We start from the raw sequence: 230,686 nt of genomic DNA on the forward strand, positions 1-230,686 counted from the left end.
TTAACATTCACGGCTCTTTTATCCTGTTCACTGGGTACCGTAACCACATACCCCTTTTTTTCGATGGCTGTAATTAAATGCTTCACACTTTGTTTTGTAGTACCAAGCTTTTTTGCAATATTATTCAGTGTTGTTTCACCTTCTTTTAAATGCGCTGCCGCAAGCATAGCCATATACTGCCGGGAAGTTAAATCCTGCATAAACTGGTCTCCTTTTACCTGTAGTTTATTGGTAACAGAAAAAAGTGTGGCATATGCCTGGTTCATTAGAAATAAATCATTTGCGTATTTCATTATATTCTCCTTTCATACGACAACATGCTGTCTAAATGTATGTTAACATTAAGACAGCATGTTGTCAATGTATTTATAAAATATTTAAAAGGTTTCTTTTATTAAACGGGCTTTCCTATTCATTGAAAGCTTCAAATTCTTTAATTTATAAATTATACTAAGATATTATATACCACGAAAGATTATATCTGGTCGTTTATGTATCTAAAGGTAAGTTTATTGACATGAACCATACGGTAGTTGATTTCATTTCTCTCTTTCATTTCTTCTATTTCTTATCTGCCACTTAATTCCAAGGTTTTCTAATTTTTCGCATTTCCATTTACTTATTTTATTCAGGCGATAGCATTTCCTTTGATAAAGGAGCCATTCTCCAAGAGGCATTTGCTTATATATCAAATTCTTGGGTATGTCAATGTTCCCAAATTCTAAATAATACGCTTCGCAATATTTATACCCTGTCTCCCATGTTCTTCTCACCCCAAGTGTCCACATCATCCCGATCTGGTTTAACAGATAAATTTTCCTGGCATCAATTTTATAAACGCCCTTTTGGTGGTATGCAGACCTCTGTCTTTCGATCCACCGACCAAGAAGAAATCCTTCTCGTGTTTTATAATTCACAGGTATTTTTAAATGATGCTCTAAAGAATAAAATTCTTTTGCTAACGCATACCACTCATCCCACGATAAACGTGTATATGTTTGTTTTTTGGTAGATTCAAAAGTACTCATGATTACCTCCCTTCTGCAAAAGTTTTTTCCTCCAACTCCCGTATATATTCCAAGATTTCTTTTTGTCTCATCTTTTATTCCTCTCTTTTAGAGCGTGTTGGAAAGTTTAATCAAGATATGCGGTCGGGTTTGTGAGAAAAATTTATTTCTTCCAATGGAATAGAATACTCATTAAGTGGTATTATTACGTCTATAGTATTCATAATGCCAACTGCACTGCTTACATATGGCACCCACTCTTTTAATTTTGTATATAAAGTTCTGATCTCGCTAATTGTGATATTCCTGCCGCTTAACATCCCTCTTAAAATTAACAATATCTCTTGTTTATCGGCAGAACATATATCTCTTCTTTTCTTTATCAGATCACAATAATGCTTTAATTTTCTATGATTCTGAATTTTAACCTGAAGATTATCATGATCTGTGATACTCACATATATAACATCTCCATTATATAAATTAAATTCCTGCATCAATTGATACCTGTACTGAATTTTAACTGCAGGAAACTGCACCATTCTTAAAGTCTCTATGATTCTGTATTTGATCCTGTCATCCGACATCACAATACTATTTACTTTATATGTATTTTCAATTGCTCTCATTTTTTTTCTCTGCCATATATACACTTTGACCGTAAAGTATTCCTTACCATTTATAATCCGTATTCTTCCTCTTAAATCTTTTTTTTCATATGTCTTTTTGTTGTCTTGTATCCTAAGAACTCCATATATAATTACGATAAAAATTAGTGTTACTAAAATCCAGTAAAGTCCGATCATCCCGTCTATTTTACCTCCGGATCTTCAATATTAGTGATTCCCAATAAAGCATTCATTTTCTTTAACATTTCCTTTGAATTTTTGAAGTAAGTTTTTTGTTTACAGCCACTGTAACTCATTATCCCATGCCAGGTATTATCTTCTAAAGATAAGATATTAAGGGCAAAGAAATATATTTTAGGTTTGATAGAATAACAGTTTTTTTCCGGATTTATAACAGGTTTTAAATAAGCTCTTTCTTCTTTTGTTAATTTTCGAACCAGGGTATCCGCCATAATATACATTTGTGCAAAATTCTCAAAATATATTAGTTTCCGGTAAAAGGGACTGTAAAAATATCCACAAACTTTATTTTCCACAATTTTTGTAACTGAAATAAATATGGTTCCGATTCCTCCACTTAGAAATCCTATATCCTTCTTTGATTCATTCATATGTCTCACAGCACTCCTCCCTGTTATTTCTCTACTCTAATTAAACTTGATACTATCTGCCTTATACTTGCTCTCTTATTCTGGATCCCCGTGGTATTAAAATATAGATATTTTCTGCTACTTGAAATAACCGGATTTCCAGAACAAAAATAGCTCCGCTTATAAAGTCCATCATTTTCTGCTTTTCGTTTTGTTCCAAATTTTCCATGTTCATCAGAACTACCTGGTATTCTGCACTTTCTACAATGTCGTACATGTTTTGCTTTTCTTTTGGCGTGAAAATCCGTACACTTTTACCTGACAAATCATATCTTTCATCTTCATCGCCATACTTTTCTCTGTTTAACAAGCCCATATGATAACCCTCATGTTCTTTTTATTTTTCTTCCATTTTAGTTGTCATAACTTCCCCCAATATTACCATTTACTTATCTTCCACCCGCTCACAATAAACCACATACCTTTGATAATTATATCCATACGGATGACACGTAATTAACGTGACTAAATCACGGTTGGGCTGTATCAGTATCTGATCTATATCCGTTGGGATGATTACTTTAATTTCAACCACCGCATAGGTTAGTGTTTCCCGAAAATTTTTAATTGTAACCGGATCTCCTATCTGTAAATCCTCTATATCCCTGAACATAGCTGCATTACTATATCCCCGATGAGCCGCTATAACTGCATTCGTATTATTGCCGCCGACCGGAAGCGACGTTTGCGATAAATGCGCCGCCCCTTTTATCATATTCTCATCAGTTGCGCCTAAATATATGGGTAATTCAATTCCCATTCTGGGTATCTTCAGGCTGCCAATCATATCCTCATCAAATCCCCATTCTTTTAAGCTGAAATCTACCTGTTGATAAGAAAAAGGATCCACTAAATCTTCCTGACCGGTTCGAAATAGCTTTCGGTTATATTGCACTATTTTCTGATATAAATCTTCATGTCCCAGATTAATCTCTTTTTTCCCGGATGCCGGTTCCGATTTCACCGCAACACCGTTCTTTTCATCCGCCTCCAAATAATCGCATTCCATCTTCTTATCAAATTCTTCTATAATTTTCTTAGCCTGATCCGCATACATATATTGGCGTATATGAGGATATAAAATTATGCTAATTCCAAGTAACAGGAAAATACCCGCTGCTGCAAGTGCCATATTTCTTTTCATTCTATTCCCTCCTGTTTCTGCTTTTCCTTTTTAACATTTTATAGAATATTAAAATCAGCAATAGAATAAAGAATATACATGCACCTGTGACCAAATATTCCATATGAGATGTCCCCTCAGTAACTGCTGCTTCTGTTTCCTTTATCCCGCTCGTATTTTCTGCTTGTTCCACATCCGCAACTCTGGTACCTCTGACTAACAGTCGATGACTGTTCACTCCATAGGGCGTACACGTTATCAGCGTAACCAAATCTCTATCCGGTATAGTCCGCAAATCCTGCACTTCATCCGGGCTGATTACTTTTATCTGATCCACTTCATAGGTCAGTATCTTGTCTAAAATATATAAATAAAATTGATCACCTTTTTCTAATTTATCCAAATCTGTAAATAACTCTGCTGCTGGTAATCCTCGATGTCCCGATAAGACACAATGATTACCCTTTCCTCCAATAGGCAACGCTGTATCTTCTAAATGTCCCACTCCTTTTTGTAAAGACTCTTCCTTACAGCCATGATAAATGGGTAAATCTACTTTAATTTTTGGAATCTTAATATATCCCATTATTCCGTCTACATCTAAAATTTCTTCGTAATTATCCTGGATTACTCTTCCACTGCCGGGCACAAAAGGATCTCCGATCACTGCTCCCGATAGTGAAGCATTATATTTCTCCGCAGCTTCCCACTCTGCTTTTATATCTTTCTCGTTTGATTTACTAACTTTATTTTGGTAATTTGATATTATTTGAATTTGATTTTTGATTGCAATATAATTACTCACAGTCGGATAGCTAAGTATTCCAACACCTAATATAAAAATGAAAACAATAAAACATGTTGCTAATTTTTTACTCATTTATCCACCTATCCAGAAAGGAAGTAGGGTCTTCCTACTTCCTTTATTATTTTATGGCAATTTATTATTGTGCTTTTTTTCTTGCTTTGAATCCCAGGAATACAGCAAGAAGGATTAATGCTAAACCGGAAGCTGTGAACATTACGGTTCCCATACCGCCAGTTACCGGTAAAATTATTTTATTTTTATTTATGATAGTTTTAGCTATTGCACTATCTAAATGGGATGTAGCGCTCACTTTTACCTCTACTGGATCTTTTAATAAACTAAAATTCGTTGGCGCCTTAGTCTCTACAATCCAATATGATGTTTCTTTTGTTGTATCGAAATCTTCTCCCTTAATGCCGCCATAAGCAAGTCCATAGAATTTTACCAACCCGGTATCATCTGATATTACAGTATCCGTAAATCCGGTGCCTGCATTGTTAATTACAGAAATAGGATCTGTTCCGGCCCTGGCATCTTTCTCGGAAGCATAAATTTTAAATTCAGCCCCTTTCAGTGCATCTCCTTTATCATCTGTCTTTTTGATTTTCACTCCACCAGTATGTACTTCCGGTCTTTCATCCTTATTAGGATCATATGGTTTACTTGGATCAGTTGGATCCATACCATCCGGTACGATAACTGGGGCAGTTGACTGATCTTGTGCATTTGTATATTCCAGAGTAGCTCCATTAGGAATGGCAACGCCAAGTTTTGCTGTTTCATTTAATTGTGTAGTAAAATGAACATGGACTTTTTTAGCCCCAAGTGCTGCAACCTTTTTAATTCCCGCCTCTGTCAGTGCAACTTCTAATTTTCCGCCATATTTACCTACAGGTTTTGTCAACTTATAATCATCATCTAATACCAAAGTGCCGTTAGCAAGTTCAGTATTGTCTTTTGCTGCAGCACATACTTTTACATTTCCAACATAAGTTAATTGTGTATCCAAATTATCGGAAATATTATATTTCTTAGATGCTGTAATGCTCTTATCCGCATTTTCCACTACCATATTCGTAGGTACAGTTGATGAAATAATCCACTCATGGTCTTTTCCTACCGTTGCTGCATGATCCTTATTAGGGATATTTACAACATGTTTGTCGATAGCAAGTTTTTCATTCTTAGGATACACATGAACATCATAGATCCATCCATCTCCAGTCGGATTCGTCATTGGAACACTTACAAGAAATGGTGCAGCCGGAGATACTCCTGTTACGCTGTTAGTCTCCTGAATTTTATAAGTTCCAAATGGCAGATCACTAAATGATAATGTTCCATCATCTTTTGTTGTTCCTTTGTCTGTACCATTAGTAGCAAAATTTGTATCATAGTCAGTGCTGGTTACCGGGTCCGTATCTTTCGCCAGTTTACTGATGTTAAATGTAACACCTTTTAATGGTTTTGCTCCCGCAGGAATTTTATCCCCTGCAACCTCATTTCCGTCGGATGGCTTGCCTGCATCTGCTATGTCATCCATAAGAAACTTGTGAATCGTTATTGAGCTGTTTCCGTTCCTTGCCGGATCTGGTAATGCCTCTTGCGGCACAGTCGTTGCAAAAGCAGTTGTGGATAGCATTCCGATTGCCATTACAGAAGCCAACACCATTGTTGTAACCTTTTTAAAAAATTTTTTCTTAACCATAGTTTACTCTCCTTTTCTTTTTGGTTTTCTTTTTACTATGATGAATAATATAATTGCACCTCCAATGAGGATAATGCCTGTTACTGTAAAAATAATAGTTCCTATGCCACCCGTAAGAGGTAAATCTGTCTTCTTGAAATTGGGTAATACATATGACACTTCATTTCCTGCGTCTTTTTTTATAAACGCTGGCGGCTGGGGATTCCCGACTGCTTTTATTTGAATTGGTTCCTGCGCATTTGTTATGTCTACGCGGATTCTCCATTGTCCCAAGGGCAGCGCATAGTCCGGATTAGTTTGGATTTCTACCAGCTGATAGTCCCCACTGGGTAAATCCTTAAAACTAACCAATCCATTTTGATCACTTGCAACCGTTTCTCTTTCTTTCCAGCAATTTTCAGGATCATTGGTCACGAGTACATCATGCTGAGAATCATCTGCATGGTTTTTGCTGCATATATACAACGTAAACTTTACATCCTTTAATGGTTTGGTATGATCATCCCCGTCTACTTTAAGGAATCGAAATGGAACCGTAAGCAGCGTATTTGTAAATTTAGCAGCTTCTGTATTCTTATCTCCGCCTTTTGAAGAATAAGTGATGCTCTTTACTTCCAGCTTGTCAGTACCCGGTATTTTGGCAATCACTACTTCCGCCTTATATTCATTTGTGTCGTAGATATAATCAGGATCCTTATCATCTAATTCTGTAATGATAAAATGATAAGTCCCTTCTGCACCAATGGATAAGGCTGAAAATTCAGCAATACCATCTAAATCATTTGCTTTTACCTCATCAACCGCCGGAGTGACAGCAGATGTCTTATCATTTACCAAATGGAACTTAAATTTTCCTTCTGGAACAACAGCTTCACTTCCATTTGGCGTAACCAACTTTTTATCAGCCTTTAAATTAAATTCAACTGGTGTCAGTGTATCTAATTGCTGAACGGATAACGTTTGTGTAAAGGACGCAGATACTTTTACATTCTGGTATAACTGACGGGCATCATTGATTTTTGACTCTGCTTTTGCAACTATTGCATCTGCATTTTCGGTATCTGTGACCGTAAATGTCTGATTGTCGGCAGTTCCGCCCTGGTTACCCTCGGTCCATTCAATTGTGATGGATGCAAGCTTTCCGTTAGCGGGCGCTTGAACCTCCAGTTTTACAGGGTCTTTTGTATCCCCGCTTAACATAAATACTCCATCTGTCTCTTTACTACCATCCGCAGTTTCAAGCTTGTTGCCGGATCCTCCTTTAATAATGATCTTCCCATCTTCTACCACGAAAGGTACCTTAGCCGGGTTAATTTCATATCCTTCCGGAGCCTTTATTTCCTGGAAATAATACTCCGCTGCGGTAAGCCCCTGCGTTAATCGCAACAAACCGTCGGCATCTGTAGTCAAGTTTTCCATTACCAGATCGTCGGTTCCTGTGCCGTTCTTTTTATAAAGATTGTAGACTGCACCGGCTTTTCCTTTGTTGTCATCGGCTCCCAGTTTTTTTAGGGATACAGAATGAGATGTGGTTAGTTGGGCTGGTTCGGTTTTGGTGTATATTTTTGTATATACAGGAATATACCAACTTAATGTATCTTGTTTAGCCCTTGGCTGATCAAATTGATTAACGATAACTGTTCCCCACTGACATGTATCATCTGTACCTATTGTTGCTATAAACATTCCTGTTTTTGTTATGCCCGACACCGGTATTTCTGGAATCTTTCCAACTGTAATTGCTCCTGCTTGTAATTTAGCCCCGCTGTCTTGTGCACTTGGATCTATTACAGATCCAGGCAAAACATCAACTGAATTTGTAGATGCACTTACTCTTTCATTGTCACAATACAACTCTAATGGGATAATATAGTTCTGGGAATAATCTTTTTCTCCATCACAAACATATATTAGATTTTTGTCTAATAATGGAATTGATTGGTTTTGCATATCGTCATTATTATAATAAAGTCTTACTCGTCCACCTACCCAATATGAGTACTTATATATTGGATTACCTGCCAGTTCAATTTTGAAAGGTACTTTTGGAGATCCATAATATGTTTTTAATTCTTCTGGCATTGAATTGAAGTCATCTCCCACTGTAACAACAGCTAAAGGAGTAAAATCATTTACTAAATTATCTGAAATATCTAAAAAACTAGCTGATTTAAGTAATGGTATTCCTTTAATATTTTTAATTTTACGAATATCTTCTTTTCCAGTGCCACTTGCATGAATTTCACCAGTGTAATTTTTGAGCAGCTCTTTTACATTTCCAAAGCTATTTACCTCCAACGTATTCCCATTCAAAAACTTCGTCGGATCTGCCACTATAGAATCATATATAGCCTGCGCAAAATTTCGGTCCTCAATTCCAGCTGCTACAATTGCATCTACAGTAAACTCACTTGCACCTAGTTTCGGCGTAATCTTATTATTCAGACTTTCACTTGCTTTTTCTGAACCTTTTTCTTCATCCTCCTTTCCTTTCTCACTCTCTGTCTTCTGTGTATTTGTCTGTTTTTCTGATTCTTCTTTCTTTCCTGTTTCTGAGTGTTTCTCTGTGTCTGATTGCTTTTCCGTTTCAGGCTTTGTATCACTCTGTTTTTCTTCTGTATCTGTTTGATTTTGTGATTCTGATACCTGCTCCGTTTCTTTTTTATGCGTTTCCTTAAGTTCTGTTTCCGGCAGTTTCGATACCTCTGACTGTTCCGAAATGCCTTCCACTAATGATGCTGCCTCAGACTGCTGTAACCATATGGGACTGGCTGTCATACATACAACAACGCATAAAACAAATGCAACAATCCTTGTTATACTTTTTTTTAATTTCAAAGCATTTACCTCCTATCCATAAAAATTTCCTACATCTTGTGATTTCCTACCTCCCCATTTGATATTAATACTCCCTTACCCAAACTTTCGGGCGGTTGGAGCCCATATATATATAATATTTGACTATTTCTCTAAAATTTTTATAGTCAAACAACATGGCCTTTATCCATTTACACTATTCAACGTTTGAATATCAGTAGCACTCCAATTCAAACAATACGCAATCATCAATCCAATGCACAAAAAACTAAATCCGCAAATCATAATTTTAACTGCCAGTGCTTGCCCCTGATTTTTACTCTTTTCAAGCCAAATGCCTGTCCCAATTGCAGGAAACAGGATTGTCACCACTATATAACGAAAGTTCATCGTACAAATAAACGGATACTGAAAGCAAAATTTTATATATGAGATAAGCAGCACTGCGTATCCTGCGACAATCATGCCTTTTAATGCGCCATCCATACTTCTTTTTTGAATAAGCACACGGATCAGCATCACGTTCATCAAAACAGCAGCCAGAATACTGGTAATTAGCAATATGACTGCAAACCATTCATACAGAGTTCCCGTCATTTGAAAGGCTTTTTCATCAAACAAAGCCGAACGGAATAATTCTGCCCATATATTATGTTCCGCTCCCGGATTCCATTTGTTCCATGCATGACTCATAGACTCTGCCCCTGGAATACCAAGCCTTTCCCATACACCATAATTTCCTACGTATTGATACTGATCTATTTCACCCAACATAGGCACATAAGTTAATGGAATCTGATACAACATTCTTAATCTGACTACCCACGCCATTCCAATAGGAATACAAAGCACTCCAAAGGCCAGAAACTGACGACAGATTTTTATCCATTGATCTCGTTTTCTAACCATTACCGTCAAAAATACAATTCCAACACCGGGGGCTAAAAGACCCACTGATGTTTTTGTGAGCATCCCCAGGCTAATCGATAATGCGATCAGCAAAATTCTGCTGATACTTTGCTTTTTATACCATCGAACGGTATATAGGAGGGTACTCAATGAAAATAAAACCGCAAGGCAGTCATTATTCAAAGATGCGCTTAATACTGTAAAAACCGGATGAAAAATCAATACACCTGTTAAAATTAATAAATTACTTTCTTTTATTTTGAATTCCTGTAAAATGCGGTAAACAAAATAGGTACTTACTGATCCATAAAATAATGTAAGAATCTGTAAATTCTCCATACACAGCTCGTAATTAAATCCCAGCATCCGGTTGATCCCTATCCAAACAGCGGAAATGATATGATGCAGCGGCGGATTATAAAATGCCCATATTCTTGTTGGATCAAAGTTTGGTAATTTTTTGAATTTATATAAATATTCAATATATCCAAAATGCCCGGATCCAATTTCATTTGTATCCCATCCGCCTACGAAATGAACATCATGCTGTCCCAGTTCATAAGGGGAAACCAGGATAAAAAGTGCTCTTACCAAAAAGCTTCCTAAAAAAATACCCGTAATTATTCTTCTCTTATTAAGAGTTCCCTTAAAATAACAATAGCCATAATACGCAAGGTATCCGGCAATTATCAAAACAGCCAGGAATCGTTTGTTTCCCAGGATTACACGCTGAACAAACTCTATGGAACCAACAGCCCATATACAGATACAGGAAAATACTATTGCCATAATAGGATACCTGTACATCATATTCAGCCCTTTTCTTTCCTGACTGTTTGAAATGTTTTTATTCATGCCATAATCCCCTTATGCCCGTTTACTTTCTAAGAGCATTTTCCTGCTTATAAAGTTATAAACCATCACAATAGCTGTAGCTGCAATCTTGGAAATCATATAGTGAATACCAGCTGCCTCTACCATAACAACCATTACGAATTGGTGAATTCCCAACCCCACTGCACTCAGAATAATAAATGCAAGAAATTCTTTTTTCTTATCTGTTTTCCCTCCTGGCCGGAATACGAACTTCATGCTTAACAGATAATTAACGGCAACAGAAACTGTAAATGAAACACTGCAGGATACGAGGTAATGTAAATGAAATAATTCTGTTAAAAAGGTCATCAGTCCATAATCTATGACAAAACATAAAAATCCGACCATTCCAAATTTCAGTATTTGCTCCATCAGGTTCTTCATGCCGGTTTCCCTTTCATTTCACAGGATTTACTTTTCTCATGGTATTCTTTTTCCGTATTCACGTTCCAGATCGCTGTTTTATCCTTATTCCCACTCCGGATATTTTTCACTGCTTCCAAAGACGTTGCCATAGAATGGTCCATATTATTGTAACGGTGTTGTCCGTTCCGTCCCACACAGTATAGATTTTCAATATGATCCACCCACTGGATCAGTTTATCAATCTGTTTATATGTATCAAAGTATGCCGGATACGCCTTTTTTACTTTCTTGCAATGATAGTCCTTCACATCTTCCCTGCTCTCTATTACCCCCATTTTAATCAGTTCTTTTACTGCTATTTCCACACGCTCATTACTTTCTAAATTCCAGAAGTCATCATTTTCATTACAAAAATACTCCAGGCCCAGCCAGACATTTGATTCAGCATTGGAAACAAGATATGGTGACCAATTATTAAAAATCTGTATTCTTCCCAATTTAACGTCTTCATTTTGTACATAGATCCAGCAGTCCGGTACGATATTGTTTATGGTTCTAATGCTTGTTTCATTTTTTATTTTAAGCTTGTCTGCCAGAAGACCAATGGTAACAAAATCCCGGTATGATAATCCGTTTGCTATTGTCCTTATCTGTCCGGGCACATATTTCCCCATTCCAAGCACCAGATCTTTTAACGGCATGGAGGAAATAAAAATATCCCCCTCTATTTTCTTTTCCATACCGCTTTGCTTATCCCAGTATATTAAGCCTGTCACCTTATTTTGGGCAGCTTCAATCATTCTGACAGATGCTCCATGCTGAATCCTGCCACCCTTTTTCTGAATTTCTTCGGCGACCAGTTCCCAAAGCTGCCCCGGTCCCAGCTTGGGATATATAAATTCTTCAATTAAAGAAGTTTCTTTTTTGTCACGGATAAATAGGTTTTTCAGCAGTGCAAAAACAGATACCCCCTTAACCCTCTGCTCTCCCCAGTCCGCAGAAATTTCACGCGGATGCCTTCCCCATAATTTTTCTGTATACCCTTCAAAAAACATGGAATATAAAACTTTTCCAAAACGGTTGATATAAAAGTTCTCCAATGAATTTTCAGGAAGTTTATGTAAACAGGAGCCCAGATAACTGCATCCCGCTTTTATAGTCTGCAATACTCCCATGTTAATAAAAGTCTGAGGTTTCATAGAGATAGGATAGTCAAAAAATTTTTCATGGTAATATATACGGGAAACTCTTTGTCTTAAAAGCATAACCCTGTCATCTTTTTCCGGATCGGGGCCTCCCTTTGACATCTGTTTTTCCCGTCCCAAAACCAAATCATCATAAGATGGTTTCCCCTGAATGGGCATTATATTTTCCCACCATTGCATAATTCTTTTGTCTTTGGAAAAAAAACGGTGACCTCCTATATCCATACGTTTCCCGTTATATTTCTCAGTCATGGAGATACCGCCAATATCCGGCGTTTCCTCTAAAATAACAACCTCATATTTTAATGGATCCTCTAATAATTCATACGCTGCCGTCAAGCCTGCCGGACCGGCTCCAATAATCACTACCTTCTGCATACTTTCTCCCCTTTGTACGTTTTTGCTTTAACCGTTTTGCTCAGAACTCTTCGCTTAGACTTCTTCGCCTGAATCTCTTCTTCATTAGAACTACGGTGTCTTTGTGTCAAACAAACCTTTCCAGATTACGGCTGCAGCCACCCCGCCCAACAGCGGTGCAACTATAAATACCCATACTTCCATCAATGCATTTCCCCCAGAAGCAACGCCGGTCCAAGAGAACGGGCAGGATTTACAGAGGTACCCGTAAAATAAATACCAAACAAATGAACCAGTGTCAGCGTTCCCCCGATTACCAGACCGGAAACACTGCTGTTTTCCTTTTTACTGGTAACTGCAAGAATTGTAAGAATAAATACCGCAGATAATACTATCTCAATAATAATTGATTTCCATACACTTCCCTGGTAAAGTCCATTTGCACCCAAGCCCATATCCGTACCAATTAACAACCGCAGCAGTGCCGCTCCAGCTATGGCGCCCAATACCTGAGCTGCAGCATAACCGGCAAAATCCTTTAATTCCATCCTTTTTGTCAGCAGCATTCCCAGGGATACCGCCGGATTAATATGACATCCCGATATACTTCCAATAGAATATGCCATGGCTATAATGACACCGCCGAATGCCAGCGCAGTGAGGAGATAAGACGCATTGGCTTCACCGTTGCATCCCGTTACTGCTGCGACACCACAGGCAAATAATACTAATACAAAAGTCCCAATAAATTCTGCAATATACTTTCTCATATCATTCCCTCTCTTTCACGGTTTTCAGCACTATTTCCATTTGATGCTGTAGGCTCCGGAAGTTGATTTTAAGTTGCTGGATCTTGTTACTTTAATATAGTAGGTACCTTTAGGAAATTTATCTCTTGTAACATACTTATTCGTACCTGACTTCACGATAGCGCTGCTCCCTGTAATAAATACATTTTTATCTGCTGCCGCAATCCTGAAGTTAATATAATCGTTTGCTTTTGCGCCATACCATAATGTTATCTTTTGTTTATTTTTCAGATTGATCTTATACCAGTCTGTCTTTGAACCGTTTTCTCCGGCTGGTAAAACTCCGTTTACGGTTTTATTCCGCTTGATTGCAACTGCTTTTCTCTGGCTTAAACCGCTTTTCTCTTTTACGGAAGAAAAAGAATAAGAGAGATTATAAAGTTTCTCCCCTTCCACCTTGAGATAATAGGTCCCCTTCCTGACTCCATAATAGCCTGTGAATCCTGGCTTGGAATAACTGGAGAGGTAGGTCTTATAGTCCTCCATTGGTTTCTTTTTTGAATTACACAGCAGAACCCCCATACTATACCGGTTCACACTGTATGCAGAACGTCCCCATCCGGTCACTTTTATATAACCATTTCTGGGAATCGTGATTTTGTGATAAACTGAAGTATTATAATCTGCTTCATTTCCAATGTAAGTCTTCCCTGATGACAGGCTTACCTGTCTGGTTCCTGCCGCCATCGCAGTCATTCCCAGCATAAACACGCCCAAAATAACCATTGTGCTAAAGGCGATAACATGTCTTTTTAAATTTTTTATGGTCTGCAATCTCTTCATATCATTCCCTCTTCTCTCTTTTCAAATTTTCTATCGTTTCTCACTCTTTGCCATTCTCTTATCCGTCATCCCTCTTCTTTTACAATAAAAACCGGTCTCCCCTTACACTCTAAATAAGTTTTAGACAGATACATTCCTATAATTCCAGTAGCACAAAGCTGCAGTCCTCCCAGAAATATTACGATACATGCCAGGGATGGCCAACCTGCTACCGGATCACCAAACAGTAAAAACCGTACGATCAGCAGCAAGATTAATAAAAATGAAATACCGCATAATGCAATCCCTCCAACAGAAGCCAATGCCAGAGGCGTGGTGGAAAATGCAATAATTCCTTCTATGGAATATCCAAACAGTTTTAAAAATGACCATTTTGTATTTCCTGCTGAACGCTCTCTGTTTTCGTATGCGATATACTTCGTCTTAAAACCCACCCATTCAAAAATACCCTTACTAAAACGGTTGTATTCATTCATCTGCAGTATTGCATCCACTACCTGGCGCTTCATAAATCTGAAATCTCTTGCACCGTCTACAATACCCGTTTTAGAAATGCTGTTCATCAGTTTATAAAACCGTCTTGCGAAGAATGACCTCAGCTTTGGTTCGCCTTCACGGCTGCAGCGTCTGGTCGCCACACAATCATAGCCACCTGTTACAACAGCCTCATACATCTGTGGAATTAGATCAGGCGGATCCTGCAGATCTACATCCATCACCGTAACAAATGCTCCTTTTGCTTTCATAAGTCCTGAATAAATGCCTGCCTCTTTCCCGAAGTTCCTGGAAAATGAGATATAGCGAACTCTATCGTCTTTCTGATGCAGTTCACGTATAACAGACAGAGTTCGGTCACTGCTTCCGTCATCCACAAAAATAAATTCAAAGCAAAGGTTCTCCGGCATATTTTTTAGCATTTTTTCCATCTCATCATAGTAAATGGGAATGGCTTCTTCTTCGTTATAGCAAGGAATAACAAAGGAACACAGCTCTTTCATCTTTTCCATAATTACGCCTCCACCTCTATATTCCGCTACTTTGCAAGGTATACATCTCCATATTGAAGCCCAAACTGAAGTGCTTCTTCGTGTGAATTCAAATAAATATCCACATGGCCGTAAGGTGTTCCCCGGTCTTCCACCACATAAATTTTCCCGCCTATGATCAACCGTGTTCCAAAAGGCAGACCCGCCATCGCCACCGTCCTGCCCTGGGTTGCTGCAGTGCCGCTGGCTGTAGCTCCGTCGGCCCACTGTCCGCAGCAGATTGCGCAGTTACAGTAAGCAGTCAATTTGAAGTTGCCTAACAGTTCACCAAAATCCACCCTGGCTGCTGCAGTATAAGCAGAATCATAAGAAATACCTGCTTTTTGGTTTACTTTCTCAATCTGTTCATTATCAGTATCCGATATAATTCTAGTAGCCCAGACAGATTCCCCCCTGCTTACTTCTGCTGTAATAATTCCAATTTCGGAATTGGCTGCCTGTACCGTCTGTCCATTTCCGATATACATAACGACATGATAGATATAGCCATCTTTCGCATAGAAGATAAGATCTCCGGGCAAAGCATCTTCCACTGGTATCTTCGTGCCATATTGTGCCTGGTCTTCTGCAACTCTTGGAATGGAGTACCCATATGTACTGTAAATGGTCTGTACAAATCCGGAGCAGTCCGCTCCATTTGTCAGGCTCGTTCCTCCCCATACATAAGGATTCCCAACAAACTGCAGTGCGAAATCAACCATAGACGTTCGTATAGGGCCGGAAACAGATCCTTCTTTGACTGACGTAAACGTATAGTAAAGGCTTTTATTTTCCTCAGGCTTTTTCGTCATCTCAGCTGACAGAAGATGATCCTCTCCCTCTTTTTCCACAATCTCTTTCGCTTCATCTCCCAGAATCATTTCATCACTTCTTACAAATCCTCTTACATCACCGGATTCTACAAACAGCCAGTCAGCATTATCATTAGCCAGTAAGTAACACAAGGTATCCTTCTTTAATTTTCCTACCGTTTCTGCACCGGCATCTGTGGATTCCATTACAGCAGTATTTTTCTGTGCTATCACATAAACCTTGTCTGCCAATGTCCTGCGGGTAGTAGTTCTTGTAAATGCAAGCGCCTTATTCTCCAGCGGATCAATGAGGGCTTTTGCATAAGTCAATGCCCCGCTTACTTCCTTCGATATTTGGTGCAAGTCACCTTGATAACTATCCTCACCCTGCGCTTCTGTTTCTGTATATTCTGACTTGGTTTGTCTGTCTTCCCCGGACTTTTGCATCTCTTCATCCGGCTCAGCTATGGATTCACTCTGCACCGTTTCCCTTTGCTTATCCTCTGATAACTCTTCCAGCAAGAGCGTATACGATACCTGACCACTTATTTCAGATCCATTATCCGGTTTTTTCGGATTCGTTATTATTTTGGGTTTATCCTTTTTCTTATCTGTCTGCTTTTCGGTCTGTAAGTCCACCGAGTAGGATGTATTACTGTCCATTAATCGATCCAGGCTCAGTTCGTATTTCACAAAACTGCTTTCTCTTTGCTTGATTAGTGCCTCGACATCCTCACCGGTCTGAATCATCCCGCTCTTTACAAACCCTCTTACAACTCCGGATTCAATGTATGTCCATTCCCCTTCCTCTTTCAGGATATAGCAGATATCATCCATATTCATTCTCCCGGCTTTTCGTGAATCTTCCTTCATTTCTTCATAGACCGGTACCACTTCTTCGCTTGCCATAGCGGCTTTCTTCTTCACTGTTACGAAACGAAAGTCGTCTTCTATCCGGGGCAAACGGACGATCTGCTGGTTTGCCAGCAACTGTTGGTTTGATTGAAACTGCCTCTGGGTTTCAGCGGTTTCCGCTTGATCTTTCTTAATGTCTCCCTCTGCTTCGGAGCCGGGTTTCTTTGTTATATTGGTGTCTGTATCTGTTTCCGACGGAATTTCAGTATCTGTTCCTGGTAGGCTTTCCGGCTCTGTTCCGGGATGGCTTCCTGGCTCTGTTCCGGGTTCGCTGCCTGTATCTGTTCCTGGACGGCTTTCCGCTTCTGTTCCTGGCTCACTCCCTGGCTCCTTTTCTGGCTCGCTTCCCGGCTCTGTCTCCGGCTTGCTTCCCGGCTCCGTCTCCGGCTTACTTCCCGGCTCTGTCTCCGGCTTGCTTCCCGGCTCCGTTCCTGGCTCGCTTCCAGTATCCGTTCCTGGCTCACTCCCAGCATCTGTCCCGGATTCGCTTCCGGGCTCCGTCTCTGGCCTGCTTCCAGACTCTGTTCCAGAATCACCCCCGCCATCCATTCCAGGCTGGCTTCCTGCTCTCATCCTTGGCTGCTGTTCAGGCTGGGTTTCCTTACCCCCCGCTGACAGTATCTCTGCTCCTGCCCCGGAATCTCCCGTCAGGTTCCCGGCATAAACTTCAGGAAGTGAAGCAGCATTTACCCCATGTACCGGAATTGGCATTAATATAACAACCGTCAATAATACTGCAGCAGCCTTTTTATAATGCATTTACCATTCTCCTCTCCGGATCACCGTCTTATTGCGCTTCTTTTTCGTCGTCCAGATCTAACTGTGACAGATCACTCAATTCCTGAATATTTACCGTATTCCCTATGTAGTTAAACAGATCCTGGTAACTCTTGATTGCATTTTGCTGCATCATGCGATATCTGTTATAATCCTCACTTACTGCCTGAATTACTATACTGGCTCTTTCATTTGCCCTCTGCATAATTCTTTCTTCTTTTCTGATTGTCAGATCCAGTTTTACCTTTGCTTCCCGCTTCATGCTCTCTGCTTCAAATCGGGCATCCTCTAAAATTTCTGCTTCATCTGACCGAATTTTTGCAACATAATCAATTCCTTCCTGCTTGGCGTCTTCTTTGATCTTTTCTGCTTCTGAACGTATTGTTTCAGCATCTTTACGGGCTTTCTCAATCAAATCAGCAATTTTTCTGTCTGCCTCTTTTTCCTTCTCATCTATCTGTTTTTTTACAGCGGTGAGATATGCATCTGCTTCCTTCTTCGCATTATCAAATATACTGGAAAACCGTTCCATATCCAGAATCTCTTCATTACTGCTTTTCACTTCCGATTCTTCTTTTTTCCTTACCGCATCTTCCCATACCGATTTTTCCCAGGCTTCTTTTTCTTTTACCAGTTTTTCCACAGCATCCTTCAATTGAACGTTTTCCTCCATCAAAGTATTCATTTCCTCTGAGACATCCGACTTTCTGCTGCTCACCGCTATATCCTCCACGGCTTTATTCCAGTTTTCACTTTCTTTCGTCAATTCCGTTATTCTTTCTGTCAGCATTTCCTTTTCACGTTGTAAACTCTGGTATTGTTTTTTAAGATCTTCCAATTCTTTTCGTGTTTCATTGTCTGCTTTTAACTGTTTTTTCAGTAATTCTTTTTCTCTTCGCTGGTCTTCTAAGAGATTATTGAAATTCCCTACTTCCAATTGGCTATCCACCACTTGCTTATTTAAAGCCTTTATCTTAGTGTTTGCCTCCTCTAATCTATTATAAATACCTTCACATTCTTCTTCTTTTTCCTTTAACTCTTCATCAATGTCCGCAACTCCCTTTTGCAGTATTGCAATATACTTCTCTACTTCCTCTTTGTTATAACCTCTGCGTTCTTCTGAAAACGTCACTTTATTCATCTTCCTTATCCTCTCTTTACTGTTTTATTTCTGCCCAATCTATCGGACAGCCTGAACAACATAGCGGTCCTGGTTTGTTCCATCCCCCGTACAGGTTGAAAGCGTGAGCACTCTGTTGTCAATATTAAAGTCCTTTTTCTCTGTCTGAATACCCGAATTTAGACTCATCCGTTCTAAAAATGACAGATAATTATCATCGGGCTGTGCAAACAGGGTATAACATTCGTTTGCCACAGTTACTACCTGTGCTGAAAATATTTCATATCGGTAATTATTATCTTCCGTCAATATCCATACATAAGGACTTTTGTCATATGCTCCTTCTAACGTCATTTTTTTTAATTTCCCGAACATACTGCCATCTGCCATGTTATGTCCGTATATAACCGTATTGCAATCTTTAAAATCGTTTGAATTCTCCCAATCCATAAATATGGAACCAGCAAAATTGTAATTTCCTTCTATCGTTCTGTGCAGGTAATAGTCATTATCTTTTCCTTGTACCACCGGATAGCTGATATCCAATGCTTCAATATAAATCCATGCCAGTATCTGGGAGTTCTTTTGCTTCAGGGTTTTAAAATCCACGCTTATAGGCGCTGTTAATTTATTTTCTTTCGCCGGCGTTTCACCTGCATTTTTTCGTATGCCGTCTTTTTTTTCTTTCTCAATGGTTTTCATCTGTTCCGGGATCTGTTCTACAACTTCTTCCTCAAGCTTTTGATACTCCTCTTTCCCATCTGAATAATCAGCATTCGTCTGATATAATTGAAAAAAAGAATATATCATTATAAAAATTAAAACGAGGATGAGCAGATTGAAAATTTTATTGGAGATGCCTTTTTTCTCCTCAATTTCCGGCCTGTTTTTTAATTCAAAGCTTTTTAATTCAAAGCTTTTTAATTCTTCTTCCAGTTCCTGCTTTCTGCGTGCCATCTTTTCTGCCCCTCTTCTGTTTTAACCTCTGGGCTGTTTTCTTTCTCCAAAAATAAAAACTATCCGCTATTTCTGTGTAACAGATACCCGTAAACAACATTAATAAAAGTAACACAAGTGCCAGTCTGCTGGATGCATGCCAGATCTGCCAGAACAGATGCTGGTATCCGGTCAGCGTAATTGTTCCATAATTGTATTTGTAAATACCAAGCTTTTCACTTAGATTATCTACCAGCAGAAATGTAATATCCGACTGTTCTATCTTTGTCACAATTTTGCTTCTGCTAAAAGCCAGACCCATGGAATAAGTGTTATCCATTACTGTCTGGTTCCCGGTAATTCGATAAGATACCGGATTTTCGGGAATATTATGTATCAGTACATAGTCTGACAGATCATTTCCCTTCTCTTCCTCCATTACATACCGTACCTTCTGCAGCTGGTTTCCTTCATTGTCCAGATAATAAATATCATTCCCTTTTTGTCCAAAATACCAATTCTCCTGACCCCCGTCGGAAAGTATGGTATAACTCTTGCTGTTCCTGCTGTCTGCTGCATAAATTGTCTTTCCATAACCCACGTTGTCATATTCAATCGGTATAATCTCCTGACCCTGGTAATTCGCAGCTCCAACCAGACCTTTTTTGTCTGTTATGCGCAATGCATCTACATGTCCATTAAAAAATTCAATATCGTCATATACAAAATCCAGTATTTTATCTCCACCTGCCGTAAAAGCTCCGTATTTTCCATTTCTTTCGCAGATAAATACCCTTTCTGTCTCTTTTTCTTTTGTGTTATTCTCATCATTGTATAAAATACTGTCCAGATACTCGGCAACCACAACACCACTGTTGGTTACCAGCGTTCTGCCCTTGTCACCCTGATATACAAAATAACTGTTTTGAAAAATAAACCTGGACTTTTCATTTGTTGAATTAAAAAACCGATCCTGTTCTCCTTTTCCAATTCGGAACAACTCACGATTCTGATAATTCTTTACAACATAATCCTTACCGTCATCATAAGTAATCAGTTCCGATGTAATCATACAATCCGTTTCCGCCCCAACATCACATAATAGCGTGCCATCACCAGCATTATATACACGGTAAAAAGTATCTTTTGTATCGATCAGCAGCTTATTATCTTGGGCAAAAACCGGCATATCTACATTCTCTGTTCTGGGACCCTCGAAGGTTAAAATAATATTTTCATTTCTGTCCTCCAGTGTACAGGTTCCCTTAAAAATTCTCAGCCTTCTGTCCCCTCCGTCAACATACCGGTTAACACCGTCATAATTTCCTGCTACTCCTTCATAGTTTTGAATATCCATATTGCCTGCCTCAGCAGCATCTGTATCTGTAGTGTCCCTATTCTCGGATTCACCATTATCTTCAGCTTCTCCGCCGGCAGAATTTCCTGTCGTATCTTCCGCTTCATTTCCGGATTCCGTTACTCCATTTCCAGCTCCGCCAGTTCCTTCTGCGTTATTATTTCCGGCACTATCTGTAGTTTCCGAACTGCCCTCTGTCCCACTCTGTTCTTCCGTCTGTCTGCCCTCTGTTCCGCTCTGTTCTTCCGTCTGTCTGTCCTCTGTTCCGCTCTGTTTTTCCGTCTGTCTGCCCTCTGTTCCGCTCTGTTTTTCCGTCTGTCTGCCCTCTGTTCCGCTCTGTTCTTCCGTCTGTCTGCCCTCTGTTCCGCTCTGTTCTTCCGTCTCACCTTCCTCTGTGCTGTTTTCCTGAAGTTCGCTTTCCTGAAGTATCTCTTCTGTCTCAGGTTCCGTTTCCCGTTCCTGTATCTTTTCTTTATCTAAGTTCCCGCTATCAAAGAAATATCTGGTAACGGTTCTGGTATCTTCATGGATTACTCCGATATATCCGCCGTCATCACTCATTGTTAAGCTGTCATATTCTAACGGGATCAGCGTTTCACCTTTTTCCGTTATTACTCCATATTTTTTATAAGCATAATATCCTCCGCCTGCCCCCGCATTGGAAAGTTCACCGGTTCCTGCAATAAACTGGTTCTCCTGTGTTTTTTGTAAAAACCCGTATTCTTGTGGAATTACAGTCTCATTTTTATCATTTACAATTCCCACCTTACGGTCGGAGATCACCCAGAATAAGTTTCCTTCGTGATACATCCCATCTTTGATTAATTCTCCGGTCCACGGATCAAATATCGTAGATTCGAATGGGAGTACCACCTCTCCTTCGTAGTTGAGCGCTCCTGATTTACCATTCTCTGAACTCGTAGCAATAATCAATCTGCTGTTCTCGTCGGTTACCACATTAGAGACTTTTTCATTAAACCAGGTAATCTTACTACGGTTAAACCAAATTCCACATTGACTCGCCAGCATACATACAAGGCACACTGCTATAACTTGCTTAATAAGCCGATGGTAAGACTTCTTTTGAAACAAATATTTTAAATTTAGATTTTTAAGTCTTTTTTTAATCTTCATTTCCCTTTTCCATTTCCGTTATCTGTCCGCCGCGATTTTCCTTTGCATCTCTTCTTCTGCTGCAGATGCACAACAGAACCATAACTGCCAGACTGAGTAAACTGATCCCAAGGCCCGCATATAAACCTGGCGAAGTATACTTAAAAATAACTTCATGTTCTCCTGTTTCCAGATCCAATGCGATCAAAGACTGATTAATCGGCGTTATTTCAGCCTCTTCCCCGTCTATAAAAGCTCTCCATCCTTTTTCATAAGGAATAGTGGTAAATAGAACTCCATCTTTTTCTGCATGTACCTTTCCTCTGACGTACCCATCCCTGCCTTCTTCAATCAGAAGCGATTCACTGTTCAAATCTTCAAATGCCCGGTCCATCTCCTTCTGATGATATGCATACATAGAAAGGCTGATCTTGCCAAATGTCACACTCTCTTCCTGGATCCCTATCTTCAGAGTTATCTTATCTCCCTTTTTTACCTCTCCCACATGATAGAAATGATTGCTCAGCTGCTTATCTGCAATTAACTCATCATTTATAAAGATCTGGACTCCGGATGTATAAGCTGCTGCCAGACGCAGATACAGATCTTCATCCTCTTTTACTACTGCTTCAAAGACGATATGATCCTTTCTGCTGCCTTCTGCAGATAAATATCCAAACTGCTGGTTATCAATAATCTGAACCTCCACATCATTCTGCTCTTTTAACTGAAACTCCTGCTCCATGAACACCTGATATTGTTTGCCCGTCATCAGATGCAGCAGCTGCGACTGATTATAAAAATAATCGGCATTCAGAGATTTCCAGTCCCTTACCTCGGGTTCACACATATATGCTATTGGCAGTATCTGCTTATTTTCATATACATCAACATTTCCGGTCTGTGTACTAAGTTCATAACGGTTATCCAGACGACTGGCATCACCATTTAATACCAGTATATTTTTCAGACCAAAAAGCGTATTAATAACCGGCGTTCCACTGGCATATCCAAAATGATTACTGCTGAAAGAAAAACCAATATTCCCAAGAAATGTTGCCATTGTGCTGTTTACCATAGATCCAAATAAACCAGTGCCGTACAAGTTATACGCCATCCCCTCATTTTCTACTGTAGGATTTGACAATTCCTGCCGGTAAAGATCCTTACCAAGTAATTTTCTCGCTTCATAGACATCATTCTGGCTCCTGTAAAAGTCAGTGACGGTAATTCCGCCCTGCAGTTTACTTCCCGTTACAGCACTTGCCAAAAGCTCCAGGCATATAACAGATATCATGATTCCCATTACGAATTTCCGGTCTTCTGCTTTTATTACGTACCAGATCTGCATAATCATATATCCTGCTGCTAATGCCACGCTAAACCAGAACATTTTAATTGAAATATTTTCACGCTGCAGAACATACAGGGCAGATAGACCTGCGATGACGCAGATGTCAGCCAGCAGGATCTGCCACAGGGGATACTTCTTTAAATTGCAAAAAGCTTCATATGCCAGTAACAGAACTACAAAAATTAATAAAAATACAAAACGGTTCGGAATTCCGACCTGATTATGAAAACCATGCCAGATAAAGTTAAGGCATTTTTCATTCGTGCTTAAAAATAACAGCAGTATGAGCCCAGCCATTTTTAATTTGCTGCTTATCTTTATTCCCCTTTTAAAAAAATAAAGTAAAGCAAGTCCTAACATAGCAATTCCAGTGTATAAATTTGCATTATAGGAAGCATTATTCACAACAGAAACCGGATCAGAGAAGGCAAATATCCCCCCTTCTTTTCCAGCTAAAATATTAGAAAATGTCGTCATTAATTCTATTTGTGGCAGTTGTTCATTTACGGAGGTCTGAGACACTCCAATATATGCCGGTATAAGAACCAGGCAGGCCATTCCTGCCGCTAAAACAGAAGAACCGGCAAACAAAAATCCACGCTTAAAAAAGCATTTAATATTTTCAAACTCATAAAAGAAAAACCATATTACTAAAAAAATGCAGATCATATAAGTAATGTAAAAACTGCTCCATAAAGAAAGCGACAAACTAACGGCATATAACTTCCATTTACCATTTTTCAGCAGTTTCTCCAGACCTGTAAGTATCAGAGGAAACAGTGCAAGACTGTCCAGCCACATAATATTAAAAGAATACCCAATCATAAAACTGGACATGCCGTAAGCGCATGCAAATGGTAAAATTCGTAAATCATGTTTATTTCCCCGGCTGCCAATATAAAATGCGAAACTGAGGCTGCACAGGACCAGTCTTAAACCGATCAAAAAATTCATTGCAAAATCCAGGCCATCTGCTGGAAATAAAAGTATGATCAAATTCAATGGAGATGAGAGATAGTAAGACCATAAGCTCAAGAAATTAAATCCCATACCTCCGCCAAATGAATATTGTAAAGACTGTCCTTCTAAGAGACGTTCTCTATACTGGCCCATAAATGGATAATACTGATGAATTGCATCATTTGTCAGAAATGAATTATTACCAAAAGGAGCATATCCCATAAATATAGAAATCAAGACCCAGAACAAAGCCGAGACTGCAAGTACGATTACATACACACGATTTTCTTTTATCCATTCTTTCCAGTTAAATGATTGTTTTGCATTCATTTTTTCTTTTTTTTGCTTGTGTGTAAAAAGTTCCATTCCTGTACTCCTTTTATTTCATCAGACTTATTTTATGAAAAGGAAAAACCCGTGCAACAATGTGTCCGTCAATTTTCTCCTTGGGAATCGTCCCTATTTCACTGTATCTGCTGTCCATAGAGACCGTTCGGTTATCTCCCAATAAAAAATACTGCCCCTTAGGAACTTTGGCTGGATAGTGAATATCACCCGTAACAATCGTGGTATCCATAATATAATCCTCTTTTAATTCTTCTCCATTGACATATAAATTACCAGTCAGTGGATTTATATCAATCACATCACCGGGCACCCCTATTACACGCTTTACCAGTTCCTCTTCCATTCCTTTTCCGGAATGACAAATCACAATATCTCCCCTTTTAGGTTCATATCCCAACTTTATGTATATCAATAAATTTTTATTTTGCAGCGTAGGCTCCATACTCTCACCATGAACTAACGCAAATCCGCCTACTGTTAAATTTATCAGAAAAATAATAAGCCCCACTGCTGCCATTTGAAGAAAGAAATAGAGCCACTCTGCAGCTAATTTTTTCTTTTTCTCAATCTGATTTTTCACTATAATTACCCTAATTCTGGATTACTATGGTCATTGCTGCTTTCATCGTTCCGGTCACTTCTTTTCCGTCCACATCGTAGACATAATAGGTGAGTGTAGCCGGATATGCACCTTTTGGCAGGTTTTTGGTAAGTTTAATTGTGGGGATATACTGCTCAGGATAAATGAGGTCATCACTGCGGTACAGCTCTGATCCATCCTCATCTAAAGTTAAAGCTACCGTACACGGAAAACTATTGCCCGGGCTGTTTACAATATCTACCTTGCCCTTTGAAGTTCCATTCTGAAAAATCGGCTGGCTATTTACATTAACTGTAAACATAGATTCATCTATTTTCTGCTGCAGTGCATCTCCCAATTCCCCTTCCTTCATTCCTTCCGGCAAGCCATTCATAATAGCTCCTTCTGCAGCTATACCTGCAGTTTCGGCTTCATCTGCTGTATTGTTTTTAAACTTTGATGAAAGCGCAAACGCTGTGGTTGAAAGTATCAGAACAACTGCAATCAGCAGAACCCATTTTCCTTTTGACTTTGGCTCAGGCTCATGCATTTCCGTTGTTTCTTTTTTTTGTTCCTCCAGTTCTTCTTCATAAGCCTTGTTTAATTCATCTAGTTTCATCTGTTTTATAATCTCCTTTAAATTTCTATGACTGTGTCATCTATCTGCCTGCTCATGGGTTTCAATAGTAGCTGTCACCTGGTGTTCCCCTACCACTGTCTCCCCCTTTTCGTCATAAAATGTATAATAAATCGTTGCATTATAGATTCCTTTTTCAGCTGGCAATCCGGTGAGTTCTGCATCTTCCACGCTGTCGCCAGGTTTTATCAACTCTGACTGATAGAGATAAGCCTCTTTTTTCTCATCTATAGACAACTTAATTTTAAGGGGATATGCACAATAAGGTGGATTTGCTAAACGCAGCGCAACCGTTTTTCCATCCGCTTTTACATCTAAACTGGTATTCACATACACATAAATCTGACCTTTATCTACACTTTTATTTTTCCAGTCTGCTTTTTCTTCTTTAGTGATGAAAGATGGATATTTATTTCGGATATCACTGCTGTTCATTTTGTTCACTCCCAGAAATATTCCTCCTATTATTACAAGAATCAACGCAGGAATTACGGCAGCCAAAATATACAATTGCTTTTTTCTTCCCACTATATTTCTTTTTTTCTTACCCGCTCCCCTATTTTTCGCTCTTTCCGGGGGCTTACCGAATTCTTCCTTTACACTCTTGGAAGATTCAAATTCTTTTTCCAGCTGCTCCAATGCGGAGAGTCTTCTGTTTTCATCCATGATCTACCTCTTTAAATTATTATCGTCAGCCTGATAGGCTGACGAAAAATATTCTCCAATATGCATTTGGGAACTCCCCGCCTATTGTTTGTTTCTTGCAGTTCTCTGTTTTAACACCACTGCTAAAATGATTACTGATACAATCAGTAAAACCAGAAATATCAGATTTCTGTTTAAATCTCCGGTTTTTGCATTCTGAGTCAGCTTATCATTTAGTCCATTTCCAACCTGAGTGGTTGATGGTTTTGAAGATTTAGATGACGAAGTCTTACCTGATGAAGCTGTACTTCCATTCTTTGCCTTTACCGTACCATCAACATCCACCTTTCCATTTCCCTGCACAGGTTCTTTATTCCCGGGAGATTGCTGCTGAATTGTTTTGCTCTCTGCTTCAGCCGCATAAGCTCTGTACGGTAACGTTAAAAGCAGAGAAATCGACAACAAAATTCCCAGCAGCAAAAAGATATTAGTTTTACACGCTTTTCTTCCTATCCTTTCTTCCATAAAGTCCTCCTTGTATTGTAATTTTCAACGTGGCCCCTTGAGAAACAGCTGCATCTTTTCAGCTGTTTCTCAAGGGGTCAAGTATTTCTCAACCCCAGTTTAAAAAATAAGTAGCCAACGTATTTTTTGTTTTTTAGACTGTCCATTTTAATGAATGGACAGCCATCATATGTATTCAGTTATTATTTGTTGTAGCTATAAACCATATTCAATTTGAAATTACTTTTCAGTTCTTTGCCATCTTCGTAGCTTGAAGCAAATTTAGTTGTAACACCTGCTGCAGTTCCATTCTGGTCAGCAAAAAATAAATCTGTTGAAGATGGATTTACAGCATCTCCTGCTGCTCTTGTTCCTGCCGCTAAAGTTCCTAATGCTGCCTTGTTTAAATTAGCACCTAAATCCTGTGCAGTTCCACCCTTCAGGTTCAGATAAACACCGGCAACCTGATTTGAATCTTCTGCTGCATTGATGCCGCTTACAACTTTAAAGTCTCCTGTTGCATTTGCTTTCGTTACTGCTACACTAACTGTCTTAGGAACCGGCACTTTACTAGACTGGATATAACAGGACTGATTTAAAATCGTACCTTTTACTGATTTATCACTGGAAGTAAGCTGAATATTAGCATCGGCACCATTACCTGCTACCAGGAAAGAAAGGTATGTAGGTGCAGTTATAATAAGCTGAGCAGAATCTTCTGTTCCATCGCCGCCCCAGTCTGTTGAAGAACTGTTGCTGTCCAAAGGTTTTCCTGATCCTGTATAGCTTGGAAGTGAAGGGTTAACAGAGCTACCACTAGAATCAATAACTGCATCTTTAGTCAGCCAACCGTCTACATCCACACTTGCTTCTGCATTTGCCGGAGCGTTATCTCCCGCTGTTCTTTGATTTAAAACCCGATCCGGTGTGGCTGCAAATGCTCCAATTGACATGGATGCCGCCATTGCTACTGTTAAACCTAACGCGATAAATCTCTTCTTGTTTTTCATATGTTTCTTCCTCCTAAATTAAGTTTGGCTACTCTATATAATTAACGCCATTGGCTGTTAATCCGTTATTATTGTCCGCTTCCAAATGAAAATGAAAGCTTCATAGTATGAAATCCATTTAATACAATAGTATTGTCTGTAATATCACTGGGCTCCTGATAATAGCGCTTTGTCTGCGGATCTGTATATGCACTTGGAACTGCCAGCTGAATCTTAGATTCACCATATGGTGCTCCGAACCAGACTTTATCTACAGTTCCCGCACTATCATCTAATGAGATTCTTTGCTGTCCATCCACATTCGCCAATGCTTCCAGCGCTACCAGGGGATGAGTAGAAGGCTTCGCCATCTGTTCCGCAGTTACCGTTGCAAAATCAACTAATGAGTAACTGGACGTGGCACGTGTCTGAATTCCTTTATAACCCACATTTGCCACATGCTGCTTCTTGCCATAATCCTTTTGCTGTCCATCGATTAAAATGGAATCTTCAAATGAAGCACTTTCATTATTTAAAACAGCAGGAGGCGCAATAAATCCTTTTTCTGTTCCATTCAGACCGCTGGTATAAATATTAAAGATAATTCTTGTAGGAACGGTTATTTTTAATTGATTAACCGCTTCCGGAACGCGGACTGCCTGATAGCGGCCATAAACTCCGCTTGTATCCGCTATATTAGTTCCTGTCAGCCCGAATGTTTTACCATAAAGGTTATTTGCACTATAGGATGGGTCCAGGTACTTAGTATCCTGATCCCCTTCTGCAAGTCCTCTGACAAAGGCTTTTCCGGTTACCGGGTCGGTAACAGCTACATCATCTTTTAGCCATGTACCATCTATATTATCTAATACAGAGATCATCTGATAATTACCTGGTATGGTAAATGCGGCCCCCTTAATACTTAAGTCTAAGTTTTCAGAAACTTTGCTATATAAGGTAAGATCCAGTTTTTTAGCTTTTCCTGTAATACCCTGGATTGGTTCTTTTCCCTTATCAGCTGCAGCACTCACCGTACATCCTTCATTGATCTTTATACTTGTAACATTTTCGCTGATAACAAGTCCTTCACCGTTGATATTTGTAAAAAGATTATCCATATCGCCAGCATTGCTTCCAAACGTCACCATACCATAGTTATCCAGATTCAACTGCTTAGCGCTTACACCTTTTACTGTAATATTAAATTTTTTATCTTCTGACCCTTCAATAATTACACTTTTATCAGCTTTTCCTATTATCTCTAACTCATGGATGTGATCCGTATTACAGCTTACAAAGGCATTGTTTGTCATAACAATTGTCTTACTTGTAACCGTGAAACCACTTGTAATATTCTCATTCTTTGCATTTTTTAATGTTCCTGCGGCAATGTCTAAAACAAGCGGGCATACGTCTGAAATTGTATTTGACCATTTTGCTGTCAAAGTCACATCCTGAGCAGGCATCCGAAAGGTATCATTAGGGTTTAACTGCTGTTTCTCCTCACTGCCTACTAAAACTGGTACACTACTTTCCCATCCCGCAAATATCCATCCTGCTCCTGGAGATGTCAGCCCTTCTTTACCCAGAACAACGACATAAGCATCTGTCTGGTAAGGGCTATTGCTATCCGTTATACTGCCGCTTCCGTTTCCTGCACTGTAGAGTACTTTATATGTCATCTCCCAATGTGCATATAAAGTAACATCTCCCGTGGGAGTATAAGGTGCTTTTACTTGGGTGCCGCCTTCTGCTTCCGTAAACCATCCCTTGAAAATATAATGCTCCGGATGTTCTGCTGTTGGGAAAGAAGCAACCGCATCTCCTTTTAAAACGGTATCACTAGCTTTTTCCGGAGTACCGCCATTTCCGTCATAAGTCACCGTATACCCGTCTTTAGCTGTCCATACCGGATAAAGTATCAGGTTAGTCAGATCTTTAATCGCATCTCCCGGCTGGTACTCTGCCGTCTCTGCTCCGGAAACCGTACTCCACCCACCAAATTCCTTACCTTCCGGTGCTGTAAAATTAGGCATCGTAAGAGGCTGGCTTGTATTCTGTGTGGGATCATTATTCAGAATTTTAGCATTTTCTGCATCTTCATCTGAATAATAGATCTGTTGATATTGTGCTGCTCCATCTGAATCATCGAATTTATACAGCATTTTTTTACCTGGTATTGTAATACTTCCCAACGTAACATGACACCGCTCTGAAACAACCTCCTCGCCTGTCTCAGCGGATATTCCGTAGACTTTAGATTCATTATCCTCCTCACTAAAGTAATCACGAAGACGTACATTTTCAATCACTTCTCCTGGTTCAGCTGCAAAATTATAAAAATATAATTGAAATTCGTGATATCCAGTACCATCTTCCCCAGGTGTAAGCACACCACCATTCACATTCCACCATTTAAAAAGCTGTCTCAGGCTGTACAATCCCATTGATGCATCTTCTGGCAATTCATAATAGGGTCCCCCCGTCAGTGGTCCTAACTCCGGAGCGTTTTTAAGCTCCGGTAACGGAAGCCTCGAAGGCCATGACCATTCCAGGACTCCACTTTTTATTTCTTTTAATTTAGCCGGATCGGTAATTACTCTTACATTCATAGTTGCATTATATCTTCCGTCTGCCAAGTTTGGATCTCTATCTGCCCTTGTATCGAATACTTTATAATCTACCCAATTTCCTTCCAGATGTTCTTCGCCTTTCCAAACCGGATAAAGAGTAAGATTCGATACCTTGTAAGATCCATCTGAATTTTTTTCTTCCAAAGAAGTACCTGGCTGGTATTCCGGATTTTTTGAATTAGGAGTTGTACTCCAACCCAAAAATTCTTTATCCTGCACGACAGGAAAACCTGTAGCTTCAATATCCAGTATTGTTTTACCAATTAATTCTTCATCTGTTTTATAACTCTGGGTATAAACCTGACTTCCCTCTGCGTTCGTCTTGTAAATAATCGATCTTCCAGGAATTCTTATATTGCCGATTGTAACCGTTTCTCTGACCGAGTCTACACCTTCATTCGTTGCCGGATTCATTAATTCAAGTGTACTTACTCCCGAATCCGGACTAAAATAATCACGTACTCTGACTCCTTTGAATACTTCTCCCGGCACTGCTTCAATATTTGAGAAAGCTAGTTGAAACTCTTTGTACCCGGTTCCATTTTCACCCGGAGTCAAAGCACCGTTAACATCATCATTAACAAATTTAAAAACTTGTCTCAGGCTTCGCAACCCCATTGCTTCATCTTCTGGCAGCTCATAATAGGGACCTCCATGCTGTGCTCCAAGAGGTGGTGTATTAAGAAGTTCTGGAATCGGCAGCCGTTTCTGCCAAGACCATTCCACACCTCCCCCTATAATATGTTTTACTTTTTCACGATTTACTGTCAGTCTTGCAGTCAATGTTGCATCATATTTACCCTGTGCATTTTCAGTGGCAACCGTATCGAAAACAGTACATATAACACCAAAATCATCTTTTGGAACTGCCTCCCTATTATTAGCTGCAAATGCATTCCCCGCCATGGAACTAATAAATGTAAAGCACAGAAGTACTGCCAGATACTTTTTTAATTTTTTATTCTTAAACATAAACTTTCCAACACTCCTCTCTAATTTACAATTATAGCTTCCAGAAGCTCCACATCCTGTGGAGTAATACGAATAGTTCCGGTTGTAGCTTCACTGTTCATATCGCCCATTATTTTCTGATAGGCATACTGGTCAAGTTTCACACCTGGGTCACCACTTATATATGCTTCCAACATTACTATATCAGAAGCCCTGATATTACCATTCAGATCCACATCTCCTGAAGAAATAATAATACAGGAGGCCTGGCTGTTTTCATCTCCATTATAACTAATCGTCAGTTTCACAATCCCAGACATTGTCTTCTTTGTATTAGCGGAAATTGTCAAATTATCGGCTCCAGGTTTTGTGATACTTATTGGCAGTTTTTCAATATCAGCATCATTAATACCTTCCTGTAACACTTTGCCTGACCAGTCATAGGTATAATTTCCTGAACTTCCGGTTCTGGTATAGCGCTCATAAGTATAAGTCATCTTTTCCAGATCCTCCAGCGCTGCATCTGCTCCATTGATTTTTATCTTCGGCAATGCTTTGCTGTTCACTTTTCCTGCTTCATTTTTGATTTTTAACAATGCATCATTGCCATCCTCAAAACCGTCAAATGTAATATCTGACTTTGCATCTTTCCAAATTGCTTTCAAAGTTATATCCTGGGCCGGCATTATAAAGGTATCTTTGGGATTCAGTTTTGTGGTACTTGTTCCGTTTACAGTAACCGCTGCGCTGCTTTCCCAGTAGTCAAAAACCTTGTCTGCAGGAGGTATCATATCTGCACTTTCTCCAACGGTCGCAGTTGCTCCTTCTTCATAAGTCTCAGTGAGCGGAATCCCTCCGGTCCCTCCATTGAAATTATAAGAAACCTGATAACCAACTCTTTCTCCTAAAACTATGTTACCTATGCTGTCTTTGCCGATCTTATGAGGATAAACCAGTGCATTATCATATTGAGTCTCATCAGCCTTTGATTGTGTTCTGAAATTCAGTAACTTATCACCCAGAACATTTTGAACCTTCTTTTCATTCCATTCACCCAGTTTTAATTTCTTAGTAGATTTCATGCTTCCATTCGCTGCAATACTAAGAGGATACGAATTGTTATGGTCTGTTCCTTCCGATTTATAAATATATAATCTGCTTTCATCACTGGTGTTCACAATACTGCCAGCCAATCTGTCTGCCACTTCTCCTGATGCACCCGTATGACCTAACCTCAGATCTCCACCTTCCATTTGCAAAATACCGGCTCCGTTTGTATAATTGCTTCCTGAAATTATAAATTTGCCATTAATAACATTAAACAAATCTCTCCCCGATGCCTTATCATCTGCAGTACCTTTAATATTTACATTCAAATTAGCTGCTTCTATACCACTTTCAATATTCCCACCTGATCCAATTATGTTTCCGGTAGTTAAATTCAAAACAGCTGTTTTTCCTGCTGCATTCTGAACTGTTTTATTGTAAGTACTATTTTTATCATCGTTACCATGTGCAACAATATAATTAACTGTTACATCTTCCAAATTTATTTCTTTATCGCTTTTAAGATACGTGGTACCTCCAGCCGAAAACATGATTCGATTCAGATTCACATCCTCACTTATATTATTAAGATTTAAAGTCAGCTTTGGAATTGCAGTCGCAGTTGTATCACCTGTAATTTTACTGCATCCAATAATATCCATTGGCTGTTCACTTCTATTTTTTATATTTGAAATATTTACTGTAATGCTATTTCCCCCTTCAGCGTTATATACAGAACTGCCAATCCCTCCGATTGCAATCCCTTTCGCTGTGGAATTTCCTGTAAAAGTCACTCCGGAAATATCAATAATATTCTGTCCATTTCCTTTTCCATATGGAGAAGTATAGGAATTTGCTGCTGATATCGTTGAGCTCTCATAAACGCCAATACTTAACTTTGTTTCGGGAATATCGTATGGTTCAACACTATTAAAAGTTCCATCTTCTACATTATAGGTAGTAGTCATACCATCCTTTGCATTTTTTCCATAGATATGATTTGGCTTATACGTATTCATACCTGTACCTACGATATTAGATGTAACAATGCTATTTTTAATACTTAGCTGGTTATTTTCACCTGATATTCTATTTGTATTCCCTGATGCGTTTTCATCAATTCCAGTCATTCCAAACAGAAATGCTCCACCCACCGTTGAATCAGAAATATTAACAAATAAATTTTCCTGTATAGTTCCTGCCATATCATCTAATGCCACTCCAAAAACAGAACCATTTACAATACTGTTACTGACATCCATAGTTAAATTATTGATATATCTTGGATCATTATCATACATCTCCGTTACACCATATAAATTTCCGCCAATGGCCGCATTTTCCATGAGAAATTCTAAATCAACGTAAGTAGTTCCCCATTCATAATGCCAGGCTCCTTGGAAATTGTCTCCACTAAATGCATAAAGTGATCCATTAATCTTTACCCCATTTTCACCAGGCGCAGCTCCTTGGATAACAGTTTTCATATATGGCATAGATACTACATCTGACCAACCGCCATTAAATACATTACCACCAATTATAACTCTGTCTTTTATAGTTAACGTGCTGGTACTTCCATCATTTCCCATCATCCAAGCATTTGGAGATCCCATATCCACGCCTTGTACAACCTGTACATCATCCTGAATTGTTAATGATGCATGAAATTTATAATATGGTGCTACTACGTTATACCACGCATTATCGCTTGCCATATCGCCTGCAACAACACCCATATCTTTTATCCAGCCATTTTCATAAGTATATTTAACCGTATCTCCAATAACTTTAACATGATCCTTAACTAGGATATTCATATTAGGCATGTGTACTTCAGGATTCGTTCCTCTAAAATGATTTGCACAGGTTCCAGCAATGACACCTGTTTTGGTATATCCTTGTACAAGAATATTAAAACCAGACACAGTACTGTTTTCCACAGCTTCACTATAAATAATATAGTCACCATTAGCTAATCCCGTTGCTACAATGGCACCTTCAACTGTAACATAATCTGAATCTGTGTCACTTGGGCTGCCCACAATAACATTCGTCTCCGTGTAGGCATGTCCTCTTCCCGCACCACCGGCAATAAAAAACCACGTCCCGCTATAAATTTCTACATTAGTGCTAGCCAATCCATCCTGATTAACAAATTTTTTCGCAGTTCTTCCATCATAGCTTCCATCTACGGCACCATATACTGTTGCATTTCCTGTAACTTCAACATCTTTTTCAACAATAAAGCTCCAGCCATTTGCCTGTATATTATTATCATAAACACTTCCATATGTATCACTTGCCCTTGTGGGAGTTTTTAATTTACAGCCAAATGCATCATTTTCATCTCCATGAATAGTTACATGTGCCCCAAACCTTGTGTTTTTTCCCAATTCTAAGGTAAATGCTGTAGAACCACTGCCATCGCTTCCCGTTGAACAGAAGGTTAATCCCCATTGAACAGCCGGTATTGCATTTGCTCCATTCAGTTGTCCGCTCCAATCTCCTGCTATACTTAAATCACCATTGTGCAAATCAATAATATATTTACCGCTATCATGATTATTGGTTGCTGTATATCCAGGATTACCTCCGTTTATATTACTAATATTATTACCATAACTACCATTTCTATCATAATTTAAAATCTGTACAATCCCATACTTACCTGCAGTTGTATTGCTCCAACTATCAGACCCATCAACATATATCTTTTCACCATTCCCCAAATCTCTATATACATTGTACTTAAAACGATTAACTACAAATTCTGATCCTTTAGATAATGTAGAGCTTTCATTTTTTACCAATGGGAAACTTTTTTCTTCCTGATCTGCTGCCTCTGTCTCAGCTATTTCACTTTCCACAGCTTCCGTTTCAGTTTTATATGTACTCTGTTCCGTTCCCTCTGAAACCTCAACGGTTTCATTCACTGTTTCCCTTGTCTCAGTGCCCGTTTCAATAACCTCTTCTGTTTGATCATCTACTTCGCTTTTTATTAACTCAACTTTAAGATCGGTCCTAATCCAAAAATATTCAGTCAATTCCTTTTTTATATCTTTCAGATCCTCTGTATCCGCTTCTGTGTTGTCTATCTTCACTCCTTTACATAATTTCCAGATATAATATCTTCCGCCTTTTCCATCATACTTCTCTAGTCCAAAAGCCTCCATATTATTTAAATCATTATTATTCGGTTTTAAATATCTCACATCATTTGTTTTATCTTCTTTACTTACATATATCATCACATCTTTTTCATTAGCAGCTTCCAAATTCTCATACCCCTCTGAAGCAAGCTGCTCTGCTGCATTTTCAACACCCAATGACCATGCCTCATTAAATTCTTCGGAAGGTTCAAATACATCCACCTCTGTACCTGAATCATTGTATGTAAGCAATGTTTTATTTTCTGCACTCTGTTCATCACCAAGAGCATAAGCAATTGGTATTCCTCCAATGCAGATACACACTGTTAATAGATATGCCAATATCCTTCGTATATCAATTCTGCTGTTCTTTTTCTTCTTCATTTTCCTACCTCTGTATGTGCATTCTTATCGTTGATATAATATTCCTGTTTCTTATACCATTTGAAAAAAAGTCGCAGTACCTAATTTACTATAATTGCTTCCAGAAGCTCCACATCCTGTGGAGTAATGCGGATTGTTCCGGTTGTAGCTTCACTGTTCATGTCGCCCATTATTTTCTGATAGGCATACTGGTCAAGTTTCACACCTGGGTCACCACTTATATATGCTTCTAACATTACTATATCAGAAGCCCTGATATTACCATTCAGATCCACATCTCCTGAAGAAATAATAATACAGGAGGCCTGGCTGTTTTCATCTCCATTATAACTAATCGTCAGTTTCACAATCCCAGACATTGTCTTCTTTGTATTAGCGGAAATTGTCAAATTATCGGCTCCAGGTTTTGTGATACTTACAGGCAGTTTTTCAATATCAGCATCATTGATACCTTCCTGTAACACCTTGCCTGACCATCCATAGGTATAATTTCCTGAACTTCCGGTTCTGGTATAGCGCTCATACGTATAAGTCATCTTTTCCAGATCCTCCAGCGCTGCATCTGCTCCATTGATTTTTATCTTCGGCAATGCTTTGCTGTTCACTTTTCCTGCTTCATTTTTGATTTTTAACAATGCATCATTGCCATCCTCAAAACCATCAAATGTAATATCTGTCTTTGCATCTTTCCAAATTGCTTTCAAAGTTATATCCTGGGCCGGCATCACAAACGTATCATTAGGATTGAGCTTTGTGGTACTTGTTCCGTTTACTGTAACCGCTGCGCTGCTTTCCCAGTAGTCAAATGCTTTATCTGCAGGTGGTATCATAGCAGCAGCGTCTACAACTGTTACTTCTTTTCCCTCTTCGTAAGAATTTGCCAGCGGTATGCTGCCTGTTGCTCCATTAGCGCTATAGCTTACCTGATAGTCCATCTTATCACCCAAAACATAGTATCCATCTGTTCCAGATTTTGTAACTGCTATCCCATAATTATTCTTCCGCAGATTTGGTCCCAGTTTCATGCCTTTTTCTTGAAATCGTTTCACATCAGCATAACTGCTTGTCAAGAATCTAGTGATCTTTTGTCCCTTTTTCAAACCGGAAACAGCTTCGTCAACAACATCCAGCGTCAATCCTCCAAGATAATCACCTTTTACATAAATCCCGGTGTATGCTAAAGGATTCACACGTAATGTACCTGTATTATCGGATGAACCGATATTTCGAACTCCAGTTTCGTACTGATACCCCACAACATTGAAAGAGCCTCCTTCGATAATATCAACATCTCCACTGAGATCTTTCGTAAAATATACTCCATTTACATTGTTAAAATCACTAAATTTATTTGGATTAATGTAATTCCAGCCAATTTTATTTACAGTAGCTCCATTACCAATTATTAATTTGGTATAATAAACAATAGAACTTATTTCTACATCACAATTTATCCTTATAACAATACCATAGTCACTATCATCTGCTTTATATGGATAAAAGTCAGTTGTACTCTCCCTGCCTACAATATCAGTTGCACTAGTTTCACCACCAGTACCAACTCCTGCAATTCTTCCAATCGCCTTAACATTATTAATAATAAGTTCACATGGCATAGTATAAGTTCCTTTCACCACATAAGCATTTCCTGCACTCACATTTCCAAACGTAAAATCTGGTGCATCAATAACGGTTTTATATCCTTTTGGTACTAGCCCTGTTGCTGATGTATAGCTGTAATAATTATCAATTTTTCCTATTACACCCGGATCAGCATAAATTGCAACGTTTACTTTGTCTGCAGTCGAGTTTCCACCACGTAATGGTTCTAATAATCCACATTTAAATTCTCCATACCCTTTCCTAATTTCAATTTTCAAATCAAGTTCACTACTTTGATTGCCATTTTCTGAAGGACCATGAATAATATCAAAAGTTCCTCCGTAGATACGCAATCGTTGTTCTCCCGTTGTTTTCTGATTGTATGCCGTAGTACCCGCAACATACCATTCACCACCATAAACGGTCAACGATGCTCTGTCATAGACCTGTTTTTCATTATATGTTCCTCCATACAGATACCAATGGTTTTTTTCTGTACGTTCTAACCCAGGGCCAATCTGCAATCGATTTCCATTACCATACATGTAATTTTGCAATTTAAGCTTAGCATTTCGAATAGTAAACGCTGTATCCATCTTAGTAACCGTTCCTGTAAAAGTCACTGTTGCCGCATTCTCCGGAGCCAATCCTTTAAACTGATTAACACTCGGATCTGCATTGTCATCTGTCAGGTTCGTATTATGTCCATAACCATCGGAAGAAAGACTAAACTTCCCACCTTCTTCTGACATCGCCAGTGTTTCCGTTTCATTTTTATCGCCGGTAAATATTAACCCCGCGCAGTTGTTCTTAGAAATGCTATTCAATCCATATGCAGTATTGCCTACATCAACCGTAGTATCTGACAAAAACGTCACGCGAAACACAGTGTCTGGAGCTTTCACTCCATGTAATGCCGTTCCGGCTTGCTGCCAAGTATTATAATAAGTAGCACTCTCCGTAATTGAATCTCCCGCAATACCGGGTTCTATTTTAATTGTAACGCTCTCCACAGACAACGCATCTGATAGATTACTTTGAGATTTTTCTTCCGAATTCACTTCCACATCCGTTTTGCTATCTGTGACTGTGGCTGTCTCTGTCTCAATCCCCTCCGTAACCGGCTCTTCTACATTTTCTGTAGTGACTTCCTCAATCTCCGTTTCAGCTGCTTTTGTATTTTCTTCTGTCTCTACATTGCTCATCTCCAATGCAGTCACCTGTTTATCCCAGATTTGCAGTTCCACAGGGATATCCGTCCTCAGCCAAAAATATTCCATAACTTCTTTTTGTATCTGTTCCTGTTCGCTATTGTCCGGCTGGCCTTTATCACCTGGCGTATTCTCTGATTTTGTTCCTATATATAATCGCCATACATAATAACTGCCTCCACTGCCATCATATTTTTCCAATCCCTTCTCTTCCATATTATTTGTCTCGGCAATACCCATTTTCAAATATCTGCCATAATGATCTACTGTTTCCTCTTTACTTACATAAATCATTACATCTTTTTCATAAGCAGCTTCCAGTTTTTCATATCCTTCTTTCCCAAGCTGCTCCGCTGATTTTTCATATCCCCGCTGCCACTCATCTTCAAATTCCTTTGTAGGTTCAAATACATCAACCTCCGTACGGGTATTATTATAGGTAAGCAGTGTTTTGTTATCTGTATTCTTCTCATCTCCCAACGCATAAGCAATTGGTATTCCTCCAATGCAGATACACACTGTTAATAGATATGCCAATATCCTTCGTATATCAATTCTGCTGTTCTTTTTCTTCTTCATTTTCCTACCTCTGTATATGCATTCTTATCGTGATATAATATTCCTGTTTCTTATACCATTTGAAAAAAAGTCGCAGTACCTAATTTACTATAATTGCTTCCAGAAGCTCCACATCCTGTGGAGTAATGCGGATTGTTCCGGTTGTAGCTTCACTGTTCATGTCGCCCATTATTTTCTGATAGGCATACTGGTCAAGTTTCACACCTGGGTCTCCACTTATATATGCCTCCAACATGACTATATCAGAAGCCCTGATATTACCATTCAGATCCACATCTCCTGAAGAAATAATAATGCAGGATGCCTGGCTGTTTTCATCTCCATTATAACTAATCGTCAGTTTCACAATCCCAGACATTGACTTCTTTGTATTAGCAGAAATTGTCAAATTATCGGCTGCAGGTTTTGTGATACTTACAGGCAGTTTTTCAATATCAGCATCATTGATACCTTCCTGTAACACCTTGCCTGACCATCCATAGGTATAATTTCCTGAACTTCCGGTTCTGGTATAGCGCTCATACGTATAAGTCATCTTTTCCAGATCCTCCAGCGCTGCATCTGCTCCATTGATTTTTATCTTCGGCAATGCTTTGCTGTTCACTTTTCCTGCTTCATTTTCGATTTTCAACAATGCATCATTGCCATCCTCAAAACCGTCAAATGTAATATCTGACTTTGCATCTTTCCAAATTGCTTTCAAAGTTATATCCTGGGCCGGCATCACAAACGTATCTTTAGGATTCAGCTTTGTGGTACTTGTTCCGTTTACAGTAACCGCTGCGCTGCTTTCCCAGTAGTCAAATGCCTTATCTGCAGGTGGTATCATAGCAGCAGCGTCTACAACCGTTACTTCTTTTCCCTCTTCGTAAGAATTTGCCAGTGGTATGCTGCCTGTTGCTCCATTAGCGCTATAGCTTACCTGATAGTCCATCTTATCACCTAAAACATAGTATCCATCTGTTCCAGATTTTGTAACTGCTATCCCATAATTATTCTTCCGCAGATTTGGTCCCAGTTTCATGCCTTTTTCTTTAAATCGTTTCACATCAGCATAACTGCTTGTCAAGAATCTAGTGATCTTTTGTCCCTTTTTCAAACCGGAAACAGCTTCGTCAACAACATCCAGCGTCAATCCTCCAAGATAATCACCTTTTACATAAATCCCGGTGTATGCTAAAGGATTCACACGTAATGTACCTGTATTATCGGATGAACCGATATTTCGAACTCCAGTTTTGTACTGATACCCCACAACATTGAAAGAGCCTCCTTCGATAATATCAACATCTCCACTGAGATCTTTCGTAAAATATACTCCATTTACATTGTTAAAATCACTAAATTTATTTGGATTAATGTAATTCCAGCCAATTTTATTTACAGTAGCTCCATTACCAATTATTAATTTGGTATAATAAACAATAGAACTTATTTCTACATCACAATTTATCCTTATAACAATACCATAGTCACTATCATCTGCTTTATATGGATAAAAGTCAGTTGTACTCTCCCTGCCTACAATATCAGTTGCACTAGTTTCACCACCAGTACCAACTCCTGCAATTCTTCCAATCGCCTTAACATTATTAATAATAAGTTCACATGGCATAGTATAAGTTCCTTTCACCACATAAGCATTACCTGCACTCACATTTCCAAACGTAAAATCTGGTGCATCAATAACGGTTTTATATCCTTCTGGTACTAACCCTGTTGCTGCAGTATAACTGTAATATTCATTTACCTTTCCAATTACGCCCGGATCTGCATGGATAGAAACATTTACTTTATCTGCCGTTGCATTTGATTCACGTAATGGTTCAATTAAACCACAATTGAAATCTCCATATCCATTCCGAATATCAATTTTTATATCTAGTTCACTACAACTATTTCCCGTACGTGCAGGACCATGAATAGTACCATAACTTCCTCCATAGATTCTCATTCTTTGTTCATTACTCGTTTTCTGATACCATGCAGTAGTCCCCACATAGTTCCAATTCCCACTATAAATTGTCATTGAAGTTCTATCATAGTCTGTTTTATCGCTGTAAGTTCCTCCATATATCGACCAAGCTGTATTTTCTGTACGTTGCAATCCAGGACCAATTTGCATTCTATTCCCGTTACCATATATTTCTTTTTGCATATTTAATTTTATATTTCGTATAGTAAACGGTGTATTCATCTTATAGATAGATCCTGTAATAGTAACTGTAGGTGCATTCTCTGGTGATTTTCCTTTATATTGATTTGCACTGGGATCTGCATTATCATCCGTCAGGTTCGTATTATGTCCATAACCATCGGAAGAAAGACTAAACTTCCCACCATCTTCTGATGTTTCCTGCGTTTCAGTTTCATCAATGTCACCCGTAAATATTAACCCTGCGCAGTTGTTCTTAGAAATGCTATTCAATCCATAAGCAGCATTGCCTACATCAACCGTAGTATCTGACAAAAAAGTCACGCGAAACACAGTGTCTGGAGCTTTCACTCCATGTAATGCCGTTCCGGCTTGCTGCCAAGTATTATAATAAGTAGCACTCTCCGTAATTGAATCTCCCGCAATACCGGGTTCTATTTTAATTGTACCGCTCTCCACAGACAACGCATCTGATAGATTGCTTTGAGATTTTTCTTCCGAATTCACTTCCACATCCGTTTTGCTATCTGTGACTGTGGCTGTCTCTGTCTCTGTCTCAATCCCCTCCGTAACCGGCTCTTCTACATTTTCTGTAGTGACTTCCTCAATCTCCGTTTCAGCTGCTTTTGTATTTTCTTCTGTCTCTACATTGCTCATCTCCAATGCAGTCACCTGTTTATCCCAGATTTGCAGTTCCACAGGGATATCCGTCCTCAGCCAAAAATATTCCATAACTTCTTTTTGTATCTGTTCCTGTTCGCTATTGTCCGGCTGGCCTTTATCACCTGGCGTATTCTCTGATTTTGTTCCTATATATAATCGCCATACATAATAACTGCCTCCACTGCCATCATATTTTTCCAATCCCTTCTCTTCCATATGATTCATTTCATGGATACTTGCTTTTACATAATTAGTATCTTCAGACACTTTATCTTTACTTACATAAATCATTACATCTTTTTCATAAGCGGCTTCCAGTTTTTCATATCCTTCTTTCGCAAGCTGCTCCGCTGCTTTTTCATATCCCCGCCGCCACGCATCTTCAAATTCCTTTGTGGGTTCAAATACATCAACCTCCGTCCGGGGGGCATTATAAGTAAGCAGTGTTTTGTTATCTGTATCCTGCTCATTCCCCAGCGCATAAGCAATCGGTATTCCGCCAATGCAGATGCACATTGCGAGTAAACAAGCTAAAAATCGCCGTACATTCATTTTCTTATCTTTTTTCTTATCTTTTTTCTTTTCCATTTTCCCACCTAGATTATTTTCCTCTTTTTATCTGCTAATTTCATTCTACATTCATCTCATTCAAATAGCTCTGCACTGAAAACATGAAATGATTCTATTACTATAATAGGTAATTTCATTCATTTTTTGCCCCCCCTGCTAATAGTGCATAGACTGCCGCTATTATATTATAGTTAATTCCCACTCTTTCAATAATATTTAAAATGTGTTATAATGACCCATTAATATACGATATAATGGGATATACTAATCCCGCGGCACTTTTTAATTTTCATGAAATTACTGATTTCGCGAAATAGCTCTGGTTTTCTTATAAATTATAGGTTTCATCCATTTTAAGGCTGACGGCTCATGACGGCTTATATTTTTGATTTTAAGCTGCCAATCGCTTCATCTTCTTCATAGACTGCTGAATATGTTCATTTGTAGAATGTCCATACCAATCCATAGTAAGCTTTGCTGAAGTATGACCCAGCAACTCCTTCAATGCTAAAATATCCCCCCCTCTTTCCATGAATCTAGTGGCAAATGTATGTCGTAACGTATGAAAATGTACACCTTTTATTTTCAGGGAATTTGTTATTTTTTCAATATGATACTGCAGTACTCTTGGATCTACAGGCCTTTCTTTAACTCCAAACATAAAATTAGCTTCAGTCCCTTCATGTTTCTTTTTTAAATTAGATAGTAAACGAATCATAAATTCAGGCAATGGAATAAACCTTACAGAAGCCTGGGTTTTGGGTTTAGAATACAAAAGAGTTGTCTTATTATTCGTATTTCCATAATCATGAATTCTTTGTACTGTGTGTGTAATTCGCATTCCCTTTTCTAATTGGTCAAAATCTTCCCACTTCAATGCGCTGCATTCACCTACACGTAATCCAGTATAAAGTGATAGAAGAATTGCCAGATCTTTCTTTTTTGTCTCATCCAGTTTCTTTTCCAATGTCTTTTGTTCATGTATCGTCATAAACTTAGCTTTTTTCTTAGTTTCATTCTTCTTTTTAAATGGAATAGCCGGTACTTCATGAATTAAATTAGACTCGTAAGCACTTTGTAATGCTGCTATAAAACGTTTGCAAATACTATGAGAAGTTGCATATGAAATGTTCTTATCTAAGATATTCTGATACAGTTTTTTCATACTTTGTCTGTTCACTCCGCCTAGCGGCTCATTTCCAATTGCAGGCAGTATATGCCGTTCTATCTGTCCTCGGTATACAACATACGTTGATTCCTTTACATGAGGCCGTATCTCTTCTTCCAGCCAGTATTCCAGCCAGGTCCGCAGCTTCCCATCTCCAAATACCTGCTTCGTATCTTTTAATCCTGCCAGATTCTGATTTCCTTTATAAATTTCTAACCTTTTCTTAACCTCCGTATATGTTTTTCCATATACATAACTAAATGCTGTTTTTCCATTATCTTTTTTCCCGGTAACATATCTTCCTTCCCATCTTCCATCCTTTCGTTTATATATATTCTCTCCACGTCTTGCCACGTTATCTGTCCCCTTTCTATTTGACGGCTTATTGACGGCTTAAAAATTTTCATCTGATATTTGCTTTTGATCCATAAAGTCCATATATTTTTCTACTTGTCCATTAATCAATACATTTTTATTTAGATATTGACATTATTTGACAAATATGGTAGATTATTACCATAAACAGTGATATTACAAATGGTATAGATCATATTTAATATCACGAAATCAGTAATTTTGCGAACGGGTCATTGGTTTTTAATTCCGATGAATAGTTCGTTTTTTTATGCCTTTTCCTGGGTCATTATAATGAAATAAATACTTATATGTTAAATCATGGTATAAGCGGTATTTCTTTTGCCCTAATTGGTTAATTGGTGATGGGAAGGATTTGTGAAATAATGATTACAGTGATTTTTTGCGATGATGAATTGACTGTTATACAAAGATATATTAAGTTGTTTGACAACATTAAAAAAAAGATAAATGAACAGATTTGTATAGAAATATATACCAGTGGTGAACAGGTATTATTTCATATTTCAGAAAGGCCGGAAGCGGTAGCTGTGCTGTTTCTAGATATTCAAATGACTGGTTTAGACGGCATTGCTACCGCTAAAACCCTTCGTAAAATGGGATGTTTTGCAGAAATTATTTTTCTTAGTGCTTATAAACAATATGTGTTCGAATCTTTTGAAGTACATCCATTTCATTATTTATTAAAAGATATAATAAAACCAAAGTACTTTGAAACTGTCTTCTTTAAGGCTTTGGAAAAATACAAACAACGGCGGGATCATTTTTATTCCTTTCGTACTTCTGATTCTTTTGTTCATCTCGATATTGCACATATTTTATTTATTGAGGTTTATCAGAAAATGATAACCATCCATTGCCAGGATCAGGTTTATCGTTTTAGAGGTACGATTTCGAAGCTTTGCAATGAATTTATTCCCCATGGTTTTCTAAAACTCAGTCAGAGTTGTTTAATTAATTATGATTATCTGGATTATATAAAAGAAGGTACCGCTTATCTTTCTACAGGAGAAGCTCTGCCTATATCGAGGCGGTACCGTAAGGATGTAAACACAGAACTCAACAGTCGGGTTTTATCAAATTATTCGTCTCTATATAATATATAGAAGGAATTATACATTTTTTTCTCCACACTCTAAATGTACTTCTGCCAGACATCTGCCTTCATGGATACAAATATCAAAACTGCCTTGATAATTTTTCAAAGCTTTTCTGATGCTTAGTAAACCATAACCATGCTGCATGGAATTCCTTTTAGAGGTAACCTTAAAATTAACATACGGAGATTCCACCGTATTTTCAATCTGGATAAATAAAATTCTATGGCGATATACCATTATCATTGATATTTCTTTCGGAGATAATTTTAATTTTTCAGTTGCTTCAATGGCATTATCTATCAGGTTTCCCATAATAGAAATCCAATCATCATCTTTGATATTTAACTGGCGGGGTATTTCTAATTTAGTTTTAAAAGCTATATTTTTATTTTTTGATTCCATTTGTTTTTCTGTTAAAATCGCATCCAGTACAGGATTTCCTGTTTCAAAATATTTTTTCGGACGTTTCATTTCATTTATTAACTTTCCCATATAATTTAAGCATTCCTTATTCATCCCCTGTTCCACCATAGTATAAATAGATAACATTCTATTTTTCATATCGTGCCGAAAAACAGTCAGGTCTTTATAGGATTGTATCATTCCAGCATAATGCCGTACTTGTGTTTTTAAATGTATTTTTAATGCCTGATTCTGAACCTGCTCCCGGACTGCTCCCGAAAAAAAAGTGCAATAACGATTTAAAATAAAACATAATAATATAAAAATAGTGATATAACTTGATCCAACTCCTATTCCAAAACTACGGTATACCTTTGGATAGAAAAAAAATCCATCTATAATAAAAGTAAAAAAATAAAGGACCGATATCAGCTGCCTTCCTCTATCTTTCGATCTTATATGTGCTAATACTGCCATTCCAAGACCGATTGCGGCGGCTGGATACCAGACCATCTGCATGTCCAGATAACCAAATTTATGCGTAAATTCTCCCAGGGTTCCTATGTAAAATAAATACCTATAAAAAGTTGTTGTTGTTTTCAGAATTTTCCTCCACTTTTTGTTTTCCACATATCCTAAATATTGTATTAAATAAATAATGCCAAAATAGAAACAGAAATAATTGATATAATAGATTAATACATAATTATTGAGAAATTGCAAAATTAACCTGCATTCTGTTAGGAGCCATCCACCGATACACATATATGCTTTTCCCACATAATTTCCCTCCTTAACCGGTATACAATAAAAAATATTTAGAATCGCAGATGTTATAATTGATATACTTCCCATAAGAAAAATCAAAATGCCAATTATAGATTGCGGCAGTTCCTTTTTTAACTGAGCTGTCACTATATCCGTCCTGTTACCAATTAATACGGTTGGTTCTCTCATATACGAGATCGGGTAACTAGAACGCATTTCCATTACCAGTTCCATACCATTATACTCTTTTGGAAGGTCTACAAACAAATAGAGCATCCTTGTGACCGGGAGTTCATGTGTGCCGCAACTAAAATGATATATTTCTTTCCCATCCAACATTACTTGTAATTTCGAATACGTTGAACCTATCAACAGACACGGGTTGTTGTACTCTTTCGCATTCAATACTTTACTAACTGTAATCCTGTGTTCTTTTCGATAACTTAATGTTTGTGATAAACCCTCTTTTTGAAAAGAGTCCCATACGACAAGCTCACTCTTGACTAGGGATTTCTTCATAACATCCGGCATTTTGCCTCTAAACGATAATCCTTGAACTAATAAAAAAATAAATATTACAAAAATAAAACCGGGAAATACTTTTCTTACCTTCACCATACTAGCCATAATCTATGCCTCCTAATTAATCTAATTTTTTGCACTGCTTATAGGAAAACCTTTTTCAAAGTATTCTTAGGTTTGCAGTACAAACAAATTATATAATAAAAAACACATCTTAATTGAAGTATGCCAAAGTGAATTTTCAAAAAACGCAGGTCAGATGCAAGTAAAGGAGCTTTTCTCCCTTTCCGCTTCTGCCTGCGTTCTTTTTACTTAATATTTGAACTAACCTGCCCTGTCTCTCAATCCACTAGTATAGCTGAACTAATCCTATAACCTACAAACCGGAACTGCCTGCTTCGCCCCCATGACCGTATTCGCTCCATAATTGAACTTCGGTGCCAGCGTGGAATCCAATTGATATCCATAAGCTTTCGCATTATACTTTTCAATGGCATATTGGACACTGTCAATAGCTACACAGAAATCCTCTTCCTTTTCATATGGTTCCGATTGAAAATAAAGCATTTCACAAGGTTCCAGTTCAACCACATCGCATCCATTTGGAATAGCTCCTGCATAATCGTAAGGCACTTCCACTCCTGCCGCTACGGCAGAGGTTCCTTCTTTCACCAGATGTGCCGGAAGTTCCAAAATGGCCGCCAGATCATATTTCTCAGGAATGCTGTTAAATAAACCTTCCCAATCACACCCTGCTTCCTGGCAGAAAGAAAAGTAATCCACAGCTGTTGCCGAACGCATCAGTATTATCTTTCTTTTTGGTCTTGATACTGCAGTAATCATACATAATTTCATTTCTTTACACATATTTCTGTCCTCCTTGTGATTAATTAACGTAAAATAATTTCGGATCGGGTACTGAACAAACAATGGAATAGGATCCGGTGAATTCCGGTACGAACTGGGCGTAACATGGAAAGCCTCCCAAAATGCCTTTACATATCCCTCATGGGATTGATAACTGCAGTTCAGTGCAATATCCAGAATTCGCTGGCTGCTATTCAATAATTCCAGGGAACTATCCGACAGACGGATTGCCCTGACGTACTCTTTCGGCGTCTTTCCGATAAACTCCTTAAATATTCTGTCTCCGTGCCTTTTCGAATATCCTCCGCAGGAATACATTTCTTCAAAAGAAAATTCTTCACTTTCCACATGATCCCGTATATAATCCTGCATCCTTTGTACAGCATTTACTTTTTCCATGTCCCACTGCTTCATTCCGATACCTCTTTCTCATTTTATATCTTTTCAAATTTATTTTCTTGAACTGATTGGACAAGATTTTTTCTCCTGCCGCTTCCTCTTTTATTATAATGCTTTTTCTCCTAACAGTGTTAAAAATTAAATATCATAAAGGCAAAGCAAAACCGGGCGCGTCCTGCGCCCGGTTTTATCCCTACCAGTAAATCTCCCAATCCTTTGACAATCTCGTAAGCAGCTCCATATAGAAGTAATCTCCCCAGATAACACATTCATCCACACCCCTTGCTGCACTTTCCGGGATGGGGTTATAAGGCGTGGATTTCGCATACACACCATGAAGCAGTAACCCGTTGGATTCCCTCACATCACGGACACTATAGTCTTCTGCCAGTGACTGCGCAATCTTCTCTGCAAATTCACTATATCTTTGAGCTTCCTCTTTTGGCAGATACTTTGCCATTTCCAGCATACCGCAAGCTGCTATAGCGGCCGCTGAGGAATCCCTTGGCTCCTCGCCATCCATAAATTCCAAATCCCAATAGGGAATCAAATCATCAGGAAGACGTTTGATAAAAAATTCTGTTACCCTGTGGAACAGGTCAATACATGTTTGATCTTTCGTATAGCGATATCCCAGTGCCATACCATATATTCCCCAGGCTTGTCCTCTTGCCCACGCGGATCCGTCCCGGTAACCCTGATAGGTACATCCCCGTACAGGAGCACCCGTTTTGGGGTCAAAAAAGAAGGTATGGTAAGTAGAAGAATCCGGGCGTATCAGATTTGCCATACTGGTTCTAGTATGTGCCAGGGCAATCGCCCGGTACTTTTCATCTCCCGTAACATCCGATGCCCAATATAAAAGGGGTACATTTAAAAGACAGTCAATAATCAGACGGTAATTTTCTTCCACTCCCATAGTGCCCCATGCCTGTATAAACTGTCCTTTTTCCTGAAAGCGTGTCAGGAGCTGGTCCGCTGCCAGAACCGCTGCCTTCTTAGCGGCTTCACTACCCGTTAATTTGTATCCGGCAACGCAGGAAAGGGAATAAAGAAATCCCAGGTCATGGTGATCCACATCAATTTTTCTTTCCATACGGTCTAAAAAGCTGTCCACCTCTTTTAAAGCTTCTCTTTTGAAATCCTCATTGCCTGTCCGCTCATATGCCAGCCAATACTCACCGGTACAGAATCCGGTAGTCCAATCCACATTCTTTACAGACGGATAAAAGTTATTCTCACTGCAGGAATGCCGGAAGCAATCTCTAAAGTTGTCCAGATTTTCATGCAATAGCGCACATGCCCGATCCAATGATTTATTTAAATACTCAGTCATCTATTTCCTCCATCTACTGTCTACGCTAATGGAATACATGCATTCCATGCACAATTCATGGTAATAAAATCAACATCCGTTCCGTCATTTGTGGCTACAAACAAATGTGTTGCTTCTCCATTTTCATCTATGAGCAGAAATGGCCGGTCCATATTGCCCATCTTACGCACTTTTCCATCATCCCAAAGTATGTCACGGGTGAATGACGGTCCTGACCGGACATTCCATTTGACACCGTCTTCACTGGTTGCATATACACCGTCTCCGATATTTCCTGTATAGATGCCGTTAAAGTCTTTGGCAATCATGGCATACCCCGTGTCCGTTCTCCAGATAAAAGGATCTTCCACTTCACCGCCATCCTCAAATAAAGGTTTTTCTGTAAGTCTTTCATAAGGTCCCGACCAATGGGGTGCCCATGCTGCCCCTAATTTCATTCCGCTATACATCTCATTGCCTGATTTATATTCTCCATAAGGAGGTTTCTTCCAGCTTCTGGTCTTATATACTAACAGGCAGCTGCCATCCGGATTGATACAAGGTGCCGGATTAGAAGTGAAGAAATCATCAAAGTGTCCCGGGCGGACATCCAGTAAAGGGTGGTCAGAACGTTTCCATGGACCGAAAATGCTCTTTGACGTTGCCATTCCAATCCGCTTATTGCTGCGTGAGCAAATCCACTGATAGCTTTCAAAATTCAGGCTTCCATCCTGGGGTATATCCGGATATGGATATGTAGACCCCATGTAGAACAGTACGTAGGTATCACCATGCTTTTGAATTACCGGGTTGTGTGTAATACGTCCATCCCAGTATCCGGCTGACCTGGAGGGTAACACTACTTCCTCGAATATGTATGGACCCTCCGGCGTCCTGGATACAGCCCTGACAATTTCACTGTCGATTCCCCATCCCGGATGAAACTGATAAGTCTTTTTCCACCTGGAAGCAAACATATGGTAATTTCCATCTTCGCCTTTTATTACGCTTCCACACCAAACCCAGTAATCCTCCATAGAGAATCCACCCTTCAATGGTGTGGGTTTAAAAAATTTATGTAATTGACATTCTTCTCGTCTCATATTTATTCCCATTGCATATTGCAGGCAGGCAAGCCTGCAATACTGCCACAATTAAACTGGTTAAAAGAAACACATCGTGGCGTCCTTTCTGCATTGTAATTTTCTTTCAACCTTACCCTGCTTTTCAATCTTTATTTTATTTTGTCTGATTACCCTTTTAATCCACTTGTAGCAATACCTTCTACGAAATAACGCTGGCAGAACACATACAATATTACAATGGGAATCAGACTGACCACGCTTGCCGCCATAATAAGCTGGTATTCCGTAGAATATTGTCCTACAAACATCCGGATTCCAAGTGGTATGGTTTTATTAGCTTCACTGCTGAAATAAATCATGGGACCCATAAAATCATTCCACACAGTAACAAAAGTAAATATCGTCAGTGTAGCCATTGCCGGTTTAGCCAGTGGAACTACAATTCGCCCAAAGGTTCCATACTCCGACAGACCATCAATACGTGCTGCCTCTAAGAGCTCATCTGGAATCCCCTGGAAAAACTGTTTTAACAGGAATACACCAAATGCCGCAAAGCTTTGAAGCAGAATATATCCCAAATGGGTATCTACCAGTCCCATTTTTTGCAGCATTACATACTGGGGAAGCATAAAAATCTGCCATGGAATCGCAATGGTTGCCACATAACACAGAAATAATGTATCCCGTCCTTTGAATTTACACTTCGTAAATCCATATGCTGCAAAGGCACAGGTTGCCAGCTGAATAATCGTAACAATTACTGTCAGTTTTGTACTATTAAAGATAAACAGAGCAAAATCTATTTTCTGCCATATTTTGATATAGTTTCCCCATTGAAATACCTCCGGAATCCATTGTATCGGACTGGTAAATACTTCATTAGAAGTTTTGAGGGATGCAGACAACATCCATATTAACGGCAGCAGCGTCACCACTACAATGATACTAAGGCCTGCATATATCAAGGTGCGCACTACCGGATTTCTCTTTTCTACCATTTTCTCTTACTCCTTTACATATAATCAGAAAACTTTTTCTCCATTCGGAACATCACTACCGTAATCGTTCCCACTATGAGAAATAGAATCATAGATGCAGCACTTGCCATTCCAAAACGCATATAAGAGAAAGACTGGTCGTAAATATATGTACTAAGCAAGGTAGTCGCAGTACCCGGTCCCCCCTCCGTAAGTACAAAAATAAGGTCAAATGTCTTGAAGCTGTTAATCGTAAGCATCATAAATACAAAGAAATGATTTGGTGTCAGCATTGGAAATGTAATTCCTTTAAATATCTGCCACTTAGATGCTCCGTCAATCTTAGCCGCTTCATATACGGAGGAAGGAATGCCCTGAAGAGCAGCCAGATAAATAATCATAAAATAACCCATATTACGCCAGATACTGACGATAATAACTCCAGTCAGAGCCCAGTCCGTAGAAGAAAACCAACCCGGAAGATATTGTTCTGCAAATCCCACTGCTTCCAGAGCTACGTTAACAGGACCGCCGTCTTTCATAAACATAGCTTTCCATACTGCTCCGATCGCTACAACAGAAGCTACATAAGGAAAAAATATGGCACTCCTGAAAAATGTAGTCCCCTTTAATTTCTGATTTACTAAAATAGCAAGTCCTAACGCAGCCGCCATACTGAGTATGACGGTAAAAAAGCTGTATTGCAGAGTCTGTGTTAAGGATGCTTTGAACACCCGGTCACCGAAAATAGCAAAAAAGTTATCCAATCCTGCAAACTTCATTTCTGTAAACCCATCCCACTCCATAAAGCTGAGAACAAATGAAAATACTACCGGGATTAATACAAAAACTGCAAAGCCAATAAAGTTCGGTAGAATAAATGACATACCAACCAGGGTATTCCGTGTTCCCAGAGACATTTTTCTACGGCTCTTATCCTTTTCTCTTTTAATACTCAAACCTCAATTCCTCCTTAAAACAACGGTGGGCACTTACATACCTTTCCGTAATATTATCATTTATCCACCTTAAACGTTTACTTCTGGATTTCTTCACTCCGTTCAGCCATTTCAGCCAAACCTTCTTCAATACTTACCTCTCCTAACATAATAAGACCATGAACCTCTGTCAGCACAGAATCCACTTCCGTAACGTTTTCCCCAATCGGTCTGTCTGCTGCAATGCTCTTCACCTTGAATGCTTCTGCAAGCCCTTCCGGCATACCTTCCAATGAAGCAATTTCCGTTAAAACGCTGTCATTAAGCCGAGCCGGAACAGCGCCGACTTTCGCATATTCGCCAGCACATTCATCACTGCTTAAGAAATTAATAAATTTCCATGCAGCATCCTGCTTCTTGGATGTAGGGTTTATAACCAGTGGTGTACTTGCTCCAACGGTATATCCTGCTTCTACGTTTTCCGGGTGAGGCATTGTCGCTACTCCCCAATTGGTTACTTCTGTATCTCCGGCTTTAATAGCAGCTGTTAAGGTAGTCACATACCAGGTTCCCATAGGCATCATTGCAACATTACCTGCCTGAAAAGCACTGGAGTAATGAATATTAGCACTTTGCAGCGAACCAAAGTCCTGTATAATTCCATCATCCTGCATACCTACAGCCATTTCATAATAAGGTTTAAAGAAATCATATCCGGTGCTGAAGTCAAGTGTATCATGCTTTCCGTCCTGAATACCTAAATTTTGTACCTGTGTCTGCCATGTATGGATATAAGCGCCGTATACATCCTCACTAGCCACTTCTCTGGCTGTCTTTTCAAATTCTGCCCAGGTCATATCATTTGTCGGATACGCAACCCCTGCTGCATCAAATAAGTCCTTATTGTAATACAATACATAATAGTCTGTACGAACCGGCATCGCGTACTGTTTTCCTTCAATATTAAACGGCTGGTCCGTACCGTTAAATCCGGTCATGTCCACATTATCTTTTGCAATTCTATCCGTCAAATCTAGCATCTGGCCTTTTTTGTACAAGTCATACGTATTAGGCGCATCTTTAATGAAGTATGCATCTAATTCGCTTCCCCCATTTAACATCACATTTAATTTTGTATTATAATCTGTAGACGGGATATCAATAACCTCTACCTTAATATCAGGATATTTTGCTTCAAATGCAGCAATTGCATTGGAAGTACTGTCATTAGAGGTATAATCCCATGTTGCCAGCTTAATACTTGTCACCTCACCGGAACCACCCGTTTCTCCTTTGTTTTCCCCTGACGTATCCCCGGCGGTTTCTCCTGAACTTTCTTCTGACGTATCTCCTGAATTTTCTGATGCTGTTGTGGTTCCTTCTGACGCTGCCTTGCTGCTCGTCTCCTTAGGAGCGCCTGTCCCACCGCATCCACTTAATAATGACCCGCAAATACTAATCCCCATAATGATTGCTGCTAATCGTTTCATACTTACCTTCTCCTTTTTTGTATTTTTTACTTTTTTGTTGGCTTTTCTTTCTGTCATTATTATATCAATTTGCATAACAAAAAGTAAACTCAGCATATTTTTCCGTTATAATACTATTTTACATTTTGTTATTTTCATCTATTACTTTTTTACGATTTAATACTATTTTTCGAATTTTTTTCACGAATTGAAACGGATATTCTTTTATGTTATAATGCGAATTATAAAAATAAATATATGTTTCTTCGGAGGCTGAATGAAAATTTATAAAATACAATTCAAAATTTTTATATCTACCGTTTTATGTGTTATGCTGGTAAGTCTTTTAGGAACAATGTATCTGTATCAATATATTAATAAGCTGATCTATGAAAAGTCTCGTCATATCGATGAGATTTATTTAAATACTGTATCTGAGCAGATCACTTCCTATCTGGATAATTCCATCGAGTTAGGTATGCGCTGCGCCAACGATACTTCTGTAATTCGTGCTCTTAATGCTTCTTCCCCCGATAGCAGTCGTTCAAAAGTATATTCCATTAATGCTCAAAAGCAGCTGAATGCCTATCTGGATAGTTTTATCGCCTATGCCTACGTGGACAAGTTAATTGCCTTTAACACAGACGGTACCATCGTTCAATCTATCAGCGCCCGTGAATTCGGTTCCCCAAATGATTATAATGAGTTGATTAATACAAAAATAGCCGACATACGCTATTTAAAACCAGATCAGTTAAGTCCTTATACCATTAGTCTGGATACTTCCATAACCAGGCAAAACCGGACCGCTCTCACCTTGCTCTGCCCGGTCTATGGAAAAAGTAATCAGTCCGTATACGGATATATTTATATCGAAATAGGCCTTAGCTTATTTTCCGACCTGCTATCGCCCTATGCCCAGGTAAACAATCTGTTTCTGATTGATGATGAAGGGAAAGCCCTGTCACAGCGTCCGAATATTTTACCTGCTGATATCTCTCTTTCCTCTATTGGAAATGGAATATATAACTTCGGAGATGCTTCATATGAGTTTTCCGGTAATCAATTTCCTGATATCGGCATGACTTTGTACAGCTGTGCCCCATTTCCTGTAATGGGAAATGACCGGAGCCATTTAATTTATATTATTATCCTGGTATTAATTATGGCACTATTAGTTGGTGCAGTGCTTGCGTTCCTTTCCTCCTACATTCTATCTCTGCCTATTCAGCGGCTGAATCAGCGGCTATGCAAAATAACCCAGGGTGATTTTTCGTTTGATGCCGAAATCGAACGTCCCCATGATGAAATAGGCGCGATCGGACACACGGTAAACGAAATGTCCAGCAGCTTCTTAAATCTATTGCGCAATACCCAGGAAATGTACAAGCAGCAAAAAAATATTGAAATTGCCCTGCTGCAAAGTCAGGTTAATCCGCACTTTTTATATAATACTCTGGATTCTATTTATTGGATGGCAGTCATTCAAAAGAACACCGGCATTCAGCAAATGACCCGCAGCTTAAGTAATTTATTAAAAAATCTTGCCAAAGGAACCGAAGATCACATCCCCTTACAAGAAGAACTAGCCCTGCTAAATGATTATATTTCGATACAGGCAATCCGCTATATGGATGCTTTTGAGATGAAAGATCTGATTCCCCGAGACTTATACCATCACCGGATTTTAAAATTTACGCTGCAGCCGTTAATCGAAAATGCCATATTTCATGGAATTGAACCCAAAGGCATTTGCGGTATGATTTTATTAAAAGGGCATACCCAGGATGGTTACTTGTATATCGAAATCGAAGACGATGGAATGGGAATTCCTCCTGACAAACTGGAAACTCTGTTAGATACACCAAATCCGGTTAAAAATAAGGCTTCCTTAAATAGTATTGGTATCTATAATGTAAACAAGCGGCTGCAGCTGATCTATGGAAAAGAATGTGGTCTTCACTACGAAAGTGAACCTGGTCATTATACAAGGGTAACGATTAAAATCCCTTTGGAAGATTAATCCAATTATAGAATATGTAAAGAAGGTGAATTTGTATGTACAGTGTACTCTTAGTAGATGATGAACCACTTATTTTGTCCGGAATTAAATCCCTGCTAAACTGGGAAGCAAACGACTGTAAGATCGTAGATACGGCCCGAAATGGACAGGAAGCTTCTGATAAAATTCGTGCGTTAGAACCGAACATCGTTTTTTGTGATATTAATATGCCGGCAATGTCCGGTATTGATCTCCTTCAATTAATATCCAGGGATTATCCTTCTATTGTATTTGTAATGTTAACAAATCTGCAGGACTTTGACCTTGTTAAGAATGCTCTCCATTATCGTGCCGTAGACTATTTGGTAAAAAGCCAGTTGGAACCGGATGTGCTGGAACATTCCCTGACCAATGCGAAAAAGGAATGGGATAACCGAAATCTTTTAAACAATGCAGATTATATAAAAAATCAGGGTAAAGTGATCCAAGAACTATTATGGAAAGAGATTTTTTTAAGACCTACTCCTCAGGCGCTCAGCAATGCCCCTTTGAGTGATAATGGCCACCCTTTTGATTTGGAATCCTATACTGCTATTTATCTGATCATGGATTATAGCTTACAGGATCATACGAAAGACCATGATGAATTATTTACCTGGGAAAAAGACCTGGTCAATGCAATGGCTCAAAAGCATTTTTCATCCTTCTCCTTATTTGAGCCGGATCATTCCAGTGACAGCCTTGTAATACTTTGTTCCACACCCAGGGACCCAAGGGCATTCAAACAATTAATGGAACAGTTTTATCAAAAACTATGCTCTTCTTCCGCTAATATTACACAGGTATCCATTTGCATGATGGCAGCAGAATGCTTTCATGGCTTACAGGCTATGGCTGATTGCCGCGCACAGCTTTTTGCAATGGTCGACCATTTTTACAACACCGAACAGCCTTTTTTACTGGGAAGCAATATTACTCCCATTTCCTATATGTCACTGGGGCTTACCGGTATATCCTCACATTTACTGGAAGCTCTGCGTGAAAAGAATGCAGTAAGATGCAAGTCCCTGCTGGATAAGGCAGCTTCCCGTATTCAGAATATAAATCATGAACGCAACAGTGCTATCTGGCTGTGCAGTGAACTGTATACAACAGTGGCGGAAATAATCCATAAGAGTATTCCTGATTCCAGACTAAGTACTTATTTTTCCCAATCAGAAAACATGCTGGATCAAATAGAACATATGCATACACGATCCCAGATTTTAGGCTGGCTGGAACATCTGAATAAATGTACAATTTCAGCAATTGAACAGGCAAATGCTGACCGGTGCAGTTTTGTGGATTCCGCCAAACAATACGTGGAAGATCATATTGAAGAACGTATCAGCCTTTCCGATGCTGCCGATTATGTGAATATATCTCCCGCCTATCTGTCCTCTATATTTAAAAAAAGGTATGGAGAAAGTTTTATTGATTACGTCAATAAATGTAAGATGGAATATGCATGTAAACTTATTAAGGAAAGGAAATACTTAATATATGAGATTTCATTTCGACTAGGCTTTAATAATGCCTATTATTTTACGAAAACGTTCAAACGTTATACGGGATTGACTCCTATGGAATATCAGAACGCGTTAAAAAATGATGAGGTTAAATAGACGTAAACTATAGATAGCATGCTGAAATTTTCCGACACTAGATTTCAGCATGCTTCTAACTTCTGTTAAATTTCACTGTTCAAACTGTCAATAATTGTATTACCTTTCACTCTTTTCACCTACCAGACAAACAAAAACCATGCATTATTATTATTTAATAGTACAGCCCCCCCATTCATTATATGCTATTCCTATATTGAATTTAGTCGCTATCTATCGTATGTAAAGATCATCTCGCTAATAAAATTTATACTTTGTGAGAACACCTCTTATTATTTTCCATTCTAAAATTTAGTCGCTATCTTTTCAAATCAGCCTTTACATTTCATTAAATAATCCCCGATTTTAATTGGATCCGGCACTCCTATCTGATTCTGTTATTAATTTAGTACGCTATTTTCTGCATGTTTTTATGGCTTTCATCTCGCAGTTTTTCACTATTTTAGTCGCAAAGTCTGATCAACCATAAACTATACTGAATATTTTCCATGTATTGCGATCCAACTATTCACAATTTAGTACGCTATATTCAGCCTATTTATTTGGATAGTACTGACCCCTTCTTTAAGGATTTTAATCATTGCCGCTGTGATTTAGTCTCTAAAATACTATTTTTACTATTTTACATAGACAGACTTTTTATGTATTCATGCCACAAATCAGTATCACGAGACCCGACAAAAGAATTTTTAGACCTGATTATTTTAGACCTTTACATATTTAGTGCGGGATTTCGGGCTTATTTTTTTGAAAATATTTCTTATTCTCATTACAGTTTTTATATTTAGTACGCAAATTCCTGCACATTTTTTTATATTTTTTTCTATTAAAACGTTAGTTACTTCATCGTAGACATTGAACTTTATTGTCATTTATATTAAAATTTTTATATAAGCAAAGATACCTCTATTATTTAGTGCGCGATTTCCTGCACATTTTTTTGGCTTTTACTCCCACTTGAGACACCAATATCTTAATAATTATATTTTTTTATCCTAAAATACGCTCTGATATTAATAAAAACAGAGCTGATGGCGCATAAATGACCTTCATATCCCCTCATATTTCAGCGAATTAAATTTAGTCTCTATCTTTTTCAAAATACAACCTTTCCGGTATCTGTCTGAATTTAGTCGCTAACTCTATCAAAATAATACGTTTTCAAATTTAGTCGCTATCTTTTCACATTATATCGCCAGACCGAAAAAAACTATTTTATTCTGATTGATTTTACTTTACATAATTTAGTCGCTATCTTCTGACATAGCCCCTTTTTAATCTCTCAGGTAAAATATATATCAATGCCGGATTGTTTGTTTTTATAATTTAGTCGGTATCTCAAATACAGGAAATTAAATTTAGTCGCTAACCCTCATAACTTCCAGAAAAATTTTTCCATAAATTTACCATTTAACCACTGAAATTTGCTTGATACCCCCAATTTAGTTCGGAAAAACATGCAAGTTTTTTTAATTTGATATATTTAGTGCTCAATTCTGTGTATTTTTTTATGGAGCCCTTTTATTTAGTTCGCTAAAATCTGCACGTTTTTATGGATACTAAAGCAGTGGGGAACATACTTGCCTTTATTTTTTTACGACTTATAAGAAAATACATATGATTACAAAAAAATCAAGGATTTAGTCCGCCAAAACATGTCTATAATTATAAAAAACGGCATATTCTGATCAGTCTTAATTTAGTACGGAAATATATGCATATATTTTTGAAAAGTTTTTTAAAATTTTTTTTCATAATGCAAAAAGGAGCTAAAACCCTTAATTTTCAAAGATTTCAGCCCCTTTTCCCTTTACAGCACATTTTCTTTATTTTCACTTATAAAGTGCAGGAAGATAGGTGAAATCAAGACTTTTCTAAATTCAGTCCGCTAATTCCTGCACGAAATTATTGTTTTACAAACTCCGATTTTTATTGTATATTATAGAAAAAAGTGGATAACCTATAAAATTTTGGCGATTTTACATTTGGTTATCCACTAGACAAAACATTACCGTTAATATTGTAGTTTGGCGATTCCAATATTAACGCGCTTACACCGATATTTTTACCGATGGGCTTTATAGCTTCATTGTACTATTAAAGTACGCCTTTTTCAAGTCCCTTGTGTAAATTTTGTCGCTATCGTACAGTTTTTTTGGCAAATATGAGCAAAGGGTGGTAATCTCTTACATTCTTATTTTTCGATTTCTTATCCTGAATAGCTCATTCGCTTTCCAACTTGATTATTATAGGGTGTTTAAAATTCATTCCCGCCATCTGTATGCCCCACTTCGCGTATAATATTCGCGTATATTATGCTCCTAAAATAGTCTGCGTAGCCCGCTGCGCCTCCTGTTTCTGGAACATATTTACCACAAAGTGTGACGCACAGGTGTAAGAAAGCAATTTAAAACATGCTCTAGTGACTAACATTTGAAATAACATGTATTAAATACGAGGTGTGCTGGAAATGTTACTTAACTTGAATAATTTTGCCCGTGTTGGCAAAGGACCTGCTTTGAAGGCTATTGGTCTTCAAAAAAACTATAAGGAATATTATACCGAGTATCAACAGCTGGATGAAACCGCATCTGGCTGTTTTGCGTGTCCACATTTTAAGTACAAATCCTTTTTAGAATATATGCCAGAGGAGATTCAGAAAAACATATGCCATCAATGCGGCAGTTGTCCCAAAGCTGTTTACAAAACTGCTTACAAAACTCACATAAAATACATGAACGAAAAAAATATGTACGGCTATCAGCCTCGCCTGAAAGGAAATGCACTAAAACTGCTAATCACTTATCATTTTCTTTCGCCCAATCCTCGTGGTTTTATTTCTGATATATCTGAAAAAGAACTGGCGGAGTTTATCAAATGTGATATTAAAACAATCAAATATTCCAATGAAATACTTGCTAAATATGGCTACATATCTTATCACGCAACCGGCTGGGAGAAAAATCATATTTCTATACTGCTTCCTGAATACAACACCTATCACCTTACCGCTTCAGAAGGCGGCAGAGGCTACGCAACGATTAGCAAAGAACTTCTTCAGCAGATTATGAATATAAAGGATATCAATCAGCTACGTATTTACCTGCGTGCTATTCTGGAATCTGATGCATCTTCTGCCCCCCAGGTTAAGCTGGAGCGTTCTTATGAACAGCTTCGCCGATATCTTCCCGGCTACTGCAAGCCCAATGTAATCAAAAAGGCCTTGGTTACAAAAAGTGATATTTTCAATGTTGAGTATGAAAACAGCAAAATTGTATTTCACTTAAATGCAGCTTATAACACACGGCAGGCAAAAATACATCTGATCGAAGAAAACCGCGGTGAAATACAGTCTTACATAACTGCTTTAAATGATATGCTGGATCAATACAATTTATTACAGGAACGTCCGGATGACGAGATCGGCGATCTGGCAGAGCAGCTGCGGGCAAATGGAATTAAACCATACTTAGACACTAATAGAAAATTATCCAATACATATCCTCCTGTTATATTAAAGGACAACGATTACCGGGATCTTGGACTTTTAAGTACCACCTATTCCCTATCCGTTGTAAAACAGGCTGTTTTAGAAATTTACAATTCCTATATTCTTCTAAAACGTCCAATCGAAAGTTTTGGTGCTTTAACCAGGACAATAATCAAAAAAGAAGCCCTTTTTTCAAAAGCTTCCTGATCGAGGGCTTTTTTGTCGTGCCCTTTTTTAACTGAAAAGATCTATTTTGGGTTTACCAGCTCATTTTTCCATCCATATTTTCATCATTTTTATAAATTTACTTTCTTTACTGCTAAATTCTCATTTATAGATGGAAACTTTTCTTCCACATTTGGAAAGTTTTCATCCACAATAAACTATAATTCATCCATAGTAATACACTTTTCATCCTATTAAGAAATTATTCATCCACTCTAAGAATTTTTTCCTCCACCCACAGAAATAAAGCATCCACAAACCGAATTTTTACTCCACTTTTAGAAAAACTATTCCACATTTTTCAATTCTCTTCTTCTTCTATTACTCAGAAAGCTTGTAAATAAAGGGATTTTGTCATTTGGATTTAGCAATTATGTTTTTTTAATTATGTTCTTATAAATATGTTTTTAATTATGTAATAAATATGTTTTTGTATTTATATAAGTTTTCTATTTATTTTTTAGATAACAGGATCAATATGCAGATGATATAGAAATATATCTTTTATTATATCATGAATCAAAAATATATAGAACATGTAAAACATTTCTATACCATATAAATCTATACCAATTAAATCTATACCAGTCCCCTCTCCCATGTTCATCCGATTTTTTTGAAAAGAATAAAAACGAATTAAAAGTAATATTATATTTTTTTAATTTGGAATAGAAAAATAGATTAAGTGGAAATCATATGTTAATAAAAATATTCAAAGATATTCTGACAGTCAATCCACTGTATATAAAACGATGCCATAAAATGCCTTAAAACAACTTTTTTTGACATTAGGCAATAGATTGTAGCCTCAATAATGAAAATGAATATATGGGCAGATTATAACGTTTTAAAGGGATTGCTAAAATCCTAAATAATATTAAATATGGCTAAATATAATTTGTGTAATTATATAATTAAAATACGACATAATATATTGTTATATATGTATTTGCAAAAATAATTGGGAAAATATAAAAAAATTTTACTGTGGATGTTCACAATAATGATAAGTGGGTGGATGTTTTATATCATTATTATGCGATCAAAGATAATGTAAAAAAAGTACTGCTTTTTTGCTCAAGCAATATCAAGAGCAGATGCTTCAGGGGAATGGGGTATTGCTAAGATTGTGAAAATAGATTTTCATGAAAAGGAACAGGAATGTAAGAACGTTATGTTATCGTGTTAGCCATTATAGAAGTAATCGCCAATTATCGTAGAACTTATTATGACTTTATCTGCTGCTCAATATTTTGTCAAATACCAAATTATTCTAACACACCTTTAGTTTTCTACGAGGTATTAGTAGCATTAGCGGCATTTGCACTGTAGGATACAATATAGCTATAAATATTGCAGACAGTTCATGATCTTATTTATCAAGAATAGAATGAACAGAAGAACTCACAAAATATTAAATTAGGTGTTGTTGAAAAGAGACACTTTGTGTAACCGGGTGTGCGTGGGTAAGAATTGAAGCGGAACCAATTGTAGGGACTTAGGGACTTTGCACGACTTATTTCTCCTACGCTCCTGTACTTCTCATCTAACTATATTCAGGTTTCCCCCTAAAGCAGATTTTTCAGCATTGGGAAACCTTGGAGATGGCTTGCTGTACTTTTTTGGAAGTAATTAAAGGGATTGGAAAACAAAAGACGAAGATAGCTTATACTGTTGTATACGTTTATTCAGATATTATATATGAATAAGATTAGTTTCTGAATATACTCCATTTATCCGTAAATGTATATAATCCTGTTTGGTAGATGGAACACCTAATTCGGGAGGTTTACTTGCTAATTAAATTTTACATATTAGTCTGCAAAGTGGGAGGAATAGATTAGTGTAATGTATCTATAGAAAGCGTTACAGATAGCTTTTCTACATAGTAGCAGGTTAGTATCACTAATATACGTTATCAGGTTAATCCTCCGTATTACCACCAGACTGAAAAAACCTGCTTTGTATTATTGCCTGTGCGCAGCTCTTTTTGAATACTATCTGCATATGCAATATGTCCTAACTTAACTAAACTCAAGTATAATTAATCTGTAATATTAAAAGTATATCCTATAGCCAATTATAGAGGGCTCTATTTAATGTAGTGGCGCATAAAAGATGATGTTTATTTAAGAATTTCCGCCCCGCGGAAAAATATGTATATTTTATTATAATTTTAAAGAGACAATTTCTTTTTAATAAGAATAATAAAGAAGCATGTTATTCATCATAAGTATAAAATAAATACGATAAGTAAACGAAAAGCTATTAGCATAAGATGAGCTGCATTAACCATCATTATAAAGTAACCAAATTAACTGGCGAGGTTCATGTCGATTTGATCTGTTTAACAGTTTAGCAGCATTTACTATGATACTACAATGATTCTGTAAGGGGGGACAATCTTTATGATGGTTGAAAGTCTTTTGTAACTGATGTCTAGCAAACAACTTGGATGCAATATGTAATTCTTTAATTGAACAAACACAGCCATCACTTCGGACAACGTGATGTAATAGTCAATAATTCAGTTAAGCGAAGCAAGATATTTTAGTCATAGTGTTTATCAACTGGTAAATGAAAATAGTATCAACAGCAAGAAGCTCAGATTGTAAAAGGGTAATTTATGCAATATCTATTTGAAAAGTAAAGAGATTCGGCTTATATACAATTTAAGAACTGGTCAAGGACCATCTCTATCCGTATTCTTTTACATTGCCTAATGAGGTGGCCTAACAGAGTATAGGTGGATCCAACTGCATATCGTTTTCGTTATCAGCAGCGTGAGTATTTCCGACGCGTGAGACATTATTCACTTGTAGCCGTATAAATGTTAAAGATGTAGTATGGACCTTTTATAGTCAAATACAAAAAATCAATTTAAATTTACAGAACTATACATTACAAAATGTCTGGTGGCCGACAATTGCGCTGTGATAGTTAAAAGACATAGTATGTATCAGCTGATGCTTAACATTATTTATTTGGATCTGCTATGCTGCCTTCATGTGAAGACGCTGCCAGGCGATAATGATACAACTTATGATTATCAGTATATCATAAATGTTCCCGATTTCTATCATCTCTAGTATGCTTGGTACATTTAATGTATATTGTAGGTTTCAGCTGTTAACTTGAAATTTATCAAGATAACTTTGTCAGATAGTATCATTTGTACTGGAATACCTGTCTGATTTATAAACACAGAAGGTCTTGAGGACTGTCCACTCTTTATCGCGGACTACTATATAGGAAGTGGGATCCATCTATATTATAAGGAAGTCAACGTTTATGCAAATGCCTATTAGCGCTACTAGGCTTCTGGTATTGGAGGTTCCATGTATTTATCAAGTGATAGAAACTTAAGCTTGAAAAGCATAAGGCCAAGAGCGTGTTTTAAAATTCATTTCTGCCATCTGCACACCTCACTTTGCGGCATATTTGCCCCGAATTCAGGTTACGTAGCCCGCTACGCGCCCTTCATCCGGGACAAATCTCCCACAACTGTGGCGCACAGCTGCCAGAAAGCAATTTTAAAACACGCTCTAGTACTACAGCGAACATTTTAAAAGTGTTGTTTTTCGATGCGATAAATATGCACAGTGATTCCTACGTATGTGGTAACATACAATGATTCTCTTATTGGTAACTGCATGATTCATAATCTCATGCATTAGTTTTACTACTATCGCCAGTGTTAACGAAATTGCTTTTTTATAAAATTTCCCGTATCCTTGTGGTAAATAAATGAGCTATCATTACAAATAACATGTGTCGGTTCCAGCCCTGATAACTGTGGCATTCATAATGGCTCATTCCTAAGTTGCTTTTACATTCCTCAAAACACTGCTCGATTGGTCATCTTAAGGTGGCAGCACGATCCAGTTCCTCAGGGGGTAGACTTTCCGGGGCATTCGATACAAAATATTTAACTTCGCCGTCTGCATATCTCCTTAGATACAGCCATATTGCATAGCCGGGCTTGACATAACTGCGGTTTCCATCCTTACGGCACGAGTAGCACCGGATAAATAACTGTTCCTTTGCGTTAGTTGCTGCGAAATACCATACCCCTTCCGGTAGCTTTAGGCTGTCCATAAAAGTCATGGTCATTCCCATATGCCGCATCACAGCCAATCCACTGTGCATGAAACAGGCCGCTCCCCAGTGCGCGGTTGAGCAGCTCCAGAGCAAGCGCGTTTTTTGTGGAGAAGGCCAACTCCCCAGGGATATGGCAAGCTTCACGTAGTGTGGAAAATCATCACTGTACCATTCCTTAGGGAGGTACAGTGATGATTTTCCACGAGTCCATATCCGTTGTCTCCGGCATAAGCAAGAAAACTGTCAGTCTGGCATATTTCTTGCTTATGCCAGACTGACAGTTTTCTGTTTTACCCAAGCGGCCGCAGTACTGCCGTTTTACACCAGCAGAAAGGTATCCTTTTTTACAAAGCTTGTATCATCCACAGACAGCGCCCCGGCTTGTGCATCAATCTGCCGGAACAGCATTTTCTGATATACATTCAAAAGAGACTGTTCATCAAATGGGGAGCGGGAAAAGAACTGTTGGAGCAGCCCATAGATAAAGGTTTGGAACAGTTTCCGCTGTGGTTCTGACTGAAAGCAAGGAAAATAATAAAAGATAGGTTTCCAGTTCTGTTTTTAACAGTTGAAGATTTTCATCATCAGAATACCAAGCTTCTTTTGCGATTTAGGATCGAACATTGTAGGATTTATCATAATACCAGTCCCCTTTTTTAATTATACTAAAAAAGGAAAGGCAATGATATCATATTTTAAAGAATTCGCGCTAGGTACAATTATCTTAATATTGTAAAACGCCATACCGTATATAATAATTGTTAACACGTTATTTTCCGCGGGGCGGAAATCGATTCCTGTTTACTTTATTGTAATGAATAAAGGAGGCATCCTATTTAATAAAGCTATTATTAAGAATAAAATTATTAAAAAAAGTAAATACGACAATAAACGACAATTATAAGAAGCTGAGACTAGTTAAGACACGTTATAATCATAATATGATATTATAAGAGTGTCTAATAATAAAAATATATCTTGAATAATAGTTACTAATATGTAATAATTATCTTAAAATGAAAAACATCACCGTGAGGTTTTTCATTTTATAAGTAGTTTATTAACTTACAAGTAGATTTAATTGTCTATTTTTGTAGAATCAACGAACCCTATATATAGTATAAAGTTAGTAGTTGAAAAGTTTTTGAATAATAAGTTATATCTATTTGATGTATAAGCTCTATAGACTATTAAATGGATAATAAAATATGAAGTATAGATTATATAATACAAAGGAGCTAAGAAAATATGACGGCAGATATTGTAAAAGCGACTGTTACTGAATCAGAACAAGAAGATTTGAAACAGATTACGGAAGAAATGAACGTACAGGATCTAGATCAGTCGCTCGCCAGTAAGCTTAAGTATTTACCGGATGACATGTTGGTAGATGATCCTATAAATACTGAAGTATATGGCGAATTGGAAGTCAATGAATTGGCTGAAGATATGAAACAATATGGGTTCCAGGGAGTTATATTGGCTTATCCATATCAGGGAAAGTATAGAATAGAATCGGGACATAGGAGAAGGTACGCTGGTAGAAAGGCTGGCATAAAAGAATATCCAGTTTTTATCACAGATCCCCCAGTTGCTGAATGGGAAAGGGCCTTAAGACTGGGACGTGCAAATTTACATTCAAGAAATAGGACACCAATGATTATTGCAAAAGAAACACAGTTTTTGTATGATGCACATGAAGAAGAACAGAGAGCTAAGAAAGAAGCTGGAAGTGAATACGAAAAATCGATTATTCAATTAGTTGCTCAAGATTTAGAGATTTCAACTTCACAGGTATCAAAATATAAAGCATTGCTAAATTTGATTCCGGAGTTACAGAAACTAGCTGATAATGGGATATCATGGTCTACTTTATCGGCTGCTTCTACCATGACAAAGTATGCTCAAGAAATGCTTTACAGGCGAATTAATGGCAGATTAAAATTATATAATAAAGACGGAGTGACGAGAACTTGGCTGGAAAAAGAAATTTCAGAGCTAAAATATGTCAGAGAAGAACGGGGATATCAGTTTGATAGAAATGATATTGCACTATATCCTGAAAAAGAGAAAAAAAGAAAAGAGGAATTAGAAAAAAAACCGCAGCGTGTGAGGAGAAGAAATGGCACAAAGGCAATTTTAAAAAATGCAAAAGAATTATGCGAAGTTTTGGAAGGTGACGCGATCTATAAAACATCTGAAATACCAGTTGTAATTAAAAAACTGGAGGAATTACAGAGAAGCATTCAAACAAAGCTGAAATATCTAAAATATGATGATTTTTAGATATTAAATTTTTGAGCTACTACCGCTTTTATTAATAATAATGCTACAACAACGGGCCAAATTTAGTCTGCTAAACCTACTATGCCTCCCTAATTTGTATCATCCATATCACAAAATGTTATGAGATTCATGATAAAAGTAATTATCAAACTGTATGGACTATTTGAACGTGTTTGATAATTCATTCACGCCATCTAGACGTCGTACTTTGTGGTATATTTTGCTCCAAATGCATGTTATGTAGTCTGCTACGTGACCTGATGGGGACAAATCTCATAATAAATGCTACTGCTGTTTATAAACAAGGAGTGTATGTAATATGAAATTCTTAATTACTGATAAAATAGAAAAACAAGATGAAGAACTTATCTTTCAAGGATTATTGGAATATAATTTAACCAGGATTGAAGATAAAAATTTAAAGGACCTGGGAATTTATATAGAAGATGAAACGGGAGAAAAAGTTGGAGGTTTGATAGGAAATACTCATGGTAATTGGTTATTTGTAAAATATTTATGGGTAAAGAAAGCGTTTAGGAAACAAAGTATTGGAAGCCGTATATTACAGCAAGCTGAGCAGACTGCGAAGGAAAGGGGCTGTAAGTATGTATTTTTAGATACATTTAGTTTTCAGGCACCAGAGTTTTATAAAAGATATGGTTATAGTGAAGCGTTTACTTTAGAAGAATATCCTATATCAGGAAAACGCTATTATCTAACGAAAGATTTATAGGTGTAATATTAGCGTTGTTAAAAGGTTCAAAGACAATGGAGTAATTATCCAGGGCAATTTTAGTGATTTTACTGTTTTCTTGTTAGGGGGGGCCGGTATATGTTATTTATAGGTCGTGTAAGGGAATTACAAAAAATATTTGTACATATACTACTGTCCGTTTGAAAACTAGTTGTTATACAGTAATATATATAATATGTAGAAAGAAATATTTTATATATTACAATATGATATCATAACATAACATGTAAATCTAAAGGATAATTAAATATCTATATTAATTGAGTCGAGATATTATTTTGTGTTTAAATTTCCGCGGGGCGGAATTTTAAGTTATATATAAATATTTAGATATTATATACTCAAATTTTTTAATCAGCATTATGTAATAAAAATTTTGAAAATTACTTACAAAGTACTTACAATTACTTACTAAAATGTTCTCTAATAATTATATTATTTTTGTTACTTATAAATCTATAAATCTCTTTAGAATTATAGATGTTGTCTTATGACATTAAAACAACATGGATTAATCATTAAAAGCCATACAGTATATACTACTGCTTTAGTATTCTGTTTGGATACTAAAAAGTATTCTTATAGTTAGTCAATATATATTTTTACTATTCTTTTTATCGTGAAAAAATATATCTTTAATTATTCATTTTTAAATCTTACAAGTATTATTCTTACCCTAATAATCACATATATACAATTACACTTAAGTCCAGACATTATAAAAAGTTAATTATACTTATAACTTTTCTATAAAATAGAGAGAAAATACAATGCTACCCCCCTCACACTTAAATATATTTATAACGTCAATCTATTATTAAAACCATCTATCTTTCCAAACAAACCTTTTCTTTTCACAACCCTAACCAATAGCATAAAAACAATTTTTCCGCCCCGCGGAAATTACTGCGCAAACTAATTTATTGTTTGTGCGAAGAAAAACACATATTAACTTGAATTGTTAAAAAGAATGATGTATTATAATGTAGGAACATCATTGGACGGAGGTATATTATGAACAGGCTGGATAGAAGAGAAAAAATAATGAGCGAGATTACAAGATTGTTAAATCAACGCGATTGGGATATGAAAGAATGGGCAAGAGCAACCGGTATTAAGCAAAGACTTCTTTCTGATATTATGGCAGAAAAAATTATGTTGGATGAAGAAAAAGCTGAATGGCTGCTGGATGAAACTAAGAAGGCAAAAAAGAAAAAAATGCTGCGTTTTGATGAACCTCAGGTACTTGTTTTTGGTGCCAGAAAAGGAGGTACGGGAAAATCGACTTTGGCAGAAAATGTTGCATATGAATTGGCAAGCAGAGGTTATAATGTTCTTGCAGTTGATGGGGATAGCCAGGCTGATATGTCCAGTACATTACAGTGTAGATATACGGAATTCAGAGATAAAAATATATATGACGCAATGATATTGCATAGATCCCTTGAAGATTTTACGGTAGAAACTGATTATTTGAATTTGGATCTGGTACCAGCATCTGGTGTTATGGAAGAATTGGAACGTACGGTTGCTACTATGCAGGAAAAACATGTAAGTTCTATGTTTAAAGATACATTAGTACAGCTTAAAGATGAAAATTATTATGATTTTGTTATTGTAGATGTGGACAAGACGATGGGACTTGTTAATAAATCGTTTTTAAATGGAGCTAATTACGTAATTGTAGTTGCTGAGTGTGCACTCTACTCTACTAAGGCTTTAGTACCAATCACCGAGATGATCGAAATAGTAAAAAAGACTAATGAAAAACTGGATTGTTTAGGACTGGTTTTCAATAAAGTTAATTTAAGAAAAAATGAAGTTAAAAATGCGATTGATGATGCAAATTCATTTTTTAGCTGGCCGGCATTTGAAACATTTATTTCTAATGATGCCGCAGTTGAAAAGTCGCAGCGTGTGCTTATGCCGGCAGGTGCGTATGGGGAAACAAGGAACTCCAGATTCTCAAAACAGATTAGAAGTTTAACAGATGAAATTTTAGGTCGAATTAAAGAGAAAATGAAGGGTGGGAATTAAATGGCAGCTAAAGGCAAAAAGACAGGATTCAGTTCTACAGATTTTATGAAAGCACTTGCCGGTACTGCAAAAGAGGATATGCAGAAGGCGGAGCAGATGCAGGAAGATACAAAATATAAACAGTTGGTAGAGAGTACCGGTAAAATACTAGAATATATTAGCTGGGAGTTAATGGATGATGCTCCTGCTGATTGGAACAGATATCCGAGGCTTAAGGATAGTGATCGTGCAACCTATGCGCAGCTTATGATGTCAGTTGAACAACATGGTACACTAAATGCGTTGATTTTATGGCAGAGAGAAAATGGCAGATATATGTTGTTGGCTGGACATAATCGACGAGATAGTAACAAGGATTTATATGAAAAATATAAAGATCAGCCAGAAGAAGAAAAGAAAAGATTCTTATATCTTCCTTCCATAGTATATCAGGAAAATGAATTAACAGATGAAAAAGCCAGGGATATTATAGAAGATACAAATTATTTGCAGCGTCCTGAAAATACAAAGATGACAGTCGATATGGTTAAACGCCGTATTCAAAGAGCAAAAGAACTGAAGAATAAGGCAGGAGAAACGATTGAAGAATTATCAAAGTCAATGGGGATTCAAAAATCAGCGGTTTATGAATGGAAAACTATCGGAGAAAAGCTAATTCCCCAGTTTCAGGAAATGTATTTTGATAAAAAAATTCAAAGAAAAGCTGCATTAAAGCTGGCTCTATTTGATGAAATGATGCAGGAGTGGATCTACGAAAAATACAATAATCGTCTTACTGATAATAAGATTATGTCATTGAAAAAGAGCATGAGAAAAAAAGAAGATATTGCAGAGGCGCTGGATGATCCAATTATTATGAGAAGGATTAATATAACAGTTCCAGCTGGCAGGGAAGAAGAAATAAAAAGAGTTTTGTCAGAATATCTGAAAAATAATCCTAATCCAGTTACTTAAACGAAAAAATTTATTACAATACAATAGCAGAGTTGTCACAAAAATAATGTGGCGACTCTATTTTTATTTAACATAATTAAGTTTAAAATCAGATACAAATTTAGCTGTTTCTTTTCTGTCTCTTTATCTTTTGTTAATTCCTTTTTATTTTTTTTCATCCATATCCTTTTCTAATTTTAATTGGAAAAATCTTATATTAGCTTGCGTTATGATCTTATAATTTTAAAACCCGAATAAAATCATTGTTGACAATTAAGTATTTATGTGCTAAATTCTGGTTAGTGGGTTATATCACTAACCCAATACCCTTAAGAAATGGAGGGAAGAATTAATTGAATAATGACAAACCTATTTTTCAACAAATTATGGAAATGATTGAGGATGACATTATTTCCGGGACTTATCAAGTTGATGATATTATTATTTCAACAACTCAAATTTCAAAACTCTTGTCTGTGAATCCTACCACATCTGTAAAGGCTGTAAGTAATTTGACAGAGGAAGGAATTCTATATAAAAAAAGGGGAATTGGAATGTGTGTCACTGACGGTGCAAGGGATAAAATACTAAACCGCCGGAAAAAGATTTTTTTTGAAGAAGCTGTTCCAGAACTGCTTACAGAAGCAGATAAACTGGGAATATCTGAAGCAGAGTTAATTCAAACGATTCGGAAGGAGAAGGAACATAATGATTAGCTTAAACGATACTTCAAAGCATTATGGCGAAACAATAGCAATTGACCATATTACGGCTCAATTAAAAGAAAATAAGATATATTGTCTCCTTGGCCGGAACGGAGCTGGCAAAACGACGCTGCTCAAAATGATAGCCGGACATATTAATGCTTCTTCCGGTCAGATTGAAGTCTGCGGCAGGCAGGTAAAAACGTCTGTGATGCCGGAAAATGTCAACTTTATCGAAAACAAGATGACACAGTTTAATACAACGGTGGGAATGCTGTTAAAAATGGCAGGTAATCTCAATGATGATTTTGATTACGACTTTGCCAAAAGCATGGCAAATAGATTTCAGCTTGATTTACATAAGAAATATAAGCAGCTGTCTTTTGGGATGCAGACCATGTTGACCACACTGATGGGGCTTGCAAGCAATGCAAATATTGTTATTTTAGATGAGCCACTTTTAGGATTTGATGCTGTTATGCGTAAAGAGTTCTACGAAATGCTGAATGATAGTTTTGAAAAACATCCGAAACTAATCATTGTCTCTACTCATATGATTGATGAAATAGCGAAAAGTGCACAGCGGGTCATGATTCTGGATAAAGGCAGACTTATTTTCGAGGCGGATATTAATGATATTGATGAAAAGGCTTATGTGATCACAGGCCGTACTGCCGATGTGGATTCTATAGTGGGTAACCTGAACGTGATCAGTAAGAAAATATTGGGGAGCCATACTTCGGCTTTTATTTATGATGAGAGGGGGAAGGTTCCGGCAGGAGTTTCGGTACAATCTGTTGGCTTGCAGGAGTTCTTTGTGAATATGGTTGGAGGAAATGCAGATGAATAAAAAAGCTTTGGTTATAGCAAAGATAAATTTTCGGTTTTTACTGCCGGCCTATATAATCACTGCAGTGTTCCTGCTGGCTGGCGTATGGAATCTGATTGGTGCATCAACAGGTATTACCGGAAATATCTATGTTGAAATAGGTAACTATCTGTATGTTTTTGCTGTATTAGCACCAATTTTTATTGCAGGGAGAAACTTTAAGAGAATTATGCATCTGAATGGTAAGAAGCAGGATTATTATTGGGGATGCCTTGCCAACTATATTATAATTGCTGCGGCAGCGTCACTGGGTAATATGATACTGTTTTTTTGCAGCAAAGCGCTGTTTGATTCTTTGGTTAACATTCAGAATCTGGCTGAAATATTTGGTTGGCTGAGTCATGGCATAGTAATCTGTTTTATTCAACAATTTTGTTTTCTATTGTTAACGGCTGTGTTTGTACATATGATGACAGAAATGCAAAGTTCTTGGCTGGGCTGGCTGGCAGATGTTTTGCTTGTTGTAGTCCTTAGTATATTTATTCCGGTGCCTGTACTTCGAAATGTCCTGGAAGGTTTTTTCAGGCTAATTATATTTCATCCTAATGTGTTTATCCAGATCGGATGTTGTCTTGTATTAACTGCTCTGTGTTATGCAGTAGATTTATATGTTCTAAGGAGGAAACGAATTTGATTAATGAAGTAAATCAACAATTCAATCAACAAATAAAGCAACAATTTAAACAGCAATTAAAGCAGCAATTAAAGCAAGAATTAAACCAGGAATTAAACCAGGAATTAAACCAGGAATTAAACCAGGAACTAAACAAAGAATTAAACCAGGAACTAAACCAGGAACTAAACAAAGAATTAAACCAGGAACTAAACCAAGAATTAAAACAGGAATTAAACCAGAAATTAAAACAAGAACTAAACCAGGAATTAAACCAGGAACTAAACCAAGAATTAAAACAGGAATTAAACCAGAAATTAAAACAAGAACTAAACCAGGAACTAAACCAAGAACTAAAAAAACAGGAAGAGATGTGGATTATCTGTCCAGCCTGCCATAACAAAACCCGCACACGGGTTCGGGCAGATACTGTTCTTTTGAATTTTCCACTATACTGTCCTAAGTGTAGGCAGGAACACCTGATAAATGTCCAACAATTGAATATATCCGTTATCACAGAGCCAGACGCACAGATGCAGAGCCGATAACTTGCGAATCAAAATGAGATGAATCGCAGTTATTGGCTCTGTTTGCGTTGTTTTATAAAAAAATAGAATCGAGGTAATTTATGAACCCATTATCAACCATTAATTTTTTTCGCCACAATAAGCGGAAACTGTTATCTAACGTTATTATAATTGTTGTTGCGATCTGCCTGGTATATCTAATGGAATGTTTTGTGGCTTCCATTGCGGGCTCTATTTATCCATTGGATGCGAACCGTTTTCATTATGGCATGGTTGTAGTATCTACGTCTGCGGTTCCGGAAATTCCCCGGGAAACCATAGAGGAATTGGAAAGCAGTGACAGCATTGATGTTACCGTGCCCATTGCAATTAAAAAGATAACTTTTTCGGTACCTGGTTCCACTACTCACACAGCTGCATTCGGTTGCTCGGCAGAAGACCAGAAATTGTTATTAGACAGATTTCAAATAAAATTAAGCCGCGGCAGACTGCCGGAAGAAGGTACAAACGAGTTAGCTATTGATAAAAATGTAGCACTGAATAACAAACTGCAGATAGGAAGTCAGGTGGGGAGTAAGCATGATAAGACACAATCACTCCCCGGGGATTATAGGGTAGTTGGCATACTGGAAAGTGACAGTCATATTTCCCTGATAGGTTCCCCCACTCCAGGTGACAAATCCATTAAGTATGGGGATAGCGGAATTGTAGTATTTCCCCGAACCGGGAGATTTGAAGGAGCAGAAAAAGAGGTAGCTGCTTTGAACAGCCAGGGATTACTTGTTTGGACGCTGGAGTTGTACAACAGAACTTATGCGAAAAATCAACAGACATTTCAGATATTGGATATGATGGTAATTCTTGCAATTTTAGCAATGGTGATCTGTCTTGTGTGTTCCAATTATGCACAGCATTTTTCCCGGAAAAGTGAGATTGGAGTACTGGGAGCATTGGGTTATACCCGCAGGCAGTTAACAGCCCGTACATTTCGGGAAGTGATAGTAACAAATCTAATCGCATTAATCATCGGATTACTGATTGCAATATTACTGACTTCAGCAATTATTCCCAGACTCTTTGATGACATCGGCGGGACGGGAATTGTGTTTTATGGGAAAGCGGCTATCATGTCAGTATTGGCGCCGCTCTTTACTGGTGTCTTTGTACTGATTCCGGTCAGACGCTTGATTCGAAGCGTAGATGCCGTTTCTATAGTGGAACAAAACTAGAGTGTGTTTGAAATTTCATTCCTGCCATCTGCATGCCCTACTTCGCGGCATATTTGCTCCGAATTCAGGTTACGTAGCCCGCTACGCGTCCTTCATCCGGGTCAAATCTCCCACAAAGTGGGACGCACAGCTGCCAGAAAGCTATTTTAAAACACGCTTTAGAGCAAACGGTGGTAAAAACTATTATTTTATATAAACAGGATCGTAATTGCGATCCTCTATACGAGGAGGAATCATAATGAATTACAAATTAAATAATGTTAGTCTGATCTATGATATGGACAAAGAAGCAAAAACAGCAGCTTTAAGTAATGTGAATCTGTCTCTGAAGGAAAGTGGTATGATTGGAATCATGGGACCCTCGGGCAGCGGCAAAAGTTCCCTTTTATATGCCATGGCAGGATTGAAAATTCCTACTTCCGGTCAGATTGTATATGATGGGAATGACATGACAGCAATGGATAACACAGCTTTAGCCAATTTGCGCCGGCAGGATTTTGGATTTATATTCCAGCAGCATTTTCTGATTAATTATATGACTGTGTTGGAAAATGCCCTGGTTCCAATAAATCTTAATACAAGGCAGACAAGAAAGAAGGCAATGGGGCTGCTGGAGAGTCTGGGCATCGCAAAGCAAGCCGGCAAATATCCCTACCAGTTATCCGGAGGACAGCGGCAGAGGGCAGCTATTGCCCGTGCACTGATGAACGATCCCAAGGTGATATTCGGGGATGAGCCGACTGCCGCACTGGATCATGAAAGCGCCATGGAAGTGGTTGATTTGCTTACGGAATATACACAAAATACGATGGTGGTTATCGTAACCCATGACAGGAGTATCCTTAAAAATGCAGATACGATGATTCAGATAGAAGATGGAGTCATAACGCAGATGTATTCACCCGATCAGGAGGAAAGACGATGAAACCGCTGAATGCTTTTTTATATCTCAAAAATAATTTTAAAAAAGTCCTGCCTATTTACCTTTCACTGCTGGTTGGGGTGTTTATGATCTACTTCTATTCTCTTTTTAGTGCAACAACAGAGAAGATGATGAGTGTGGCGTCAACAGATGTGATGGATAAATACAATATTGTATATACTGACGATGACAGTCCTCTGCCTTTGAATTTCCATGAACAGCTGAACAGCATGAAGGAAGCAGATCCAATTCCGGTACAGATGGATCTGCCCGGATTTTCTTATTACCGGGGAGGAATGGGCGGTACGACGATGCTGACATTTAATTTGTTCAGGGATGATGTATCTTCAGTGTTGGAAAATTGCGGTGTGCAGCTTGTCAGCGGCAGGCTTCCGGGGAATAACCAATCAGAGCTTCTTGTGCCGGGGGAGTATGCGCTGCAGAATAACCTGGAGGTAGGTGATTTTGTGGGTACGGAAGTGTCTGATGAATATATGCTGTATGGTAAATACAGAATCTGCGGATTAACAGAGGGAGACGTATTTTTCGCAGTTACCTGCCAGCCGGGGGAGGAAACAAAAGAACAGATTATAAGCAGAAGTGTGATGTATCGAAGCCAGCCTCTCAGCGTAGATAATCAGGCGTTGCTGCTTAAAGATCTGCCCTCAAATGTGGTAACCAGAACACGCTCATATTACGAACAGGAATACGGTGCCACACTCCTTTCGATGCAGTCCCTGACCTATGTCCTGACGGCGGCAATGGTTCTGGTACTGTGTATTGCATTGGGAAACTTAAATGCCATTCTGTTTGCAAATCGGAAAAATGAAATGATGATTTTACATTCTATTGGCTATACCAGCGGACAGTTATCACGCAAGCTTTGGCTGGAAAATCTTCTGGTATGTGTATGCGGTTTTCTATCGGGGATTTTATTTACAACCGCGGTTGTAGGAGTGGTAAATCTTTTATTTATGCAGCCTCATGGTAAAATTCTGGAAGTGATGAATTTAAGAGGACTGATAGCAGCAGGTGCAATACCCGTATTTGTATCTGGCTTCAGTATAATGCCTAGTTTGAAAAGAACTCGTAATTTTTAAACAGGCAGGAAAGCAGCCAGAATGACATCACGGCATGAAACATGAAAAAACAGATGTAATTCACAGTCTTATGCGCTATAATAAAAACAATAATGTTTGAATAGAATAGGAGCATTTTCGTGAATATACAGGATTATATTATTTACAATAAAACGATTCCCAAAAGGGCAGCCGTTTATGCTGATTTCCCGGATGGTTTATCAAAGGAAATATGTGAGTATCTGTCATGCAGGGGAATTACAAAACTTTACTGCCATCAGGCTGAAATGTTTCTGGAGGCTGCAAAGCAAAAGAATATTGTAATCACAACTTCTACGGCCAGCGGTAAAACATTGAGTTTCCTGCTCCCTGTTATCCAGGAAATATTGGCAGATCCGTTGACAAGAGCTATTTTTATATATCCGACTAAAGCTTTGGCAAGTGATCAGTTCAGGGCAATCAAGCCATTTCTGGAGTATTTCGGTGAGAACAGAATAGCGGCAGGGGTATATGATGGAGATACACCGGTAAATGAAAGAAGCAGAATCCGGAAAAGCGCTAATATTATTTTGACTAATCCGGAAATGATAAACAGTGCTTTTCTGCCAAATCACAGTAAATTCGGCTTTGATTTTATTTTTTCAAATCTGAAATATGTAGTGATTGATGAGCTTCACACATACCGGGGGGCTTTTGGTTCCCATCTGGCTAATGTTTTTCGCCGGCTGGGAAGAGTATGCAGGTATTACCATTCTTCACCCCAGTATCTTTGCAGTTCTGCAACCATTGCCAATCCGGTGGAGCTGGCTGAAGGTATTTGCGGGCAGAAATTTGTGCGGATTGAACGGGATGGTTCGGGGGCGTCTGAGAGAAATTATAAATTGATTCAGCCACCCAGGATTATGGGAAAAGATAAGCAATATTATGGACAGGTACAGTCCACAGCTGTGGCAGCAGAACTTCTTCCGGAATTAGTGGAGAACGGCCACAGCTTTATTGCATTTGCCAGATCCAGAAAGAATGTAGAGATTATTTTAAAGGAAGCAAGGGATAAGCTGGAAGCAGAAAGTTTCTTCGGAGTATCGCTTACAGACAAGATTTCCGGATATCGGGGCGGATACACACCGCTGGAGCGAAAAGAAATTGAGAGTAAGATGATCTCGGGAGCTTTGTGCGGGTTAGTTTCTACTAATGCGCTGGAACTCGGTATTGACATTGGAAAAATTGAAACAGCAGTGCTCTCCGGTTATCCGGGCACGAGGGCTTCCTTCTGGCAGCAAACGGGAAGGGCTGGAAGAAGCAGCAATCGCTGCACCAATTATCTGATTCTGGATAATCTTCCTTTTGACCAGTATATAGCCATTAATCCGGAGTGGCTGTTTGAATCCGGCAGTGAGAATGCGGTTATTGATAAGAATAATCTGCTTATAGAGCTATCTCATATTCGTGCGGCGGCAGCAGAGATTCCGCTGACACTGGATGATATTTCATTGTTTCCGGATCTGGGCGAGACAATTCCTGTATTGATCCGGGCAAAGGAACTGGCAAGCCAGGGCGGGAAATTTGCCTGGACAGGTAATGCCTTTCCGGCAGGAGATTTCAGTTTGAGAAATATTGACAAATCCAGGTATAAACTGATGAATCAGGACAATCAGAAGGAAATTACGGAAATGGACGAGCTGCAGGCGTTCCGGGAAATTCATAAGGGTGCAGTGTACATGCATGACGGGGTACAATATCAGGTTCTAAAACTGGATCTGGAATGTAAAACGGCTTATGCGGTGACCTTTCAGGGAAATTATTATACAATGCCGGGAAGTAACACCAATATAAGGATCATTCAGGGAAGCAAAGAAAGAGATTATAAACGTGTAACAATTAAATTTGGAGATGTAAATGTGGATGAGATGGTCTATATGTTTAAGAAGCTGCAATTCCATAATCATCAGAATCTGGGGTATGAGCAGCTGGAACAGCCGTTGTCTAAGGATTACGATACGGAGAGTACCTGGATTAAGATTCCTGAAAACGTAGTACAGGCATACAGACGCCTGCTTCAGGAGAGCCCCAATGGACAGTTAATCAGGAATAATCACTTTGAAGGCTTGTGCTATGCAATTAAGAATGCTGCAATGATGGCTACGATGACAGAGCAGGAGGATATCGGTGTTGTCATGTCCGGAAATGCAATTGGCATGGGGGAAAATTTTGCCTGTGGAGAGGTATATCTGTTTATCTATGATAAGTATATTGGTGGTCTCGGATATTCGGAGAAGGTCTATGACCTGACAGAACAGATTATCCGTAATGCAATCACCCTGGTAAATGGATGCAAATGTGAAAAAGGATGTGCGGTGTGTATCGGGGATTATAAATTAGATAAAAACATGATTCTCTGGGGATTGCAGAATCTATTGGAGGAAGAGCCGGTACCCAAAGAAGTGAAGCTTGTAGAATATGCCCCCTCTACCTTTATGCAAAAACAGTTTCAATTTAAAGAACTGCCGGAAAAGTGGCAGGAGTTCTGTGAATATTTAAAGGAGCGGGGAGATACCTTTGCAGCTTTTTTCAATACGATACCGGTAGTAGAGACAGATGGAGCGGACCTGATACTTTTTACGGACAGCAATTTCTATAAGGAATGGATTCTGGAGGAGAATAATAGAAAGAGCCTTTTAAATATAATATCTTTTTACACGGAAGCGCCTCAGGGGATCCGTTTGCAGATTAAGCAAATGGAGAAGGGAAGAGACCGAAGTGAAATAAAGGATAAACTACAGAGAAGATATGAAAATCTGATGGAATAGGAGGTTTCCATGCAGTTTGAAAAAGAATTAGAACGGCTGAACCAGTACCAGAGGGAAGCAGTGCTGGATGAAAGCGATGCCTGTATCGTAAATGCTAACGTGGGCAGCGGTAAAACGACGGTATTAATTTCTAAGATCATGTACCTGCATAATGTGAGAAATGTTCCATATCAGAATATGGTGGTACTTACGTTTACCAATAAAGCGGCAAATGAAATAAAAGAACGTCTGACTGGTACTGATGCGGGAATTCCAATGGATGAGCTGGAGACTTTCGGGACTTTTCACAGTGTTGCACTCCATCTTTTAAGAAGTAAGCTGCCTCTTGAAAAGATTGGGTATACAAAGGGCTTTCTTGTGATAGAACCAGAAGAAGAACTGGATATTGCAATGCAGGTGATCGAGAAAGAGAAACTGGTTATTAAATATAAAAATCGTTTAAAGAAACGTTTGGAGCAGGCGATGACGGGGCAGATAACAGAAAATAATTCCAGCATCCGGGATGATATTTTCAAACTGGTGAAGTTGTTGAAAGAAGAGAAGGTACATCAAAATAAAATGTCTTTTTCGGATCTTTTGCAGAATACAAATCAATTATTGGAAGATCATAGTATGGAAGCCAAATGGATAATTATTGATGAGGTGCAGGACTGTGATAAAATGCAGCTGGATTTTATCGAAAGATTTATGAATGGAGACACCAGACTGTTTGCTGTGGGAGATCCAAACCAGATTATATACAGCTGGAGAGGAAGCACCTGGAATGTATTTTATATTTTAAAGGATAAATATCATGCTAAGGAATTATCCCTTCCCATTAATTATCGTTCCAGCAGTTCTATTTTAGAAGTAGCAAAGTGTTTTTTACAGAATGGAACTCCGTTAAAGGGTATGCGGGACACAGGGAATAAAATTATTTTGAAGAACCATTATAATCCCTTTAACGAAGCCTGCTATCTGTCCGGTAAAATAAGGGAACTTCAGTCGGAAGGTGTGCCGCTTAATGAAATTGCTGTATTCTACCGATTGCAGAATCAGTCCGAAGTCTTTGAGAAGGTATTTGCAGAAAATGGAATCCCATTTGAAGTTTCCATGAAAAAGACGATACAGGATATTCCGGTTCTAAAGTGGATGGTGAAACTGCTGCGTTTTTGTGTAAATCCGGATGACGATATGTCGGGGATCTATGTGTTAAGTAATCGGGATTATGGAGAGCGGCTGACGAAAAAAGAAGCCGTAAAACTGTTAAAAGACCAGAATGGGAATCATGTGGGTATTTCAAAATTATATGATAAAATGATGGCTTTTACGGAACAGAGCAGCGAATTACATAATCCCTTAGAACTTTTCCGGTATTTTGCATTGGATGAGTATCTTATGCCTACTTCATCTGCTTATACACAAGACAGGCAGGCGGTCATAGATTTGGCAGAGATTATCTTTTCCTATATTAAGGAAAAGCAGATGATGTTTTTGGATGGATTGACGGATTTCCTGAATTCTTCAGCACTTTATGGGATAAATATATTACAGAAAGATGTTCACAGTGAGGAAGACTCGGTGAAGCTGATGACACTGCATGCTTCTAAGGGGCTTGAGTTTTCCCATGTTTTTATTACGGGAGTGAATTATGGACTGATTCCTTTACGGACAAAGGATTTCGAAGAGGAGGACGAGGAAAGAAGGCTGTTTTTTGTAGGCATTACCAGGGCAAAAGATTATCTTGAGATTTCATATTATACGAATCCGGATTTTTATCGGGTGATGCCCGGTGAAAGCAGATATATCCATATGATTCCCGCCCATCTGATTGAGGATGAAGCGGGTGTAAAAAGTGAAGTGAATCTGCAGGAACTCAAAAGGCAGATACAGGAAGCAAAAAATGAGGGGGCAAAGGAAAAGTCATCCAATGCGGTACCAGAAGAGCAGGTTTCCCAGGGAATGGTAAAACATAAGAAATATGGGACGGGTAAGATATTAAAAGAAGATGACCTTATGATTGTGGCAGAGTTTGAAAATTATGGAGTGAAAGAATTTATGAAAGCTTTTAGTGAGTTAGAGCGTGTTTGAAAATTCTTTTTCTTAATTGGATACCCTGCTTTGCGGACGGCATCCGCCTTCTTTTCTGGTTTTCCGGTGATTGTCAGCTTCATGTAATATGAGATATCCGTGAAATTAAAATATATACTTGTCTGGAAATAAATTTTAATGTATAATTTTACTATTACAGTCACTCTATGTATGTGACTATGGTAAAAAAAGAAAGAGAGAGGGAATTGTATGGAAGAAAAGAAAAAATCAAATGGTGGTGCACTGCTGGGAGCTGCATTTATCATGGCTACATCAGCAATTGGTCCTGGGTTTTTAACACAGACAGCAAAGTTTACAAGTGATTTCCAGGCAAGCTTCGGATTTGTTATTTTAGTTTCTATTTTACTGGCCATCGTCGTTCAGATGAATGTCTGGCGTGTGCTTTGTGTATCCGGGATGCGCGGACAGGATGTGGCAAATAAGTTACTCCCGGGATTAGGTTATTTTGTAGCATTGCTGGTTGTATTAGGCGGCCTGGTATTTAATATTGGCAACGTAGGCGGCGGTGCTTTGGGATTCAATACGTTATTAGGGCTTCCGCTGACAGCCGGATATATTTTAGCCGGAGCGATTGCCATCGCTGTATTTTTACTTAAAAATGCCACAAAGGCAATGGATACTCTGACAAAAGTGCTCGGCGGAGTGATGATTGTTGTAATTTTTGTGGTTATCGTAATTGTAAAGCCTCCTGTTGGACAGGCTATTAAAGAAACTTTTATCCCGTCTACAGGTGCGGTAGCGCTGTTCCCAGCAATATTAACGTTACTTGGCGGAACCGTAGGAGGTTATATTACCTTTGCCGGTGCCCATCGTCTGATTGACGCAGGCATTACAAAGAAAGAGAATTTAAAAGAAGTTAACAAGAGTTCTATCATGGGTATCGGAATTGCAACGATCGTGCGTATTTTCTTATTCCTTGCAATTCTTGGTGTAGTGGCAAAAGGCCTTACTTTAGATCCAAACAACCCGGCAGCGGATGCATTCAGCCAGGGTGCAGGTGAGCTGGGCTACCGATTCTTTGGATTAGTATTGCTTTGTGCAGCAGTTACCTCTATTGTAGGTGCGGCTTATACATCCGTTTCATTCATGAAGACTCTGAGCAAGACGGTTGCAAAATATGAAAAATGGGTTACCATTGCTTTCATTGCAGTATCAACTCTGGTTATGGCGATTCTTGGACAGCCGGCTACTCTTCTGGTTCTGGCTGGTGCATTAAATGGCCTGATCTTACCGGTTACTTTAGGTGTATGCCTTGTGGCATCCCAGAAAAAGAGTATCATGGGACAAGATTACAAGCATCCGAAGTGGCTGTTGATTCTTGGTATCCTGGTAGTTCTGCTTGCAGCATATCTTGGAGTTACTTCACTTTCAGGTCTTGGTAAGTTATTCGCATAGAAAATACAAAGGTGTAGTCACTATGATTGCACCTTTTTGAAATAGGAGAGAGCATAATGCTGAAAATTGAAATTCTAACAGCAGGTGATTCTGCGATTTTGATTGAGTTTGGCAAAGAGATCAGCCCGGAAATCAATCGGAAAATTACGGCTATTGTACAGCTGATTAAGGAACAGCAGATCGAAGGAATTGTAGACACAATTCCCGCTTTCTGCTCCTTACTGGTGAATTACGATCCCAGAATTATCTCATATGAGAAGATTGTGGAGCGCATGCGGCAATTAGTAAAAGTGGATGTTATGGCTGAGGTTGGTGAAAAACGGATTATTGAAATCCCTGTCTGCTACGGCGGGGATTTTGGACCGGATATTGAAACCGTTGCCGAAAATGCAAAAATGTCCCGGGAAGAAGTGATTAAATTGCATTCTTCCAAAGATTATCTGATTTATATGCTTGGTTTTCTGCCGGGATTTTCATACCTGGGAGGTCTGGATGAGCGTCTTCATACACCGCGTCTGGCTAATCCCAGAATTAAGATTAATGCAGGAAGTGTAGGCATCGGCGGTTCCCAGACAGGAATTTATCCACTGGATTCTCCGGGAGGCTGGCAGTTGATCGGTCTAACTCCGGTGAAGACATATGATCCGAACAGAGAAGTGCCTATTTTATTTGAGGCTGGAGATTATATCCGTTTCGTACCTATCGATGAAGCAGAGTTTTACCGCATAAAAGAATTAGCCAATAAGGGCGAATATCAGTGTATCGTTCATGAAGGAGGTGTGTAAGATGGGATTTCGCGTATTAAAAGGAGGCATGCTGACAACGGTACAGGATTTAGGAAGAACAGGTTACCAGAGTCAGGGATTTGGTGTGTCAGGAGTAATGGATGTACGTTCCTTTAAGATTGCAAATCTGCTTTTAGACAATCCGGAAAATGAAGCGGCGCTTGAGATCACTTTGATTGGTCCTACATTGGAATTCACATCCGCAACGATTATTGCCATTACCGGAGGGGATTTCCAGCCGATGATTAATAAAAAACCGGCGCCAATGTATACGGCGATTTACATGAATAAGGGTGATATACTGGAATTCCAGAGTGCCAGAACAGGCAGCAGGGCATATATTGCGTTTTCAAGCTATCTGGATATTCCTGTTATCATGGGAAGCCGCTCCACCAATATCAGAAGCAGGGTAGGGGGATATAAAGGAAGAAAACTTCAGGCGGGTGATTATGTGGGATTCCGTATAAAAAGGAGATATCTGCCATACTTTTTATCCAGAAATCTGGATCTGGATGAATTTGACCAGGAGGATGCTACGCTGAGAGTGGTGTTAGGACCCCAGGACAGTCATTTCACAAAGCAGGGGATGGAAAGCTTTCTGGGCAGTGAATATGAGGTAACCAGTGACTTTGACCGTATGGGATGCCGGCTGGAAGGTCCTTTTGTAGCTTATAAAGATACGGCGGATATTATTTCAGATGGTATTACAATGGGATCTGTACAGGTTCCGTCCCATGGAAAGCCGATTATTATGTTGTCTGACAGACAGACTACCGGGGGTTATGCCAAGATCGCAACCGTTGCATCAGTGGATATCCCGAAGCTGGTACAGAGAAAGACAGATCATAAGATACGGTTTCAGGCAATTACTGTTACAGAAGCCCAGAGTCTTTATCTGGATGAGATAAGAGAAATGGATGATTTCCGAAAAGAAATACACAGGCCCTGTAAAGAAGTTTTGGACTGCCGTCTGGTTGCCAAGCGGTTGGAAAAACTCTTTTCATAGATAAAAGCAGATAAGAAAGAGAGGTATTTAAATGGATTTAGAAAAGATAGAGGGATTGATAAAAATAATTGAAAAGTCATCTTTGACAACGTTTTCCATCAAAGAAGGAGACGTAAAGATTTCTATGAGCAAGATTAAGTATGCTCCTGGAGCAGCAGAAGGCATGACTGTTAATACTTCAGCTCAGGAGGAAGGTAATCCAGTGGAAGAAGAAGAGCAGTGTTTTATAACATCTCCTATTGTAGGAACTTTTTATGCGGCGGCATCACCCGATGAACCGGCATTTGTAAAAGTAGGTGATGTGGTAAAGGGCGGACAGACTGTCTGCATACTGGAAGCGATGAAGCTGATGAATGAGATTGAAAGCGATTTTGACTGTGAAATTGAAGCTGTTCTGGTAAGCAATGAACAAAAAGTAGAATATGGACAGCCGCTGTTTCGCGTAAACAAATTATAGGCATAAAGGGAGGATTGGACTGTGTTTAAAAAAATATTAATAGCCAATCGGGGTGAGATAGCAGTTCGAATTATCCGCGCATGCCGTAACCTGGGCATTCGCAGTGTAGCGATATATTCCAAAGAGGACAAAGACAGCCTTCATGTACAGCTGGCAGACCAGCGTATCTGTATTGGCGAGGGTCCTGCAAAGAACAGTTATTTAAATATGGAACGCATTATCAGTGCGGCAAATAATATGGCTGCTGATGCTATACACCCGGGATTTGGATTTTTATCTGAGAACAGTGATTTTGTGCGGATGTGTGATGAGAATGGAATCACGTTCATCGGTCCATCCGCTGATGTAATTGACAGTATGGGCAATAAATCCCATGCCAGAAAGACAATGATGGATGCAGGCGTACCGGTTGTTCCGGGAACAAAAGAACCGGTCTATGAGGCTGAGGCGGGTGCAAAGATTGCAAAAGAAATCGGGTATCCGGTTATGATTAAGGCATCTTCCGGCGGCGGCGGTAAAGGTATGCGTGTTGCAAAAAATGAAGATGAATTTGAGTTTCAGTTTAATATGGCGCAGCGGGAATCAGCCAATGCTTTTGGTGATGATACCATGTACATTGAGCGTTTTATTGAGAATCCAAGGCATGTGGAGATACAGATTATTGCAGATGCATATGCAAATGTAGTAGCTCTGGGAGAGCGTGACTGTTCGGTGCAGAGAAATCACCAGAAATTGATTGAGGAATCGCCATCACCTGCTATTTCAGAGGAAATGCGGGAGGAAATGAACCGCTATGCAATACTGGCAGCGAAGACCGTAAATTACACAAATGCCGGAACGATAGAGTTTATTGTAGATCCAAAAGGCAACTTTTTCTTTATGGAAATGAATACCCGTATCCAGGTAGAACATGGTGTTACAGAGATGGTTACCGGTACGGATTTAATTATAGAACAGATCCGTATTGCTATGGGTGAAAAATTGAGCTTTAACCAAAGTGACATTATTCTTCGCGGACATGCTATTGAATGCCGTATAAATGCCGAGATTCCGGAGAAAAACTTTATGCCAAGTCCGGGTGTGATTAAACATATGCATCTTCCGGCAGGAAATGGAGTGCGTGTGGATACCGGGCTTTATACCGGGTACCGCATTCCATCCGAATATGATTCTATGATTGCAAAAGTTATTGTCCACGCACCGGACAGAGAAGCAGCATTACAGAAGATGCGTTCCGCGTTGGATGAAATGGTGATTATGGGAATCGAGACAAACATTGATTTTCAGTATCAGATACTGAAGCACCCTACATTTTGTGAGGGAAAAGCCGATACCGGATTTATTGAACAGTTGATGAAACTGAGTTAGAAAATGATATATCTAAATATTCATAAAGTGAGATGAAAGGAGTTTCCTATGTATAAAGTGGATTTAAACAGCGACCTTGGCGAAAGCTTCGGACACTATACAATTGGAATGGATGACCGTGTGATTCCATTTATCACATCCGCAAATGTGGCATGCGGATATCATGCTTCTGATCCGGTTGTTATGGAAAAGACAGCAGCGATTGCGAAAAAAGAAGGGGTGCGGGTAGGTGCGCATCCGGGACTGCCGGATCTTATGGGATTTGGCAGACGCGTTATGGACATCACACCAGGGGAAGCAAAAGCCTATACGCTTTATCAGATCGGAGCATTGGCCGGAATCTGTAAAGCACAGGGTATCAGCCTGCAGCATGTAAAACCGCATGGAGCCCTTTATAATATGGCAGCAAAGGATTATGAACTTGCAAAGGGTATCTGTGAGGCAATTTATGAATTTGACAAGAATCTGATAGTTTTGGCATTATCCGGCGGAGAGCTGGCAAAAGCAGCAGCCGACTGTGGGCTTCGTACTGCACTGGAAGTATTTGCAGACCGTGCTTATGAAGAAGACGGAACTCTGGTTAACCGGAGAAAAGAAGGCTCTATGATTACGGACGAAGAAGAAGCGATAGCAAGAGTTGTCCGTATGGTAAAAGAAGGAAAGGTTACTGCGATTACCGGAAAAGATATACCGATTAAAGCAGATTCAGTGTGTGTGCACGGAGATGGCGAAAAAGCTCTGGCATTTGTAGAAAAGATCCGTAAAACACTGATAGATGAAGGTGTGGAAATCAGCCCGCTGGATGAGATCGTGTAAGATTTATAGAATATTTATTGGAAATTGTTGTAAAAACGCCTGTTCATGATAGTTTATATCATGAAACAGGCGTTTTTTGAATTAACGTATTTATTTGTAAGAAAGTATTTCCAGAATGGCAGGTATTTCAGCTTGGAGGCCGGCTGCCGGAAAGTTTGGGGAAAACTCAAATATATCCTTGCTTATAAAAAGAAAAGCTGATAAAATGCGGTTAGATATAGCTAACTATGTGGGCTATAACCAAGCATCATATATCTGCTTTGAAATATGATATGGGGATAGGTAATGATATTCTATGTATAAAAGTAAAAGAAGGTGAAGTATTGAACGGAATAGATTTATCATCGGTACGGATGGATTTTAGAGGATTTGGCTTTTCAAAAAGGGAAGTAAACGAATTGATTCAAGAATATAGCATAAATGAACCGAAAAACAAAGTACATATAACAGCTTATATGATTTTGCCGGGAGTTGAGATTTTTTGCACAGATTATCAGACACATGAACATTTTTATGGAAAGGTGAATGAATGCAATTATTATCAGATTGCATATTCCCATAAAGGTGTTTATGAAAGCAGGATTGACGGGCATCGGTTTCTTAGACTTTCTGAGGGTGAAATTTCCATGATGACAAATACGTATCAGAGTTTTGATTCTCATACACCCATGGGATATTTTCAGGGAATCAATATCATTTTTTATCCGCAGATGATCGGAGGAGAAGCAATTGACTTTCTCGGATTGTTTGCGATTGATATTAACGAACTTTTTAAAACGCACCTTCAGGGTAAACGATTTGAACGATTTGTTTGTGACGGTCATATCAAAAAAGTCCTCGAAGCATTGTATGAAGCATCCAGAGAGGGCGACTATATTCATATGAAAATACATGTTCTACACTTGCTGACAGAATTTGTCCATTATGAAGGAGCCAGACAGAAGAAATATCATGTCGTTACAGATAAGAAAACAGAAACAATCAGTCAGATCAAAAACTATATAGAAAAGAATATGCAGAAGCATTTTACCATTAGGGAGCTGGCTGCACATTTCCATATATCGGAGACAGGACTTAAGGATAATTTTAAAGTCATTTATGGTTGCAGTCCTTATGAATTCTTAAAAGGATGCCGCATGGAATGGGCCGCTAAAAGGCTGAAAACAACAAATGAATCCATAGCGGATATAGGAAACGCAATCGGGTACGAGAATCCAAGTAAGTTTTCAGCAGCTTTTTCAAGTATCTACGGTTTAACACCAATTAAATATAGAAAAAATGGCTAAATGGAGTATTATGACTAAACAGAGTGGAAGAATATTCCTCAATTTTGTATTATTGGTTAGGTAAAGCTAACTATGCTGGGGGAAAATCAGGAGAATGCGTGTGTGGATTTTGTGATTACCCATGACCTGGAGCTGGTTGTGGGAAGCTGCACCCATGTGCTGCATTTGGAATATGGAAAAGTGTAAGTGTTCAGCTCCTCTTTGTGGGGGAGATTAAAGAAAGGAAGAAAGAGAGGAAAAAGAAATTGAAAACGAAAACGAAAAAGAAAAGCAGTATTGTTGTTTTACTTCAATATGCCGGTAATTATCGCTGGCTGACAATCCTGGGCTGCATTTTATCAGGGGCTGCAGCCGTCATCGGCTTAATGCCGTATGTATTTGTATGGTTGGTGGCAAGAGATGCGCTTGCGGTATATCCCAATTTTGCGGCGGCAGATAATCTGGCTAAGTGGGGATGGCTTGCAGTATGGTTTTCAGTAGCAAATCTTGCAGTGTATTTTATAGCGTTAATGATGACCCATATTTCTGCATTTCGCACAGCAAGAAACATGCGAATGAAAGCAATGCAGCATATGGTGGAATTACCCCTTGGTTTTTTTACCGGGAATCAGTCTGGCAAGCTTCGCAAGCTGGTAGATGATAATGCAGCGCTTACAGAGGATTTGTTGGCGCATAAGATGCCTGATACCGTTGGCGCAGTCGTGACACCTCTTGCAGCAATTGTTTTTTTGCTCCTGTTTGACTGGCGAATGGGTGCACTATCCCTTTTCACCATGGTCCTGGCACTGGCATCTATGGGTATGATGATGAGTGGAAAAAATGCAAACTTTTTTCACCGGTATCAGCAGGAAATCGAAAAAATGAGTGGAGAAGCAGTGGAATATGTCAGAGGTATTCCGGTCGTAAAGGTATTTCAGCAGACGGTATATTCCTTCAAGGCCTTTTATGCAGCAATTTTGTCCTACAGTGATCTTGCCGGCAAATACGCTATGAGCTGCCAAATGGGCAACACTTGTTTTTTAAGTGCCATTAACGGAACATTTCTACTCCTGATTCCTGCAGCGCTCTATATTGCTTCTGTCAGTGACGGATGGGGTGTCATTCCCAATTTTATCTTCTATGCTTTGTTTGCACCGGCTTGTGGAAATATGATTAACCGGATTATGTATGCGTCACAGTCTGTCATGGAAGCAAATGAGGCTGTATTTAAAATGGAGGAAGTCTTATCCCAGGAACCATTGAAAAATGCGACATATACCACGGCACCCTCCGATGGAACGGTTGAGTTTAAGGATGTCACATTCACTTATCCGAAAGCCACAAGGCCTGCACTTTCCCATATCAGTTTTCGTGTGGCGGGGGGGCAGACAGTAGCTTTGGTGGGGCCTTCCGGTGGGGGTAAAACTACAGCAGCCAGTCTCATTCCCAGGTTCTGGGATGTATTGGAAGGGCAGGTGAAGATTGGCGGCGTTGATGTTCGTGAAATAGACAACAGGCTTTTGATGGATCAGGTTGCTTTTGTCTTTCAGGATACGCGGCTGTTTAAACAAAGCCTGCTTGATAATATAAGGGCAGCAAAACCGGAGGCATCCAGGGAACAGGTTCTCCGTGCCGCCCATGCTGCACAGTGCGATGATATTCTTGAAAAACTTCCGGACGGCTTAGATACGGTTGTGGGAACGAAAGGAATTTATTTGTCCGGCGGGGAGGTACAGAGAATTGCGTTAGCCAGGGCCATTTTAAAGGATGCACCAATTATTGTGCTGGATGAAGCAACGGCATTTGCGGACCCGGAAAATGAAGCACAGATTCAAAAAGCCTTTGAGTCGTTGATTCGGGGGAAAACGGTACTTATGATTGCCCACAGACTATCCACGATTCAAAATGCAGATAACATTCTTGTTATGGATAATGGGAAGATTACGGAGTGTGGAACACATGGTGAACTTTTGGAAAAACAGGGACTGTATGCTAAAATGTGGAGGGATTATCAGAAGTCGGCAAAGTGGAAGGTTGGAAAGGAGAGCACATTATGATTTCAAGAATTGAACATCTTTTTGCACTCAGTCATCAGGGGGCAAAGGACTTTGTAAAGGCAGTATTGCTGACGGTAGTATGCAACATCAGTCTGATGCTTCCGGTAGGCGTCATTATGGCAGTGATCCAATATATGCTTGCAGCGATTCCCAACGGAGAAAATACAGGAGCAAAAATTCTGTATTATACCGGGATAGCGGCAGTGATCCTGGTTGTACTGTTTGTGCTTCATTACATTCAATATGCGGCCCTTTATCTGTCGGTATATAAGGAGAGTGCCAACCGAAGAATTGCACTGGCTGAAACACTGCGCAAGCTTCCGCTTTCCTTTTTTGGAAAAAGAGATTTAAGCGATCTGACAGCAACCATGATTGCAGACTGTTCCAGTCTGGATCAGATGTTTTCTCATTATATTCCAGTGTTGTTTGCGGCTGTTATTTCCACCACTATTGTAGGAATCAGTATGTTCTGTTTTAATCCCAAAATGGCACTGGCTGTATTGTGGGTTGTTCCGGCAGCGCTGCTTTTGACGATTTGCTCCAAAAAGCTGCAGGATACATATGGTACGAAAAACATTCTGGCAAAACGTGCCGTTACTGACTATATCCAGGAAGGATTGGAAACCAATCGTGATCTGAAGGCTTGCAATCAACAGGAAGTTTATTTAAAAGAACTGGAGCAAAAAACGGCAGCCGCAGAAAAATCAGCCATCCGGTCAGAATTGGCGGCAGGCACTTTTGTAAGTTCTGCGCAGGCATTTTTACGTATTGGTATGGCGACAACAGTTCTGGCAGGGGCGGACCTTTACGTACGCGGAGAGCTTACACTACTGTATTTTCTTGGTTTTCTGTTTGCTGCTGCACGAATTTATGATCCCCTTAGCATTGTTCTTATGAATATGGCGGCAACCTTTAACGCAAAACTTCAGATTAACCGTATGCGTGCGATTCAGGAAGAGCCGGTACAGACAGGAACGGAAGATTTTAAGCCAAACGGCTTTGACATCAGTTTCGAACACGTGGATTTTTCATATCGAGACGGAGAAGGGGTTCTTTCGGATGTGACATTTACGGCAAGACAGGGGGAGGTCACAGCTCTTGTGGGTCCTTCTGGCGGCGGAAAATCTACAGCAGCAAAGCTTTCAGCCAGATTCTGGGATGTGAATAAAGGAAAAATTAAATTAGGTGGCAGAGATATTTCTGAAATAGATCCGGAAGCCTTACTGAAATATTATGCGATCGTATTTCAGGACGTTGTCCTGTTCCGGGATACCATTATGGAAAATATCAGGCTCGGACGTAAGGGTGCCACGGATGAAGAAGTAATCGAAGCAGCAAAGGCAGCGCAGTGTGATGAATTTATCATGCGCCTGACAGATGGATATGAAACAGTAATCGGAGAAAATGGCTCTACCCTTTCAGGAGGAGAACGTCAGCGAATTTCCATAGCGAGGGCGCTGTTAAAGGATGCACCTGTAGTCCTTCTGGACGAAGCCACGGCGAGTCTGGATGTGGAAAACGAGAGTGCAGTCCAGGATGCATTATCCAGGCTGATTCGCAAGAAAACCGTTTTAATTATTGCACATCGGATGCGTACAGTAGCCAGTGCTGACAAGGTGGTTGTTCTGGAAAACGGACGAATTGTGCAGCAGGGTGCACCCGAAGAGCTTCTGAAACAAAAGGGAATGTACAGACATATGGTAGAACTGCAAAATAAGAGCATGGCGTGGAAGTTATCATAGAGAAAACCAGCTTTGTATCAATAAACTGTATCCCGGAAAGAGAAAGGGGCGGACCATGGCAGGCGTGCTCCCATCGGATACTAATCTGGCATAGATCTGCCCGCTGGATGAGATCGTGTAGAAAATTTATATGAAAATGATTTCGATTAAACGGTAATAAAAGCGCCTGTTCATGAAAATAACATCATGGACAAGCGCTTTTAAATACTTTTCTATTTTATGGATAGGATATCCAGAATGGCAGGTATTTCTGACTGAAGCTGCCCCATTTCTTTTTCTTTTTGTTTCATCACGGTTTTATAGGCAGCAGCTTTTTCTGTTTGCCTGCTGTCTGTATAAAGTCTGTAATTTACGGCAGCCTCATAGTAGCGGGCCAGAGCATAATATTCCTCAAGTATTTCATTTGTTTTGGCACCCCGGGCTTCGTTTTGTGAAGTTTTTCGCAGTATAGACCCATAATCCTGGTATTTCAGATCTCCGGAAAAAGATTGTTCATCGTATGTTGTATAGCCCTGGAATTCTTCCTTAAGGCGTGCGATCCCCATAGCAAGTAAAAAGACAAATAGAATCGACAGAATGATGATAAGGATGCCCGATATACTAATTCGTTTCTTCTTCATGGATGTCTAATCTCCTTTCCAGTATATCTCGAATTCCGTTTGCAGACAGGTTGGGAAGCGTACGCAGATCTTCCTTTGTCATATTGCAGAAGGAAGACAGCAGCAGCTGAATCTTCTGATCAATATCATCTAATGCAGCCAGATGTTCAGCCTGGTATTTCCCCTCATATAAAAAATATTCTCCCGATATGGTTTCATAATAGGAGGAGAGGCTGGAGACCAGGTATCTGGGAGACCAGCTGCTATGAAGTTCAGGATTAATCAGCGAATTAATGGAATCAAAGATACTATTATAACTCTCTGAAGCCCGGGTAATTGCAGTGTAGGAATCAAATTCGTCACCCAGGTACAAATTGTTTGAGTTATAGTAAGCATTCAGGTCGATATATTTTCTGTTTTCTATTAAATTATCCATGGTTTCTTTATGGATAGCTTCATTTTTATGTAAGGCGCTTTTCGTAACGCTTTTGTATATGGGCCAGGCGGATCCGACCAGGATAAAGGCGGCAACATTCAGGATCACCAAAATGGCAATGATGCTTGTGCGTACACTGATACTTGTAAATCTATGGGTTGTAGTGTAAACGTCATTCTGAGTTTTTTTGAATTCCGACTGATAATGTTTCATATCAGAACGGTGTTTCAAAATATCGGGATTTTGGGAACCGCAATAAGGACATTTTTCATCCTTTAACGTTAAGGGTGCCCCGCAGAAAGTACACTTCATTTTTTAACCTCCTCATCATAAAGCTTTTTTAATTGATCTATACTCATGTGATAGCGTTCATTTAAAATCTGTTCTGCTTCTTTTTGATATGCTTTTACCATAGCAGAATCTTCCTTACGCATATCTTCAAGGCGTGTCATGATCAGAAGAGAAGTCATGGCGGTCATGATATCTTTTTCACGGTTGTTCTCCGGGTCCGTAATTATGAGATAGTCGGCATATGCCCAGATAAAGTCAGAATGCTTCCAGTTGTAGGTGGAAAATTTCTGTGTTTCGGAGTCTGTCAGTATGTAGTTCAGAACAGCGTCGTAATTTCCTTCCTCATACCAGACATCCATTTTCGGAAATGCCGTACGTTCCCAGGCTGTCTGGGCAGCGTCCTGTTTTTTTAACTGGCTGTCATTAAACTGAAACAATAAAAATATCCCAAGTGCCAGAAGGGCGGCAATCAGGAGCGATATACCAATGCGCTTTCCTACACGTGAAGATTCACTTTTTATAGTATCTTCAAAGTAGTCCATAGGGACATCTTCTAATTTCTCCAGATTCTGATGCAGCTCATGTAGCTCATTCATATATTCTTTTTCGGCACCGGGGAAGTTCGTGGAACCACAATAGGGGCATTTCACTATAGTTTCATTCAGTATGGTGCCGCAGCTTTGGCATTTCATAATAAGAACTGTCCTTTCAGGTTAGTTAATTAATTATAATAAGAATACAATAATATGTGGGAAGGCGAAAGCGGTCATTCTATACCATGGTTTTTACCATATTAACAAATCTGAGGACATCTTCTGGTGCATCCAGGCTATAAAGTAAGCCATAGGGGATGCTGTAATCCCAATTCACAGGAATTGATATAAGACCCGGGTGAACCTCCTGCCAGCACTCAATGCTAAGCAGGACATTTCCGGTCTCTGCGCAGCGGTTAAATACTGATAAATCATAAAATTGAGGAGTATCCTCTATTTGAATTTTGGGATGATGTTTCGTCAGGTCATTGCGGAGGAAATCATTCACTCCGGAATCTCCGTGGGCTACCATCATCAGAGTCTCACCGTATAAATCTTCGATATCAATGCAGGAATTTCCTGCAAGGCGATGTTCTCTGGGGACTGCAATCATTTTTTTGTATCTGCCCAGGGCAAGAAAATTACAGCGGCTAAGCCATGCTTTGGAATCACATACCCCTATCAGAAAATCAAACTTTTCTCCCAGCAGTCCTATTTCCCCAAGAATTCCTTCGTAATTATCCTCAAACGGTACAAGATGCAGTTTATATTCCGGAAAATCTTTATTTACACGATACCATAAATCCATAAAGGGCTTTGCAGGATTCAGAAGCGATGTGCCCACACAAAAGGTAGTGTCCTTAGCATGGTTGGCGGCTTTGGCATTTGCAATGGATTTTTTTGAATAATCTATCATGAATTTAGCGTCCTGATATATGACAGCTCCGGAGTCTGTTAAACGGATGCCCGAGGGGGTACGTTCCACAAGCTTTATATCCAAATGATTTTCCAATGTATTTATTTGTTTCATAACGGCGGTAGGCGAGATATACAGATGTTTTGCTGCTTTTGTAAAACTTCCGAAGTCCGCAGCTGCTATAAATGTATCCAGCATCTGATTGTACATATATTACCTCCTAAAATTAAAGTGTATAAACTTTATGTTAATACAACGATAACATATCGGAGATTCCAAGTCAATGAAAACTAAGATAAACTATAGGAAAATACAAAGAAAAATAATAGAAAAGAGGTAGATTAAATGGCAGAACTGATAGCGTTCTTTTCACGCAGGGATGAAAATTATGTTAATGGTATAATTAAGACACTGGATATCGGTAACACAGAAGCCGCAGCTGGTATTATACAGGAATTGACAGGTGCCCGGCTATTTCAAATTGAGCCAATACAGACATATTCAAAGGAATATAACGAATGTATTGCACAGGCTCAGGCAGATCAGAAACGGAATGCCAGACCGGAATTGAAAACGTACCCGGAAAGTATTGATCCGTATGATGTAATTTATCTGGGTTTTCCTAATTACTGGGGGACTATGCCCATGGCGGTGTTTACCTTTTTGGAACACTTTGATTTCACCGGAAAAACCATTATGCCTTTTTGCACTCACGAGGGCAGTGGAATGGGCAGCAGTACAAGTGATATCAGCAGATTATGTCCCGGAGCAATGGTAGAGGCGGGACTGCCCATTTATGGAAGCGCTGTACAGAGGTCTAAAAAAGACATAGCAAACTGGATGACAATTAATAGCAATCGGGAAAGGACGGAATGAAAATGGAATATATAAAATTAGGAAATACAGGCATTGAGGTATCACGTTTATGTGCAGGCTGTATGAGTTTTGGTGACCCGGCAAGCAAAATGCATGCATGGACCCTGAACCCACAGGAAAGTGAAGAGATTATCAAACATGCATTAGAATTGGGGATTAATTTTTTTGATACGGCTAATTGTTATTCCGCAGGAACAAGTGAGGAGTATCTGGGCAGGGCGGTTAAAAATAATATAGCAAGAGATAAAGTCGTTCTGGCCACAAAGGTTTATTTCAATGATGGAAAACTTTCAGGGGAAGCAATACCGCGAGAGGTGGAATCTTCGCTCAAACGCCTGGGAACAGACTATATAGATTTGCTGATTATTCACCGCTTTGATTATGATACGCCAATAGAAGAGACCATGCAGGCCCTGCATAAGGTGGTCCAATCAGGTAAGGTTCGTGCCATTGGTGCTTCCGCTATGTATGGATACCAGTTTATGAAGATGCAGTATACCGCTGAAAAGAATGGCTGGACAAAATTTGTATCGATGCAGAATCATTATAATCTGCTTTATCGTGAGGATGAGCGAGAACTGATCCCGGCCTGCGAAGATCAGAATGTGGCAAGAACACCGTACAGTCCGCTGGCTGCCGGAAGGCTGTCACGTCCTACCTGGTCTGCAGATACTTTAAGAAGCAGAACGGATGTAACGGCAAAAGGTAAATATGATAAGACCCGGGAAAGTGATATGGAAATAGTAAAGAGAGTATCCGGACTGGCAGAGAAAAAAGATGCAACCATGACTCAGATTGCCCTTGCCTGGCAGTTTGCAAAAGGTGTTGCAGTGCCAATTATCGGTGCAACAAAAGCAAAGTATTTTGATGATGCAGCAGGCAGTTTTAAGGTTATATTGTCACAGGATGAAATGAATTATCTGGAAGAATCATATGTACCCCACAATATTGTGGGAGCGTTATAAGGAGAAGAATTCAATTTACTTACGGCAGAGAACAGCGGCTTTTATTTTCTTAAAACCGCTGTTCAGCTAAGCATTAATTTTTGAACATGAACTATCAACTACTAAATGACGGTTTTTATCTTTTGGCAGAGGATTAAAAAATGAAACTTATGACAATTCATTTAAACCAATGATCTTACTGCCTTTACTTTCATAATAGTGCAGCATTTCGTCAATTTTCCTTTTATCATAACTTGTAATGCAATCTGATAATACATTAACCCTATAATTAGCTTTGCGTAAGTTGTAACAGGTTGATTTAACACAAGCAGCAGCATCTGCTCCTGTTATGTAGAATTCGCATATTTCATTTTCACTAATAAAGTCCGTAAAACCCTCACTGCTTAATGCATTTCCTTTGCATTTTTTGAAAACATTTTTTGAGACGATTTTCAAGTCTGAAGCTAATTCTGCTCCTTCTGTATTGGGTTTAAAAGTCCTCGTGCCGGCTGATAAATTTTCATGCCTTATATAAACAACATGAATATTATTATTGACTGCCCAATCAATAGCTTTATTGATATTCTCAATGATATCCTTGTAATTCTTTGTTATATCATTTTGAATATCAATTATTACTAAGGCTTTTTTCTGCATAGTGTTTCCTCCTGATAGGTAGATTTATTTGTTTGCTTGTTTATTGTATCATGTAATTGTTGACAACATTATGGCAATAATCTATAATGATAAAAATAAAAATCTTTAAAAATTGAAAGGCGGCTGTCAGATGAAAATTGACAGACTTGTAAGCATTATAATGATACTCCTTGAAAAAAAGCGCATAGGCGCACAGGAGTTAGCAGATATGTTTGAAGTTTCACCCCGCACAATCTACCGTGACATAGACACTATAAACATGGCGGGGATTCCCATTTGTTCTGCACCTGGAGTTGGCGGTGGATTTGAAATCATGCAGAAATATAAGATTGATAAAAAAGTTTTTTCGACGGCAGATCTTTCCGCTATCCTGATGGGGCTTTCCAATCTTCCTACCATGATACGAGGGGATGAACTGGTAAATGCCCTTGCAAAAGTTAAGAGCTTTATACCCGCTGACAGAGCAAAAGACATTGAATTAAAAGCAAATCAGATTCACATAGATTTAAGTCCGTGGATAGGCAACAGAAATATTCAGGCATATTTAGAAATCATCAAAACAGCTTTACTGGAAAGCAAACTGCTTACCTTTGAATATGAAGACCGCTATGGCAACATAACTGCACGAACAGCCGAGCCGTATCAGCTTATATTGAAAAATAGCCATTGGTATTGGCAAGGGTATTGCCTTAAAAGAAATGATTTTCGCTTATTCAAAATATGCCGCATATCAAATCTACAAATACAAGAGGAATCTTTTACACCACGAGATTATCAAAAACCAATTCTAGATTTTGCGGATATTTTAGCAACTATGCAAAATACAATCAAAATCCGTATTCATAAATCTGTCAAAGACAGGGTACTTGATTTTTGCGATTATGAACACTTTACGCCTGACGGCAATGATCATTATATTGTTAGTTTTCCTTTCATAGAGAATGAATACTACTACAATATTCTTTTTAGTTTTGGGAATAAATGTGAGTGCTTAGAGCCGTTACATATCCGTACAGAAATGAAGCGCAGAATACATGATATAGGTATCTTATATGAAGACGCGCTTTAGTATTATACAAATTCAGCTTAAATTGGGGTTTAGCTGAGGAAGGGGACGCTTTGTAGATGGAAGTAGTGCGCGAAAAGAGAAGGGGGCGGACCATGGCAGGTGTTTGGAAGGCTTACCGCAGAACTGGCATTTTCTAACCTTCCCAGAGCGTTTTTTGGCGGCACGCGGGCATTCGCTCCGAAATCCTGATGCATTTCGCAGCTCACTGCCCGCTTAGTATCCGATGGGAGCCAGTCGAATACTATCCGCCAAAAAACACTCTGGAAAGGTAAGTAAATGCTCAGATCTGCTATACGCCTTCCAAACGCCTGCCATGGTCCGCCCCCTTCTCTTTCCGGGATGCAGTTTATTGATACAAAGCTGGTTTTCTCAGCATGGTTGGGCCCCGGGGTTGTGGCATGCTGTACGCTATTGGCATAGAACACTTAAAAACCAATAAACCAATAAACCAGCTGGATGTTATCACTGTGAACTGTCTCTAAATTCTACTACAGTATATTTGTGGTTATAGTACCTACATCCAGTTAAGTCTGTGATCAGGAAAGCAGGTAAAATTTCGTCTTATCATCCCCCTTTCACACTGAACTGCCGTAACACACTCTGCTGCATCCAAAAACGAACAGCCCGTCACAGCCCAAGGGTCTCCACCAGGCTGAGAAAACCAGCTTTGTGGCAGTAAACTGAATCTCGGAAAGATGGGAGTGGGAAGCTTGTATGGGCGGAGGAAGCGTAGAGCAGAGCTGAGTATTTACTTACCTTTTCGAAGTGTTTTTTGGCGGATAGTATTCGACTGGCTCCCATCGGATACTAAGCGGGTACTGAACCGAGAAATGCATCAGGATTTCTCGGTGAATGCCCGCGTGCCGCCAAAAAGCGCTTCGGAAAGGTTAGAAAATACCAGTTCTGCGGCCAGCTGACGGAGCCCATGCCAGTTTCCCACACCCGTCTTTCCGTACACTACCTACATCTACAAAGCGTCCCTTACTCAGCTAAACCCCAATATATAAAACGAAGTATTTTATTCAGAAACAAATGAGCAGGAGCTCCCGAAAGGAGATGGTGAACTGTTATGGCACAGATTTTAGTTGTAGAAGATGAACAGAATATGCAGGAAATTATAGTAGAGTATATGAAAAGAGGAGGGCATTCATGCCTGACTGCTGATGATGGGATTGATGCGTTGACTATTTTAAAAAATACTCCTGTGGATTTAATGATATTAGATGTTATGATGCCTCATATGGATGGTTTTTCTGTTTGCAGGTTCGCACGGGAAATGAGCGGCATGCCTATTATAATGCTCACAGCAAAAGGAGAGGAAGAAGATAAGCTAAGGGGATACAGCTATGGTGCAGATGACTATATGACGAAGCCTTTTAGTCCAGGGGTACTGCTGGCAAAGGTGAATGTACTTTTAAAACGTTCACTGATGGTAGCGACAGATTTTGTGAATGCAGGGAAGATTACGCTAATACCGGGATCCCACGAGGTATATGTGGATGGGAAGGGGATAGAACTTACCCATAAGGAATATGAATTACTGCACTTATTTATGAAGAACAAAGGACAGGTATTTTCCAGGGAACAGCTTCTAAACCGGATTTGGGGATATGATTTTGAAGGAAACAGCCGTACGGTAGATACCCATATTAAGACCTTGCGGCAAAAGTTGGGAAGTGAAGGCAGTCTCATCGTTACACTTATCCGTTCCGGTTATAAATTTGAGGGATCGTTATGAATAGATGTAATAAGGTAAAAGAATTATTCGGGATTCGCACCGTAAGAAAAAAGGTCTTTTTTCTCTCGAAAGCAGCTGGTGGGGCAATTGTTTTTTTCTATATTCTGGTGGAAGAATTGCCGGTGAGCAGTGCCGCTGCTTCTGTCATATGGTTTTTCCTGATGCTTTGTACAATCCTGGGCGTTAATTATTTATTAGGCCGATATATTACAAATCCGATAGATTTACTCAATAAAACAGCAGGACGAATGGCAAAATTAGATTTTTCCCAGGCATGTACGATCGAATCCGATGATGAGTTCGGAGAATTATCAGTCAGCTTAAATACGCTTGCGTCTAACCTGCAGCAGTCACTTTCGCAGCTGGAAAGCGTCAATGCCCAACTGGAAAAGGATGTAGACCAAAAACAAAAGCTCCTTGCCCAGCGTAAAGAACTGACAGATCATCTGTCTCATGAAATGAAGACGCCGTTAGGCGTGATTCGTGCCTATGCAGAAGGCCTGCAGGATGAAACGGATCCGGAAAAACAAAAGAAATATACCCAGGTCATAGTTTCTGAAACAGAGCTTATGAACCGGATGATCATTTCGTTACTGGATCTGTCAGCATTAGAAGCCGGTGCAGTAAAGCTTCAGCCGGAACGTTTTGATTTTATAGAATTTACGGAAACAGTTGGAGGCAGGCTGTTAATGGATATTCCGGACGATGATTTTCAATTGGAGTATGAGCTGCCGGGGCAAAAGGTTTATGTCAATGCGGATAAGGGACGAATGGAGCAGGTATTGGATAATCTGATTATTAATGGGAAAAAGAACGTGATACCCGGTGGGATCATAAGGATCTCTGTTCACGTTGCAGACTCTAAGCTGTACTTTTCCATTTATAATCAGGGAATGACGATTCCGGAAGAGCAGCTTTCAAAAATCTGGACGAAATTTTATAAGAGTAACCGGGCAAACCACAACGGTTCAGGACTGGGACTTGCGATTGTGGCGCAGATACTGGCTATGCAGGATATGGATTATGGTGTTAACAATTGTACGGACGGAGTGGAATTTTATTTTGCAATGCCTATTATGGAGTAATTATTCAACAGCCGATTCCAATGATGGCTCTGAAGAAGGCGGTTGGTCTTTGGGGGGAGGGGGCAATACCGCTGTTTCCTTTTAAAAAAGAGGTTTACAGGGGGCACGTTAAATAGGGATAAGGACGTAACAATTAACCTAATAAAACGGCTGACAAACAGTGTGTGGAAAAACGAGCGTATCGTCAAAGCGGCGGTGCGCTCGTTTTGTCACGCAGTAGAATGCCATTTTGACGGGTAGGTGTATAAAGTCCCTGCCCTTGGCATTTCAGTGTCTGTAACGCCCATGAATACGGACTTTTATAGCTCCTATTGGGTGACATGAATACACGCATATATCCATTATTTTAAGGGGCAACGATACCTCTTTTTTGCGCTCATTTTTAGAAAGTCACCAATTAGTAAGGAACGAAGAAAATGTAAGACGTCTTTCCTATGATAGTGTTGCCTAGTCACAAGTAATTAGTATTCCTGCGTTTCATTCCGCTTTCTGTAGCTTTTTGCTGATCATCAAAGTTCCTTGTTGTCCAACATCTTCTGGAAAGTCTCCTGGTGTGCAAGAAACACATCGAGTAGCTCAGGCGAATAAATGTTGTCGCGGTCCTTGTTCATAATCTCAAGTGCCTCCCCAAAGGTAAATGCTCGTTTATAGGGGCGCACAGCTGTCAGCGCATCGAAGATGTCCGCGATCGTCAGGATCTGAACGTAAAGCGGAATCTCGTCTCCTTTCAGCCCGCAGGGGTAGCCGGTGCCGTTCCACCGCTCATGATGATACAGCGCCATGTCCCGCGCGTAAAGTAAAAAGCGGTCCGCACGGCTTCTGTCGATAATCTTTTGAATCATATCCGCGCCGATCTGCGAATGAGTCTTCATGTAATCAAATTCTTCCTTGCTGAGCGCGGCGGGTTTTTTGAGTACCGTATCGTTGATGCCTATTTTGCCAATATCATGTAGGGCGGAGGCGCGAAGCAAATCTGGTATGCTTTCTTTGCTTAAGCCCTCCTGATAAGCGGGAGTCTCATATACCACCCTCAGTAATGCCTCATAATAATTTGTAGTATGACGAACATGGTTACCTGTGGTACCATCTCTGGATTCAATGATTTCCGCCCAGGTTATGGTAATAACATGCTGTAGTTCCTCAACCTCCGTGGTTTTTTCACAAATGATTTCCCGCAGCTCCATCTGATACTGATACAGTTCCATCTGAGATTTGATGCGGGCGCTCATGACCACGTGGTCAAAGGGTTTCCGGATGAAGTCCTTTGCACCCAGGCGGAAGCCCATGCGCTCACTCTGGACATCGTTTTGCCCAGTTAAAAAGATAACGGGGATGTCTTTCCATTCCTTGCGCTGACGGATCTGTTCCAGCGTTTCGTAGCCGCTGAGCCCCGGCATCTGAATATCCAACAGGATCATATCCGGTTTCTTCTGCTTCAGAAAATCCAGCAGCGCTTCGCCGGATTCCAGCTTGGTCAGGCGGTAATCCACCTGCAAAACGCTTTCCGCCAAATCCAAATTGACTGGATTGTCATCCACCACCACGATATGCTTTCTGCCGTCCCCTTCCTGCCCAAAGCTGATTTGGGGGACAGTTGCGGTGGACTGCGTAAGAAATTCTTCGATCTCGTGGAAAGCCGATTCGTTCCTCTTAGTAAAAACAGCCAGTAGCTTCCCAATGCCGTCAAACCGATCCGTTTTACCCAGCAATTCCATTTCTGCCGCTAATCCCGACAGTTGCACTGCACCGATGGCGGCGTTGGCCCCCTTTAGCCCGTGAATTTCAATGACAAAGCGGTTTTTGTCCGTTTCCAACCACTCTTTCAGGGCGGGGAGCTTTTCCTTGGTGGAACGCAGGTAGGTTGACAGAATGCCGGTATAGGCGGTGGGGGAACCCACCATCGCCAGCCCTTTTCCAAAATCTACCTCGCCGTAGGTCATATTCTCAAACCCAATATCAGTCCAGATTGACAAAAGCGCATCCGCGTGCTGCACAGGGGGACCCTCCGAGTGCGCCGCCGCACGCGACTCATTCAGGTCTTTCAGATATTTTCGCAAAACCTCGTTAAGTTTCTGCATTTCAATGGGCTTGGAGAGGAAATCGTCAAATCCCTCTTGCAGGAACATGCTGCGCGCGTCGCTGGTCGCGTTGGCGGTCAGCGCGATTATGGGAAGCGTCCCGCATCCTTCCTTGGAAAGGGCGCGAATCTGATGCAGAGCTTCAATGCCGCTCATGCCGGGCATCATGTGGTCCATCAGCACAAGGTCATAGCCGCCCGCCTCCACGCGCTGGATGGATTCCTCTCCGGAAACAGCGTAGTCAATTTGCATGTGATAAGGCTCCATGAGGCCCTTTGCCACCTGAATATTGACGATGTTGTCGTCCACGATTAGAATGGAGACATAGGGCATCTGGTGTAATTCTCCGACCACCACACCTATATTTTTAGGACTGCCAATACATTCTGAAGAGCCTCGCAATAGGTAGGGCAGATGTAACTGGAACATCGGAATAAAGATATTACTTGATGCCGTATCGATAAACGCATGTTCATTGAGCCGGTATATCGCGATCCGCTGCGACAACGCCTCCTCACCAGCCGGTAGCAGCCTCAGTGTTTGGCTGGACGCCAATATGTGCGTATATGCGCCCTGTGCGGCCTTCCGGATCAACTCGTCCTCCGATTGGCAAATATCGTACCGCAGGCCCAGCTTGTCAATACAGGCACTTTCATAGTCCCGCAGAATATCCGAGGGCTCACACACCAGCAGCCTGTATCGGGCTGGGTCAGGCACAATGATCCCAGGTTCCACGCCGTCGATTCCTTGGCGGAGCCTCACTACAAAGGAGGATCCCCTGCCGTATTCGCTGGTCACGGTAATCGCACCGCCCATCATCCTGCACAGCCCCTGCGATATGGACAGCCCCAGCCCGGTGCCCTCAATGTTGCGGTTGCGCTGGGTGTCCACCTGCGTAAAGCTTGCAAACAGCTTATCCAGATCCTCGGTACGAATACCGATTCCGGTATCCCGAACCTCCATCTCCAGAAGCCATTGCCCATTGTCCTGTTTCCCATTTATAATCAGCCGGATGCTGCCATTGATTGTAAACTTGATGGCGTTTCCGATGATGTTTATTAGAATCTGCTTGACTCTGCCCATATCCCCCACAAAGCTGCGCGGGAGCAGCGGATCAATTTCCACCATAAATTCAATGGGCTTTTCGCCAATACGGACCGCCGCGATCATGGTTAAATCGTACAGCATGGATTCCAGCTCATAGGGTTCTTCGACAATGGTGAATTTCCCCGCCTCTATTTTGGACAGGTCCAAAATATCGTTGATAATGGTCAAAAGGCCTTTTCCGGAATTAAGAATGGTCAGCACCTTGCTGCGCTGGCCTGCAGTCAAGCCATCCCGCAGCAATATTTCACTAATGCCGACAATCGCGTTCATGGGGGTTCGAATTTCATGGCTCATATTGGCCAGAAACGCCGACTTGGCGCTGTTGGCCTGCTGGCTATCCTGAGAGACGCCATAGGACCGCAGTGCTAAGAGCAAGAGCCCAAAGAAACCCAGCAGAATAGCCACGCCGATAAAGACCATCTCTTTTGTCATTCTGTCCGCTTTACCGGAGACGACTTCTTCCGATACGATGTTTATAAGATACCAGTCGTTAAACGGGATATTGGCATAATAGGCTACTTTCTTTACGCCCAAATAGCTGTAGTATAAAACCCCTTTGCGCTTGTTGCTTAGATCATCGAGAAAATTCTCATAGCTGGTTCCGTTGGTAAACTTTGCCGTTCTCCACGCTTTAAACAAATTGTTAAAATCGAGGCTTTGGGTGCGCATGATAATCGTTCCATTTTTATCAATGACATAGGAATACCCCTCTCCTCCAAAGCTTTCAAGGCTCAGGGCGGCGCTCAAGTGCGATATCTCCATCATGGCGACCAGCGCGCCCTTGGGGGAATCCTTTCCCATGGGTACTGACAGCAAAATACCGCTGGCGGCCCTGTCCCGAAAAATTTTTCTGGTCAGGTTTGAAATGCTGCTTTCCCCGCGGAGGGCTGATTTGAAATATTCCTCCCCGCTGATGTCCACCGATTCAGACGGCATGGTCGAGTAGAGCATTCCATCCGTACCAGCGCAGCCGATATAAGCAAAATTGTACTGTGTGGCAATTTGGTTGAGATATTCCATTTTGGTGGTATTCGACTCGATGGAACTAACGGCGGAGGCGACAGCCTGGAGCGCATCCTGGGTTTCGGCAACAGCACTGGTCATATGAGAAATTGTATAGGACGATACCTCGTCCAGACGTGTCCGGTTTTCGGCCTCCAATTCCCTGTCAAAGCGGATAATATAGGATGAGATGACCCAAATAAAAACAATGAGGAAAGCCACCAAAATAGCCGATGCGATCATCACACGATTGCGTTTATCACTTGTATTCTTCTTGCCAGACAAAGAAATACCCCCTTATTGCTATTAAATCATGATTTTTTATGTTCCAAAATGAATACGTTTCAGTCTGGCATCATTCATTGCCGTTAAACAATCCTCCAAAGAGATCTCGTTTTGCATATACTGCTGAATGTAAGAGGCGTCAATCTGAGAAAACCCACGCACGCGCGACCAAGCGGTGGACGGATAAAAAAGCTTGTTAATCAGCCGTTCCGCCTCCATATATTGGGGCGTTGTAATGCTGCCGCTTTGGTCGTTAAACACGGGCGCTGTGTAAATGCCCTCGTAGTGCCTGTTATAGTTGCAGGGATCCGCCATAAAATTAATCAGATCCAGTGTAACATCCAGCTGGGAGCTTTCTTTGCTGGCAAGGCACAGGATGATGTTCGCGCTTTCAAAACAGCCATCCTCGGGAACACCCATAAAAGCGGGCATGATGCCGATTTTGGAAGGGTCTCCCGTATAGCTGGTATAAAGCCAAGTGTCCCAGCACAGCATCATCGCATAGCTTCCGTTTTGCAGCGCCTGGTCCATGCCGTTCCAGTCGTTGCCCAGATAATCCTTGCCAAAATAGCCCTGGTCAGACATGGTTTTATACCACTGCACAATTTTTCTCATTTCCGGAACATCTGCATAGGATAGCGTTCCGTTATTCAGGCTGTCCAAAACGGACTGATCCTGTAAAAAGCTGTCCATAGGAAACTGATACAGAAGCATGGTGATTTCTGCGTAGGGCAAATAAACCGGCGTCACGCCATTTTTGAGCAGCGTTTCGCATACATCCAAAAATTCATCCTGCGTTTTGGGGATTTCCAAATTATATTTTTTAAAAACCTCTTTGTTATACAGCATACCGGAAACCGACGCTTCGCCATGCGGCAGACCTATGACTTTTCCATTAAAAACGGCTTGCGTAAGCGCGGTGTCCGAAAGGTCATCGATCCAGGGCGCGTCTGTAAAATCGTAAAAGTTTTCGTCGGGATTCAGGTTCTCCACGTTGGTCCCGCCGTAAGCGAGCAACATGTCGGGACGTTCCGCCCCTTCTGCTGAAAACGCCAGCGGAACCTCTTTGTTCAGTTCACTCTTTGTAAGGGGAACCACCTCTATAAGATTACCGGTTTTCTCCTGATAATCTTTAAACGCGTTTACCATATAAGGACGGGACAGATCATCCCGGTCTCCCCATACGGTAATTGTCCGGCCTGTGATTTCGCCCCACTCATATCGCTGTGCTTCCTGATAAGGAGCTTCATTCTCCTGTGTCTGACTGGAGCAGGCGGAGAGAAGCATAATCGTGGATGACAGCAGACAGGTCACTCTCAGTAATTTGTGGTTCAAAGGGAGTCCTCCAATCCATTAAAACACCTTGTGTATTTTACGAAACAGTTCATTAGTCGCATGATAAATAACATTATACATCAAAAATATTTTGTTTTCAATTCAAAATACAGATTTGGATTGTGTAGTATCAGCAAAGATCCTGGCTAAAAGGGTAGTAAAAATGCGCTGGACTTTTAGAGAAAACGGAATTTCTACTCTGCCCGCAAGGGCGTCCACTCAACGCCGGAGCTGTTGGCGAAAAGCAAAAAAGCTAGAATGGCCAGCAACCATACGCGTTTGCGGGCATAATCCTTTTAGCAGCAAGTAAAAATTGGCGCAAAAATATGACAAGACTACCATATTAAAAGTTATTTAAGAGGATAAGTTTTTATAAAATGGCTGTCCTCTTATCGTTTATAATGCCCTGCTTTATGGGGGACGTATGGCTTTTTTCTTGATAGTTTAGTATAATGCTTTTGTAGACAGTGTTTTGGGGGTGGGGCTATGGAAAAGGTAATTACTATTCATGATTATTGGGATGGGCCAATTGCAGATAATTGGGGAACTTACGAGGTTCCCTTAAAAGATATTGACGGAAACGAGATAGTGATAGCAGAGTTTGCGTAATTGTCAGATTGGAATTTGTGGAGGAAAAAGATAATGGCAAAAGAAAAGGTTTCGTTTAATGAGTTTCTAATGGCAGTTACGCCAGAACATCAAGCGTTTGTAGAGAAACTTAATAATAAACTTATTGAACAGGGGTGTGACCTTGTCATCAAGGAAGTAAAGAGCGGTTATACTGCTTCATACCAGTTAAAAAAGAAAACAGTAATGAATTGGGTTTTTAGAAAGTCGGGTATTTTGGCGCGGATTTACGGTGACAACGCCGGCAAGTATGAGGACATACTTGCTTCTCTGCCTGCTGATATGCAAAAGGAAATGACTACTTCTCGTGATTGTAAGAGACTGATTGACCCCAATGCTTGTAGTGATACCTGCGTGAAGGGTTTTGTTTATGCCTTGAATGGCGAAACACATAAAAAGTGCCGTAATGACGGAATGTTCTTTTGGTTGACAAATGAAACGGCGGAGCATATAGCGGGGCTGGTCTGTGCAGAGGTCAGTGTGCGTAAATCGGCTTCATAGTCGCAGAGTAGTTAAGCCCGATGAATCCCAATTTTGAGGAACAAATTTAATTTACCTTATTGGTATATTGCGGCTATTCGCGGTCGAGAAATATTGTCGAAAACCATTGAATAATGTCGAGAACGATTTTTACGCACGCGATACAAGCAGAAAAATTCGGGCAATCCTGACGGTAAAAGCAAACGCCGTCCTGCAAAGCAAGGCGGCATAGTTTAATGCTACACCGCCTTGTAGGAAAAACTTCCTTATCAATATTTAACGCGTGGTAAGTGCGTCCTAAAGTAAGGTCACGGCAGCATTATCAACAGTTCCTGTTTGTCTCTACAAACATATGGGGATTAACAGGACTAATCCTGGCACAGCTTGCGGCCGGCCTTTGTGCCACCTTTGTTACAAAATAAGAATAGTCATTAAAATTATTTCACACCGATTTCACAGCAGCCACACTTCAACTTCAACCTCGTTTTCTAAAATGTGTTTGAGAATTGTCCCGCTTTAGAAAAGGAGGTTTTATAATGAAGTTTTTAGATATGGAATGGTACTGGTGGCTGTTAATTCTTGCAGGCGCAGCGGTGATTATCCCCGCCAAGGTGAAATTTATGAAGTGGTGGAGCAGAAAGCAAAAGGAACGCAAGGACAGCAGAAGAAATCGGTGGGGGGATGAAGAATGATTGCGGTAAAAGAGCTGACGTTTTCTTACAGTAAAAATAAACAGGCACTCCACGGGCTTGATTTTAAGGTGAAAACAGGAGAAATATTTGGATTTCTGGGCCCAAACGGGTCAGGTAAATCTACGACACAAAAAATACTGACCGGGATTTTAAAAGGATATGGAGGGGAGATATCTCTATTTGGAAAGGATCCGTCACTGGATCCTACTGAATTTCATCAAAAGATTGGCGTGCTTTTTGAGTTCCCATACTTATATGCCAATTTAAGTGCATTGGATAATCTGAATTACTTTGCATCATTTTATCCCAGAGAGCAGCGGCGCGATATAGGTGAACTTCTGGAAAAACTGGAATTTAAGCCGGATTATCTGAAAAAGCAGGTGTCTACTTATTCCAAAGGTATGCGTCAGCGGGTGAGTATGGCGCGTGCCTTGCTTAGTAATCCCAGGCTTTTGTTCCTGGATGAGCCTACCAGTGGACTGGATCCGGCGGGAGCTGTTTTATTTCGTAATATTATAGAAGAGGAACGCAGGAAGGGAACGACGGTATTTCTCACCACCCACAATATGCACGATGCAGATCTGCTTTGTGACAGAGTCGCATTTATTTCCAATGGAACTATCGCAGCACTTGATACGCCTAAGAAATTAAAGGAGCGTAACAGCAGTAAGGAAATTGTTGTAGAGTATCTGTATCTTGGAAAACGGGAAAGCAAGATGATTCTGCCGCCGGAGTTAGAAACCGGAATTCCGTTTCCCCATGATGAGATCATCAGCATCCACTCCAAAGAACCCACATTGGAGGATATGTTTATCCAATATACGGGAAGGGGGCTGACCTGATGGTAAACAGTTTTCTGTCTTTGCTTAAAAAAGATTTCCGAATGATGCTTTCCAGCAGGTTTTTTCTGTTGGCACTGGGATCACTGATCCTGTATACCTGTTATATCAACTTCGTCTATGTGAAGACCGACCAGGATATTTATCCGGTTTACTTATTTGACCCTATGGGAAACCAGTTCAATGCATCAGCGGATGTAACCGTGGTAAATTCAAAAGAAGAGCTGCAGAAGGTCTGCTTGGATGGGTACTCTGTGGGGATTGATGCCAGTGGAGATTCACCGGAAATCATAATGACCAGCTCCGGAAGCAGTAAGGCAGACCATTATCGGGCTGCTTATGCCCGGTCACTGATTTCAAATACCAGTGGTAATCGTGCCGTGGTAATCGGAACCAATAATAAAGAAATGAAAAACCGCCGTGAGATCACCAGTGAGTTCTTATTTTTCGAACTGGCTGCGGTAGGTTTCCTGGGTGTTGCATCAACCTTGTTTAAAGAAAAGCAGATGGGGGTGATCCGTGTTCATAGCATTCTGCCTATAAGTAAAGCTGCATTTATAGGTTCTAAGCTGTTATTATTTTTCCTGTCCGACCTGCTATTTGCAGTATTACTGACGATTTTCAATTTAGGGATTCCTTCTGCGCTGGCTGTAATGCCGGATGTGCTGCTTCAGGTGGGGATACTTTCTACCATTATGGCTTTGGCCGGTTTCCTCTGTGCCGTATGGATTCCTGATTTTAAGCAGTTTTCATTACTCTATCTGGTGTTAGCTATATTTGTTACTACCCCGGTTTTTCTTGCAGGGCAGACAAATGTATCCTGGGGATGGATAGACTTTCATCCAATGTACCATTTGTTTATGGCTATGAAGAATGCTTATTTTAATACTCCTAACGCAAATAGCATTTATTATCTTGTATGTATCGCTGCCATTGGATTGCTGTTTTATTTTGCCCGGAGAGTTTTAAGCCGGGAAATGACAAAGGAGGGATAGAATGAACGGATTAAAATATCAGCTGAAAAATATCAGTAAAGATAAAATGTGTATCCTCTCATTTTTACTGCCGATCATTGTTGGAATTGCCATTCATTTTATATCTGCAGCAAGTTTTACGGCTGTAAATGAAATATCTTTTGGTATCATCGGAAATGATTTGCCGAAAGAAACGGTAGATTGGCTTAAAGAAAGCGGAATCGTAACACCGTTTGGAAGTATTCAGGAACTAAAAGCACAGATTCTGGAGCCCTCGTCTCAAATGATTGGGGTGATGCAGAATGGAGATGGCATTCAGACGATGCTGGCAGGAGATGAACTGAGTGTCAGTGTTAAAATCGCGGATTCCCTTCCGAATCTCTATGAAAACCGCGGTTCATTTCAAGACGGGAATGTGAAAATTCTTCCAAATGCCAGTGACAGCAATGTGTTAAAATCTTTGTTGATTGTCATTACAATGGTGACGGCTATGTTTATGGGATGTACTTTTAATGCCATGAGTATCATTGGGGAAAAAGAGGATGGGGTGGCATTGATTAATGAAATACTGCCTATGACACCGACGAATTATCTGCTGCAGAAAATCCTGCTGGGGTTTGCCGGAGGCGTGGTTTCCACAATTCTGACGGCATGGGTTTGCATGCGTCCGGAGTTATCCGGGATTCCCGGGATACTGCTTCTGATCATCTTTTCTGCCTTTATTTCAGCATTGGCGGGGGTATTTATCGGGCGGATAGCAGATGGACTTATGGTAGGCATTGTGTACTTGAAAATTGTTATGATAATATTTATCGCACCGCCGATCGTCTGCTATTTGGTGGCCCCGGAAGAGAGCATAGTACGGGGGTTATCGTATCTGCTGCCGTCCAGCGCAACATTTTACGGTCTTATGGATTTGCTTCATGGCAGGATGGAAGAGGCAGGCATGAATATTGTAATTCTGCTGGTTCACAGTGTGGTATGGATTCTGATTTATCTTATTATACAGAAGGGTAAAAGTCCAAAGTTTCGGTATGTGAAATTGGGGGACTAAATGATATAGTGTTTTGTTGTTGAGTGTGATAAAATATCTTAAAGAAGATACGTTCACAAAGTTGAGTCTTTACATTTGAATGAAGTATTGTTCAATGAGATTCAGGAATAACGGAGCAGGTATATATGAACAAAAAAAATAAAAATACATTTAGAAGAATATTAACATGTCTGTCCGGTATACTGTTGATTACTATGTTATTAAATGTAATTCATACATCAGCTCTGCCGGATGTCCGTCCGAAGGTGGAGAAATGCAGGCTATTTCAGGATGGCTGGCAGCTGGAAGGAAAAGAGGGAGAAGCGGTTCATTTTCCATTTAAACTGAAAAATGAATCAGGGTACATAAAGCTTAAAAATCAGCTTCCCCAGGTGAAAGATGGAGAAAAAATAATATTTAATAATGGATATCAAACGGTAAGGGTGAATATCGGACAGGATTGTGTCTATGAATATGGTTTTGATACAAAGCCTCCTGTGGGGAATATGCTGGGGTACATTTCCTGCCAGATACCGGTATCTGCAAAGGACAGCGGTAAGGATATTACCATAGAATTAGAGCGTCCCTATAAAAATTTATCGGGAGGAGTTGGTTCGGTTAAAATAGGAACGACAGGGGCATATGTTACAGAAGTATTATACAGCAATGTAGGAAAGATTGGCTGTATCTTATTTCTTTTGTTATTTGGTATTGTGCTGCTGGTCGTTTATTCCGGGCTGTATATCAAAAAGTTTAATTATAATTTTGATTCATTTTTATATCTGGGATTATTCATGGTGATATCTTCGGTGTGGATTTGGTCCGATTCGGAATTGTCACAGCTTATGATCGGGAACAGCGTGGCCTTATGTATCCTCTCTTTTATCAGTTTTATGGCAATGCCTGTCTATATTTTATCTTTTGTAAAGAATATATGTGAAAAAAAAGGTAAATATATTGAGCAGATACAAACTGTATTATGGGTAAATATGATTGTCCAGAGTCTTCTTTACATGGGTAATATAGCTGATTTCCCGCAGATGCTGATTATTACGCATACGATGATGTTTTTGGTGATTATCATTTTGGTGGCATTTTTAATATATGAAGCGGTGAAGATGAATTCCAGGAAAGCAAAAGGGATGTTATATGCAATTCTGTGTCTGACTGTTTTTTCAATTATTGCACTGATCCGTTTCTATACGAATCCAATGGAGGATAACAGCAAGTTTTTCATATATGGACTGATCGTCTTTCTTGTTATTCTGATTTATTTAAATTATGAAGAACTGTTTCTCTATCTGAAGGAGAAGACGCAGTTTGAACTCTATGAGAAAATGGCGTATTCGGATATGATGACACAGACTTTGAACCGCATTTCCTTTGATGAATTTATGGAAGAGGAAAAAGAGAAGGATAAAAACCAGGAGCACAAAGCCCCGCTTGCATTTGTTATGCTGGATTTAAATAACCTGAAGCAGACAAATGACTTATATGGGCATAAGTCCGGTGATGATGTAATTAAAGGGGCGGCAGAATGTATTAAGCTGGAATACGGCGGTGTAGGAGATGTCTATAGAATCGGAGGTGATGAATTCCTGGTTGCGATACAGAAAGAGGATGCTGACCTGGCTGAATTGGATAGAGCACTGAAGGAACGGATTAGAATTTATAATAAAGTGCACTGCCATGACATCTCTATTGCCAGTGGTTCTGCAGTCAGAGGTACCAGCAATAAAGATGCGGAAACATTGTTCAGGGAAGCAGACGAACGAATGTATTCCGACAAGCAGCAATACAAAATAAAATTATAATATGTTCTAAACTTTGTTAATAACGGTTGCGTTTTCTCCATTCATTTGGAGATATATTCATTATATTTTTAAATGCACGTGTAAAATGAAATTGATTGGCATAGCCTACCAGAGGAGAGATCTGGGCTATGGTCATATCAGTGGAACGCAGAAACTCACAGGATTTATGAATGCGGTATGTGATTAAAAATTCCTGTGGGCTTTTTTGTGTCATTTTTTTGAAAAGCTTGCTGAAATAGCTGCGGTTCAGGCTCAGATTAGCTGCCATATCCTCCACGGAAATATCTTTCATGTAATAATTCTCAATAAAATCTACCGTAGACTGTATATAAAATTTCTTGATATCATTTTTGGGAAGTGCCCTTGCGGTTTTAGAACTTTCGATCAATGCGCTAAAAAACAGATAGGTATAGCCCATAATCTCAGGGGCAGGGGAATCCGGATGGTCAATGATATAACTTAAATATGCATATACTTTCTTTTTTCCTTCTTCATTTATGGAATTGTAAACCGGTGATTCATGTGACAGACCTGCATGATTTACATATTCTTTTGCTTTTAATCCGTCAAATTCAATCCACATATATTCCCAGGGATCTTTTTCATCAGCAGTATAATGAATGACTCTGTTTGGCTCGATCAAGAATGCCTGGCCTGCATGGAGATGGTATTCTGCTTCCGATTTTTCTGTGCCGGCACGGTAAACGCCCGTACCTGAAATGATATAGTGTATCAGGTAATGGTTTCTCATCGCTGGTCCAAAGGTATGAAATGGTTCACATTGCTGGTAGCCATATTGATAAATGGTAATATCGAAAAAATCATTGCTTAAAAAAAGATAGTCGCGCATCTTTTGGCTCCTTATTTTCAGATTTTATTCTTTGTATTATATACCATTATGTGTCCTAGCGTCAACGACAGAGTATAAATGACACATAAAGGTATAAATGAAATAATACCACCGCATGTACAAGGTTTGTGTAAAGTGTTAATATAAGTCACATAGAAAAAGGCGTATTAGTCAAATTGCTGGAAATATAAGGCTGCAGACTCTATAATTCCCATAATAAGTTTGATGATATGCTGAAAGACTTGATAATAGAAACAAAAACAGTATATTGAAATAAAAACATACAAAGTTATATTAAGGTAAAAGGAGATATAGAAAATGATAAAATGGAAAAAAACATGCGCACTTGTTATGGCAGGTATGATGGGATTATCCCTTACAGCCTGCGGCAGTACAGGAAATACAGGGGACGGAAATGCTGCAGACAACACCACGAAGGAATCTGCAGCAGGAGATAATGCATCAACCAATGAAAATGCTTCGGGAGATGCGCTTTCGGTTATGATCTGGGATACTTATCAGGAGCCGGGCTTAAAGAAGATTATGGATGATTTTACAAAGGAGACAGGAATTCCCACACAGATTCAGGTTGTTACCTGGAATGAATACTGGACACTGCTGGAAGCAGGAGCACAGGGCGGCTCTATGCCGGATGTTTTCTGGATGCATTCCAACGAAGCACAGAGATATATGGAAAATGATATGCTCCTTGATCTTACAGATAAAATCAAGGATAGTGATAAACTGGATATGAGTAAGTTCCCGGAAGATATTAAAGAACTTTATTCTTATAATGACCATGTTTATGCGGTACCAAAAGACATCGATACGATAGCACTGTGGTATAACAAAACTATGTTTGACGAAGCCGGTGTGGCATATCCGGATGATACATGGACATGGGATACCCTTGCTGAAGCAGCGAAGAAACTGACAAAAGCAGACGGATCACAGTATGGTCTGGGAATGAAGAGTGATACAAACCACGAAGGTTACTACAATATCATTTATGATATGGGCGGAAAAGTAATATCGGATGACAAGAAGACTTCAGGATATGATGATCCGAATACCATTAAGGCTATGCAGTATGTTGAGCAGCTGATCAAAGACGGTTCTATGCCAAGCAGCCAGACACTTTCTGAGAACGGACCGGATGTATTGCTGAGATCCGGACAGCTGGCGATGGCATTCCAGGGTTCCTGGATGATTTCCAGTTTCAAAGATGATGATTATGCCAAAGAGAATCTGGATGTGGCTATTATGCCAAAGGATGCGGAATCAGGAAGAAGATGTTCCGTATACAACGGACTTGGATGGGCAGCATCTGCAAATGGCAAAAATACCGACAATGCATGGAAGCTGATTGAATACCTTGGAACAGAAGCTGCTCAGAAGAAACAGGCTGAATTAGGTGTTACTATGTCTGCTTATGAAGGAACATCCGAAGATTGGGTTAAATCAGCGCCTGAGTTTAATTTACAGGCATATTTAGATGTACGGGATGACATGGTAATCCGGCCTTATTCCAGATCCACAGTAATCTGGGAAAACAAAACTAATGAGCTTTTAAAAGAAGTATGGGCAGGCAACGCAGACATGGCAGAAACCTGTAAGAAGATCGCAGAGGAAATGAATGCATCTTTAGCAGAGGAGTAAAGTGTGATCTAGAGCATGTTTGTAAACTGCTTGTTTGGGACTATCGTAAGCCAGTTTGGATATTTATAAAAATATGTGTGATTATGGCGGTATGGCAGGTCTGCTGTACCGCCATAGAATTAAAGACGAAAGGAGTTGGGACATATGTCTAAGAAAAAAGTAAAAGGCACTTCCCGCGCCCGCAACGAGTTCCTTTGGGGATGGGCGTTTATATTGCCTACGATGATCGGGCTAATTGTATTGAATATTATTCCAATCGTACAGACTATTTACCAGAGCTTTTTTAAAACCGGAGATTTTGGTAAGGGAAATATATTTGTTGGTGCAGATAACTATATGAAACTTTTTGGTGACGGACAGGTGTGGCAGGCGTTATTAAATACTTTTAAATACGCAATTGTGGAAGTTCCGTTTTCCATTGCCATTGCACTTGTACTGGCTGTTCTGCTCAATCGTAAGATGAAAGGGCGCAGTGTCTACAGAACAATTTTCTTCCTGCCGATGGTTGCCGCACCTGCTGCGATTGCTATGGTATGGAGATGGTTGTATAATTCCGACTTTGGATTGATTAATAATCTGACCGGAACAGATACTAATTGGATCTCTAACCCGAAGATTGCGGTGTTTGCCATCGCAGTTGTGGGTGTATGGTCCATTATCGGTTATAATATGGTGTTGTTTTTGTCCGGTCTGCAGGAAGTACCTCATGATTATTATGAGGCGGCAGAAATTGACGGAGCAACGGGAATCAAACAGTTTTTCCACATTACCATCCCGCTGATTTCGCCTACCATCTTCTTTGTATTGGTGACCAGGGTAATCGGGGCATTACAGGTATTTGATTTGATATTCATGGTGATGGATAAGTCTAATCCCGCATTGGAAAAAACACAGTCACTGGTTTATCTGTTCTACCGGTATTCATTTACGGAGAAAAATCTCGGCTATGGTTCCACTATCGTTGTGCTGCTCTTAGTAGTGATTATGATCATAACTGTTTTCCAGATGATCGCACAGAAAAAATGGGTTCATTATAATTAGAAGGAGGGAAAGTAATGGAATCGAAGAAAAAAGTAGTATCTGTATTGATTCATGTGATTTTAATTTTAATTTCTATAACCATGCTGGTACCTTTCCTCTGGATGATTTTAACCGCTTTTAAGTCGGTAACGGAAGCTACTCAGGTAGACCCTTTTGTTATATTTCCAAAGGTTTGGAGAACAGACGCTTTTAAAGCGGTGTGGAACAATATGAATTTCCTGCTGCTTTATAAAAATACATTATTGTTAATCATAGGAAGGGTATTATGTGCTGTGATTACAGCCACAATGGCAGGTTACGCATTTGGGCGGCTTCATTTTAAAGGCAAGAACCTGATGTTCTCTCTGGTTTTATTCCAGATGATGATTCCGGCACAGATCTTTATTATCCCTCAGTATCTGATGATCAGTAAAATGGGAATGATGAATACTATTTTTGCACTGGTCTTCCCGGGACTTGTAACGGCATTCGGTACTTTTCTCTTAAGACAGGGTTACATGGGACTTCCAAATGATCTGGAAGAGGCAGCCAGACTGGACGGGTGTAATATCGGACAGACATTTTTATTTATCATGGCACCGTTAACCAGATCTGCGATGGTAGCGCTGGGTATCTTTACTGCGGTATTTGCATTCAAAGATCTGATGTGGCCAATGATTGTAAACACAGATAAAAACATGCTGACACTGTCTGCGGCACTTGCCAAAATGCAGGGACAGTATGTAACGAAATTTCCGGAACTGATGGCAGCTTCTCTGATCGCCTGCCTTCCGATGATCGTTATTTATGTGATATTTCAAAAACAGTTTATTGAAGGAATTGCAACTTCAGGCGGTAAGCTGTAGAAAACACGAATTAAAAAGAAGGAGGCCAATGGAATGGCAGTTACATTTGACCAGGAAAAGAAAGTCTTTACTTTACAGACAAAAAATGCCACCTATCAGATGCTGGTGAGCAGCTATCAGCATTTAATACATGTGTATTACGGGGCTAAAATAGGAAGCATGGAATTATCCTACCTGATCCGCGGCATTAACAGAGGATTTTCCGGAAATCCATACGAAGGTGGAAATGACAGGGGGTATTCCCTGGACACCTATCCCCAGGAGTATTCTACTTTCGGAATGGGAGATTACCGTTCCAGCTGTCTTCAGGCAGAGAATCCGGACGGAAGCCAGGTAACGGAACTTCTATATGTATCCCACAAAATTTACGATGGCAAATATGCCCTGGAGGGACTGCCGGCAGTATGGGCAGAGGAATCCGAAGCCCAGACCCTGGAAATCGTTTTAAAGGACCAGGCAACCGATCTGGAAGTAACGCTGTTATACGGTGTCCTGGAAGACTACGATGTGATTACCAGGGCTTGCCGGATTAAAAATGGAAATCAGGATGCGGTGTACCTGAACAGAGCGCTGACGGCATGCCTTGATTTTACAACCGATCACTTTGATGTGATCTCTTTCTATGGAAAACATAACATGGAACGGATTATGCAGAGAAGAAATGTCTGCCATGGAAAAGTATTGATTGACAGTACCAGGGGTACCTCCAGTCATCATGAGAATCCATTTATGATTATCTGCGGCCGGGATGCAGGGGAAGAATATGGCGAATGTTACGGTGCTTCCTTTGTATACAGCGGTAATTTTATGGCGCAGGTGGAAGTAGACCAGGTAAATCAGACGCGGTTTACTATGGGAATCAATGCAGATGGGTTCCGGTATAAGCTGGAGCCGGGAGATGTGTTCACAACGCCGGAAGTAATCTTGTCGTTCAGTACAAATGGACTGGGCACATTGTCCGGAAATTTTCACAAACTATATATGGATCATCTGATCCGAAGCAAATTCAAAAAGCAGCGCAGACCGGTTCTGATCAATAACTGGGAAGCAACGGAATTTGAATTTGAGGAAGATACGCTGGTTTCTATTGCGGATAGTGCCAAGGATCTGGGTATTGAATTGTTTGTTATGGATGATGGCTGGTTCGGTACCAGAAACCATGATCTGAGCGGACTTGGTGACTGGTTTGTAAATAAAACAAAACTGCCTTCCGGTGTTACCGGACTTGCAAAAAAGATAAATAACCTGGGCATGAAATTTGGTATCTGGATTGAGCCGGAGATGGTAAATGAAGACAGTGACCTGTTTCGGAACCATCCGGAATGGTGTATGCGCATCCCGGGCAGAAAGCCCAATCTGGAGAGGTTCCAGCTGGTTCTGGATATATCCAGACAGGATGTCAGGGATTATCTGTTTGAAACCATTGGTAAGATTCTGGATGAAGCAAATGTAGAATATGTAAAATGGGATATGAACCGTAATTTTGCAGATGTCTGGTCCGCACTGCTGCCAAAGGACAGGCAGGGAGAAGTATGTCACCGATATGTTCTGGGGCTCTATGACATGATGGAGAAATTTGTTACAAAGTACCCGGATATCCTCTTTGAAGGGTGTTCTGGCGGCGGCGGAAGATTTGATGCGGGCATGCTCTATTATATGCCTCAGATCTGGTGCAGTGATGACACAGATGCTATCGAACGGATACGGATTCAGTATGGAACTTCTTTTGGATATCCGATCAGCACCGTTGGAGCGCATGTATCAGTCAGCCCCAATCAGCAGACAGGACGGAGCACACCGCTCGAGACAAGAGGTACTGTGGCGATGGCCGGGACCTTCGGCTATGAACTGGACGTAAGAACGTTGGATGAGGAAGAGCGGGAAGCGGTGCGGCAGCAGATTCAGTTCTTTAAAGAAAATTATGACCTTATTCAATACGGTACGTATTACCGGCTGAGCAATCCGGAGGAAAATCGCGATTATGCCGCATGGCAGTTTGTAAATGAAGATGGCAGCAAATCCCTGTTTAGTATTGTAGTGCTTCATTCGTATGCGAATCCTGCATTATTCAGAGTCAGAGTGAAAGGTTTAAAACCGGACAGCTTCTACAAAGTGAATGATGAAGACCGTATCTATGAGGGAAGTGCACTGATGAATGCGGGAATTAATATTCCTTTAGTAAATGGAGATTATCAGAGTTTTAATTTTGCGATAAAAGAAATTTAGAAATTTAGTCCGTTTTAGAAAAATTATTTTCTCAGAAAGTAATTTTAACAAAAATTGATATTGTGCTGATTATGATTAAACCCGTTTGTTTTCTATATGACAAACGGGTTTATTTTTGCAGGTAGCGGACCTTATGATAGTATACTTAATAACTAATAAGTAACTATGTGAAAAAATATGTTGCAATAAACAATTTATTGTGATAGTATAGTTGTATTAAAACATTCTAAGAACTGGCTGTTCTGCCAGGTGATTTCCAATTGACATTTAATTAAATATAAGGCATTGCTATGCTTGCCGTAAGTCGCTATAATATATCTGGAATCGAACGAACCCTTCTTACGCTGCAAAGGTTACTGCCTTTTAGTATGAGGAGGACTAACATGATAAATTCGCCCAAAACAAGTAATATTCAGACTGAAAAAGAGAAAACAGAACCATTTATTATGCTGCCTACGGTTGATTTTTGTTTTAAAGAACTGATGTGCAGTGAGAAAGCAAGGAAAGGATTAATAGCTGCATTTTTACAGGATACAGATCAATGGTATTCCTGTTTTCATCTCCGGGAAGATCAGAGGGGGAGCTTATACTCCGATAAACTGGAATTGCATGTACTGGAGCTGCCCAAGCTGGGTAATTGGGAAGAACCGGAAAATGAATTATTACAATGGGCGAAATTCCTGAACGGAAAACGGGAGGAGGATTTCAAAGAAATGGCAGAGAAAAACGAATACATAAACGAAGCGTATCAGATCTTAAAAAACATCAGTGCAGATGACCAAAAAAGATACGAATACGAATCAAGGGAGAAAGCAATCAGGGATCATAACCATATCATATACATGGCGAAAAAAGAAGGCCGGGAAGAAGGCTGGAAAGTGGGCCGTGAAGAAGGGCGCGAACAAGGCCGTGAAGAAGGCATTAAAGTTTTTATACGGGATAATCTGGACGAGGGTATCATCCCCGAACGAATTGTTGCAAAGCTGCAGAAATGTTTCAACCTGGATTTTAATTCTGCTGAAAAATACTATGAGAAATATAAGTAACGCAGCTTATATGTTCGAAATAAGAATGAGATGTCGTTAACCGGATCGGTTATCTATCAGCGGCAGTTGCTGCAAAATTTGCAGCAACTGCTTTTCTGATTCAGTATTAATAAGCCAGTATTATATTTTTATAGTCTTTTAACTCTTCCGAAACTGACTCCGTAATTATCGGATAGGTATCAAGATCAGCTATTTTCACCATAGTAATACAACCGTATTTACTGGAATCTATGAGAAAGTAGGGGGTGGCCGAGTTCTGAAGTGCCAGAGTTTTGATTACTTTTTCATTAATATCATGATTGGTAATTCCGGCCTGGATTGTAAAGCCGTTGGCACCCAGGAAGCATTTATTAAAGTTAAGATCCTTCAGAGTTGATTCTGCGATGGGACCAATACATGAATTGGTGGTGGATTTAATATTTCCGCCCACCATGATGGATGGTACACCATAATGTATGAGCTGGTTGATATGTGATATGCTGTTGGTAATTACAGTTATATTTTTATCCGTTAGTAACGGGATCATATGATAGGTAGTGCTGGAGGGGTCTACGAAAATCACATCACCATCCTGAATCAGGGAAACGGCTTTTTTGGCAATCAGGTATTTCGCATCTCTGTTTAAATCCAGTTTTGTTGTAATGCTGAGTTCTGTTGGTTTTTGAGCAAGTTTTACACCACCGCCGTGCAGCAGAACTATTTTGCTTTCTTTTTCTAATTTAGATAAGTCGCGGCGGATGGTGGAGATGGAAATATTCAATACATCCATTAAATCTTCTACGGATACAATCTCATCATTCGAGAGAATATTCAGTATTTTTTCTTGGCGCATTGCAGGAATCATAAATCGTGAGCCTCCTTGATTAAATCTTTTTTCCATTATATCACATTTTGCAGTTATATGAATGAACTTTTTTAGAAACTTATTCGAAAAAACGTTTGATTTCGGTCAAATATTGATGTGTAGTTGATTATTTAATGCACAATTTTGAATTATAGATCAACATTTGTATAGATTATGTTATTATAGTTGCTCAGTTCCGGTATGAATTTTTCCGTTATGATTGGATATTCATTGATATTCGCCAGTTTGACCATAGCAATTACATTAAATTTGCTGGAATCCATTAAAAAATAAGGATGACAGCTTTGCCGGACTGCCAGAGTTTTGATCACATTTTCATTAATGTCATGATTGGTAATGCCGGAAGTGATGCTAAACCCATTGGCTCCAATGAAACATTTGTTAAAGTTAAAATCTCTTAGTATATTTTCCGCAATCAATCCGATACAGGAATTAGTGGATATCTTAATGGTACCGCCTACCATAATACAGGGTATCTTATGGTGAATTAATTCATCGATATGGGAAACGCTGTTTGTAATAACTGTTACCCTGCATTCCTTTAAATATGGAATCATCTGGTAGGTTGTACTGGATGGGTCCAGATAAATGACATCCCCATCTGCAATCAGGGAAGCCGCTTTTTTAGCAATTTGATCCTTTGCTTCTTTATGAAGCCCCATTTTAGCGTACATGCTCATTTCAGTATTTTTAGGCAGGATCCGTATGCCCCCTCCATGCATAAGCATAATTTTTTCTTGTTTTGAGAGTTTTATTAAATCTCTTCTGAGTGTAGAAGGAGAAATATCTAAAAGCTTTGTTAATTTTTCAGTTGATATAATATCGGATTCAGAAATTATATCAATAATTTTTTTCTGGCGCAATTCTGGAATCATATTGCTACGTCTCCTTTTGTTATTCTGACAAGTGTTTGGTTAAGACTTGTCTATCATATCATAATATGGAAAGAAAGTGAATATTTTTATTGTAAAAAGTGAAAATAAATGAAATAATATGGTTATATTATGAAAAATAGCGGAAGAAACAGGATTGTTTATCATTGCACAGAAAAAAACATTGGTACTATTCGATGAAATTGAGCGCTGTAATAGGTGTTGTTCGTCAAATAGTCCACATATAATCACAAAAATATCATAAATATTCAAAATATGTTCAAATAGTTCTTGCAAACATGATATATATATGATAATATAATGAATGAAAAGAGATATAACTAATAAATAATAAAAATCAGGAGGAAGGTTCTTATGGCAATGAAAAAATTAATTGCAGCAGCATTAGCAGTAACACTTTTGGGGTCAACACTTGCAGGATGCAGTTCGGGGGACAAAAATACAGGAGGAACAGATAGTACCGGTGCAAAAACGGAGGCCGGAAGTGAAAATAAAGAAAGTGATGATAAAACAGCAGACAGCGGTGACAGGGAGAAATTAGAGTTTTGGGGCTGGTGGGGATCAGAAGCAAGAAAACCGGTTCTGGAAGAAGCCGTGAAAATGTTTAATGAATCACAGGAAAAATATGAAGTTACATATGTGAATCTTCCATGGGGAGATGTTTTTACGAAGAATATAGCACAGATTGCAGCTGGCAATCCTACCGATATTATGGCAAATACTTTGGAGGAAGTTCGATTCCGTGCAGAGCAGGGACAGGTTGAGAGCCTGGATGATTTTCTGAAAAAAGATGAGGGGACAGGAGCTGACAGTTTTATTGAACAAGACTTAGATGCCTGTACCGGAGAAGATGGAAGTGTTTATGCATTGCCCTTCTCTGTTGATACCAGAGTGATCTATTATAATAAAGATCATTTTACGGAGGCGGGATTAGATCCTGAAAATCCACCTAAGACTTGGGACGAATTAAAAGAAGCTGCTTACAAACTGGAAAAGAAGAATGGAGATGCTTATGACAGGATAGGATTTCTTCCATTGCTTGGAAACGGCGGTTTGGATACCTGGGTATGTAATGCCAATAAGGGACAGATCTGGTATGACGAAAGTGGTAATCCGTCTGTAGACACCGATATTAATAAGGATGTTTTCAAATGGGTTGACGAGTTTACTCAGCATTATGGAAGTAGTACTTATAATGAAATGAGCGCAGCATTTAAGTCTGGTATGCAGGATCCGTTTTCTTCCGGAAAACTTTCTATGCTGTTACAGACAAGCGCATATGTGTCCTCTCTAAAGCAGACAAATCCGGATTTGAATTACGGGGTTATGCAGATGCCGGAATACAAAGAAGGAAATGGGCACACGGTAAATGGCAGTGGATTTGTGCTGGAAATACCAAAAGGAGCAAAAAATCCGGAAGGCTCCTATGAATTTATTAAATTTATGACGAGTAAAGATATGCAGGAATTCTTATGTGAAAGACTGGGGGATTTTTCTGCCAGGACAGATTTTGATAAAGACAGTGCTTTTTTAAGTGATCCGATTACTGCAAAAATTTCTGAAGCATTATCAGATACAAAGGCAGCAGTTACACCAAACAATATGAAAGGTTATACAGATATCATCAATCCACTGATTGAAGAAGGAACCCTGGGAGTAAAGAGTACCGATGATGCTCTGGCAAATGCACAAAAGGCATTCCAGGACTTCCTGAAGTAATAATTGGAATATAGTGGAATGTTAAAATGGCTCTTTGATTTTTGAAGAGTCATTTTTAGAAAAAGAAAGAAGGTAGCTTTATGTTTGGTAAATTACTGAGTAGGCTGGGTATTAAGAATATGAAGGCAAGGGAAAGCGTTTATGGATATATTTTTATACTTCCCTGGCTGATTGGAATCTTTTGTTTTGTTATGGGACCGCTGATCTTTTCTTTTATCACCAGTTTTACCGATTATAATATGATGAAGATGGACTTTACCGGGTTGACGAATTATAAAAAAATGTTCTTCGAAGATCAGCTTTTTTGGAAAAGTCTGCAAAATACCGTAGTTTACGCGCTGATTAATATTCCCCTTGTCACAATCGGAGGGGTAGTGGTTGCATGTATATTAAACCGGTCTATATTCGGTCTTCGGACGTTTCGAACCATATATTATCTGCCATCTATTATGGTAGGGGTTGGTACATATTTTCTCTGGATGTTATTACTGGACCCGGCGAACGGTCTTGTAAATACAATATTAAAGTTTGTGGGAATTACCGGTCCGGGCTGGCTTACAGATCCTAATTGGACAAAACCGGCAATCATTCTGATGCACCTTTGGGGATTGGGTGGACAGATGCTTTTATATCTGGCAAGGCTGCAAAGTATCCCCACAGAGTATTACGAGGCAGCAAGTATTGATGGTGCCAGCGGTTTTAAGCGGTTTACAAAAATTACTGTACCCCTGTTATCCCCGATTATTTTTTACAATCTGACCATCGGTATTATCGGAGCATTTCAGATATTCCAGGAAGGTTATATCTTCTCCGGAGACGGAACCGGGAATCCCGCAGGTTCTCTTTTGTTTTATAATGTGCATCTGTGGAATCAGGCATTTAAGAATTTCAAAACAGGTTATGCCAATGCCATGTGCTGGTTCCTATTTGCGATTATCATGGTATTGACCATATTTAATCAGAAGGGTTCTAAAAAATGGGTTTATTACGAGGAAGGTGATAATGATGACTAGACAGAAAGAAAAAAATGGCAGTAGTTCAAAACAAAAATTTAAAAGAGACCGGGTAACCGATTTGTTTATGTTTTTTATTTTATGTCTGGGTGCAGTCATCATATTATTTCCTATTATCTGGATGGTCTGTACAGCGTTGAAATCCCCTCAGGAAGTGGCACAGTATCCGCCAACACTGATTCCCCAGGTACCAATGTTTGAAAATTTCGCCATAGCATGGACGAAGGCACCATTTACAAGGTATACATTAAATACGCTGGTAATTGTACTGTTTACCATCATCGGAAATGTATTAGTGAACTCCTTTGTTGCCTATGGATTTGCCAAAATTGAATTTAAGGGAAGAAAACCGCTATTTAAAATTGTATTGGCAACTATGATGATTCCGGGCTTTGTTACCCTGGTTCCTACCTATGTTATTTTTTCGAAGATTGGCTGGGTTGGCACGTATCTGCCACTGATCATTCCTGCTTTTACAGGTAATGCTTTTCACATTTTTATGATGCGGCAGTTTTACCGTACTATTCCAAATGAGCTGATGGAAGCTGCAAAAGTAGATGGGGCAGGACACTTCTATATCTGGGGGAAGCTCATGATGCCATTGATTAAACCTATACTGGCAACAATTGCACTGGTTTCTTTCAAAGGAGCATGGAGTGATTTCCAGGGACCTCTGCTGTATATAAATGACCAGAAACTGTATACTTTGCAGTTGGGGCTTCAGGTATTCAAGGGGCAGGGATACACAGAGTGGAATTATCTGATGGCAGTTTCTTTCCTTTCGATGATACCAATCTTAATTCTATTTTTCTGTTTCCAGAATTATTTTATTGAAGGTATGAATGTGGGCGGTGCAGTTAAATAGCCAGCCATAAGAAAGTGAGGCAGAAATGGAGTTTACAATGAAAAAAATTGGTGTAATACATACAACAAAAGCTACCGTAGACAGTCTGACAGCACAGATCAAAAGTAAAATGGAAGATGCTGCAGTTTATAATATACTGGACGATTCTATTCTTAGGGATATGGCTGACGAAAGAGATACGGAGATGGTACGCTGGCGCTGGCTGGAATATGCAAAGGTTCTTGAGAAAATGGATATGGATATTATTTTAAGCGCCTGCTCTACAGTTGGAGAATTTGCAGAGGAAGCAGATCGGGTTCTTGGAGTGCCGGTGCTTCGGATTGATGAGGCGATGGCAGAAAAGGCAGTATCAGAAGGTGAAAAAATAGGTGTATTTGCCACGCTAAATACCACGCTAAATCCTACGGTTAATTTAATTGAACGTAAAGCAAGAGAAGCGGGAAAGGCAGTCTGCGTCCGGTCGGTTCTGGTAGAAGGGGCATATGATGCACTGATGTCTCAAAATAAAGCGCTTCACGATAGAAAAATTGCTGATGCAGTGGAAGAGTATCTTGGTGAAGTGGATGTAATTGTGTTGGCGCAGGCATCTATGGCATCAGCAGTTACCGCAAAAGAAGACATGGATCAGAATCGGATTCTGACAAGTCCTGCACTTGGAGTTGATAAATTAAAAAGTATGATTTGCGATATACAAACAGTTAAAACGAACAGAAGCAAAAATAAAACAGAATGAAAGATAATGCTATGATAATAGGGATAGATATGGGAACGACCCATATTAAATCAGTGTTGTTTGATCACGCAGGCAGAATCATTGGAATAGAAAAAGAAGTGACCCCTATGTCTAAAGACCAGTGGGGCGATGTATACAGGCCGGATGTGATCTGGGGAATAGTAAAGGAGCAGATGACGAGACTTTGTGCACCTGCAAAAGGGCAGGTGAAAGGGATCAGTATTACCGGTATGGCAGAAGCAGGACTGATCGTGAATCGCCGGACAGGTATAGAAGAAACAGATATATTACCCTGGTTTGATAAGCGGACCGTGGGACTTGCAAAACAGCCGGTCGATGAAGAAGAGCGTAATTTTACTTCCACTGGTTTGCGGGGGAGTTTTAAATATGGTATTTATAAATTCATATGGTTATTGCAGAGCAGGCATATCGATCAGAAGACGGCGGTCTGGCTGTCCATGTGTGATTTTATTGCATGGAAAATGACCGGCGAATTCGTTACCGATCCCAGCTTTGCAGCCAGAACTTATGTTTATGATATTAGAAATGGATGCTGGGATGAAGAACGGATACAGGGATATAAGCTAGAACTTTTTAATTTTCCGGAAGTATTACCAAGCGGAAATGCAATTCCTATACGCAGTCAGGAGATAAAGCGATTGCTTGGATGCAGGAAGCAGGACGAGATCCTGGCAGCGGTTGCAGGCCATGACCATGTGTGCGCGGCATTTGCGCTTTTGCAGAATCGGGAAGAGGACATATGCAACAGTTTGGGAACGGCTGAGACTTATATTGGTTTATTGAAACAGAAACCCAAGGATAATTACGGCTCACAGGCGGCGGCAGATGACGATTTCAAGCAGGGAAGTGGATTTATATATGGTCCTTTTGTAGACGGCGGGTATTTCTGGATGGGAAATATTCCTTCGGCAGGCCAGTCGGTAGAATGGTTTCGGAAAACAGCCCAGAAAGAAGAGATTAGCTATAAGGAAATGAATGATATGCTGGAATCTCTGCCCATGAACCCTACGCAGATATTATATTTTCCATATCTGACAGGGATGGGGACACCTGTTTTCAAACCGGATACGGGGGCAAATTTCATCGGGCTGAAGATGGAACATACATACGCACATATTTTAAAGGGTATCATGGAAGGTATTCAATATCAGGCCGCGTGGATTTTGGACCTTCTGTACCGGTGGCACGGAATAAGCCCCGGAATCGTCCGTTGTGCAGGCGGTGCGGTTAACAGCCGGGTCTGGATGCAGATCAAGGCAGATGTTTTGGGGAAGATTATACAAGTCCCTTCCGTTTCGGAGGCAACCGCACTGGGAGCCGCTGCTTTATATATAAAAAAGAATGAAGGAGCCGATGCCTGCCGTCTGTTTCTGGATGCTCCGCTGCAGACAAGAGACTGGTATTATCCGGATTTGGACAGGGGTATGGAATACGGCAGGATATGGAGTGAGAAATATATGCCTTTGGCACAAGAGCCTGTTTGAAAGTTCATTCCTGCTATCTGCACACCCTGCTTCGCGGTATATTAGCTCCAGATTTAGGTTATATAGCCCGCTATGCGCTTTTAATTGGAACGAATCGCCAACAAAGTGTGACGCACAGCTGTCAGAAAGCATTTTCAAACACGCTCCAGTAATTTTCAAACACGCTCCAGAAGGAGAGAAAGGGTATTGCAGATAATTCTGCAATATGCAATAGGTATAATGATGATAAAAAGAGTAGAGAATTTGACAGATATTTTAAAAGATGCAACAGAGAACCAGTATGCGGTGGGATCCTTTTCTGCACGTTATACGAAGCTGATCAGGCCGATTATTGAGGCAGCTATAAATCGGAAATCTCCTGTAATTGTACAGCTTTCGGAAAAGGAAATTATACGTCATAAGGTGGGAATTCCTGAATTTACAGAGGAATTTTACCGTGTTATGGAAGAATTGAAGCCGACAGTTCCGGTGGCACTGCATTTAGATCATACGAAGACCATAGCAGTGATTCAGGAAGCAATTGACTATGGATTTTCTTCGGTAATGATCGATGCTTCAGAACTGGAATTTGATGAGAATGTGGCTGTTACAAAGAAAGTTGCAGGGATTGCGCATCCGGTGGGTGTTACGGTAGAGGCGGAGCTTGGGAAAATAGGTACGACGGATTTTGTGGAAACAGATACCGATGAAGAGATGTTTACAGACCCAAAAGAAGCACAGGAATTCTGCAGACAGACCAAGACAGACTGCCTGGCAGTATCGGTTGGAACGGCACATGGTGTATATACCGTAAAACAGCCCAGTGTTGATTACATGAGAATCACAAGAATAAATGAACTTACGGATACTCCGCTGGTACTGCATGGAGGTTCAGGTGTGCCAAGTGATATGGTAGCAAAAGCAGCTCAGATGCCAACCGGTGGAGTCAGCAAGGTGAATATTGCAACAGATCTGGAACTTGAGATGCTGGCAGTAGTGGGCCGGGAAGGCCATATGACCGAAGAGGAACTGAATAGTTACCCCGAAGATGTGATTGAAAAATCCAGAGAAGCGGTACGCCTGCTGGTGGAAGAAAAAATGGATCATTATCTTTTCAGCAGTGGGAAGGCATAAATTTTTATATAGAAGAGAGGCAGTATCGCAGACAGGCCTGCGATATGCAGAAGGGATAAGTGTGAAAGAAAAGCGCTTTCAAACTACTTATTAAGGCAGTATCGCAGACAGGCCTGCGATATGCAGAAGGGATAACTATGGGAATAAAGGATAAAAAATTACATATGATTGGGAATGCTCATCTGGATCCGGTTTGGCTCTGGAAGTGGCAGGAAGGGTTTCAGGAGGTTAAAGCGACTTTTAAATCGGCGCTTGATCGTATGAAGGAAGATGAGAATTTTATTTTTACATGCAGTTCAGCAGCTTTTTATGAATGGGTAGAAAAGAATAATCCGGGGATGTTTGCGGAAATTAAAAAAAGGATAGAAGAAGGGCGCTGGGAAATTGTTGGCGGATGGTATATTCAGCCGGACTGTAATATTCCTTCCGGTGAATCATTTGTAAGACAGGGATTGTATGCACAAAGATATTTTAAAGAAAAATTTGGAAAGACAGCGGTCACTGGATATAATGTGGACAGTTTTGGACATAATGGAAATTTGCCTCAGATCCTTAAGAAAAGCGGTATGGACAATTATGTATTTATGAGGCCGATGCCTCTGGAAAAAGGGCTTCCGGGGCGCACTTTCTGGTGGGGGTCTGAGGATGGTTCTCAGGTACTGGCTTACCGGATTCCGTATGAGTACTGCACCTGGGGAAAAAATCTGGAGAAATATACAGAGCGTTTAAAATGTGAGCTGGAAGATGGGGAAGATAACCTGATGATGTTCTATGGTGTAGGCAATCATGGAGGGGGACCCACGAAGGAAAATATAAAGAGTATCTATGAACTGAATGCCAGAGAAGATATGCCGGTTATGGAAATGGGGACTACGTCTGGTTTTTTTGAAACTATCCGCAGCAATGGGAAAAAATATCATCAGGTAACCGGTGATCTTCAGCATCATGCAAGTGGGTGTTACAGTGTGATGTCCAGAATCAAACGTGAAAACCGCAGGGCTGAAAATCTGCTGCTGGCGGCAGAGGCATGGAGTACGATTGCAAATAAGGTAGAAGGCCAGGCTTATCCGGATGATTTTGAGACGGCATGGAAAGGGGTTCTATTTAATCAGTTCCATGATATTCTGGCTGGAACCAGTATTCCGTCTGCCTATGAGGATGCGTCTTATCTCTATGGACAGGCAATGGCGATTGGGCAGAGGAATCTCAATTATGCAATTCAGGCGATATCATGGGATATTAATATTGAAGAAGATGTGACAATGAAGCCCATTGTAGTATTTAATGCACATCCATTCCAGGGGAGAATGGTGATTGACCTGGAGGTACGGGGACTTAATAATGACCAGTTTAAGCTTACGGACAGTGAGGGAAATGTAATTCGTGCACAGCGGATACAGTCAGAGGCTGCAGTTAATGGGCAGTCAAGACTTTTATTCACCGCAGAACTGAAAAGTATGGGCTATGAAGTATTTAAATTGTACCTGAATATAGAGGAAGCGCCGGCATTTGATCATGTGAAAGTAACGGAATATACCCTTGAAAATGACCGGTATTTTCTGGAATTCAATCCGGTAAGCGGATGTATGAAGCAGCTGTTTGATAAAAAATCTGACCTTGAGGTACTTAGACGAGAAGGTGGAAGGCTTGCTGTGATTGAGGATAAATCCGATACCTGGTCTCATAATAAGTTCAAATTTGACAAGGAAATCGGGGATATGAAGGCCGTATATCTCCATGTGCTGGAGGATGGACCTGTTCGTTCAGCACTGCGTATTAAGTATAAATACAATCAGTCCTATGTGATTTGTGATTTTCGGCTGTACAAAGACCTGGACTATGTGGAAGTAAGGACAGTGGCAGACTGGAGAGAGCCTCAGACGATGCTGAAAGTGAAGTATCCGGTAAGATTTAATTTCCGTAAGCCTACTTATGAGATTCCATATGGTTATATTGAAAAGAGTGCCAACGGAGAAGAAGAGCCGGGACAGACCTGGTTTGATTTTACGGGAGAGCATTTTGAAAAAGGTAAAATGTATGGGCTGGCAATTGCAAATGATGCGAAATACAGCTATTCTTTTGATGTTGATGAGATGTGTCTGACAATATTGAAAAATTCGGTATTTGCGCATCATGATCCCAAACAGCTGGAAGAAGGCATGGAGTATAAATTTGTAGATGAAGGTATTCAGGAATTTACTTATCTGCTGCTGCCTCATGAGGGCACCTGGAAAGATTCAAAGATTGTAGAGCATGCAGCGGCTCTGAACCAGAAACCGTTTACCGTTATAGAAACTTTTCATCAGGGCAGCCAGCCTCAGAAACAGTCGTTCATGGAACTTAAGAGTGACCATGTGGCAGCCGTAGTTATGAAGGAAGCAGAAGATCAGGACGGAATTATTATCCGGGCTTTTGAAACAAAGAAACAAAAAGGAATGGCCACGCTTATGGTTCCTTTTATGAACAGGGAAGTGGAACTGAATTTTACTCCATGTGAGATTAAAACGGTTAAGATCCCATACGATATTTCCGCGGAAATTACAGAAGTTAATATGCTGGAATATGAGTAGACAGGTGTTATAGTATGCCGTAATAGGAATAAATAGGTTTTATAATATGCGGTAATAGGAATAAATAGATAATAGGAATAAATAGGTTTTATAATATGCCAGAACAGGAATAAATAGTGTTATAATAACCCGGGGTGTGGAAAAGGCTGTGTACAAGTTAGACCTGTCTGAAATACACCATGAAAAATTATAACGAATGTCAGGAGATAAAAAAATGCCATATACAGTAGTAATTGCAGATGATGTTACAGGAGCAAATGATATAGGTATTATGTACGGGAAATCAGATCTGGAAACGATCGTGTACAGCTATGGAGATGGGAAGAAGTCCGGTTATGATGAGGGTGAAGTGGTCATCATTGATACCGATTCCAGATTTGATACTTATCAGGATGCTTACAAAAAGGTATATGATGCGGTCAGCCATGTAAAGAATCCCCAGGTAAAGCAGTATATTGACAAGCAGTGTTCCGTGTTTCGCGGAAATATAGGGGCAGAATTTGATGCTATGCTGGACGCTCTTGGGGAAGAATTCGCAGTAGTGGTTCTGGGATTCCCGGATAACGGAAGAACCACCATTCACAGTGAGCATTATGTGCATGGGGTACTCCTTGCCGATTCGCAGTTTAAGCAGGATCCGGTACATCCGATGACCAAATCAAGCCTGGTTGAAATTCTGCAGGAACAAACGAAAAGGAAAGTGGGCGCGGTTACTTATGAAGTGACAGAGCAGGGAAGTGAGGCTGTAAAAAAGGCAGTAGATGAATGCCGGAACCTTTATAATTATGTGATTATGGATGTGCGGAATAATGAAGATCTTGGGATTCTGGCTGAGGCACTTTTTGATGAGAAAATTATTTGCGGAAGTTCCGCTTTATCAAAATATCTTGCAAGAATATATGTCAAAGGACAGTCAAGAGTGCCTGTCTCAGAAACGAAAATAGAAGAGGCGGATAAAAGGATCTTGTGTATTGCAGGCAGTCTGACACCTCAGACCACGGCTCAGACTTTATATATGAAAAAACATGGATATCCGGTAATTGAATTAAACACAAAGCTTTTATTTGATGACAGGACAAAGCAGCAGGAATGTAACCGGGTATCAGAGGCGGTAAAAAAGGCATATGAAACAGAAACTTTTGTTATGCTTCATTCCATGAACTCTGTGGAAGACGTAGAGGAGACGAAGCGGATTGCGGCAGTGCAGGGGATAGATAACACGGCTGTTTCTACCCTGGTATCCGGTACGCTGGCGATGATATCGGAGCAGGTAATACAGAATTATGAAATTCGAAGGATTATCGTGTGCGGTGGAGATACCAGTGCGTCCTTATGCTCCAGTCTGAGTATCCGTGGAATGCGGATTTTAAAAGAAATTGAGCCAGGACTTCCTACATGCCAGAGCATAGATCGCCCATATTATAAAATGGTATTGAAATCAGGGAGCTTTGGTACGGAAGAATTTGTGGAAAAAGCAATGAATATGCTGATATAGCATAGTAACTTGGGCATATCGCAAGCAGGCTTGCGATATGCATATTTGAAAGGATGAAAGCAGTATACCAGGACTGCCTGCTGTACTGTAGTGGGTAAAATGCGAACTTGGTTCGCATTGCTTATTTGGGAATAGCACAAGCCTGCCTGCGCTATTCATGGGGGAAAAGGATGAATATTTATAATCATATTGCACAATTAATAAAACGTTATCCTGTATTACAGGCGTGTGAATCCGAAATATGGTCGGCATTTACTAATATACGGGATTCCTTTCGGACAGGCGGAATGCTTCTTGTCTGCGGCAACGGAGGAAGCGGGGCAGATTCAGAGCATATCGTGGGAGAGCTGATGAAAGAATTTGCAATCAAACGGCCATTGTCAGATGAAATGAAAGAAAAGTTAAAAAATGCATCCCTGGAAAATGGAGAATTATTGGCGGAGCATTTACAGGGGGGACTACCTGCAGTGACTCTTACCAGTAACATCGCCTTATCTACGGCGTTTGCCAATGATGCAGTACCAGAGTTGGTATTTGCACAACAGGTTTGCGGGTATGGGGATGATAAAAGTGTTCTGATGGGCATCAGCACCTCCGGAAATTCTAAAAATGTCATTTATGCAGTGGAAACTGCAAAGGCACTGGGAATGAAAACAGTTGGCATGACTGGGGAAAAAGGCGGCGGGCTGAAGGAATTGTGCGATGTATGTATCTGTGTCCCGGCGGTGGCAACACCAAATATTCAGGAACTTCATCTTCCTGTATACCATACAATCTGCATGATGCTGGAGGAGGAATTTTTTGGATGAGTTATTTGGCAGGAATTGATATTGGCGGTACTAAGTGTGCGGTTAGTATTGGAAAAACCACGGAAAAAGACGGGATAGAGATCTGTTATAAAGAAAAATTCCCTACTCCTGATACTCCTGAGGCGGCAGTACAGAAAATGGCAGATACCCTTGCTTTTATGATAGATGCCCATAAAGAGATAGATCTAAAAGCCATTGGGATCAGCTGTGGAAGCCCACTGGATTCTAAAAAAGGAATTATTATGTGCCCTCCGAATCTGCCCAATTGGGACCAAATAGACGTTGTTACTCCGTTTGCCAAACGTTTTGGCGTTCCGGTTCAGGTACAAAACGATGCAAATGCATGCGGGCTGGCGGAATGGCTGTGGGGAGCGGGAAGAGGCACAAGGAATATGATATTTCTGACATTTGGTACCGGTCTTGGAGCAGGGCTGATACTGGATGGAAAGTTATACTGCGGAACCTGTGATATGGCAGGCGAGGTTGGACATGTGCGCCTGTCCGAGGACGGACCGGAAGGATACGGCAAGAGGGGGTCCTTTGAGGGCTTTTGCAGCGGAGGCGGAATTGCAAGGTTTGCAGTACCCTATATTGAGGAGTGGATCAGGAACGGCAGACAGACGCAGATTTTACCCCCGGGGAAAATACCGCAGGAGATTACCACAGCGGACATCGGTACGGCAGCCGGCAAAGGAGATGAACTGGCACTTGATATTTTGAAAAAGGCGGGAGAAAATCTGGGAAAAGGTCTTTCTGTTCTGATTGATATTCTGAATCCGGAAAGAATTGTAATCGGAAGTATTTATCTGCGGCAGGAAGATATCCTCAGAGAACCGATGATGGAGGTAATCCGAAGGGAAACATTATTACAGAACCGGCAGGTATGTCAGGTAGTACCGGCAGGGCTGGGAGAACAACTGGGGGATTATGCCGCGTTATCTGTTGCAGGTAATCTGCTGAGGCTTGATTCATTCATTTAATTATGAACAGCGCAATAAGACAGGAGGTATTCGATTGAAAGTAAAAGATCCGCATTTTATATTAGAGAAGATCCGCAAATACATTGATGAAGATATCTGGCCCACCAGATACCGTGATGTTGTGGAACTGGACGAGTGGAAATATATAGAGCATCATATGGATAACCGTATCAATGATGCCTGTGATATTAATTATGATGACAGCGGCTGGCAGGATTTCCGTTTATGGGATACCTGGGGCGGATATGACAAGGTTGCCTGGTTCCGTACCAGTGTGAAAGTTCCGGAATCCTTTATGGACAGCCAGCTGTGTCTTAAGCTGTCGGTTGGCCCCCGGGATGGGGGAGAATCTACAGCGGAGGTTTTGCTGTATATCAATGGCAGGCCTGTTCAGGGAATTGATATCTGGCATGAGGAAGCCTTTCTGGATAAAGAATTATTTCAGGACAGTGATACCCTGCATATTGCATTGAAAGCATGGAGCGGCGTTCTAGTACCTCCCAGGATGCGCACCTTTAAGATTGCGCAGCTGGTAAGGATGGACATGCATACAGACCGTTTTTACTATGTAATAGATACGCTGCTGCGATGTGTGAAGCTTTTAGATGAGGATGATTTGCGAAGAATAAAGTTGACCCAAGTATTAAATGATACATTTTCCAGAGTGAATTTTCTGGAATATAAATCAGAAGGGTACTATAAGTCCATTGGAGAAGCACTGGCATTTGTACTTGAACAGCTGGAAAGGTATGCAAAGGTGGAAGAAATAAAACCTACGGTATATGGAGTGGGACATTCCCATATTGACATGGCTTGGTTATGGAGGCTTTGCGCCACCAGGGAAAAAGCATCCAGGACATTTTCTACTGTACTTAATCTCATGAAACAATATCCTGAGTACCGGTTTATGCATACGTCTCCGCAGCTGTACAAGTTCCTGAAGGAAGACTATCCTGAAATTTATGCGATGGTAAAAGAAAAAATTGCAGAAGGTCAGTGGGAAATCACTGGGGGAATGTGGGTTGAACCAGACACCAATATTCCTTCCGGAGAATCACTGGTTCGGCAGTTTGTCTATGGAAAGCGTTTTATAAAAGAAGAGTTTGGACAGGATACGAATCTGGTATGGCTGCCGGATGTCTTTGGATACTCCGGTGCGCTGCCCCAGATTATGAAAAAAGCAGGAATGAAGTATTTCATGACGACTAAGATCAGCTGGAACCAGTACAATCATTTTCCGTATGATACTTTTAACTGGAAAGGAATTGACGGAACCAGTATCTTTACGCATTTTATTACAACACCGGAAGACGGCTCCTGGTTCTATACATATAACGGGCATATGGATCCGGAGGAAGTGACCGGGGTATGGAAGAACTATAAAGATAAGGATAAAAATGATGAGCTTTTAATTGCCTTTGGATGGGGGGATGGCGGCGGCGGACCAACAAGAGAAATGCTGGAGCAAAGCCGTGTTATGAAAAATATTCCCGGAATTCCAAGAGTAGAGATGGATTCGGCAGAGCACTATTTCCAACGCATTTACAGCCACGTGGATCATAACGGGCTGGGAACCTGGGATGGGGAACTATACTTTGAACTGCATCGGGGTACCTATACCTCGCAGGCTGCCAATAAAAAGTTCAACCGGCAGTCCGAGGTGCTGCTCCATAATATTGAATTCCTGTATAGTATGTCAGATATTCTCAGCGGAGGAGACTGCTATCCCCGGAAAGCGCTGGATGTGATCTGGGAGCGGGTTATGTTAAACCAGTTCCATGATATACTTCCCGGATCATCGATTCGCCAGGTGTATGAGGATACCACCAGGGATTATCTGGAAATAGCGCAAAAAGGCAGGGAGCTTAGCAGGCAGGTACAGACAGCGCTTATGGCGGAGATCAAGGTGAGCCCCGATTCCATCGTAGTGTATAATACTACCGGTTTTTCAAGAGATGATTTATTGTTCCTGCCCTATGAGGAACCAGAGACTGGCAGCAGAGTCCGCTATGCCGTTGATTCGGCGCTTTGCACTGATGCCAATATCAGGCACTCTATTCACCCAAACTTACGCAACGATGTATCAGGTAGTCAGGCAACAGAATTTTCATATGAATCTGAAAAGCTTGTAAGCCAGCAAACAGAAGAAGGTCTGCTGATATATATAAAGGATATTCCTGCTTATGGATATAAAATAATTAAATATTCTGCAAATCCAAAGATGGAGGCTCCTGCTTTACCATGTGTCAGGGTCACGGAAACATCTATGGAAAATGCCTTTTACCAGATAGAATTAAATGAAAATGGTGAAATTTCGTATTTGTATGATAAGGAAAACGGACGCAAGGTCAGCTGCGAAACTCCGATGAATCTGCTACAGGCATACGAGGACAAGCCTCAGCGTTTTGATGCATGGGATATCGATGTATATTACAAAGAAAAACCATATGAACCATTTCAACTGGTAAAGACGGAAGTGGTGGAGCAGGGTGAGATAAGAGGTGTCTTACGGCATGTTTGGATTTTCAACCGTTCGGTGATAACCCAGGATATGATTTTATATCACAACAGCAGAAGAATTGATTTTAAGACAACAGCAGACTGGAAAGAAGAACAGGTGCTCCTGAAGGTTTATTTTCCTGTGGATGTGCATTGCGAAGAAGCGGTGTATGAGATACAGTTTGGAAATATTAAGCGTCCAACCCATACGAATAATGAATGGGATTTTGCAAAATTTGAGGTATGCGGACACCGGTGGGCTGATTTGTCGGAAAGTAACTATGGTGTATCCATTCTGAATGACTGTAAATATGGTTATGATATCCACCAGAACACCCTGGGACTTTCCCTGATCAAATCTGCTGTGCGTCCGGATGAAACAGCAGACAGGAAAATTCATGAGTTTACCTATTCCCTGTATCCTCATGCCGGCTATGTAACTGAATGTGAGGTACAAAAGGAAGCAATGATGCTTAATATGCCGCTGTTATATTCTGCTGCAGCAAAAAATGAAGAAAAAGCAGGTGAATCCGTATCTGAGAAAGGAACTAACGTGACTTCTTTCTCATTGCTAGAGACAGACTGCGGCCATATTGTGATTGATACGGTTAAAAAGGCAGAAGCAGAAGAGGCTTATATAGTCCGGCTTTATGAATTTAAAAATGCAAAAGAAACAGGTGTCCGGCTGAAATTCAATATTCCAGTGAAACGGGTGGTGGAAACTAATCTCTGCGAGGAAGAGATGCAGGAACTTAAAGTGAGAGGAAATGAGATTGAATTTGAGATTGGGTGTTTTGAAATTAAAACATTTAAGATTTATATTTTGTGATACTCAGAAGAAAGAAGAGGAATCGATAAAATGAAGAAAGAATATATGAGCAGCCGCCAAAGAGTGACAAATGCAATTGAACACAAACCGGTTGACCGGATGCCAATCGATCTGGGGGTACATTTTTCTACCGGAATTTCAGCGTATGCTTACTATGAACTTCGGAAATATCTTGGACTGTCTGCTGATAAGATCGAGATGATTGACTGCGGGCAAGGGCTTGCCAGGGTTGATCAGGATATTTTGGACAGATTTCACATAGATACCATGCTTCTAAATCCCCCCTGGGAGAAGACACGCAAATGGAATCCCCGGGGAGCGTATGAGTTTCTGGTGCCTGATAATTTCAATCCGGTTAAGCAGACAGACGGGGGATATCGCATGAATTCCCCGCAGGGAAAGATGTATATGCCTGCGGGTGGATATTTCTTTGATGGGATTTGTCCGGATTTTTATGGATTTTCAAGTGAAGAAGATAAATGGGAGTTGTTTGGCAGGAGAGCAGAGGAAATTTATAAAGAAACAGATAAGTTTACTATGGTCATGGGATATGGTGCTTTTTTCCATGGTTTGGAGTTTGCCTGCGAGATGTTATTAGACCCGGAGTCTTGTAAGTACCAGAATAAAACTCAATTGGGTAAAAATATATCGAAATTTGATCGTATGAATCAGAGGTTTGGAAAATATATTCAGGCGATTGAGGTAAACAGTGATTTGGGAATGCAGAATGCACCTATGTGCTCACCGGATAGTTATGAGGAATGCTGCCTGCCGTATCTGAAAGCTTTTTGCAGACATGTACATGAAAACAGCGATATTAAGATTTTCCTTCATTCCTGCGGATCTATTGACGCACTGCTGCCGGATATTATTGAAGCTGGTGTGGATATCGTCAATCCGGTTCAGATCTCTGCGGATCATATGGAGCCCGGTCATTTAAAAGAGGCGTATGGAGATTCCATTTGTTTCTGGGGCGGAGGATGTGACACACAAAGTGTGCTGTGGCAGGGAACACCGGAGGAAGTATCTGCTCATGTGAAAAAGAATATAGAGATCTTTGCCAGAGGAAGCGGATTCGTATTTAATCAGGTACATAATATTATGGGAAATGTTCCGCCTGCAAATATAGCTGCCATGCTGGATACTGCATATTTGTGCGCGATAGAGGATTAAGAGGAGGAGTCAGATGGAGATTTCATTATCAAATCTTAACTGGCAGGTAAAAGGGTATTGGCCATATGTGCCGATCAAAGAAAAAAGCATGGAAACTGGTCAGACGCTGCATGGTGTTACACCATGGATAGATGCAAAAGTTCCGGGAGGTGTACATTATGACTTGTGGAAAGCAGGATATATCCAGAACCCTTACTATGCGAGAAACAGCCTGAATTGTGAGTGGGTGGAGAACCGCTGGTGGATGTACCGCACGGATTTTGACGGACAGTCTGGCTGTGAAGACCTTACTTCAGAACGGGTATTCCTGGTGTTTAAAGGTATGGATTATGAAGCAATGATCTATTTCAATGATGAACTGCTGGGTACCCACAAAGGAATGTATGAACACAAGCGCATTGATCTTACGGGCAAAATAAAGGAACATAATAAACTGGTAGTAATATTCAAAGGAATACCTTCTGAGATGGGCCAGATCGGATATACCTCAGCCACATCCACCCAGAAAAGCCGGTTTAATTATAAATGGGATTTTTCCACACATCTGGTTAATATCGGTTTCTGGCAGGATGTGGTTCTGGATATTGTGGAAGAAGCGCAAATAGAGGATTTGTTTATCCGTACCGATATGGAAGATGATCTGGGAATGATCCGGGTATCGGGAAAAGTCTGTACCAGTAGGAATAGAGAAGAAGCACAGAGGCTCTCTGTGAAAGTCTGTATAGGATCGCCAGGAGATAAAAGCAGCAGTGATGTAAGATGGATACGGGAACATGAAATGCTGGATGAGGATAGTGTGTCCGCAGATGGTTTGACGGAAGTGATGGAGGAAGATCCGCCGTTAAGAATAGAAGAAGTCAGTCTGAATGCAGATGGAAGTTTTGATAGGACAATTGTAGTTATAAACCCTCAGTTATGGTATCCTAACGGTGAGGGAGAACAGCCCCTTTATCCGGTTACATGCAGTGTCCATGAGGGTGAAAACCAATTATATACCTGTACAAAACACGTGGGAATCCGCTCCTTTACATATGCACATAATGAAAGAGAACATGCCGGTGCATTGCCCTATACATTTGTTGTGAACGGTAAGAAAACATTTGTGAAAGGCGTCAATATTACCCCCCTGGATCATATTTACGGCAATGTAACCAGAGAGCAATACGCGTATTTGATTACAGCCATGGTAAATGCGGGAATAAATATGGTTCGTGTGTGGGGAGGAGGTCTGATAGAAAAGGAAATATTCTACGATCTCTGTGACAAAAACGGCATTCTGATCTGGCAGGAATTTATCCAGTCCAGTTCCGGGATTGACAATAAGCCCTGCGAGGAAGCAGCTTTTTTGCAGCTGTTGGAAGCAAATGCAAAAGCTGCGGTACTGGAGAAACGCAATCATACCGCACTTATGGTATACAGCGGCGGAAATGAGCTGATGGAAGAGGCAGACAGACCAGTTTCTGCTGCTAATAAAAATATAGCGCTGTTAAAATCCATTGTAGATACTTATGACGGTACCCGTCTGTTTCTGCCCACGTCTGCGTCCGGACCCCGGGAATTTATAACCAGAGAAAAAGGCGTCAGCCATGACGTACATGGAAACTGGAGATATGAAGGAAATCCGGAACACTATGAGTTATACGGACAGTCTGATAATTTGTTTCACAGTGAATTCGGCATGGATGGTACCAGCAGCGTGAAAAGCCTGGAAAAGTTCCTGCCCGAAGAGTCTGGGAAACCCACGCTTATGTCCGGGGATCTGAACTGGCAGCACCACGGTGAGTGGTGGGGAACTTATCTGCGTGATGTGGAGATGTTCGGAGAGATAGCAAAAACAAAGGAGAACCTGATGCTGTTTACGAAATGCAGCCAGTTTATGCAGTCTGAAGGACTTCGCTTTATGATTGAAGCGGACAGAAGGCGTGCGTTTCAAAACAGCGGTACGATTATCTGGCAGTTAAATGAGCCTTGGCCCAATGCCTCATGCACAAATCTGATTGACTATTACGGGGAAACGAAATCGGCGTATTATCAGGTTAAACGGGCATATGAGAGACAACATATTTCTATGACGTATCGGAAATTAAACTATGCTCCTAACGAAGAAATCAAAGAAGATATCGTGGTGTCCAATTCCGGCGAAGGATTTCTGGCCGAGGCAGAAGTGCTGGTACGGGTAATCTCCGGTGAATTGATTTCAAGGTTCGCTTTGACCGGAAATATTCTGAAAAACGGTTCTTCTGTCTTAGGGAAAGCAGTTTTTCATGCACCGAAAGATCAGGGTATCTTCTTTGTAACCGTCAGGCTGAGAAACGGCAGCAGGTTCTTATCAGAAAACACTTATACATTTAGCAGCCTGGAGAAAGAGATATTAAAGCCTCTTCGGGGAGGTGCGGGAAAAGTGGAAGTCCGGCATTCTGAAACGAAAAAGCTTCGAAATGGCAGATTGGAAAAAACACTCGTATTAAAAAATACCGGAAAAGAAGTAGCAGCAGAGGTTGGAATTGAATTGGTAAGAGATGACTATTACCTTTTAGGAACAGATAATTATGTTCTGCTGTTTCCGGGGGAAGAAATAAAAATGCAGTATTTATTGATTCCCAAATTTGCCGGAACCTTTTTGGAGGTGGAAAACCTGAAGGATACGGATGGTGGAAAGAACTGGGATATAAGAGTGACGGTGCTGCAGAGCGTGTTGGAAAGGTGTGGAAAATGAAACAGGACATAATAAAGATACTTTTAAAAATCAGATGTCAGAAATCCGGGGAACATGTGTGGGAGTGTTCCGGTAAGAGCGAGCGGGATGGAGAACAGATCTATTTATTTGAAGAAGATAAGGGAAGGGCAGAAATAACTATCAGGAAACACGGAGAAATCTTAGCGGGTTTTCTGAGCCTGAAATTAGGGAATCAGCCGTTTCGGGAAAATGATAATCTGGAGCTTATAGAGCCTGTTACATTGGAAATAGAATTAGCACAAAAACCCAGGGCGGTTACAGCCATGTATCTGCATCGTGATTGGTGGACCAGACCGGAATTTACAGATGATCTTGGAAAAATCCCGGACAGAACACAATCCGTTTTTATGGAATATGATGACGGAGCAGGTTATCTTCTCCCTTTATCCGGAAATCAATTCAAAGCTTACGCAAAGGGAGAAAAGAAGGGCATTCTTTCACTGACGATGACCTCCTATATGGCCGGAATGAATCAGCTGTATGAACCCGTATTTTTGATGACAACGGGAAAAGAGCTGTATTCTGCGGTAAATAACGCATTTGATGAAGCAGTGAAATTAAAAGGAATACCAGGAAAAGAAAAAAAGAATTATCCGGATATGTTCCAGTATCTAGGGTGGTGCAGCTGGGATGCTTTTTACACCGATATTACAGAAGAAAAAGTGCAGGAAAAGGCAAAAGAGTTAAAAGAAAAAAATGTTCCGGTAAGATGGATGCTTATGGATGACGGATGGTTGTCGGTGCATGACCAGCGGCTCTACAGTATGGCTCCGGAGACAGAAAAATTCCCCCGGGGATTTTTAGAAATGACGGCTGAGATTAAACGTAATACTGATATTAAATGGTTTGGGGTCTGGCATGCTTTTGGCGGTTACTGGGGCGGCATTGAGCCGGGCAGCCCTCTGGCTGAGGAAGAAAAGGATAATCTGTTTTCTACCACCAATGGAAAGCTGCTGCCTTATCCGGAAGCGGAGCGGGGATATGGCTTTTTCAGGGACTGGTATGAACAGCTTCGCAGGGACGGGATAGATTTTGTAAAAGTAGACGGCCAAAGTGCTGTGAAAAATTATTATGAGAATAACCGGCCTGTTCCATTGGCTGCAGCACAAACTCATATGGCACTGGAAGGTGCTGCCGCTGCTTATATGGGAGGCAGACTTATTAATTGTATGGGTATGGCTATGGAGAATATCTTAGGACGCCAGGGATCTGCGATTTCACGAAACAGCGATGATTTTGTCCCGGATCATGAGGATGGATTCAAAGAACATCTTCTGCAAAATGCATACAATGCTCTGTACCATGATGAATTATATTATCTGGATTGGGATATGTTCTGGACTTCACATAAAGATGCCGGGAAGCATGGGTTATTAAGAGCGATCAGCGGAGGTCCTGTATATTTCAGCGACCGGATAGGGGAAACGGATGGCGAAGCAGTGCGGCCACTTGTTTATCGGGATGGAAGAATATTGAAAATGGACCGGGGAGCCAAGCCATCTCCGGATTGTATTTTTACAGACCCGCAAAAAGAGGGGTTGTGTAAACTTACCAATGTCGGAGGATGCGGAGAAAATCGTAAGGCGGGGGTGATTGCTGCATTTAATATCAGCCCGGGATGCCAGAAAAGCACCATTTCTCCGGCAGATATTTATGATCTGAAAGGAGATCAGTTCCTGGTATATGATTACTTCAGACAAGAAACGATGGTTATGGACAGAGAAGAGAAGTTAGAAATAACTGTGGAGTCAGAAGGGACTGCATTTTTTTTGATTCTGCCTTATCAGGAGGATATCATTTTCTTTGGCCTGCTTGATAAATATATTAGTTTTCACTCCATAATGGAGGTAAAACACGACACCCATATGACAATGGCAGTTTTGAGACAGGGCGGAAAGGCAGCATTTTATTCCGAAAAGAATATATGCAGGGTATTAGTCAATGGAAAAGATCAAACAAACCAGCTGGATTACCAGGGATATATGTATCAGATTGATTGTATGCAGGAAGTGGGAACCGTGATTTTGATGATTGAAACAAAAGATGCGCTATAACGTGTCAGCTGGGAAATCCAGATTAGACCATAAGCATTATAGGTTCTATTGAAAGAGGAGGGATTTTGTGTATATAGATGAAAAACAAGCATTGGTGAATATCTGCCGTATGCTTTATGAGCGGCAATTAGTAACTGCATGTGATGGCAATATCAGTATGAAGGTGTCTAAAGATCATATTTTACTGACACCTTCGGGAATGAATAAAGGTCTGTTACTGCCGGAATATATCATGGTGCTGGATCTTTTCGGCAATACCCTGGAAGGAAACGGGCGAGCCTCAAAAGAATATCCGATGCATCAATTGATCTATCAGATGAGACCGGATGTAAATGCTGTGATTCATACTCATCCGGTCTGCGCAACAGCATTTGCACTGGCAGGAATAAATATTCCGGACAATTATCTGATTGAAACCAGAATGATGCTGCCGGATATTGCGCTTGCAGAGTATGCAACGCCAGGGACACGTGCGCTGGCAGATGCGATAGAACCCCATGTATCTGTTTCCAATGCAATTTTGCTTAAAAATCATGGTGCGTTAACGTATGGGAAAGATCTGATAGAGGCCTACAATAAAATGGAAGTTTTAGAAAGCATATCCAAAACAATCATTATGTCTAAGATTCTGGGGGAACCCCAGAGCATTCCGGAGTGAAGGGAAATAAGGTTGAAAAAATTATGAATGGAAAGGAAGCCACGGTATGATTCTTTCAAGCACGCTATATTGTGGCAGTATTGCAGGCAAGCCAGCAATATGCAACGGGTATAAAAATGAATAATAAAATAATGCTGATTACCTATGCTGACAGCTTTGGTAAGAACTTAAAAGAATTAAAAGAAATGCTGGATATGTATTTTTCGCAGGAAATAGGCGCGATTCATATCCTTCCGTTTTTCCCATCTACCGGAGACAGAGGATTCGCGCCTACTACCTATGAAGAAGTGGAACCGGCATTTGGCAATTGGGACGATATTCATGCGTTGTCTGAAAATTATGAGTTAATGTTTGATTTTATGATTAATCATCTTTCCAGACAATCCGCCCAGTTTCAGGATTTTATAGAAAAACATGATAAGTCAGAATATAAAGATATGTTTATCCGCTTTAAAGAATTTTGGCCGGAAGGAGAGCCTTCTACGGCAGACGTAGCAATGCTTAATAAGAGGAAAAACCATGCACCCTGTGAGGATATCACTTTTCGGGATGGTACGCATGAAAATATCTGGTGTACTTTCAGCGAAGAACAGATGGATTTAAATATGGAATCATCAATTACCTGGGAGTTTATAGAGCGTTCCCTCCGGTTTTTAATGGATAACGGTGGTGCGTTGATTCGTTTGGATGCATTTGCCTTTGCTACAAAGAAATATCAGACTTCCTGCTTTTTTATAGAGCCTGAGATGTGGGAACTTATGGAACGGGTACAAAAGATTCTGGATGAAAAGCATATTCCGATGCTTCCTGAAATTCACGACCATTATAAAGTACAGATGAAAATCGCGGATAAAGGATATGCGGTATATGATTTTGCCCTGCCGGTGCTGGTGCTGCATACACTATATACAGGCAGTGTCAAAAGGTTAAAACATTGGTTTGAAATCTGCCCGCGTAATCAATACACTACGCTGGATACTCATGATGGAATCGGAACAGTGGATGTGGAAGATTTACTGAGCAGTGAAGAGCTGGAACATGTAATAAAGGTAACAGAAAAGTGCGGTGCAAATTTTAAAATGGATTTTTCTGCAAAAGCAAATGAGAAACCGGTGGTATATCAGATCAACTGTACTTACTATTCGGCACTGGAATGTAAAGATAATGCTTATCTTCTGGCTAGAGCCATCCAGTTTTTCGCGCCTGGTATCCCGCAAGTATATTATATGGGGCTTCTGGCGGGAGAAAATGATTATGAATTAATGAAAAAGACAGACTTCCCAAGAGATATCAGCAGACATAACTATACAGTTGCGGAAGTCAAGCAGGAGGTGCAAAAGCCGGTGGTAAAAGAACTGTGCAGGCTTATGCGGATCCGGAATGAATACAGGGCATTTGATGATATTTTTTGTGCTGAAGAAACGGCAGATGATAAACTTAGGATAATAAGGGAAAGTAATGGATGCAGAGCGGTGCTGGATGCAGATTTGAAGACAATGAAATTTTGTATTATTTGCGATGATAGCAATTATAATTATGTGAGTCAGTAAGGAAATACGTTTTTATTGTGGTAATTGCAGCAGAGGAAAGTATAAAGAGATATATTTAGAAATAGGGTGTATAAAGGAAGATTCTTAACAAGAGCACACTACAAATGTAGTGAATAAGCATTCTTGATCAGAGTCTTCCTTTTAAGTTTGCGGTTTATAAGTTAATTCTAACAATTAATTATTACGCAATTTAAAGTTTTTTAATTATCAGTAAAAGCTCTTTATATTATATGGCTTTTACTGAACTTCGTTCTATAAAATGAGTTGGGATCATCTTGGTTTCGGGAAAACCTTCGCAATCACCGGAGATACGGCGCAATAATAAATCAACGGCCTGCGTGGCAATTTCTGAAAAATCCTGAACCATGGAAGTAATCGGAGGATCAAAAGCATGGAAAATCTGATCATCATCAAAAGATACTAAAGAAAGATCATTCGGAAGTGACAGACCCAGATTATTTAATTCTAATATGGCACCTAACGTTAAATTGCATCCCAGCATAAAAATTGCGGTGGGAGGATTGGGGACGGATATCATTTTTTTAAAAAGTTTTGCACCAGAAGCAGCAGAAAATTTACCGCTTAAAAATAGTAAGTCTTTTTCAGGAAAGCCATGTTTAAGATAAGCATTTTTACATCCTTCAAAACGTTCCTTTATGGTATAACTATTGTAGTTACCGCTTATAATTCCAATCCGATTATGCCCATGGTTTATTAAATATTCCATAATATCAAATGCCGCCTTGTAATTTGAAGATGTGACAGCATCAGACGAAGGATTTTCAAATAGCTGGTCTAAATATACAAAAGGAATATTTGAATTGCGCATGAGTATTGCAAGATTACAAGAAGCCTCGTCTCTGGGAACAAAAAGAACACCATCAATTTGGCTGCTTATTAAAAAGCGCAGTTCCTCACTGCTTTCAGTGAGCTGCGGGTTATAGGAGCTTATAATTGTAGAATAATTATGTTTTTGCAAAGCTTCTTCGATATAGCCGCAGAGAGGTCCCCAGAAGTAATCACCGGCATCAGGAATCAGCACACATATAGTATTTGTTTTATGGGAACGCAAAGCCTGGGCAGTTTTGTTTGGTACATACCCCAGTTTTTTTATGCTGGCTTCTATTATCGGTTTATTGTCCGGAAGTATTCTTTTACCATTCAGATATTTGGATATGGTAGCAATGGATAAACCAGTATCTTTGGCAATATCTTTGATTGTACATGACATGGAGCAACCTCTTTTCTATAAATAATTCAACGTAACAGAATCATAACATTTAATATTAAAAAAGGCAATATAGGAATAGTAAATACGAATCGTTTAGTCTTACATAAAAAGAAATTTACAAAAATGAGTGCATAAATATGTTAAATATTAACAAAAAATATAAAATATAATCAATATTATTGACAAATAAAAGTAAAGGTACTATACTTTTGATAACAAAAAACGAATCGTTTAAGTTAAAAATGAAGGAGGATGTAAGATGAAAAAAATGTTGGCGGGTATTTTAGTTGGAAGTATGGTGTTATCTTTAGCGGGTTGTGGAAACAGCCAGAGTCCGGGAACAACTGAAAGCAAAGAAACCTCTGAGCAGGGAGCGGCCAGGGACACGGCAGCAGCAAACGAAACAGAAGCAAACGATACCCAAGGGAAAGAAACGGCGGCAAAAGAGGATGCAAAAAGCGGTGATGATGTTACGATCTATGTATCTTCCAGGTATGGGGCAGATGTTCCGGATGAAGAGTTTTACCGAAAAAAAGTAGAGGAATTCAATGCGCTGGATAATGGAATTACGGTTGTAATGGATAATATCCCGCCGGAAGCAGAGTATTTTGATAAAATCCGTACTTCCTTTGCAAGCGGTGATGCGCCAAATGTATTTATAGAATATGGCGGATCCAGAACACTGGATTACGTGGAATCCGATGCACTTTTGGATATGCAGCCATATTTTGAGGAAGACCCGGACTGGTATAACAGCTTTTACCCATCGATGTTTGGGGATTTGAAATATGAGGAATATCCGGGAACCTGGGGAGTGCCGTTTAAATCCTATACCGTACCCCTTTATTATAATAAAGAAATTTTTGAAGCCCAGAACCTCACACCGCCGGAGTCATTTGACGATCTGCTGGAGGTTTGTGAAAAGCTGAAAGCAGCCGGTATCAAGCCTTTCCAGGTAGGGGAGCACGATGTCTGGAGACTGGGGCATTTCCACAATAACGTGGTAATCAAAACCCTGGGTGCAGATGCGGCGGCCAAGCTTGCGGACAGAAGCCTTTCCTATGACAGCCCGGAAATGACCGGAACCTATCAGGTCATAAAAGATATGGTGGATAAGGGATACTTTGGAGACGATATCATTAATACGGATTACAATACGGAGAAATCTGTTTATGCAGACGGGGGATGTGCAATGCGCTGGGATGGTTCCTGGTATGTATCGGAGATTTACGGTTCGGAGATTTATGATAAAACAGGAGTGGTGCCATTTCCATACATTAATGAAGCGTACAAGGACAATGCCCAGGGCGGCGCATCGGACATGTGGTTTATCACGAAGATGGACAAGTCAGAGGAAGAGATCGCAGCATCGGTGGAGTTTGTAAAATATGTGACTTCAAAGGAATACTATGCACAGAACAATGAAGTGGCGGCAGTGATATATCCTGCTAAATTTGAAGCCACAGCAAATACACCGGAGAACCCGTTGCTGGATGAGGTGAATAAAATCGTTTCAGGCTATACTGCAATGCAGACAGACCTGCAGAACCCGGATCCGGATTCCCATATGATGGATACGGTAAGAAATGCCCTGCAGGGAATAGCAATGGGCAATACGCCGGAAGAATGCGGTAAGGAAATCGTGGACCGGATTGCAGAATATGCAGAATAAGAGCAGATAACCGGAAAGCGGACCGGACGGCGGTTCCGAGTGGCTGCCTGGCGCAGGAGACTGTACAGGCGGCCTTCTTATTAAGAAAGGGGAAGTTATAGTGAAAAAAAAGGCAAAGGACAGATGGATCATTATCTTGTTTTTACTTCCGGCTCTGTTGATATTTCTGGGGTTAATTGTATATCCTGTCTGTAATACGGTTTTTCTTTCCTTCCACAGCTGGAAAGGGGTCCATGGTGCAGCAAAGAAGTTTATTGGAATATCGAATTATACCAAGGTGCTGGCCAGTGACAGTTTCTGGAATTCGATGCTGAATGCACTGTACTTTACGATTGGGGGCTTTGTGGTGCTGATGCCCCTGGCTTTCGGTCTGGCATTGCTGATCACGTCGAAGCTGAAGGGCACAAAGATCATGAAAACGGCGTTTTTTATGCCGGTCATGCTATCCACCACAGCGGTTGCGCTAATGTGGGTGTACATATTAAATCCCGGGTACGGCGCATTGAATGAGATCCTGCGGTTCCTGGGTCTGGAATCCCTGTGCAGGGAATGGCTGACGACCCCGACTTTAAACATCTGGAGTGTTGTGCTGGTAAATGAGTGGATGTATGCCGGATACAATATGCTGATTTTTGCGGCAGGGCTAGTATCGATTCCGGATTCTCTCTATGAGGCGGCGGAAATAGACGGATGCACCGGATGGAAGAAAGTACTGCATATTTCGGTTCCGTTATCGAAGGAGTCTTTTAAGATCTTTGCGATCATGTGCATTACCGGCTGCCTCAAAGCCTTTGATCTGGTATGGGCAATGACAAAAGGGGGACCGAACCACACATCTGACACACCGGCAACCCTGCTTTATAACGAGGCGTTTACTTTTAAATTTTTTGGGAAGAGCAGTGCAATCGGTGTAATCCTTCTGGTGCTGGGCATCGTACTGAGCCTGATGGTAAACCGTTTGTTTAAACCGGAGAAGGAGTAGGTGTATCATATGAAGAGAAAAATAGGCAGAACCATTATTTATATATTTGCAGTATTCTGGGGAATGATAACGATATTTCCGCTGCTGATAACATTCCTGTCTTCGGTGAAGGATAACCAGGGCATAAACCTGGGCATGTTTAAACTGCCGGAGCAGTGGCTGTGGTCCAATTATGCGGCGGCATTTGAAAGCGCCCATATCGGAAGGGCGGTGGTGAATTCGGTGTTTCTGGGCATTGCGTCCACCATTGTGGTAACGGTCATAGGCATGCTGGCAGCGTACATCATATCCAGAAAAAGCTTCCGGTTAAAGGGAACGGTCTATGCCCTGTTTATGGTAGGGGTCATGGTACCGGTGCACTGTACGATTATTCCGGTGTCCAGTCTGGCGACGGAGGTAGGGGGGAAAAATTCATTCCTGTTTCTGACCCTGATTTATGTGGCGTTTAACCTGGCCCAGGCGATTTTCCTTTATACAGGGTACCTGAACGGGGTGGACAGGGAGCTGGATGAAGCAGCCATAATTGACGGATGTGACGACATACAACTGCTGTTCCGGGTACTGTTCCCGGTTTCCATACCGATTATATCCACAGAGGCAATCCTGGTATTTATATATGGCTATGGAGAGCTGATCTTCTCCATGCTTTTACTTTCAGATGAAAACAAATATACGGTGTCAAGAGCGATGCTGGCATTTTCGGGAGGATATCAGCAGCAGCTGGGACCGATCTTTGCATGTATTATAGTCGCAGTGCTGCCGATGATTATCCTTTATATACTGTTCCATGAAAAAGTGCAGGCCGGTATGATGGCGGGAGCTGTTAAGGGGTAGGCGCGTGTTTGAAACAAATCTCCCACAAAGTGTGACGCACAGCTGTCAGAAAGCCATTTTAAAACACGCTCTAGTGCCGTCCGGCGTATTTACGCCGGGCGACACTAGTACTCCAGCCGGACAATAACAATAGTGACAGCACTGCCTATTTTGCCATCTGCGGCGTTGTCGTCAGTCAGCGGAGGAAATTAAGATAATAGAGCTTCCTGTATCCGGTTGTTCGAAATAAAATACTATGCTAAGATTAAGGCATATAAAAAATACAGGAGAGTGTAAGATGGCAGTTACAATTAGTGATGTGGCAAAGGAAGCCAATGTGGCGGCTTCTACAATTTCAAAATATATGAATGGCGGCAGTGTTCGGAAAAGGAATAAAGAGGCCATTGAAAAAGCTATACATAAACTTGGCTATCACCCGAATACAGCGGCCCGGGGACTTAGAAGTTCCAGAACTTATACCATTGGGCTTGTAACCGATACGTTAGAGAATCAGTATTTTGCAAAAATTACCGGACAGATTGAAAGATGTTTAAAAGAGCGGGGATATACGGTTTTCTTCTGCTGTCACAGAAATAGTCCGGAAAAGGCACAAAAAGCCGTTGAGACTTTGGTTGGAAAGCAGGTAGATGGGATTCTCCTAATATCAATTGCAGGAGGAGAAGCTTGTATTCATATAGCCAGGGAAGCAAAGATACCAATTGTATCACTGGATCGTGAAGTGCGGGGGGAAGCGGTGGATTATGTAATGTCAAATTCTGCATCCGGAGTTTATGAGGCGGTAGAATATCTGATTCAGAAGGGACATGAACGAATTGGTATACTGACAGGCAGGAGCCTGACGAATGCTGGACTTTTTGTAGCAGAAGAACGTTTCAGGGGTTACATTCGGGCAATGGAAGACTATAATCTTCCAATTGATAGAGAACTCGTTTCAGAGGGGGATTTCAGCTTCGAATCGGGATATAGGTGTATGATGGAACTGTGGAATAGGAAGGCTCGTCCTACAGCGGTATTTGTTTGTAATTATAATATGTGCCTGGGGGCAATCACAGCCATTCATAATTTGAAAATTAAAATTCCGGAAGAATTGTCATTTGCTACATTTGATGATCTGGAGTTCTCAGTAATGACACAGCCGGGATTGACAGCAGTGCGCCAAAAGGTAGAAGAAATTTCGAAATGTGCGGTAGAATTAATTTTAAAAAGAATAAATGGGGATTATTCAGATTATCCTAGAAAGTTAAAAATAAAAACAGTTTTTAAGGAAAGAGAGTCTGTAAAAGACGTAACTAAAGGAGAATTTAATGATGAAAGATACAAAACAACAATGGTTTAAAGAAGCGAAATTTGGATTATTTATTCACTGGGGATTATACGCCCTTTTGGCAGGAGAATATAAGGGACAAAGAACAGAACATATCGCAGAGTGGATTATGAATTATCTGGATATTCCTCCCGCAGAATATGAAAAGCTGGCAGAAAAATTTAATCCGGTGAACTTTGATGCAGATGCAATTGTCAGCAGGGCAAAAAACTGGGGAATGAAATATATTGTTTTTACTGCCAAACATCATGAAGGGTTCGCAATGTATGATTCAAAATGCAGCAATTATAATGTGGTAAAGGCTGCCCCATACGGTAAGGATGTACTTCGTCAGTTACAGAAGGCATGTGAAAAATATGATATGAAGCTGGGACTTTATTATTCCCAGGCGCAGGACTGGCATGATCCAAATGGTCTGATGCAGCATCATGATGATTCTAAGAAAGATTATCAGTTCTATTTAGATCATAAAGTGAAACCACAGCTTACAGAGCTGCTTACAGAATATGGTGACATTGCATTAATCTGGTTTGACACGCCTATGAGTACTACTTATGAACAAAGTAAATCCCTGGTAGACCTGGTAAAATCTCTGCAGCCGAATTGTATTGTAAGCGGCCGTATCGGAAATAATCTGGGGGATTATATAACAACTGCAGATAATTTTATTCCCAGGCTGCCATACGATGGTGATTGGGAAGTCCCCGCAACATTAAATGATACCTGGGGATTTAACCGATTTGACCAAAACTGGAAGAGTGCAGATGAAATACTGCAGTTGCTGCTGAAAATTAATGGCAGGGGTGGAAATTATCTGTTAAATATAGGACCGGATGGGTTGGGAAATGTTCCGGAAGAAAGTATTCGTATACTGGATGAAGTAGGAGGATATGTAAAGCGAAACCAAGAGGCTCTCTTTGGTACGAAACGGCTGGATTATTATACATATGAGATGGATTGGGCTGAATTTACCCAGAAAGATTACAAACTGTATCTTCATGTATTAAAGAAGAAAAATATTATAGAGATACTGAATGTTGCAAATCAGGTAAAAAAGGCATATATCGTTGAAAATGCTACGGAATTAGAATATAAGTGTATGACCGCATGCGAGGGTAATAGCATTATTGAAGTTCGTTTACCCAAGGAATTTCAGGAGAAACGTAATTACTGTATTTGTCTGGAATTAGAAGAAAAAGATCCTATTTTTGAACCGATAGAAAGGTAAAGGTAAGGGCGGGAAAATGAGACAGGAAGATATATGTACGCATCTTGGTGATTTGAGTGAACGCTATTTAGGAGCAGTTACACCGCCTATTTTTCAATCTTCATTATTTGTAGATTGTCCAAATAATGAAAATGGGAAAGAAGGACGGTTTGCATATACGAGAGTTAGCAATCCTACGACAGAGATAGCCGAAGAAAAGATAGCAGCTCTTGAAAAGGGAGAAAAAGCAAAATGTTTTTCCTCGGGAATGGGAGCTATATCTGCTGCTATTATGCATTATGTAAAGGGTGGATGCCATGTGGTAGGTGTAGCAAGCTGCTATGGACCGGCAAGAAGATTTTTGGAAGATTATCTGAAAAAATTTAATGTCAGTGTTACTTTTGTATCGGGAACGGATACGAATGAAATTGAAGCTGCAATCACTGCTGCAACAAGCCTGATTTATCTGGAAAGCCCTTCAACCTATTTATTTAATTTGCAGAATCTGAGAGAAGTGGCGGAAGCAGCAAAACGGCATGGAGTATCAACCGTGATCGACAATACCTATTCTACACCCATTTACCAAAAACCTCTTGAATATGGTATAGATATGGTTGTGCATTCCACATCAAAATATCTGGGTGGACATAGTGATATTATAGGTGGTGTAGTGGTAGGAAAAAAAGAAGATATTGATCAGATTTCATTACATGAAAGGGAACTGTTTGGAGCGGTAATGAGTCCTTTTGATTCCTGGCTGCTGCTTCGCGGGATTCGTACACTTTCCGTACGTATGGCTCAGCATCAGGAAAATGCATTGGAATTTGTGAAGCATTTTGCCGGTCATACTTCTATAAAAGAAATTATTTATCCGTGGCACGAAAGCCATCCGCAGCATATGCTGGCAAAGACTCAGATGAGCGGCTGCAGTGGGTTAATGAGTCTTGTATTTGACTTGCCGCCTGATACGATAGAAAATATATCAAGAGAACTCCGGCTCTTTTATGAAGGTCCAAGCTGGGGAGGATATGAGAGTATGTTTCTTCCTGTGGGTACAAAGGTGGAAAAGGATACAGACATAGTAAAAAAAGGAATGGTCCGGGTTCACATAGGTTTGGAAAATACAGAAACATTAATTGAAGATCTGGAACATGCAATAGCAAAGTGCATATAGGTGAAAATGAGAGAAAGAATCGGATTGTGATAAATCCGGTTCTTTTTATTATGGCTCAGAGCGTAAATGAAAATTCATATCAGCCATCTGCACGCACCGCTTCGCATGGAATTTGCCCCGAAAATAGTCAGTGTAGACCCTTACGCCTCCTGTTTTCAGAACAAATTTCCTACGAAATGTGACACGCAACTGCCAGAAAGCAATTTTAAAACACACTCTGGCACATTAAATATGTAGACATCCCCAGTAAAATTATATAGTTAAGAAAAACAGATCTGCAATAAATGATAATAAAATGATATTAATATGAAATATAATGAAAAAATTAAAAATAATCCTTGAAATAAAATGAAATTAAATATAAAATGAATATAATGTGAAAGTAAAATGATAATAATATGAAATTCAAAAAGACAGAAAAATATTTTTCTGCATTACAATTTATGCAAAAGAAGGGGAACTATGAAACTAATGAATCATCTTTACATGGTGGCAGGTGTATCTCTGTCCCATTCCTTTGATGCCACAGCATATCTGATCGAGGGGGATGCGGGACTTTACCTGTTGGACTGCGGCACGCCGGATGGCTTTTTCAGGATTACAGAGAATATCAGATTACTGGGATTTGCGCCTGATGATATCCGGTATATTTATGGAACCCACGGGCATTACGATCATGTTGGAGCGGCAGCGATATTTCAGCAAAAATATAAATGCGGGGTGATGATTCATGAAGCAGATGCCTGGCAGGTGGAAACGGGCGATCCGATCCTGACCACAGGTGAATTGCTTTATGGCAATCCATTTCCTCCCTGTATAGTAAATGGGTACCTAAAGGATGGTCAGCAGATAAACTTTGGAAACCAGATAACAATGACAGTGGTACATACACCAGGGCATACAAGAGGAAGCGTCTGCTTTGCCTTGGATTGCGCCGGTTATCAATTTTTAGTTGCAGGGGATACGATCTGGGGCGGCTTTAGTGAACAGATTGGGTCTGATGCAAAGCTTTGGATGGAGAGCCTGGATAAGCTCACTGCAATGCATTTTGACGGATTTAGTTTCGGGCATGTTGGGGCAAATGTCATTGCGGATGCCGATAGAAGGATTATGGATGCAAAGCGGCAGTTTGGTGTATATTATAATCCCTGGTTTAAGCCAATGAAGGAAGAGTTTCGGTACTAGTGTAAATATGCCACTATATAGCACCTGCTATCCGCGCCAGCTGACGGAGCCCATACCAGTTTCCCGCACCCATTTTTCTGTACACTACCTATCATTTACAAAGCGTCTTAATCAGCTTAACCCAAATGCAGTTCACAGACATAATCATCAAAAACGAATAAAGAATTCGTTAGAAAGACAGAGATTGAAAATGGGAAATAAAAAAGAAATATTTTCAAACAGGCAGTTGAAAGCATTGATTATTCCTTTGATTCTGGAACAGATACTTGGAGTCACGGTAGGAATGGCGGATACCGTTATGGTGTCCGGTGTGGGAGAAGCAGCGGTATCCGGAGTTTCGCTGGTAGATTCCATCAATATATTATTGATTAATATTTTTGTATGCCTGTCAACTGGTGGTGCAGTTGTGGCTGCGCACCGGCTGGGCGAGAAAAATACGCAAAGAGCCTGCAAGACTGCAGATCAGCTGCTGTTAGCCATAACGGGTATGGCATCTTTGATCATGGTGATATCACTGATTGGAAATCGATTCATTCTTGCATCCATTTTTGGAAATGTAGAAAAGGCGGTAATGGAAAATGCAGTAGTTTATTTTTACCTGACTGCATTGTCATTTCCTTTTTTGGGGATATACAGTGCAAGCACGGCGTTGCTGCGGTCTATGGGGAATTCCAAAATAGCAATGTATACCTCTATATTGATGAATATCATGAATGTAACCGGAAATGCAATACTGATTTTTGTATTTCATATGGGTGTATTTGGGGTTGCATTTTCTACTTTATTGTCCAGGGCGGCAGGAGCTGTGATTATGCTGGTGATTCTTCATGACCAGAAGAAAGACATACATTATGAAAGGCATTTCCGACTGGGGTTTCAACCTGGAATTATTAAGGATATTTTGCGGATAGGGGTTCCTACCGGGCTTGATAACTGCATCTTTCAGATTGGAAAGATTCTGGTACAAAGCCTGATTGCCGGATTTGGCACCGCGGCGATTGCTGCCAATGCTATTGTAGGTGTAGTAGCCGGCTGTGCAGTTATTCCGGCATCTGCAGTAGGAACTGCGCTGATTACCGTGGTGGGACAGTCTGTGGGAGCAGGGGCATATGACGAATCCAGGCGTTATACAGTTAAACTGATAAAGTATGCTTATCTATTCATGGCATTGCTGAATATTGGCATTATTCTCATGGCAGGTCCCATTGTGGGAATCTATCATGTGTCCTCGGAAGCTTCTGTGATGGCAAAACAAATCGTTATATTTCACAGCGTTTGTGCAGCGCTTCTCTGGCCCATGGCATTTTCCCTCCCCAATGTACTAAGGGCATCTTTTGACGCTCCTTATACAATGGTGGTATCCATTGGTTCTATGTGGATATTTCGGGTAGGGTTTAGTTATCTGCTGGGACTGCATTTTGAAATGGGGCTCCTGGGAGTATGGGCAGCTATGGCTATCGACTGGCTTTTCCGGTCAATATGCTTTGTGTATAGGGTGAGAACTGGGAAGTACTTGAAAAATGTGAAATAGATGTGTAGTTGAGTCGAGCATTCGCTGTAAAATCCGGAAGGCTTTCGCAGCTCAATGCCCGTTTAGCAACCCATGGGAGCCAGTCGGATGCTGCTCTAAAGCGTCTTCAATCAGCAACCCCTAATCAGCAAAATGCCTATCAAAATTATAGAACCGATTAGTAAAATTGTGAATATATTTTCTAGAACCGATCATATGCTTATTGAGTATTATGTATTTCCTAATTTAAATTCCCGATTTGAAATCCAAATTTGAAATCAGATCTGATTTCCAGATTTAATTTCAAAAAACCACTTGACAAATGTAAAATTAAGGATATAATAGCTAATATCATACTAACTTGATATACTTAATAGGTTATATGGGATTAGAAAAGTATGAAAGGAGAATTCACATGAATATTCGAAGAAACCAAAATCAAATATACATAGAGGAGGCACGAATGTGCCGATGTTGTTCCTGTCAGGTGCACTGCTGTATTTGCATATGAAAGTTAAGAGGTGGATGAATGGAAAAAAAGAAAGTGGATTCTTACGGACAGAGAGATGATATAACAAAAGTTATACAGGCAATTGAGTCGGTGCAGTATGGTGCCGTTTCGGTTATCATCCAGGATGGACGAATCGTTCAGATTGAAAAAAATGTAAAAGAAAGATTAAGATAAACTGACCAGTCAACTGGAGGTTTCGGAAAAAATTATTTTCGAAATCTCCAGTTTTTTTGTACAGTACTGCAGTTTTCAATATAGAAAGAGAGGGGATAAATTATGAAAAATGAAAAGAAGAGTGACTTAGCAATAAAAGGAAGAAAGATCAGATTGACGATGCTATTAACAACTATTTTATTATCGGCAGCAGCACTAACGGGCTGCCAAAAAGAAGCTTCCAGTGCAGAGGCGAAAGAGGGACCGAATACGGAGAAGATAGAACTCACGAATGTTTCCTATGATCCAACCAGGGAATTGTATGAACGTTATAATGAGGATTTTGCAAAATATTGGAAAGAAAAAACGGGTCAGGAGATCGAGATTACACAGTCGCATGGGGGTTCCGGAAAGCAGGCGAGGTCCGTTATTGAAGGTAATGAGGCAGATGTGGTTACACTTGCACTGGCAGCAGATATTACAGCAATTCAGGATGCAGGACTGATTAAGGAAGGCTGGCAGAGTAAGCTGCAGGATAACAGTGCTCCTTATACATCCACCATTGTTTTTCTCGTAAGAAAGGGAAATCCGGCACAGATCAGCGGATGGCAGGATCTGATCAAGCCAGATGTAAAGGTCATTACACCAAATCCCAAGACGTCAGGCGGAGCCAGGTGGAATTATCTTGCAGCATGGGCTTATGCAGAGAAAGCTTATCAGGGAGATGAGGAAAATGTGAAATCGTTTATCAAAAAGTTATATGATAATGTGCTGGTTTTAGATTCGGGAGCCAGAGGCGCAACGACAACATTTGTGGAAAACGGGCAGGGGGATGTTCTTCTCGCCTGGGAGAATGAAGCATATTTGGCGATGAAGGAACATCCTGATGAATATGAATTAATTACACCGGATATCAGTATCAAAGCGGAGCCCCCTGTGGCAGTAGTGGATCAGACGGTAGATGAGAGAGGAACCAGAAAGGCAGCTCAGGCCTACCTGGAGTACCTCTATTCAGAGGAGGGACAGCGGATTGCCGCCGAAAATTACTATCGCCCTTCAGATGGGAAAGTTGCTTCTCAGTATGGGAAACAGTTTAATCTGAAAATGAATCTGGTTACCATAGATGATAAAATCTTTGGCGGTTGGGAAGAAGTACAGAAGAAACATTTTGATGACGGTGGTATCTTTGACCAGATCTATGAAGCAAATTAAAATGGGGATCTGAAACGGCAGAAGACCAGAGTGTGACTGAAATTTATGACATCAGGATTTGCGCCCTGAGAAAGGAAATATATGAAAAGAAAACAAAGATCAAAAAGAGTGATTCCGGGATTCGGTCTCACAATGGGTATTACACTGGCATTGCTTGGGCTGATCGTTATCATTCCCCTGGCGTCTATTGTGATCAGCGCATCAGGGCTGGGATTTGCCGAATTCGTAGGGATTGTTACGGACAGGAGAATTATGGACGGCTATAAGGTGAGTTTTCTGTGTGCATTGATTGCGGCGCTGATCAACAGTTTTTTTGGGGTCGTCTTAGCCTGGGTTCTGGTAAGGTATGATTTTCCATTGAAACGAATTGCAGATGGTTTGATTGAACTGCCATTTGCGATTCCCACAGCAGTAGCAGGTATTGCGTTAACGACGCTGTATTCCGATAATGGGTGGATTGGCGGACTGTTTGCAAAGGCAGGAATTAAAATTGCCTATACCCGTGTTGGAATTACCATAGCTATGATATTTATCGGGATACCATTTATCGTAAGGTCAATTCAACCTGTTCTTGAAAAGTTAGACAGACAATATGAGGAGGCAGCAGCGATGCTTGGTGCCGGAAGAGTGGTTTCTTTTTTCTGCATTATACTGCCGGAGATTACACCGCCGCTGCTGACCGGATTTGGTTTGGCATTTGCCAGAGCCCTTGGGGAGTATGGCAGTGTGGTATTTATTGCAGGAAATATTCCATATAAAACAGAGATCGCCCCGTTGCTGATTATGGGAAAACTGGAACAATTCGATTATGAAGGAGCCACAGCAATTGCGTTGGTAATGCTTCTGATCTCATTTTTAATATTATTATTGATTAACTCGGTACAGATCTATGCGGGAAAGTTTGCAGGAGAATAGGAGGAAGGCGGATATGAAAGAAAAACAGGAAAACCGGGTTACAAAAATAGTACTGATCGGAATCAGTCTTATTTTTTTAACGGTACTGCTGATTCTGCCGTTACTTGTCATTGTAAGAGAGGCAATGCGGGGCGGCTGGGAAGCTTATACAAAGGCAATCACAGATGAATATACGCTGAAAGCCTTTTTTCTCACATTAAAAGCGACGGGGGCTGCGGTAGCGGTAAATACCCTGTTCGGAGTTTTTGCAGCCTGGGCAGTGACCAAGTACCATTTCCGGGGAAAGAAGTTTGTAACAACACTGATTGACATTCCATTTGCCATTTCCCCGGTTATAGCCGGTCTGGTGCTTTCTATGACCTTTGGCAGAATCGGGTGGGCATATCCTCTGCTGCAGACGGCGGATATTAAAATTGTATTTGCTATTCCCGGCATTATACTGGCAACGATTTTTGTTACATTTCCCTTTATTTCCAGGGAGCTGATACCGGTACTGAATGCCCAGGGAACCGATGAGGAAGAGGCGGCAGCACTTATGGGAGCGGGAGGCTTTACGATCTTTCGTAAGATTACATTTCCTCATATAAAGTGGGCTTTGCTATATGGAATTATTTTATGTACAGCCAGAGCAGTAGGAGAGTTTGGAGCAGTGTCCGTTATTTCCGGACATCTGAGAGGGAAAACCAACACATTGCCGCTTCATGTGGAGATTTTATACAATGAATTTAAGTTTTCACAGGCATTTGCAGTGTCTACGATTCTGGTGCTGCTGGCAGTTGTTATTCTTATTTTAAGAAATCTGGTTGAATATAAAGGGAAAAAAGGAGGTGGCCGCTAATGTATGTGGAGTTAAAAAATATTCGGAAAACCTTTGGCGACTATACGGCATCTGATCAGGTGAGCTTTGGTATCGAAAAGGGCAGAATGGCGGGGCTCCTTGGACCCAGCGGCAGCGGAAAGACAACGATTCTTCGTATGATAGCAGGGCTTGAGACGCCGGATGACGGGGATATATTCATTGACGGCATCCGGGTCAATGATCAGGAACCAAGTAAGCGGGGAATCGGATTTGTATTTCAAAGCTACGCGTTGTTCCGGTATATGACTGTATTTGAAAATATTGCATTTGGGCTTCGGATAAAAAAACAGAGTAAAGAAAAGATACATAGCCGGGTTATGGAGCTGGTGCATCTGATCGGCCTGGATGGCCTGGAAAAGCGGTATCCCCATCAATTGTCGGGAGGCCAGAGGCAGCGTGTGGCATTTGCCAGGGCACTTGCACCGAATCCCCAGCTGCTGCTCCTGGATGAACCTTTTGCTGCTATTGATGCAAAGGTGCGAAAGGAACTGCGAAGCTGGTTAAAAGAAATGATTAATACAGTGGGAATAACCAGTATCTTTGTAACCCATGACCAGGATGAGGCGGTAGAGGTTGCAGATGATATTATAATTACTAACCGGGGCAGAGTAGAACAGATGGGGACTCCGGATAATATTTACAGACACCCTGCAACGCCTTTTGTGGCACAATTTGTAGGAGAGTCTGCGGTTCTGGACAATTATGGACGATTAAAAGGATTTGATGCAGGAAAAGAATCCAGAAAAGCAGTAATCCGGCCTGAATTTATCAAAATTGCAAAGCGTGGCAAGATGAAACAGTTTGTTCATGCCTGTGAAGACGGGGTTGTGTGTGAAAGTTCATTTCGCGGCAGCTATCAGGAGGTCCGGGTTCTGGTAGGAGATCTTACTCTCACGGCAAACTGGCCTCTGGAGAAGGAATTGCTAAAGTCCGGTGATGAGGTGAGTGTATTGATCTATAAGCTGTATGAATTCGATGAACGCAGCGCAAGGCTGGTAGAAAATCAGAATCTTCAGGAAACTAATCTGATTTATCTTTAGATTCTGTTTGAAAATATGCAATGGATGAACGACAAACGTCCATTGGACGTTCAGCAACCCTCTCGGCAGTCGTCAAGGCCAGGCAAGCTTGACTTTGGCTCGTTGCCGGCGGGAATAAAAGGAGCCGATTATGAAAAAGTTACAGGTAAAAAGACTTAAAAGCGACATTTTGATTATTGGCGGCGGAACTGCCGGATGTTACGCTGCATTGACCATCCGCCGGGAAGGTGATGCATCTGTCTTAATTGCCGAAAAGGCAAATATTAAGAGAAGCGGGTGCCTTGCAGCAGGAGTGAATGCACTCAATGCTTATGTTACAAAAGGGATGATACCCGATGACTACGTTGATTATGCAAAGAAAGATGCAAATGAAATCGTAAGGGAAGACCTGCTGCTGACCATGTCTGAAAGGCTGAATGGTGTAACCGAACAGCTGGAATCCCTGGGACTTGTGATTCTTAAAGATGAAAATGGGGAGTACGTCACCCGGGGAAAAAGGAATATTAAAATTAACGGAGAAAATATAAAACCGCTTCTGGCAGATGCGGTGCAGGGATTAAAGGATGTTCAGGTGATGAACCAGGTTCATATCATTGACTATATCATGAAGGATAATAAAATTCTGGGAGCCGTAGGAATTGGAGTGGAAGATCCGGTGATCTATGTGATAGAAGCAAAAGCCGTGCTTTGTGCTACAGGAGGCGCTGCAGGGCTGTACCGACCGAACAATCCCGGATTTTCAAGACATAAAATGTGGTATCCGCCCTTTAATACAGGCGGTGGATATGCTATGGGAATTCGTGCCGGGGCAGAGATGACGACTTTTGAGATGCGGTTTATTGCACTTCGCTGCAAAGATACAATCGCACCGACCGGTACCATAGCCCAGGGCGCGGGAGCAAAACAGATGAATGCCCGAGGAGAATTATATGAGGAAAAGTACGGGATTTCTACCTCTCAGCGGGTTTATGGAACCGTAAAAGAAAATCTTGCAGGCCGGGGGCCCTGTTATCTTAAGACAACTGGAGTTTCCAAAGAACGGGATCTGGATTTAATGAAAGCTTATCTGAATATGGCGCCGTCCCAAACGCTGAAATGGATAGAGGAAGGCAAGCCGCCAAGTGCAGCAGATGTGGAGATTGAAGGGACGGAACCATATATTGTCGGGGGACACACAGCAAGTGGATATTGGGTCGATACCAAACGAAGAACTACCATAACAGGACTTTATGCAGCCGGAGATGTGGCTGGTGGATGTCCCCAGAAATATGTAACCGGAGCACTGGCGGAAGGCGAGATTGCGGCACAGGCAATACTGGAAGATTTAGAAAGGTGCAATGCTGCTGCTTTGACGGAAAATAATGATGGTTTATTTGAACAGGTGAGTATTGAAAAAGCGAAAGAAATTCAAGAAATACTGGAGAATAGACCAGGACTGTTTTCAACGGAACAGCTGGAAGAAGCGATGCAGAAGGTTATGGATACTTATGCAGGAGGGATTTCGAACCATTATCAGTACAATGGGATACAACTGAATCTGGCTGAAAGAAAGATAAAGGAACTAATGGCATTGGCGGAAAATCTGTCTGCAGCAGATATGCATGAAGTGATGTTTGTATATGAACTGAAAGAACGTCTGGTGGTCTGTCTGACTCTGATTGCGCACCTCAGGGCACGCAGGGAGACCCGGTGGAACAGCTTTAATGAAAATCTGGATTATCCGCGGAAAGATCCTGAATGGATGAAGTATGTAAATTCCCGCATGGAGGATGGCGAAATTAAAATCTTATACCGGAAGCTGACGGGAAGGAGGGAGCAGTATGAGCATAACAATTAAAAGGGGTGTATGCATCGGATGCGGAAAATGCCGTATGGTGTGTCCGGGCAGTTTATTGAAGGCAGATCAGGATCGAAAAGCGTATATTGCTTATCCCAGAGACTGCTGGGGCTGTGCATCCTGCGTAAAAGAGTGTCCCGTAAATGCGATTTCCCTTTACCTGGGTTCGGATATGGGAGGAAAAGGAAGCCTGCTGTCTGTGGAGGAAAAAGGGGATCTGCTTTACTGGAAAGTAGAGAAAACAGATGGCACGACGGTAACAATCGAAGTTAATAAAAAGGATGCAAATCAATATTGAGGAGTGCAGATGGAGGGAATGAATTTAAGACACGCTCCAGACAGTGACCATACAGCAATTAGGAGGAATAAAGGTTGAAAGAAAATTATGATTTAGAAAGGAAGCCACAGTGTGATTCTTTCAACCTGTTTTATTGTGGCAGTATTGCAGGCAATCCTGCAATATGTAATGGGTATAAATATGAAGAAAATATCAAATGAATTATCTCATTTAGACGAATTGGAAGCGGAGGCAATTTATATAATACGGGAAGTGGCGGCAGAATGTGAGAAACCGGTTATGCTGTACTCCATTGGAAAGGATAGTTCCGTTATGCTGCATCTGGCATTAAAGGCATTCTATCCGCAGAAACCGCCATTCCCGTTTTTACATATAGATACCACATGGAAGTTTCATGAAATGATAGAGTTCCGTGACAGAAAAGCGGAGGAATTGGGGATTGAGATGCTGGTATACAGCAATGAAGAGGGAATACGCCAGGGAATCAACCCCTTTGACCATGGAGCTGCATATACGGATATAATGAAGACTCAGGCATTAAAACAGGCACTTACAAAGTATGGTTTTACGGCTGCATTTGGAGGCGGACGCCGTGATGAAGAGAAAGCAAGGGCAAAAGAGAGAATCTTTTCTTTTCGAAATGAAGCCCATGCCTGGGATCCCAAGAACCAGCGTCCGGAAATGTGGAAATTATATAATACGAAAATCCATAAGGGAGAAAGTATGCGGGTATTTCCAATTTCAAACTGGACCGAAAAAGATATCTGGCAGTATATTAAAAGAGAAAATATTGACATTGTACCGTTATATTTTGCTGCAGAACGTCCGGTTATTGAAAGGGATGGCAATCTGATTATGGTAGATGATGACAGATTAGAATTGCTGCCGGAGGAAAAAATTCAGCATAAAAGTGTAAGATTCCGTACCCTGGGATGTTACCCCCTCACAGGCGGATGTGAATCCAGGGCAGCAACGCTGGATGAAATTATCGAAGAAACGTTAAGTGCAGTTTCCTCTGAACGTACCACCCGGGTGATTGATAAAGAAGAGGCGGGCAGCATGGAGCGAAGAAAAAGGGAGGGATATTTCTAATGAAAGGATTATTAAAATTTATAACCTGCGGAAGCGTGGATGATGGAAAATCAACCCTGATCGGGCATATTTTATACGATGCGAAACTGCTTTATGCAGATCAGGAAAAAGCACTGGAGCTGGACAGCAAGGTTGGCAGCCGCGGAGGTGAGATTGATTATTCCCTTCTTCTGGATGGTTTAATGGCTGAGCGGGAACAGGGAATTACGATAGATGCAGCATATCGCTATTTTACAACAGATCATAGAAGCTTTATTGTGGCAGATACTCCGGGACATGAGGAGTATACCAGAAATATGGCAGTGGGTGCATCATTTGCAGATCTGGCAGTAATACTTGTGGATGCAAAACAAGGTGTACTGGTGCAGACCAGGCGCCATGCCAGAATATGTTCGTTAATGGGTATCCGTTCATTTATATTTGCAGTAAATAAAATGGATCTCATGGGATACGACCAGAATCGTTTTCTGGAAATTGAACGTGAATTGCAGGAATTGAAAGAAGAACTGTTGCTTGAAAATATCATTTGTATCCCGGTATCTGCTACGGAAGGAGATAATGTAACCAAAAAATCAGCAAACACACCCTGGTATGAAGGCCAGGATTTGCTTACCTGCCTGGAAAATATCGACGTTGCCGTAACTTCGGAACAGGGATTTGTACTTCCGGTACAAAGAGTGTGCCGACCGGATCATACTTTCCGGGGATTTCAGGGTCAGATTGAATCCGGTGCGATAGAGACAGGAGAAGAACTAATTACTTTGCCAAGTGCACAGAGGGCGGTTGTAAAGAGTATTTATGCGGGAGACCGGGAAACCTCCAAAGCATACGCAGGTCAGGCTGTGACCATTCAGCTGGACCGGGAAGTAGATGTTTCCAGAGGATGTGTGCTGACTAAAGATACCGATTTAAAACCAGTCAAACAATTTGTGACAAGTCTGTTGTGGATGGATGACTCCAGACTGGTTCCCGGAAAAGAATTTCTGGCTAAGACGGGAACAAAATTAATACCGGGAGTGGTAAAAGCGATCCGGTATAAAGTAGATGTGAATACAGGGGAACATTTAGCAGCAGAGAACCTGGTGAAGAATGAAATTGCACGTTGTGAAATTGCTTTGACAGAACCGGCTGTAATCGATCTGTTCCATAAGCATAAAACGCTGGGAGAATTGATTCTGATCGACAGGATAACAAATATGACTTCTGCCTGCGGTGTTATTGAAGAACTGTGTGGGTTAGACAAAGCAGGGGAGAAAGAGGGGAGAGACAGTACTTTTATCCATGGGGACCTCAGGGCAAGAGGCGATATTTTTGAAGAATATTATTACAATCTGGAAAGCTTGTCTGTTATGAAAAGCAGAGAAGTACAGCAGGTTTATACTATTGGAGATCAAATCCCGTTAGAAGGGGAGAGTTTTTCATATCCCGAAGATTTTGATGTTTGTGTACTTCGCGATAAGACAGCGGTACGCATACGCAAAGGACAGATAGCGGAAATACAGCCATTAAAGGAATATCATTATAGTGGTGTACCGGTTTTAAATGGCAGAGGATTTGGAATTCAGGTAAATAGCGATGATGAAGTATCAGAACTTTTTAAAGAATGGGAGCTAAAAAAAGATAATCGGCAGGCAGAATTTTTAAACCGGTGGATGGATTTTGGGGCTTACCGCAGAATTATCTTTCATGATAATTTCTGGGTGATTTAATTTGAGAAAAAAATGATTCTGAAAATACTGCTGAAATACCCCGGAGGTTGGCTGGCTCCGGGGTATTTGAAAAGAGAGTTCTCTGTAAACAGAGTTAAAATGATAAAGAAGTTTATTACTCAATTATTATATATAATCACATCGGCTTTTTGTTCACGAATGTATTGAAATGCAGTTTTTGTGTTACCAGTTTCTTTGATGAACTATCAGTAGATAATAAAAGAAAGGCGGCTTTCGGTTTTTGATTTCTCCATCATGTCTACATATATTTGAAAGAATTCCGGGATCGATTCGGTTACGTCAGAAACCATTCTTTCTAACACTTTATCAAAGGGTGCAATACCGATAGCGTTTTGGGGTTCACCGGAAAGAAGTATGGGTAATTCTTTTATCTCCCACCACTTATATCTTCCGCCGAAAGAGCGTCTGGCTGTTTCCAGAATATAGCAGCCAAATAAAACCCTGGTATTTTGCCGGAACGCCGGATTAAATTTGGCATATGGCGGCATTGTTTTCAGGATATGATCCAGCTGGGAAAGGCTTTGGACCGAGTAGTCAAAATTTTCTTTAAAGGAATAATGTTTTATAAATGCAGAAGCAAAATATTCGATTTTATGATTGGAACAGTTTTCTTTTGTCAGTAGTCTGGGGGGATTAAATTTCACGGAAACCTCCTGGAGATTATAAACGGGTTTTGATCTTTACGATACACCGGCTCCTGATATAACCCCGGAGCCAGGCAAAATGGAGTTACTCCGCAGCGTTGGAGGAGGCTGCGGAGCCGACATTGTGAATAACGAAATTCAAGATTTATTATATACGATTGTCAGAGCGTTGTGGTAATGTTTGTATTAAAAGGTAAGTTTTCTGGCATAGAATGTTTTTGGAATTAAAATACTTTATTTATAGCGCTTATCAGCTGGGCAACATAAATAAATGTACAGACTAATCCGATTCCAGTTATAATTGCAAAGAATATCAGTATATTTTTTATGGTTCTTACATTATTATACTGGTCTTCCAGTTTTTTTTCTATATTAGCTAATTCGCGATGAAATGCTTTATATTCAAGACTGCAATCATGGGAATTATGTAATTCAGATTCCGGATTCCGATGGGAAGATTTTCGTGATACATTTTCTTCTTTGCAAGTACTTTCGTAACAAGTATCCAAAGGCGTTTCCAGTGAAATATTTTTTTTCGCATTTTCAACATCAAATTCGGATATATCACTTTGATGTTCCCGGTATTTGAGTTCCAGAAAGCGTTTTGTATCTGGTCCTAATTCGTTGATTTCTGCCACTTTGTCAAAATAAGCTTTTGCAACAGCCGGATTATCGTAGGTATACATATTAAGGTGTTCGTTGCATCTGCTGCAGATGCTGCCGTCTAGACCAATTACTGAAAAAATACTTTTCTCGTTTCCACAGATTACACATTTCATAATTCCCTTCTCCTTATGATAACTTATGCTTTTTTCCATTTAGCGGTTGTATGGAGCAATTGGATCACTTTTAAAGCTTAAGCTATTTTTTTCTTTGTAATAGTTTATGTACATTATTATAGGGGAATAAATGTAGATTTTCAAGTTGTTTTGGTTGGTAAGATAGCTTACTACTTTCCGAACACTACCCCCCAGCTACAAAGCGTTTGCAAGGCGGAGGAATGAGGCGCAGCGGATACGTCGATTGACCACATCGCAGCAGTTAGAAAATAGACAAGGATTAGCCCCGAATTTAAGCGTTATGGTCTGTTAGGTTAAAAATACGTTAAGAGATAAAGGGTTAAGTGAGAAGAGCTGGATGCTGTGAAGCTGGAATTTCAGATCAGATAAGATTCTGTTTTATCTATAAAATTATATAGGATTTAGAAAATATTATATTGTTGGGAGTACCCGCCGCAGCTTGTGGGAGCTGCGGGATGGGAATCATGTAATACTAAGCAATCACTATTATACACAAATTAAAAACAGTTAGAACATGTTTGTACTAAATGGCTGTTTTTCTGTAACAAAATAATAAAAGTGTGAAGATTACACCCTGTTTTATCTGCTGCGGTTACATTGATTACAGAAAATGAACATTTTAAAACAGATCATCCTGCGTCTTCCCGGTAAATGGAAAGTACAGCTTGTAAAATCTGTTTATAAATACGCTTTAAGCTGCGCTGTCTGCAGGTTTTTCTATGGCAGAGTTTTTGACATCATCCGGAAGCGTAATGGTTTCAACTTCGCCAAAAGACCCAAATTTAAGATCAAAAGTGCATGATTCACAGTTGAATTCTACATCTTCCTGTGCTCCCGCTGATTTCATGGCTTCTAACATCATAGTCTGCAAATCAAGCGTCATTTTTACCGGCATGGAATCTTTTTTTGCAATATAAAATTCTACCGGAATTTTAATAGCTGCCCAATCTGCATCCCCCATGATCTCCGCAGAATCGTTCATTGCACTTAATGCAGAGTCCAGAATTGTGCTCAATGCTTCGCCGTCCAGTACACCTTTTAATGCATAGCATTCAACACCTTCCAGATCAGTTGTATTCTTTTCCAATTCCAGACTTGCTGCCAGTTTTTCAAACTCTTTAAATTCATAAGCATTCAGGCTTTTATCCAGATTTTCTTGTACTTCTTTTGTCCAGCCCTCTTCCCCTGTTTTGGTGTACGAAATTGTGTTATCACCGTCCCGGACTGTATATACTTCTAGTGGAGATGTCTGATCCATACCAAGCATTCCCAAAGCCATACTCCCTTCGGCATGTATGATTTCGGGATCTGTGTTTACCTTCATTCCCATATCCATATTCATGGTAACATCGACCGAAATTCCCTGAACAGTGCCGCCGGCTTTCAAATCCATAAGCATGTCTATTTTATAGTTTTCTGCTTTCGACATATTTTCGGACATGGATTTTAAAAGTGATTCGGATGTTGCTTTACCGCATCCTGTCACGCTTAAAATCAAAATACTGCTTCCCAATACAGCACAGCTATACCTTACAAATTTCTTTTTCATACTTTTTTTCTCCTTTGTCTTTCCCTTTTCAATGGGTGATTGTATTCTTAAGACAGAAAGAACACATGATAGTCATTATATATGATTTATTTGTGATCGGATCGGGAGTGTATTGAAATGCACATTTTATAACATAAAATGTGCAAATAGAGATGGAAAAGCAGAAGAACATATTTGCCTTCTGCTATTTTCATAAATTTATATTGTTTATGTTGTAATATTTTCTGTTTCTGAATTCATGGCTTCCGAAGTCTTTTCTGTCTGAATATCTTTAATTTCCTGTGGGAAGGAAATCGTACCAATTTCTCCGAAAGAACTATAAATAAAGTTTAATGTTAAATGATCACAGTTTATGCTTAGGTCTTTCTGGTCATCAATAGATTTCATCAGACCCATCAATAATGGTTTTAATTCCACACTTATTTTAACCGGCATTTTTTCTTTTTTGGAAACGTAGAATTCTATAGGTATTTCGATTTCCGCCCAGTTAACATCTTTATAAATATTGTCAGCTTCATCGAACTGATCATATAGTGAATCTGCCATTTTACGCAAGGCATTCGTATCTAAAAGACCTTTGAGTTTGTAACATTCTATGTCTTCCAGCTGGGATGTATGATCCTCCAGTTCTAAATTAACCGACAAATCTGTGAGTTCATTATATATATTTACGTCAGGGTCATTTTCCGGATTGGTAATGGAGTTCCTTTTCCATTCTGATTTTCCGATTTGAAAATAATTGATGATATCCGGATCTTCTTTCATGGAGTAAGACGCAACATCTATTTTCTGCTCCATACCCAGTGTTTTGAACCAAATATTACCATCAGCATACAGTATCTGTGGCTCCACATTTAGCTGAAGTGCTATATCCAGACCTGCCTGTACATCCAGCGTAACTCCGCTCATGGATCCGCTGGCGTTTAGATCTGCCGACATATCAATTTTATAATCATTTACTTTTGACATGTTTTCTGACATGGAGTTCATAAGTGATTCTGCAGTTACCTTTCCGCATCCTGTTATGTTTAGAATCAGGATACTGCCTGCTAATAGAGTACAGCCGTATTTCCATAAGTTCTTTTTCATATTCTCTCCTTTTGTTGTTGTTTAGACTTTTAATCGGTTTTTCTATAGTTTTCCTTTTAGAAATAGAAACATAATTATCATTATATATGATTTTATAAAATACGGATCAGATTTGTATTGAAATGCAGATTTTGTATGTGTTTTAAACTCTTTATTGAAGAAAGTACGGACATTTCCGGCATAATTTAACGTGCAGGTATGGCATAAAAGACAAATCTGCTTTTAATCTGCTTGTGTATTGAAAAGTGGAAGACCCCGGGCGGACATGAAATCATGACAAAATTTAAAGATATTATTTTGGGTTATGAAAATCATGGTAAATGAGAAAAGTACTTGACTTTAAAATCCTACAGATGTAATATATAAATAAAATTTTTGCAATTAAATATTACAAATGTAATAAATATGAATTGTAAGGAGGATGTGAAATGAAGAAAAAGAATATCGCTGTCATTGTGCTTTTGGCTGTTGTTGTGGCCGGAGTGATTATCACAACGGGATATATGTATCTGAGATCACAGGGATATAAGGGACCGGAATCTCTTTTGAAGCAATTAACCGGCAAGGGAGAAGAGCCTGATCAACTGCTTCAGAAATATATGTCCTATATAGAGAAATCAGAATATCAAACCATGTACAGCATGATAAGCGGGCAAAGCAAAGAGAGCTATTCCGAAAAATATTTTACGGAAAGGAATAAAAATATTTATCAGGGAATGGAAGCAGAGGATATCAGGGTCAGCATACTGGATACGGAGGAAGACCAGGGGCAGGTAACTGTGAGTTATCAACAGGCTATGAAGAGCTCTGCCGGAGAGGTGCAGTTTGAAAACCAGGCGGTATTTACCAAAGAGCAGGGGAGGGGATATGTACTGGAATGGAATGACAGCCTGATTTTCCCAGAGCTGACGGCGAAGGATAAGGTAAGGGTATCTGTAGTGGAAAGCAGACGTGGAGAGATCACAGACAGAAATGGAAAAATGCTTGCCGGGGAAGGAACAGCGGTATCCATAGGACTGGTACCAGGAAAAATGAGTGAAGATGCCGGCAATGATCTGATCAGGCTGGCAAAACTTCTGGATACTACCGTGGAATCCATCAAGACAAAGCTGGATGCGACCTGGGTAAAAGGAGATTCACTGGTACCGGTTGCCGTATTGGATAAGGTGTTAGAGACGGATCTGATGTCTGCTTCCCCGCCGGATCAGGCTATGAAAAATAAAGAGGTTCAGGATGAACTGATTACGATACCCGGGGTTTTGATATCGGATACGGTTGTGAGAAGTTATCCTCTTGGAAAGGGGGCATCCCATTTGACCGGATATATTCAGAATGTAACGGCTGAAGACCTGGAAGAACACCCGAATGAAGGATACAGTGAAAACAGTGTAATTGGAAAAAGCGGAATGGAAGGCTTGTATGAAAAAGAATTAAAGGGTCAGGACGGATATGAGATTGTAATTGAAAATGAAAACGGGAAGACGAAAGCGGTGATTGCATCCATACCAAAAAAAGACGGAGAAAATATTAGGCTGACGATTGATGCCGGGCTTCAGGAAAGTCTGTATGAGCAATTTAAAGATGACAAAAGCTGTTCTGTTGCAATGAATCCGTATACCGGGGAGGTGCTGGCCCTTGTCAGCACGCCGACTTTTGACAGTAATGATTTCATAAAAGGCATGTCGGATAAGAAGTGGAAGGAATTAAACGACGATAAAAGGAATCCTTTGTATAACCGGTTCCGTCAGGTACTTTGCCCGGGTTCATCCTTTAAGCCGGTAATCGCCGGAATAGGGCTGGATACAGGGGCAATTAACCCGGATGAGGACTTTGGAAATGAAGGGCTTAGCTGGCAGAAAGACACAAGCTGGGGAGATTATCATGTAACTACTTTACATGCATATGAACCAGTCACATTAGAAAATGCAATGATCTATTCCGATAATATATATTTTGCAAAAGCAGCACTTAAGATTGGGGCAGATCAGTTGGAAAGCCAGCTGGACAAACTGGGATTTAACCAGGAAATGCCTTTTGAGATTACCATGGCACAATCCCAGTATTCCAATACAGAGAAAATAGAATCAGAGGTACTGCTTGCCGACAGCGGCTATGGCCAGGGACAGATTTTAATTAACCCGCTGCATCTTGCGGCATTGTATACGGCATTTTGTAATGATGGAAATGTCATAAAGCCTTATCTTCAGTACAAGGATTCACCAGAGCCTCGGGTGTGGCTTCCCCAGGCATTTTCAAAGGAAACGGCGGACAGGGTGGAAAACGCTATGGAAAAAGTAATATCCTCGCCGGAAGGCACAGGCCGGGCAGCAAAAATGGATTCCACTATTTTAGCAGGGAAAACAGGAACTGCGGAAATCAAGGCAGACGTATCTGATACGACAGGTACGGAATTGGGATGGTTTGGTGTATTGACTCCGGATCCTGCTTCCAGTAAGCCCGTCCTGTTAATCAGCATGGTGGAAGATGTAAAAGAAACCGGTGGAAGTACCTATGTTGTGGAGAAGGATAAGATTGTTTTGGATTATTATTTTTCAGCAGAATAAAAAGAATATTAGGAATACCGATGGAAGGAGAAAGACCGGATGAAAAAGATAGTAATTGTAACCGGAATTTTATGCTGTATGGTTATGATAGGTGTCTTTTATGCCGCACCAAATCAGAAGGGAGAGTATCTTCTGGCTCAGAATATGGAGGGAAGTATCTCTAAGGAAGTCTCAGAGCGGGTGAAGGAAGAGTGTCTGGAGGTTGCCGGCATTTATAAAGAAACCTATTTTAATACGGATAAACAGCCGTCTGATATTGTTCAGGCAGATAAGCAGATTTCAGAAGAGGCTGTCGGTGAAATCGTAAAGAAGATTGGCAAAAGAGGAATTACTGTAAGCGATACTGCTGGCAGGTGCAGTCTGGAAAATACCGAAGCGTTTTATAGCTTCTGGGAAAAGATCCAAAAGGGAGAAGCTGCATCTGTTACCATTTACCGCATACGGCAGAATGGAGGGTTTTACCGCTATGAATTCTATATGGACCACACCGGAAAATATCTGTTATCTGCTTCTGTCAATCTGGATTTAGAAGGGAATCCTGACGTATATGAGATGAAAATAACACCTCTCTCGGAATGGAAATTTACGGAGAAAGAAAACTTTATTTTCCGGGATGATTATGCAGTCTGGGCGAGTGGAAATGGATACCGCATGATCCGTGTAAAACCAGTGGACGAAAATTGTCTGTCCTATCAGAAAAAATATGTGGAACCCATCAATTATGGAGGTAATAATCTGATGATCAGCAATTGGTCAGAGACGGATTATTCAAAGCTGAGCTTTAATGACCTGTTTGAAAACTTATATAATTTAAAAGAAGGCAAACGGCTGGAAAAAGACCAGTTTCCCATTGATCCATCAAATGAAAACAGGTACATTCCTGCTGATTTATTTGAAAACGTCATTCAGAGTTACTTTTCCATTACAAAGGAGGATCTGAGAAAAGCTGCGATGTTTGAACAAAAGAGAGATGCTTATCCCTGGCAGGAAATTCGCTCCAACAATAATTGTGTTGCAATGCCTTATATGGACCCGGATGTAACAGCGGTGAAAAAAAATTCAGATGGTACGGTAACGCTAACCATAGATGTGATCTGCCTGGAGAAAAGTAATGACCGAGCGTTTACCCATGTGTTGACGCTGCGGGAATTGGGCGGGGGAAAGGTGCAGTATGCAGCAAATGCAATCGTTCCTGATGAACACAATGTGATGCCCAATTATGTTTACCGGTTACAGTAATAATGGAATAACATAAAAATGGAATAATAAAAATGGAATAATAAAAATAGAATAATAAAAATGTATAAACGTGACGATAAAAAAATGTATTGACGCTTCCATGTATCTAAGGTTAATATTGTTTTAGACATTACATACAAAGGAAGGGGAATAAAATTGATGAATTTTAACATAGAAGGACTTTTGCATGGCGGGGACTACAACCCGGAACAGTGGCTGGACGATCCCGGGATTCTGGAAAAAGACATTGAATATATGAAGGAAGCGAAGATAAATACCGTTACCCTGGGAGTATTTTCCTGGGCGGTACTGGAACCGGAAGAAGGCGTCTTCCATTTTCAGTGGATGGAGGATATCATTGACCGCTTGTATGAGAATGGAATCAGTGTTATTCTGGCAACTCCTTCCGGCGCAAGGCCCAAATGGATGGCAGACAAATATCCCGAGGTACTCAGGGTGGATGGGAACCGTCAGCGCAATCTGTTTGGCGGACGCCACAATCACTGCTACACGTCCCCGGTTTACCGTGAAAAAGTAAGTATCATGAATCAGGAACTGGGAAAACGCTTCGGTGCTCATCCCGGTGTGATACTGTGGCATTTATCAAACGAATATGGAGGGGACTGCCATTGTCCGCTCTGCCAGGAAGCATTTAGAAACTGGCTTCGGGAGAAATATAAGACAATCGATGAATTAAACCGCCGGTGGAGCACTACTTTTTGGAGCCATATTTATCAGAATTTTGACCAGATCGAAAGCCCTTCACCAAGGGGCGAGATGCAGCTTCATGGACTGAATCTGGACTGGAAGCGGTTCGTTACCCATCAGACTATCGATTTTATAAAGGCGGAAGCGGCGGCAATCCGTCAGACAGGTTCAAAGATTCCTACAACTGTGAACTGTATGTATTATTATAATGAACTGGATTATGCTAAGTTTAACGACGTGGTAGATGTCCTTTCCTGGGATTCTTACCCTACATGGCATAAGGAAGATGAATCAGTGACCGCTATGGATACTGCGATGATGCACGATCTGCTGCGCTGTGTGCAGAAGAAACCATTTTTATTGATGGAGTCCTGTCCCAGTGCAACCAATTGGCAGAAGGTGAGCAAACTGAAAAAACCAGGGATGCATCAGCTCTCGTCACTTCAGGCAGTTGCCCATGGTTCGGACAGCGTGCTTTATTTCCAGATCCGTCAGAGCCGCGGAGCATCCGAGAAATTTCATGGTGCCGTGATTGATCATTATGGCGGGAATGATACCAGAGTGTTCCGTGAGGTGACAGATGTGGGAAACACACTGGAAGAAATCAAGGAAACCTGCAGTACGGATACAGTTTCCGAAGTAGCGGTTATCTATGACTGGGAAAATAAATGGGCGATGGAAGATGCCCAGGGTCCCAGGAACCAGGGGCTTTATTATAAAGAAACCGTTCAGAAATATTACCGTGCATTTCGGGAACAGGGAGTAAATGTGGACGTAATCGGCAGCGGGCGGAATCTGGACGGTTATAAAGTGGTAGCAGCACCAATGCTCTATCTGTACAGGGAAGACTTTGCGGATAAAATCCGCAGATTTGTGGAAAATGGCGGTCATTTTATCATGACTTTCTGGTCCGGAATTGTAGATGAAACAGACCGGTGTTATCTTGGCGGCACACCTTATGGATTGATGGATGTACTGGGACTGCGCAGTATGGAAATTGACGGGTTGTATGATCATGAAACGAATCGGATTCAGATAACCGGGCAAAAAGAAACTCTTTGGGAAGGAACATATGAGTGCCGACATCTATGCGACCTGGTGAAAGTGTCAACGGCGGAAGTATTGGCTGTATATGAACAGGATTTCTATAAGGGATATCCGGCACTGACCTGCAACCAGTTCGGTAAAGGCAAAGCCTACTATGTGTGTACGGACGCTGAGCAGGATTTTTGCAGTGAACTATGCAGCCAAATCGGGGAAGAAGTGAAGCTTACAAAGTATATGAAGAAAGTACCAAAAGGAATTGAGATTTCTGCCCGCAGCTCGGATACGTCAGTGTATCTGTTTGTGCAGAATTTTAATTCTGAGAGTGTGAATCTGGAACTGCCGGATGGGTTTACGGTGTTAGCAGGTAATTGGGAAGCGGATGGAGGGATTGATCCGTTTGGTACGGTTGTGTTGAAGAAATAATGAAATATATGTAAAAATAAAAGAGATGTTTGTGGATTCCGTATCATGAGGGGATGGTCATGGTACGGGATTTTTTTGTATATAACAATAGCTAGGAAGGGGACGCTTTGTAGCTGTCCGCCCCCTTCTCTTTCCGAGATAGCATTCGTTGATACAAAGCTGGTTTTCTCAGCATGATGAGACCCTGGGTGTGTGGCATGCTGGACGCGATTGGCGAAAAGCAACTATTGTTCGCTGTTGTACGAAAGCGTGTAAAAAATGGCTCCGCCCATTTTCTTATCCAAAATAAAATATTATTTTTATGCACAATATCTGCCCCAATCCCCATCTAATATATAGGAACCAATAATTCAGAACAATGAAAACGCAGAAAGGGGGTAAAAATTTGGATTTTCTAGTGAAAAAGGCACAAAGAGGTGATGCAGATGCCTTTGTGACCCTAATTGAGCAGAGTAAAAGCAGTATGTATAAGGTTGCAAAAGGGTTTTTTATGAATGAGGAGGATGTGGCTGATGCCATAGCAGACAGTGTTCTGTCGGCATACGAACATATAGGAAGTTTAAAAAATCCGGGTTATTTCAAAACATGGCTGATCAGGATTCTGATTAATCATTGCAATATGTGTATCCGGGAAAGAAAACGATGTGAGGTGATTGAATTTTTCCCGGAGATCAATTACATAGACAGGGAACTGGAAATTGTAGAGTTTCAGGAAATGTTGAATGCATTCCCGGAAGACTGCAGGATGATTTTACTTTTATATTACGGGGAGCAGTTTACGGTAAAGGAGATCAGTCAAATCCTGGATATGAATGAAAATACAATTCGAAGCAAGCTGCGGCGCAGCAGGGACAGGCTGCGTAAAACAATCGTTGAAAGTTTATGAGGAGGAGTCATCTATGGATAAAAATTATACAGAACAGGAAATGAGAGAAACATTAGGGAAAAAATATGAGCCTTCAGAAATAGTAAATCAAAGACTTCAGGATGTTTATCAGCAGATAGGGACAGGCGGGAAATCTGTTAATAATAAAGCGGGGAGGAAGAAGTCTGGCAGTAGGTTTTCGGTAATTAAAAAGGGATTGACTGTGACTGCGGCAGTGTTGGCGGGAGGAGTTTTGCTGTGCGCCAGCAATCCGGCACTGGCAGCGAAGATTCCCATTATAGGTGCTATTTTTGACCGCGTGGAACAGGATGTTACTTTTTCAGGGGAATACTCGAAAAAGGATAATGTACTGACTGCGGAGGATGAGAGTACAGGGATGCCTGTCAACACGCAATATTCAGTAGAAGATAATGGAGTTACTATGACAGCTTCCGAAATATACAGTGATGGTTATTCCATTTATCTCACACTAGATGTGCAGTCAGAGTCCGGTGGATTTGATAAAATGCCAAGCCACTATACAGCGGATGATCAGAATACTGCGCAGACATTGTATATTCAGGGAGTATGGCTGGTTAATTCAAATGGTGCAGGTATTCCCTTTGTCAACAATTTAATAGAAGGGAAGGTGGTTTCTGATACAGAATTTATCGGAATGATGAAGCTGGATCTTCCCGATGATGGAAGGATTACGGAAGATACACTTTCTCTGCAAATGACGCAGATAGGGTTTGACAATAAGGAATTCACACCGGAAATGCTGGAAAATGAAGGTGTCACAAATACCATTCTCGGAACCTGGAATATAGATATCCCTGTGCAGGCAGATGAAACAGATATCAAGGTAATCGATGTGAAAGAAAAAAATGAGATGGGATTTTCTATAGATCAGGTGATTGTTACACCATACCAGGTCAAAGTTCTGACAACGGTTCCATATACGACCCGGGATGATTCTGAAATTACGAAAGAGGAATTTGAGGAGTTATGGGGGGAGAAAAATAAAGAAATCCAAGCGCAGGGGGAAAGTGAAGTTCTCTATGATGATTATTTAATGGATAAAATCTATGAAGAGTTTGGCGTTTCCGTGTTTACGCAGGATGGAAAAAGGCTTATGCCAATTTCCCAGAGTGAAAAGAGTGCTACTTTTGCAGTTCAAAATAATGATATCAGCCAACTGCAAGTGTATATTGGAAAGGATGGGATAGATACCATGAAAGAGAAGGATATGGGGAAAATGAAGGAAAAGGCAATATTAGGGGTAACGGTAGAGGTACAGTAAAGGCTAGTATTCAAAGGGAGAACTGAGTTAAAGCGTTAGGAGAGGGTAAGATTAAGAGAAACAGCAAAAAATCACCAGGCATATATGATAACCAATTATCATATATGCCTGGTTTTTTAATGCACGACTTCCCGCTGCTATTACATGGTAAATAGCACACTTTCGTGGTAAATGGTAAATTGGCAGAAGGTCCTTTCTTGTATAATAGTTATTAGATATTAGAAAAAAATAATTCTCTTTAAATATAAAATAGTTAAAAAAATTCGTTGGTAAAGTATCACTGACATAAATTGATAAAATCAAAATTAAATGTGGCGAAATATTGATATGGAAAAAAATAATGACTTTTTTATTCGCTCCACTTTCCGGACTTATCTGATACCCTCTATTCTGGCGCTTCTTGGAACTACGATTACGGTCTTAATTGATAGTATTATTATTGGTAATTTCATAGGTGAAAAAGGATTAGCGGCACTTAATCTGGTAAAACCGGTATATTTTACATTTATGACATTGGGTTCTCTGATCAGCGTGGGGGCGGCGGCAAATGCATCTGTCTATTACCAGTATCCGAACGACGATGAAAATGGCTTTCCAGAGCGGCATCGGCATTATTGTGGCTGTAACCATGGTGCTTGTGATTTTACCACAGCAAATCTGCCGAATGTTCGGGATACAGGAAGGGGAAGTACTTGCCTTATCTGCAGCTGCGCTGGTCTGCTATGCTCTTAGCCTGGCTTTGTCTATGGTAAATAATATATTTATTTTTCTATTCTTTACAACCGGCAGAAATCTGCTGGCGAATGCAATTACATTTTTCAGGGCTTTTGGGTTTGTTACGGTTTTTGCAATGCTCTTTTCCAGAGCAGGTTTTTTAATGGGAGTGTGGTCTTGCTTTATTCTTGCGGAAGCAGCAGCTTTTCTTGTGATGCTCATGTGGGTGGGGGTCGTGTGCATCAGAAATAATAAATTTTCCGGTTTGTACTTATTGGACAGGACTTATGAGGACAAGGGAAAATATCTTTCTTTTTCGGTACCCAATAAAGTAGAAGAGGCGGTGGATGCTTCAATAAAGATCAATGCTTTTTGTAAAGAAAACCAGCTGGATGGGAAGACGGCAATGATGCTTAGTCTGTCTTTAGAAGAAATGCTGATTATCATTTTTGACCATTGTTTTGAAGACAAAGAAATACAGTATGTGGATATTCGCATTTTTGTAATACCGGGAACGGTAGTTCTCCGTATGCGAAATGGAGGAAAGATTTTTGACCCTTTTTTGTATTACGAGAAAAAGAAAGAGCAGGCAGGAAGTGGGGTTCTGACGGACGACAGCCTTGGAATACGGCTTATTGTGAAAAAGGCGGATCAGGTATCGTTTAATCGGACATTTGGTGTCAATAACCTGTCAATTGTAATTAAGACTGTAATTCAGACTGCATAGCTTTTTAGATAACAGTCAGGAGACGTTACTGTGAAAGCCTTATGTTCATATTGGAAAGGAGCAGATAAAAAGATGCAATTATATCATAGAGAAACCGGTGAACGTTTGGAAGTAACCTTTCGGACCTTAGAGGAAAGGGATGCAGAGGGAGTTGTTGAGTGCATTCGGGATGAGTATGGGGATACCTATTTTAAAAGGGATTTTTATAATCCTGAATTTATTCGGAAAGAACACAGGGAGGGAATTATTACTTTTCTCGTGGCGGTTACGGATATGGCAGATGTGGCAGGTGTTATGATTTTAAAAGAGTTTTTTCCCTATGAGTTTATGATCGAGATTGCAACGCAGATTTTCAAAAAGAAGTATCGGGGATATGGGATGGCTGAGCATATGTTTGATTATGGAATGACTATACTCCAGGAGATGCCATGTTCAGCAGTCTATTCTCTTCCCGTTACTTTTCACGCCATATCCCAGCGGTTATTGCGGATGAGAGGGCTGATCGGCTGCGGCTTTATTTTTTCAGTATTTGATATGGGGAAAATACAACAGTCTTATGGTAAGCGCAGGAACCTCAAGCATTCACAGGGAATTCAGATTCTGGCTAAGGATAAAACCAATGGGGGAACACTGTATATTCCATCGGAGCAAAAAGGGTTTACAGGATGGCTGTATAAAAAGCTGGGCGTGACCTGCCATTTGGCGGATGTGCCGGAGGATAGGGAGTGGAATACAGGAGACCGGCATGCTCCCTGCCAGGTTATGAAGACGATCGACTGGATACAGAGCAGCGCCGCCATTACGATCTATAGAACCGGCAGCGGGCTTAAGGAGTATGTGGAGATGATACTGGAAGAGTACGGAAGGCTGCCGCATTTTACGCTGAATGTATTTCTGAATGTAAATGATCCGGGAGCGGTTGCTGCTTATTACCTGCTGAAAGATTATGGCTTCTTTTTTGCAGGATTTAAGCCCCTCTGCAGTGAAAATGAATTTATGGTTATGCACAATCCCCTGGCAGTTCCGATTAATTTTGATGATTATATATTAACAGAAGAATTCCGTGACCTGAGCCAGTATGTGGAAGTGTTTTATGAGGAACGGCAGCGGTGCCATTGTATGGGAGGCAGGAAGTATGAAGCATAATATCAGGAAAAAGGTTACGGCTGCAACGATTCTGGTAGCAATGACAGCAATTATTATCATCAGTGGAGTAACGGTTTATGGAATGCTTTCCATGAAATCCCACACAGTTCAGACAAGTAAAGAACTGGGCCATCAGGCGGGAGCTGATTCCAAGGTGGCGCTGATCAGTCAGGCGAAACAAAAAATTGCAGACGTTGCCAAAGAAAAAGCAAAATATATAGAAACAAAATTCAATTTCACAAAGACTTATGTGGAGACCATAGCGGATACCATGACATCTATTTATGATAATCCGGATGAATATCCCGATCGGTCTGTGAAGGAGCCGGTCAAAGGAAACACAAACCTTACAGCCCAGTTGATGTTTTCTTCAACCGTAAAGGATAAAAACGATCCGGCAATTCAAACTGAAATACATAAAATAGCCAACATCCAGGATATTCTGGTGCAGATTAATGGGCATGACGAGGTAGTGGCTTCCACTTATGTTGCTACAAAATCCGGAATTGTAATTATGGCTGATTATATTTCTTCCGCTAAGTTTGATGATGGTTCGGATGTGCCCAATCCATATGAAGCATTTTTGCGTCCCTGGTATCAAAAAGCAGTGGATGAACAGAAGCTAATTTTCACTGACATCATTAAGGACATTCACGGAGGAGGTTCCGCAATTATCTGTGCTAAGCCTTTTTATAAAGGTGGAGAATTCATGGGTGTTGCAGGGGTAGGCTCCTACCTGACGGATATCAACGATGTGGTAATGAATACGGAAGTAGGGAAATCCGGCTATGCATTTCTAATCGACAGCGGCGGCAAGGTGAATATATCTTCCAAAGAGAGCGGAGAGGTGGGGGCTGATCCTGATCACGTAACGGATCTTCGCCGGAGCGAAAATAAAGAACTGGCAGATGCGGTCCGGAATATGGCAGCAGGTGAAAGCGGTATTGCTGAAGTAACTATAGATGGAAAAAAGGTATATCTGGCATATGAACCGCTGACAACTCTGGGCTGGAGCTTTGCAACTGTCATTGAGCAGGAGGAGGTTATTGCTCCGGCGATTGAGAGCCAGGACGGTATTATGAAGCTGACGAATGGTGCCATAAGCCAGATTAATCAGAATATCAGGATGGTATTTGTGATCTTAATCGTATTAATCCTGATTGTATTACTGGCAATCTTCTTCCTGAGTAACTCTGTTTCCAAAAAAATAACGGATCCTATTGTGAGCGTGACCCGGGCTGTACAAGAAGTGGGAGACGGAGATCTGGAATATAATCTGGAAATCCATACAGGAGATGAAACGGAAGAGCTTTCCAATGCATTTCAGGAAATGACATTGAAATTAAAAGAGTACATCAGGAATCTGACAGCAGTGACAGCAGAAAAAGAACGGATAGGAGCAGAGTTAAATGTGGCAACACAGATACAGGCAAGTATGCTGCCTTGTATCTTTCCGGCATTTCCGGAGCACAAAGAATTTAACGTATATGCTACGATGCAGCCTGCAAAAGAAGTCGGCGGAGACTTCTATGATTTCTTTCTGATCGATGATAACCATCTGGCAGTCGTGATGGCTGATGTATCCGGCAAAGGAGTTCCGGCTGCGCTGTTCATGGTTATTGCAAAGACTTTGATTAAAAACCATACCCAGAATTTTGAGGCGCCCTGCGATGTTTTTACCAATGTGAATAAACAGTTGTGTGAAAATAATCAGGCGGGGATGTTTGTGACTGCGTGGATGGGCATTCTGGAAATAGACAGCGGCATGTTTACCTATGTTAATGCAGGACATAACCCGCCGCTTCTGAAGAGGAAAGGAGAACGCTTCACTTATCTGAAAAGCCGTGCAGGATTTGTACTTGCAGGTATGGAAGGGATACGTTACGGGCAGTACCAGATCCAATTAAACCCGGGGGACCTGCTATACCTGTATACAGACGGAGTGACGGAAGCCACGGATATTTATAATAAACTTTATGGAGAAGAGCGGCTGCAGGAAATCCTGGATAAAAATGCAAGCCTCCCGCTAGAAGAAATTCTGAAAAATATCAAAAAGAATATTGATTTGTTTGTAAAAGGTGCTCCTCAATTTGATGATATAACAATGCTTGCATTAAAGATTCATGAAAGGGAATAGAGAAAGCGGGAGGTGTGAAATGAAAGAGTTAACCGTACCGGCTAAACCGGACTGTCTGAATCAGGTACTGGAATTTATTGAAGAAGAATTAAACAAAACAGATTGTACTGCAAAAGTCAAAATGCAGATCAAAGTTGCAGTGGAAGAAATCTACGTCAACATTTCCAAATATGCATATCATCCCAGGGAAGGAAACGCAACGATCCGCTGCCTCATTCAAGGTGAACCAAAGCATGTGGCGATCCAGTTTATGGATTTTGGAACACCTTATAATCCTCTGTTAAAGGAGGACCCGGATATTACCCTGGATGCGGACCGCAGGCAGATAGGAGGGCTTGGCATACTGATGGTGAAGAAGATGATGGATCACATATCTTACCGGTATGAAGGGGGAAGGAACATTCTGACCTTGCAGAAGAACATTTAAGACAGCGAAAGAGAGGTGTAAAAATGATAGACTTGCGTAAGGAAAAGGCTTTTAAAATGGTATATGAACATTATTATGACTATATATATAATTATTTTTACTATCACACTTTTCAAAAAGAGGTCACGGAAGACCTGACCAGTACCACTTTTATGAAAGTGTTGGAAAAAGGAAACCTCTATGACGAAGAAAAGGCTAAAATTATTACGTGGCTATTGACGATTGCGAAAAATGTATGGGTGGATTATTTGCGGAAGAATCGGAAAGGGGCTATTTCGATAGATGATCTGATTGATCTGGATGTTTCCCGGGAAAATGAAACTTACAGCCAGGTTGAAAATCAGGTAGATATACAAAGAATACTGGGAAATTTGTCTGAGAGGGAACGAATGATTATCGTTCTTCATTATTATATGAATTTATCTTATGGGGAAATAGCGGTGCAATTGGATATATCTGAAAAGTGTGCCAGTGTAACAGCAAGCAGAACTCTGAAAAAGATAAAAAATAAATTAGAAAAATCTGAAAAAAAATGTAGGGAATGCAGAAGTTGATACGTATATATATACAGAAAAGAAAACATAAGAAGGTGAAAACATGTATGCAAAATTAGCAGAACCATATGCGTTAAGGGGATGGAAGAATCTGCCCTTTGCAATTATAAAAACTGACAATGGTACAATCAATTTTCTGGAGCAGGATGGTTTTCAGGTTTTGGAATTTTGCAATGGAAAAATAGATATAGATGCGGTTTTTTTAAGCAGAAAGCAGAAACAATTTTTCTGTGAATTAAAGGATAAAGAAATTATTACTGTTTCCCCGCATCCTATGGAACTGTCTGTGAAACAGGAATACCGGAATGTGGATAATACATACATAAAAGCAATTCACTGGTCTGTTACAGGCAGATGTAACCTGAAATGCAGGCATTGTTACATGAGTGCTCCGGACTACCGTTACCATGATATGAATACAGAAGAATGCTTTTCAATGATTGACCAGTTTCGGGAAGCAAATGTAAGTGTGATATCCATAACCGGCGGAGAGCCATTTCTGCGTAAAGACTTTTTTCAGATTGTGGACAAGATTCTGGAATCGGGAATAGCCATATCACAAATTTATACAAATGGAATTCTGATAACGGATGATATTTTAAAAGAGTGTAAAAAACGCTCTTTCAAACCGGAATTTGTCCTGAGTTTTGATGGAGCTGGGCAGCATGACTGGATGCGTGGGATTGTGGGAACGGAAGAAAAAACAATAGAGATCATACGGAAGCTGAAAGAAAATGAATACCGGGTCATGATTGAATCCGCTATTTGCAGAAAAAATCTTGATGGATTGAAAACTACTTATGAGATTCTTAGAGACCTGAAAATTGATTTTTGGAAAACTTCGCTGGTATTTGAAGCCGGAAAATGGAAAGAAAACAATCAGGGAACACCCCTAAAGACAGAAGAATTGTATGAAGAATACCTGAAAATTGTGCAGGTATACAAGGCGGATCAGGCACCAATGGGAATACAGCTGGATGGATTTTTTGCATGTGAAAAAGGAAATATAGAAGGATATGGAAGTCCCTATCAAAGATATAGTGGGGACAGGGAATGCGAGAATGCAAGTTCCTGTCTGAATTGCAGGATTCATCCATATCTTTTGCCGGACGGGACCTTTCTTCCCTGCCCGTCTATGACGGATTCTGAGATTGAAGAAAATATGCCAAATTTATTACAGACAACCGTAGCAGAAATTTATAGAAATATAGAGAACCCATTTTTTCGCCTGGCATCTATAAAATTAAAACAAGTAATTTACGCAAATGAAGACTGCAGAATTTGTGATTACCGGTACGATTGCGGAGGCGGATGCAGGGCTATGAGCATGTTTACCGGCAATGGTGTTATGGGTAAAGCAGATATTCTTTGTACTTTTTTTAAAAAGGGTTATCCGTCACAGATTAAAAGCCTGATTTATAAGTAATAAAATTTATATATAAGCAATGAAAACGGATCTGAAAATATCCAGAGCAGAGTATAAGGAGGAATTGGTAATGTGCGAAGAAAAAAAAGATGAAAACTTAAAAGATGAGGAACTTGACAAGGTATCCGGCGGCGGTACCGCAGGTGAAATAGGTAAAATTGTTGGTGAAAAAGTTATTGAAAAAGTAGTAGAGGATGTCTTAAATAACACCAATACCGGAAGAAATAATTATAAGAACGGTGTTAAATCAGAAAGAAAATTATAGTTAATTTCTTGCTGCATAATGGATTTTCTTAAAAATCAAAATAAAAAAATAGAAGTAGAAAAGGAGAATTAAGAATGAATAATTTAAAAAAGTTCTATGAAGAAGTAGAGAAAAATGCAGAATTAAAAGATGAGTTAGTAAAATTAAACAAAGAGACAGAAGGCGTAGAAATTGATGAAGCAGCTATCAAAGCAAAGTTAATCGAAACCGCAAAGAAATATGATCTGTCATTATGTGAAGCAGATTTTAATGCAGAAGAAGGCGAATTAAATTTAGATGATCTGAAAGCGGTAGCAGGTGGAGCAGGTGGTTGTTTCATTTCCAATGCAGGATGCAGCTTATTTGGAGAAATTACATCCGAAGGCGGATGCATTATCATCGGAGCTTACGTATAAGTTCCAGTATTATGATAATGAGTTGTTCATAAAATAAAGTTTATTGGACGGGTGATGTGGTAACGGAACATCACCCGGTTTCAATAAACTTTATTTTTGCATGTAGGGAAAAGCCCGTGTTATGCGTATATATTAATAGTGACAAGAGTAAGACCAGGATCGGATTTATACTTCTAGCTGATTTTAAGCCGTTTTGAATACGGGAGAGAAGGGAAAGAGGATGGAGGATTTAGAAAAGACATTAATAGGATTATTGGCAGCTCAGAATCCTGCGATTCATTCAAAGGAATTTAAGAGAAGCCTATGGGAAGAACTACAGGAAAGGACACACCAGGAAGAAATGCATCAGGAGGATCCTGATATGGTGGCAGCAGGAGTAAGAAGTCAGGAGAAGGTAAAAAAGTATTGTAGCAGAAAGGAGAGAAGATATGAGTAAAAAAAGCATTTTCAGACAAAGGAGCCTTGATACGGTAGAGTCTCCCGAGCAGTTAGATGAGTATATACGGGTATCAAATCCCAGTATCTGGATTATTTTGTCGGCCCTTGTTATTCTAGCTGCGGCCCTTGTAGTATGGAGTCTGGTGGGATCATTACCGGAGACTTTGGCAGCTAAGGGCGTTACGGTTTCCAAAAATATGGTACAGTGCTATGTAGATGCGTCAAAATTAAATGAAGATCTGACGGGATGTAAGGCAAATGTTGTGCTTCCGGACGGTGCCAGCGTGGAAGGGGTTGTAAAATCAGTAAGCAATAATCCGTATTCATTGGAAGAGATAGCACAGTCCTTAAAAAGTGACTGGGTAGTGGAAAATGTGGCTGTTGGAAACTATGCTTATCAGGTAGATGTAGAACTCCCGGAAGAAGTGAGGCAGGATGTTCTGGCAAATGTGACACTGGTAACAGCGGAAGTGAAGCCCATTGTATTTTTACTGAATTAGGAGGTGCGCCCGTGGCAGATAAACAAAAGAAATGTGTTAAAGTGCCCGTAATCATGCAGATGGAAGCTTTGGAATGCGGAGCAGCATGTCTGACAATGGTTATGGCATATTATAAAAAATGGGTGCCGCTGGAACAGGTAAGAGTAGATTGCGGAGTATCCAGGGACGGGAGTAAAGCATCCAATATGGCAAAGGCAGCAGGTGCATATGGATTGCAGGTAAAAGCCCATCGCTATAGTGTGGCATCGGTGCGTACCAAGGTAACCTATCCGGCTATCATTCATTGGAATTTTAATCATTTTGTGGTACTGGACGGATTTAAGAGGGGGAAAGCGATTATCAATGATCCGGCACGTGGAGTTGTAGAAATATCTCCGGAAGAATTTGATAAGTCATTTACCGGAGTGTGTCTGGAGTTTGAACCGTGTGAGCACTTTGCTGCTGACGGTAAAAAAGAAAGTGTATTGGAATTTGCAAAAAAAAGACTGCAGGGAAGTAAATTATCTATAGTTTTTGTAATGATGACTACGGTACTGACAGCATTTGTAAGCTTATTAACCCCAGTATTTTCAAGGATATTTACCGATAATATTCTAACCGGACAGAATACACAATGGCTGTCTGATTTTCTTGCATTTTTGGCAGTTATCATCGTATTCCTGTTAGTGGTAGGCATGATAAATGAAATTTACATATATAAGATCAAAGGCAAGATGGCAATTGTATCTAACTCGTCTTTTATCTGGCATACTCTGCATCTGCCGATGACATTTTTTTCACAGAGAATGGCAGGCGATATTGCCAGCAGACAGCTTTTAAATGATGATATTGCGGAAACTCTGGTTGGACGAATTGCGCCGATGCTGATAAATATGGTACTTTTGATATTTTATCTGATCATCATGCTTCGTTATAGTGTCGTATTGTCACTGGTTGGCTTTGCGGCAATTGCTGTTAACCTGGTGCTGGCAAATATTATTTCCCAAAAGAGAATACACATTACCAGAACAAGGATGCGTGACCAGGGCAAGCTGGACGCTTCTACGGTATCAGGAATTGAGATGATAGAGACAATCAAGGCAGCAGGTGCAGAAAGTGGATTTTTTGAACGCTGGTCCGGATTTCAGGCTTCTGTAAATAAGGCAAAGGTAGAATTTGCATTGACGAATCAGTTTCTGGGGGGAATTCCTGCTTTAGTACAGCAGCTTTCCGGGATTATAATCCTGGCACTGGGCGTTTGGATGATCATAAAAGGTAATTTTACTGTTGGTATGCTGTTGGCTTTCCAGTCCTATATGACACAGTTTTTAATGCCGGTGAACGATTTGCTGGAAACGGGACAAAAATTACAGGAAATGCGGACTTCAATGGAACGCGTGGATGATGTAATGAAATATAAAGAAGATGTTGTATTTTCATCCATCCAAAATACGGATGATGTGTTTGAAAAGCTGGATGGCAGCGTAGAGTTCCGTAATGTTACGTTTGGATATTCCAGGTTAGAAGAGCCTCTTTTAAAAGACTTTAATCTAACGGTAAAAAGTGGATCCAAAGTAGCACTGGTTGGTTCGTCAGGATGTGGTAAATCTACAATAGCCAAACTTGCCTGCGGATTATATGAACCATGGTCAGGTGAGATTTTGTTTCAGGGGAAACCGATGAAGGCTATTCCGAAAGAAATTTTTAATGCATCTTTATCCGTGGTAGACCAGGACATAACCATGTTTGAAGATAGTATTGCAGATAATATTAAAATGTGGGATAAATCCATCGAAGATTTTGAAATGATTATTGCAGCAAGAGATGCGCAGATTCATTCTGATATTATGATGAGAAAAGGCGGATACGGGCATCCTGTTTCCGAAGGAGGCAAAAATTTCAGCGGAGGACAGCGCCAGCGGTTTGAGATCGCACGTGTTCTGGCCCAGGACCCGACGATTGCTATACTGGATGAGGCTACATCAGCGCTGGATGCGAAAACAGAATATGAAGTTGTCAAAGCAATTCAAAAGCGCGGGATTACCTGTATCATTGTTGCACACCGTTTGTCTACGATTCGTGACTGTGATGAAATTATTGTTCTTGATCACGGCAGGGTCATGGAACGGGGGACACATGAAGAACTATATCATTTGAACGGTTACTATACACGGTTAATTACCACAGAATAGGAGGGCAGGTTATGGGTTGGTTTGACAGTCAGGTAAAAGAGCGGCTGCAATACGATGCAGGCGAGATGAAGAAATCCTATGCAAAGCTTGCCGAAGTCGTTGGTAGGAAAGAAAAAATTGACTATGGTCATCTTGCAGAAGAGGGACAGGGGAAAGATGCACTCACAAAAATCTGTAAATACTATCGAATAGATAAAACAGAAATTCCTGAAAATATAGTTGAAATACATGAACAGATTCAATATCTCTTTGAACCGTCCGGAGTAATGTGGCGGCATATGCGTCTTCGGGGAAAATGGTGGAAAGACAGTATGGGACCTGTCCTGGGAGAAACGAAGGAAGGACGGCCGGTGGCTTTGATACCAAAAGCTTTTAGCGGCTACCGACATTTTGATTATGAGAGCGGGAATGAGCTAAAAGTGGATGCCCGCATTAATGAGCGGCTGAAAGAAGATGCCATTTGTTTTTACAAACCACTTCCCCAAAAGGAACTTTCCGGAAAGGATTTAATTATCTTTTTGCTGGGGAATATAGGGATGGATGATAAATTGCTTCTAGGATTTGCAGCACTTGCGGTAACACTGCTGGGATTAATCACACCGGCTGCTAATACCCTGATTTTCAGCCATATTATTCCAGCAGGTCAGATGTCCATGGTGTTGTCAGTATCGTTTTTACTTTTCGGTGCCGCAATCTCAACATTTTTAATGAATATAACCAAAACGCTGGTTCAGACTAAAATAGAGACGAAAATGAGTGTTATACTGGAAAGTGCCGTAATGGGACGGGTAATTAATATGCCTGTTCAGTTTTTTAAGAATTATAATTCCGGAGATCTGGCAAACAGGGTGCGTGCCCTGGAGAATATATGCAGTATTCTGGCAAACGGGGTGCTGGGGATAGGATTAATGGCGGTCTTTTCACTGAGCTATATTCTGCAAATCATTCGGATTTCTCCACAGTTGGCAGCTACTGCATTTCTTGTAATCTTAATGCAGCTGATCATTGCTTTTCTGGGAGCATGGGGGCAGATCCGGGTGCTGCGAAAAAAGATCCGGTCGTCCTCCAAAGTCGAAGGGGTGGTTTTTGCTCTCTATTCCGGTATTCAGAAAATTAAGATGTCGGGTAGTGAAAAGAGGGCATTTGTAAAATGGGCGAATGTGTATCATGAGGAAGCAGATGCAGATTACAATCCGCCGCTGTTGGTTAAGATTCAAAAAGCAGTTTCACCGGCTGCAGCATTGCTCGGGACGCTGCTGATCTACTGGGTATCCGTGAAAAGTGCAATTACGGTAGCCAATTATGTTGCTTTTAATGTGGCATACGGTATGGTTAGCACAGCGATTCTGTCACTGGTAGCGACGGTTTCAACCGTAGCCATGATTAAACCCATCCTGGAACTGTCACAGCCAATATTGCAGACTCCCCCGGAAATCAGTGAAAACAAAGAAATTGTTAAATCTGTTTCAGGAACCATTGAATTAAACCAGGTATCTTTCCGATACCAGGAGGACACGCCGTTAATCATTGACAACCTGAGTCTCAAAATAAACAGGGGTCAGTATGTGGCGATTGTGGGAACCACCGGCTGTGGAAAGTCTACGCTGATGCGTCTTATGCTGGGATTCGAAAACCCGGATACCGGAGCTGTCTATTATGACGGCAGGGATATTCAGAAAGTGGATCTGAAATCTCTCAGGCGGCAGATCGGCGTGGTAATGCAGAACGGAAAGCTTTTTAGCGGAGATATCTTTGCAAATATTACAATTTCGGCACCGTGGCTGACTTTGCCGGATGCCTGGGATGCTGCCGAAAAAGCAGGAATCGCCCGGGATATCCGGGAAATGCCCATGGGAATGTTTACAATGATTGGAGAAGGAGCCGGGGGAATATCGGGCGGACAGCGTCAGAGGTTAATGATTGCCAGAGCCATTGCGCCAAAACCAAAGATACTGATGCTGGATGAGGCCACATCTGCACTTGATAATATTACCCAGAGACAGGTGTCAGATGCGCTTGCAGAACTAAAAAGTACCAGAATTGTAATTGCACACAGGCTTTCTACCATTAAAGCATGTGACCGGATCATTGTATTGGATAGAGGGCGGATCATTGAAGATGGAACCTATGAGGAATTAAATGCAAAAGGCGGATTTTTCTCAGAACTGGTGAAAAGACAGCAGATAGGGTCGGAGAAATAGTGGAAGTGCCGTGATTTTCTGTAATTGCATTTGTAACATAAAGGTTGAAAGAAAATAAAGATGAAGAAAGGATGCCACTTGTGATTCTTTCAACCTGTCTGAGAGTGGCTGTATTGCAAACAATGCGCAGTACATCATGGGGATAACTATGAATATTATAAAGAAAATAGATGAAAGTAAATTAGTATTAGAATTAGAAGGGCGTCTGGACACGATGACGGCGCCCCAGCTGGAGAAGGAACTGGAGGCATCACTTTCGAATATTGCAGAGCTGGTTCTGGATATGGAAAACCTGGATTACATTTCTTCGGCAGGATTACGTGTTTTATTGGGAGCCCAGAAGCAGATGAATCAGCAGGGGTCTATGGAACTGCATCATGTATGTGAAGAAGTACAGGATGTTTTTGATATGACAGGGTTCAGCGATATCCTGACAATAGTGTAATACATAGCCCGCTATGCAAAACTCTGCTCAGCTAACATTGGCCGTTTTTTATAGGCAGCAAGATTGAGGTTCGGAATTCTTTTTGCAAATTTTCAAATTTTACTATTCCATTGCATTGTTCTACAGCGGTCCGAATATTTAAAACGCCCAAACCGGATAATTTCCGGTTCCTTTTGTCAGATAAAAACCCGCCTTTTGCATCGGGAAGAGCGATATTTTCACAGTTGTTATCTATTGTGATGGAGAGCATGGAACCCATTGGCTGAATGCAGATCTGCAAGAGGGCTTCTCCATTTACCATACGTCTTGATGCTTCTAATGCATTCTCCAGGCTGTTACCTAATATCACGCACAAATTAATATCTGATATTCCGCCCAGGTCATCCGGCAGACTGATATCTGTTTTAGTGGGGATTGCTTCCTCCCTGGCAAGAATAAGGTAATGAACCAGGATGGAATTAACAGCATGATTCTGACAAAATATGAGATTAGATGCGGTTTTAAAATGATTTTCAAACTGATTCAGGTAATTAATAAGTTTCTCCTGTTCCTGGTTTTCAGCCAGGGAACGAATTGCCAGGATGTGGTGGCGCAGGTCGTGGCGGTTTTTAGCTGTTGCTTCTATGGATGAGATCAGGCGCTGGTATTGTTCCTGCTGAACCGCTAACTGGCGCCTGTTATATTTCTCCTGTTCTTTTAATACCAGCATGCTGCGGTATATGGATACGGTCTCCGAAAATAAGATACTGCATAGCAGAAGAACTACAATAAATCCTGCTATTTCCAGTGGCCATCCGGCGACAATGGGCTCATATAACGGAAAGATCCGGTCTATTGCCAAAGCGGAACCCATAAGACCAAAACCTATCAACAGTCGTCTGGAATATCTGGTTTTATCTAATACGGCAGCCATTGTACTGAGAATCAGATAACCTGCCGCAATCCATTTGTAGTACATTAACAATTTACTGTAAAGCAGCATGATATTTATGTTATCTTTCCATAACGTGGGCATAATCAGAACTGCCAGACAAATCAGAAAGCTGGCAGCAGCCATTGGATAGCGGCATTTCCCGGGGATCCGGCAGATGCCCCCCTGCTGTATAATCAGTATTAATAACATGGCATACAGACTAAATGATTCTAAACGGTACCAGAAGAAACTGTCAAATCCAATGGCATGAACCAGTGGATAGCTGATATATCCAGCATAAAAGACGCAGAGTAAGAAGAACATTACAGCAGTCTTTTTCTGCTTTGTTTTCGTCTGAGTGAACAGATAAAAAATACCTATGAGAATAGTAACCGTGAATGCCATGGTGTATATCAACAGCCGCAGGATAAAAAATTTTGTGACTTTGGCGGGATTACCAAAAGCGGGAGGATAGGTAAGACCGCTGTAAAGACTGTCCGGATCGGTTGCCTGAATTACAATTTCTGTTTTATCCGATGGTGGAATGGTGATCAGGGTGTTGGCAATCCCTCTCTGATAACTGGATGGATCTACAGATCCAAACGAAGTAACTAATTTCCCGTTAACCCAGATGCGGCAGGAGGAATAAATCTCAGGAACCTCCAGCATTTGGGGAGTATCAGCGTTGTTCAGGATAGTCAGGCGGTAAGTTGCGCTTCCATGGGGATTCTTTGCTTTATCTCCTAATTCAAAGCCTCCATGCTGACCGATGGATACATAGTCGCTGCAGGCTGGGGACTGGGAATGGAGTTCGTCGGGTGTAAGAAGCCGGTATTGATAGAATTCCCAGCCGCTGATGAGATATAAATAATCCGTTTCGGTATTTCGCAGATCCAGCACTCCGTTTTTGCCCTGTGGCGTTTGCAGTGCATACTTGTTATTATGAACGGCATTGAATGAAAACAGAAGGATGCCGGTAAGAATAGCCACCGCCAGCAGTAGGGGATATTTGTCTTTGTGTTTGCCTGATATCTGCAATGTAGGAGGCTCCTTTCTAAGAGATTTTGGGTGTTTGTCTTAATATTTCCGTTTGCCTCTCCAATACAGAGTCAGACATGCCAGAATAACTGCGGAACATAAAAGTAATAACTTTGGCAGTACATGCCCGGACTTTCCTACGGGCATGGGATTAATGATATTGTTTTGGGCAGAGTCAGTGCCGGTATTCGGAGCTGCTTTCAGAACCGGTGATGTTTCCGGCATAAAAGATTCTTTTTTCACATTATCAGCCGTTTTGTCCGAGGCAGATTCTGTTTCAGTCATATCAGAGCGGTTATTATTTTCTGGTATGCTGCCTTGCTGCGAAGCTGGTGTTTTTGCTGAAGAACTACCCTCATCCCCTGGAGAATCAATTACGATCTCTTCAGTGGAGGGTGGATTAGCGGGCGACGGCTTGGCAGGGAACGGCTCAGTGGAGGGCGGATTAGCGGGCGACGGCTTGGAAGGGAACGGCTTAGTGGAGGGCGGTTTAGCGAAGGGTAACGGTTCTGTTTCAACGTCCAAAGCGGATGACTCGGATTCCTCGGAAGAATTGCTGTTATCTCCGGGGGACGGTGATGGCAGCATATCGTTTGGAGGATATGATTCATTTGGTGGCTTAATTCCGCTATCCGGAGGAATTACAGGCTGATCATCCCGGTCACTTCCATCCCGGTCGCCATCCGTAATCTGAGGGGTGATGTGCCCATCCGGACCATATGCCACTTTCAGTATATTGGTTCTGGTTGTAATGCCGTCAGCAGTAATATCTGCCTGGAATAAATAACTTAAGCTTTTATCCAGGGGAGTCTCCAGATACAATTCTCCTGGATGTAAAAACGAAAAGTTCTCAAAAGGCTGCCAGTTGGAACCAGCATCTGTGGAGTAAAAAAGCTCAATGGCGGACTTGTATGGCGGAGTATTATAAAAGTAAAGACGGACATTATTATTCGTAGAGGATGCGCCGTACAAATAGAATTTTCCGGGTTCAGTAACTAAAACAGAGCAGGTTATCTGAGGGAAATCTATATCCAATCCAAGGACAGGAAAGGCTTCCGGGTAAGTTGAAAACTTGTAAATTCCAGGTGTCTCAGGATCTACATTTTCAATGTTCCAGGTGATGGGTAATAAAGCTGTTCTTTTTGGTACGGTTGGGTCATCAGACTGAAATGCATATTGCATTAATTGCGGGATCCGGGCCAGTAGTTCGTCTGAAGTACCCGGCGATATAATATAATTAACAGCGGAATCGCTTAATGACACGATTCGGTTAATGACTTTTGCATTTGCCGGTACATCAGATATGCCGCAGCAATCTAAAGAGACATCCCCGGCTGTACGCAGAGGTATGCCATTGCCTGCAATACCAGTTAAAAATAAAGAGGTATTTCCCAGCACTTCCATACCGCAGGCGCCTTTCTCTAATCGGATATTAAAGGAATCCAGAGAAAGATTACCATTGCATTTAATACCAATACCCTTAGGCCCGGAAACAGATATATTAAAAAAACTACTGCTAAAACTACTGTTGGAGTTATCCGGTAAATCGGCATTTGCATCGCCCTCAAAATATAGCCCGCAGCTGTTTACCACTTCTATACGCACGTCCTTAGTAAAAGAGATGCTTGTATCGGGGGCTATATCTAATACAGGTACCGGATTATCAATACTGACCATTCTGACCGGGCCGAATATACTAATTGAGCTCAGAACTTTAATGCCATAACCGTTCATATGTATGGTAACGGGGGAAGTGGTATTCAGCGACAGATATCTGCCAGTATTAATCGTGCAGCCTAAGGTTACTTCTCCGCCGTTTGGGTGTTCGGCAAACCAGTTCATAAGCTCATTTCCGGAATATACGATATCTTTATTGCTGGTAGCTGAATGTTCTATTTCACTTGCAGATACCGGTAGATATACAAGAGAGAGAAGCAGTAACAAGGTGATAAAGGCACCATATATTCGTGCAAAACCATGATTCATTTAGATTGACTCCTTCCTTGTACGGCTCCACAGATAGTCATAGTAAGACTGTTTTACTGCCAGAGAGCCACGCAGCCGGATGGGAACCTTATCTTTGTTTTTCAACAGAAAATCATGTTCCAAAACCGCGTCTATATCATTCATATTTACAAGACAGCCCCTGATGCATTCCAGAAAGGGCAATCCGGCAGCCTGTTTTTTCAGTTCGCGATATGAGAGATATGTCTCAATAATCTCATCTTCGAGATGCAATAAGGTTAGCCGCCCTCTGCTTTCTGTCCAGAAAATGTCGTGTATTAAAATGTTGCGTACCAGTTTTTTATCTTTTACAACAAGATAATGTGCCGTCTGGTTCAGAAGATTCTGACATTTTTTCATGGAAACGTCCAGAGATTCATATGTAATAGGCTTAATGAGATAATCGGTAGCGGATACGCTAAATGCCTGTAAAGGATGTTCAAGGCTGGTTGTTGTAAAAATCAGATGAAAGCCAGTATCTTTTTTGCGCAGCAATTTTGCTGTCTGCATGCCGTCCGGAGATTTCATATAGATGTCAAGAAAAATAAGGGGAAATCTGATTTTGTCAAAGTCCGCAAGCAGTTCTCTGGAACATGTATAGGCAGAAAGTTCAATAGGTATTTGCTGATTTCTGCAATAACCTTCCAGAAGTCTCGTCAAGTTGTCTAAATCTTGTATATTGTCATCACAGATAGCTATTTTCATGTTTGTTTCTCCTGTTTTTTATTCCGTATTATTATAACATGTTTTCGTTTGTTTTCGTGATTTTTATTACAAAAATCTGCGCTTTATTACAAGTGAATTGAGAATTTTTGGAAAATCTGTTTTATTACAATTATACAGTATTTAATCTGTTTGTAATAAGGGAGGTGTTGAGTAATGCTGATTGCTGTTTGTGATGCAGTTTTTGAGGATTCTGAGGTTCTACAGACTTACATTTTTAGGTATGGATATGAAAATTCTTTGAATATCAAAGTACATATACATCAATCGATATTTACCATGAAAAATGCATTGAAACGATACTGTTATGATGTGATTTTTCTGGACGTGGGAATGGAAGAAAATGAGGGTAAGAGGCTGGCCGAAGAAATATGTGAAGATTATCGTGGGAAATTAATATTTGTAACGGGATTATGTGATTACGCAGTGGAAGCATTCCGCTTATATGCAGTAAATTATCTGATAAAGCCGGTGGATTATTTTCAGATATGTGACTGCTTTGCCAGGCTGAGTATTTCCTGCTCGGAAGCCTGTATCCAGGTACTTTGCGGATACCATAAGGTTTCCATACCACTAAAAGCAATTGAGTATATTGAATCTTTTAACAATAAAGTGATAATCCATACGGAAAACCAGGAGTTTACCACCTATGAAAACCTGAGTATGCTTTATCAGGAATTGAAATCGGCTTGTTTTATACAGCCTTACCGCAGTTATATCGTAAATATGTCTTACATAAAAGTTTTGGAGAAGGACAGGCTTTTATTGAAAAATGGAAAAGAACTGCAGGTATCCAGACATCGGAAGCAGGAGATGATGGAACGCTATAACCAGTTTTTATTTGAATCCAGGTAGCTTTAGAGTGTGCAATTTCAGGTTGGAATTGGGGGGGAGCTGAGGAAGGGGACGCTTTGTAGCTGGAGATAGCGTTCGAAAAGAGAAGGGGGCGGACCATGGCAGGCGTTTGGAAGGCTTAGCGCAGAACTGGCATTTTCTAACTTTCCCGGAGCGCTTTTTGGCGGCACGCGGGCATTCGCTCCGAAATCCTGATGCATTTCGCAGCTCACTGCCCGCTTAGTATCCGATGGGAGCCAGTCGAATACTATCCGCCAAAAAACACTCCGGCAAGGTAAGTAAATGCTCAGATCTGCTATACGCCTTCCAAACGCCTGCCATGGTCGCCCCCTTCTCTTTCCGGGATCCAGTTTATTGATACAAAGCTGGTTTTCTCAGCATGATGGGCCCCTGGGGGTGTGGCATGCTGTACGCTATAGGCATAGAACATATAAAAGCATAAAGCAGCTGATCTTCTCACTGCAGTTTTTTTCTTCATTCTACTACATATGTTTTGGTTACAGCACTACTGTCAGTTAGGTCTATCAACAGGATAGCAAGTATACTTTAATCTTATTGCCCACATTTCATACTGAACTGCTGAAACACACTCTGCTGCATCCAAAAACGAACAGTTGGTCACTGCCCGGGGGTCTACACCCTGCTGAGAAAACCAGCTTTGTTGCAAAAACCTGGATTTCGGAAAGGTTAGAAAATACCAGTTCTGCGGCCAACTGACGGAATCCATACAAGTTTCCCACTCCCATCTTTCCGCGCACTACCTCTATCTACAAAGCGTCCCCTTCTCAACTAAACCCAAATATAATAATTCCGTAGGATCCTTGAAGATGAAATGGGTACCAGAAAATTTAATAAAAGAAAAAAGTGCCGGTGCGCAGCAGTGATATGCTCCTGTTAAGTAGACAGGGAGCGGTTCACAGATGCGTGCCGGCACTTTTTCTGTTCTTCGGTGACCAAGTCCGATAGCGAAATTGCACAATTTAGGATGTAAATTAGGGGAAAGTACCAATAGATGAAACAAAGTACCATAAGTAGACAGAAATATAGACAGAAATGTTTCATCTATGTATAATGAACACATTAAATAAACAAAAAAACAAATATATAGGTGGTATTGCATAATAAAATTTTCGCAATGCTGAAAATGTATAGAAAGGATTGGTCAAAATGCATGGAAAGTGTTTTGGTGAGGCTTCGTGAGTATTATGATCAGGCAAGTAATACAGAGAAGAGTATCATTTCTTTTCTGCTGGAGAATCCGGAGGAAGCTGCAGAGATGAGCATTCATCAGCTGGCGGACAGAGTTTACGCATCTGCATCTACCATCACAAGGCTATGCCATAAAACGGGTTTTCCGCAGTATAAGCGGTTTCAGAAATCCCTGCTTTACGAACTGGCTGTTCGCAAAGAAAATGTGCTGGGACTGGATTATGAGATTCATCGTGATGATGCACTGGAAAATCTGGTGGATAAGATCACCTATAAGAGCATCGCTTCTTTGGAAGATACCAGAAGCTTAATCGATATTGGTACACTGGAGAAATGCCTTGATTTGCTCCAAAATGCGCGTATGGTTTCTTTTTTCGGAATTGGGGCGTCACTACTGGTGGCAAAAGATGCTTATCTTAAGTTTTTGAGGATCAACAAACCATGTCAGGTATGTGAAGATTTTCATGCCCAGCTTGTGCAGGCTAAAATAATGGGGCGTCAGGATGTGGCAATTATTATCAGCTACTCCGGACAGACAAGTGAGATAATATCCTGTGCAAAGATATTAAAGAGTGCACAGGTTCCCATGATTGCAATTACCTGCTTTAAAGAATCACCCCTGTCGAAGCTTACGGATTATAACCTTTACGTAACGGCAACGGAGTATGCTTTTAAAACGGGAAAGCTGGCGTCAAGGCTTGCACAGCTGAATGTAATTGATATTCTGTATGTGGCTTATATTCAGAGAAATTATGACACCTGTATGGTTTCCTTAAAAAAAACTTATATATCAAAAACAGACAGGAGTGAAGGAGAGGGATGAGATGTACAGAAAAGTGGTAGATTTGGAAAAAATGGCAACAGAAATGCGCAATGCCAAAACGATGGCATTGGATGAAATGACACCTCTGGAAATTATCACTATTATGAATCATGAGGATGAACGTGTGGCTAAGGTGGTGAAAAGGGCGCTTCCGGAGGTCGCAAAGGTGATTGAGTGGACAACAAAAAGCCTGCAGACCGGGGGAAGGATCGTTTACATAGGAGCGGGGACCAGCGGAAGGCTTGGTATCCTGGATGCCTCTGAGTGCCCGCCTACTTTTGGTGTATCTTATGACTGTGTAGTAGGGATTATTGCTGGAGGAAAGGAGGCATTTATCAAAGCGGCTGAGGGGGCAGAAGATAATCCCCGTCTTGGAAGAGATGATCTGATTCATATTCATCTGACCAGTAAAGACACGGTGATCGGGATTGCTGCCAGCGGACGAACGCCATATGTGTTGGGGGCTATGGCATATGCCAAAGAAACCGGGTGCAGGACGGTGGCTATTGTCTGCAATGAAAATATGGAAATGAGCAGGGCAGCAGATATTGGAATCGAACTTTTGACGGGTCCTGAGATACTGACCGGTTCCACCAGGCTGAAAGCAGGAACTGCTGAAAAAATGGTTCTGAACATGATTTCTACTGCAAGCATGGTTGGAATCGGAAAGGTATATGAGAACCTGATGGTGGATGTACAGCAGACCAATGAAAAGCTGGTATGCCGTGCGGAAAACATTGTTATGGAAGCAGTGAACTGCAGCAGAGAAGATGCAAAAGAAGCTTTAAGGGAAGCAGATGGGGATGCGAAACTGGCAATTACAAGGATGCTGGTGAACTGTAATATTGCAAGAGCCCGCAAGCTGTTAGAGGCTGCAAATGGGAAAATCCGTTTAGCAGTTATGAATGGGAAAAAGGAAACGCAGTGTGAATGATGTTCACACAGCTGATATGGGAATAGCACAAGCTCGCTTGCGCTGTTCATGGGGATAAGGTTGAGAGAAAATTATAAGATAGAAAGGAAGCCACGGAGCGATTCTTTCAACCGGATTAATTGTGGCCGTATTGCCGGCTTGCCTGCAATACGAAAAGGGTATCAAAATGAAAGGTAAAAAATTATGGGGACTTGGTATGGCAGCAGTGATGACATTGTCAATCATTTCAGGTTGTGGGGCGTCCACAATGGGGGATACGAAAGATGGTACAAAAGATAGTACAAAAGACAGTACGCAGACGGATGTCAAAGCGGGGAATGCCGCTGACAGTACAAAGGAGAGTGAGGCAGCAAAAGAAAGTACTTCCGGTGAAAAAGATGTAGTAACAGCTTTACTGCCTCCGGTTTCCGCTACCTATCAGGACAAAATCAATTCTTATGTGGAAGCATTTAACAAAGAAAATCCGGATGTAGAGATCCAGGTGACAACGGCAAGCTGGGAAGATGTAACTCAGAAATTAGATGTGCAGGTAAATGCAGGATCTCCGCCAGATATTGCATTCATAGGTTCTGACGGCCTTTCCAAATATGTAGATTCCGGCATGGCAGTGGATATTTCCAAGTATGCTGATGAAGAAATGATGAGTGATTTTGATCCGGATATTTTGAATTACTTCAAAAATGGGGATGGAATGTATGGGTTCCCGGCCTATTGTGAGGTGCAGTGTATCGGCGGCAACCGTCAGTTCCTGGAGGATGCAGGTATTGACTGGAAGAAAGTACAGCAAGAGGGATGGAGTTATGACGAATTTCGGGAATCGATCAGTAAGGGGGTAGTGAAAGATGGGGATGCCGTCAGCCGTTATGGGTTCCTGTTTGCATGCTCAGGCGTGGCGGCAAAGGATTATTTCAGTATTTTTGTGAGAAATGCAGGGATGCCGTCAGCATTTGATAAGGATTTAAAATATGCATATACCAGTTCTAAAATGAAAAGCTTCCTGGAGGATCTGCGTGCTTTAATTGATGATGGATCTATGCCAAAAGAACTGGGAAGTATAGATGCTGGAAAACGTTGGAATATGTTTCTGACCGGACAGACAATGATTACCGGAAAAGGGCTGTCCTCTTTTGAAAAAAGTGCATACGACAATAATGAAAAACTGAAAAATAAGGACAGCAGTGCAGTAGAAGACAGTATGGAATTAGACTACATTGTTCTTCCTGTACCGGTTTTTGAAGGCGGAGAACAACAGGCATATGGAGCAGTGGACGGATACATCTGCCTTACCGGAGAAAGAAATCCGGATGAAGCCCATCTGAAAAATGTGGCAAATGCAGCTTATTACCTGGCAAGCGGGGAACGTGCAGCGCAGACCTGTCAGGAATTATACCTGAATCCAATCTGTGAAAGCGGTCGTAAAGCATATGAAGCGCTTACTCCGATTGAAAATAAGAATGAAGATAATACGAAAGCAGTGCAGAAGCTTTTGACACAGGTTGGTGAAGCAAGACCGGATATCCCGGCTGAATTAAGTGCAAATGCAATCAAAATCGAAGATGAAGTCATTGTACCTAAATTCCAGGGATTACTGGCTGGTGAAGTATCACCGGAAGAGATGTATCAGGCGATTAAGGATGCGGCATATGAAAGGTTTGGCGAGGATGGCTGTGTAAATAATTAAGCATAAGGGGGTGCTGCGGCAGGCATTTAAACACTTACTGGCATTGGTTTGTGCAGCATCCCCTGGAAAGAGAGAAGACGATGACGAATAAAAAACATAAACTGAAAAAAGATGCTCTCTGGGGTTATATTTTCATTCTGGTACCCCTTACAACCTTTATTATTTTCACCCTGTATCCGGTTATTTCTGCGGCTGTCACCAGTTTTCAGCATTATAAACCGCTGAATACGACCTGGGTGGGCGCCCAAAATTATGTGTCCACTTTTAAGAATGCATTGTTTTATAAAGCACTGAAAAACACGCTGGTTTATACGGTCTTTGCAGTTCCCATTTCCATGTTTTTATCCTTTGCCATCTCTTTATTTATTCTGCCATTTAAGAAAAGGACACAGACCGTATTCAAAGCGGTGTTCTACCTTCCGGCAATTGCCTCCGGAGTGGCACTTTCTTTTGTGTGGAAATGGATTTATGATCCCCTGCCCACCGGGCTGTTAAACAGCATACTTCATATTCTGGGTATCAGTAACCAGAACTGGCTGGGAAGTTCTAAGACAGCAATGGCATCGCTGATTATTATGGCTGTTTTTTCCGGTCTGGGCACCAGCATTATTATTTATATCGCGGCTCTTCTTGGAATTGATTCTACATATTATGAAGCTGCGGATATCGACGGGGCATCCTTTTTCCAGAAGGTGCGCTATGTGGTGTGGCCCATGGTGAAACCGACCACAGTATTTCTTGCTATTACCGGTGTCATAAATGGGTTCCAGTCATTTCAGAATGCATACCTGATGACTGGCGGAGGACCGGATAACGCGACCACCATGGCAGGACTTTTGATTTTTAACCGTGCATTCAAATACTTTGAATATGGGGAAGCCTGTGCCCAGGCATTAATTCTGGCTGTAATTATTGCGGTATTTGCAGTATTCCAGTTCAAACTAAGTGCCAATGACGTGGAATATTAGCGTGCCTGAAAATTGAAAGAATATTATGATATAGAAAGGAAGCCACAAAGATGGGATTATATAAAAACTACGGAAAGAATCAAAGATATCGGAAAATCCTTAGAAATTTGCTGCTGGCTCTTTTGCTCGTTACCATTGCAGTGCTTACCATTTTTCCGATTTATTATATGGTAATTTCCTCCTTTGGAGCGCCGACGGAAGCCGGGGGAGCCAGCTATTCACTGATCCCCAGGAGTTTTTCACTGGATTCTTATAAGTTTTTCTTCGGCTACAGCAAATACTCTCTCAGGTGGATTTTAAATTCACTGATTGTGGCGTCCGCTGTGACAGTAAGCAATGTGATTTTTGCAAGTCTGGCCGGGTATGCATTTGCGAAGCTGCGTTTTCCGGGGTGCAAATTTTTCTTTTTCCTGTTATTAGTGGCGATGATGGTGCCCTATCAGGTTACCCAGGTACCCCTCTATATTCTGGTGGTAAATGTACTGAAGATACAGGATACTTATGTGGCTTTAATCGCACCAACGCTGATTACCTGTTATAACGTATTTCTGGCGAAACAGTTTTTTACATCACTTCCTACATCGATTATGGAATCGGCAAGGATAGAGGGATGCAGCCAGCCAATGATTGTGTGGAAGATTGTGGTACCACTCTCAAAGACTATATTGTCTGTTATGGCGATTATGACATTTTTAGGAGAATGGAATACGTTCTTCTGGCCGTTTCTGGTTTCGAACCAGGAATTTATGCAGACGATTCAGGTGGGGCTTAAGAATTTCAGCTTCGCAAATACGACTTATTTTGCCCCTATGATGGCAGGAGCGACGGTTTCAGCGCTGCCAATGTTTATCCTGTTCTTTGCGCTTCAGAGATATTTTCTGGAAGGGGTAACCGTGGGGGCAGTGAAAGGGTAGTTCTGTGAAAGTGTGAGTAGTGAAAGTGTGAGTCGTAAATGAGAGCAGTGAAAGAGAGAGCCTGGTTCAGCCAGGAAGGGGGATATGACAGAAATGTATGAAAAAGCATGGGAAGAGCAGTACCTGCTGGCAATTGATGGAGGGGGAACGAAAACGGTAATTTTAACGGCTGACTGTATGGGCAGAATTATTTCCAGACTGGAAGCCGGCCCCCTGAACATGAATGGTCAGAAAGAAGAGGCAGTGCAGAGCATGCTGCTGGGGGCATTTGCCTGTTTGAAGCAGCAGGGTTATCCGCCGGATAATTGTATGAAGATTGGTATTGGAACCGCTGGGATCAGTAACCCGGTGGTATCCGGTTTTTTAGAAGAAACCTGTAAAAAAGCAGGTTTTTTATGTGAAGTTGTCTTATTTGGAGATCATGAGACTGCATTGGCGGCGGCATTTCCTTCGTGTAAAGGCTGCATATTAGTCGCCGGCACAGGGTCTGTCTGCATGGGGATAGGCGCAAATGGCATTTTGTACAGGGCGGGGGGCTATGGGCATTTGATTGATGATGGCGGAAGCGCTTATTTTATTGGGAGAGAGATTCTGTCTGCAGTTGTACAAAGTGAAGATTGCAGAGAGAAGAAAACCCTGCTTGGACAGATGGTTTATGATCATTTGCAGATAACCGGTATAGAAGAAATGATCCGCTGGGTTTATCAGGAAAAAAGAACCAAAGGCGAAATTGCTTCACTGGCGGTTTTGTGCGGGGAAGCAGCTGAAAAAATGGATAAAGCAGCCTGTGAAATACAAAACAGAAGCGCAGAAGAACTTGCAAAGCTTGCAAAATCTGTGCTGCGCCTGATGCCGGAGGAACATAATCTGGTATTTGCCGGAAGCGTCCTGCTGAAAAATAAAGATATCTGCCGACAGACAAAGGAACGGATACTGCTGGAATTCCCGGATCTTCGTGTGAAACTGGCAGAAACGGAATCGGCAGAAGGAACTTTGAGAATGCTGTTGAAAAGAAAGGTGGAGACAAAATGAAGAAATATCTGGCAGTGGACATAGGAGGCACCTTTTTGAAATACAGCCTGATGAACCGTAATTATCAGGTCTTAGAGGAAGGGGAGGAACCTACTTTAAAGAATCCGGAACAGTTCCTGGAACAGATAAAAATGGTGGTGAAACCATATCAGCAGGAAATTTGCGGGGTGGCTGTCTGCATGGCTGGATTTATTAATCCGGTAACGGGAGAAAATACGGATTACAGTGTTGGGGAAAATTTCAGGAAGTACAATCTGAAAAAAGAACTGGCAGATATCTTTAAAATACCTGTGATGATTGAAAATGACAGTAATTGCGCCGCTGTAGGAGAGTTGGTAAAAGGTTCTGGTCAGAACATACAAAACTTTTGTATGCTCACCTTTGGAACTGGTATCGGCGGGGCAATGATTATAAATGGACAGTTGTACCGGGGAAGCCATTTTAAGGCTGCAGAAGCAGGGTTAGTGAAACTTGGACATACGTCAACTGATTTGGAAAGTGCGGGAGCCACTTCAGCGCTGGTCAGGAAAGTATCCCTGGCGCTGGAAAGAGAAGTGGATGGGATCTATGTCTTTGCCCATTTAGATGATCCGGAGATATCACGTATTTATCGTGCATGGCTGGAAAAAACGGCAATGGTTACCGGCAATGTGGCGATGCTTCTGGATCCCGAAAAAATGCTGATTGGCGGCGCAGTTTCCCACCAGCCGAGGTTCCTCACGGATCTCTCAGAGGCGGTCTATTGCCTTTATCCCCAGTTAAAGGAATATACGAAAATTGAGGCGTGCCGCCTGGGCAATCAGGCGGGAAGAATAGGTGCTTTGTATTTGTACAGGATGGCATATGAAGTGGAGGTAAAGAATCTTGGCAGAGAAGAATGAAAAGAAGGAATTTTTACAGCGTTCAGGGGAGTCAGAAACACAGAAATCAGGAATGCAGAAATCAGGAATGCAGAAATCAGGAATGCAAAAGTCAGGAATGCAGAAGTCAGAAAAGCAGACCCCCCGGGGTATCAAAGTAGTTACCATCGGTGGTGGTTCCAGCTATACGCCGGAGCTGGTGGATGGTTTTATAAAACGATATGATGTACTGCCGGTCAGAGAACTATGGCTGGTTGATATTCAGGAGGGATCAGAAAAAATGAATACGGTTGCCGGACTTGCAAGAAGGATGGTAAAGCGGGCACAAATCCCTATGGAGATACATACAACCCTGGACCGGAGATCGGCATTGGCAGGAGCGGATTTCGTCACCACCCAGCTTCGGGTGGGGCAGCTGGAAGCGCGGATAAAGGATGAAAGGATTCCTCTGGCCCACGGTATACTCGGGCAGGAAACCAACGGAGCCGGCGGGCTTTTTAAAGGCTTGAGAACGATTCCCGTCATTGCTGATATATGTCGTGATATAAAGGAAATATGTCCCGATGCATGGCTGATTAATTTTACAAATCCGGTGGGCATGGTGATGGAAGGAATTCACCGGTATACGGACTTTCAGAAAATCATCGGTCTTTGTAATGTGCCGATAGGCATGCATAAAGCAATTGCAGATCTGCTGGAACGCCCTGTGGAAGAAGTACGGGTTGATTTTGGGGGATTGAACCACATGGTATTTGGCACCAGAGTAGAAGTGGACGGAATGGATGTAACCAAAGAAGTGTTAAAGCTTTGGGGAGACCAGAGCGTTCAGAATATAACTTCCATATCCTGGGACCCTGATTTTGTGGAAGAACTGGGAGTCATTCCCTGTTCCTATCACCGGTATTATTATATGACAAAAGAATATCTGGAGGAGGCTTTGGAGAAATACAAAAAGCATGAAGTTCGGGCTGAATTTGTCAAAGCTGTTGAGGATGAATTGTTTGCGCTGTATAAGGATCCTGCACTCTGTGAGAAGCCAAAGCAGCTTGAAAAACGTGGAGGGGCTTATTACAGTGATGCTGCATGCAGTCTGATCAGTTCCATTTATAATGACACAGGGGATATTCAGGTGGTAAATACGGTGAACCGTGGTGCCATCGAAAATTTTGAAGAGGATGAAATTGTAGAGGTGAGCTGCCGCATTACCGCCAATGGACCGCTACCGATTAAAATTGGCAGGCTGCCGGGAGCGGTAAATGGCCTCATTCAGCAGATTAAATCCTTTGAAATCGCAGGATGTGAGGCGGCATTTACGGGAGATAAGAAAAAAGTTCTGCTGGCGCTGATGATTAATCCACTGGTCATGTCCCAGAAGACAGCCCGGGCAGTCATGGATGAATTATTTGAGGCGCACAGAGATTATCTGCCGCAGTTTAGAGTGTGAAGATGGCTGGAATGAATTTTAAGACACGATCTAGGGGAGGTATTCAATGAAAATAACAAAAATAGTAACCGGGAGCAGGGAGTCGGAACAGGCATACATGATGTTTAGCCAGTCTTGCAAAGAAAAAGAAATGCTCCATTTGCCCCTGTCAAGGGAAACATTTGAGGATAAGTTTCTGAAGCAGAATGAGGGGATGGAGAAAATTACACTCCTTCTGGATGACGGTATTGCATTTGCATCAGGAGTTGTGGACCATCTAACAGGGAAGCTGTTTGTAACAATGGTAATAACTGATAAATCCTGCCGAAGAAAAGGCTTTGGCAGAGCAGTATTGTCTGCTTTAGAAAAGCAGTTAATGGAACGCGGGCATAAGACGGAGCTGGAAATATCCTTTTTTAATCCGGTAGGGCTGCCCTGGGGTGTTCCGGGGAAAGAAGCAGTAACCCATCCGAACACACCCGGCGTGGACATTCAATCGGATGCATATATATTCCTGAAAAACTGCGGATACCGGGATTTTGCCATGCAGAATAGTTATTATCTGAATCTGTCTGATTATCAGGCTCCCAATGAAATGGATGAGAAAAGTAGTAACCAACTGTCTGAAGAAGGATTTTCATTTACCTTCTTTGATCCCAGCGTTCACCGGGGCATGGAAAAGATGATGCAGGATTTTCAGAATCCTCTGTGGGAAAAGGAGATACTAAACACAACTCTGTCAGACAGCAATATTGATGCACACGGAAATAAAGGAGGGAGGCCGATTCTGGTTCCGGTGTATCAGGGGCGGGTCTGTGGGTTTGCAGGACCTCTGGATGTGGAGGAAAGTAAAAGAGGGTATTTTGCCGGTATCGGCATTGATGAGGCGTTCCGGGGAAAAGGTCTGGCTAAAGTTTTGTTTTGCTTCTTATGCAGCGGGCTGAAGGAAAAAGGTGCAGAATATATGACGCTGTTTACAGGGGAAAATAACCCGGCAAGAAATATTTATGAATCCGTGGGATTTTCCATAATACATACGTGGGCAGATATGAGAAAACGTTATTTATAGGGAAGATCAAGGTTGAAAAGGTTGAAAGATAATTAGGAAAGGAAGCCACGGAGTGATTCTTTCAATTTGATTTGTGACGCAAAGCTGCCAGAAAGCAATTTTAAGAAACGCTCTTGTGCGTATATGTATGGAGACGAATAAAAAGCAAAAAACAATTATGGCAATAGGCGGTCATGTGGGCGATGCGGAATTAACTTGCGGAGGCGTGTTGGCGAGCCTGTCTTTAAGGGGATACCGGATCGTTACGGTGGCATTGACCGGAGGAGAGAGGGGAAATCCGCCCCATCTCTCTCCACAGGAATACCGCATACAGAAAGAGCGTGAAGCAGCAGAATTTGCACAGATATTAAAGGGTGAGGCTCTGGTTTATCCCTATGTGGATGGGGAACTGCCTGACAGTGAAGAAGTGAGACTCAGGCTTTGTGATGATATCCGGACATATAAACCGGCAGCAATTATGACACACTGGAAATACAGTATGCACAAGGACCATGAGCTGACCCATAAAATAGTAAAAGATGCATGGTTTTATGCAGGGCTTGCAGGTCTGGAAAGAACAGAGGATGCCTGGTTTGCAAAAGGTCCTTATTATGCCCAGAACTGGGAAGACGCAGCACATTATACTCCATATTTATATATGGAAGTAACAAATGAGGGGTTTGCTTTATGGAAAGAGGCTATATCGAAACATTGGTTTGCTGTAAACAGCCCCAGTTTTCCATATATGGAATACTATGCGCATTTGATGAGATGCAACGGGTGTCTCGCAAGAAAAGAATATGCTCAGGCATTTACCGTAGAGGAAGAAGCTAAGAAACTGGTTTTGCAGGAGTTTTAGGATTTAGGAGTTCTTGGGGGTGTTTTATGATAAAGAGATGGGAGGTTTGAGAGAAAATGATTCGAAATGGTATAGATTCTATTGATGATTACAAGGGATGGTTTACTGGTAAAAGGCTTGGGCTGATTACTTCGGTTTCCGGTGTAGATAAAAGGCTGGTATCCACTATTGATATTTTACGTGAGAAATTTATGCTGACAGCGCTTTACAGCCCGGAACATGGTGTCCGGGGAAATGTGGATGCAGGAGGCGATGTGGGTGCCTATGTGGATCCTTATACAAAGATTCCGGTTTACAGTTTATATCGCAAAGATTCTAAGCGGTTTACAAAGGAAATGCTGGATCGGGCAGATACTCTGGTCTATGATATTCAGGACCTGGGGGTGAGATATTATACGTTTATTTCAACGATGTATTATGCGATGCAGGAATGCGAGAGATACCAGAAGGAATTGATTATTCTGGACCGCATAAATCCCCTTGGGGACAAAGCGGAGGGGACTTTGCTCCGGGAAGAATATGAGAGCTTTGTCGGTGCATATACGCTCTGTATGCGGTACGGACTGACTATAGGAGAACTGGCAGATATGATATATCAGGAACAGGGTTATCATTTTGAGCTGAAGGTTGTCCCGGTACAAGGCTGGGAGAGGAATTGGATGTTTCCCGATACAGATGGCATATGGGTAATGCCCAGCCTTGGGATACCCAGGTTCGATACAGCACTTTTATATCCCGGGACCTGCTTGTTTGAAGGAACCAATCTCTCTGAAGGCAGGGGGACATCTGCACCTTTTGAAATAATCGGAGCACCTTTTGCAGACGGATATAAGCTGGCAAAGCATATGAACATGAAAAATTTGCCTGGAACCATATTTTCGCCGGCATATTTCACACCTTTTAGCTCAAAGCACCAGGGAACGGCATGCGAAGGAGTCCATATACACATTACGGACAGGAATGCATTTTGTCCGGTGGAAACCGGTCTGCAATTGTTGTTTGCTTTCCGGGATTATTATCCGGGAGAGTTTGCCTTTCTGCCACCCTATCAGGATGGTGCAAGAAGCATGATAGAGTTACTTTTTGGCAGCGGAAAAATCCTGGAAGAGGGGCTGCAGGCGGAGGAACTGCTTTGCGGACTTTCCAGAGACAGCAGTAAATTTTATAAAAGAAAATCTAAATTTCACAGGTATTAAATGAAGCAGAAGGGAAGCGTCAGAAAGCAGTCTCAGGCACACCCCGGTACACCATGAAATAGCTTTAAGGAATACAAGGAGATTATGATGGATTTAAAAAAATTGGAAAATTTAGATCAAAAAATAGGACAGTTGATTGTTACCGGATTCCCGGGCAGTAAACCGGATCAAGCATTTTTGGATTTAGTGAAAAAGGATAAGGTTGGAAATGTTATTTTCTTCTCTTACAACATAAAGAGTAAGGAACAGGCGGCAGCTCTGTGCAGGCAATTGCAGGATATCATCCTGGAAGAGACCGGGGTTTTGCCCTTTCTTAGCGTTGACGAAGAGGGAGGCGTGGTATCCAGACTGCCTGAAGATGCAGCTGTGCTTCCATCTGCAATGGCGCAGGGAAGAGCTGAAGCGTGTTTGCAGCCTGCAATGTATGACCCGCAGATTCCAGAAAGCGATTTACAGGCATACCCCGGGGAATGGGATCCCATTTATCAAGGGTCTAAAATTGTAGGAGAAGAATTAAAAGCACTAGGCATAAATTTTAACCTGGCTCCGGTACTGGATATAAACAGCAATCCGCGAAATCCCGTAATTGGAGTCAGAAGTTTTGGAAATGATCCCGCTTTAGTCAGCAAATGTGCTGTACAGGCGGTACGTGGATATCAGGATGCCGGGATTCTATGCTCAGGAAAGCATTTTCCGGGACATGGGGACACGGATGTCGATTCCCATCTGGGCTTGCCTTCTGTAGATAAGAACCGGGAGCAGTTAGAGAGGGAGGAACTTTTGCCCTTTCGAACTGCCATTGCAAAAGGGATTCCTGCCCTTACGATTGCACATATGCTTCTGCCGGCATATGAACCTGAAAAAATCCCATGTACAATGTCTAAGAAAGTCATAACTGGTTTACTCCGGGATGAGCTGCAGTTTAAAGGGCTGGTAATTACCGATTGTATGGAAATGGATGCCATCCGGAAGTATTACGGGACACCGGCAGGTGCAGTAGAAGCTCTGCGGGCAGGGGCAGATCTAATCTTTATATCCCATACAGCATCGGTAGTCCATGAGTCCATACAGGAAATCAAGAATGCTGTAGATGACGGCAGAATTGAAATGAGCAGAATAGATGAAGCGCTGCAGCGGGTTTTGCAATATAAAGCATTATATGCCGGAGAACCCCCAGAAAAAAAACATGGGACAAAAATTAAAAAAAATCACACTGCACAAGCTGACTTCAACTCTGGTCAGCCGATGGATTTAAAGCTTGTGGGAACAGCTGACCAGAAAAAGTTCATGGAAGAATTTTACAGAAAATGCATTGATCTCTATAAACCAGAAGGAATGGATAAAATGAAAGTCGGACGAATGCCGTTATGGATCGGACCATATCCGGCAAGGACTGCCCTGGTGCAAAATGAAGCGGACAGCAGCTTCGCTTTTCCATCCTATCTGAAAGCGAAGTATGGCGGTGATGCTGTATATATGTCATTAAATCCAACCCTGGATGAAATAGACATTATATTAAGCAAAACAAATTCATGCAGTGCTATAGCGGTGGGCACTTTAAATGCCCATATGAATCCCGGGCAGGCCGAACTGGTTGCCAGACTGGCGGCTAAACTGGAAAAGGCGGGAAAACCTATGGCAGTAGCAGCCCTTAGAAATCCTTATGATCTGGAGCAAATGCCGGAGAATATTTTTCGGGCAGCACTATATGAGTACAGTGAAAGGGCGTTGAAGGCTTTTTGTGATCTTGCTTTCTTCTATTAATTATTTTTATCTTATGCATAATTACAATTATTTATCCGGCTGTGCATTGACACAGGTTTCATAAAAAGTTATACTTTTTATTGGAAATATGATGTAATAACGTATTTGCAAAAAGATATCGGAGATGTTTTCTATAATTGAATTCACAAAGATAGAGAACAGGAAAAGGGCTGTAAAAAGCCTGATTAATAGGAGGAATTTTAATAATGAAAACAATTGGTTTAATTGGAGGCATGAGTTGGGAGAGCACGGTTACATATTATCAGATCCTGAACAGAGTGGTGAAAGATAAATTAGGTGGTCTTCATTCTGCCAAATGTTTATTATACAGTGTAGATTTTCAGGAAATAGAAGAATGCCAGGCTAACGGTGAATGGGAAAAAAGCGGTAGTATACTGGCGGAAGCAGCAAAAAATCTTGAAAAAGCAGGTGCTGATTTTATTATCATCTGTACCAATACAATGCATAAAGTAGTACCCCAGATAGAAAAGGAAATAGAGATACCAATTCTTCACATTGCGAAAACTGCTGCGGTGGAATTAAGAAGACAGGGGATTGATAAGGTGGGCCTTTTGGGGACGAAGTATACTATGCAGCAGGACTTTTATAAGGAGAACCTGAAAGAGAAGCAGGTGGATGTAATCATCCCCGATATCCAGGATATGGAAATAGTTAATTCGGTCATTTACAAGGAGTTATGCCTGGGAATTATATCGGAGAAGTCCAAAAGAGAATACTTGAGAATTATCGACGGACTAATGAAAAAGGGTGCTCAGGGTATTATTCTTGGATGTACGGAAATCGGTTTATTAGTGAAACAGGAGGATACAGAGATTCCTGTGTTTGATACTACTTATATACATGCCAGACAGGCGGCTATGCTGGCGATGGAAGAGCGGGTTTTGATATAGGTAATATGTTAGGGGCGTTGGAAAATAGAACTGGTATCTATTTTTCAACGCCTTATTTTTATACATTAAGCAAGAAATTCAAAAGTCAGCTAACCAATCAATTTTCGGCACGTATAGCTGTATACTCTGGCTTGTTTGATAAATATGACATAAAGTCTACCTTTCAATACATTATAAAGCCGTATATCATCAGTATAGTATATAATAGAAAAATTATATTACAATAAAATATAATAATTAAGTGGAAAAATTGTATTATAAATTTTTGAAAAGAGGAAAGCAAATGAATCAAAAAATTCTACAGTTAGTCGGAAATATTGAACAAGTAATCGTCGGGAAAAAACTCTCTGTCATAAAAGTAGTTCTTGCAATGTTGTGCAATGGACATGTATTGATAGAAGATGTGCCAGGTACCGGGAAAACTCAACTAATACTTGCTTTATCCCAGTCGGTTGCCGGTGTATTTCACCGGTTGCAGCTGACGCCCGATATTATGCCTTCAGACATTATCGGTTATACCATGATTGATCCCGAGACAAAGAAGATGGTGTATCGGGAAGGTGTGGTCAATTGTAATTTCCTTCTGGCGGATGAGATCAACCGGGCTTCGCCAAAAGTGCAGTCGGGATTATTGGAGGTCATGGAAGAAAATCAGATCAGTGTTGATGGAAAAACTTATCCGCTTCCAGAACCCTTTATCACTTTTGCTACTCAGAATCCCGTTGAAAACTATGGTACTTATCATTTGCCGGAAGCTCAGATGGACCGGTTTTTCATGAGATTATCCATAGGTTATCCAAATCATGCAAGTGAAATGGAAATTTTGAATAAAAACAGCGTGAGAAGCTTAAAAGCAGCATTGAATCCGGTATGGAGCATTGAAGATGTAACGGCTATGCAAAAGGAGGTTGAGCAGGTCCGGGTCCAGGACGAGGTTAAGAAATATATTCTGGATCTGGTTCAGGCAACCAGGTCTAATGAGAATGTCTCCCTGGCAATCAGCCCAAGAGGGAGCATCAGTCTCTTTAAAGCGGCAAAAGGCCTTGCCTATATGGATGACCGTGACTATGCAACGCCCAATGATGTAAGGGCGATTGCGGTTGATATCCTGGCTCATCGAATGATCCTTTCCAGAAAAGGAAAGGTAAAATTTAAAGATTCCAGAGCATTTATTAACTATTTACTGGAAAATATTTCAGTGACATCTTAGAAAAGAAAAATTATGGGAAAAATTAAAATATATAAATTAAAAGAATACTTACTTACCGGTCTTGGAATTATTATAATCGGCTTGTTTATTGATATGGATTTTTCACTGGTTTTCTTAGGGATGTATCTGGCTGCTCCGATCCTGTCAATTGGCGGTGCGTTTGCAGTAGTGAAGAAGCTTGAAGTTTCCATAGACATTCAGAAAACTGTTCTCCTAAAAGGGGAGAAAGGGAAAATATCGGTTACCGTAACGAATCACAGCCTGCCGCCGGTTCTCGGTCTGGAGGTTATCTTAACCGAAGAGAACCATATACAATATTTGGGTAAAGACCGGTATCATTTATCAATTGGCGGCAGGCAAAGCCTGTCATATGATAAAGAATACCAGGCTGTCATGTGGGGAGAGTGTAATCTGAAAGCAGCATATGTAACCGTAACAGATTTATTTGGATTTATCAGTTTTCAGGAAGCGGTTGCTGATCATGAGAAGATTAAAAAAACAATCAAGATTGTACCGGATATTCCGGATGTACTGATAGAAGATGAGTGTATATGGAACTGCTTCAGGATTGCAGATGATACTCAGGATGAAAAAGAATCCAGGGAATCTTTAGATCAAAGATCAGCCATGCCCGGATATGAATACCGGGAATATCAGCCGGGAGATCCCATCAAAAGAATTAACTGGAAATTATCAGAGCGCAGAGGAAAATATATGCTGCGTTTGGATGACTACGCCATGTGTTCCCCCCCGGTCTTTATACTGGATGCATATGTGGATACGGATGCCTGGCCGGAGATCCAGAGAAGTCAGATAATTTATAAGGAACAGCGGGTTCTTGAGGGAATGCTGGGAGTGACAAAGGAATTTATAGAAAATGGATCCGGTTGTGAACTGTACTGCTTTTTTGAAGGAGAGGTTCAACAGACATCATTAAATGCAATGGAAGATCTGGGAGCTCTGCAATGGAAGATGTCCAGGTTTCAATTTGAGCACAACAGCTATCGTAGTTTTAATCTATATGATCAGATTCCGGATAGCAGAGGCGGATATATTATATTCACGACAGGCATGAATGAAAGGTTGAAATCCCAAATTAAAATTCTGGGAAATCAGGTGATAACGGTAATCGGAGGAGAGAATTTGTTTACTGCCCCGGATATGTTTTTGATTACCGAAGAATTTAATTTGCAAAGAATTACCTGATGATGGAAGAAAGGAAACACTTATGCTGAACACAATAAAAAAGAATGGAGTACCCCTTGTATATGCAACGTTTGTCTGTGGTATTATCCTGACTTTATACATACAAAATATCCTGGTTTGGAGTATCGTTGTCTTATTATTTCAGGCAGTGTTATTTTGTTTCTTTTATTTTATTGAAGAAGATAATACCAGGAGAGGAACGCTATACTATTGTCTGGGTTTAGCTGCTGTGCTTATCATCGTATGGGTGTGCTGTATGGCGGCAGGTAAAACAGTTAATGAATTCAAAGACATTATTTTTGGCGGCGTTTATACGACGAATATTTTTCTGCAGGCCGGAATCATGGTATTTATATGTTTTGTGATCGGATCGCTGGTTTATTACTGTTCCAATGTGATACAAAATAGTCTGCTTAATTTTTTGATTGTAATTATGCCTATGCTGCTTTTTCTTAAAACAGGCAGAATATTTTCCAGTGTATATATCATAACTCTATGCTTCATGTACTTTATGACAATCCTGCATTGCCGCCAGATGCGGGAAGAGAGCAATTATACATATATTATTACGAAAGAGTATAAATGGTACGCATTTTTACTGCTTGGCATTCTTATTCTTCCAGCTTCTTTGATGCCAAAAGGATATCTGGCGCCCTTTGGAGAGGAATTTAGAAATCTGGTGATGTTTCAGATTGATGTAAACTCAAATGCAAATCTGGGACACCTGAATAAACAGTCAGGGAACAGCAATGGAAATGAGGATTTAGATGATCAGATTTTACTATATGTATATGCGGATGAACCGCTTTATCTGGAACGCCAGTTTTATACTTTTTATAACTGGGACAACCATAGCTGGGAAATGAAAGAAAGCGATAGTTTTGAGGGGCTTGATATTCAGCAGAATCCTTTTAATATGGAAGAATTGTATACTAAAATAGATGAAATTTTATTAAATAAAAAGGAGCTGAAGCAAAGTTTCCCAGGTGTGCAGCCGGAACTTTCAAAAGCAATAAACTCTATTGAAAAAACGGTTTACCTGGAGCCACTGATGAACTTTACCATGCTGCCTCACCCGCCGTATTCTTATGCGGGTAAATTAGAGATGGAATTACAGCAGCCGGTGTTATGGGATGCGAACAAAATGATGGCAGTCAATGGAAGTACATCATACCCTTACACAGTGAAATATATGAAGAACGAACTGACAGATCCGGATAAAATATTAAATTTTCTATCAGAACTGAATGAGGATGCATATAACAGATTAATAAAAGTATTTGATGATGAATATGTGGACTATTATGAAGCATTTTCTTTTGCCTATTCAGATCATATCAAAAGACAGTTTGACTATTATCCGGATTATTTAAAAGAAAAGGCATTGGAAATTACATCAACCGCCAAAACCGATTATGATAAAGCAAAAGCCCTGGAAAAATATTTTCATGAAGGAGATTATATCTATGATGCTGCCTATGTACCGCCGGATTACGGACCAGAGTATTTCATGGAGAACAGTAAACGTGGAGCCTGTACCCAATATGCAACGTCCATGGCGTTAATGGCTCAGACACTTGGCTTGAACGTCAGGTACATGGAAGGTTTTAAGGTCAGTGAATATGATGAGAAAAAAGGTGCATATGTTGTCAGGACAAAAAACTCCCATGCATTTGTGGAAATATTTATTAAAGGTCTGGGCTGGATGGTTTTTGAACCCACAGTATCCTTAAGCCAGGAATATGAAGATAAACCGGCAGATACAGTAACAAAATGGTGGGAAAACATTACCTTTCAAAATATACTGGTTATCATAGCTTTTGTGTCAATAGGTCTCAGCCTCCTTATGATTATCCGGACATTAGGGAGTGAATTATGGTTTCGGTTCCGTATATTATTTTGTACAAATGAGCAGTCGGTAAAAATGGTATATCATAGATTATGGAAGATTATTTTAAAGAAAATGAAGAAAAAAACAATACTGGGAAGTAACGATTTAATCCAGAGTGTTCAACATGGATATGGATATGACTGCACTGTAATCGGACAGATATTTGACCGAAGCACGTATGGAAAAACGCTGGTTTCCGGAAAAGAAAAACGGGAAGTTATACAATGTTATAGGCATTTGTACAGATTAATAAAAAAGAAGAAAAACCCAGATTTTGCATAAATGATTAGTAAAAAGACAGCATACAGCATGATTGGATTATACCCGGTTCTAATCTGATTCCATCATCATTTTTCTGGGGGATAAAGTTGAAGGCAGGGTGTGAACAGCATTGGTCACACCCTGCCTTCTTTGGAACTATCTATTTCCCGCCATCTGCACGTCCCACTTTGCGGCAAGCCATTCTCATTACAGGATAAAAAATTAATTCTCTTTTGTCTCGCCGCTGTCAGATTCTGAATCATCTTCATCAGGCTGTGAATTTATAGTTTCAGTAAAACTGTACAGATAGTCAAAATCAGACAAATCTTTACACAATTCAATATATTGAAGTGAACTTTTATCAATCAATGAACGGAGACCCTCATACTCAGTACGAGCACAGCTTACAATATGTTCAACCTGATCTTCGGCACGGCCGATAATCTGATCATGCTTTTTATTAGCCAGTTCCAGCTTCATGTTTGCTTCAGTTAATATATTTGCTGCATCTTCTTTTGCCTTAATTATAATCCGCTCTGCTTTTTCATTTGCCTGATTTTCGGAAGTCTCTATTTTGGCTTTTGCTTCGTTTAACTGAGCTTCAATAGAGGATTTATAACGCTCTGTCTCCTGCATCATTATTCCATTTTTCTTCTGTAGTTCCAGTGCTTGTTCAGAGGCTTTTTCCTGTATGTAAAGAGCTTTCTTTTCAGCTAAAGCTAAAACTTTCTGAGCTTTTTGGTTAGCGTTTGTTATAGTTTCTTCTGCACTTTTTTTCGCTTTTTCCATTTCTGCATCTGCAAGATTCTTAATATTATCAAAATATTTTTCTGCATTTTCCTGAGCAGTAGAAAAAATATCAATCATTTTTTCAGTCTTCGGAACACGTGTATTATTTGCTGATAAATCTTTTCTTAACTGATTCACCTGGTCTTCTAAATTAGCAATTTTTTTTAAATGAGCCTTTTTTTCTTTAATTAAATTCTGTATATGGTTATTCATTCTTTCAGGATCATATTTAGGCGGTCTGGATATAATGTCCTGGCCTGCAGTAAAAGGTTTTCTGGATTCTGAGTCCGGTGATTTTTCTTTGATGGATTCATTATTATTAATATTATTCTGTGATGCTTCGGGTTTCTTTTGGGGATTAATTTCAACCGTGGGATTATTTGTCTCTTCTTTTTTTGAATCATTTATAGAGGGAATAATGCTGCTTTGTACGGTGGGATAAGTGGTATCCTTAGTTTCTGCCTCAACAGGTAATTGATTTTCTTTTTTTTCTGATAAATCCGTATTTTGAGATAACATGCTTTTTTGTTCTTGTTTTTGGTTTTCCTGATTCATTATTATGCTCCTTTTGTTTTTTATAAACTGAATTATTGATATGTAGTTTGAGATAAATTGATTTATTTGCAATGGAATCAAATCTGAGATATTTCAAAAATATAGTACAAAAATAACATATTTTAAAAATACAATGCATGAAAATGTATTAAAAAGCACATTTTGTGTATTAAAACAAAGATAAGAAGTTGATATACCGCAATTTACATCGCAAATAATAAAAATATGTCGATTAATTTTCTATTCAGTACATATAGATCAATAGAACCACTATTTTTTGTTAGAATAATGTCTTAAAGAAATTGGGAAGAAATGAGGCTATGAAAGATAAAGAAAAAAAGATACAAAAGCAGTATGAGCAGAATATAGAGCAGAATATTAATATTTTAATTTGCAATGAAAACGAAAGCCTGATGAAAACATATAAAAATCTGCTCATATATATTGCTGAAAAAAATGGGTATGATGTGACGTTTGCCTTATATGAGAGTGGAAAAGAAGCCCTGTTTTGTGAAGAGGACAGGGCAAAAACACTCGATCTGATTATGATTGGATGGGAATACAGGTATTTAAGAGGGATAAATATTGCCAGGGCTTTTCGGAAAAATGAATGTGAGGCTGAAATTATTTTTTTAGGGATGGAAATTGAAAATATATTGGATTCCTTTCAGGTGAATCCTTTTTACTATTTTATAGAAAAGGAAGTCACTCATGGAAAATTCGAAGAAGTAATTATGAAGTGCTTTCGGTTAATTCTAGACAAAAAAAATAATTCCCTGTGTTTTACTCAAAATGGAAAGTTGAACAGGATTAATATGAATCGGATCGTTTATATGAAAGTAGAGCATAGGGTAACGCAGATTTATTGCCAGGACAATCAGGAATATTCTTTTTATGAAAGCTTAAAAAATGTAGAGCAAAGCATTAAAAATGAGAATTTTGTCAGGATTCACAGGGGCTATATTGTGAATTTAAACTATGTGGACTGCGTAGATAAAGGTGAACTTTATCTTATGACCGGGGAAAAATTACCTGTTGCGAGAAATTACAAACAAGATCTTGTGGAGAGGATGATACAGCAGGAAAAGACAATACTGCTGTAAAGTGAAAAAGGAAGGTAGGAGGAGCATGCTAAACAAGAAAGGGTATACGGTTCCAATGGCGTTGGCATTAATGCTGTTGTTAATGGCATTTGCAGGCAGCCTTCTTTTGGTTGCCAGCTACAGATATCAAAGTACATTCGTGCGTCAAAAACAGGATCAATTATATTTATATGCAACGGCATTAGTTGAGGATGCGACTAAAACAATTGAAGAGGGGAAGTTAAACCAGCAGATTGCGCAGATGGTAAAAAATATTATTGTTACAGATCCGGGTAAATTGTCCCAGTATGCAAAAGTCTATAAGTTTCAGTTTGACCTGGGGGAAAATGCAGGCGGAGATAAAAAGTATTTAACAAATTCCTTTATACAGAATGATCTTGGGAAAGTTTACATGGATATGTCGGTTGCTTATGAACCCCAGGGTGCCGGCCAGATACTTCCGGATGATGCAAAGAATTATATAAGAATTGGAGACCGCTTAAAAGTAGAATACCGGATAAAGCTGACGGATATGGAATATCGCATAGCAGCTGATTACTATTGTTCTGCTAATGCGAATAAAAATCCCGATGGATCGGATGTGGAGCCTCCGCCATCGCTGGAACCTTTTATAAACATGAAATGGCAGTTAAATAAATATACCGGAAAACTATATACAACTTAAATTCGATTGGAGGGATAGTGTGTTCAATAAAATTATTAACATTTTCCGTAATAGTAAAGGTTCTGTTTTGATTGAAACTTTATGCGCATTTGCTGTTCTGACAATTGTAATTTCTTTTTTCAGCCTGAGTGTAATCAGTGCATCTACGTTATTTCGTAAATCGGCTGTGGTATCCAGTGAATGGGAGAGGATATTCAGTAAAACAGTTGAAAAGGATTTTTCAGCTTCGTTTACAAAAAGTACACCGGCATTTAATGTAGTAATGGTTATGAACAATATTAACAGAGAAGACATTATTCTTGCAGACAACTCCCCTTTGGGTACAGGAACGATTGATGTATCTACTGTAAATAGTGGGATGATTCCAACGGTAATCATGCTGAGAGATAAAGTGTTCTGCAGGTATGAGGAACCTGTAAAATCAGAAGCTTCCGTATCTGGCGGCAATGCATATATTTATACAATTGATAACAGGTAAACGATCCTGCAGATACATAAATATAGTATAGAGAAGGTGATGAAAATAAAACAAAAATACATGGATAAACATGGGTTTACCATAGTGGAATTTATTGTAACGATGGCTGTAATGTCCATATTTTTCTTAGGAGTCACTCTGATATTAACTTCAGGCAGCAAGATTTACCTTACAGAAACGGTCGCAGGAAATAATCAGGAGGCTGTCACCACGATTATGGATGATATCACTAATTATGTGATGTATGGCGAAGATGTGAGGGTCTTCTACCGTTTGTCAGAGGGAGAGACGAAAGTGTCCGGAAAAACCGTGGCAGGGGCAGCCGCCAGCTGGTTTGCAGAAGGAACTGAGGTTTATCTGGATCCTAAGGACGATAACCGGTTAATCTTTGACGATATGAACGGAACCAAAAATGCTGTTGCTTTACCTGGTTCCGGTGTTACCGGACAGTTAGTGTCAGGTGCAGAATTTTATGGTAACGGAATAGATCTGGGATATAAAAAAATTTATTTAGTGAGTAAAAAAATAGCAGCCGATAATTATCAGGGGGAATCCATTTATGGGCTGTCTTTTGGCGGCAAATATTACAGAGGGTTAAATTTGAAACTTCAAATCAGAGACAAGGGTGTTGTGGCAGGGGATGCAGGTAAAAAAGGGATTTATATGATTAAACTCACCGGAACCGGAAAGATGGCTGTGGCATTATCGGAGGTATCGGTAGAAGGCTTAAATAAGAACTAGATGCAGGAAAGGAGACATCCCATGTCTGAACAGATTCAGAATGATATAGAAGCTAAGATTAACAGACTGCGTGAATTAGAAGTAAAACAGCAGTTAGAGATAAAAAAGAAAGTATATAGGAAGAGGGGAATCATCGGGATTGGAATAATATTAATGCTTGTTCTGCTGCTATTTGTCAGCGTTCAGTTTACTTATATCGCTGGACAATATTATACATTGAAGCGTCAGATAAACATAATGGATGAGCGAATACAGCAATTGGCCTCGGACATGCGGATGCAGGAGGGCAGAATAGAAGAAAGGAATACAAATAAGGATGGCGAAAAGTAAGATGAATAAAAATAAGATATTTACCTCTGCAAAAAAAATCTTTAAGTCCAGGGATGAACTGGAACAGGAAGAAGTGCTGGATATTGAACAACAGGATATTGCACAGGAGATAGAACAGTTAAGAGCAGAAATAAAAGCGTTCTATCTGGAACATCCGGATAAAGATCCTTCCATGCCGGATAAAATATATGTGAAAGATATGAATGAACTGGAAGAAAAGATAACAGAACATATTCCCAAAAAAGTAGTGGAAGATGAAATTGTTATAAAGAATATGATTGAGCAGGACGGACCGGCAGGATCAAATCCCTTAGATTTCAGCCGGATGAAGGAATATGATCTCCCAGATGAATACAGAAGCCAGGTGTTTTCACCGGATATTGTAGAAACGGATGTTATGGAGGAGCAGGATACCGTTGTTGAACGTAGTGATGAGAAGACTAATGCGGATACAATCAGAGAGTTATTCGGTGAAGAACTATATCAGGAAATGGGAGAAACTGCGAAGGATGAAGCGCAGAATATTATCGTTGAAGATAAAGCAAATGAAAATACAGCAGATCTTAATTCTGTGAAAGACAGCCTGGACCAGGATCTGCTCAAACAATTGCAGGAACTGCGCATGGAAGAAGGCCAGGATTCGGAATTGAAAAACAGAGTTTTCACTCATCAGGACTCATCAAAATATAAAAGCAATCATTCCGGTGAGGAATCCGGGCATATTGAGCAGGCAGAGCAGGAAGCGTTCGTGGGACAGATGGATGATGAAACTCAGAGTATGAGTGATCTGTTGAGCCGCCTTTTATCAGAGGGTAAATTAGAGGCAGATCTGCATAGCAAGGACAATCAGGAAGATAATGGAGATGTTTATATACCGGGACTGAATATGGAATCTGCAGAAAATACAGAAAAAGCAGAAGATGAAGATGAAAGCATTGAAATTACAGACACTAGGTCTGATGGAGAGCATGAAAGCTTGAATACCGAGGAACCGGGAGAAGTCCATGACAGCAATTTATCTGATTTATTTAGCAATTTGTTATCTAATGATCAGATAAGTGAAGCGGATGAATCACCGGAGACAGATACAGATGATACTGAGGAATACCGTAACAAAGTTTTTATATCTTCTGTCAAAGCGGACAAAAATATGCCTCGGCCGGAGTCTGCAGAGGATGGTAGAGTTTTAGGGCATGGTAATGAAAAGGCCGGGAACAAACCAGGTGACACGGTAATCCTCCAGGAGTATGGTGAAAATGGAGAGGAGCAGATAGAAATAAACCTTGATGGTCTTGCTGGAGAAGGCCCGGATAATCAAGACTTATCTGATGATTTAGAAAGAAAAAGTGAAAGCCCAGAACCTGTTTCTATGGATAATTGTTTAAAACAGGAAATCGTGCCTGATTCTGGATCAGAGGGGCAAACAAATCCGATAACCAGTGGTGAAGATGAATCTTCCGCCAATCATGATATGGAATCAGCAAAGACACAAAGTAATGCACATGTGGAAGATGAATCTGAGGAAAGTAACACAAGTGAAGAAGTGATTACCGATGGATCTGAGAACAAAGATAATGTATCAGAAAATCATTCCCCGGAAAATTCGCGGGAAAAGCAAGTGCAATTAGATGAATATAGTGATGAAATCAAAATCGTTTCAGGAGAAAATGCAGATGAAATTCTAAAAGTGGAAATGGAAAGGAGGAAGAGTGAATCGGAGGATAATGAAGAAACAGACAGCGACAACCTGGGAATTAACAGTTCTATTGGTGATGAAACAACAGATCAGTTTGAAGTCATGGAAGATTTATTGAATTCGTTATTAGGGGGATCCGATTCTGGCATTGATCAGGAAGCCGAAGCTGTTGAAGAGTGCATGGACATGGAATCATCCGGACTGTTTCATAATGATTCAGAGCAAAAGAGTGACGCTGGAAAAATTAATGAAATGGAAACTGCTTCGGTAATTGGCACAGGTGAACATGCAGAACAGTTAAAAGGTAAATCCTCCGGTAATACAAATAACATAGAAGATATCCTGAATTCATTAATGGAAGATACGCAGGCTGGTCAGTCTGATTTACAGAATAATGAAAAGCAAAACATAGAAAAACAGGACATAGAAAGCCTGGAATATATAGATGAGGACAAGGATTCTGCAGAAGAGAAAAAGAAGACAGAACCCACAAAACCTGTCTCTGCAGAAAAAAGAATGGAAGATGGAATTGCCGCTTATTTTCAGGAGGATCATGCAGCGGACATGCAGAAGGTAATACATAAAAAGATATCCGATCCGGTATCTGTGGCTGTACCGGAAAAAAAGAAAATTGTTGGGAAAGCAGCTAAGGAAGAAAATAATAAAAAACCTGCGGCAAAAAAAGTTCCGGAGGAAAGGATAACAAAAGAGAAGCTAACGAAAGAACAAAAACAGACAACTGCTGAAATAGTAAAAGCAGATTCTTCCAGTCATGCAGTAAAAGTGCTGACAGAGGAAAAGCGGCAGAGCCTGCTGTCCAGGCTGATTCAGAAAATTCGAGAACTATTTAAGAAAAAGCCTAAATTGGAGATTGTCAGCCAAGAGGCTGTTATGGAAGAGAGTAACGTTTATAAAAGTCAGGAAAAAGAGACCTTTATTAATGGATTAATTACCGGTTCAGTCAGCGGAGATAACGTGACGCTGAATCCGCTGGCAGTTGTAAAGAAGGATGTCATTGCCCAGGGAAAGGTTCTTTGTTTATCTGGAGCAGCTATCATGGGGAAAGTAAGCTGTGATTCCATCGTTGTGGAAGGAACGGTATTTGGCGAAATAGAAGCAAGAGGAAAAGTAGTCATTAAAAATGATGCATTAGTTTTGGGAAATATCTATTCATCCGATGTAAGGATTACACAGGGGGCAATGGTACAAGGAGACATCTTTTTCAAAAATCCTGAAAGAAAGGGGAAATAGTACATGGCAAAATTTCGTTATACGGCAAGGGACATGGAAGGAAAAGTTGTTAAAAAATATGTGGAAGCAGCCAATTATGCGGATGTATATGAAAGCATAGAAAAAAATGGATTGCAGCCTATCAAAATTTTACAATTGGATAAGCAGGAAAAGCAGACGAAAGCTAAAAAATTATCATTAAAAACAGTTACCTTGTTCTGCAGGCAGTTTGGTTCTATGTTATCAGCCGGAATTCCCCTGGTTAAAGCTTTTGATATCCTTACTGTTCAGGCAAAACAGACAGGGCAAAGGCAGTTGTATAGAATATACGGAAATATATACCAGAATATTCAAAAAGGTATGTCCTTAAATGAATGTATGAGGGCAGAAGGGGATGTGTTTCCTCCTATGCTGGTAAATATGGTTAGAGCCGGTGAAGCCAGTGGTAATCTGGATATTGTTATTGATAAATGCGGAGTATATTTCGAATCTCAGCATAGGTTAAAAAACAAAATAAAAACGGGATTACTGTATCCGAAAATTTTGTTAGTGCTGCTGGTAATTATTGTTGTCGGTCTGTTTACTTTTATTTTACCAAAGTTTTTTGTTGTATTTGATCAGTTAGATGTTGAACTTCCTGCAGTTACTCAGGCAGTTATTGCAATCAGTGATTTTTTTATAAACAAATGGCTGTACATCGTAATTGCAGTTGCAGCAGTCTGGTTATTATTCGTTATTTTAATGACAAATTATCAATTTGCTTATTATATTGACCAGATAAAAACGCAGCTCCCTATAATCAGAGTAGCTACAGAAAAAGTGGCGATAGCCAATTTTAGCAGTACGATGGCTGTACTTTACGGAAGTGGTGTTTCTATGCTGGATTCGTTGGAGATAGCATCTTCCATTTTGAATAATAAATATTATGAAGAACGTTTTAAATCGGTTATCAAGGCGGTGGAGTCGGGGAAAATGCTTTCCGCAGCTTTGGAAAAAGAACAAATATTTGAACCGATGTTTACTTCACTGATGTTTGTTGGTGAAGAAGCCGGTAATCTGGAACATATCCTGCAGGAAATCTCCGTGTTCTATATGAGTGAAGCAGAAGAAGCAATTGCGAGAATGGTAACAGTGATTGAACCGGTAATTCTGGTTATCATTGGAGTATTGTTACTGGTTGTAATTGCAGCCGTAATCGTTCCATCATTTTCACTTGCATCTCAGGTTACCGAAAAAGCAAAGGCAAGTTAAGGAGGCAGATCATGATTGGTATTGAAATGACAGGCAGTAACATACATATTGTATCCGGCGTCCTTAGCGTAAGGGGAGTCCGGATATTAGATTCATTCAGCATAACCACCCCATGGGGAGCACTTAGAAACGGATATATTAAAAATATAAAGGGACTGGCGGAAGAGATCAGGGGGGCTTTGCTGGATCATAACCTGATAAGAGAAAGGCAAATTTGTTTTGTGGTAGATGGTACTGCGTTAAAAAGGAAAGAAGTAGAGGTACCCTTTGAAAAAAGGGAAATAGTACTTCAGCTCATGCAGCGTGAGATGGGGGAGCTTATTGCAGATGAAGATCACATTCTGGACTATATTGTAAAAGATATATACAAAAAAAATAATAAGAAATATATGAAGTGCATTTTGTATGCAATTCCCAAAATCTTTCTCAAGGATTATCAGGGGCTTTGTGAAGAGAGCCGGTTAAATTTAAAAAGTATTGATACATTAAATGAATCCATTATTAAGCAGTTAGACAAAAAGGACATTGGCATAATTAAAGAGTTTTCAGAGCCTAAAAAAAAGAAGAAAGTAAAGAAACCCAGGAAAAAGAAAGCAGGATTGACGGATAGTTTTCATGAAGATCAGGAAATAGATGATGAAACAGATGAATTTCAGAATGTCCGGATCGAAGGACAGGTGAAATTATGGATTGGTCTTTATTATGAAAAAATTAAAATAATGACAAATGGTATCGATGGAGATATCTTTAC

Annotated in this window: 181 protein-coding genes and 7 pseudogenes (2 of these 188 only partly in view); 125 read left to right on the forward strand and 63 right to left on the reverse strand. The window is 40.5% G+C overall.

What is annotated here, in order from left to right; all coding sequences use genetic code 11:
- The 30 genes from CD03_RS0102710 to CD03_RS0102860 all read right to left on the reverse strand — a co-directional run.
- Positions 1-293 carry the 5' portion of a MarR family winged helix-turn-helix transcriptional regulator gene (locus CD03_RS0102710; protein WP_027292315.1) on the reverse strand. The gene continues 283 nt to the left of window position 1, outside the view, so 293 of the gene's 576 nt are visible here — the first part of the coding sequence; the start codon lies at positions 291-293; its stop codon lies off the left edge, out of view.
- A gap of 246 nt (positions 294-539) precedes the next feature.
- Complete coding sequence (locus CD03_RS0102715) at positions 540-1,028, reverse strand: helicase associated domain-containing protein (RefSeq protein WP_027292316.1); 489 nt, start codon at positions 1,026-1,028, stop codon at positions 540-542.
- Positions 1,029-1,138: 110 nt separating this feature from the next.
- Entirely contained in the window at positions 1,139-1,813 is a 675-nt protein-coding gene (locus CD03_RS0102720) for a hypothetical protein (RefSeq protein WP_027292317.1), read from the reverse strand.
- 5 nt (positions 1,814-1,818) lie between these two features.
- Positions 1,819-2,256 (reverse strand): hypothetical protein, encoded by a 438-nt coding sequence (locus CD03_RS0102725; protein WP_027292318.1) that lies wholly within the window; start codon positions 2,254-2,256, stop codon positions 1,819-1,821.
- A 52-nt stretch (positions 2,257-2,308) separates the two neighbouring features.
- A complete protein-coding gene (locus tag CD03_RS0102730; RefSeq protein ID WP_027292319.1) occupies positions 2,309-2,602 on the reverse strand; it encodes a cell division protein SepF in 294 nt (97 codons plus the stop codon).
- A 69-nt stretch (positions 2,603-2,671) separates the two neighbouring features.
- Positions 2,672-3,430: a class C sortase gene (locus CD03_RS0102735; RefSeq protein ID WP_027292320.1), complete on the reverse strand. Its 759-nt coding sequence runs from the start codon at positions 3,428-3,430 to the stop codon at positions 2,672-2,674.
- A gap of 1 nt (position 3,431) precedes the next feature.
- A complete protein-coding gene (locus CD03_RS32155) occupies positions 3,432-4,289 on the reverse strand; it encodes a class C sortase (RefSeq protein WP_044288862.1) in 858 nt (285 codons plus the stop codon).
- Between the two features lie 64 nt (positions 4,290-4,353).
- Complete coding sequence (locus CD03_RS0102745) at positions 4,354-5,925, reverse strand: SpaH/EbpB family LPXTG-anchored major pilin (RefSeq protein ID WP_027292321.1); 1,572 nt, start codon at positions 5,923-5,925, stop codon at positions 4,354-4,356.
- A gap of 3 nt (positions 5,926-5,928) precedes the next feature.
- Positions 5,929-8,763 (reverse strand): SpaA isopeptide-forming pilin-related protein, encoded by a 2,835-nt coding sequence (locus CD03_RS0102750; RefSeq protein WP_027292322.1) that lies wholly within the window; start codon positions 8,761-8,763, stop codon positions 5,929-5,931.
- Between the two features lie 162 nt (positions 8,764-8,925).
- The gene (locus CD03_RS0102755) at positions 8,926-10,506 is read right to left on the reverse strand and encodes an ArnT family glycosyltransferase (RefSeq protein ID WP_027292323.1); all 1,581 of its coding nucleotides are present in this window, start codon (positions 10,504-10,506) and stop codon (positions 8,926-8,928) included.
- Between the two features lie 12 nt (positions 10,507-10,518).
- On the reverse strand, positions 10,519-10,911 hold the full coding sequence (locus tag CD03_RS0102760) for a GtrA family protein (protein ID WP_027292324.1): 393 nt from the start codon (positions 10,909-10,911) through the stop codon (positions 10,519-10,521).
- The gene (locus CD03_RS0102765; protein WP_027292325.1) at positions 10,908-12,476 is read right to left on the reverse strand and encodes an NAD(P)/FAD-dependent oxidoreductase; all 1,569 of its coding nucleotides are present in this window, start codon (positions 12,474-12,476) and stop codon (positions 10,908-10,910) included. The genes CD03_RS0102760 and CD03_RS0102765 overlap by 4 nt, the downstream gene beginning before the upstream one ends.
- A gap of 182 nt (positions 12,477-12,658) precedes the next feature.
- Positions 12,659-13,225: an MIP/aquaporin family protein gene (locus CD03_RS32160; RefSeq protein WP_330377118.1), complete on the reverse strand. Its 567-nt coding sequence runs from the start codon at positions 13,223-13,225 to the stop codon at positions 12,659-12,661.
- Positions 13,226-13,255: 30 nt separating this feature from the next.
- A complete protein-coding gene (locus CD03_RS0102775) occupies positions 13,256-14,047 on the reverse strand; it encodes a hypothetical protein (protein WP_027292326.1) in 792 nt (263 codons plus the stop codon).
- A gap of 65 nt (positions 14,048-14,112) precedes the next feature.
- Positions 14,113-15,045: a glycosyltransferase family 2 protein gene (locus CD03_RS0102780; RefSeq protein WP_027292327.1), complete on the reverse strand. Its 933-nt coding sequence runs from the start codon at positions 15,043-15,045 to the stop codon at positions 14,113-14,115.
- A gap of 35 nt (positions 15,046-15,080) precedes the next feature.
- Entirely contained in the window at positions 15,081-17,558 is a 2,478-nt protein-coding gene (locus CD03_RS39130) for an NlpC/P60 family protein (RefSeq protein ID WP_052377632.1), read from the reverse strand.
- Between the two features lie 28 nt (positions 17,559-17,586).
- Positions 17,587-18,717: a hypothetical protein gene (locus CD03_RS0102795; protein WP_027292328.1), complete on the reverse strand. Its 1,131-nt coding sequence runs from the start codon at positions 18,715-18,717 to the stop codon at positions 17,587-17,589.
- Positions 18,718-18,756: 39 nt separating this feature from the next.
- Entirely contained in the window at positions 18,757-19,653 is an 897-nt protein-coding gene (srtB, locus tag CD03_RS32175; protein WP_052377633.1) for a class B sortase, read from the reverse strand.
- Positions 19,607-22,123: a WG repeat-containing protein gene (locus tag CD03_RS0102805; RefSeq protein WP_027292329.1), complete on the reverse strand. Its 2,517-nt coding sequence runs from the start codon at positions 22,121-22,123 to the stop codon at positions 19,607-19,609. The genes srtB and CD03_RS0102805 overlap by 47 nt, the downstream gene beginning before the upstream one ends.
- Positions 22,113-24,782, reverse strand: a complete 2,670-nt coding sequence (locus tag CD03_RS0102810; protein ID WP_027292330.1) for a YfhO family protein — start codon at positions 24,780-24,782, stop codon at positions 22,113-22,115. The genes CD03_RS0102805 and CD03_RS0102810 overlap by 11 nt, the downstream gene beginning before the upstream one ends.
- Positions 24,783-24,795: 13 nt before the next feature.
- The gene (gene lepB, locus CD03_RS0102815; RefSeq protein WP_052377634.1) at positions 24,796-25,344 is read right to left on the reverse strand and encodes a signal peptidase I; all 549 of its coding nucleotides are present in this window, start codon (positions 25,342-25,344) and stop codon (positions 24,796-24,798) included.
- Positions 25,345-25,354: 10 nt separating this feature from the next.
- Positions 25,355-25,963 carry a hypothetical protein gene (locus tag CD03_RS0102820; protein WP_027292332.1) on the reverse strand — a complete coding sequence of 203 codons (609 nt, stop codon included), beginning with the start codon at positions 25,961-25,963 and terminating at the stop codon, positions 25,355-25,357.
- Positions 25,964-25,999: 36 nt separating this feature from the next.
- Complete coding sequence (locus CD03_RS0102825) at positions 26,000-26,647, reverse strand: hypothetical protein (protein WP_027292333.1); 648 nt, start codon at positions 26,645-26,647, stop codon at positions 26,000-26,002.
- A gap of 81 nt (positions 26,648-26,728) precedes the next feature.
- The gene (locus CD03_RS0102830) at positions 26,729-27,151 is read right to left on the reverse strand and encodes a hypothetical protein (protein ID WP_027292334.1); all 423 of its coding nucleotides are present in this window, start codon (positions 27,149-27,151) and stop codon (positions 26,729-26,731) included.
- 182 nt (positions 27,152-27,333) lie between these two features.
- A complete protein-coding gene (locus tag CD03_RS0102835; protein WP_027292335.1) occupies positions 27,334-28,140 on the reverse strand; it encodes a hypothetical protein in 807 nt (268 codons plus the stop codon).
- A gap of 68 nt (positions 28,141-28,208) precedes the next feature.
- On the reverse strand, positions 28,209-31,724 hold the full coding sequence (locus CD03_RS0102840) for an InlB B-repeat-containing protein (protein WP_027292336.1): 3,516 nt from the start codon (positions 31,722-31,724) through the stop codon (positions 28,209-28,211).
- A 20-nt stretch (positions 31,725-31,744) separates the two neighbouring features.
- Positions 31,745-36,286 (reverse strand): hypothetical protein, encoded by a 4,542-nt coding sequence (locus CD03_RS0102845; protein ID WP_027292337.1) that lies wholly within the window; start codon positions 36,284-36,286, stop codon positions 31,745-31,747.
- Between the two features lie 80 nt (positions 36,287-36,366).
- Positions 36,367-39,678, reverse strand: a complete 3,312-nt coding sequence (locus CD03_RS0102850; protein ID WP_027292338.1) for an InlB B-repeat-containing protein — start codon at positions 39,676-39,678, stop codon at positions 36,367-36,369.
- A 79-nt stretch (positions 39,679-39,757) separates the two neighbouring features.
- Positions 39,758-43,084, reverse strand: a complete 3,327-nt coding sequence (locus CD03_RS0102855) for an InlB B-repeat-containing protein (protein WP_027292339.1) — start codon at positions 43,082-43,084, stop codon at positions 39,758-39,760.
- 373 nt (positions 43,085-43,457) lie between these two features.
- Positions 43,458-44,588, reverse strand: coding sequence for a tyrosine-type recombinase/integrase (locus CD03_RS0102860; protein ID WP_027292340.1), 1,131 nt, complete (start codon positions 44,586-44,588; stop codon positions 43,458-43,460).
- 386 nt (positions 44,589-44,974) lie between these two features.
- Here CD03_RS0102860 and CD03_RS0102865 point away from each other — a divergent pair, with 386 nt between their 5' ends.
- Positions 44,975-45,715 (forward strand): LytR/AlgR family response regulator transcription factor, encoded by a 741-nt coding sequence (locus tag CD03_RS0102865; protein WP_027292341.1) that lies wholly within the window; start codon positions 44,975-44,977, stop codon positions 45,713-45,715.
- Between the two features lie 6 nt (positions 45,716-45,721).
- On the opposite strand, the gene CD03_RS0102870 is transcribed toward CD03_RS0102865, so the two are convergent.
- From CD03_RS0102870 to CD03_RS0102900, 7 genes are all read right to left on the reverse strand, one after another.
- On the reverse strand, positions 45,722-47,506 hold the full coding sequence (locus tag CD03_RS0102870; RefSeq protein ID WP_027292342.1) for a sensor histidine kinase: 1,785 nt from the start codon (positions 47,504-47,506) through the stop codon (positions 45,722-45,724).
- Between the two features lie 264 nt (positions 47,507-47,770).
- On the reverse strand, positions 47,771-48,682 hold the full coding sequence (locus CD03_RS0102875) for a helix-turn-helix transcriptional regulator (protein WP_242849024.1): 912 nt from the start codon (positions 48,680-48,682) through the stop codon (positions 47,771-47,773).
- A gap of 178 nt (positions 48,683-48,860) precedes the next feature.
- Positions 48,861-50,003: a glycoside hydrolase family 88 protein gene (locus tag CD03_RS0102880; RefSeq protein ID WP_027292344.1), complete on the reverse strand. Its 1,143-nt coding sequence runs from the start codon at positions 50,001-50,003 to the stop codon at positions 48,861-48,863.
- A gap of 20 nt (positions 50,004-50,023) precedes the next feature.
- Positions 50,024-51,136, reverse strand: a complete 1,113-nt coding sequence (locus tag CD03_RS32180; protein WP_242849025.1) for a glycoside hydrolase family protein — start codon at positions 51,134-51,136, stop codon at positions 50,024-50,026.
- Positions 51,137-51,234: 98 nt separating this feature from the next.
- Positions 51,235-52,065, reverse strand: a complete 831-nt coding sequence (locus CD03_RS0102890; protein WP_027292345.1) for a carbohydrate ABC transporter permease — start codon at positions 52,063-52,065, stop codon at positions 51,235-51,237.
- A 14-nt stretch (positions 52,066-52,079) separates the two neighbouring features.
- The gene (locus CD03_RS0102895; RefSeq protein ID WP_027292346.1) at positions 52,080-52,964 is read right to left on the reverse strand and encodes a carbohydrate ABC transporter permease; all 885 of its coding nucleotides are present in this window, start codon (positions 52,962-52,964) and stop codon (positions 52,080-52,082) included.
- Positions 52,965-53,080: 116 nt separating this feature from the next.
- On the reverse strand, positions 53,081-54,472 hold the full coding sequence (locus CD03_RS0102900) for an ABC transporter substrate-binding protein (protein WP_027292347.1): 1,392 nt from the start codon (positions 54,470-54,472) through the stop codon (positions 53,081-53,083).
- Between the two features lie 256 nt (positions 54,473-54,728).
- Between CD03_RS0102900 and CD03_RS35705 the strand changes: the two genes are divergently transcribed.
- The 3 genes from CD03_RS35705 (at position 54,729) to CD03_RS0102915 (ending at position 61,814) form a co-directional block, all read left to right on the forward strand.
- Positions 54,729-56,474: a sensor histidine kinase gene (locus tag CD03_RS35705; RefSeq protein WP_052377636.1), complete on the forward strand. Its 1,746-nt coding sequence runs from the start codon at positions 54,729-54,731 to the stop codon at positions 56,472-56,474.
- 35 nt (positions 56,475-56,509) lie between these two features.
- Positions 56,510-58,117, forward strand: coding sequence for a response regulator transcription factor (locus CD03_RS0102910; protein WP_027292348.1), 1,608 nt, complete (start codon positions 56,510-56,512; stop codon positions 58,115-58,117).
- Positions 58,118-60,587: 2,470 nt separating this feature from the next.
- On the forward strand, positions 60,588-61,814 hold the full coding sequence (locus CD03_RS0102915; protein ID WP_027292349.1) for a hypothetical protein: 1,227 nt from the start codon (positions 60,588-60,590) through the stop codon (positions 61,812-61,814).
- A 3,380-nt stretch (positions 61,815-65,194) separates the two neighbouring features.
- Here the strand turns inward: CD03_RS0102915 and CD03_RS39770 are convergent.
- Positions 65,195-65,257 (reverse strand): annotated as a pseudogene (locus CD03_RS39770) (DUF6783 domain-containing protein); the annotation flags it as partial.
- Between CD03_RS39770 and CD03_RS39320 the strand changes: the two are divergent.
- Positions 65,234-65,466: pseudogene (locus CD03_RS39320) on the forward strand (DUF6783 domain-containing protein). The pseudogenes CD03_RS39770 and CD03_RS39320 overlap by 24 nt on opposite strands.
- Positions 65,467-65,690: 224 nt before the next feature.
- Here the strand turns inward: CD03_RS39320 and CD03_RS38480 are convergent.
- Positions 65,691-65,981 (reverse strand): hypothetical protein, encoded by a 291-nt coding sequence (locus CD03_RS38480; protein ID WP_242849026.1) that lies wholly within the window; start codon positions 65,979-65,981, stop codon positions 65,691-65,693.
- A 127-nt stretch (positions 65,982-66,108) separates the two neighbouring features.
- Complete coding sequence (locus CD03_RS39775) at positions 66,109-66,231, reverse strand: hypothetical protein (protein WP_081820092.1); 123 nt, start codon at positions 66,229-66,231, stop codon at positions 66,109-66,111.
- Positions 66,232-67,181: 950 nt separating this feature from the next.
- Here CD03_RS39775 and CD03_RS0102940 point away from each other — a divergent pair.
- From CD03_RS0102940 to CD03_RS39325, 10 genes and pseudogenes are all read left to right on the forward strand, one after another.
- Positions 67,182-68,219 (forward strand): ParB/RepB/Spo0J family partition protein, encoded by a 1,038-nt coding sequence (locus CD03_RS0102940; protein ID WP_027292350.1) that lies wholly within the window; start codon positions 67,182-67,184, stop codon positions 68,217-68,219.
- Positions 68,220-68,538: 319 nt separating this feature from the next.
- The gene (locus CD03_RS0102945) at positions 68,539-68,952 is read left to right on the forward strand and encodes a GNAT family N-acetyltransferase (RefSeq protein ID WP_027292351.1); all 414 of its coding nucleotides are present in this window, start codon (positions 68,539-68,541) and stop codon (positions 68,950-68,952) included.
- A gap of 1,035 nt (positions 68,953-69,987) precedes the next feature.
- Complete coding sequence (locus CD03_RS0102950) at positions 69,988-71,010, forward strand: ParA family protein (RefSeq protein WP_027292352.1); 1,023 nt, start codon at positions 69,988-69,990, stop codon at positions 71,008-71,010.
- Between the two features lie 96 nt (positions 71,011-71,106).
- The gene (locus CD03_RS0102955; RefSeq protein WP_138001864.1) at positions 71,107-71,964 is read left to right on the forward strand and encodes a hypothetical protein; all 858 of its coding nucleotides are present in this window, start codon (positions 71,107-71,109) and stop codon (positions 71,962-71,964) included.
- Between the two features lie 332 nt (positions 71,965-72,296).
- A complete protein-coding gene (locus CD03_RS0102965; protein ID WP_027292354.1) occupies positions 72,297-72,659 on the forward strand; it encodes a GntR family transcriptional regulator in 363 nt (120 codons plus the stop codon).
- Positions 72,652-73,497 carry an ATP-binding cassette domain-containing protein gene (locus CD03_RS0102970; RefSeq protein WP_027292355.1) on the forward strand — a complete coding sequence of 282 codons (846 nt, stop codon included), beginning with the start codon at positions 72,652-72,654 and terminating at the stop codon, positions 73,495-73,497. The genes CD03_RS0102965 and CD03_RS0102970 overlap by 8 nt, the downstream gene beginning before the upstream one ends.
- Positions 73,490-74,170: a hypothetical protein gene (locus tag CD03_RS0102975; protein ID WP_027292356.1), complete on the forward strand. Its 681-nt coding sequence runs from the start codon at positions 73,490-73,492 to the stop codon at positions 74,168-74,170. Before CD03_RS0102970 ends, CD03_RS0102975 begins: the two co-directional genes overlap by 8 nt.
- 350 nt (positions 74,171-74,520) lie before the next feature.
- On the forward strand, positions 74,521-74,697 hold the full coding sequence (locus CD03_RS0102980) for a cysteine-rich KTR domain-containing protein (protein WP_027292357.1): 177 nt from the start codon (positions 74,521-74,523) through the stop codon (positions 74,695-74,697).
- A gap of 80 nt (positions 74,698-74,777) precedes the next feature.
- Positions 74,778-75,905: an ABC transporter permease gene (locus CD03_RS0102985; protein ID WP_027292358.1), complete on the forward strand. Its 1,128-nt coding sequence runs from the start codon at positions 74,778-74,780 to the stop codon at positions 75,903-75,905.
- A 1-nt stretch (position 75,906) separates the two neighbouring features.
- A pseudogene (locus tag CD03_RS39325) lies at positions 75,907-76,062 on the forward strand (DUF6783 domain-containing protein); the annotation flags it as partial.
- Here CD03_RS39325 and CD03_RS39780 read toward each other — a convergent pair.
- Positions 75,988-76,149: pseudogene (locus CD03_RS39780) on the reverse strand (DUF6783 domain-containing protein); the annotation flags it as partial. The pseudogenes CD03_RS39325 and CD03_RS39780 sit on opposite strands and share 75 nt — an antisense overlap.
- Between CD03_RS39780 and CD03_RS0102990 the strand changes: the two are divergent.
- The 13 genes from CD03_RS0102990 (at position 76,144) to CD03_RS0103060 (ending at position 93,695) form a co-directional block, all read left to right on the forward strand.
- Positions 76,144-76,830, forward strand: coding sequence for an ABC transporter ATP-binding protein (locus tag CD03_RS0102990; RefSeq protein ID WP_027292359.1), 687 nt, complete (start codon positions 76,144-76,146; stop codon positions 76,828-76,830). The pseudogene CD03_RS39780 and the gene CD03_RS0102990 sit on opposite strands and share 6 nt — an antisense overlap.
- Entirely contained in the window at positions 76,827-77,927 is a 1,101-nt protein-coding gene (locus CD03_RS0102995; RefSeq protein WP_027292360.1) for an FtsX-like permease family protein, read from the forward strand. The genes CD03_RS0102990 and CD03_RS0102995 overlap by 4 nt, the downstream gene beginning before the upstream one ends.
- A 119-nt stretch (positions 77,928-78,046) precedes the next feature.
- Entirely contained in the window at positions 78,047-80,713 is a 2,667-nt protein-coding gene (locus CD03_RS0103000; RefSeq protein ID WP_027292361.1) for a DEAD/DEAH box helicase, read from the forward strand.
- 9 nt (positions 80,714-80,722) lie between these two features.
- Positions 80,723-82,783 (forward strand): ATP-dependent helicase, encoded by a 2,061-nt coding sequence (locus tag CD03_RS0103005; protein ID WP_027292362.1) that lies wholly within the window; start codon positions 80,723-80,725, stop codon positions 82,781-82,783.
- Between the two features lie 210 nt (positions 82,784-82,993).
- Positions 82,994-84,199, forward strand: coding sequence for an NRAMP family divalent metal transporter (locus tag CD03_RS0103010; protein WP_027292363.1), 1,206 nt, complete (start codon positions 82,994-82,996; stop codon positions 84,197-84,199).
- Between the two features lie 56 nt (positions 84,200-84,255).
- Complete coding sequence (gene pxpB, locus CD03_RS0103015) at positions 84,256-84,984, forward strand: 5-oxoprolinase subunit PxpB (protein WP_027292364.1); 729 nt, start codon at positions 84,256-84,258, stop codon at positions 84,982-84,984.
- A 1-nt stretch (position 84,985) separates the two neighbouring features.
- On the forward strand, positions 84,986-85,990 hold the full coding sequence (locus CD03_RS0103020) for a biotin-dependent carboxyltransferase family protein (RefSeq protein ID WP_027292365.1): 1,005 nt from the start codon (positions 84,986-84,988) through the stop codon (positions 85,988-85,990).
- Between the two features lie 31 nt (positions 85,991-86,021).
- Positions 86,022-86,447 carry an acetyl-CoA carboxylase biotin carboxyl carrier protein gene (gene accB, locus CD03_RS0103025; protein ID WP_027292366.1) on the forward strand — a complete coding sequence of 142 codons (426 nt, stop codon included), beginning with the start codon at positions 86,022-86,024 and terminating at the stop codon, positions 86,445-86,447.
- A gap of 21 nt (positions 86,448-86,468) precedes the next feature.
- Complete coding sequence (gene accC / locus CD03_RS0103030) at positions 86,469-87,815, forward strand: acetyl-CoA carboxylase biotin carboxylase subunit (protein ID WP_027292367.1); 1,347 nt, start codon at positions 86,469-86,471, stop codon at positions 87,813-87,815.
- Positions 87,816-87,863: 48 nt separating this feature from the next.
- Positions 87,864-88,631 carry a LamB/YcsF family protein gene (locus CD03_RS0103035; protein WP_027292368.1) on the forward strand — a complete coding sequence of 256 codons (768 nt, stop codon included), beginning with the start codon at positions 87,864-87,866 and terminating at the stop codon, positions 88,629-88,631.
- A 227-nt stretch (positions 88,632-88,858) separates the two neighbouring features.
- The gene (locus tag CD03_RS35710; protein WP_052377637.1) at positions 88,859-89,917 is read left to right on the forward strand and encodes a helix-turn-helix domain-containing protein; all 1,059 of its coding nucleotides are present in this window, start codon (positions 88,859-88,861) and stop codon (positions 89,915-89,917) included.
- Positions 89,918-90,162: 245 nt separating this feature from the next.
- Positions 90,163-91,953 carry an ABC transporter ATP-binding protein gene (locus CD03_RS0103055; RefSeq protein ID WP_044288865.1) on the forward strand — a complete coding sequence of 597 codons (1,791 nt, stop codon included), beginning with the start codon at positions 90,163-90,165 and terminating at the stop codon, positions 91,951-91,953.
- Positions 91,950-93,695, forward strand: a complete 1,746-nt coding sequence (locus CD03_RS0103060) for an ABC transporter ATP-binding protein (protein ID WP_027292370.1) — start codon at positions 91,950-91,952, stop codon at positions 93,693-93,695. Before CD03_RS0103055 ends, CD03_RS0103060 begins: the two co-directional genes overlap by 4 nt.
- Before the next feature lie 212 nt (positions 93,696-93,907).
- On the opposite strand, the gene CD03_RS0103065 is transcribed toward CD03_RS0103060, so the two are convergent.
- From CD03_RS0103065 to CD03_RS0103080, 4 genes are all read right to left on the reverse strand, one after another.
- Positions 93,908-94,315, reverse strand: coding sequence for a hypothetical protein (locus CD03_RS0103065; RefSeq protein WP_027292371.1), 408 nt, complete (start codon positions 94,313-94,315; stop codon positions 93,908-93,910).
- Positions 94,296-95,042 (reverse strand): zinc ribbon domain-containing protein, encoded by a 747-nt coding sequence (locus CD03_RS0103070; protein WP_027292372.1) that lies wholly within the window; start codon positions 95,040-95,042, stop codon positions 94,296-94,298. The genes CD03_RS0103065 and CD03_RS0103070 overlap by 20 nt, the downstream gene beginning before the upstream one ends.
- Positions 95,039-95,713, reverse strand: a complete 675-nt coding sequence (locus CD03_RS0103075) for a hypothetical protein (protein ID WP_027292373.1) — start codon at positions 95,711-95,713, stop codon at positions 95,039-95,041. Before CD03_RS0103075 ends, CD03_RS0103070 begins: the two co-directional genes overlap by 4 nt.
- A 79-nt stretch (positions 95,714-95,792) precedes the next feature.
- Complete coding sequence (locus CD03_RS0103080) at positions 95,793-96,680, reverse strand: LysR family transcriptional regulator (protein WP_027292374.1); 888 nt, start codon at positions 96,678-96,680, stop codon at positions 95,793-95,795.
- Positions 96,681-96,815: 135 nt separating this feature from the next.
- Here CD03_RS0103080 and CD03_RS0103085 point away from each other — a divergent pair, with 135 nt between their 5' ends.
- Positions 96,816-97,346 carry a flavodoxin gene (locus CD03_RS0103085; RefSeq protein WP_027292375.1) on the forward strand — a complete coding sequence of 177 codons (531 nt, stop codon included), beginning with the start codon at positions 96,816-96,818 and terminating at the stop codon, positions 97,344-97,346.
- 2 nt (positions 97,347-97,348) lie between these two features.
- Positions 97,349-98,311: an aldo/keto reductase gene (locus tag CD03_RS0103090; RefSeq protein ID WP_027292376.1), complete on the forward strand. Its 963-nt coding sequence runs from the start codon at positions 97,349-97,351 to the stop codon at positions 98,309-98,311.
- 147 nt (positions 98,312-98,458) lie between these two features.
- Here the strand turns inward: CD03_RS0103090 and CD03_RS0103095 are convergent, their stop codons facing one another.
- On the reverse strand, positions 98,459-98,947 hold the full coding sequence (locus CD03_RS0103095; protein WP_027292377.1) for a cysteine hydrolase family protein: 489 nt from the start codon (positions 98,945-98,947) through the stop codon (positions 98,459-98,461).
- A gap of 130 nt (positions 98,948-99,077) precedes the next feature.
- On the opposite strand from CD03_RS0103095, the gene CD03_RS0103100 reads away from it, so the two are divergent.
- Positions 99,078-100,016 (forward strand): helix-turn-helix transcriptional regulator, encoded by a 939-nt coding sequence (locus tag CD03_RS0103100; RefSeq protein ID WP_027292378.1) that lies wholly within the window; start codon positions 99,078-99,080, stop codon positions 100,014-100,016.
- Between the two features lie 835 nt (positions 100,017-100,851).
- On the opposite strand, the gene CD03_RS38750 is transcribed toward CD03_RS0103100, so the two are convergent.
- Complete coding sequence (locus CD03_RS38750) at positions 100,852-100,974, reverse strand: hypothetical protein (protein WP_255348056.1); 123 nt, start codon at positions 100,972-100,974, stop codon at positions 100,852-100,854.
- Between the two features lie 111 nt (positions 100,975-101,085).
- On the opposite strand from CD03_RS38750, the gene CD03_RS0103110 reads away from it, so the two are divergent.
- Both CD03_RS0103110 and CD03_RS0103115 read left to right on the forward strand, forming a co-directional pair.
- On the forward strand, positions 101,086-101,754 hold the full coding sequence (locus CD03_RS0103110) for a response regulator transcription factor (protein ID WP_027292379.1): 669 nt from the start codon (positions 101,086-101,088) through the stop codon (positions 101,752-101,754).
- Positions 101,751-102,839 carry a sensor histidine kinase gene (locus CD03_RS0103115; protein ID WP_044288866.1) on the forward strand — a complete coding sequence of 363 codons (1,089 nt, stop codon included), beginning with the start codon at positions 101,751-101,753 and terminating at the stop codon, positions 102,837-102,839. The genes CD03_RS0103110 and CD03_RS0103115 overlap by 4 nt, the downstream gene beginning before the upstream one ends.
- A 509-nt stretch (positions 102,840-103,348) precedes the next feature.
- Here CD03_RS0103115 and CD03_RS35715 read toward each other — a convergent pair.
- Positions 103,349-107,311 (reverse strand): response regulator, encoded by a 3,963-nt coding sequence (locus tag CD03_RS35715; protein WP_052377638.1) that lies wholly within the window; start codon positions 107,309-107,311, stop codon positions 103,349-103,351.
- A 36-nt stretch (positions 107,312-107,347) separates the two neighbouring features.
- The gene (locus CD03_RS0103130) at positions 107,348-108,646 is read right to left on the reverse strand and encodes an ABC transporter substrate-binding protein (protein ID WP_027292381.1); all 1,299 of its coding nucleotides are present in this window, start codon (positions 108,644-108,646) and stop codon (positions 107,348-107,350) included.
- Between the two features lie 486 nt (positions 108,647-109,132).
- Here CD03_RS0103130 and CD03_RS38755 point away from each other — a divergent pair, with 486 nt between their 5' ends.
- From CD03_RS38755 to CD03_RS0103165, 7 genes are all read left to right on the forward strand, one after another.
- On the forward strand, positions 109,133-109,255 hold the full coding sequence (locus tag CD03_RS38755) for a hypothetical protein (protein WP_255348057.1): 123 nt from the start codon (positions 109,133-109,135) through the stop codon (positions 109,253-109,255).
- 33 nt (positions 109,256-109,288) lie between these two features.
- The gene (locus CD03_RS0103140) at positions 109,289-109,774 is read left to right on the forward strand and encodes a hypothetical protein (RefSeq protein WP_027292382.1); all 486 of its coding nucleotides are present in this window, start codon (positions 109,289-109,291) and stop codon (positions 109,772-109,774) included.
- A gap of 515 nt (positions 109,775-110,289) precedes the next feature.
- Positions 110,290-110,445 carry a hypothetical protein gene (locus tag CD03_RS38195; RefSeq protein WP_197041617.1) on the forward strand — a complete coding sequence of 52 codons (156 nt, stop codon included), beginning with the start codon at positions 110,290-110,292 and terminating at the stop codon, positions 110,443-110,445.
- Positions 110,442-111,287: an ABC transporter ATP-binding protein gene (locus tag CD03_RS0103150; RefSeq protein ID WP_027292383.1), complete on the forward strand. Its 846-nt coding sequence runs from the start codon at positions 110,442-110,444 to the stop codon at positions 111,285-111,287. Before CD03_RS38195 ends, CD03_RS0103150 begins: the two co-directional genes overlap by 4 nt.
- Positions 111,287-112,279 carry an ABC transporter permease gene (locus CD03_RS0103155; RefSeq protein WP_027292384.1) on the forward strand — a complete coding sequence of 331 codons (993 nt, stop codon included), beginning with the start codon at positions 111,287-111,289 and terminating at the stop codon, positions 112,277-112,279. The genes CD03_RS0103150 and CD03_RS0103155 overlap by 1 nt, the downstream gene beginning before the upstream one ends.
- 1 nt (position 112,280) lies before the next feature.
- Positions 112,281-113,312, forward strand: a complete 1,032-nt coding sequence (locus CD03_RS0103160) for an ABC transporter permease (RefSeq protein WP_027292385.1) — start codon at positions 112,281-112,283, stop codon at positions 113,310-113,312.
- A gap of 125 nt (positions 113,313-113,437) precedes the next feature.
- Positions 113,438-115,105: a GGDEF domain-containing protein gene (locus CD03_RS0103165; protein WP_027292386.1), complete on the forward strand. Its 1,668-nt coding sequence runs from the start codon at positions 113,438-113,440 to the stop codon at positions 115,103-115,105.
- A gap of 16 nt (positions 115,106-115,121) precedes the next feature.
- On the opposite strand, the gene CD03_RS0103170 is transcribed toward CD03_RS0103165, so the two are convergent.
- Positions 115,122-115,955: an AraC family transcriptional regulator gene (locus CD03_RS0103170; protein ID WP_027292387.1), complete on the reverse strand. Its 834-nt coding sequence runs from the start codon at positions 115,953-115,955 to the stop codon at positions 115,122-115,124.
- Positions 115,956-116,273: 318 nt separating this feature from the next.
- Here CD03_RS0103170 and CD03_RS0103175 point away from each other — a divergent pair, with 318 nt between their 5' ends.
- The 5 genes from CD03_RS0103175 (at position 116,274) to CD03_RS32205 (ending at position 122,772) form a co-directional block, all read left to right on the forward strand.
- The gene (locus CD03_RS0103175; protein ID WP_027292388.1) at positions 116,274-117,614 is read left to right on the forward strand and encodes an ABC transporter substrate-binding protein; all 1,341 of its coding nucleotides are present in this window, start codon (positions 116,274-116,276) and stop codon (positions 117,612-117,614) included.
- Positions 117,615-117,758: 144 nt separating this feature from the next.
- Positions 117,759-118,655, forward strand: a complete 897-nt coding sequence (locus CD03_RS0103180; protein WP_027292389.1) for a carbohydrate ABC transporter permease — start codon at positions 117,759-117,761, stop codon at positions 118,653-118,655.
- 14 nt (positions 118,656-118,669) lie between these two features.
- On the forward strand, positions 118,670-119,500 hold the full coding sequence (locus tag CD03_RS0103185; protein WP_027292390.1) for a carbohydrate ABC transporter permease: 831 nt from the start codon (positions 118,670-118,672) through the stop codon (positions 119,498-119,500).
- Between the two features lie 33 nt (positions 119,501-119,533).
- The gene (locus CD03_RS0103190; protein ID WP_027292391.1) at positions 119,534-121,726 is read left to right on the forward strand and encodes an alpha-galactosidase; all 2,193 of its coding nucleotides are present in this window, start codon (positions 119,534-119,536) and stop codon (positions 121,724-121,726) included.
- A 383-nt stretch (positions 121,727-122,109) separates the two neighbouring features.
- A complete protein-coding gene (locus tag CD03_RS32205; RefSeq protein WP_052377639.1) occupies positions 122,110-122,772 on the forward strand; it encodes a PD-(D/E)XK nuclease family transposase in 663 nt (220 codons plus the stop codon).
- A 106-nt stretch (positions 122,773-122,878) separates the two neighbouring features.
- Here the strand turns inward: CD03_RS32205 and CD03_RS0103200 are convergent, their stop codons facing one another.
- Both CD03_RS0103200 and CD03_RS0103205 read right to left on the reverse strand, forming a co-directional pair.
- On the reverse strand, positions 122,879-123,616 hold the full coding sequence (locus CD03_RS0103200; RefSeq protein ID WP_027292392.1) for a DeoR/GlpR family DNA-binding transcription regulator: 738 nt from the start codon (positions 123,614-123,616) through the stop codon (positions 122,879-122,881).
- Between the two features lie 149 nt (positions 123,617-123,765).
- Positions 123,766-124,512: a DeoR/GlpR family DNA-binding transcription regulator gene (locus CD03_RS0103205; RefSeq protein ID WP_027292393.1), complete on the reverse strand. Its 747-nt coding sequence runs from the start codon at positions 124,510-124,512 to the stop codon at positions 123,766-123,768.
- Positions 124,513-124,884: 372 nt separating this feature from the next.
- On the opposite strand from CD03_RS0103205, the gene CD03_RS0103210 reads away from it, so the two are divergent.
- The 16 genes from CD03_RS0103210 (at position 124,885) to gtfA (ending at position 148,832) form a co-directional block, all read left to right on the forward strand.
- Entirely contained in the window at positions 124,885-126,249 is a 1,365-nt protein-coding gene (locus CD03_RS0103210; RefSeq protein ID WP_242849027.1) for an ABC transporter substrate-binding protein, read from the forward strand.
- An 80-nt stretch (positions 126,250-126,329) separates the two neighbouring features.
- Positions 126,330-127,262, forward strand: coding sequence for a carbohydrate ABC transporter permease (locus CD03_RS0103215; RefSeq protein ID WP_044288867.1), 933 nt, complete (start codon positions 126,330-126,332; stop codon positions 127,260-127,262).
- Positions 127,252-128,127 (forward strand): carbohydrate ABC transporter permease, encoded by an 876-nt coding sequence (locus tag CD03_RS0103220; protein WP_242849028.1) that lies wholly within the window; start codon positions 127,252-127,254, stop codon positions 128,125-128,127. Before CD03_RS0103215 ends, CD03_RS0103220 begins: the two co-directional genes overlap by 11 nt.
- A gap of 37 nt (positions 128,128-128,164) precedes the next feature.
- A complete protein-coding gene (locus CD03_RS32210) occupies positions 128,165-128,860 on the forward strand; it encodes an aspartate/glutamate racemase family protein (RefSeq protein ID WP_044288869.1) in 696 nt (231 codons plus the stop codon).
- Positions 128,857-130,365: an FGGY-family carbohydrate kinase gene (locus CD03_RS0103230; protein ID WP_027292397.1), complete on the forward strand. Its 1,509-nt coding sequence runs from the start codon at positions 128,857-128,859 to the stop codon at positions 130,363-130,365. The genes CD03_RS32210 and CD03_RS0103230 overlap by 4 nt, the downstream gene beginning before the upstream one ends.
- 219 nt (positions 130,366-130,584) lie before the next feature.
- Positions 130,585-131,478: a class II fructose-bisphosphate aldolase gene (locus CD03_RS0103235; RefSeq protein ID WP_027292398.1), complete on the forward strand. Its 894-nt coding sequence runs from the start codon at positions 130,585-130,587 to the stop codon at positions 131,476-131,478.
- A gap of 137 nt (positions 131,479-131,615) precedes the next feature.
- Complete coding sequence (locus CD03_RS0103240; protein ID WP_044288871.1) at positions 131,616-134,048, forward strand: alpha-mannosidase; 2,433 nt, start codon at positions 131,616-131,618, stop codon at positions 134,046-134,048.
- Between the two features lie 214 nt (positions 134,049-134,262).
- On the forward strand, positions 134,263-135,543 hold the full coding sequence (locus CD03_RS0103245; protein ID WP_027292400.1) for a four-carbon acid sugar kinase family protein: 1,281 nt from the start codon (positions 134,263-134,265) through the stop codon (positions 135,541-135,543).
- A gap of 170 nt (positions 135,544-135,713) precedes the next feature.
- Positions 135,714-136,352 (forward strand): D-sedoheptulose-7-phosphate isomerase, encoded by a 639-nt coding sequence (locus CD03_RS0103250; RefSeq protein ID WP_027292401.1) that lies wholly within the window; start codon positions 135,714-135,716, stop codon positions 136,350-136,352.
- Positions 136,349-137,332, forward strand: coding sequence for an ROK family protein (locus CD03_RS0103255; RefSeq protein ID WP_027292402.1), 984 nt, complete (start codon positions 136,349-136,351; stop codon positions 137,330-137,332). The genes CD03_RS0103250 and CD03_RS0103255 overlap by 4 nt, the downstream gene beginning before the upstream one ends.
- A gap of 34 nt (positions 137,333-137,366) precedes the next feature.
- A complete protein-coding gene (locus CD03_RS38490) occupies positions 137,367-140,660 on the forward strand; it encodes an alpha-mannosidase (RefSeq protein ID WP_027292403.1) in 3,294 nt (1,097 codons plus the stop codon).
- A gap of 30 nt (positions 140,661-140,690) precedes the next feature.
- On the forward strand, positions 140,691-141,833 hold the full coding sequence (locus CD03_RS0103265) for a uroporphyrinogen decarboxylase family protein (RefSeq protein ID WP_027292404.1): 1,143 nt from the start codon (positions 140,691-140,693) through the stop codon (positions 141,831-141,833).
- A 13-nt stretch (positions 141,834-141,846) separates the two neighbouring features.
- The gene (locus CD03_RS0103270) at positions 141,847-144,549 is read left to right on the forward strand and encodes a glycoside hydrolase family 2 protein (protein ID WP_027292405.1); all 2,703 of its coding nucleotides are present in this window, start codon (positions 141,847-141,849) and stop codon (positions 144,547-144,549) included.
- Entirely contained in the window at positions 144,546-146,624 is a 2,079-nt protein-coding gene (locus CD03_RS0103275; protein ID WP_027292406.1) for a Sip1-related alpha-galactosidase, read from the forward strand. Before CD03_RS0103270 ends, CD03_RS0103275 begins: the two co-directional genes overlap by 4 nt.
- A gap of 67 nt (positions 146,625-146,691) precedes the next feature.
- Entirely contained in the window at positions 146,692-147,282 is a 591-nt protein-coding gene (locus CD03_RS32215) for a class II aldolase/adducin family protein (RefSeq protein WP_052377640.1), read from the forward strand.
- A gap of 116 nt (positions 147,283-147,398) precedes the next feature.
- Positions 147,399-148,832, forward strand: a complete 1,434-nt coding sequence (gene gtfA, locus CD03_RS0103285; RefSeq protein WP_197041638.1) for a sucrose phosphorylase — start codon at positions 147,399-147,401, stop codon at positions 148,830-148,832.
- Positions 148,833-149,058: 226 nt separating this feature from the next.
- Here gtfA and CD03_RS0103290 read toward each other — a convergent pair whose 3' ends face one another.
- Both CD03_RS0103290 and CD03_RS39785 read right to left on the reverse strand, forming a co-directional pair.
- Positions 149,059-149,874, reverse strand: coding sequence for a substrate-binding domain-containing protein (locus CD03_RS0103290; protein WP_242849029.1), 816 nt, complete (start codon positions 149,872-149,874; stop codon positions 149,059-149,061).
- 57 nt (positions 149,875-149,931) lie between these two features.
- Positions 149,932-150,063: pseudogene (locus CD03_RS39785) on the reverse strand (LacI family DNA-binding transcriptional regulator); the annotation flags it as partial.
- Positions 150,064-150,322: 259 nt separating this feature from the next.
- On the opposite strand from CD03_RS39785, the gene CD03_RS0103295 reads away from it, so the two are divergent.
- From CD03_RS0103295 to CD03_RS32220, 19 genes and pseudogenes are all read left to right on the forward strand, one after another.
- A complete protein-coding gene (locus CD03_RS0103295) occupies positions 150,323-151,735 on the forward strand; it encodes an ABC transporter substrate-binding protein (protein ID WP_027292409.1) in 1,413 nt (470 codons plus the stop codon).
- A gap of 100 nt (positions 151,736-151,835) precedes the next feature.
- Entirely contained in the window at positions 151,836-152,717 is an 882-nt protein-coding gene (locus CD03_RS0103300; protein ID WP_242849030.1) for a carbohydrate ABC transporter permease, read from the forward strand.
- A 9-nt stretch (positions 152,718-152,726) separates the two neighbouring features.
- Complete coding sequence (locus CD03_RS0103305) at positions 152,727-153,551, forward strand: carbohydrate ABC transporter permease (RefSeq protein ID WP_027292411.1); 825 nt, start codon at positions 152,727-152,729, stop codon at positions 153,549-153,551.
- 21 nt (positions 153,552-153,572) lie between these two features.
- A pseudogene (locus CD03_RS39790) lies at positions 153,573-153,659 on the forward strand (DUF6783 domain-containing protein); the annotation flags it as partial.
- Between the two features lie 169 nt (positions 153,660-153,828).
- Complete coding sequence (locus tag CD03_RS0103310) at positions 153,829-154,887, forward strand: LacI family DNA-binding transcriptional regulator (RefSeq protein WP_027292412.1); 1,059 nt, start codon at positions 153,829-153,831, stop codon at positions 154,885-154,887.
- A complete protein-coding gene (locus tag CD03_RS0103315) occupies positions 154,856-156,103 on the forward strand; it encodes an alpha-L-fucosidase (RefSeq protein WP_242849031.1) in 1,248 nt (415 codons plus the stop codon). The genes CD03_RS0103310 and CD03_RS0103315 overlap by 32 nt, the downstream gene beginning before the upstream one ends.
- A 16-nt stretch (positions 156,104-156,119) precedes the next feature.
- Positions 156,120-157,256: a trans-sulfuration enzyme family protein gene (locus tag CD03_RS0103320; protein WP_027292414.1), complete on the forward strand. Its 1,137-nt coding sequence runs from the start codon at positions 156,120-156,122 to the stop codon at positions 157,254-157,256.
- A 66-nt stretch (positions 157,257-157,322) separates the two neighbouring features.
- Positions 157,323-157,493, forward strand: coding sequence for a DUF6783 domain-containing protein (locus CD03_RS39330; RefSeq protein WP_334291628.1), 171 nt, complete (start codon positions 157,323-157,325; stop codon positions 157,491-157,493).
- A 225-nt stretch (positions 157,494-157,718) separates the two neighbouring features.
- Positions 157,719-158,441 carry an MBL fold metallo-hydrolase gene (locus tag CD03_RS0103325; protein WP_027292415.1) on the forward strand — a complete coding sequence of 241 codons (723 nt, stop codon included), beginning with the start codon at positions 157,719-157,721 and terminating at the stop codon, positions 158,439-158,441.
- Between the two features lie 190 nt (positions 158,442-158,631).
- The gene (locus tag CD03_RS0103330; protein ID WP_044288872.1) at positions 158,632-159,972 is read left to right on the forward strand and encodes an MATE family efflux transporter; all 1,341 of its coding nucleotides are present in this window, start codon (positions 158,632-158,634) and stop codon (positions 159,970-159,972) included.
- Positions 159,973-160,480: 508 nt separating this feature from the next.
- Positions 160,481-160,636 (forward strand): YezD family protein, encoded by a 156-nt coding sequence (locus tag CD03_RS36980; RefSeq protein WP_081820097.1) that lies wholly within the window; start codon positions 160,481-160,483, stop codon positions 160,634-160,636.
- 102 nt (positions 160,637-160,738) lie between these two features.
- Complete coding sequence (locus tag CD03_RS0103340) at positions 160,739-161,827, forward strand: sulfate ABC transporter substrate-binding protein (RefSeq protein ID WP_044288874.1); 1,089 nt, start codon at positions 160,739-160,741, stop codon at positions 161,825-161,827.
- A gap of 81 nt (positions 161,828-161,908) precedes the next feature.
- Entirely contained in the window at positions 161,909-162,742 is an 834-nt protein-coding gene (gene cysT / locus CD03_RS0103345; RefSeq protein ID WP_027292418.1) for a sulfate ABC transporter permease subunit CysT, read from the forward strand.
- 13 nt (positions 162,743-162,755) lie between these two features.
- Entirely contained in the window at positions 162,756-163,580 is an 825-nt protein-coding gene (gene cysW, locus CD03_RS0103350) for a sulfate ABC transporter permease subunit CysW (RefSeq protein WP_027292419.1), read from the forward strand.
- Positions 163,580-164,641: a sulfate/molybdate ABC transporter ATP-binding protein gene (locus CD03_RS0103355; protein WP_027292420.1), complete on the forward strand. Its 1,062-nt coding sequence runs from the start codon at positions 163,580-163,582 to the stop codon at positions 164,639-164,641. The genes cysW and CD03_RS0103355 overlap by 1 nt, the downstream gene beginning before the upstream one ends.
- Before the next feature lie 130 nt (positions 164,642-164,771).
- On the forward strand, positions 164,772-166,478 hold the full coding sequence (locus tag CD03_RS0103360) for an adenylyl-sulfate reductase subunit alpha (RefSeq protein WP_027292421.1): 1,707 nt from the start codon (positions 164,772-164,774) through the stop codon (positions 166,476-166,478).
- Positions 166,462-166,776 (forward strand): 4Fe-4S dicluster domain-containing protein, encoded by a 315-nt coding sequence (locus CD03_RS0103365; RefSeq protein ID WP_027292422.1) that lies wholly within the window; start codon positions 166,462-166,464, stop codon positions 166,774-166,776. The genes CD03_RS0103360 and CD03_RS0103365 overlap by 17 nt, the downstream gene beginning before the upstream one ends.
- Positions 166,777-166,956: 180 nt before the next feature.
- A complete protein-coding gene (gene cysD / locus CD03_RS0103370) occupies positions 166,957-167,868 on the forward strand; it encodes a sulfate adenylyltransferase subunit CysD (RefSeq protein ID WP_027292423.1) in 912 nt (303 codons plus the stop codon).
- Complete coding sequence (locus tag CD03_RS32220; protein ID WP_052377641.1) at positions 167,868-169,577, forward strand: sulfate adenylyltransferase subunit 1; 1,710 nt, start codon at positions 167,868-167,870, stop codon at positions 169,575-169,577. Before cysD ends, CD03_RS32220 begins: the two co-directional genes overlap by 1 nt.
- Before the next feature lie 206 nt (positions 169,578-169,783).
- Here CD03_RS32220 and CD03_RS0103380 read toward each other — a convergent pair whose 3' ends face one another.
- Both CD03_RS0103380 and CD03_RS0103385 read right to left on the reverse strand, forming a co-directional pair.
- Entirely contained in the window at positions 169,784-170,242 is a 459-nt protein-coding gene (locus CD03_RS0103380; RefSeq protein WP_027292424.1) for a hypothetical protein, read from the reverse strand.
- A gap of 224 nt (positions 170,243-170,466) precedes the next feature.
- The gene (locus CD03_RS0103385) at positions 170,467-171,021 is read right to left on the reverse strand and encodes a hypothetical protein (protein ID WP_027292425.1); all 555 of its coding nucleotides are present in this window, start codon (positions 171,019-171,021) and stop codon (positions 170,467-170,469) included.
- A 425-nt stretch (positions 171,022-171,446) separates the two neighbouring features.
- Between CD03_RS0103385 and CD03_RS39795 the strand changes: the two are divergent.
- Positions 171,447-171,512, forward strand: a pseudogene (locus CD03_RS39795) (hypothetical protein); the annotation flags it as partial.
- Between the two features lie 221 nt (positions 171,513-171,733).
- Here the strand turns inward: CD03_RS39795 and CD03_RS0103390 are convergent.
- Together CD03_RS0103390 and CD03_RS0103395 are read right to left on the reverse strand one after the other, a co-directional pair.
- The gene (locus tag CD03_RS0103390; RefSeq protein ID WP_027292426.1) at positions 171,734-172,591 is read right to left on the reverse strand and encodes a DUF6612 family protein; all 858 of its coding nucleotides are present in this window, start codon (positions 172,589-172,591) and stop codon (positions 171,734-171,736) included.
- Positions 172,592-172,798: 207 nt separating this feature from the next.
- The gene (locus tag CD03_RS0103395; protein ID WP_027292427.1) at positions 172,799-173,680 is read right to left on the reverse strand and encodes a hypothetical protein; all 882 of its coding nucleotides are present in this window, start codon (positions 173,678-173,680) and stop codon (positions 172,799-172,801) included.
- 428 nt (positions 173,681-174,108) lie between these two features.
- Between CD03_RS0103395 and CD03_RS0103400 the strand changes: the two genes are divergently transcribed.
- From CD03_RS0103400 to CD03_RS0103485, 19 genes are all read left to right on the forward strand, one after another.
- Positions 174,109-176,244: a penicillin-binding transpeptidase domain-containing protein gene (locus tag CD03_RS0103400; RefSeq protein WP_027292428.1), complete on the forward strand. Its 2,136-nt coding sequence runs from the start codon at positions 174,109-174,111 to the stop codon at positions 176,242-176,244.
- Between the two features lie 39 nt (positions 176,245-176,283).
- On the forward strand, positions 176,284-177,483 hold the full coding sequence (locus tag CD03_RS0103405) for a DUF6070 family protein (protein ID WP_027292429.1): 1,200 nt from the start codon (positions 176,284-176,286) through the stop codon (positions 177,481-177,483).
- Between the two features lie 159 nt (positions 177,484-177,642).
- The gene (locus CD03_RS0103410; protein WP_027292430.1) at positions 177,643-179,661 is read left to right on the forward strand and encodes a beta-galactosidase; all 2,019 of its coding nucleotides are present in this window, start codon (positions 177,643-177,645) and stop codon (positions 179,659-179,661) included.
- 385 nt (positions 179,662-180,046) lie between these two features.
- Positions 180,047-180,547, forward strand: coding sequence for an RNA polymerase sigma factor (locus tag CD03_RS0103415; RefSeq protein WP_027292431.1), 501 nt, complete (start codon positions 180,047-180,049; stop codon positions 180,545-180,547).
- 13 nt (positions 180,548-180,560) lie between these two features.
- Positions 180,561-181,829, forward strand: coding sequence for a DUF4179 domain-containing protein (locus CD03_RS35720; protein WP_052377642.1), 1,269 nt, complete (start codon positions 180,561-180,563; stop codon positions 181,827-181,829).
- A gap of 327 nt (positions 181,830-182,156) precedes the next feature.
- Positions 182,157-182,561, forward strand: a complete 405-nt coding sequence (locus CD03_RS37695; protein ID WP_156042745.1) for a hypothetical protein — start codon at positions 182,157-182,159, stop codon at positions 182,559-182,561.
- Complete coding sequence (locus CD03_RS0103425) at positions 182,494-183,270, forward strand: hypothetical protein (RefSeq protein WP_156042747.1); 777 nt, start codon at positions 182,494-182,496, stop codon at positions 183,268-183,270. The genes CD03_RS37695 and CD03_RS0103425 overlap by 68 nt, the downstream gene beginning before the upstream one ends.
- A 72-nt stretch (positions 183,271-183,342) precedes the next feature.
- On the forward strand, positions 183,343-184,416 hold the full coding sequence (locus CD03_RS0103430; RefSeq protein WP_156042749.1) for a hypothetical protein: 1,074 nt from the start codon (positions 183,343-183,345) through the stop codon (positions 184,414-184,416).
- Positions 184,406-186,553 carry a SpoIIE family protein phosphatase gene (locus tag CD03_RS38495; protein ID WP_052377643.1) on the forward strand — a complete coding sequence of 716 codons (2,148 nt, stop codon included), beginning with the start codon at positions 184,406-184,408 and terminating at the stop codon, positions 186,551-186,553. The genes CD03_RS0103430 and CD03_RS38495 overlap by 11 nt, the downstream gene beginning before the upstream one ends.
- 19 nt (positions 186,554-186,572) lie before the next feature.
- Complete coding sequence (locus CD03_RS0103440; RefSeq protein ID WP_027292434.1) at positions 186,573-186,980, forward strand: ATP-binding protein; 408 nt, start codon at positions 186,573-186,575, stop codon at positions 186,978-186,980.
- Between the two features lie 23 nt (positions 186,981-187,003).
- Positions 187,004-187,534 (forward strand): RNA polymerase sigma factor, encoded by a 531-nt coding sequence (locus CD03_RS0103445; protein WP_027292435.1) that lies wholly within the window; start codon positions 187,004-187,006, stop codon positions 187,532-187,534.
- A 43-nt stretch (positions 187,535-187,577) separates the two neighbouring features.
- The gene (locus CD03_RS0103450) at positions 187,578-188,960 is read left to right on the forward strand and encodes a radical SAM/SPASM domain-containing protein (protein ID WP_027292436.1); all 1,383 of its coding nucleotides are present in this window, start codon (positions 187,578-187,580) and stop codon (positions 188,958-188,960) included.
- A 70-nt stretch (positions 188,961-189,030) separates the two neighbouring features.
- Positions 189,031-189,225, forward strand: coding sequence for a hypothetical protein (locus CD03_RS0103455; protein ID WP_027292437.1), 195 nt, complete (start codon positions 189,031-189,033; stop codon positions 189,223-189,225).
- A 74-nt stretch (positions 189,226-189,299) separates the two neighbouring features.
- Positions 189,300-189,620 carry a hypothetical protein gene (locus CD03_RS0103460; RefSeq protein ID WP_027292438.1) on the forward strand — a complete coding sequence of 107 codons (321 nt, stop codon included), beginning with the start codon at positions 189,300-189,302 and terminating at the stop codon, positions 189,618-189,620.
- A 220-nt stretch (positions 189,621-189,840) separates the two neighbouring features.
- On the forward strand, positions 189,841-190,056 hold the full coding sequence (locus CD03_RS0103465) for a hypothetical protein (protein ID WP_027292439.1): 216 nt from the start codon (positions 189,841-189,843) through the stop codon (positions 190,054-190,056).
- A complete protein-coding gene (locus CD03_RS0103470; protein WP_027292440.1) occupies positions 190,049-190,558 on the forward strand; it encodes a hypothetical protein in 510 nt (169 codons plus the stop codon). The genes CD03_RS0103465 and CD03_RS0103470 overlap by 8 nt, the downstream gene beginning before the upstream one ends.
- Positions 190,559-190,569: 11 nt before the next feature.
- Positions 190,570-192,729 (forward strand): NHLP family bacteriocin export ABC transporter peptidase/permease/ATPase subunit, encoded by a 2,160-nt coding sequence (locus CD03_RS0103475; protein WP_027292441.1) that lies wholly within the window; start codon positions 190,570-190,572, stop codon positions 192,727-192,729.
- 11 nt (positions 192,730-192,740) lie between these two features.
- Positions 192,741-194,930, forward strand: a complete 2,190-nt coding sequence (locus CD03_RS0103480; RefSeq protein ID WP_027292442.1) for an NHLP bacteriocin export ABC transporter permease/ATPase subunit — start codon at positions 192,741-192,743, stop codon at positions 194,928-194,930.
- A 148-nt stretch (positions 194,931-195,078) separates the two neighbouring features.
- Complete coding sequence (locus CD03_RS0103485; protein ID WP_027292443.1) at positions 195,079-195,375, forward strand: STAS domain-containing protein; 297 nt, start codon at positions 195,079-195,081, stop codon at positions 195,373-195,375.
- Between the two features lie 31 nt (positions 195,376-195,406).
- On the opposite strand, the gene CD03_RS0103490 is transcribed toward CD03_RS0103485, so the two are convergent.
- The 3 genes from CD03_RS0103490 to CD03_RS0103500 are packed head-to-tail and all read right to left on the reverse strand — an operon-like array spanning position 195,407 to position 200,035.
- Entirely contained in the window at positions 195,407-197,326 is a 1,920-nt protein-coding gene (locus tag CD03_RS0103490) for a sensor histidine kinase (RefSeq protein ID WP_027292444.1), read from the reverse strand.
- A gap of 39 nt (positions 197,327-197,365) precedes the next feature.
- Positions 197,366-199,312: a hypothetical protein gene (locus CD03_RS0103495; RefSeq protein WP_027292445.1), complete on the reverse strand. Its 1,947-nt coding sequence runs from the start codon at positions 199,310-199,312 to the stop codon at positions 197,366-197,368.
- Positions 199,313-200,035, reverse strand: coding sequence for a LytR/AlgR family response regulator transcription factor (locus CD03_RS0103500; RefSeq protein ID WP_027292446.1), 723 nt, complete (start codon positions 200,033-200,035; stop codon positions 199,313-199,315). It lies immediately after the preceding gene.
- 174 nt (positions 200,036-200,209) lie between these two features.
- On the opposite strand from CD03_RS0103500, the gene CD03_RS0103505 reads away from it, so the two are divergent.
- Positions 200,210-200,908 carry a LytR/AlgR family response regulator transcription factor gene (locus CD03_RS0103505; protein ID WP_027292447.1) on the forward strand — a complete coding sequence of 233 codons (699 nt, stop codon included), beginning with the start codon at positions 200,210-200,212 and terminating at the stop codon, positions 200,906-200,908.
- Between the two features lie 295 nt (positions 200,909-201,203).
- Here CD03_RS0103505 and CD03_RS37700 read toward each other — a convergent pair whose 3' ends face one another.
- Entirely contained in the window at positions 201,204-201,386 is a 183-nt protein-coding gene (locus CD03_RS37700; protein WP_156042751.1) for a hypothetical protein, read from the reverse strand.
- A gap of 693 nt (positions 201,387-202,079) precedes the next feature.
- Here CD03_RS37700 and CD03_RS0103515 point away from each other — a divergent pair.
- The 16 genes from CD03_RS0103515 (at position 202,080) to CD03_RS0103590 (ending at position 221,119) form a co-directional block, all read left to right on the forward strand.
- On the forward strand, positions 202,080-202,940 hold the full coding sequence (locus CD03_RS0103515; protein ID WP_027292449.1) for a MurR/RpiR family transcriptional regulator: 861 nt from the start codon (positions 202,080-202,082) through the stop codon (positions 202,938-202,940).
- A 13-nt stretch (positions 202,941-202,953) separates the two neighbouring features.
- The gene (murQ, locus tag CD03_RS0103520) at positions 202,954-203,874 is read left to right on the forward strand and encodes an N-acetylmuramic acid 6-phosphate etherase (protein WP_027292450.1); all 921 of its coding nucleotides are present in this window, start codon (positions 202,954-202,956) and stop codon (positions 203,872-203,874) included.
- Positions 203,875-203,995: 121 nt separating this feature from the next.
- On the forward strand, positions 203,996-205,555 hold the full coding sequence (locus CD03_RS0103525) for an ABC transporter substrate-binding protein (protein WP_242849032.1): 1,560 nt from the start codon (positions 203,996-203,998) through the stop codon (positions 205,553-205,555).
- Positions 205,556-205,635: 80 nt separating this feature from the next.
- Positions 205,636-206,523 carry a carbohydrate ABC transporter permease gene (locus CD03_RS0103530; RefSeq protein WP_027292452.1) on the forward strand — a complete coding sequence of 296 codons (888 nt, stop codon included), beginning with the start codon at positions 205,636-205,638 and terminating at the stop codon, positions 206,521-206,523.
- 50 nt (positions 206,524-206,573) lie between these two features.
- Positions 206,574-207,437: a carbohydrate ABC transporter permease gene (locus tag CD03_RS0103535; protein ID WP_027292453.1), complete on the forward strand. Its 864-nt coding sequence runs from the start codon at positions 206,574-206,576 to the stop codon at positions 207,435-207,437.
- 84 nt (positions 207,438-207,521) lie between these two features.
- On the forward strand, positions 207,522-208,469 hold the full coding sequence (locus tag CD03_RS0103540) for a BadF/BadG/BcrA/BcrD ATPase family protein (RefSeq protein WP_052377644.1): 948 nt from the start codon (positions 207,522-207,524) through the stop codon (positions 208,467-208,469).
- Positions 208,466-209,350, forward strand: coding sequence for an ROK family protein (locus CD03_RS0103545; RefSeq protein ID WP_027292455.1), 885 nt, complete (start codon positions 208,466-208,468; stop codon positions 209,348-209,350). The genes CD03_RS0103540 and CD03_RS0103545 overlap by 4 nt, the downstream gene beginning before the upstream one ends.
- On the forward strand, positions 209,334-210,773 hold the full coding sequence (locus CD03_RS0103550; protein WP_330377127.1) for a 6-phospho-beta-glucosidase: 1,440 nt from the start codon (positions 209,334-209,336) through the stop codon (positions 210,771-210,773). Before CD03_RS0103545 ends, CD03_RS0103550 begins: the two co-directional genes overlap by 17 nt.
- 46 nt (positions 210,774-210,819) lie before the next feature.
- Positions 210,820-211,821: a GNAT family N-acetyltransferase gene (locus CD03_RS0103555; RefSeq protein ID WP_027292457.1), complete on the forward strand. Its 1,002-nt coding sequence runs from the start codon at positions 210,820-210,822 to the stop codon at positions 211,819-211,821.
- 127 nt (positions 211,822-211,948) lie between these two features.
- Positions 211,949-212,659 carry a PIG-L deacetylase family protein gene (locus CD03_RS0103560; protein WP_027292458.1) on the forward strand — a complete coding sequence of 237 codons (711 nt, stop codon included), beginning with the start codon at positions 211,949-211,951 and terminating at the stop codon, positions 212,657-212,659.
- Between the two features lie 56 nt (positions 212,660-212,715).
- Complete coding sequence (locus tag CD03_RS0103565; protein ID WP_027292459.1) at positions 212,716-213,855, forward strand: DUF1343 domain-containing protein; 1,140 nt, start codon at positions 212,716-212,718, stop codon at positions 213,853-213,855.
- Between the two features lie 84 nt (positions 213,856-213,939).
- Positions 213,940-215,619, forward strand: a complete 1,680-nt coding sequence (locus tag CD03_RS32235) for a glycoside hydrolase family 3 protein (protein ID WP_081820100.1) — start codon at positions 213,940-213,942, stop codon at positions 215,617-215,619.
- A gap of 206 nt (positions 215,620-215,825) precedes the next feature.
- Positions 215,826-216,530: an aspartate/glutamate racemase family protein gene (locus tag CD03_RS0103575; protein ID WP_027292460.1), complete on the forward strand. Its 705-nt coding sequence runs from the start codon at positions 215,826-215,828 to the stop codon at positions 216,528-216,530.
- Positions 216,531-216,813: 283 nt separating this feature from the next.
- Positions 216,814-217,740, forward strand: a complete 927-nt coding sequence (locus tag CD03_RS0103580; protein WP_027292461.1) for an AAA family ATPase — start codon at positions 216,814-216,816, stop codon at positions 217,738-217,740.
- Between the two features lie 12 nt (positions 217,741-217,752).
- A complete protein-coding gene (locus tag CD03_RS0103585) occupies positions 217,753-218,946 on the forward strand; it encodes a DUF58 domain-containing protein (protein WP_027292462.1) in 1,194 nt (397 codons plus the stop codon).
- A gap of 22 nt (positions 218,947-218,968) precedes the next feature.
- On the forward strand, positions 218,969-221,119 hold the full coding sequence (locus CD03_RS0103590) for a transglutaminase-like domain-containing protein (protein WP_027292463.1): 2,151 nt from the start codon (positions 218,969-218,971) through the stop codon (positions 221,117-221,119).
- A gap of 201 nt (positions 221,120-221,320) precedes the next feature.
- On the opposite strand, the gene CD03_RS0103595 is transcribed toward CD03_RS0103590, so the two are convergent.
- Positions 221,321-222,523, reverse strand: coding sequence for a hypothetical protein (locus CD03_RS0103595; RefSeq protein ID WP_156042753.1), 1,203 nt, complete (start codon positions 222,521-222,523; stop codon positions 221,321-221,323).
- A gap of 239 nt (positions 222,524-222,762) precedes the next feature.
- Here CD03_RS0103595 and CD03_RS0103600 point away from each other — a divergent pair, with 239 nt between their 5' ends.
- The 8 genes in view from CD03_RS0103600 to CD03_RS0103635 are tightly spaced (at most 39 nt apart) and all read left to right on the forward strand, a layout consistent with a single transcriptional unit that may run on beyond the window.
- Positions 222,763-223,545 carry a LytR/AlgR family response regulator transcription factor gene (locus tag CD03_RS0103600; protein ID WP_027292465.1) on the forward strand — a complete coding sequence of 261 codons (783 nt, stop codon included), beginning with the start codon at positions 222,763-222,765 and terminating at the stop codon, positions 223,543-223,545.
- A gap of 25 nt (positions 223,546-223,570) precedes the next feature.
- Complete coding sequence (locus tag CD03_RS0103605; RefSeq protein WP_027292466.1) at positions 223,571-224,209, forward strand: hypothetical protein; 639 nt, start codon at positions 223,571-223,573, stop codon at positions 224,207-224,209.
- A 19-nt stretch (positions 224,210-224,228) separates the two neighbouring features.
- Entirely contained in the window at positions 224,229-224,687 is a 459-nt protein-coding gene (locus CD03_RS0103610; protein WP_027292467.1) for a hypothetical protein, read from the forward strand.
- Positions 224,688-224,726: 39 nt separating this feature from the next.
- Positions 224,727-225,428, forward strand: coding sequence for a PilW family protein (locus CD03_RS0103615; protein WP_027292468.1), 702 nt, complete (start codon positions 224,727-224,729; stop codon positions 225,426-225,428).
- A 21-nt stretch (positions 225,429-225,449) separates the two neighbouring features.
- Positions 225,450-225,758, forward strand: coding sequence for a hypothetical protein (locus CD03_RS0103620; RefSeq protein WP_027292469.1), 309 nt, complete (start codon positions 225,450-225,452; stop codon positions 225,756-225,758).
- The gene (locus tag CD03_RS0103625) at positions 225,745-228,705 is read left to right on the forward strand and encodes a polymer-forming cytoskeletal protein (protein ID WP_027292470.1); all 2,961 of its coding nucleotides are present in this window, start codon (positions 225,745-225,747) and stop codon (positions 228,703-228,705) included. The genes CD03_RS0103620 and CD03_RS0103625 overlap by 14 nt, the downstream gene beginning before the upstream one ends.
- A gap of 3 nt (positions 228,706-228,708) precedes the next feature.
- Entirely contained in the window at positions 228,709-229,935 is a 1,227-nt protein-coding gene (locus CD03_RS0103630; RefSeq protein ID WP_027292471.1) for a type II secretion system F family protein, read from the forward strand.
- Between the two features lie 11 nt (positions 229,936-229,946).
- Positions 229,947-230,686 carry the 5' portion of a hypothetical protein gene (locus CD03_RS0103635; RefSeq protein ID WP_027292472.1) on the forward strand. It continues 331 nt past the right edge of the window, so the window shows 740 of its 1,071 coding nt (coding positions 1-740); it begins with the start codon at positions 229,947-229,949; the stop codon falls past the right edge of the window.

Source organism: Robinsoniella sp. KNHs210 (genome assembly GCF_000686105.1).
GTDB lineage: Bacteria > Bacillota > Clostridia > Lachnospirales > Lachnospiraceae > Robinsoniella > Robinsoniella peoriensis.

What these genes read in the sequence shown, in the direction of transcription:
- CD03_RS0103465 (WP_027292439.1), top strand. Translation starts at nt 189,841, where the DNA reads ATGGAGGATTTAGAAAAGACATTAATAGGATTATTGGCAGCTCAGAAT.
- CD03_RS0103265 (WP_027292404.1), top strand. Translation starts at nt 140,691, where the DNA reads ATGAAGAAAGAATATATGAGCAGCCGCCAAAGAGTGACAAATGCAATT.
- CD03_RS0103630 (WP_027292471.1), top strand. Translation starts at nt 228,709, where the DNA reads ATGGCAAAATTTCGTTATACGGCAAGGGACATGGAAGGAAAAGTTGTT.
- CD03_RS0103480 (WP_027292442.1), top strand. Translation starts at nt 192,741, where the DNA reads ATGGGTTGGTTTGACAGTCAGGTAAAAGAGCGGCTGCAATACGATGCA.
- CD03_RS0102890 (WP_027292345.1), bottom strand. Translation starts at nt 52,065, where the DNA reads ATGGTAGAAAAGAGAAATCCGGTAGTGCGCACCTTGATATATGCAGGC.
- CD03_RS0103060 (WP_027292370.1), top strand. Translation starts at nt 91,950, where the DNA reads ATGATTTCAAGAATTGAACATCTTTTTGCACTCAGTCATCAGGGGGCA.
- cysW (WP_027292419.1), top strand. Translation starts at nt 162,756, where the DNA reads ATGAAAGAAAAACAGGAAAACCGGGTTACAAAAATAGTACTGATCGGA.
- CD03_RS0102865 (WP_027292341.1), top strand. Translation starts at nt 44,975, where the DNA reads ATGATTACAGTGATTTTTTGCGATGATGAATTGACTGTTATACAAAGA.
- CD03_RS0103390 (WP_027292426.1), bottom strand. Translation starts at nt 172,591, where the DNA reads ATGAAAAAGAAATTTGTAAGGTATAGCTGTGCTGTATTGGGAAGCAGT.
- CD03_RS0103460 (WP_027292438.1), top strand. Translation starts at nt 189,300, where the DNA reads ATGAATAATTTAAAAAAGTTCTATGAAGAAGTAGAGAAAAATGCAGAA.
- cysT (WP_027292418.1), top strand. Translation starts at nt 161,909, where the DNA reads ATGAAAAGAAAACAAAGATCAAAAAGAGTGATTCCGGGATTCGGTCTC.
- CD03_RS0102810 (WP_027292330.1), bottom strand. Translation starts at nt 24,782, where the DNA reads ATGGAACTTTTTACACACAAGCAAAAAAAAGAAAAAATGAATGCAAAA.
- CD03_RS0103175 (WP_027292388.1), top strand. Translation starts at nt 116,274, where the DNA reads ATGATAAAATGGAAAAAAACATGCGCACTTGTTATGGCAGGTATGATG.
- CD03_RS0103005 (WP_027292362.1), top strand. Translation starts at nt 80,723, where the DNA reads ATGCAGTTTGAAAAAGAATTAGAACGGCTGAACCAGTACCAGAGGGAA.
- CD03_RS0102895 (WP_027292346.1), bottom strand. Translation starts at nt 52,964, where the DNA reads ATGTCTCTGGGAACACGGAATACCCTGGTTGGTATGTCATTTATTCTA.
- CD03_RS32235 (WP_081820100.1), top strand. Translation starts at nt 213,940, where the DNA reads ATGATGGATTTAAAAAAATTGGAAAATTTAGATCAAAAAATAGGACAG.
- CD03_RS0103075 (WP_027292373.1), bottom strand. Translation starts at nt 95,713, where the DNA reads ATGAAATGCCAAAGCTGCGGCACCATACTGAATGAAACTATAGTGAAA.
- accB (WP_027292366.1), top strand. Translation starts at nt 86,022, where the DNA reads ATGGATTTAGAAAAGATAGAGGGATTGATAAAAATAATTGAAAAGTCA.
- CD03_RS0103210 (WP_242849027.1), top strand. Translation starts at nt 124,885, where the DNA reads ATGGCAATGAAAAAATTAATTGCAGCAGCATTAGCAGTAACACTTTTG.
- CD03_RS0103495 (WP_027292445.1), bottom strand. Translation starts at nt 199,312, where the DNA reads ATGAATCATGGTTTTGCACGAATATATGGTGCCTTTATCACCTTGTTA.
- CD03_RS0102745 (WP_027292321.1), bottom strand. Translation starts at nt 5,925, where the DNA reads ATGGTTAAGAAAAAATTTTTTAAAAAGGTTACAACAATGGTGTTGGCT.
- CD03_RS39130 (WP_052377632.1), bottom strand. Translation starts at nt 17,558, where the DNA reads ATGCATTATAAAAAGGCTGCTGCAGTATTATTGACGGTTGTTATATTA.
- CD03_RS0103085 (WP_027292375.1), top strand. Translation starts at nt 96,816, where the DNA reads ATGGCAGAACTGATAGCGTTCTTTTCACGCAGGGATGAAAATTATGTT.
- CD03_RS0103255 (WP_027292402.1), top strand. Translation starts at nt 136,349, where the DNA reads ATGAGTTATTTGGCAGGAATTGATATTGGCGGTACTAAGTGTGCGGTT.
- CD03_RS0103115 (WP_044288866.1), top strand. Translation starts at nt 101,751, where the DNA reads ATGAATAGATGTAATAAGGTAAAAGAATTATTCGGGATTCGCACCGTA.
- CD03_RS0103200 (WP_027292392.1), bottom strand. Translation starts at nt 123,616, where the DNA reads ATGATTCCTGCAATGCGCCAAGAAAAAATACTGAATATTCTCTCGAAT.
- CD03_RS0103205 (WP_027292393.1), bottom strand. Translation starts at nt 124,512, where the DNA reads ATGATTCCAGAATTGCGCCAGAAAAAAATTATTGATATAATTTCTGAA.
- CD03_RS0103565 (WP_027292459.1), top strand. Translation starts at nt 212,716, where the DNA reads ATGATTCGAAATGGTATAGATTCTATTGATGATTACAAGGGATGGTTT.
- CD03_RS0103065 (WP_027292371.1), bottom strand. Translation starts at nt 94,315, where the DNA reads ATGAAGAAGAAACGAATTAGTATATCGGGCATCCTTATCATCATTCTG.
- CD03_RS0102940 (WP_027292350.1), top strand. Translation starts at nt 67,182, where the DNA reads ATGACGGCAGATATTGTAAAAGCGACTGTTACTGAATCAGAACAAGAA.
- CD03_RS0102985 (WP_027292358.1), top strand. Translation starts at nt 74,778, where the DNA reads ATGAACCCATTATCAACCATTAATTTTTTTCGCCACAATAAGCGGAAA.
- CD03_RS0102780 (WP_027292327.1), bottom strand. Translation starts at nt 15,045, where the DNA reads ATGAAAGAGCTGTGTTCCTTTGTTATTCCTTGCTATAACGAAGAAGAA.
- CD03_RS0102825 (WP_027292333.1), bottom strand. Translation starts at nt 26,647, where the DNA reads ATGGATGAAAACAGAAGACTCTCCGCATTGGAGCAGCTGGAAAAAGAA.
- CD03_RS0103150 (WP_027292383.1), top strand. Translation starts at nt 110,442, where the DNA reads ATGATTGCGGTAAAAGAGCTGACGTTTTCTTACAGTAAAAATAAACAG.
- CD03_RS0102850 (WP_027292338.1), bottom strand. Translation starts at nt 39,678, where the DNA reads ATGAAGAAGAAAAAGAACAGCAGAATTGATATACGAAGGATATTGGCA.
- CD03_RS0103295 (WP_027292409.1), top strand. Translation starts at nt 150,323, where the DNA reads ATGAAAAAAATGTTGGCGGGTATTTTAGTTGGAAGTATGGTGTTATCT.
- CD03_RS0103215 (WP_044288867.1), top strand. Translation starts at nt 126,330, where the DNA reads ATGTTTGGTAAATTACTGAGTAGGCTGGGTATTAAGAATATGAAGGCA.
- CD03_RS0103160 (WP_027292385.1), top strand. Translation starts at nt 112,281, where the DNA reads ATGAACGGATTAAAATATCAGCTGAAAAATATCAGTAAAGATAAAATG.
- CD03_RS0103605 (WP_027292466.1), top strand. Translation starts at nt 223,571, where the DNA reads ATGCTAAACAAGAAAGGGTATACGGTTCCAATGGCGTTGGCATTAATG.
- CD03_RS0103340 (WP_044288874.1), top strand. Translation starts at nt 160,739, where the DNA reads ATGAAAAATGAAAAGAAGAGTGACTTAGCAATAAAAGGAAGAAAGATC.
- CD03_RS0103455 (WP_027292437.1), top strand. Translation starts at nt 189,031, where the DNA reads ATGTGCGAAGAAAAAAAAGATGAAAACTTAAAAGATGAGGAACTTGAC.
- CD03_RS0102950 (WP_027292352.1), top strand. Translation starts at nt 69,988, where the DNA reads ATGAACAGGCTGGATAGAAGAGAAAAAATAATGAGCGAGATTACAAGA.
- CD03_RS0103220 (WP_242849028.1), top strand. Translation starts at nt 127,252, where the DNA reads ATGATGACTAGACAGAAAGAAAAAAATGGCAGTAGTTCAAAACAAAAA.
- CD03_RS0103270 (WP_027292405.1), top strand. Translation starts at nt 141,847, where the DNA reads ATGGAGATTTCATTATCAAATCTTAACTGGCAGGTAAAAGGGTATTGG.
- CD03_RS0103010 (WP_027292363.1), top strand. Translation starts at nt 82,994, where the DNA reads ATGGAAGAAAAGAAAAAATCAAATGGTGGTGCACTGCTGGGAGCTGCA.
- CD03_RS0103575 (WP_027292460.1), top strand. Translation starts at nt 215,826, where the DNA reads ATGAAAACAATTGGTTTAATTGGAGGCATGAGTTGGGAGAGCACGGTT.
- CD03_RS0102715 (WP_027292316.1), bottom strand. Translation starts at nt 1,028, where the DNA reads ATGAGTACTTTTGAATCTACCAAAAAACAAACATATACACGTTTATCG.
- CD03_RS0103310 (WP_027292412.1), top strand. Translation starts at nt 153,829, where the DNA reads ATGGCAGTTACAATTAGTGATGTGGCAAAGGAAGCCAATGTGGCGGCT.
- CD03_RS0103505 (WP_027292447.1), top strand. Translation starts at nt 200,210, where the DNA reads ATGCTGATTGCTGTTTGTGATGCAGTTTTTGAGGATTCTGAGGTTCTA.
- CD03_RS0103365 (WP_027292422.1), top strand. Translation starts at nt 166,462, where the DNA reads ATGAGCATAACAATTAAAAGGGGTGTATGCATCGGATGCGGAAAATGC.
- CD03_RS37700 (WP_156042751.1), bottom strand. Translation starts at nt 201,386, where the DNA reads ATGAAGAAAAAAACTGCAGTGAGAAGATCAGCTGCTTTATGCTTTTAT.
- CD03_RS0103425 (WP_156042747.1), top strand. Translation starts at nt 182,494, where the DNA reads ATGTTCGGGATACAGGAAGGGGAAGTACTTGCCTTATCTGCAGCTGCG.
- CD03_RS0102975 (WP_027292356.1), top strand. Translation starts at nt 73,490, where the DNA reads ATGAATAAAAAAGCTTTGGTTATAGCAAAGATAAATTTTCGGTTTTTA.
- CD03_RS0103360 (WP_027292421.1), top strand. Translation starts at nt 164,772, where the DNA reads ATGAAAAAGTTACAGGTAAAAAGACTTAAAAGCGACATTTTGATTATT.
- CD03_RS39330 (WP_334291628.1), top strand. Translation starts at nt 157,323, where the DNA reads ATGAAAATTCATATCAGCCATCTGCACGCACCGCTTCGCATGGAATTT.
- CD03_RS0103230 (WP_027292397.1), top strand. Translation starts at nt 128,857, where the DNA reads ATGAAAGATAATGCTATGATAATAGGGATAGATATGGGAACGACCCAT.
- CD03_RS0103625 (WP_027292470.1), top strand. Translation starts at nt 225,745, where the DNA reads ATGGCGAAAAGTAAGATGAATAAAAATAAGATATTTACCTCTGCAAAA.
- CD03_RS0102820 (WP_027292332.1), bottom strand. Translation starts at nt 25,963, where the DNA reads ATGAAACTAGATGAATTAAACAAGGCTTATGAAGAAGAACTGGAGGAA.
- CD03_RS0103180 (WP_027292389.1), top strand. Translation starts at nt 117,759, where the DNA reads ATGTCTAAGAAAAAAGTAAAAGGCACTTCCCGCGCCCGCAACGAGTTC.
- CD03_RS0103305 (WP_027292411.1), top strand. Translation starts at nt 152,727, where the DNA reads ATGAAGAGAAAAATAGGCAGAACCATTATTTATATATTTGCAGTATTC.
- CD03_RS0103385 (WP_027292425.1), bottom strand. Translation starts at nt 171,021, where the DNA reads ATGAAATGTGTAATCTGTGGAAACGAGAAAAGTATTTTTTCAGTAATT.
- CD03_RS38195 (WP_197041617.1), top strand. Translation starts at nt 110,290, where the DNA reads ATGAAGTTTTTAGATATGGAATGGTACTGGTGGCTGTTAATTCTTGCA.
- CD03_RS0103095 (WP_027292377.1), bottom strand. Translation starts at nt 98,947, where the DNA reads ATGCAGAAAAAAGCCTTAGTAATAATTGATATTCAAAATGATATAACA.
- CD03_RS0102880 (WP_027292344.1), bottom strand. Translation starts at nt 50,003, where the DNA reads ATGACTGAGTATTTAAATAAATCATTGGATCGGGCATGTGCGCTATTG.
- CD03_RS0103240 (WP_044288871.1), top strand. Translation starts at nt 131,616, where the DNA reads ATGGGAATAAAGGATAAAAAATTACATATGATTGGGAATGCTCATCTG.
- CD03_RS32220 (WP_052377641.1), top strand. Translation starts at nt 167,868, where the DNA reads ATGAAAGGATTATTAAAATTTATAACCTGCGGAAGCGTGGATGATGGA.
- CD03_RS0103140 (WP_027292382.1), top strand. Translation starts at nt 109,289, where the DNA reads ATGGCAAAAGAAAAGGTTTCGTTTAATGAGTTTCTAATGGCAGTTACG.
- CD03_RS0102835 (WP_027292335.1), bottom strand. Translation starts at nt 28,140, where the DNA reads ATGAAAAACAAGAAGAGATTTATCGCGTTAGGTTTAACAGTAGCAATG.
- CD03_RS0102875 (WP_242849024.1), bottom strand. Translation starts at nt 48,682, where the DNA reads ATGAAGCAGTGGGACATGGAAAAAGTAAATGCTGTACAAAGGATGCAG.
- CD03_RS0103530 (WP_027292452.1), top strand. Translation starts at nt 205,636, where the DNA reads ATGACGAATAAAAAACATAAACTGAAAAAAGATGCTCTCTGGGGTTAT.
- CD03_RS38480 (WP_242849026.1), bottom strand. Translation starts at nt 65,981, where the DNA reads ATGCACAGTGGATTGGCTGTGATGCGGCATATGGGAATGACCATGACT.
- CD03_RS0102755 (WP_027292323.1), bottom strand. Translation starts at nt 10,506, where the DNA reads ATGAATAAAAACATTTCAAACAGTCAGGAAAGAAAAGGGCTGAATATG.
- CD03_RS0103100 (WP_027292378.1), top strand. Translation starts at nt 99,078, where the DNA reads ATGAAAATTGACAGACTTGTAAGCATTATAATGATACTCCTTGAAAAA.
- CD03_RS0102870 (WP_027292342.1), bottom strand. Translation starts at nt 47,506, where the DNA reads ATGGCTAGTATGGTGAAGGTAAGAAAAGTATTTCCCGGTTTTATTTTT.
- CD03_RS0103070 (WP_027292372.1), bottom strand. Translation starts at nt 95,042, where the DNA reads ATGAAGTGTACTTTCTGCGGGGCACCCTTAACGTTAAAGGATGAAAAA.
- CD03_RS0103400 (WP_027292428.1), top strand. Translation starts at nt 174,109, where the DNA reads ATGAAGAAAAAGAATATCGCTGTCATTGTGCTTTTGGCTGTTGTTGTG.
- pxpB (WP_027292364.1), top strand. Translation starts at nt 84,256, where the DNA reads ATGCTGAAAATTGAAATTCTAACAGCAGGTGATTCTGCGATTTTGATT.
- CD03_RS0103410 (WP_027292430.1), top strand. Translation starts at nt 177,643, where the DNA reads ATGAATTTTAACATAGAAGGACTTTTGCATGGCGGGGACTACAACCCG.
- CD03_RS0102760 (WP_027292324.1), bottom strand. Translation starts at nt 10,911, where the DNA reads ATGAAGAACCTGATGGAGCAAATACTGAAATTTGGAATGGTCGGATTT.
- CD03_RS0103020 (WP_027292365.1), top strand. Translation starts at nt 84,986, where the DNA reads ATGGGATTTCGCGTATTAAAAGGAGGCATGCTGACAACGGTACAGGAT.
- CD03_RS0103395 (WP_027292427.1), bottom strand. Translation starts at nt 173,680, where the DNA reads ATGAAAAAGAACTTATGGAAATACGGCTGTACTCTATTAGCAGGCAGT.
- CD03_RS0102980 (WP_027292357.1), top strand. Translation starts at nt 74,521, where the DNA reads ATGTGGATTATCTGTCCAGCCTGCCATAACAAAACCCGCACACGGGTT.
- CD03_RS0102955 (WP_138001864.1), top strand. Translation starts at nt 71,107, where the DNA reads ATGCAGGAAGATACAAAATATAAACAGTTGGTAGAGAGTACCGGTAAA.
- CD03_RS0103600 (WP_027292465.1), top strand. Translation starts at nt 222,763, where the DNA reads ATGAAAGATAAAGAAAAAAAGATACAAAAGCAGTATGAGCAGAATATA.
- CD03_RS32155 (WP_044288862.1), bottom strand. Translation starts at nt 4,289, where the DNA reads ATGAGTAAAAAATTAGCAACATGTTTTATTGTTTTCATTTTTATATTA.
- CD03_RS0102915 (WP_027292349.1), top strand. Translation starts at nt 60,588, where the DNA reads ATGTTACTTAACTTGAATAATTTTGCCCGTGTTGGCAAAGGACCTGCT.
- CD03_RS0103440 (WP_027292434.1), top strand. Translation starts at nt 186,573, where the DNA reads ATGAAAGAGTTAACCGTACCGGCTAAACCGGACTGTCTGAATCAGGTA.
- CD03_RS0103325 (WP_027292415.1), top strand. Translation starts at nt 157,719, where the DNA reads ATGAAACTAATGAATCATCTTTACATGGTGGCAGGTGTATCTCTGTCC.
- CD03_RS0102855 (WP_027292339.1), bottom strand. Translation starts at nt 43,084, where the DNA reads ATGGAAAAGAAAAAAGATAAGAAAAAAGATAAGAAAATGAATGTACGG.
- CD03_RS0103445 (WP_027292435.1), top strand. Translation starts at nt 187,004, where the DNA reads ATGATAGACTTGCGTAAGGAAAAGGCTTTTAAAATGGTATATGAACAT.
- CD03_RS0103320 (WP_027292414.1), top strand. Translation starts at nt 156,120, where the DNA reads ATGAGACAGGAAGATATATGTACGCATCTTGGTGATTTGAGTGAACGC.
- CD03_RS0103035 (WP_027292368.1), top strand. Translation starts at nt 87,864, where the DNA reads ATGTATAAAGTGGATTTAAACAGCGACCTTGGCGAAAGCTTCGGACAC.
- CD03_RS0103185 (WP_027292390.1), top strand. Translation starts at nt 118,670, where the DNA reads ATGGAATCGAAGAAAAAAGTAGTATCTGTATTGATTCATGTGATTTTA.
- CD03_RS0102795 (WP_027292328.1), bottom strand. Translation starts at nt 18,717, where the DNA reads ATGAATAAAGTGACGTTTTCAGAAGAACGCAGAGGTTATAACAAAGAG.
- CD03_RS0102990 (WP_027292359.1), top strand. Translation starts at nt 76,144, where the DNA reads ATGAATTACAAATTAAATAATGTTAGTCTGATCTATGATATGGACAAA.
- gtfA (WP_197041638.1), top strand. Translation starts at nt 147,399, where the DNA reads ATGAATAATAAAATAATGCTGATTACCTATGCTGACAGCTTTGGTAAG.
- CD03_RS0102720 (WP_027292317.1), bottom strand. Translation starts at nt 1,813, where the DNA reads ATGATCGGACTTTACTGGATTTTAGTAACACTAATTTTTATCGTAATT.
- CD03_RS0103170 (WP_027292387.1), bottom strand. Translation starts at nt 115,955, where the DNA reads ATGCGCGACTATCTTTTTTTAAGCAATGATTTTTTCGATATTACCATT.
- CD03_RS0103355 (WP_027292420.1), top strand. Translation starts at nt 163,580, where the DNA reads ATGTATGTGGAGTTAAAAAATATTCGGAAAACCTTTGGCGACTATACG.
- CD03_RS0102845 (WP_027292337.1), bottom strand. Translation starts at nt 36,286, where the DNA reads ATGAAGAAGAAAAAGAACAGCAGAATTGATATACGAAGGATATTGGCA.
- CD03_RS0103245 (WP_027292400.1), top strand. Translation starts at nt 134,263, where the DNA reads ATGCCATATACAGTAGTAATTGCAGATGATGTTACAGGAGCAAATGAT.
- CD03_RS0103540 (WP_052377644.1), top strand. Translation starts at nt 207,522, where the DNA reads ATGACAGAAATGTATGAAAAAGCATGGGAAGAGCAGTACCTGCTGGCA.
- cysD (WP_027292423.1), top strand. Translation starts at nt 166,957, where the DNA reads ATGAAGAAAATATCAAATGAATTATCTCATTTAGACGAATTGGAAGCG.
- CD03_RS0102840 (WP_027292336.1), bottom strand. Translation starts at nt 31,724, where the DNA reads ATGTTTAAGAATAAAAAATTAAAAAAGTATCTGGCAGTACTTCTGTGC.
- CD03_RS0103405 (WP_027292429.1), top strand. Translation starts at nt 176,284, where the DNA reads ATGAAAAAGATAGTAATTGTAACCGGAATTTTATGCTGTATGGTTATG.
- CD03_RS0103615 (WP_027292468.1), top strand. Translation starts at nt 224,727, where the DNA reads ATGAAAATAAAACAAAAATACATGGATAAACATGGGTTTACCATAGTG.
- CD03_RS0102735 (WP_027292320.1), bottom strand. Translation starts at nt 3,430, where the DNA reads ATGAAAAGAAATATGGCACTTGCAGCAGCGGGTATTTTCCTGTTACTT.
- CD03_RS0103590 (WP_027292463.1), top strand. Translation starts at nt 218,969, where the DNA reads ATGCTGAACACAATAAAAAAGAATGGAGTACCCCTTGTATATGCAACG.
- CD03_RS0103500 (WP_027292446.1), bottom strand. Translation starts at nt 200,035, where the DNA reads ATGAAAATAGCTATCTGTGATGACAATATACAAGATTTAGACAACTTG.
- CD03_RS32205 (WP_052377639.1), top strand. Translation starts at nt 122,110, where the DNA reads ATGATAAATTCGCCCAAAACAAGTAATATTCAGACTGAAAAAGAGAAA.
- CD03_RS0103155 (WP_027292384.1), top strand. Translation starts at nt 111,287, where the DNA reads ATGGTAAACAGTTTTCTGTCTTTGCTTAAAAAAGATTTCCGAATGATG.
- CD03_RS0103450 (WP_027292436.1), top strand. Translation starts at nt 187,578, where the DNA reads ATGTATGCAAAATTAGCAGAACCATATGCGTTAAGGGGATGGAAGAAT.
- CD03_RS0103470 (WP_027292440.1), top strand. Translation starts at nt 190,049, where the DNA reads ATGAGTAAAAAAAGCATTTTCAGACAAAGGAGCCTTGATACGGTAGAG.
- CD03_RS0103620 (WP_027292469.1), top strand. Translation starts at nt 225,450, where the DNA reads ATGTCTGAACAGATTCAGAATGATATAGAAGCTAAGATTAACAGACTG.
- CD03_RS0103585 (WP_027292462.1), top strand. Translation starts at nt 217,753, where the DNA reads ATGGGAAAAATTAAAATATATAAATTAAAAGAATACTTACTTACCGGT.
- CD03_RS0102775 (WP_027292326.1), bottom strand. Translation starts at nt 14,047, where the DNA reads ATGAAGAGATTGCAGACCATAAAAAATTTAAAAAGACATGTTATCGCC.
- CD03_RS35710 (WP_052377637.1), top strand. Translation starts at nt 88,859, where the DNA reads ATGTGGGCTATAACCAAGCATCATATATCTGCTTTGAAATATGATATG.
- srtB (WP_052377633.1), bottom strand. Translation starts at nt 19,653, where the DNA reads ATGGCACGCAGAAAGCAGGAACTGGAAGAAGAATTAAAAAGCTTTGAA.
- CD03_RS0103430 (WP_156042749.1), top strand. Translation starts at nt 183,343, where the DNA reads ATGCAATTATATCATAGAGAAACCGGTGAACGTTTGGAAGTAACCTTT.
- CD03_RS32160 (WP_330377118.1), bottom strand. Translation starts at nt 13,225, where the DNA reads ATGAGAAAGTATATTGCAGAATTTATTGGGACTTTTGTATTAGTATTA.
- CD03_RS0103165 (WP_027292386.1), top strand. Translation starts at nt 113,438, where the DNA reads ATGAACAAAAAAAATAAAAATACATTTAGAAGAATATTAACATGTCTG.
- CD03_RS0103560 (WP_027292458.1), top strand. Translation starts at nt 211,949, where the DNA reads ATGGAGACGAATAAAAAGCAAAAAACAATTATGGCAATAGGCGGTCAT.
- CD03_RS0103330 (WP_044288872.1), top strand. Translation starts at nt 158,632, where the DNA reads ATGGGAAATAAAAAAGAAATATTTTCAAACAGGCAGTTGAAAGCATTG.
- CD03_RS37695 (WP_156042745.1), top strand. Translation starts at nt 182,157, where the DNA reads ATGGAAAAAAATAATGACTTTTTTATTCGCTCCACTTTCCGGACTTAT.
- CD03_RS0103535 (WP_027292453.1), top strand. Translation starts at nt 206,574, where the DNA reads ATGGGATTATATAAAAACTACGGAAAGAATCAAAGATATCGGAAAATC.
- CD03_RS0103110 (WP_027292379.1), top strand. Translation starts at nt 101,086, where the DNA reads ATGGCACAGATTTTAGTTGTAGAAGATGAACAGAATATGCAGGAAATT.
- CD03_RS0102830 (WP_027292334.1), bottom strand. Translation starts at nt 27,151, where the DNA reads ATGGAAGAAAGGATAGGAAGAAAAGCGTGTAAAACTAATATCTTTTTG.
- CD03_RS0102900 (WP_027292347.1), bottom strand. Translation starts at nt 54,472, where the DNA reads ATGAAACGATTAGCAGCAATCATTATGGGGATTAGTATTTGCGGGTCA.
- CD03_RS0102730 (WP_027292319.1), bottom strand. Translation starts at nt 2,602, where the DNA reads ATGGGCTTGTTAAACAGAGAAAAGTATGGCGATGAAGATGAAAGATAT.
- CD03_RS35705 (WP_052377636.1), top strand. Translation starts at nt 54,729, where the DNA reads ATGAAAATTTATAAAATACAATTCAAAATTTTTATATCTACCGTTTTA.
- CD03_RS0103555 (WP_027292457.1), top strand. Translation starts at nt 210,820, where the DNA reads ATGAAAATAACAAAAATAGTAACCGGGAGCAGGGAGTCGGAACAGGCA.
- CD03_RS0103545 (WP_027292455.1), top strand. Translation starts at nt 208,466, where the DNA reads ATGAAGAAATATCTGGCAGTGGACATAGGAGGCACCTTTTTGAAATAC.
- CD03_RS0102995 (WP_027292360.1), top strand. Translation starts at nt 76,827, where the DNA reads ATGAAACCGCTGAATGCTTTTTTATATCTCAAAAATAATTTTAAAAAA.
- CD03_RS0103080 (WP_027292374.1), bottom strand. Translation starts at nt 96,680, where the DNA reads ATGTACAATCAGATGCTGGATACATTTATAGCAGCTGCGGACTTCGGA.
- CD03_RS0102970 (WP_027292355.1), top strand. Translation starts at nt 72,652, where the DNA reads ATGATTAGCTTAAACGATACTTCAAAGCATTATGGCGAAACAATAGCA.
- CD03_RS36980 (WP_081820097.1), top strand. Translation starts at nt 160,481, where the DNA reads ATGGAAAAAAAGAAAGTGGATTCTTACGGACAGAGAGATGATATAACA.
- CD03_RS0103275 (WP_027292406.1), top strand. Translation starts at nt 144,546, where the DNA reads ATGAAACAGGACATAATAAAGATACTTTTAAAAATCAGATGTCAGAAA.
- CD03_RS0103250 (WP_027292401.1), top strand. Translation starts at nt 135,714, where the DNA reads ATGAATATTTATAATCATATTGCACAATTAATAAAACGTTATCCTGTA.
- CD03_RS0103580 (WP_027292461.1), top strand. Translation starts at nt 216,814, where the DNA reads ATGAATCAAAAAATTCTACAGTTAGTCGGAAATATTGAACAAGTAATC.
- CD03_RS0103485 (WP_027292443.1), top strand. Translation starts at nt 195,079, where the DNA reads ATGAATATTATAAAGAAAATAGATGAAAGTAAATTAGTATTAGAATTA.
- CD03_RS32210 (WP_044288869.1), top strand. Translation starts at nt 128,165, where the DNA reads ATGAAAAAAATTGGTGTAATACATACAACAAAAGCTACCGTAGACAGT.
- CD03_RS0102765 (WP_027292325.1), bottom strand. Translation starts at nt 12,476, where the DNA reads ATGCAGAAGGTAGTGATTATTGGAGCCGGTCCGGCAGGCTTGACGGCA.
- CD03_RS0103235 (WP_027292398.1), top strand. Translation starts at nt 130,585, where the DNA reads ATGATGATAAAAAGAGTAGAGAATTTGACAGATATTTTAAAAGATGCA.
- CD03_RS0103190 (WP_027292391.1), top strand. Translation starts at nt 119,534, where the DNA reads ATGGCAGTTACATTTGACCAGGAAAAGAAAGTCTTTACTTTACAGACA.
- CD03_RS0102910 (WP_027292348.1), top strand. Translation starts at nt 56,510, where the DNA reads ATGTACAGTGTACTCTTAGTAGATGATGAACCACTTATTTTGTCCGGA.
- CD03_RS0103515 (WP_027292449.1), top strand. Translation starts at nt 202,080, where the DNA reads ATGGAAAGTGTTTTGGTGAGGCTTCGTGAGTATTATGATCAGGCAAGT.
- CD03_RS38755 (WP_255348057.1), top strand. Translation starts at nt 109,133, where the DNA reads ATGGAAAAGGTAATTACTATTCATGATTATTGGGATGGGCCAATTGCA.
- CD03_RS38495 (WP_052377643.1), top strand. Translation starts at nt 184,406, where the DNA reads ATGAAGCATAATATCAGGAAAAAGGTTACGGCTGCAACGATTCTGGTA.
- CD03_RS0102805 (WP_027292329.1), bottom strand. Translation starts at nt 22,123, where the DNA reads ATGAAGATTAAAAAAAGACTTAAAAATCTAAATTTAAAATATTTGTTT.
- CD03_RS0103090 (WP_027292376.1), top strand. Translation starts at nt 97,349, where the DNA reads ATGGAATATATAAAATTAGGAAATACAGGCATTGAGGTATCACGTTTA.
- CD03_RS35720 (WP_052377642.1), top strand. Translation starts at nt 180,561, where the DNA reads ATGGATAAAAATTATACAGAACAGGAAATGAGAGAAACATTAGGGAAA.
- CD03_RS0102945 (WP_027292351.1), top strand. Translation starts at nt 68,539, where the DNA reads ATGAAATTCTTAATTACTGATAAAATAGAAAAACAAGATGAAGAACTT.
- CD03_RS0103315 (WP_242849031.1), top strand. Translation starts at nt 154,856, where the DNA reads ATGATGAAAGATACAAAACAACAATGGTTTAAAGAAGCGAAATTTGGA.